Annotated in this window: 169 protein-coding genes, 5 pseudogenes and 3 other annotated features; of the genes and pseudogenes, 62 read left to right on the top strand and 112 right to left on the bottom strand. The window is 36.6% G+C overall.

What is annotated here, in order from left to right:
* Positions 1-108 precede the first annotated feature (108 nt).
* Genes DN410_RS06645 through DN410_RS06655 form a run of 3 tightly spaced genes read right to left on the bottom strand, consistent with a single transcriptional unit; the run spans position 109 to position 909 of the window.
* Positions 109-291 carry a DUF3976 domain-containing protein gene (locus DN410_RS06645; protein ID WP_149175896.1) on the bottom strand — a complete coding sequence of 61 codons (183 nt, stop codon included), beginning with the start codon at positions 289-291 and terminating at the stop codon, positions 109-111.
* Between the two features lie 28 nt (positions 292-319).
* The gene (locus DN410_RS06650; protein WP_149175897.1) at positions 320-697 is read right to left on the bottom strand and encodes a permease; all 378 of its coding nucleotides are present in this window, start codon (positions 695-697) and stop codon (positions 320-322) included.
* Between the two features lie 2 nt (positions 698-699).
* The gene (locus DN410_RS06655; RefSeq protein WP_000428506.1) at positions 700-909 is read right to left on the bottom strand and encodes a helix-turn-helix transcriptional regulator; all 210 of its coding nucleotides are present in this window, start codon (positions 907-909) and stop codon (positions 700-702) included.
* Between the two features lie 822 nt (positions 910-1731).
* Between DN410_RS06655 and odhA the strand changes: the two genes are divergently transcribed.
* The 6 genes from odhA to DN410_RS06685 all read left to right on the top strand — a co-directional run bounded on the left by odhA (position 1732) and on the right by DN410_RS06685 (position 12220).
* Positions 1732-4599, top strand: a complete 2868-nt coding sequence (gene odhA / locus DN410_RS06660; RefSeq protein WP_149175898.1) for a 2-oxoglutarate dehydrogenase E1 component — start codon at positions 1732-1734, stop codon at positions 4597-4599.
* Positions 4600-4729: 130 nt separating this feature from the next.
* Positions 4730-5989, top strand: coding sequence for a 2-oxoglutarate dehydrogenase complex dihydrolipoyllysine-residue succinyltransferase (gene odhB, locus DN410_RS06665; RefSeq protein WP_000569899.1), 1260 nt, complete (start codon positions 4730-4732; stop codon positions 5987-5989).
* A gap of 125 nt (positions 5990-6114) precedes the next feature.
* A complete protein-coding gene (locus DN410_RS06670) occupies positions 6115-8034 on the top strand; it encodes a putative thiazole-containing bacteriocin maturation protein (protein WP_149175899.1) in 1920 nt (639 codons plus the stop codon).
* Positions 8031-9980 carry a TOMM precursor leader peptide-binding protein gene (locus tag DN410_RS06675; RefSeq protein WP_149175900.1) on the top strand — a complete coding sequence of 650 codons (1950 nt, stop codon included), beginning with the start codon at positions 8031-8033 and terminating at the stop codon, positions 9978-9980. The genes DN410_RS06670 and DN410_RS06675 overlap by 4 nt, the downstream gene beginning before the upstream one ends.
* 15 nt (positions 9981-9995) lie before the next feature.
* A complete protein-coding gene (locus tag DN410_RS06680; RefSeq protein ID WP_149175901.1) occupies positions 9996-11537 on the top strand; it encodes a SagB family peptide dehydrogenase in 1542 nt (513 codons plus the stop codon).
* A 92-nt stretch (positions 11538-11629) separates the two neighbouring features.
* Positions 11630-12220, top strand: coding sequence for a class I SAM-dependent methyltransferase (locus tag DN410_RS06685; RefSeq protein ID WP_149175902.1), 591 nt, complete (start codon positions 11630-11632; stop codon positions 12218-12220).
* A gap of 29 nt (positions 12221-12249) precedes the next feature.
* Here DN410_RS06685 and DN410_RS06690 read toward each other — a convergent pair whose 3' ends face one another.
* Both DN410_RS06690 and DN410_RS06695 read right to left on the bottom strand, forming a co-directional pair.
* Positions 12250-12660 carry a DUF3908 family protein gene (locus DN410_RS06690; RefSeq protein WP_149175903.1) on the bottom strand — a complete coding sequence of 137 codons (411 nt, stop codon included), beginning with the start codon at positions 12658-12660 and terminating at the stop codon, positions 12250-12252.
* Positions 12661-12818: 158 nt separating this feature from the next.
* Positions 12819-14153, bottom strand: coding sequence for an FAD-dependent oxidoreductase (locus DN410_RS06695; protein WP_149175904.1), 1335 nt, complete (start codon positions 14151-14153; stop codon positions 12819-12821).
* Between the two features lie 198 nt (positions 14154-14351).
* Between DN410_RS06695 and DN410_RS06700 the strand changes: the two genes are divergently transcribed.
* Entirely contained in the window at positions 14352-14780 is a 429-nt protein-coding gene (locus tag DN410_RS06700; protein ID WP_149175905.1) for a hypothetical protein, read from the top strand.
* Between the two features lie 77 nt (positions 14781-14857).
* Here DN410_RS06700 and DN410_RS06705 read toward each other — a convergent pair whose 3' ends face one another.
* Positions 14858-15643: a zinc ribbon domain-containing protein gene (locus DN410_RS06705; protein ID WP_149175906.1), complete on the bottom strand. Its 786-nt coding sequence runs from the start codon at positions 15641-15643 to the stop codon at positions 14858-14860.
* Between the two features lie 200 nt (positions 15644-15843).
* On the opposite strand from DN410_RS06705, the gene DN410_RS06710 reads away from it, so the two are divergent.
* Positions 15844-16677: a hypothetical protein gene (locus tag DN410_RS06710; RefSeq protein ID WP_149175907.1), complete on the top strand. Its 834-nt coding sequence runs from the start codon at positions 15844-15846 to the stop codon at positions 16675-16677.
* A 14-nt stretch (positions 16678-16691) separates the two neighbouring features.
* On the opposite strand, the gene DN410_RS06715 is transcribed toward DN410_RS06710, so the two are convergent.
* From DN410_RS06715 to trpE, 10 genes are all read right to left on the bottom strand, one after another.
* Entirely contained in the window at positions 16692-17375 is a 684-nt protein-coding gene (locus DN410_RS06715; protein ID WP_149175908.1) for a DUF2278 family protein, read from the bottom strand.
* A gap of 91 nt (positions 17376-17466) precedes the next feature.
* A complete protein-coding gene (locus tag DN410_RS06720) occupies positions 17467-18966 on the bottom strand; it encodes an L-lactate permease (protein ID WP_149175909.1) in 1500 nt (499 codons plus the stop codon).
* Between the two features lie 115 nt (positions 18967-19081).
* Positions 19082-19441 (bottom strand): DUF4029 domain-containing protein, encoded by a 360-nt coding sequence (locus tag DN410_RS06725; RefSeq protein ID WP_149175910.1) that lies wholly within the window; start codon positions 19439-19441, stop codon positions 19082-19084.
* Positions 19442-19515: 74 nt separating this feature from the next.
* Positions 19516-20292 (bottom strand): tryptophan synthase subunit alpha, encoded by a 777-nt coding sequence (gene trpA, locus DN410_RS06730; protein ID WP_149175911.1) that lies wholly within the window; start codon positions 20290-20292, stop codon positions 19516-19518.
* 3 nt (positions 20293-20295) lie between these two features.
* Positions 20296-21489 carry a tryptophan synthase subunit beta gene (gene trpB / locus DN410_RS06735; RefSeq protein WP_149175912.1) on the bottom strand — a complete coding sequence of 398 codons (1194 nt, stop codon included), beginning with the start codon at positions 21487-21489 and terminating at the stop codon, positions 20296-20298.
* The gene (locus tag DN410_RS06740; protein ID WP_149175913.1) at positions 21486-22100 is read right to left on the bottom strand and encodes a phosphoribosylanthranilate isomerase; all 615 of its coding nucleotides are present in this window, start codon (positions 22098-22100) and stop codon (positions 21486-21488) included. Before DN410_RS06740 ends, trpB begins: the two co-directional genes overlap by 4 nt.
* Positions 22097-22858: an indole-3-glycerol phosphate synthase TrpC gene (trpC, locus tag DN410_RS06745; RefSeq protein WP_149175914.1), complete on the bottom strand. Its 762-nt coding sequence runs from the start codon at positions 22856-22858 to the stop codon at positions 22097-22099. The genes DN410_RS06740 and trpC overlap by 4 nt, the downstream gene beginning before the upstream one ends.
* 1 nt (position 22859) lies before the next feature.
* On the bottom strand, positions 22860-23885 hold the full coding sequence (trpD, locus tag DN410_RS06750) for an anthranilate phosphoribosyltransferase (protein WP_149175915.1): 1026 nt from the start codon (positions 23883-23885) through the stop codon (positions 22860-22862).
* Positions 23882-24469: an aminodeoxychorismate/anthranilate synthase component II gene (locus DN410_RS06755; RefSeq protein WP_149175916.1), complete on the bottom strand. Its 588-nt coding sequence runs from the start codon at positions 24467-24469 to the stop codon at positions 23882-23884. The genes trpD and DN410_RS06755 overlap by 4 nt, the downstream gene beginning before the upstream one ends.
* Positions 24466-25884 carry an anthranilate synthase component I gene (trpE, locus tag DN410_RS06760; RefSeq protein WP_149175917.1) on the bottom strand — a complete coding sequence of 473 codons (1419 nt, stop codon included), beginning with the start codon at positions 25882-25884 and terminating at the stop codon, positions 24466-24468. Before trpE ends, DN410_RS06755 begins: the two co-directional genes overlap by 4 nt.
* 52 nt (positions 25885-25936) lie before the next feature.
* Positions 25937-26181: a binding site (T-box leader), on the bottom strand.
* Positions 26182-26223: 42 nt separating this feature from the next.
* Positions 26224-26461, bottom strand: a binding site (T-box leader).
* Positions 26462-26767: 306 nt separating this feature from the next.
* Between trpE and putP the strand changes: the two genes are divergently transcribed.
* Both putP and DN410_RS06770 read left to right on the top strand, forming a co-directional pair.
* Positions 26768-28246, top strand: coding sequence for a sodium/proline symporter PutP (putP, locus tag DN410_RS06765; RefSeq protein ID WP_149175918.1), 1479 nt, complete (start codon positions 26768-26770; stop codon positions 28244-28246).
* A gap of 317 nt (positions 28247-28563) precedes the next feature.
* Positions 28564-28962, top strand: coding sequence for an Ig-like domain-containing protein (locus tag DN410_RS06770; protein ID WP_149175919.1), 399 nt, complete (start codon positions 28564-28566; stop codon positions 28960-28962).
* Positions 28963-28986: 24 nt separating this feature from the next.
* Here the strand turns inward: DN410_RS06770 and DN410_RS06775 are convergent, their stop codons facing one another.
* Complete coding sequence (locus tag DN410_RS06775; protein WP_149175920.1) at positions 28987-29382, bottom strand: PH domain-containing protein; 396 nt, start codon at positions 29380-29382, stop codon at positions 28987-28989.
* An 82-nt stretch (positions 29383-29464) separates the two neighbouring features.
* Positions 29465-30376, bottom strand: coding sequence for a DMT family transporter (locus tag DN410_RS06780; protein WP_149175921.1), 912 nt, complete (start codon positions 30374-30376; stop codon positions 29465-29467).
* A gap of 202 nt (positions 30377-30578) precedes the next feature.
* On the opposite strand from DN410_RS06780, the gene DN410_RS06785 reads away from it, so the two are divergent.
* The 6 genes from DN410_RS06785 (at position 30579) to exsF (ending at position 35780) form a co-directional block, all read left to right on the top strand.
* The gene (locus tag DN410_RS06785) at positions 30579-31310 is read left to right on the top strand and encodes an alpha/beta hydrolase (RefSeq protein ID WP_149175922.1); all 732 of its coding nucleotides are present in this window, start codon (positions 30579-30581) and stop codon (positions 31308-31310) included.
* Positions 31311-31402: 92 nt separating this feature from the next.
* A complete protein-coding gene (locus DN410_RS06790) occupies positions 31403-31921 on the top strand; it encodes a YjcG family protein (RefSeq protein ID WP_149175923.1) in 519 nt (172 codons plus the stop codon).
* Position 31922: 1 nt separating this feature from the next.
* Positions 31923-32345, top strand: a complete 423-nt coding sequence (locus DN410_RS06795) for a GNAT family N-acetyltransferase (RefSeq protein ID WP_149175924.1) — start codon at positions 31923-31925, stop codon at positions 32343-32345.
* Between the two features lie 99 nt (positions 32346-32444).
* The gene (locus tag DN410_RS06800) at positions 32445-34511 is read left to right on the top strand and encodes an ATP-dependent helicase (protein ID WP_149175925.1); all 2067 of its coding nucleotides are present in this window, start codon (positions 32445-32447) and stop codon (positions 34509-34511) included.
* 141 nt (positions 34512-34652) lie between these two features.
* The gene (locus DN410_RS06805; protein WP_149175926.1) at positions 34653-35120 is read left to right on the top strand and encodes a CotY/CotZ family spore coat protein; all 468 of its coding nucleotides are present in this window, start codon (positions 34653-34655) and stop codon (positions 35118-35120) included.
* Between the two features lie 153 nt (positions 35121-35273).
* A complete protein-coding gene (exsF, locus tag DN410_RS06810) occupies positions 35274-35780 on the top strand; it encodes an exosporium protein ExsF (protein WP_149175927.1) in 507 nt (168 codons plus the stop codon).
* A 75-nt stretch (positions 35781-35855) separates the two neighbouring features.
* On the opposite strand, the gene DN410_RS06815 is transcribed toward exsF, so the two are convergent.
* Together DN410_RS06815 and DN410_RS06820 are read right to left on the bottom strand one after the other, a co-directional pair.
* Positions 35856-36029, bottom strand: coding sequence for a cytochrome C oxidase subunit III (locus DN410_RS06815; protein ID WP_149175928.1), 174 nt, complete (start codon positions 36027-36029; stop codon positions 35856-35858).
* Between the two features lie 98 nt (positions 36030-36127).
* Entirely contained in the window at positions 36128-36487 is a 360-nt protein-coding gene (locus tag DN410_RS06820; RefSeq protein WP_149175929.1) for a DUF1360 domain-containing protein, read from the bottom strand.
* Between the two features lie 116 nt (positions 36488-36603).
* Between DN410_RS06820 and DN410_RS06825 the strand changes: the two genes are divergently transcribed.
* Positions 36604-37059: a CotY/CotZ family spore coat protein gene (locus DN410_RS06825; protein ID WP_149175930.1), complete on the top strand. Its 456-nt coding sequence runs from the start codon at positions 36604-36606 to the stop codon at positions 37057-37059.
* A 56-nt stretch (positions 37060-37115) separates the two neighbouring features.
* Here DN410_RS06825 and DN410_RS06830 read toward each other — a convergent pair whose 3' ends face one another.
* The 8 genes and pseudogenes from DN410_RS06830 to DN410_RS28730 form a co-directional block, all read right to left on the bottom strand.
* The gene (locus DN410_RS06830) at positions 37116-37640 is read right to left on the bottom strand and encodes a CotO family spore coat protein (RefSeq protein ID WP_149175931.1); all 525 of its coding nucleotides are present in this window, start codon (positions 37638-37640) and stop codon (positions 37116-37118) included.
* A 268-nt stretch (positions 37641-37908) separates the two neighbouring features.
* Positions 37909-38679 carry an enoyl-ACP reductase FabI gene (fabI, locus tag DN410_RS06835; RefSeq protein WP_000421885.1) on the bottom strand — a complete coding sequence of 257 codons (771 nt, stop codon included), beginning with the start codon at positions 38677-38679 and terminating at the stop codon, positions 37909-37911.
* 108 nt (positions 38680-38787) lie between these two features.
* Complete coding sequence (gene rfbD, locus DN410_RS06840; RefSeq protein WP_149175932.1) at positions 38788-39642, bottom strand: dTDP-4-dehydrorhamnose reductase; 855 nt, start codon at positions 39640-39642, stop codon at positions 38788-38790.
* 11 nt (positions 39643-39653) lie between these two features.
* Complete coding sequence (gene rfbB / locus DN410_RS06845; RefSeq protein WP_149175933.1) at positions 39654-40625, bottom strand: dTDP-glucose 4,6-dehydratase; 972 nt, start codon at positions 40623-40625, stop codon at positions 39654-39656.
* Positions 40626-40640: 15 nt separating this feature from the next.
* Positions 40641-41186, bottom strand: a complete 546-nt coding sequence (gene rfbC / locus DN410_RS06850) for a dTDP-4-dehydrorhamnose 3,5-epimerase (protein WP_149175934.1) — start codon at positions 41184-41186, stop codon at positions 40641-40643.
* Between the two features lie 8 nt (positions 41187-41194).
* Positions 41195-41932 (bottom strand): sugar phosphate nucleotidyltransferase, encoded by a 738-nt coding sequence (locus tag DN410_RS06855; RefSeq protein WP_149175935.1) that lies wholly within the window; start codon positions 41930-41932, stop codon positions 41195-41197.
* A gap of 14 nt (positions 41933-41946) precedes the next feature.
* Positions 41947-42147: pseudogene (locus DN410_RS28725) on the bottom strand (glycosyltransferase); the annotation flags it as partial.
* A gap of 174 nt (positions 42148-42321) precedes the next feature.
* Complete coding sequence (locus DN410_RS28730) at positions 42322-42567, bottom strand: glycosyltransferase (RefSeq protein ID WP_370456783.1); 246 nt, start codon at positions 42565-42567, stop codon at positions 42322-42324.
* A 164-nt stretch (positions 42568-42731) separates the two neighbouring features.
* Here DN410_RS28730 and DN410_RS06865 point away from each other — a divergent pair.
* From DN410_RS06865 to DN410_RS06890, 6 genes and pseudogenes are all read left to right on the top strand, one after another.
* Positions 42732-43540, top strand: a pseudogene (locus DN410_RS06865) (BclA C-terminal domain-containing protein).
* Between the two features lie 146 nt (positions 43541-43686).
* Positions 43687-44087, top strand: a pseudogene (locus DN410_RS06870) (TylF/MycF/NovP-related O-methyltransferase).
* Positions 44088-44177: 90 nt separating this feature from the next.
* Positions 44178-44780 (top strand): annotated as a pseudogene (locus tag DN410_RS06875) (glycosyltransferase family 2 protein); the annotation flags it as partial.
* A gap of 146 nt (positions 44781-44926) precedes the next feature.
* Positions 44927-46087: an FtsW/RodA/SpoVE family cell cycle protein gene (locus DN410_RS06880; RefSeq protein WP_149175936.1), complete on the top strand. Its 1161-nt coding sequence runs from the start codon at positions 44927-44929 to the stop codon at positions 46085-46087.
* A gap of 76 nt (positions 46088-46163) precedes the next feature.
* A complete protein-coding gene (gene prpE, locus DN410_RS06885; RefSeq protein ID WP_149175937.1) occupies positions 46164-46904 on the top strand; it encodes a bis(5'-nucleosyl)-tetraphosphatase PrpE in 741 nt (246 codons plus the stop codon).
* A gap of 139 nt (positions 46905-47043) precedes the next feature.
* Complete coding sequence (locus tag DN410_RS06890; RefSeq protein WP_149175938.1) at positions 47044-48432, top strand: peptidase G2 autoproteolytic cleavage domain-containing protein; 1389 nt, start codon at positions 47044-47046, stop codon at positions 48430-48432.
* 47 nt (positions 48433-48479) lie between these two features.
* Here DN410_RS06890 and DN410_RS06895 read toward each other — a convergent pair whose 3' ends face one another.
* The 4 genes from DN410_RS06895 to DN410_RS06910 are packed head-to-tail and all read right to left on the bottom strand — an operon-like array spanning position 48480 to position 51245.
* Positions 48480-49373, bottom strand: a complete 894-nt coding sequence (locus DN410_RS06895) for an RluA family pseudouridine synthase (RefSeq protein ID WP_149175939.1) — start codon at positions 49371-49373, stop codon at positions 48480-48482.
* 15 nt (positions 49374-49388) lie between these two features.
* On the bottom strand, positions 49389-50186 hold the full coding sequence (locus tag DN410_RS06900) for an NAD kinase (protein ID WP_000673190.1): 798 nt from the start codon (positions 50184-50186) through the stop codon (positions 49389-49391).
* Between the two features lie 18 nt (positions 50187-50204).
* Entirely contained in the window at positions 50205-50843 is a 639-nt protein-coding gene (gene yjbM / locus DN410_RS06905; RefSeq protein ID WP_001081488.1) for a GTP diphosphokinase, read from the bottom strand.
* A 30-nt stretch (positions 50844-50873) separates the two neighbouring features.
* On the bottom strand, positions 50874-51245 hold the full coding sequence (locus tag DN410_RS06910; RefSeq protein WP_149175940.1) for a UPF0738 family protein: 372 nt from the start codon (positions 51243-51245) through the stop codon (positions 50874-50876).
* A 144-nt stretch (positions 51246-51389) separates the two neighbouring features.
* Between DN410_RS06910 and DN410_RS06915 the strand changes: the two genes are divergently transcribed.
* From DN410_RS06915 to DN410_RS27870, 4 genes are all read left to right on the top strand, one after another.
* Positions 51390-51968, top strand: coding sequence for a CYTH domain-containing protein (locus tag DN410_RS06915; RefSeq protein WP_149175941.1), 579 nt, complete (start codon positions 51390-51392; stop codon positions 51966-51968).
* 181 nt (positions 51969-52149) lie between these two features.
* The gene (locus DN410_RS06920; RefSeq protein WP_000043382.1) at positions 52150-52548 is read left to right on the top strand and encodes a globin domain-containing protein; all 399 of its coding nucleotides are present in this window, start codon (positions 52150-52152) and stop codon (positions 52546-52548) included.
* On the top strand, positions 52548-53441 hold the full coding sequence (locus DN410_RS06925; protein WP_000360661.1) for a ClpXP adapter SpxH family protein: 894 nt from the start codon (positions 52548-52550) through the stop codon (positions 53439-53441). The genes DN410_RS06920 and DN410_RS06925 overlap by 1 nt, the downstream gene beginning before the upstream one ends.
* Before the next feature lie 229 nt (positions 53442-53670).
* A complete protein-coding gene (locus DN410_RS27870) occupies positions 53671-53844 on the top strand; it encodes a hypothetical protein (protein ID WP_179958588.1) in 174 nt (57 codons plus the stop codon).
* A 119-nt stretch (positions 53845-53963) separates the two neighbouring features.
* Here DN410_RS27870 and pepF read toward each other — a convergent pair whose 3' ends face one another.
* From pepF to mecA, 4 genes are all read right to left on the bottom strand, one after another.
* The gene (gene pepF, locus DN410_RS06930; RefSeq protein ID WP_149175942.1) at positions 53964-55790 is read right to left on the bottom strand and encodes an oligoendopeptidase F; all 1827 of its coding nucleotides are present in this window, start codon (positions 55788-55790) and stop codon (positions 53964-53966) included.
* A gap of 51 nt (positions 55791-55841) precedes the next feature.
* Entirely contained in the window at positions 55842-57086 is a 1245-nt protein-coding gene (locus DN410_RS06935) for a competence protein CoiA (protein ID WP_149175943.1), read from the bottom strand.
* 79 nt (positions 57087-57165) lie between these two features.
* Positions 57166-58710 (bottom strand): cardiolipin synthase, encoded by a 1545-nt coding sequence (locus tag DN410_RS06940; RefSeq protein WP_149175944.1) that lies wholly within the window; start codon positions 58708-58710, stop codon positions 57166-57168.
* Between the two features lie 72 nt (positions 58711-58782).
* A complete protein-coding gene (gene mecA / locus DN410_RS06945; RefSeq protein WP_149175945.1) occupies positions 58783-59466 on the bottom strand; it encodes an adaptor protein MecA in 684 nt (227 codons plus the stop codon).
* Between the two features lie 357 nt (positions 59467-59823).
* Here mecA and DN410_RS06950 point away from each other — a divergent pair, with 357 nt between their 5' ends.
* Complete coding sequence (locus DN410_RS06950) at positions 59824-60498, top strand: TerC family protein (RefSeq protein WP_149175946.1); 675 nt, start codon at positions 59824-59826, stop codon at positions 60496-60498.
* 49 nt (positions 60499-60547) lie between these two features.
* On the opposite strand, the gene spx is transcribed toward DN410_RS06950, so the two are convergent.
* Complete coding sequence (spx, locus tag DN410_RS06955; RefSeq protein ID WP_000258267.1) at positions 60548-60943, bottom strand: transcriptional regulator Spx; 396 nt, start codon at positions 60941-60943, stop codon at positions 60548-60550.
* Between the two features lie 592 nt (positions 60944-61535).
* On the opposite strand from spx, the gene DN410_RS06960 reads away from it, so the two are divergent.
* Positions 61536-61739, top strand: coding sequence for a hypothetical protein (locus tag DN410_RS06960; protein ID WP_071711073.1), 204 nt, complete (start codon positions 61536-61538; stop codon positions 61737-61739).
* Positions 61740-61768: 29 nt separating this feature from the next.
* On the opposite strand, the gene DN410_RS06965 is transcribed toward DN410_RS06960, so the two are convergent.
* Positions 61769-63415, bottom strand: a complete 1647-nt coding sequence (locus DN410_RS06965) for a peptide ABC transporter substrate-binding protein (RefSeq protein ID WP_149175947.1) — start codon at positions 63413-63415, stop codon at positions 61769-61771.
* A gap of 352 nt (positions 63416-63767) precedes the next feature.
* Here DN410_RS06965 and DN410_RS06970 point away from each other — a divergent pair, with 352 nt between their 5' ends.
* Positions 63768-65213, top strand: a complete 1446-nt coding sequence (locus DN410_RS06970; RefSeq protein WP_149175948.1) for an MATE family efflux transporter — start codon at positions 63768-63770, stop codon at positions 65211-65213.
* 106 nt (positions 65214-65319) lie between these two features.
* Here the strand turns inward: DN410_RS06970 and DN410_RS06975 are convergent, their stop codons facing one another.
* The 5 genes from DN410_RS06975 to DN410_RS06995 all read right to left on the bottom strand — a co-directional run bounded on the left by DN410_RS06975 (position 65320) and on the right by DN410_RS06995 (position 71037).
* Positions 65320-66255, bottom strand: a complete 936-nt coding sequence (locus tag DN410_RS06975; protein WP_149175949.1) for an ABC transporter ATP-binding protein — start codon at positions 66253-66255, stop codon at positions 65320-65322.
* Entirely contained in the window at positions 66248-67291 is a 1044-nt protein-coding gene (locus DN410_RS06980; protein ID WP_000854340.1) for an ABC transporter ATP-binding protein, read from the bottom strand. The genes DN410_RS06975 and DN410_RS06980 overlap by 8 nt, the downstream gene beginning before the upstream one ends.
* Before the next feature lie 20 nt (positions 67292-67311).
* The gene (gene opp3C, locus DN410_RS06985; protein WP_000974108.1) at positions 67312-68328 is read right to left on the bottom strand and encodes an oligopeptide ABC transporter permease; all 1017 of its coding nucleotides are present in this window, start codon (positions 68326-68328) and stop codon (positions 67312-67314) included.
* On the bottom strand, positions 68325-69254 hold the full coding sequence (gene opp3b, locus DN410_RS06990; protein ID WP_000534168.1) for an oligopeptide ABC transporter permease: 930 nt from the start codon (positions 69252-69254) through the stop codon (positions 68325-68327). Before opp3b ends, opp3C begins: the two co-directional genes overlap by 4 nt.
* Positions 69255-69387: 133 nt before the next feature.
* Complete coding sequence (locus DN410_RS06995; RefSeq protein ID WP_149175950.1) at positions 69388-71037, bottom strand: peptide ABC transporter substrate-binding protein; 1650 nt, start codon at positions 71035-71037, stop codon at positions 69388-69390.
* Positions 71038-71356: 319 nt separating this feature from the next.
* On the opposite strand from DN410_RS06995, the gene DN410_RS07005 reads away from it, so the two are divergent.
* Entirely contained in the window at positions 71357-71737 is a 381-nt protein-coding gene (locus DN410_RS07005; RefSeq protein ID WP_149175951.1) for a DUF3899 domain-containing protein, read from the top strand.
* Positions 71738-71842: 105 nt separating this feature from the next.
* Positions 71843-72059: a binding site (T-box leader), on the top strand.
* A gap of 74 nt (positions 72060-72133) precedes the next feature.
* Positions 72134-73123 (top strand): tryptophan--tRNA ligase, encoded by a 990-nt coding sequence (gene trpS, locus DN410_RS07010; protein ID WP_063546790.1) that lies wholly within the window; start codon positions 72134-72136, stop codon positions 73121-73123.
* Between the two features lie 345 nt (positions 73124-73468).
* Here the strand turns inward: trpS and DN410_RS07015 are convergent, their stop codons facing one another.
* The 7 genes from DN410_RS07015 to DN410_RS07045 all read right to left on the bottom strand — a co-directional run bounded on the left by DN410_RS07015 (position 73469) and on the right by DN410_RS07045 (position 79564).
* Positions 73469-74215 (bottom strand): YjbA family protein, encoded by a 747-nt coding sequence (locus DN410_RS07015; RefSeq protein WP_149175952.1) that lies wholly within the window; start codon positions 74213-74215, stop codon positions 73469-73471.
* Positions 74216-74358: 143 nt separating this feature from the next.
* Positions 74359-75147 carry a DUF2268 domain-containing putative Zn-dependent protease gene (locus DN410_RS07020; protein WP_149175953.1) on the bottom strand — a complete coding sequence of 263 codons (789 nt, stop codon included), beginning with the start codon at positions 75145-75147 and terminating at the stop codon, positions 74359-74361.
* A gap of 108 nt (positions 75148-75255) precedes the next feature.
* On the bottom strand, positions 75256-76494 hold the full coding sequence (gene fabF / locus DN410_RS07025; protein ID WP_149175954.1) for a beta-ketoacyl-ACP synthase II: 1239 nt from the start codon (positions 76492-76494) through the stop codon (positions 75256-75258).
* 30 nt (positions 76495-76524) lie between these two features.
* Complete coding sequence (gene fabH, locus DN410_RS07030; RefSeq protein WP_149175955.1) at positions 76525-77457, bottom strand: beta-ketoacyl-ACP synthase III; 933 nt, start codon at positions 77455-77457, stop codon at positions 76525-76527.
* A gap of 239 nt (positions 77458-77696) precedes the next feature.
* The gene (locus DN410_RS07035) at positions 77697-77873 is read right to left on the bottom strand and encodes a ComZ family protein (RefSeq protein WP_001003337.1); all 177 of its coding nucleotides are present in this window, start codon (positions 77871-77873) and stop codon (positions 77697-77699) included.
* A 54-nt stretch (positions 77874-77927) separates the two neighbouring features.
* Positions 77928-78800: an NAD-dependent epimerase/dehydratase family protein gene (locus DN410_RS07040; RefSeq protein ID WP_149175956.1), complete on the bottom strand. Its 873-nt coding sequence runs from the start codon at positions 78798-78800 to the stop codon at positions 77928-77930.
* Between the two features lie 29 nt (positions 78801-78829).
* Positions 78830-79564 carry a lipase family protein gene (locus tag DN410_RS07045; RefSeq protein WP_149175957.1) on the bottom strand — a complete coding sequence of 245 codons (735 nt, stop codon included), beginning with the start codon at positions 79562-79564 and terminating at the stop codon, positions 78830-78832.
* A gap of 156 nt (positions 79565-79720) precedes the next feature.
* On the opposite strand from DN410_RS07045, the gene DN410_RS07050 reads away from it, so the two are divergent.
* Entirely contained in the window at positions 79721-79903 is a 183-nt protein-coding gene (locus DN410_RS07050) for a YjzD family protein (RefSeq protein WP_001211116.1), read from the top strand.
* 49 nt (positions 79904-79952) lie between these two features.
* Here DN410_RS07050 and clpB read toward each other — a convergent pair whose 3' ends face one another.
* The gene (gene clpB / locus DN410_RS07055) at positions 79953-82553 is read right to left on the bottom strand and encodes an ATP-dependent chaperone ClpB (protein ID WP_149175958.1); all 2601 of its coding nucleotides are present in this window, start codon (positions 82551-82553) and stop codon (positions 79953-79955) included.
* Between the two features lie 210 nt (positions 82554-82763).
* Entirely contained in the window at positions 82764-82943 is a 180-nt protein-coding gene (locus DN410_RS07060; RefSeq protein WP_000531421.1) for a YjzC family protein, read from the bottom strand.
* A gap of 492 nt (positions 82944-83435) precedes the next feature.
* Here DN410_RS07060 and DN410_RS07065 point away from each other — a divergent pair, with 492 nt between their 5' ends.
* The 3 genes from DN410_RS07065 (at position 83436) to DN410_RS07075 (ending at position 84689) form a co-directional block, all read left to right on the top strand.
* Entirely contained in the window at positions 83436-84245 is an 810-nt protein-coding gene (locus DN410_RS07065) for a Cof-type HAD-IIB family hydrolase (protein ID WP_001041234.1), read from the top strand.
* A gap of 105 nt (positions 84246-84350) precedes the next feature.
* Complete coding sequence (locus tag DN410_RS07070; RefSeq protein WP_000516818.1) at positions 84351-84491, top strand: hypothetical protein; 141 nt, start codon at positions 84351-84353, stop codon at positions 84489-84491.
* On the top strand, positions 84492-84689 hold the full coding sequence (locus DN410_RS07075; RefSeq protein ID WP_149175959.1) for a DUF3813 domain-containing protein: 198 nt from the start codon (positions 84492-84494) through the stop codon (positions 84687-84689).
* Between the two features lie 26 nt (positions 84690-84715).
* Here the strand turns inward: DN410_RS07075 and DN410_RS07080 are convergent, their stop codons facing one another.
* Entirely contained in the window at positions 84716-85573 is an 858-nt protein-coding gene (locus DN410_RS07080) for a YitT family protein (RefSeq protein ID WP_142332047.1), read from the bottom strand.
* A 100-nt stretch (positions 85574-85673) separates the two neighbouring features.
* Between DN410_RS07080 and DN410_RS07085 the strand changes: the two genes are divergently transcribed.
* Both DN410_RS07085 and prsA read left to right on the top strand, forming a co-directional pair.
* Positions 85674-85805 (top strand): DUF3941 domain-containing protein, encoded by a 132-nt coding sequence (locus tag DN410_RS07085; protein ID WP_001120846.1) that lies wholly within the window; start codon positions 85674-85676, stop codon positions 85803-85805.
* Between the two features lie 128 nt (positions 85806-85933).
* Positions 85934-86803 carry a peptidylprolyl isomerase PrsA gene (prsA, locus tag DN410_RS07090; RefSeq protein ID WP_149175960.1) on the top strand — a complete coding sequence of 290 codons (870 nt, stop codon included), beginning with the start codon at positions 85934-85936 and terminating at the stop codon, positions 86801-86803.
* Positions 86804-86823: 20 nt separating this feature from the next.
* Here the strand turns inward: prsA and DN410_RS07095 are convergent, their stop codons facing one another.
* On the bottom strand, positions 86824-87678 hold the full coding sequence (locus DN410_RS07095; RefSeq protein ID WP_149175961.1) for a CvfB family protein: 855 nt from the start codon (positions 87676-87678) through the stop codon (positions 86824-86826).
* 378 nt (positions 87679-88056) lie between these two features.
* Here DN410_RS07095 and DN410_RS07100 point away from each other — a divergent pair, with 378 nt between their 5' ends.
* On the top strand, positions 88057-88548 hold the full coding sequence (locus DN410_RS07100; RefSeq protein ID WP_001040149.1) for a YajQ family cyclic di-GMP-binding protein: 492 nt from the start codon (positions 88057-88059) through the stop codon (positions 88546-88548).
* A 37-nt stretch (positions 88549-88585) separates the two neighbouring features.
* On the opposite strand, the gene DN410_RS07105 is transcribed toward DN410_RS07100, so the two are convergent.
* Entirely contained in the window at positions 88586-88813 is a 228-nt protein-coding gene (locus DN410_RS07105; protein ID WP_149175962.1) for a hypothetical protein, read from the bottom strand.
* A gap of 51 nt (positions 88814-88864) precedes the next feature.
* Complete coding sequence (locus DN410_RS07110; protein WP_149175963.1) at positions 88865-90166, bottom strand: alpha-amylase family glycosyl hydrolase; 1302 nt, start codon at positions 90164-90166, stop codon at positions 88865-88867.
* A gap of 213 nt (positions 90167-90379) precedes the next feature.
* On the opposite strand from DN410_RS07110, the gene DN410_RS07120 reads away from it, so the two are divergent.
* On the top strand, positions 90380-91612 hold the full coding sequence (locus DN410_RS07120; protein ID WP_071711088.1) for an ammonium transporter: 1233 nt from the start codon (positions 90380-90382) through the stop codon (positions 91610-91612).
* A 229-nt stretch (positions 91613-91841) separates the two neighbouring features.
* Here DN410_RS07120 and katB read toward each other — a convergent pair whose 3' ends face one another.
* From katB to asnB, 3 genes are all read right to left on the bottom strand, one after another.
* Entirely contained in the window at positions 91842-93308 is a 1467-nt protein-coding gene (katB, locus tag DN410_RS07125; RefSeq protein ID WP_149175965.1) for a catalase KatB, read from the bottom strand.
* Between the two features lie 59 nt (positions 93309-93367).
* On the bottom strand, positions 93368-94327 hold the full coding sequence (hemH, locus tag DN410_RS07130) for a ferrochelatase (protein WP_149175966.1): 960 nt from the start codon (positions 94325-94327) through the stop codon (positions 93368-93370).
* A 189-nt stretch (positions 94328-94516) separates the two neighbouring features.
* Entirely contained in the window at positions 94517-96364 is a 1848-nt protein-coding gene (asnB, locus tag DN410_RS07135; protein WP_149175967.1) for an asparagine synthase (glutamine-hydrolyzing), read from the bottom strand.
* A gap of 239 nt (positions 96365-96603) precedes the next feature.
* On the opposite strand from asnB, the gene DN410_RS07140 reads away from it, so the two are divergent.
* Entirely contained in the window at positions 96604-97158 is a 555-nt protein-coding gene (locus tag DN410_RS07140; RefSeq protein ID WP_149175968.1) for a DUF2777 domain-containing protein, read from the top strand.
* 127 nt (positions 97159-97285) lie between these two features.
* On the opposite strand, the gene DN410_RS07145 is transcribed toward DN410_RS07140, so the two are convergent.
* A complete protein-coding gene (locus DN410_RS07145) occupies positions 97286-97654 on the bottom strand; it encodes a YisL family protein (protein ID WP_000233505.1) in 369 nt (122 codons plus the stop codon).
* A 150-nt stretch (positions 97655-97804) separates the two neighbouring features.
* Between DN410_RS07145 and rocD the strand changes: the two genes are divergently transcribed.
* Both rocD and DN410_RS07155 read left to right on the top strand, forming a co-directional pair.
* Positions 97805-98995, top strand: coding sequence for an ornithine aminotransferase (rocD, locus tag DN410_RS07150; protein WP_149175969.1), 1191 nt, complete (start codon positions 97805-97807; stop codon positions 98993-98995).
* Positions 98996-99101: 106 nt separating this feature from the next.
* Positions 99102-99386 (top strand): hypothetical protein, encoded by a 285-nt coding sequence (locus DN410_RS07155; RefSeq protein WP_149175970.1) that lies wholly within the window; start codon positions 99102-99104, stop codon positions 99384-99386.
* A 34-nt stretch (positions 99387-99420) separates the two neighbouring features.
* Here DN410_RS07155 and DN410_RS07160 read toward each other — a convergent pair whose 3' ends face one another.
* On the bottom strand, positions 99421-100320 hold the full coding sequence (locus DN410_RS07160; protein ID WP_179958589.1) for a fumarylacetoacetate hydrolase family protein: 900 nt from the start codon (positions 100318-100320) through the stop codon (positions 99421-99423).
* Between the two features lie 246 nt (positions 100321-100566).
* Between DN410_RS07160 and DN410_RS07165 the strand changes: the two genes are divergently transcribed.
* From DN410_RS07165 to DN410_RS07200, 8 genes are all read left to right on the top strand, one after another.
* The gene (locus tag DN410_RS07165) at positions 100567-100743 is read left to right on the top strand and encodes an aspartyl-phosphate phosphatase Spo0E family protein (protein WP_000462856.1); all 177 of its coding nucleotides are present in this window, start codon (positions 100567-100569) and stop codon (positions 100741-100743) included.
* 98 nt (positions 100744-100841) lie between these two features.
* Positions 100842-101063, top strand: a complete 222-nt coding sequence (gene gerPA / locus DN410_RS07170) for a spore germination protein GerPA (protein ID WP_001111191.1) — start codon at positions 100842-100844, stop codon at positions 101061-101063.
* Between the two features lie 14 nt (positions 101064-101077).
* A complete protein-coding gene (gene gerPB / locus DN410_RS07175; protein WP_149175971.1) occupies positions 101078-101284 on the top strand; it encodes a spore germination protein GerPB in 207 nt (68 codons plus the stop codon).
* Positions 101285-101352: 68 nt separating this feature from the next.
* Positions 101353-101967 carry a spore germination protein GerPC gene (gene gerPC / locus DN410_RS07180; RefSeq protein WP_149175972.1) on the top strand — a complete coding sequence of 205 codons (615 nt, stop codon included), beginning with the start codon at positions 101353-101355 and terminating at the stop codon, positions 101965-101967.
* 6 nt (positions 101968-101973) lie between these two features.
* Positions 101974-102168, top strand: a complete 195-nt coding sequence (gene gerPD / locus DN410_RS07185) for a spore germination protein GerPD (RefSeq protein WP_149175973.1) — start codon at positions 101974-101976, stop codon at positions 102166-102168.
* A 15-nt stretch (positions 102169-102183) separates the two neighbouring features.
* Positions 102184-102570, top strand: a complete 387-nt coding sequence (locus DN410_RS07190) for a spore germination protein GerPE (RefSeq protein ID WP_149175974.1) — start codon at positions 102184-102186, stop codon at positions 102568-102570.
* A gap of 42 nt (positions 102571-102612) precedes the next feature.
* The gene (gene gerPF / locus DN410_RS07195) at positions 102613-102828 is read left to right on the top strand and encodes a spore germination protein GerPF (protein WP_001141570.1); all 216 of its coding nucleotides are present in this window, start codon (positions 102613-102615) and stop codon (positions 102826-102828) included.
* A 268-nt stretch (positions 102829-103096) separates the two neighbouring features.
* Entirely contained in the window at positions 103097-103480 is a 384-nt protein-coding gene (locus DN410_RS07200; protein ID WP_149175975.1) for a DUF1433 domain-containing protein, read from the top strand.
* 85 nt (positions 103481-103565) lie between these two features.
* Here the strand turns inward: DN410_RS07200 and DN410_RS07205 are convergent, their stop codons facing one another.
* The 11 genes and pseudogenes from DN410_RS07205 to cspA all read right to left on the bottom strand — a co-directional run bounded on the left by DN410_RS07205 (position 103566) and on the right by cspA (position 116789).
* On the bottom strand, positions 103566-103844 hold the full coding sequence (locus tag DN410_RS07205; RefSeq protein WP_149175976.1) for an RNA polymerase alpha subunit C-terminal domain-containing protein: 279 nt from the start codon (positions 103842-103844) through the stop codon (positions 103566-103568).
* 23 nt (positions 103845-103867) lie between these two features.
* Complete coding sequence (addA, locus tag DN410_RS07210) at positions 103868-107593, bottom strand: helicase-exonuclease AddAB subunit AddA (protein ID WP_149175977.1); 3726 nt, start codon at positions 107591-107593, stop codon at positions 103868-103870.
* On the bottom strand, positions 107590-111105 hold the full coding sequence (gene addB / locus DN410_RS07215; protein WP_149175978.1) for a helicase-exonuclease AddAB subunit AddB: 3516 nt from the start codon (positions 111103-111105) through the stop codon (positions 107590-107592). Before addB ends, addA begins: the two co-directional genes overlap by 4 nt.
* Positions 111106-111221: 116 nt before the next feature.
* Positions 111222-111785: a signal peptidase I gene (gene lepB, locus DN410_RS07220; protein ID WP_000751903.1), complete on the bottom strand. Its 564-nt coding sequence runs from the start codon at positions 111783-111785 to the stop codon at positions 111222-111224.
* 56 nt (positions 111786-111841) lie between these two features.
* Positions 111842-112435: a TVP38/TMEM64 family protein gene (locus DN410_RS07225; protein ID WP_149175979.1), complete on the bottom strand. Its 594-nt coding sequence runs from the start codon at positions 112433-112435 to the stop codon at positions 111842-111844.
* A 305-nt stretch (positions 112436-112740) separates the two neighbouring features.
* Positions 112741-113339: pseudogene (locus tag DN410_RS07235) on the bottom strand (DUF4306 domain-containing protein).
* 216 nt (positions 113340-113555) lie between these two features.
* Positions 113556-114137 carry a competence protein ComK gene (locus tag DN410_RS07240; RefSeq protein ID WP_149175980.1) on the bottom strand — a complete coding sequence of 194 codons (582 nt, stop codon included), beginning with the start codon at positions 114135-114137 and terminating at the stop codon, positions 113556-113558.
* Positions 114138-114349: 212 nt separating this feature from the next.
* Positions 114350-115123 (bottom strand): FkbM family methyltransferase, encoded by a 774-nt coding sequence (locus DN410_RS07245; RefSeq protein ID WP_149175981.1) that lies wholly within the window; start codon positions 115121-115123, stop codon positions 114350-114352.
* Between the two features lie 152 nt (positions 115124-115275).
* The gene (locus DN410_RS07250) at positions 115276-115845 is read right to left on the bottom strand and encodes a glycosyltransferase family A protein (protein ID WP_149175982.1); all 570 of its coding nucleotides are present in this window, start codon (positions 115843-115845) and stop codon (positions 115276-115278) included.
* Positions 115846-116205: 360 nt separating this feature from the next.
* Positions 116206-116481, bottom strand: a complete 276-nt coding sequence (locus tag DN410_RS07255; RefSeq protein WP_149175983.1) for a hypothetical protein — start codon at positions 116479-116481, stop codon at positions 116206-116208.
* Between the two features lie 104 nt (positions 116482-116585).
* Complete coding sequence (gene cspA, locus DN410_RS07260) at positions 116586-116789, bottom strand: RNA chaperone/antiterminator CspA (RefSeq protein ID WP_000301522.1); 204 nt, start codon at positions 116787-116789, stop codon at positions 116586-116588.
* 332 nt (positions 116790-117121) lie between these two features.
* On the opposite strand from cspA, the gene DN410_RS07265 reads away from it, so the two are divergent.
* A complete protein-coding gene (locus DN410_RS07265; RefSeq protein WP_149175984.1) occupies positions 117122-117913 on the top strand; it encodes a phosphotransferase in 792 nt (263 codons plus the stop codon).
* 183 nt (positions 117914-118096) lie between these two features.
* On the opposite strand, the gene aceA is transcribed toward DN410_RS07265, so the two are convergent.
* The 8 genes from aceA to DN410_RS07305 form a co-directional block, all read right to left on the bottom strand.
* Positions 118097-119374 (bottom strand): isocitrate lyase, encoded by a 1278-nt coding sequence (gene aceA / locus DN410_RS07270; protein WP_000787347.1) that lies wholly within the window; start codon positions 119372-119374, stop codon positions 118097-118099.
* A 174-nt stretch (positions 119375-119548) separates the two neighbouring features.
* A complete protein-coding gene (gene aceB, locus DN410_RS07275) occupies positions 119549-121138 on the bottom strand; it encodes a malate synthase A (RefSeq protein WP_149175985.1) in 1590 nt (529 codons plus the stop codon).
* Between the two features lie 208 nt (positions 121139-121346).
* Positions 121347-122123 (bottom strand): S-layer homology domain-containing protein, encoded by a 777-nt coding sequence (locus tag DN410_RS07280; RefSeq protein ID WP_149176025.1) that lies wholly within the window; start codon positions 122121-122123, stop codon positions 121347-121349.
* Between the two features lie 128 nt (positions 122124-122251).
* A complete protein-coding gene (locus tag DN410_RS07285) occupies positions 122252-122908 on the bottom strand; it encodes an S-layer homology domain-containing protein (RefSeq protein ID WP_149175986.1) in 657 nt (218 codons plus the stop codon).
* A 290-nt stretch (positions 122909-123198) separates the two neighbouring features.
* Positions 123199-124098: a DMT family transporter gene (locus DN410_RS07290; protein ID WP_149175987.1), complete on the bottom strand. Its 900-nt coding sequence runs from the start codon at positions 124096-124098 to the stop codon at positions 123199-123201.
* A gap of 96 nt (positions 124099-124194) precedes the next feature.
* Complete coding sequence (locus tag DN410_RS07295) at positions 124195-125460, bottom strand: M48 family metallopeptidase (protein ID WP_149175988.1); 1266 nt, start codon at positions 125458-125460, stop codon at positions 124195-124197.
* Between the two features lie 173 nt (positions 125461-125633).
* A complete protein-coding gene (locus DN410_RS07300; RefSeq protein WP_149175989.1) occupies positions 125634-125933 on the bottom strand; it encodes a DUF2101 family protein in 300 nt (99 codons plus the stop codon).
* A gap of 37 nt (positions 125934-125970) precedes the next feature.
* Complete coding sequence (locus DN410_RS07305; RefSeq protein WP_149175990.1) at positions 125971-126819, bottom strand: CPBP family intramembrane glutamic endopeptidase; 849 nt, start codon at positions 126817-126819, stop codon at positions 125971-125973.
* Positions 126820-126959: 140 nt separating this feature from the next.
* On the opposite strand from DN410_RS07305, the gene DN410_RS07310 reads away from it, so the two are divergent.
* Both DN410_RS07310 and DN410_RS07315 read left to right on the top strand, forming a co-directional pair.
* The gene (locus DN410_RS07310; protein WP_149175991.1) at positions 126960-127664 is read left to right on the top strand and encodes a response regulator transcription factor; all 705 of its coding nucleotides are present in this window, start codon (positions 126960-126962) and stop codon (positions 127662-127664) included.
* A gap of 9 nt (positions 127665-127673) precedes the next feature.
* The gene (locus DN410_RS07315; RefSeq protein ID WP_149175992.1) at positions 127674-129416 is read left to right on the top strand and encodes a sensor histidine kinase; all 1743 of its coding nucleotides are present in this window, start codon (positions 127674-127676) and stop codon (positions 129414-129416) included.
* A 225-nt stretch (positions 129417-129641) separates the two neighbouring features.
* Here DN410_RS07315 and DN410_RS07320 read toward each other — a convergent pair whose 3' ends face one another.
* Positions 129642-130007, bottom strand: a complete 366-nt coding sequence (locus DN410_RS07320) for a VOC family protein (RefSeq protein ID WP_149175993.1) — start codon at positions 130005-130007, stop codon at positions 129642-129644.
* Between the two features lie 60 nt (positions 130008-130067).
* Entirely contained in the window at positions 130068-130970 is a 903-nt protein-coding gene (locus DN410_RS07325; RefSeq protein ID WP_149175994.1) for an AraC family transcriptional regulator, read from the bottom strand.
* Positions 130971-131088: 118 nt separating this feature from the next.
* Here DN410_RS07325 and DN410_RS07330 point away from each other — a divergent pair, with 118 nt between their 5' ends.
* Positions 131089-131592 (top strand): RNA polymerase sigma factor, encoded by a 504-nt coding sequence (locus DN410_RS07330; protein ID WP_149175995.1) that lies wholly within the window; start codon positions 131089-131091, stop codon positions 131590-131592.
* A 5-nt stretch (positions 131593-131597) separates the two neighbouring features.
* Positions 131598-132716 carry an anti-sigma factor gene (locus DN410_RS07335; protein ID WP_149175996.1) on the top strand — a complete coding sequence of 373 codons (1119 nt, stop codon included), beginning with the start codon at positions 131598-131600 and terminating at the stop codon, positions 132714-132716.
* A 52-nt stretch (positions 132717-132768) separates the two neighbouring features.
* Here DN410_RS07335 and DN410_RS07340 read toward each other — a convergent pair whose 3' ends face one another.
* The 5 genes from DN410_RS07340 to DN410_RS07365 all read right to left on the bottom strand — a co-directional run bounded on the left by DN410_RS07340 (position 132769) and on the right by DN410_RS07365 (position 137385).
* A complete protein-coding gene (locus tag DN410_RS07340; RefSeq protein WP_149175997.1) occupies positions 132769-133380 on the bottom strand; it encodes a hypothetical protein in 612 nt (203 codons plus the stop codon).
* A 475-nt stretch (positions 133381-133855) separates the two neighbouring features.
* Complete coding sequence (locus tag DN410_RS07345) at positions 133856-134833, bottom strand: HD domain-containing protein (RefSeq protein ID WP_149175998.1); 978 nt, start codon at positions 134831-134833, stop codon at positions 133856-133858.
* 89 nt (positions 134834-134922) lie between these two features.
* On the bottom strand, positions 134923-136029 hold the full coding sequence (locus DN410_RS07350) for a metallophosphoesterase (protein ID WP_149175999.1): 1107 nt from the start codon (positions 136027-136029) through the stop codon (positions 134923-134925).
* A gap of 401 nt (positions 136030-136430) precedes the next feature.
* Positions 136431-136676: a hypothetical protein gene (locus tag DN410_RS07360; RefSeq protein ID WP_149176001.1), complete on the bottom strand. Its 246-nt coding sequence runs from the start codon at positions 136674-136676 to the stop codon at positions 136431-136433.
* A 133-nt stretch (positions 136677-136809) separates the two neighbouring features.
* Positions 136810-137385: a barstar family protein gene (locus DN410_RS07365; RefSeq protein WP_255446688.1), complete on the bottom strand. Its 576-nt coding sequence runs from the start codon at positions 137383-137385 to the stop codon at positions 136810-136812.
* 377 nt (positions 137386-137762) lie between these two features.
* Here DN410_RS07365 and DN410_RS07370 point away from each other — a divergent pair, with 377 nt between their 5' ends.
* A complete protein-coding gene (locus tag DN410_RS07370; protein WP_149176002.1) occupies positions 137763-138128 on the top strand; it encodes a hypothetical protein in 366 nt (121 codons plus the stop codon).
* 179 nt (positions 138129-138307) lie between these two features.
* Here the strand turns inward: DN410_RS07370 and DN410_RS07375 are convergent, their stop codons facing one another.
* From DN410_RS07375 to DN410_RS07395, 5 genes are all read right to left on the bottom strand, one after another.
* Positions 138308-138559, bottom strand: a complete 252-nt coding sequence (locus tag DN410_RS07375) for a hypothetical protein (protein WP_000435466.1) — start codon at positions 138557-138559, stop codon at positions 138308-138310.
* Between the two features lie 112 nt (positions 138560-138671).
* Complete coding sequence (locus DN410_RS07380) at positions 138672-140204, bottom strand: fatty acid--CoA ligase family protein (RefSeq protein WP_149176003.1); 1533 nt, start codon at positions 140202-140204, stop codon at positions 138672-138674.
* Between the two features lie 161 nt (positions 140205-140365).
* Positions 140366-140794 (bottom strand): hypothetical protein, encoded by a 429-nt coding sequence (locus tag DN410_RS07385; RefSeq protein ID WP_149176004.1) that lies wholly within the window; start codon positions 140792-140794, stop codon positions 140366-140368.
* 250 nt (positions 140795-141044) lie between these two features.
* Positions 141045-142034 (bottom strand): lipoate--protein ligase, encoded by a 990-nt coding sequence (locus DN410_RS07390; RefSeq protein ID WP_149176005.1) that lies wholly within the window; start codon positions 142032-142034, stop codon positions 141045-141047.
* A 9-nt stretch (positions 142035-142043) separates the two neighbouring features.
* The gene (locus DN410_RS07395) at positions 142044-142778 is read right to left on the bottom strand and encodes an MBL fold metallo-hydrolase (protein WP_149176006.1); all 735 of its coding nucleotides are present in this window, start codon (positions 142776-142778) and stop codon (positions 142044-142046) included.
* A 179-nt stretch (positions 142779-142957) separates the two neighbouring features.
* Here DN410_RS07395 and yhfH point away from each other — a divergent pair, with 179 nt between their 5' ends.
* Positions 142958-143086 (top strand): protein YhfH, encoded by a 129-nt coding sequence (yhfH, locus tag DN410_RS07400; protein ID WP_000567010.1) that lies wholly within the window; start codon positions 142958-142960, stop codon positions 143084-143086.
* 39 nt (positions 143087-143125) lie between these two features.
* On the opposite strand, the gene DN410_RS07405 is transcribed toward yhfH, so the two are convergent.
* The 4 genes from DN410_RS07405 to DN410_RS07420 form a co-directional block, all read right to left on the bottom strand.
* Positions 143126-144139, bottom strand: coding sequence for a LacI family DNA-binding transcriptional regulator (locus tag DN410_RS07405; RefSeq protein WP_149176007.1), 1014 nt, complete (start codon positions 144137-144139; stop codon positions 143126-143128).
* 238 nt (positions 144140-144377) lie between these two features.
* Positions 144378-144887 (bottom strand): GNAT family N-acetyltransferase, encoded by a 510-nt coding sequence (locus DN410_RS07410; protein ID WP_149176008.1) that lies wholly within the window; start codon positions 144885-144887, stop codon positions 144378-144380.
* Positions 144888-144951: 64 nt separating this feature from the next.
* Entirely contained in the window at positions 144952-145257 is a 306-nt protein-coding gene (locus DN410_RS07415) for a DUF2087 domain-containing protein (protein WP_071711135.1), read from the bottom strand.
* Positions 145258-145271: 14 nt separating this feature from the next.
* A complete protein-coding gene (locus DN410_RS07420; RefSeq protein ID WP_149176009.1) occupies positions 145272-145469 on the bottom strand; it encodes a hypothetical protein in 198 nt (65 codons plus the stop codon).
* 157 nt (positions 145470-145626) lie between these two features.
* Between DN410_RS07420 and DN410_RS07425 the strand changes: the two genes are divergently transcribed.
* Positions 145627-146289: a class I SAM-dependent methyltransferase gene (locus DN410_RS07425; protein WP_149176010.1), complete on the top strand. Its 663-nt coding sequence runs from the start codon at positions 145627-145629 to the stop codon at positions 146287-146289.
* A 52-nt stretch (positions 146290-146341) separates the two neighbouring features.
* Here the strand turns inward: DN410_RS07425 and DN410_RS07430 are convergent, their stop codons facing one another.
* The 4 genes from DN410_RS07430 to DN410_RS07445 all read right to left on the bottom strand — a co-directional run bounded on the left by DN410_RS07430 (position 146342) and on the right by DN410_RS07445 (position 152138).
* A complete protein-coding gene (locus DN410_RS07430; protein ID WP_149176011.1) occupies positions 146342-148819 on the bottom strand; it encodes a YhgE/Pip domain-containing protein in 2478 nt (825 codons plus the stop codon).
* A gap of 215 nt (positions 148820-149034) precedes the next feature.
* Positions 149035-149607 (bottom strand): TetR/AcrR family transcriptional regulator, encoded by a 573-nt coding sequence (locus DN410_RS07435; protein ID WP_000963373.1) that lies wholly within the window; start codon positions 149605-149607, stop codon positions 149035-149037.
* Between the two features lie 213 nt (positions 149608-149820).
* Positions 149821-151734 (bottom strand): M56 family metallopeptidase, encoded by a 1914-nt coding sequence (locus tag DN410_RS07440; protein ID WP_149176012.1) that lies wholly within the window; start codon positions 151732-151734, stop codon positions 149821-149823.
* Between the two features lie 2 nt (positions 151735-151736).
* Positions 151737-152138: a BlaI/MecI/CopY family transcriptional regulator gene (locus tag DN410_RS07445; RefSeq protein WP_000184503.1), complete on the bottom strand. Its 402-nt coding sequence runs from the start codon at positions 152136-152138 to the stop codon at positions 151737-151739.
* A 229-nt stretch (positions 152139-152367) separates the two neighbouring features.
* On the opposite strand from DN410_RS07445, the gene DN410_RS07450 reads away from it, so the two are divergent.
* Positions 152368-153222: a hypothetical protein gene (locus DN410_RS07450; RefSeq protein ID WP_149176013.1), complete on the top strand. Its 855-nt coding sequence runs from the start codon at positions 152368-152370 to the stop codon at positions 153220-153222.
* 114 nt (positions 153223-153336) lie between these two features.
* On the opposite strand, the gene DN410_RS07455 is transcribed toward DN410_RS07450, so the two are convergent.
* Both DN410_RS07455 and DN410_RS07460 read right to left on the bottom strand, forming a co-directional pair.
* Positions 153337-153636: a hypothetical protein gene (locus tag DN410_RS07455; RefSeq protein ID WP_149176014.1), complete on the bottom strand. Its 300-nt coding sequence runs from the start codon at positions 153634-153636 to the stop codon at positions 153337-153339.
* Positions 153637-153740: 104 nt separating this feature from the next.
* Complete coding sequence (locus DN410_RS07460; RefSeq protein ID WP_149176015.1) at positions 153741-156107, bottom strand: DUF6359 domain-containing protein; 2367 nt, start codon at positions 156105-156107, stop codon at positions 153741-153743.
* A gap of 239 nt (positions 156108-156346) precedes the next feature.
* On the opposite strand from DN410_RS07460, the gene DN410_RS07465 reads away from it, so the two are divergent.
* Entirely contained in the window at positions 156347-157699 is a 1353-nt protein-coding gene (locus DN410_RS07465) for a DUF4026 domain-containing protein (RefSeq protein WP_149176016.1), read from the top strand.
* A gap of 52 nt (positions 157700-157751) precedes the next feature.
* On the opposite strand, the gene hemY is transcribed toward DN410_RS07465, so the two are convergent.
* From hemY to DN410_RS07485, 4 genes are all read right to left on the bottom strand, one after another.
* Positions 157752-159173 carry a protoporphyrinogen oxidase gene (gene hemY, locus DN410_RS07470; RefSeq protein WP_149176017.1) on the bottom strand — a complete coding sequence of 474 codons (1422 nt, stop codon included), beginning with the start codon at positions 159171-159173 and terminating at the stop codon, positions 157752-157754.
* A 19-nt stretch (positions 159174-159192) separates the two neighbouring features.
* Positions 159193-160128 (bottom strand): ferrochelatase, encoded by a 936-nt coding sequence (gene hemH / locus DN410_RS07475; protein WP_149176018.1) that lies wholly within the window; start codon positions 160126-160128, stop codon positions 159193-159195.
* 14 nt (positions 160129-160142) lie between these two features.
* Complete coding sequence (hemE, locus tag DN410_RS07480) at positions 160143-161189, bottom strand: uroporphyrinogen decarboxylase (protein ID WP_000252612.1); 1047 nt, start codon at positions 161187-161189, stop codon at positions 160143-160145.
* Between the two features lie 177 nt (positions 161190-161366).
* The gene (locus DN410_RS07485) at positions 161367-163484 is read right to left on the bottom strand and encodes a transglycosylase domain-containing protein (RefSeq protein WP_149176019.1); all 2118 of its coding nucleotides are present in this window, start codon (positions 163482-163484) and stop codon (positions 161367-161369) included.
* Between the two features lie 127 nt (positions 163485-163611).
* On the opposite strand from DN410_RS07485, the gene hmoB reads away from it, so the two are divergent.
* On the top strand, positions 163612-164109 hold the full coding sequence (hmoB, locus tag DN410_RS07490; RefSeq protein ID WP_071711149.1) for a heme-degrading monooxygenase HmoB: 498 nt from the start codon (positions 163612-163614) through the stop codon (positions 164107-164109).
* Positions 164110-164218: 109 nt separating this feature from the next.
* Here the strand turns inward: hmoB and DN410_RS07495 are convergent, their stop codons facing one another.
* The 6 genes from DN410_RS07495 to DN410_RS07520 all read right to left on the bottom strand — a co-directional run.
* Positions 164219-165661 carry a PH domain-containing protein gene (locus tag DN410_RS07495; RefSeq protein WP_149176020.1) on the bottom strand — a complete coding sequence of 481 codons (1443 nt, stop codon included), beginning with the start codon at positions 165659-165661 and terminating at the stop codon, positions 164219-164221.
* On the bottom strand, positions 165654-166130 hold the full coding sequence (locus tag DN410_RS07500) for a PH domain-containing protein (RefSeq protein ID WP_149176021.1): 477 nt from the start codon (positions 166128-166130) through the stop codon (positions 165654-165656). Before DN410_RS07500 ends, DN410_RS07495 begins: the two co-directional genes overlap by 8 nt.
* A gap of 74 nt (positions 166131-166204) precedes the next feature.
* Positions 166205-166501 (bottom strand): protoporphyrinogen oxidase, encoded by a 297-nt coding sequence (locus DN410_RS07505; protein ID WP_149176022.1) that lies wholly within the window; start codon positions 166499-166501, stop codon positions 166205-166207.
* A gap of 249 nt (positions 166502-166750) precedes the next feature.
* Positions 166751-167746, bottom strand: coding sequence for a hypothetical protein (locus DN410_RS07510; RefSeq protein ID WP_149176023.1), 996 nt, complete (start codon positions 167744-167746; stop codon positions 166751-166753).
* Positions 167747-168452: 706 nt separating this feature from the next.
* Positions 168453-168824, bottom strand: a complete 372-nt coding sequence (locus tag DN410_RS07515) for a DUF1304 domain-containing protein (protein WP_098662699.1) — start codon at positions 168822-168824, stop codon at positions 168453-168455.
* A gap of 509 nt (positions 168825-169333) precedes the next feature.
* Positions 169334-169606 (bottom strand): DUF975 family protein (locus DN410_RS07520; protein ID WP_255446689.1); only part of this gene is annotated, 273 nt, incomplete at its 5' end.

The raw sequence follows: 169606 nt of genomic DNA on the forward strand, positions 1-169606 counted from the left end.
TATTGGATTATATAATATAGGAAATAGATAGTAAATGGTTTTTATGGTAATTTTTGTTTTGTTATCAAAAAGAAAAACCTTACCGAAGTAAGGTTCCATTTTTCAATTTTACAGTGATTGCTTTATTAAAACGATCATGACGATAATTGCTATAAACATAACAACTAAACAGCCAATCATTTTATAAAATCCTCTTTTCGTTAACGTCCCGCCTTGAACGTCTTTACGAATAAATAAGAATACGGCTAAAAATAGTACAAGCCCCATGCCAAAAGCATACATCATTTGCATATGTTAATCTTCCTTTCTCTTTTCCATCTTAATATCTTTTTGCCAAAACAACAAATGAGATAAAGACGGTACTCATTGTGAGTGCCATAAGTATGTTTAATAGTTCAACCGCAGATAGTGTAATTACGTTTAAGTTTAAGCCAATAGAGAAAAGCAGATAATACGCTGTTAGTGCAAAAAAGGTCACGAACATTCCTTTATAACGAATAAGTTTCATTCGCTCATCTTTTTCTTTAAATTGTGGGTGCAAGTAACTTAGGCAGAAACTCATAATCATCAGCCCTAGCAATGGATAAGTGATAGCTGGCGGTGCAGAATGCGTCATTATACCTGTTAATATCATAAATCCACTCATAAATAGAAAAATGATTCCCATAATAACAAAGTACTTTTGTGAATAATTCATCCCTATTCCCCCTCTTCTTTCCCTTCATAAATAAATACATGTTCTATCGTTGTCTGAAATGTTTTCGCTATTTCAAATGCTAACGGAAGTGATGGATCGTATTTCCCTTTTTCAATTGAGATAATGGTTTGCCTGGAAACTCCAAGTTTCTCAGCCAATTTTTCTTGAGATAGTCCAAATTTTTTTCGGTATTCGACCATTTTATTTTCCAAGGAAATTTCTCCCTCCTTCCTTATATCGAGTATAAATGTAAAGGTAACTTTACATCAAGTTTCCTTTACATTTATTTCATTTGTTTTTCACACTATTTATATAGAAGAAACTTTTCAATTTCAGCACGTCTATTTTGAAACGAAACATGGAACAATGTATATATCTGTTACTATATCTCCTCCCCATTTTTAGGGAAATTTAATATCTCCATATTTGTTTTATCCTTTTAAAATATTTCATTCTCCTCTTTATTTCATGAAATGCATTATTGGTTTTACGGTGTTTTTCGGCATATTGATAGAAACTAACGGATTATGAAGCATTTTTTATGTTTAGCCACTTTTTTTGTAGAAATCCTTCATTTTCCTTTCGTTATTTAACACTATCGAAATAAAGTTTACGATAAATTCATAATTTTTTATTTTTTATACTATATTCCGTTATATTGTTGTATAATATCAATGAAAGCGCTTATTATTTCAATATACATAATTCGAATCACATTTTATCGAAACATTCTAACTATTATACCTATATTTAAATGCAACAATTATAGTTATTAGTATAGGTATACCAAATATATCCACCCCATTTTTCTGTAAAATTACTTTATAACATGAAAGATTAACTTGGGTGATAAGTTATTGTGAATGTTTTTTTACAAAACAGATAAGTAATAGTGTTTGGTATTATGTAAATTATTGTAATAACATAAGAGTAAAGAAAACATTTACACTGATTATTGATTCATGACTTATTGAAAAAGAGCAAAATGCACCTTTGTATGGAAAAGGATTATATGCATTGGGAGGTTTAAACAAATGACGAGGAAGAATACAACGACAAACCCTTGGGCCAAGTTCCACGGTCCGAACCTTGGTTATGTTATTGAGCAGTATGATCTTTACGTAACTGGAGCAGGTTCTGTTGATCCGGAATTACAAGAGCTTTTTGAAATTTTTGGAGCTCCTTCGTTTCAAGATGATGTCGTAACAGGGGACAACACAGCAACACATTTTTCTCCTCAAAACACAGGGAACATTGAAAAGATTCTTAAAGTCGTTCAACTTGTTGAACAGATTCGTTCTTTCGGGCATACGTTGGCTCACATCAATCCGATGGAAGATGCTGCAAATGGACAATCTCTTCTTGAGAAAGCAATGAACGAACTGAGCGATGCTGATTTGAAAGCGATTCCAGCAAAAACAGTATGGCAAGATGCACCAGAAGGTATTCACACTGCACTTGATGTAATTCATAGATTAAAAGACGTTTATACAAAATCTTTAGCTTATGAATTTTCTCATATACAAGATAGTGAAGAACGCGCGTGGTTGCATCAAATGGTGGAATCAAATTCATTGCGTCAACCACTATCAAATAAAAAACGAACTGCTCTTTTAAAACGTTTAACAGCTGTTGAAGGTTTCGAGCAATTCTTGCATAAAACATTCGTTGGGCAAAAGCGTTTCTCTATCGAGGGCGTTGATATGCTTGTACCTGTTCTAGATGAAATTGTTCTAGAAGGTGCTAAGAACGGCGTAGAAGATGTCATGATTGGTATGGCTCACCGTGGTCGTCTAAGCGTACTTGCACACGTACTAGAAAAACCGTATAGTCACATGTTTGCTGAGTTCAAACATGCAAAAATAGAAGGCGCAGTAGCAAATACTGGCTGGACTGGCGATGTAAAATACCATTTAGGTAGAGAACAAGTCGTTAGTAATGAAGAAGTTAGCACTCGCGTTACATTAGCAAATAACCCAAGTCATCTTGAGTTCGTTAATCCTGTAGTAGAAGGTTTCGCACGTGCGGCTCAAGAAAACCGTAAAAAATCAGGTCTTCCAGAACAAGATACTTCAAAATCATTCGTAATTTTAGTTCATGGTGATGCTGCATTCCCTGGTCAAGGTATTGTGTCTGAGACACTCAACTTAAGCAGATTGAACGCGTATCAAACGGGCGGAACAATTCATGTTATCGCAAACAATGCAGTTGGTTTTACGACTGATAGCTATGATTCTCGTTCTACGAAATATTCAAGTGACCTTGCAAAAGGTTTTGATATTCCAATCGTTCACGTGAACGCTGATGATCCGGAAGCTTGTCTTGCTGCAGCTAACCTTGCGATTCAATATCGCATGTTGTTCAAAAAAGACTTCTTGATCGATTTAATTGGTTACCGCCGCTACGGTCATAACGAAATGGATGACCCAGCAGTTACGCAACCACAAGTGTACAAAAAGATTAAAAACCACCCTACTGTACGAGCAATTTATGCAGATCAATTACAAGCTGCTGGTGTTCTAAATGCAGATGAGGTTGAAACTATTACACAGTTTATACAAGAGCAATTAAAGTCTGACTATGCACAAGTACCACCAGCTGATACGAGCGATGCAACGATTCACGTTAAAGTGCCAGATGTTGTCGCAAAAGGTATTCAGTCAATTGATACTGGTGTTGAGATTGACTCACTTCGTGCAATTAATGAAGGTCTACTCTCTTGGCCAGAAGGCTTTAACGTATATCCGAAAGTGAAGAAAATTCTTGAGCGCCGTAAAGATGCTCTTGAAGAGAACGGTAAAATTGAATGGGCACTTGCTGAGTCATTAGCATTCGCTTCTATTTTACAAGAAGGTACGCCAATTCGTTTAACTGGTCAAGATTCACAGCGTGGTACATTCGCGCATCGTCATATCGTATTACACGATACGGATACAAATGAAACATATTCACCATTACATCGTTTACCAAACATCAACGCTTCATTCTCTGTTCATAACAGTCCGTTATCAGAAGCTGCTGTTGTTGGTTACGAGTATGGTTATAACGTATTCGCTCCAGAAACCCTTGTTATGTGGGAAGCGCAATATGGTGACTTCTCAAATACTGCGCAAGCACTATTTGATCAATATGTTTCAGCAGGAAGAGCAAAATGGGGTCAAAAATCTGGTTTAGTTCTTCTATTACCACACGGTTATGAAGGTCAAGGACCAGAGCACTCTAGTGCACGCCCAGAGCGTTTCTTACAGTTAGCTGCTGAGAACAACTGGACAGTTGCAAACTTAACGAGCGCGGCACAATACTTCCATATTTTACGTCGTCAAGCATCTATCTTAGGAACAGAAGCTGTTCGACCATTAGTATTGATGACGCCAAAGAGTTTATTACGTCACCCACTTACGCTTTCAACTGCTAGTCAGTTAAGCGAAGGACGTTTCCAACCTGCTTTAGAACAAGAAAACCTTGGCACAAAACCAAACAAAGTAAAACGTCTTGTTTTAAGCACAGGTAAAATGGCGATTGACTTAGCTGCAGAAATTGAGTCTGGTAAACATGAGTACAACTTAGACGAAGTTCATGTTGTTCGTATTGAACAGCTGTACCCATTCCCAGCTGAGAAAGTTCAATCTATTATTAAACGCTTTAAAAACTTAGAAGAAATTATTTGGGTTCAAGAAGAACCTCGTAATATGGGCGCATGGCATTACATGGCTCCAATTCTGTTCGAACTAGCTGGAGATAAAGTGAAAACAGGTTACATTGGACGCCCAGATCGTTCTAGCCCATCTGGTGGCGATCCATTCGCTCACAAAGCTGAGCAAGAACTAATTGTTGCACACGCTTTAGATGTGAAGTATAACTTCCGTCAAGATAAACAAGAAATCGAAGTTTACAGCAACTAAAAGTAAGAATGAAGGTTTCTAGCTTGCCTTGGGCAGGATATCTGCCCAAGGTCAGGCTAACAAATGGAGATTACCGAAGTTAAAAGAAGAAAAAACACACCGTTAGGCAAATAAGGGGAGGACATTTAAAATGATCGAAATTAAAGTACCTGAGCTTGCAGAATCTATTACTGAAGGAACTATCTCACAATGGCTTATCAACGTGGGCGACAAAGTTGAGAAAGGTGGCAGCGTTGTTGAGCTTGAAACTGATAAAGTCAATGTAGAAATCATTGCAGAAGATTCAGGTATTGTATCGAAGTTACTAGGCGAACCTGGGGATACAGTTGAAGTTGGCGCAACTATCGCAATTTTAGATGCAAACGGCGCACCAGTTGCAGTAAGTACACCTGCACCGGCTGCTGAGCAACCAAAACAAGAAACAGCTGAAGCACCGAAAGCAGCAGCTCCAAGTGCTGAACAAACTACGACTCTACAAGGTTTACCAAATACAAACCGCCCTATCGCATCACCAGCTGCTAGAAAAATGGCTCGTGAATTAGGAATTGACTTAAACGACGTACGTAGCACAGATCCACTTGGACGTGTGAGACCACACGATGTACAAGCTCATGCTGCAGCACCAAAAGAAGCACCAGCTGCTCCAAAGAGTCCAGCTCCTGCTCCAGCTGTAAAAACTGAATTCGAAAAACCAGTTGAGCGCGTGAAAATGTCCCGCCGCCGTCAAACAATTGCAAAACGTCTTGTAGAAGTTCAACAAACATCTGCAATGTTAACAACATTTAACGAAGTTGATATGAGTGCAATCATGGAATTACGTAAAGAACGCAAAGATGCTTTCGAGAAAAAACATGATGTACGTCTTGGTTTCATGTCATTCTTCACAAAAGCAGTTGTTGCAGCATTAAAACAATTCCCATTATTAAATGCTGAAATTCAAGGTGACGAGCTTATCATTAAAAAATTCTATGATATCGGTATTGCAGTAGCAGCTCCAGATGGATTAGTTGTTCCAGTTGTACGCGATGCTAACCAATTAAACTTCGCTGAAATCGAAAGCGAAATTCGTAATTTAGGTATGAAAGCACGCGATAACAAACTTTCATTAAAAGAACTACAAGGTGGTACATTTACAATTACAAACGGTGGTGTATTCGGTTCTCTAATGTCAACACCAATCCTAAACAGCCCACAAGTAGGTATTTTAGGAATGCATAAAATTCAAGTACGTCCAGTTGCAATCGATAACGAGCGTATGGAAAACCGTCCAATGATGTACATCGCTTTATCTTACGATCACCGTATTGTTGATGGTAAAGAAGCCGTTAGCTTCCTTGTTGCTGTTAAAGATATGCTTGAAGATCCAAAATCATTATTATTAGAAGGTTGATAGACTAATAGTCTATTCAAGGCTGTAGAATGAATCATTCTACAGCCTTTTTTTATTGCGTTCATACGGGACAAATCACATGACATACGTTAATAATGTATGCCTAAAACGTAAGGAGGATTAAAATGAATAACCTTCCAGCTCATGCAAAACTTAAAGCAAATAAGGATACTTTCTTTCTTCCCGACTCAAACGGGGGTGTCTATTTTCGAAATAATGCCAGTTCATTCCGCATGGACGGTGATGGGATTTATAACTGGATTGAAAAATTAATGCCTATGTTTAATGGTACTTATTCTTTAGCAGAAATAACAGACGGACTCCCTCTCCCTTATCAAAATCGTGTATTTGAAATCGGAGAAATTTTATATGAAAATGGTTTCGTTCGTGATGTAAGTCAAGATGCGCCTCATAAATTAAACAGCTCATTACTCGATAGATACGCTTCGCAAATTGAATTTCTAGAAGCTGATTCTCATTCAGGTGCTTTAAAATTCGAAACGTACCGCGCTGCGAATGTCCTTATAGTTGGTTCAGGATATATGCTTACTTCCTTAGTTTCTTCTTTACTTGAATCTGGTTTACCTACATTTCATTACCTCGTTACAGATCGTGCTGAAACAAATTATGCCCGAATTCAGGAGCTAATAGAACGTGCACATGAAGTTGATGACAATGTACTTATTCAAGAAATAGATACGACGATTGATCGTCCCCTGCATGAAGTATTCGAACCTTTCGACTGGATTTTGTACGTTTCTCAAGATGGAGATATTGAAGGCTTAAGAGCAGTTCACACTATTTGTAGAGAACTAGGAAAAAGCTTCATACCAGCTATTTGTTTAGCAAATTTCGGTTTAGCCGGCCCTGTCGTAACGGCAAATCATGAAGAATGCTGGGAATCCGCATGGCATCGGCTACATGAAACGACTTTGCAAAATGAAAATTCACCAGATTCCTTCTCTTCTATTACATCTGCAATGTTAGCAAATATAATTGTTTTTGAATTATTTAAACATGTCGCTAATGATTCTTACCGAGAAAAGGAACCACAATTCTTTTTATTAAACTATGAAACACTCGAAGGAACATGGCATCCTTTTATAAAACACCCTCTTGCTACTGATGAAAGCTTTACAATCGATACGATAGAAAATCTTTCCGAAAAACTTGAGCATCGGTCCAACCAACATACTTCAACTGAATTGTTCCGTTTTTTCGATTCATTAACTTCTAAAGAAGCTGGTATATTCCACGTTTGGGATGAACAAGATTTATATCAATTACCGTTATCACAATGCAATATTCAAGTAGCTACTCCACTATCAGATGGCCCGACTTCCCTCCTGCCCCTTATGACTTGCGGCGGATTGACCCATAATGAAGCACGCCGTGAAGCTGGTTTAACAGGAATTGAAACATATGTAGCAGAAATTATTCATCGCCTTATTCCTGAACATAACTATATCGGTATCGGCGCTGGGGAAACGATGACAGAAGGTGTATACCGGGCACTACAACAACATGTAAACAATAAACTGTATGAACGACAGTCACATATGCTAGAAGAAGTTACAACGATCGACGTAACAGAAATTCATGATAAACATTGTAGGTTTTATTACGATTCCCTTTCTACAACCCACGAAACACCTATAATAGCAATGGGTGAAGAGATTCTAAGTTTTCCAGTCGTTTGGGTCGGTATAAATGATAGATGGTATGGCGCATCGAATATTAATATGACGTTAGCGTTACGAAGCGCACTACAACTATCGCTTCTTCATATTCAAAATGAAGAAACTCCTTCCCGAGCTAATATTTTGCCGGACTCATCTATTGTTTTATATGACACCGATTCTTTTAGAGTGGAAATACAAGCGGAAGAAGAACTTCCAGGCGTACAATCTTTACAGCTCGCCTTACAACATTTAGAAAAACATAATTTTTATCCATTCGTATTTGATTTAGCGATTGAATCATTTTTGAAAGAAAACCTAGACGGTGTGTACGGGGTATTAATTGCAAAGGAGGACGGTCTATGACTCAAAATATATTACTTATAGGAGATGGCCTTCTTGCAGACTATGTACATGATCAATTGTGCGAACAATACTCCATCATTCGCCAACATACTATTACAGAAGAACTCCCTGAAAATGTCCAACTCGCTCTCGTATTACACGACGGCTCTCCTTCTACTATTCATCATGATGCTGAGCCAATTTTTCGGTCAAATCATATTCCATGGCTACGTGGGTTTACTTCATTTGGTGAAGGTATTATCGGTCCTTACATTCATCCTCTTGCAGCTGGATGTACCAATTGTGCTGATGGAAGACGCTTTATTGCTGGATTTGACCAGAAAGAAATGTGGGAATTACAGCGGAAATATGCGCTAAAAGCGGATAATGTGACGAGACGTGATGTACGTGCTACCCAAAATGGAATTCTGCAAATGTGCCAACTCATTCATGCTGAAGCGGAAAAAATATTAGCTAACGGACATTCTTCTTTAGAAAATGAACTCATTTTACTAAACTTACAAACATTGCAATGTACACGACATTCTTTTCTTCCTGATCCTCTCTGCCCCATGTGTAGTAATTTACCTGATGATACGGCGGATGCGGCAGAGATTTCTTTACAACCGAGCTTAAAAACAAGTAATGAAACATATCGATGCCGTTCCATACATGAGCTAAACACATTTTTAACGAGAGATTATTTAGATTACCGAGTTGGTATGTTGAACGGAAAAATGCAGCATTCTTTATTACCATTTGCTGACGTTATTATAAACATGCCTTTAATGTTTGGAAATGAAGGTGTTGCAGGTCGAACTCATTCATTTGCAATGAGTGAAGCAACTGCTATTTTAGAAGGTTTAGAAAGATATTGTGGTATGTCACCTCGAGGGAAAAAGACAAATGTACACGGTAGTTTTCATGATGTAGAGGATCACGCACTGAATCCCCTCTCACTCGGTGTACACACAAATGAACATTATAATCGTGATGGTTTTCCATTTAAACCATTTGATCCTGACTATGAACAAAACTGGGTATGGGGATATTCATTGTCACAAAACCGGTCAATTTTAATTCCAGAATCAATCGCTTATTATAGCCTTGGTCATCGAGACGCCTTCGTGTATGAAACATCAAATGGATGTGCAATTGGTGGTAGTTTAGAAGAAGCAATTTTTCACGGCATTTTAGAAATTGTAGAGCGTGACGCCTTCCTGCTCACTTGGTATGCTGAATTACCTCTTCCCCGCCTTGATCTTAGTTCAGCAAATGATACAGAATTACAATTAATGATCCAGCGGTTACACACGATTACTGGATATGAACTACATGCTTTTAATGCGACGATGGAACACGGCATCCCGAGCTTATGGGTAATTGCGAAAAATACGCGTGCAAATGGGATGAATGTTGTCTGTGCGGGAGGCTCTCATTTAGACCCAGTCCGCGCTCTAAAAAGTGCCATTCACGAAATAGCAGGTATGTTACTTATAACAGATGATGAACTTGAGCAGAAAAGAGAGTACTACGAGAACTGCTTACAAGATCCTTATCTCGTTAATAAAATGGAAGACCATAGTATGCTGTACGGATTGAAAGAAGCGGAAGAACGTCTTCACTTTCTTTTACGTGAAGATGCTCCCGTCCAAACGTTCCAAGAAATGAATACATTGCAATCATTTCACATGGATTTAACGTCCGATCTTCATCAACTTTTAAATCGTTTACATCAATCTGAGCTCGAAGTAATCGTTGTAGATCAGACCGTTCCCCTTATAGAAAAGAACGGATTACACTGTGTAAAAGTCATTATTCCAGGCATGCTACCAATGACATTCGGTCACCATCTCACCCGGGTTACAGGACTGGATCGAGTGTATACTGTACCGATGACACTTGGATATACAGATGAACCTTTAACGAATGAAAAATTAAATCCACATCCACATCCGTTTCCATAGTAAAGGAGGGATTTCATGCAGCTAAATACTTTTTTGCATCATCTCCATTTCTCTATTGATGAAATTATGCCGAATCATGAGGTGGACTGGAAAGACGCACCACTTCCGTATAAATTGTACCGAAATTTACCTGTTATCCCTCTCTCCTTAGAAATCCCGTTATCTTTGCCGAATTCTTCTACTACACCTACTTTAGATGAGATTGGTCACTACCTTTTGTATTCATTTGGTTTAACCGAATTATGTCAGCTAAATAGCGGAAGAAATTTATTACGAAGATCTATTCCTTCAGGCGGCGCTTTATATCCGAATGAATTGTATATATATTTAAAGATTGACGATTATCCAGACGGTATTTACCATTATGACGCCGCACATCACCGACTTATCTTACTTCGTGAAGGAAATTTCGATTCTTATCTTACAGACGCACTCGGCAATCGCTGTAACTTACACTCTTGTTTTGGTGCTGCATTTGTATCTACTATGTTTTGGAAAAACTTCTTTAAATACAATAATTTTTCCTATCGTCTTCAAGGATTAGATAGTGGTGTTCTCATTGGACAATTACTCGAATGTGCCAAACCGTTCGGTTATGCAAATGGAGTATACTTCCAATTTTTAGACCGTGCAATGAATCATTTACTTGGATTATCTGAAGGTGAAGAAAGTGTGTATGCAGTTATTCCTTTAAGTACAAAGCAAAATACAGCTTGGTTTTACAATGATCCTCGTGAACATAAAACCGTTACTTCCCATGACCTATTGCAGCAAATTCCGCCGCTAACACATGAACATTTCATTCGCTCAAAGCATGTTGATGAATATCCGATGATAACAAAATTAAATGAAGTCTCTATGATCGAATCGACAGAACACTTCCAAACATTCGCTCATGAAGAATACTATCAACATAGCGCTCACGCCATACAACTACCAAAAGTAGAACGGTTATCGTATGATTTCTTACACCTTTGCAAAAAACGATATTCCCCTGATGCTGACTTTACTTTAACAAAATGGGATGCAGCCGGGCTCGCTACTTTACTACAAGAAGCGAGCCTCTCCTTCCCTTATTACAACGACCTTGATGGTAAGTATGTAAATGAAAATGCACGCGTCTCATTATATGGATGTTTGTATAACGTAAAAGATATAGAAAACGGGGCTTACGCTTATAACAGTAAAACGCATTCCATACAACCTATTCGATATGGAGACCTTCGTTATCCCCTTCAATCTAGTATGACGATGGATAATGTAAACCTTTTTCAAGTACCACTTTGCTTACATGTAGTCGGAAAGAAAGATTACTATACAAATGCATTAGGATATAGAGGATACCGTATTCACCAAATGGAAGCTGGTATCCTCGTTCATAAACTCGTTTTTGCTGCGACCGCTATGGGAATGGGCGGGCATCCGTTGCTTAGCTTTGATACAAATTCATGCGATCAATTGTACGGGATAGATGCTGGAAATGAAACGTCTCTCATTCAAATTCCTGTTGGGGCGTATCGGGCGCGGGATTGGTTAAAAGGGGCTTTGCATAATTAGAAGCACGCCGGTAGACGGCGTGCTTTTTTTAAAGGACTTAATTTATAAAAAGCGAAATGAGTATATATTCTTACATAAAAGGAGAGTTTAACTTGAGCATTTTACAACGATTAATTCAGCAAGCAAAAAAACCTCGCGGGACAATTGGTTCTTCCATGCTTTGTATTATGAACGCTGCACATACGAGACTAACAAATTGTGGATTACAAAAAATACATATACGTAAAGATGCAATTACTTTAGATATTGGTTGTGGCGGCGGCAAAACAATACATACTCTTTCAAAACGAATTCCATTTGGAAAAATATATGGAATTGATTATTCAGATCAAGCTGTTGAAAACTCAAAGAAAGCCAATATACAGGACGTAAAAAAAGGAAAAGTAATCATTCATCAGGCAAGTGTCTCCTCTATTCCTTACAATACAAACTTCTTCGATCTCATAACCGCTTTTCAAACACACTACTTTTGGCCCGATGTGGAACAAGATATAAAAGAAGTATTTCGCGTCTTACAACCGAATGGATCTTTTTTATTAGTAGCTGAAACTTTCAAAATTCAATATCATATGGAGAAATGTAAAACGAATGAAGAATTAATAAACCTATTTTATAAAACAGGATTTACAAGTGTGAAATGCTATGAAGAAAGAGGTTGTCTTTGTGTAATAGGAATTAAGTAAAAAGCAGACCCTTTGAGGTCTGCTTTTTACTAGATTAATTTAAAGATACTCTTAATTTGTCTTGCAAATAGCCAGTTTTTCGTACCGTAGTTATCATTTAAGCTATCTAAATTAATAGATTGTCCGTTAGCAAACTTTAATTCTAACGTTGTATTTTTATCGTTTGTTTTTAAATTGCTATGTGTAATGGCATCATACTTTAATTTTTCAATTTCAATATATTCTTCTTTCTCTTGTCCGATCACGACATGGTCTTGGAAGAAGAACAATACTTCTACTTTCTTACCGAAACAAAATACATTTTTCGCATAGATTAACGTCGCGTTATCAAGTCCGACACATACTTCTTTCATCTCTTCCACAACGTGTCCAAAGTCTTCTTCTTGTCTTGCGTTTGATTCCGCAATCCATTCTTCGATTGTTTTCATGTTAATTGCCATACTGCGCCCCCTGGTTCGTTCATTGCTTTGTTTTAAAATAAATACTATATGAAAATATAAGCGATACGTACTATGTTTTCAAGGGTGAACGGTATATTCAAAATAAAGTGAAACTTCAATTACTCCCCCTTCACAAAAAAATAGCACTTTAAAAAGTGCTATTCTGCTCTCCTTGCCGCTTGTTGAATCGGATCCCAAACGCTGTTATATGGTGGTGCGTAACTTAAGTCGACATCTTCTAAATCGTGAATACTCATTTTATTGAAAAGTGCCATTGCAATCACATCAATCCGTTTATCTACGCCTTCTTCTCCAATTACTTGCCCACCTAATAATTGTTTCGTATCAGAGCGATATAGTAATTTCAAGTGAAGTGATTTGGCACTTGGATAATAGCCTGCCATATTTGTGGAATCTACTTTGACCGTCTTATATGGGATGTTTAGCCCTTTCGCTTCTTTTTCATTTAATCCCGTTCTCGCGAGCGTCAAATCCATAAATTTAATAATGCCTGTACCTAACGTACCTTTAAATGCTCTTCGCTTATCAACCATATTGAGTCCAGCAAGTCGCCCTTGTTTATTCGCAGTTGTTCCGAGCGGGATATGATCATGAATTTCCTTTATAACGTGGTAATGTGTTGCACAATCACCAGCTGCATATACGTCTTTTACATTCGTTTGCATATATGCATTTACCTCGATTGCCCCTTTATAATTTGTACGTATATTCGTTCCTTCAAGAAAATCACTATTCGGTTTCACTCCGACAGATACTAAAACAAGATCCGCTTTATACGTACCTTTATCCGTTTCAATTTGTTCTACTCGCTCTTTTCCGATAAACGATTTTACATTTTCATTCGTTAAAATTTCAATATGATGTTTATCCGCTTCTTTATGTATATATTCCGCCATATCTGCATCATAAATCGTACCGATATGATCATTTCTCTCAATCATTCTTACTTTCTTACCAAGTTCTACAAATGTTTCTGCCATCTCAAGTCCAATGGCACCGCCGCCAATAATCGTTACATCCTCAATTTTATTCGTTTCTAGCGTTTTTAATATACGCTCAGCATCCGGAATTGTTTTTAAAAGATGGACGCCTTGTAACTCTCGTCCTTCCCACTCTGGCATAACAGGGCGCACGCCAGTTGCAATTAATAAGCGATCGTACGGAAATTCAAACATATCTTTCGTTTTCGTATGCTCTGCGTACACAATTTTCTTTTCTGTATCTACTTTTGTAACTTCATGACGCACTTTCGCATCAATTCCATATTTATCACGAAATGTCTTCACATTGCGCGCGATTAATTTTTCAGTTGAAGCGATAGCACCGCTAATTACATAAGGTAAACCGCACTGAGCATATGAATAGATTTCACCTTTTTCTAACGTCACAACATTTGCAGTTTCATCGTTTCTAACAATTTGCATTGCTGCGCTCATACCAGCTGCATCTCCGCCAATAATGACATAGTTCACTTTACCACTCCTTCTATTTTCCATATTCTTTACGATTTCCATATTTTATAGAAATACACCTATCCCCATTGTAAAGAAAGATTATTTCATCTACAAATTTGGTGCACAAACCTATACGTGAATAGGTAACCGTCGTGTCTTATAAACAACATGTTTAATATGCTATAACAGTTACTATTGAAAGTAGGTGAAACATACATGTGCGCCGGCCTTCTCGCCCAGCTTCCAGAGGAACCGAAAGAACCGAAAGCCGCCTTGCCACTTGACCAAGAATTTTCCATTAACGCGACCCTTTATAGTGCTCGTGCTTGGTTATCTAATGATGAGACTTTCGCACAAACGATTTGGAAAGGCTCTCACTTCGCTTCAGCCTCACACGCTGGCAAGTCCATCTTACCAATTGGAACTGTTAAAATTTTGAACTTATCTGATGATACAATAACAGTTACTGCATCATCAGAATCAGACGATACACTCAAAATAGTCGTCCCACCTCATTCTGAAGGTGTTTTAACATCTAGTGCTTTATCTGATGTGCAAGCCAGTACATCAGGAGGAGCAAGTAAAGTCACATTCCTCTTTCACATCTTCTTCTCTAGGGATCCTGGTCCAGATAAAAAACCATAAAAAAGGTACAGTTATATACACTGTACCTTTTTCACGTACTCTATTCTCTTAATTTAATTCGTTCAACAACCTTTTCCTTAGAATTCCGTAAATCCTCCAGTAATCGTTTGGATTATCGTACTAATGTAAGACCAAAGTACAATACATGTTACGATTCCGATTAAAATATTTGCGATAAGAAGAGTGTAAACAAGATCTAATCCACCGCTATCTAGTTTTAATATAGCTACGATGATACTAATTAACATATACGTTATAGCCAGCACTAATAATATTGGCAAGAAAAAGATTAGTAGGAAACTAAACAGAAAAGAAAGAACTAATATAGCAATAGCTGGAGTCGCTATCGTTCCCCATATACCAAATGCTTCAAGAAAAGAAAAAGAAGATTTCATCATCTTACCACTTACAAAAATAATAAATCCGACAAATAAAGTTAAAATTAATAAAAATAAAAAGACCGTTACAGAGTCCCAAAAGAAATTAGGAGTCGTTATATCTGGTGCAAATGTCCTCGTAACAGCAGCTGCTGTGCTCATCACTCTATAAAAAATACATGCTCCTAAAAAACAAATAAGAACAAGACTTACAATTCCATTTCCTACTTCAATCTTGCCGCTTTTCATAATCGCTGTCGGTGCTTTTAAAGCATGTTTAAAAAACTGAAAATAGCCGCTCGCAAATCGTTTCGTTTGCTTTACCGTTTCATTTGGCCGAGTTTCCTTTACTTGTGCTATGCGTGCTTGTTGCTCTCCTTCTTCCCGTACACCACTTACTACTAATTCTTCCGTTAACGAATGTCCACAATTCCCGCAAAACTTTGCCTCTGCTGTATTTTCCGTATGACATGCCGGACATTTCATTCTCTTATCCCTCCTTAAGCATATAGCTGATAGGGTGTTACAAATTCAATATATGAATTTGCACATAAAACATGACTACAAGAAAAGGATTATGAAATCCTCTTTTAAAAGAAAATATATGTGCTAGCAATCTAGAAAAATAATGCTATTATGAAACAGAGCAATTAAAGTGAACCTTTAAACAGATTGGATGAAAGACAATGGAATTTGTAAACTCTATTTTTCAAATACTCCTTACAAGTGTGATCCAACTATTTTCTTTAATTGGAGTCATCATTGTAATCGGATTTCTATTAGGTTATTTAGAATCACTAACAAGAATGTATTGGGCGAGAGCTTTCGGAAGAAAAGGATTCCTTTTAACAGCGTGGATTGGTGTTCCCATTCATGAACTTGGACATGCCATTATGTGCGTACTATTCCGTCATAAAATTGTAGCAACGCAGTTCTTCCCAACAGATACAAGCCAAGGTGCTTTAGGCTATGTACAACATCAATACAATCAAAAAAGTGTATATCAACGAATCGGGAATTTCTTTATCGGCATCGGGCCTATTATTTCAGGTATTACTGCATTAATCCTTTTAATGCGCTATTTCGTACCCGAATCTTATTCTTTATTTAATACGACTCTCGAAACAACTGTTGCCTCTACTTCTATTAATTTAGAAATGGTTCAGAACATGCTCTTGTCAACGTTCGTATTATTGAAAAGCTTATTTACAATAAGTAATTTATTGAATCCTTCCTTTTGGTTATTTTTATTTATCGCCATTTGCATTTCTGCTCATATCGCTTTAAGTAAACCAGACATTAAAGGATCAATAGACGGTGTTATCGTCATGTTTATCGTATTATTTTTATTCAATATAATAGCCGGACTTTTTCAGTACGACAGTAATCAGCTAATTGGACAGGTTATGAAATATAATATGTATCTCATTGCATTTTCTAGTGTGGCACTGCTATTCTCTTGTATTTCTACACTTGTTAGTTTTGGATTTTATAAAATAAGAGGAGGGCGTTCGTTTTGAACACCCTCTTCTTATTAATTACTTCTCTTATAATCACAATACTCAACCGGAACACGAGCATGTCCCTCTTCATCGGTACACCATGACTGTGACTGGAATGCAAGGAAGATACCAATCCATTCTTCTTCTTTTTCAAAGTGAATGAGTATTCCTCCGTCTTGCCATATACCATTATCACCTTTCCATTTCTCTACATTCCCTTGGTTCATATGAATATCGTGTATCCCGTTCCCTGGTTCGAAATGAAAGTAAGAATCGGGTGTATTTTCTTCTGGTCCCCATCTTTCGCCAAACGCGTAAATAATTGCTTTTTCTTCTATCGCTCGTTTTATATAACGCTCTATTTTTTCATTTAAATCATTATCAACTCCTGCTTTTTCAGCAGGTAAAGGGATCATTTGCTTCGAATCAAATACATTACCTCTTACGTAGTCTAAAGCTACTTTCGGTTCATTGTTTTTTATTTCTGTAAAACCAAATGGTAATGTCGGTAAAATATGAATCGCCTCTGACCGAATATTGTCGCTCGCAAAATATAAAACTTCTGACGGATAACTTTGCGACTTTACGTTAATTGCAATACGATAATCTACTTCTGCTTCGCCTTGTAAATGAACTTGATAATGAGGAGTTTTCCCTTTTCCAATCTTAGATTGTATAACGGTACCTTTTAACACGCCGTAGTTTTTTAGGGGCATACATTTCATCTCCTATTCATTTAGTAGAAGCTTTTCATACTTTAGGCATTATCCATATAAAAAGAAAATCCTCCTTTCTCAGGAGGATTTCTTATTTTCTCAACATATACCACATAACAACCTCTACCACTACAAGCAACACCGCACCAGAAATCATTAACGTCGTCTTCTTTAATAGTTCATTTTCACGATATGGTATGTTACATAAATACGCACCTAGTGTAATCCGTGACGGACAAGCGATTGTCGCTACTGATGATGCGGTGTTTTGCAATGTTGTGACGTATTGCCACGGGAGTGCTACGTTTTGCGCCGTTTGCATTTGTAGTTTTATGAACATCGCATTTGATCCTGCATTACTACCTGTTAAAAAGCCACCGATTCCACCGATGAACGGAGCAACGAAAACGAAAAATGTTCCAAATGTTTCACCAGCTGTTTTTGCAAGTAATGAATGCATGCCAGATGCACCCATTAGTTCTGAAATGGCGATAAACATTGTCGTCGTAATCGCAAATGGAATCCATTGTTTTATCGTTTGCGAGAGTGATTGTTTAATAATGTTTGATGGAATACGAAAGAAAATAATTGTAAATAAACAAGTCATACCGAGCCAAAATCCTGGTGAATATAATAACTCTAGTTTGTAAGAGTATGATTTTAAATCAAGGATTGCATATGACCTGAATACATCATGCAATGCTGGTACGAGGCGAGAAAGTAAAATACAAACGGTTAAGAATATATAAGGGCTAATAATTTTTATAATAGATACTTCTCTTTCCGTTGCCGCAGCATGTTCTGTCATTAATTTTTGCCCACTTTTTCCTTTTAATTTAATGATAAGAAAGCCAAATGTAATGGTAACGATAGAACTTAATATACCCGCTAGTTCAACACTTACGTATGCATTAGACAGATAGATTCCGAGAGAAAATAATAGAAAAAAACCAAGTCCTTCCTTCCACTTTTCAATAACGGCCTGCCAGCCACCAACCACATGTAAAGAAAGAATGATAAAATAAGCAAACATCGGGATACTTAGTAGTGCCGTATTTGTGCCAAGTGTTGTAAGCGGCATATTGATAAGTTGCGATCCTATAATCGTACCAGTTGCCATTGCCCCCCATGAACTAGCTAGTAAACCAATAAATGAAAGTAGTACAGCTTGAAACGGCTTATAGCCTAATGAAAGAAAGATAGGTGCTGCAACCATAAAGCCGATTCCGAATCCACTTACTGATTCAATTAGTGGACAAATACCAAAACACATAAGAAGCATTTGTAATAAACGATCATGCGTAACTTCTTCTAGAAAACGTGCTACTTGGTCGAAGTACCCCATTTTGTTCATGAGGTGAAATAAAAAAATACCGAAAAATAAAACGTACCCGACAATAAAACAAATTAACCACCCTTTAATCGTCGCGTGCACAGTTTCACTTATTCCTAACCGAAATGTTGGCGAGAGTAAAACGATTCCAACAGACACAACGTAAGCAATTAAAGAAGACCTTAATGACGTTTGTTTAAATAAAAATAAACAAATGAAAATCATCATAATTGGGATAAGTGCCAACAATATGGCCATGTTATCATCTCATTTCGTTTAAAATACAATTTTTAACTATTATATAACAGATGTGATTTTTTTCAATTGTTTTTAAAACAGATATAAAAAAGGAGCCAAACGGCACCTTTTTCATTCACTCCCATTTTCTTTTATCCTGAAAAACCGTCTGCTGCCTAATTATTTTGTCTAGCACAACAAACACAATATAAGCACATATTACTTGCAATACAATATTCCCAAGTTTTATTAATTCAAATGAATAGATCCACCGGAATAATTCATTTAATAATACAATCGAAACGATACTAAATAGTTCTATACTAATCGAAAATATACATACTTCTAAAATAGATTGCTCTTGAATTCTGTTTAAATTGGAAAAGATGAATACATATCCTAAAAATAGAGCCATCAACTCTATTTTTGTCATGCTAATGAGCCAAGCGTATAGTGGTACAGTTAGAAGTAGATATAATAGTTTCCGTCTTAGCATGCTTTCTCACCCTCTAAATTATATGTATTTTCTGTATATTTTAACATTTATTACGTAAAACAAAAAGAAGAGACTTACGCCTCTTCTTTTTGTTTTGTTGCCTGTATTAATTCACATATTTCTTCTCGTTTTTCATTTTCTAACAGCTCAATAACTTTACTTCCAACGACAACTCCGTCACATATTGTAATCATTTCTTCTACATGTTCCTTTGTTGAAATACCGAACCCTGCCACTACCGGTAAATGCGTATGTGATTTTACTTTTTCTAAGTAACTATGAATCTCGTCTTTAAAATTTTGACGTGCTCCTGTTACGCCCGCTACTGTAACGGCGTAGACAAATCCTTCTGATTCACTCGTGATTTTTTCAATTCGCTCAATTGGGCTCGTAACGGTAACGAGTGGGATTAAAGCGATATTTTTCGTGCGGAGAAGCGGTGCAATAATGTCTTGTTCTTCATACGGTAAATCGGGAACGATAATACCGTCTACACCTGCTTCTATACAGTTCTCAATAAATTTTTCTTTTCCGAATGCAAGTACTGGATTTAAATATGTCATAAGCACAAACGGAATTTGCACTTCTTTCCTTACCTCTATTAATGCTTGAAAAATACCTTTTAATGTTATACCGCTATCTAATGCTCTTTTTCCTGCTCTTTGAATCGTTGGGCCATCTGCGACTGGATCTGAAAACGGGATGCCAATTTCAACGATACTTGCCCCTGCTTCATCTAGAAAACGAATTCTTTCTTTTAATTTTTCAAGGCCACCATCTCCGCCCATTACGTACGGAATAAATGCTTTCTTACCATTTTCAAATGCTGCTTTAATTTTTTCTACTCCCATCTTTTACACCTCTTCCATATAACGTTTTATACTCTCTACATCTTTATCACCACGGCCAGATAAACAAATGACAAGCCCTTCGTCTTTCTTCATTTGCGGCGCTAATTTTAATGCGTATGCGACAGCATGTGAGCTTTCTAATGCCGGGATAATCCCTTCTTTTTTCGTTAATAATTGAAATGCTTCTAACGCTTCATCATCAGTAATTGAATGATAAGAAACGCGGCCAATATCTTTTAGCAAGCTATGTTCTGGCCCAACGCCAGGATAATCAAGTCCTGCTGAAATAGAGTGTGCTTCTTGAATTTGGCCTTCTTCATTTTGCAGAAGGTACATCATCGATCCGTGTAAAACACCGACGCTTCCTTTCGTTAATGTCGCTGCATGTTTCTCTGTATGAACGCCTTTTCCAGCTGCTTCTACGCCGTAAAGAGCAACATCTTCATCGTGTACGAACGGATAAAACATGCCCATCGCATTACTACCACCGCCAATGCAAGCAACTACTGCTTCTGGTAACTTCCCTTCTAACGCTTCATATTGTTTTTTCGTTTCTTTCCCAATTACACTTTGGAAATCACGAACAATTTGAGGGAATGGATGCGGTCCAAGAACGGATCCCATAATGTAGTGCGTATCATGCACATGTGAAACCCAGTAGCGAAGCGCCTCATTCACCGCATCTTTTAAAGTGCCGCTACCTGCCGCTACGCTTTCTACTTTCGCTCCGAGTAATTCCATTCGGAACACGTTTAATTTTTGACGTCTCACATCTTCTTCTCCCATAAAGATGACGCATTCTAATCCGAGAAGGGCACATACAGTAGCTGTTGCAACACCGTGTTGTCCAGCCCCTGTTTCAGCGACAACTTTCTTCTTGCCCATTCGTACTGCAAGAAGCGCCTGACCGATTGTATTGTTAATTTTATGGGCTCCTGTATGGTTCAAATCTTCACGTTTTAAATAAATCTTTGCCCCGTCGCAATACTTCGTCATATTTTCAGCGAAATAAAGCGGTGTTTCTCTTCCGACATACGTTTTTAAATAATGGTTTAATTCCTTTTGAAACTCTTCATCTTCCATTGCCTCTTTATACGCTTCTTCTAGTTCTAATACAGATTGCATTAACGTTTCTGGAACGTATCGTCCTCCGTATATACCGTAGTGACCTTTTTCATCTGGATATGCGTAGTTCATTTGGAACACTCCTTCGCTTTTTTAATAAATTGTTTTATTTTCTCTACATCTTTCTTTCCTTCTGTCTCTACTCCGCTACTTACATCAACCATGTACGGCTGAATAGTTCGAATCGCTTCTTCTATATTAAGAGCGTTTAATCCACCAGCTAATATCATTTTCTCTCGCAACTCTTTTGGCATATGAGTAAGTATTTCCCATGCAAATGTCTTTCCATTTCCTCCGTGAAACTTTTCTTTTGGACTATCAAACAATATATACTCCGCTTCATATGTTTGAGCGTTTTTCATATCACTCTCTGAAGTTACTCCTAGCGCTTTTATAGACGGAATATTCAATCTTTCGATTTGATACTTATCTTCATCTCCATGTAATTGCACATGCGTTAACCCGCACTCATCTGCAACTTTATGAATTACTTCTACTGATTCATTTACGAAAACACCGACCTTTAAAATATGTTCCGGAATTGCATCAATAATTTCTTTCGCTCTCTCTGGAGTAATTTTCCGTTTACTTTCTGCAAAAACAAATCCAAGCGCATCTGCTCCGTATTCGCAAGCTATTTGGGCTGTTTCAACTTCAGTAATACCACAAATTTTCACTTTCATATGTTCACCTTACAATCTTCAAAAAAGGTACGAATAGAAGATGATGTCATAAGCGCTTCTCCAACTAATACACCTTTTGCACCAGCTCGTTTGACCCTGATGATATCCTCTTTTGAATGAATACCACTTTCACTAATCCAAAATAGTTTTTCTTCATTCAGTCGTTTTCCAAGCTTTTCTGTTTGGCTTAAATCGACTTCGAATGTTTTTAAATTACGGTTGTTAATACCGATAACGTGCGGATTTAATTGGATTGCAATTTCTAATTCCTGTTCATCATGAACTTCAACGATCGCTTCTAATCCTTTTTCTAGTACGTAGCTATACAGCTCTTTTAATTTCTCTTTCGTTAAAGCTGCTACGATTAGTAAAATAATATCTGCTCCCGCTTCATACGCCCTATCAATTTGAATCTTATCAATTATGAAATCTTTGCATAAAAGCGGAATGTTACTTTCTTCTCTTGCCGTTTGTAAATCATGAAAAGATCCTTTAAAAAATTGACCGTCTGTTAAAATAGAAACTGCTCCTGCGCCGCATTCTTCGTATGTTTTCACTTGTTTTCGTACATCAACGTGTAAATTGATATCTCCTTTTGATGGTGATGCTCGCTTTACTTCGGCAATGACAGTAAACTGCTGTAGCGCTTCTACAAGTGAATGTGTCTTTCTACCTTCTTTTATTGGTGTATATGTTTCATATAATGCCGCAACTTCCTTTTTCTTTTGGTCTACAATTTTGTCTAAAATCGTCCCCATTTTAATTCACCCTTTCTAATTTTTCGTTGCTTGCTACAATTAATACGTTTAGTTTGGCTAATGCTTTTCCAGAGTCAATGCTATGCGTTGCTAGTTTAATTCCTTCTTCAATCGTTTCTACTTTCCCATTTGCGAAAAGAGCAAGACCTGCATTTAATAAAACGGTATCGCGATAAACACTATTTTCCCCGCTCAATACTCCAAGCGTAATCTTTGCATTTTCTTTTGAATTCCCGCCCCTAATTTCTTCATTTTTCACTTTTGAGAAACCGTATTTCTCAGGCACAATACTCATTTCTACTATCTCATTATTTTTTAAAACGACGACATGATTTTCTCCCTGTAATGACGCTTCATCTAAAAAGCCACTTCCATTTACAACAAGCGCTTGTTTCCGTCCTAGTTTTTGTAACACTTGCGCAACTGGTAATAACATATCTCGTTTATAAATGCCGACAAATTGCGTTTCTAAATTCACCGGATTTGTTAAAGGACCAATTAAGTTAAAGATCGTCGGTACATTTAATTCTTTTCTTATCTTCATAATGCGCCTTAGTGCTGGATGCATCGCCGGTGCAAATAAGAAGGCAATTCCTACATTCTCTAATAAGTAATCAATCTCACCCGGCGTACAACTAATATTTACACCAAGTTCTTCTAATAAATCAGCACTGCCTGTTTTACTAGAAACAGCACGATTACCATGTTTTGCAACCTTTACGCCAGCTCCTGCCAGTACGAATGCCGATGTTGTACTTATATTAAACGTTTGAGCACCGTCACCACCCGTCCCGCAATTGTCCATCGCGCCTTGTATATGATTTGAAAACGGTAATGCCTTTTCACGAAGAGCACGAACGAGACCGTATATTTCATCTGCAGTTTCACCTTTTGCTTTCAGTAATACTAGGAAAGCTGCAATTTCACTTTCTAATAGGTTTTCACTTAATAAAAGAAGTCCCGCCTTATACATTTCCTCTTCTGTTAAATGTTGTCCCTCCATTAATTTGCGAAGATAGTTATTCATACTCTTTCCTCCTCTTTCACTTCGCCTAAAAAGGCACGTATTAACTTTCCGCCTTCTTCTGTCGCGATTGATTCCGGATGAAACTGTAATCCGAAGAGCGGATAATAATTGTGACGAACTGCCATAATTTCTTCATCGTCCATCGCTGTCGCTAGTATGTCAAAACACTCTGGCAAGCTCGTTTGTGCTGCAACAAGAGAATGGTAGCGCATCGCTGTTAGCGGCTGTGTCACATACGAAAAAATTGACGTTCCGTTATGTTTCACACGTGATGTTTTTCCGTGTTTAATGCGCTCTGCTCTTACAATATCTCCTCCAAATGCGGATATGATTGCTTGATGCCCAAGGCAAATGCCTAATATGGGAACGTTCTTATAAAAATGACGAATCACTTCGATACAAATGCCAGCATCTTCTGGTTTTCCAGGTCCTGGTGAAAGTACAATTCCTTTTGGATTCATCGCTTCTAATTGGTCTATCGTTATTTGATCATTTCTTACGACGACAATATCTTCTTCGTATTCACCTAGCAGTTGATACAAGTTGTATGTGAATGAATCGTAATTATCAATCAGTACAATCATTTCATTACCTCCAAAAGTGCTCTCGCTTTATTTAATGTTTCTTCATATTCAGCTACTGGATCTGAATCGTACACAATGCCTGCTCCTGCCTGAACGTACGCTTTTTCATCTTTTACAACCATCGTTCGAATTGCAAGTGCCATATCAAGGCTTCCTGAGAATGAAATATATCCAACTGCTCCGGCATATACATTTCTTTTTTCATGCTCTAATGTATTGATAATTTCCATCGCTCTAATTTTCGGAGCGCCTGAAACTGTCCCCGCTGGTAAGCAATACGCTAATGCATCAAATCCACTCATTTGTTTTCGCAATGTTCCGTAAACTTCAGATACAATGTGCATAACATGAGAGTATTTTTCTACTTTCATATATTTATCTATCGTAACTGAGCCGATTTCACTTACTCTGCCAATATCATTTCGCCCAAGATCCACGAGCATCATATGCTCTGCTCGCTCTTTCTCATTTCCTAACAGTTCTTTTTCGATTTCCTCATCTTCCTTCTTCGTTTTCCCCCTCGGTCTCGTACCCGCAATCGGGTTCGTCATCACTTTATCGTCTCTTACTGATAGCAAACTTTCTGGCGAAGAACCGAGTACAACATAATCTTGAAAATCGATATAAAACATATATGGTGATGGATTGGCAATTCGAAGTTTTCGATATAACGCAAATGGATCACCAATACATTCACTTTGCAAGCGCTGAGATAATACGACTTGGAATATGTCCCCGGCTCGAATGTATTCTTTCGCCGTTTCTACCATCTCACAAAATTCTTTTTCCGTTATAGAAGATGTGAATGATAACGTTGATCGTATTTCGTTTCCTTCCGCTTCTTCTCCCTTAAGCACTTCCTCTTTATACACTTGCAATCTTTCATATACTTCTTCATAATCTGCTGAATCATCTTCCCTGCATACGTATACAAACGACAACTTTTGGCGTAAGTGATCGTAAACGATAAACTCACGATATAATAAAAGATGTAATTCTGGAATATTCAATGGATCTTGTAAATCTGCTCCAATGTTTTCATACTGCCGAATAACATCATAGCCAATATAACCAACTGCTCCTCCGCAAAACGGGAATGGACTGCCTACTTGCGTTGGTGCAATTACTTCTTCTAACACTTGCAACACGTTACCTTGCAGCTTTTCTACCCGGCCGTAAATCGTTCGTTCCACTTCTGTACCCACGCTTTTCACTTCACCATACGGATTACAACCTAAGTAAGAATAGCGTCCTTTATCTTGATGAAGTTGTGAGCTTTCTAATAAAAATTTCTTCTTACCTTTCATACGTCTATATAAAGAAATTGGCGTAATGCTATCTCCTTCTTCTTCAACAATTACTAAAAATGGTTTTCTTTGTTCTTTTTGCTTCATAAATTCTTCTTTCGTCATCATGTCCTTCACCTCGCCCCGAAAAATAAAAAAGTCCTCTACATATCGAAAATATGTAGAGGACGATAAATATACCGCGGTACCACCTCATGTTGGATGCAAAAGCATCCCGCTTTATTCAGGTACAAAATTTATACCTTATCCTTGTAACGGCGGAACCCGGGTTGCCTACTGAAAATAATTGTTCAGCATACCTCTCGTAAGCCCATTCCGTATATGGCATCGCACCGGGCTCCCACCTATCCCCAGCTCTCTGAAACGTCTCCAATATACGTACTCTTCTTACTTAAACGATTTCATTTATTTAATTTTTTGTATACAAAAAGGGAGTACTCATCCTATAAAAAGGACGGGTACTCCCGTGGTGCCACCTTAATTCGTTACGAATGTAACGCACTTTACCGTATCAAAAACAATACGTGTCTCTTGTATCGATGAGATCATGTCGCCAAAGCCTACTTCTTTCGTTTCGGTTTGGAAGCTCCGAAGCCCATTCCACATCAATTCCATACTGATTCGCACCAACCATCAGCTCTCTGACATGTTCATCATGTGTACTCTTCTTCATCAACGCTTGCATTTTTTTAAGTTGCACTCATTATAGACCTGACTTTTTTCACAAGTCAATACTTTTTTAAAAAATTTATTTTTCTTTCCTTTCAATATTATATTGACAAAACAAGCTCTTTTTATGTAAATATAATAAATACTCTATTAAAAATAAGGTTTTTTGTATGAATATTATATATTAAAAAAGTAAAATGACTTCAAAAAACGCTTACATTTCTGAAAATTCATATTTCTGTATGGATTTTTCAGAATAATCATGATAGATTATAAATATGCATAACGCATCAAAAGACATGACAAAAGGAAGGGGAACTACATGAGTACGCAGATGTTAACTTTAACTTCTATCTCTATTTACATGCTCGGGATGTTAGTAATCGGCTATTTCGCCTACAAACGAACATCCAACTTAACAGATTATATGCTTGGCGGGCGTACACTAGGCCCCGCAGTAACAGCATTAAGTGCTGGAGCATCAGATATGAGTGGCTGGCTTTTAATGGGATTACCCGGTGCAATGTTTAGCGTTGGATTAAGTAGCAGTTGGATTGCAATCGGCCTAACACTAGGCGCATACGCAAACTGGCTTTATGTTGCTCCTCGCTTACGTACCTACTCTGAAATTGCTAATAACTCTATTACTATCCCAGAATTTTTGGAACACCGTTTCCACGACAAATCTCACATGCTACGCTTAGTATCTGGACTTGTTATTATGATTTTCTTTACTTTCTATGTAGCTTCAGGACTAGTTTCAGGCGCTGTATTATTTGAAAATTCATTTGGTATGAACTATCATGTTGGATTATTCATTGTTGCAGGCGTTGTTGTCGCTTACACATTATTTGGTGGTTTCTTAGCAGTAAGTTGGACAGACTTCGTGCAAGGAATCATTATGGTTGTTGCTCTTATTCTTGTTCCTATCGTAACAATTATGAATTCGAACGGACTTGGACCTGCATTTGATACAATTCGTTCTGTAGATCCAACACGTTTAGATATTTTTAAAGGTGCCTCTACTTTAGGAATGATTTCCTTATTCGCATGGGGCCTTGGTTATGTTGGACAACCTCATATTATCGTACGCTTTATGGCAATTTCATCTGTAAAAGAACTGAAAAGCGCACGAAGAATTGGTATGAGCTGGATGATTTTCTCTGTTGTCGGAGCTATGTTTACTGGTCTTATCGGTATTGCTTACTATTCACAACAAGAGTTAACTTTATCTAATCCAGAGACTATTTTCCTTGAACTTGGAAAAATTTTATTCCACCCACTTATTACTGGATTTTTATTAGCAGCTATTTTAGCAGCGATTATGAGTACAATCTCATCTCAGTTACTCGTTACTTCTAGTGCCGTAACTGAAGACTTATATCGTACTTTCTTTAAACGTTCTGCTTCTGATAAAGAGCTTGTATTTGTCGGTCGTATGGCTGTACTTGTTATTGCATTAGTTGGGTGCGCATTAGCGTTTAAACAAAATGATACGATTTTAGCTCTTGTTGGATACGCTTGGGCTGGATTTGGTTCTTCATTCGGGCCTGCTATTTTATTAAGCTTATATTGGAAACGTATGACGAAGTGGGGCGCACTTGCTGGTATGATTTCTGGTGCCGCTACTGTTATTGTATGGACCCAGTTTAAATTCTTAACAAACTTCTTATATGAAATGATTCCTGGTTTTTCTATTAGTTTAATAGCAATCATAATTGTTAGTTTACTAACACAGCCTTCAAAAGAAGTTGAAGAGCAATTTGAGAATTTCGAAAAACAACATAGTCATAATCTATAAAGGAAAAACTCTGCTGTTATCGTATCAGCAGAGTTTTCTTTTTATCCCGCATTAACGTGCAGTAAGACCCCCCACCTCAAAATTCAGGGAAAGCAAAGAAGTTAGGTGGGGGATGAACTGCACGTAAAAGCCCGATTGGTGAGGGCTAATAATCAGTGGGGGATGAACAAAACCCCCACTGATTAAAGTTTCACTTTATCAAAGTTCGACAATCTTCTGCTCGAATTTAACAATTTCTTTATGTTTCGTTAAATTAAACGTAACACTACTCCTTTATAGTAGTACTATCAGCACTTATACAGAAAGGGGACTCCAACATGTTAGCAGCTTTCCAGCAACAACAAACACGAAAATTTTCACCTATCACCAATACTTCTGCGTCTTGTTTGAACATACAACCTAATCCACCTAAAATTTCAATTGCTCCTTCTGTTATTTCAGTCATCGGTGTTCATATGGAAAAAAATAAATTAAAAGTACGAACGGGACAAAGCACTGAGTTATCCGCTTCTGTTTTGCCAGTACAAGCAACCAATAACGAACTTATTTGGACAAATATGAATGCTGATGTTATCACACTGTATCCAAAAGGTGATACGGTAACGATTACTGGAAAAAGTGCAGGAAGAGCAGTCGTAATTGTTACAACTGCTGAAGGAAAATTTCGCGACCTATGTGTCATTCATGTACAACCTTATATGACAAATCCAAAATAAAAGAGTGGCTTCGTAGCCACTCTTTTACTTGATTTCAATGTGTGGATTTTTACTTTTAACGAGATTGATGAATTGCTCTTTACCTTTAGGAGAAATAATCTCTGTTTGATGTGCGCCGTAAACAATTTCAAGTCGATCAAATGATAGAGCATAAGCTGCTATTGGATTTTTCGTATTTGAAATTTGTTTTATATCTCGTATAAATATGCTCTTTTTAACGAAACCCGATCTAATAGTAATTGTTTCTTCCCCGACAATATATTTTGTCGAGAACCAACTCCAACTAAACAGGATAGCTAATGGAATTGTAAAAAATAAAAGGAAATATTCTCTCCCTGCAAATATAGGAGCAAAACAAGCACCAATGACAACGAAAAAAATTGGATATAGCCATACATCTTTTTTAGATGAAAATTCCATTCCTCTCCCCCTCTCCCTTCTTCACCTACATTCCTATAAAACAAAAAGAGAAGCATCACAACTTCTCTTTTCTCCCCTAACTTTATAATTCCTGTGTATACACAGGTTCGTTCACCACATCTTTTGCTGTTCGTTTTTGTTGCTGTAGTAAGAAAACAGATACACCAAACAATACGAGCATGCTACCGATAATTTGCATTGCATTTAATTTCTCTCCAAGCAAGAAGAACGCTAATATAGATGCCCCAACTGGTTCTCCTAAAATACTCATTGAAATCGTTGTTGCATTCACATAATTCAACAACCAGTTATTAATTACATGTGACACTGTCGGTACGACCGCTAGTAAAAGAAAAACAGTCCAGTCCCACTTCGTATAACCTGTAAAAGGCACTTGCAGCACGATATTATAAATTCCCATGAAAATACCTGCGAATGCAAAGACTGTAAAGCTATAAATCCAATGTGATACTTTTTTTACTGTCGTTTGACCAATAAATAAATAACCAACCACCGCTATTACACTTAAAAAGGATAATATATCCCCATAAATCGCTTGTTCACTTAGCCCTAAATCTCCCCACCCAATACACATTACGCCTAGTATCGCAATTCCCATTGTCGCAATGGCTGAGTATGTCGTTCTTTCTTTAAATAAGAAAAAACCTCCAACTAAAGATACGATCGGTTGAAGTGCTAAGATAATCGTCGAACTAGCAACTGTTGTATGCTTTAAAGATTCAAACCATAAAAGAAAATGAAGCGCTAAAAAGAATCCAGATCCAATTAAAAATCCCCAATCTTTTATTTGAATCTTATGAAACTCTTCCCGTTTTTTCCAAACGATTGGCAGCATAATAAGTACGATAATCCATAAACGATACATACTTAAAATAGACGATGGTGCTGAGGACATCTTTACAAAAACTGCTGCGAATGAAATGGCTATAATGGAAATTGCCAATGGTAGTGCGATCGATCTTTCTTGTTTCAAATCCTGTCTCCCCTCTCACCTGTAAAAATCCCACTTCATTATATCCGTTTTCTTTCCTAACTTAAATACTAATTTTTTAGATTCTTCGTACCATTATGGTAAAATAGAAACGAAAGCACCTATTAGTGAATTTATCTTTCTTTTTCACTACAAGCGTCGCTCTTACAATCGTTACAGCAAATTTTTATTTAGGGGGATCTACATGAATCAAACAATAGGGAGAATCGAAGAAATTTCATTTTATAGCACATCACTTCAAGAAGATGTGACGCTTCTCGTTTACTTACCAGTAAATTACACACCACTGCACAAACATACAGTTGTAATTGCACAAGATGGCAGAGATTATTTTCAGCTTGGTAAAGCACACCGTGTAATTGAAAGTCTTCGTGAAACTGAAGACATTGACCGTACAATTATTGTCGGTATTCCATATAAAAATGTACACGATCGTAAAGAAAAATATTTCCCAAATGAAGTGAAAAATGCTGCGTATATTCGCTTCCTTGCTCATGAACTTGCACCATATATTGATGAAAATTATCCAACATATCAAATGGGAAAAGGGCGTGTTTTAATCGGGGATTCTCTTGGCGGAACAGTTTCCTTTATGACCGCACTTATGTATCCGCATACATTTGGTAAAGTCGTTATGCAATCACCATTTGTTGATGAAACAGTGATGAACTTAGCAAAAGAATTCAAAGATCCACAGGCGTTAGAACTTTATCACGTCATTGGGACAGAAGAAACAGCTGTAAAGCGCACGGATGGACAAGTATCTGATTTCGTAGAACCGAACCGTAATTTAAATGCTCTTCTTACAGATAGAAATTTCATCACGCATTACGAAGAATTTGAAGGTAATCATACTTGGAAGTATTGGCAAGCTGATTTACCGAAAGCCTTCTCTCATATTCTATCAATGAAATAATAGAGAGCAGTATTCAGAATAATTTGATATAATAGATAAAGAGATTTATTTTCTCAAAATCTAACTAGACTTACAAAGGGAGGAATTGGAACATGAAATTAGGCATTGTAATTTTTCCATCTAAAATGATTCAAGATAAAGCGAACGGATTGCGTAAGCGTTATGATCCGCACTACGCATTAGTTCCGCCACATATTACATTGAAAACACCCTTTGAAACGCAAGAGGATCAACTAGAATCGATTGTAAGCGAGTTACATACAATCGCAAGTAAAACGAACCCTTTCACCCTTCATGTTGGAAAAGTCGGTTCATTCGCACCTGTTAATAATGTGCTTTATTTTAAAGTAGAAAAAACACCTGAACTTACTTTCTTAAATGAAGAAATGCATAATGGTTTCTTTACACAAGAACGCGAATACGCTTTCGTACCACATTTAACAATTGGACAAGGCTTATCAGATGCAGAGCATGCTGATGTATTAGGTCGATTACGTATGAAAGATTTCTATTATGAGCAACCTATCGACCGTTTCCATCTTCTATATCAATTAGAAAATGGAACGTGGACTGTACATGAAACATTCCACCTTGGAAAGGGGAACAACTAATTTGCACGCACAAATCGTACAAACAGATGAACAACTAAGAGATGCATTCTCTGTACGTAAGCAAGTATTTGTGAACGAACAACGTGTTTCTGCTGAAGAGGAGTACGATGAGTTTGAAGAAACTTCCACACACGTTGTTATATATGATAATGATGTTCCAGTTGGCGCTGGCCGCTTTCGCACCGTTGATGGAATAGGAAAGATGGAGCGCATTTGCGTACTAAGTTCTCATCGCAAAAAAGGCATTGGAAAAATTGTTATGGATGCACTTGAAATACATGCGAAGGAAAACTCGCTACCAAAATTGAAACTTCATGCCCAAACACATGCGGAAGATTTCTATACAAAGCTTGGATACGTAACGACTTCTGATGTATTTTTGGAAGCAAATATACCGCACGTCGTAATGATAAAAGAATTGTAATTTGAAAACAGGAGGTATCCCCTCCTGTTTTTTACATTGCTATTTTCTTTTTCTTCCGCTAAAGTTAAATGTTGATGCTATAGTTTTGAAGGTGAATATATGACACAAGAAAAATTTTCACAAAAATCGTTAACACACGCTGACATTCCGCGAGCAACGTATCATATTCCGAAAACATCTACTCATTTAATTATGGAAGAAGATGCAGATGCGGCTTATTTCCGTGCTCTCGAACAGCAAAACGTTTATTTAAACGAAAAACAATTAGAAGCAGTACGAACAACAGAAGGTCCTGTCCTTACATTAGCTGGTGCTGGAAGCGGGAAAACATCCGTTTTAACAACTCGCGTAGGTTATTTAGTGAATGTAAAACAAGTTCATCCGCGAAATATTTTACTACTAACGTTTACACAAAAAGCAGCTGAAGAAATTCGAACTCGCGTAGCGAACTTACCTGGTATGAACCATGCTGCAAGTAGCTATGTTGTCGCTGGTACGTTCCACTCTGTCTTTTTAAAATTGCTTCGTAGCCAAGGATATAATCAGCAAATTTTAGCAAATGAAAAACATAAACAAATTATGATAAAGAAAATTTTAAAAGAACTACGCTTGAAAGACGATTACGATGCGGAAACGATGCTCGCTATGATTTCACTTGAGAAAAACAAATTGAATCGTCCGAAAGATGTAAAAGCGAAGACACCAGTCGAGCAAGAATTTAAAGAAGTATATGAACGTTTTGAAGAAGTAAAACAGCGATACAATTATATCGATTTCGATGATATCTTATTAGAAACATATTATATGCTAGAAAATAACGCTCCTTTGCTTACTCAATTACAACAACGATTCCACTATATTGAAGTAGATGAGTTCCAAGATACATCGTATGCACAATATGAAATTGTAAAATTGTTAGCCACGCCTAGAAATAATTTATTTATCGCTGGTGATGATGATCAAGCTATATATGGCTGGCGAGGAGCAAGTCACCAAATCATCTTATCTTTTCCTAAAGAATTCGATAATACAACAATCATCGCACTTAATACGAATTATCGATCCAATCCATTTATCGTCGGACTTGGAAATGAGGTTATCAAACTCAATCAAGAACGTTTTGATAAAGAGCTATACTCTGTCCGTGAAGAAGGTGTACAACCATTTTACGCACGACCTGCTACGACTCTTGATGAAGCAAATCAAATTTTGCAGCTCATTCAAGAAAAAGTGGATAGCGGCGAACGTAACTTCAAAGATTTTTGTTTACTATATCGCACACACTCTGTAAGCCGTTCATTACTAGACCAGCTTACAATTCATAAAATCCCGTTTATTAAACACGGGGCGAGTCAATCATTTTACGAACATTCTTTAATTAAGCCTGTATTAGATCATTTAAGGCTGGTGGTTGAACCGTTTCGATTAGAATCACTTTCAAATATATTACCAACGATGTATATCGGACGTGATGATTGCGTTTCATTTATTGAACGTGAACAATGGAAATATGGTGAGGGTCGTTTTCCTTCTCTTCTTCATTTCTTATTATTAAATCCGAGCTTAAAACCTTTTCAAGTGAAAAAGGTAAATGAGCGTATCGATTTTATTAAATTTATAAAAGAATTAGAACCGAAAAAAGCATTAAAAGAAATTATTCATGGTAAAGGAAAGTACTTAGAGTACTTACAAAGTAACGATCGTTCTTCCTTTACGATGCATAAAGATATACAAGAAGAAATGTTAGAAGAATTAATGGAGTCTGCAACTCGTTTCACCGATATTACATCTTACTTACAATTTATTGATGAGGCGATTCAAGGTCAAAAAGAAATGGAAGCATTAAAAACAATGCCACAAAAAGATGCCGTTTCGCTTATGTCAATTCATAACGCAAAAGGTCTTGAATTTCCATGCGTCTTTTTACTTGGAGCGAGCGACGGGATTCTGCCCCATACTTCTTCTTTAAAAGATGCAAATGATCGCGTTACGGATACTTCTGAAGCTTTAGAAGAAGAACGCCGACTGCTTTATGTTGCAATTACGCGTGCAAAAGAAGAACTTTACATTTCCTCTCCGCAATTTTTCAGAGGAAAGAAATTAGATATATCTCGTTTTTTATATACAGTGCGAAAAGATTTACCTGAAAAGACATCCACTACATAAGGATGTCTTTTTTATATCGAGTTATGTACATCCCCACTACATAAATTCCCTGTTTTTATCATACGAATTAACGTAATATCAATCATATCCCATTCATATTGTAATAGTGTATGTCAGAACTCACGATAAGGAGTGAACATAATGAGCTGCAATTGTAATGAAGATCATCATCACCATGATTGTGATTTCAACTGTGTATCTAATGTCGTTCGTTTTATACATGAACTACAAGAATGTGCAACTACAACATGCGGATCTGGTTGCGAAGTTCCATTTTTAGGAGCACATAATAGCGCATCGGTAGCGAATACACGTCCTTTTATTTTATACACAAAAGCTGGAACACTTTTTGAAGCATTTGCGCCTTCAGGAAGCCTTACTAATTGTACCTCTCCTATTTTCCGCGTTGAAAGCATAGATGATGATGACTGTGCTGTATTACGTGTACTAACCGTAACTATCGGCGGAGATCCTGTACCACCTGGCGATGATCCAATTTGCACATTTTTAAATTTGCCAAATGCGACTTTACGAACAACAACGACTTGCCTTACTGTTGATTTAAGCTGCTTCTGCGCTATTCAATGCTTACGTGATGTTTCTATTTAAAAGTAAATAATGATTTAAGCATGGACTGGGTAGCAGAAATTCTGTCACCCAATCCATACTTAAAAGGCACCAACGTATTTTTTCATAAATTTAGGAACTTTTAACTTGTCCCTTACATTAACTGATAGTAGGAGCAATAAAGGAGTGAAAAACATGTACTCTTCTGATGATTGTAAATTTAAAAAGATCGATTGCAATGCAAAAGCCGCTATTACATTACCAGCTTTCGGCTTTGCATTCAACGCTACTGCCCCTCAATTCGCATCCTTATTCACCCCACTACTATTACCTAGTACAAGCCCAAACCCAGATCTCACTGTTCCAGTAATAAATGATACAGTCAGCACCGGATATGGAATTAAAATCCAAAGAACTGGCATTTATCAAATCAGCTATACTTTATCAATATCTTTAAATGATCCTAATGTTACACCCGAAGCGGCTCGTTTCTTCTTATCATTAAATACACCCCAGAATATTATCCCTGGATCTGGTACAGCAGTACGCTCTAACGTTATTGGGGCCGGTGGAGTAGAAGTTTCTAGCGGGATTATTCTTATTAACTTAACCTCTGGTAATTTCATTCAAATCGTACCCGTTGAATTACAAGGTAGTATCGATATTCGTGCTGCGGCATTAACAGTCGTACAAATTGGTTAACTAAAAGTGGTATTTCTTATTTAAGATACCACTTTTAGCTATTAAATGAAAAACACTCACAGTAACATGAGTGTTTCATTCTTCATAGTGTTTTATTACATTTTTCTTCTTTCCGCAATTACATCCCTTTTTCTTCACAAAGCCTTGTTGCTGTAATTGTTCTTGATGTGTCTGTTGCTGTTGCTGTAGGTAGTACCACTGCTGAAGATCATATGAATTTGGCCTTGGATTATTGCTCACAGCAAACATCTCCTCTACTGTCAATTCTGTCTATTTACTATATGAACAACTACTTATTTCCGTTCCCTCATTCTTTTAAACTCCGCTTTTTTTAACATAAAAATTTATTATTCTTCCATAAAGTGGCCTGTAATTGTTTCAATAATCGCCGCTGCTCCTGCAATAGCTAATAATGCAAGTAGCGGCTCCGCGACGATAGGTATCCAATTATATAAGACTAATAAAAAAGCACTAACCCATACACCTGTACACCAATAACAACTTAATAATTCTCCAATCCACTTCCTGATTCCTTCTCCTTTCACCTTCGTATAAGTTGATACACTTCCGTCAGATTCCGTAATTTCTAATTCTTCAATAAACGGCCTTCGCAAAAAGCCTGTAATTTTGTCATAAACGATAAGGCGTGTTAATCGAAAAGCAGCTAGCGCAAAAATAAAAAATAAAAGCCAGCTCGTAAATAACATAATTCCACCTTCCTCTAGCCTATTTAAAAAAAAAGGTCTTGAGACTGTGACCAAATCTCCTCTACTTCAATATCTTATTAATGTAAATACAAACAAGAAGATAAGGAGTGACATTAATGAGTTGTAACGAAAATAAACATCACGGCTCTTCTCACTGCGTAGCTGACGTTGTAAAATTCATCAATGAATTACAAGATTGTTCTACCACAACATGTGGATCTGGTTGCGAAATTCCATTTTTAGGAGCACACAGCAGTTCATCAGTAGCAAATACACGTCCTTTTATTTTATACAAAAAAAATGGAGATGTTTTTGAAGCCTTTGCACCATCAGGAAGTCTTACTAGCTGTAGATCTCCGATTTTCCGTGTCGAGAGCGTAGATGATGATAGCTGTGCTGTATTACGTGTATTAACTGTAACTATCGGCGGAGATCCTGTTCCACCTGGTGACGATCCAATTTGTACGTTTTTAAATTTACCAAATGCAACTTTACGCGGTACAAATACTTGCATTACTGTTGATTTAAGCTGTTTCTGTGCTATTCAGTGCTTACGAGACGTTACTATCTAATAAGTAAACTAAAAAACTATTGGGGTGGTAGAATCTATCTACCACCTTTACATAATTTAAAAAACAGCCATATCAATTGATTTTATCTCTTCTATAGATACTCGAATATCTCTCATACTATTTGGTGGCATAATTGATACAACACCATTTCGATATGAAATAATAGATCCAACATATGAGACTGTCGCTGTTTTTATTCTACATCTTACTTTCGGAATGTAATGAGGGCGGTTTAATAAGAAATGAATTTTCTCTTCATTGTTCATATCTTTAAATGATTTATTATGTGGTACTGTCGTCACTTGCTTTCGTTGTTCCTCAACTTCTATTTGTTCCACTTCCTCTTGTTTCTCTGTGTTCTCAATTTCTTTTTGTTCTATCTTTTCTTCCACCGCACTACTTACACTTGCTTGCGCTCTATCCCCTCTCACCTGCCTATTATCATTTTCAAAGTTTGTAAGGAGAATTCTTTTTATTTTTGGTGTATCAAGTTCTAAATTTACTTGCGTTATATATAGCAACGGTTTTCCAACTGTTGAGCTTTTATTTCTATTCTCCACACTCGTCCCTCCCACTTCCATAAAGTGAATCTTTCATCAACGAGGAATTTTCCCTTATTTAATTATTAATTGAACAAATTTGGCTAACGTCCACCAAAATTCTTTACACTTACTAAATCTAAAGGGAAAAACCTGATTATCCTCTACTGTTGAATAAATCGTGTACTATTATAGTTATATTCATCCTAACGCAATAACTTTCGTTAAAATTCTTTCTTTCTCTAAAACATCAAAAGGGCAGTCTCACTATATAGAGACTGCCCTTAAAAATTTATAATCGATATCATATTTATCCTAAAATATGATATCCTGAATCAACATGAATATTCTCACCTGTTACTCCGCGTGCTAAATCACTGAATAAGAATACTGCTGTATCCCCAACTTCTTCTGGAGTTGTTGTGCGACGAAGTGGTGCGCGCTCCTCGATTTCTCTTAAAATTGAGTTAAAGTCGCCTACACCTTTTGCAGATAATGTACGAATTGGTCCTGCAGAAATAGCGTTAACGCGAATGCCATGTTGGCCTAAATCGTTCGCTAAATATTTCACGCTCGCTTCTAATGAAGCCTTCGCAACACCCATAACGTTATAGTTTTTCACAACGCGCTCGCCGCCAAGGTATGTTAAAGTTAAAATATTTCCGCCCTCTGTCATTACTTTCTTCGCTTCTCTTGCTACAGCTGTTAAAGAGAATGCACTAATATTTTGTGCAAGTAAAAATCCATCGCGAGAAGTATCTACAAATTCACCTTTTAAGTCGTCACGATTTGCAAAAGCAATACAATGTGCTACACCGTGAATAGTACCTACTTCTTGCTTAATCGTTTCAAAGCAAGCTGTAAGTTCTTCATCATTCGTTACATCACAAGGTAATACAAGTGATTCTTGTCCTTCTAATGTGTCTGCTAATTCACGAACATTTCTTTCTAAACGTTCTCCAGCATATGTGAATATTAATTTTGCGCCTGCATTATGCAAAGAGCGAGCAATTCCCCATGCAATACTTCTTTGGTTCGCAACGCCCATAACAACAAATGTTTTCCCTTGTAATAGTTCCATGATATATCCTCCCAGAAATACTTATACTTGTTATTAGTACCTGATACTATAATTATAGTACCATAAAACCTCTTAAAGGCAAACAAAAAAGTCATTAACATAAATTTGCTAATGACTTTTTGTTTCTATAAAAAACCGTTCTAATCCTTCTTCCCAGGAAGGCATTTGTAAAAAACCATTTAATCGTAGCATGTTATGTTGAAAAACGGAATATTTCGGTCTTGCAGCTGCCGATCCAAATTCTTCGGTTGAAACAGGTAATACTTTCACCTTACTGTTTGTATGTGAAAATATTTTTTGAGCAAATTCAAACCAAGAACACGAACCTCTATTTGATACATGATACGTACCGTATAAAGAAGTATGAATAAGTTTATTAATAATAACATTTAAATCCGCCACATACGTGGGAGAGCCAATTTGATCCGATACAACTGTTATTTCTTCTCTTTCTTTTCCTAATCGTATCATCGTTTTCACAAAATTATTACCATATTTACCATACAACCAAGATGTACGGATGATAAAATATTTATTATGTAGCTCTTTGACGAACTGCTCCCCCGCATACTTAGAAGCTCCGTATATATTTATTGGCGCTGGATTATGAAATTCATGATAGCCATCTGGTCTGTCGCCTTGAAATACATAATCGGTACTAATATACACTAACTTAGCCCCTACTAGTTGCGAGGCAATTGCTACATTTCGAGCTCCTATTGCATTTATTCTATACGCAAGATCCTGTTCTTTCTCAGCATGATCTACTTTCGTGTATGCTGCACAATGAATAATTATATGTGGATGTATTTCTTGTACCACTTGCTGAATTCGGGATATATTTGTTATATCTAGTAGCCTTTTATCAAATGGATATATGTCATATACTTCAGGATTTAACTCTTCTTGTAGTTGCTTTCCTAATTGACCATTTGCTCCTGTTATGATAACCCGCTCTTTCATTTACATGCCCCTTACTGATCTTTTAGTGGTTTCCACCATTCCTTATTCTTTTCATACCATTGCACCGTTTCTTGTAATCCTTGTTCGAACGTATACTTCGGTTCCCAATCAAATTCATTCTTCATTTTCTCTGCATCAATCGCATAACGGCGGTCGTGCCCTAAACGGTCTTTCACATATTCAATATCTTTTTTCGTTTTTCCTAAGAGAATAATAATTTGTTCCACAACTTCTACATTTGTTTTTTCATTATTTCCACCTACATTATATACTTCTCCTACACGTCCCTTATGCAAAACAATATCAATTGCACTACAATGATCTGTTACATGTAACCAATCTCTTATATTTAACCCATCACCATATAACGGTAGTTTCTTTCCTTCCAGCGCATTTGTAACCATTAATGGAATTAACTTTTCAGGATATTGATATGGTCCATAGTTGTTAGAACAGCGTGTCACTATGACTGGTACTTGATATGTTTTATAGTAAGATAAAGCTATCATGTCAGCGCTCGCTTTACTTGAAGAATATGGACTATTTGGAGCTAACGGGGTTTCCTCAGTAAACTTTCCTGTTTTCCCTAAAGAACCGTATACTTCATCCGTTGATACTTGCACCAGCTTAATATGCGGATATTTTTTCACTAATTCTAATAAAGTGACTGTCCCGATTACATTCGTATCATAAAATGGGATCGGGTTTTCAATGCTACGGTCCACATGTGATTCGGCTGCGAAATTTACAATCACTTGAACATCTCGCTCTTTTATAACATGCTCTAACAGCTCTCCATTTTGAATTTCCCCTTTTACAAAAGAGTAATTAGGGTGACCTTGAAGAGACTTCACGTTATTTAAATTCCCGCTATATGTTAATGCATCGTAATTAATGATTTTATATGTTTCATAGCTTTGTAACATGTAATGAACAAAGTTACTTCCAATAAATCCAGCCCCACCTGTTACTAATATATTCATAAACAACGCTCCTACTTAAAAACTATCTTCATATTCCTGAAGTGATGGTAATACTTGATCCTTATCAGACAAAATAGGATTTGTCACCGGCCATGGAATTGCTAATTCTTTATCTTCCCAAAGCAATCCCGAATCATGCTCTGCGCTATAATACTCATCTACTTTATACATAACGATAGTATGCGGAACAAGCGTACAAAACCCATGAGCAAATCCTTTTGGCACTAACAATTGCCTATGATTATCCGCACTTAAAATGTATCCTTTCCACTGTTTAAACGTAGGTGAATCTTTTCGTAAATCTACGATAACGTCATAAATTGCTCCTTGCATAACTTGAATAAGTTTCGTTTGTGCTTTCGGATTTTTTTGAAAGTGTAATCCCCGAATCGTTCCCGCCCTAGTGGAATACGATACATTATCCTGTACAAATGAATACGCAATACCTAATGTTTCTAGCACCTTCTTATTATAACTTTCTGTAAAAAAGCCACGCTCATCCTCAAATAATCTCGGTTCTAACAATTTCACATCGGTAAAGTTCGTTTCTACAACTCTCATATTCTCACCTATTCTCCGTTAAACTGTTTCCCAAAGTTTATATCCCGCGCTAACATATTCGCCTTTTGAAGAGAAGCATGAGTTCCTGCATCCGTCCACCAGCCGCTCATTTCATTATAAGTAAGTACTCCTCGTTTTAAATACCAATTATTTATATCTGTAATTTCAAGTTCTCCCCGTGCAGAAGGTTTTAATTCTTTTATATAAGAAAAGACTTTCGAATCATACAAATAAATCCCTGTGACTGCATAGGAACTTTTCGGCTCTTTCGGCTTTTCTTCAATTTCAACTATTTTGCGGTTTTGAATATGTGCTACGCCAAACCTTTCTGGATCGTCTACAGATTGTAATAGTACTTTCGCACCTTCTTTTTGATTTGTAAACTCTTCAACATACGGACGAATATCATCTGAGAAAATATTATCTCCTAATATAACTACCATACGGTCATCCCCTACGAAATCTTCACAAAGTCCTAAAGCTTGTGCGATTCCACCAGCTTTATCTTGCACACGATACGTAAAGGATACGCCAAATTCATGGCCACTTCCCAAAAAGCTAACAACATCCCCCATATGCTCTTTACCCGTAATAATCATAACATCTGTAATCTCGCATTGTTTCAGCTTATATACCGCATGATAAATCATCGGATACCGTCCAACAGGAAGCAAATGTTTATTCGTCACTTTCGTTATTGGATATAGTCTCGATCCAGTACCACCTGCTAAAATAATCCCTTTCACCCTACATCTCCCCCTTATGATGGAGATAATATATCTTTGTAATGTTCTACAAATACTTTTCGATACTTCTCATATGTATCCGCATCAAACTCATCTCCGTTGTAATGAATACACCATAAATTCGCTTGATTTGGTATACCGATTAAATAACCAGCCTTTTGAAACTCTAAAGACTGCGACACATCATAAAAATCGAACCCTTGAAACTGTTTTTCATGCTTTACAAGTCGATATCTTTTTGTACAATATAAAGGTTTCCCATTAGAATCTATTACAAGATAATAAGGCATCGAAACAGCATCCACATTAGAATCTAATTCTTCTTTTAACTGTTTCAGTGCTTCTTGAGCACCCTCTAATAGCACATCATCAGCATCTAACCATAATATCTATTCTTGCGTTGCTTTTGAAAAAGAAAAATTTCTAGTTGCCGCAAAATCATCAATCCATGGAAAATTGTGTATGTTTGAAGTATATCGAGCTACAATTTCTTTCGTTCGATCAATGGAACCTGTATCGACTACAATAATTTCATCAACAATTTTTTCTACAGCATCCAAACATCGACCTATTGTATTTTGTTCATCGCGAACAATCATACACAAACTAATTGTAGTCCCTTGCTTGTTCAACATAATCACCCTCTTCCAAATTAATCATATGTTATACATACAATAAACTTTCCATTTTTTAACTTGTTCAAGTAGTTTAAGATTTCTTTTCAATAATTCAAAGGTTCGTGTCATTTTCTTCTAGTTTTGCGTCTACTATATAATGAATGCTTTATGGAGGTGCATTTATGCAAAATAATAATTATTCAGATGGATTACATCCCGATGAATCTTTATCAGCTAGTGCATTTGAACCTAACCTTGTAGGACAAACATCACCACCAATACCACCGTTTCCGCTTCCGACTGGACCGACTGATGACACTGGCGACACTGGAGCTACCGGGACAACTGGACCGACTGGCGACACTGGCGCTACCGGGACAACTGGACCGACTGGCGACACTGGCGCTACTGGGACGACTGGACCGACTGGGGCGCTACTGGGCCGACTGGAGACACTGGCGCTACCGGGACGACTGGACCGACTGGCGACACTGGCGCTACCGGGACGACTGGACCGACTGGCGACACTGGCGCTACTGGGACGACTGGACCAACTGGACCGACTGGGACAACTGGACCTTCTGGATTAGGTTTACCAGCAGGATTGCATGCATTTAATTCTGCTACAGTTTCTTTAGCTATTGAAATTAATCAGCCCGTACCGTTTAACACAGTTGGATCACAGTTTGGTACAGCAATTTCTCAAATGAATCCCGATACTTTCGTAATTAGTGAAACGGGATTCTATAAACTTACTGTTATTGCATATACTGCAGCAGTAAGTTTATTAGGTAGCCTTGCAATTCAAGTGAACGGCTCTAATGTACCAGGTGCAAGCACAAGCTTAATTTCACTTGGAGCGCCTATCGTTATCCAAGCCATCACACAAATTACTACAACGCCATCACTAGTTGAAGCGGTTGTGACGGAAATTGGGTTATCATTAGCTCTTGGTACAAGTGCATCAATTATTATTGAAAAAATCGCTTGATTTTTTACTTAGCAGTAAAATTGATATCAGTTTTACTGCTTTTTCAATTATGAAACTTTCACTACCTACATAATCATATTGTTGTATGACATTTCACGGGAGGCACAAATGTAGAAAATAAATCTGCTGTTCAGCTTTATCACGAATTGCTAAAGAAGACAATTTTATTTGAAGTGTGGTTATAGTATGAGCCATATTTACCTGCCTTGTTACACATTGCTAAAGAACTTCCATATAAACCAGTTACAGTCCCCCCTTTATTTATTAAGTAATTTGCTGAATACCCTAACTTAAAAATTACAAACCAAATATTCTAAAAAGGAAGCGTCAAGATGACCTGGATTGACCACGAACTGCACATAGTATGATTGGTCGAGAACGTATGAATCAATTACACGAGGCAATCGAAACCGTTATTCGTGATATCATTGATGATTATGGCCTACCACCTTGCGCAGAGACCGTGACGGACTTTAGAAATCAACGAAACTTAACAGCTCCTATTAAAAAAAGCGCTGTATTTGATGTGGATTGGAGAAAAAAATAAGAGAAATTTTAAACTGCAGGAGATTCTATTCCTACCCATTATTCACTCTCACTCATAACAGCAGGCATTTTAGGAATCCCCTTACATACAATCGAAAAAATGATGTTTTATTTCCACCAAGACTTAGATCAAAATCTCGTACTTATCACATCATACTTGGATTAATGATAATGGGGAGATAATAGAACAACATCCCTCCATGAAAAGATCACATGATGAAGATACTCTACTAAATGGTAAAGATTTTGGAAACCATATGCTTATACTGGGACACAACACTATCGGTGAACCTACGACTGTACTCTTTCGAAAGCGCCTATTAACAAAATCCTTTGGTATTTTAAATGGTAGAAATTATAGTTGTAGCGTTGATATGGCCTCTTGGATAAGTTTACTTTCACAAGGCCACACGATAACCTTTAAGTTCATTCCGCCTTCATGCTGGACAGCAAGTACATCACAAATTCCTTGAAGGCTGTAAAGATTTTTCACATCTCGTTTTAACTTCCAAAAAAATATGGTTTCTTACAAGATAGCATTCATTATAGAACGAGTCTGTTAAAAGCTTACAAATGGTATGAAAATGCGGTCAAATTTTATACACCCTATTCAAACCTCATTCCAACTGCCGATACAAATGTACGCCTTTCCCATTGTTTAAATATAATTACAAAAGAACTGCATACAAAATAGCGCATCATGAAGGAGGATGTATTCCTTCCTCGTGATGTATGACTTCCCACAAATAGTGGAATAAATGTATGAACAGTCTGCTTGCATATTATTTTTATGATGACTTCATCCATATACTTACTAGGCCATAGAAAGGAATACATACATTGAAAGATTCAAATTCTCAATATCAAATAGACTACGTATTACTACTCATTTTATTTGCCATTGGGACTGTTAGTTGTTTTGCTATTGCAAGTGCGCAGATCTCTTTACCACCATTTTTACAAAACGTAAATTTTGTACTAAAGCAAATCCAATGGTACTTCATTGGATTTATAGCCATTGGTGTTATTATGATTATCGATTTCGATCGTTATCAAAAAATTGCTTGGTATTTGTATAGCTTTGCAATGGTACTGCTAATCGGGCTAGAACTTCAAGTCCCAGGTGCCGTTACAATTAAAGGTGCTACCGCTTGGTACAGGCTTCCAGGCATCGGAAATTTACAGCCGTCTGAGATTATGAAATTGTTTTTAATTATCGTCATTGGACGAATTATAGCGGATCATAATGAAAAATATTTTTTCCGAACAACACGCGAAGATTTTATATTGCTTGGAAAAATATTTGCAACGAGTTTGCCACCACTACTCCTTATCGCAAAGGAACCTGATTTAGGAAATACGATGGTCATTTCAGCGATGCTCGCAGCAATGATATTAGTATCTGGTATACGATGGCGTTTCATTTTCGGATTAACCTCTGTCAGTTGTGCTGCAGGTTCTGCCCTAACATATATTTATTTTGCTCATACGGAATTCTTCAAAGAACATATCCTAAAAGAATATCAATTAAACCGATTCTACGGCTGGTTAGCACCTTACAAATATGATGCGCAAGGCTATCAATTAAGACAAGCATTTTTAGCTGCTGGATCAGGAGAAATGCAAGGAAAAGGTTGGGAAAATGGACAAGTATATTTTCCAGAACCACACACAGATTTTATTTTCACGAATGTCGCTGAACAATTTGGCTTTTTAGGCGCAAGTGTCATTATTTCACTTTTTTTCTTACTCATTTTCCGAATGATTCATATCGCTATAGAAAGCAATGACCCTTTCGGTAGTTACATTTGCGCTGGTACAATCGGTATGTTTACTTTCCAAGTCTTCCAAAACATCGGAATGACAATTGGGTTACTCCCTATTACAGGGATCACATTACCTCTTATGAGCTACGGAGGAAGTTCGCTACTTACATACATGATTGCGATTGGATTTATTTTAAATGTTCGCTCAAGAACGAAAATCTTTATGTTTAAATGAAGCACACAAAAACGATATATTTTTATCTCTATCCCTTTTTAGTTATACTAATGAAAAATAGGCTGGAGGTTTAAATATGAAATATGACATTATAGGTGATATTCACGGCTGCTTTCAAGAATTTCAAAATTTAACAACGAAACTAGGATATAACTGGAATAGCGGCCTGCCGGTTCACCCTGATCAACGTCAGCTTGCATTCGTTGGTGATATTACAGACCGTGGTCCCCATTCATTACGTATGATTGAAATTGTATGGGAACTTGTCATAAATCAAAAAGAGGCTTATTACGCTCCTGGCAATCACTGCAATAAACTATATCGATTCTTCCTTGGGCGTAATGTAACAATCGCTCATGGACTCGAAACAACTGTTGCCGAATATGAAGCATTACCTTCTCATAAACAAAACATTATAAAAGAAAAATTCATCACACTTTACGAGCACTCCCCTTTATATCACGTACTCGATGAAAAAAGGTTAATTGTGTGTCACGCCGGCATTCGGCAAGATTACATAGGAAGACAAGATAAAAAAGTACAAACCTTTGTATTATATGGCGATATCACAGGAGAAAAGCACGCTGATGGCTCACCTGTCCGTCGCGATTGGGCGCAAGAATATAAAGGAACCGCTTGGATTATATATGGACATACACCAGTAAAAGAACCTCGCTTTGTAAATCATACAGTCAATATCGATACTGGCGTTGTATTTGGCGGTCAGCTCACTGGACTACGTTATCCCGAAATGGAGACTGTTTCCGTCCCTTCTACCCTGCCTTTTGTCGCTGAGAAATTCCGCCCAATTTCATAATACAATCCATGAATTACGGCGGATTACCGTATTTTGAAGTGTATCTCATCTGAAAACTAGATAAAGGAATAAAAAAAGATGCATTAAAAGTGCATCTTTTTTTTATTACACGGCATATACTGTCGCAGGAGGTGACAGTATGAAGAAAAAATCTTCTAAACAAAAAAGAAAATGCCCGCCTTTATATCTGCCCATGTATGGAATTAACAACTGGTGCAGCATTCGAGCTGCAGCTTTAGAAGAACTCGAAGGACAAAAGTCATCAAAAAAAAGCAAAGCAAGAGCAAAATATGTCTCGTTAGAAAACGCTGTAATGAGCCGCATAATCGATAATAGAAAAACGAAGATGCAGCAAAAAAACAACTCTCTCTCTACTCATGATGAACAGGTAATACATGCTGAGCAAACAGAGAAAAATACGGGGGAAAATATCCCCGTAGCAATAAATAAAAAAGCGGAACCAGAAATTCCAGCAGCTATTATAAATCAAGTGAAAAAAATAAAAGAAGCATTAGCCCCCTCAAATAATGTACAAACGGAAAAAACTATCATCATTCAAGCCCCTGCACCTGAAAATACAAAAGTAAAAAAAGGGAGTCGGTATGCACATGCAGAGGGGCTTCACTCTCATGCAGAGGGTACCGCTTCGCATGCAGAAGGGCTTCTTACACACACAACAGGTCCTTTCTCTCATGCAGAAGGATCCAAAACAAAAGCAACTGGACATAGTTCGCATAGTGAAGGAAGTGAAACGACAGCAGGAGGTTCTTATTCTCATGCAGAAGGTAAACATACGATTGCTTTAGGCGAAGCAGCACATGCAGAAGGAACCTCCACTATCGCTAACGGATTATCTTCTCATGCGGAAGGTATGCATACATCAACAGCTCAATTTGCAGGTAGCCATATTATGGGGCGCTTCGGTACGGCAGAAGAATCTTATTCTTGGTTCATTGCAAATGGTACAAACGACACTGACCAGAATATAGGCGCAAAATGGCTTGCTCATAATGGAGAAATGTACATTGAGGGCGCTTCTTACAATGCTAGCGGAACAGATTTTGCACAAATGTTTGAAACAGAGAACAGTAATCCAATTGATGTTGGTTATTTCGTTACATTTAGTAACGAAGAAAAAATTCGGATCGCTACTTCAAACGATTCATTCCTATTAGGCGTATCTAGTGCTACGCCCGCTATCATCGGAAATAGCGGGGCTTTAAACTGGAAAAGCCGCTACGAAACGGATAACTTCGGAAGACGGCAATATACAAAGACGGCAACACAAGAAATACAACCACTCTTAAATACAAACTGGAATCCAGCTTGCAAATATATAGCAAGAAAGGATCGTGCCGAGTGGATTCCTGTCGGATTAATTGGACAAATGTTAGTACGTGATGATGGGACTTGCGAAACTCATGGATATTGTCGTCCAAATGATGATGGCATCGCTACAAAAGCCGAAAGTGGTTTTTTCGTTATAAAGCGTACGGGTGATAATCAAATTTTAATATTATTCCGTTAAGAAAAAGGGAACAAAATTCTTCATTGCATAAGAATTTTGTTCCCTTTTTAAATATGTTTTAATAGCTCTTTCATATCGAGTGGAATCGTCGTAGTAAACGACATTTCCTTTTCTAAAATAGGATGATAAAACGTCAACGATGTACTGTGAAGTGCTTGTCGTTTCATTTCATCCCTCCTTCCTCCATATAAGCTATCGCCAAGTAATGGATGTCCCATATACGCCATATGTACACGAATTTGATGCGTTCTTCCTGTTTCAAGCTCAAGCGATACATGCGTCTTATGGTAGGCGCTATCAATCACTCTAAAGTGAGTAACTGCCCTCTGTCCATCCTCACAAACTGTTCGCTCAATAATGCTATCCGATTTTCGTCCAATCGGTGCATCAATCGTTCCTGCTCGTTCTATCATTTCTCCATGAACGACTGCTTCATACGTTCGTCTCACAGCTTTTTGTTGATGCTGTTTTGATAAAAGATGATGCACAAAACGATTTTTTGCAATAAGCATAAGCCCTGAAGTATCACGATCTAATCTTGTTACGATGTGCACTGTACTTGCAATATGCTGCTTATCATAATGAGATAAAAGCGCATTGGCAACACTTCCTGTCGGATGTTCTCTAGACGGAATCGTTGACATGTTCGCTTCTTTATCGATGACAAGCACTGCTTCGTCTTCATATACAATGCTTAACGGGATATTTTCTGCAATCATCCCTTCGCTTCTTTCCTCCACTGGAAAAAAGACACGTAACTCTTCACCAGCTTGTAACTGATGACGAACACTCGTATGTTGACCATTTACTTCAATTGCTCCGCCATGAAACTTTATATCCGTTAAAGCGGCTTTAGAAATCTCTTTCTTTTTTAAAAATTCCCTAACTAAAATTCCCTCTTCAGCCGGCCCTATATCCCATTTCAACGTAAATCTGTTCAAATATATAAACCCTTTCTATTTATCTGCAACAAACGAGTCACGAACTCGTTTCCAGAACGGGAACGGACGAAAACGAACAAACCGCACTTTCTCGTTTGCAACGCGATACTGGATTGATTTCACATCTTGATGAACCATCGTTAAATGGTCCACCGTAATTTGTAAGTTCATTCCTGCAGCCGGTTTCAACACACATGTATGATGCTTCGGCAATACGAGTGGCGAGCCTACAGTACGAAACACCCGGTTGTTAATAGATGCCATTTCTGCAATTTGAATCGCTTCAATAGAAGGGTGAATAATTGCCCCACCAAGCGCTTTATTATAGGCGGTACTTCCTGAAGGAGTAGAAATACAAAGACCATCACCGCGGAACGTTTCAAAATACTCTCCGCGTATTTCTACTTCTGTAACTAATGTACCTTCCGCACTTTTTACAGTCGCTTCATTCATCGCCAAATACTGTGACTCTTTACTACCATTCACATAGCGAATAATCACTTCTAAAAGTGGATATTCCACCACTTGGAATGGTGTTTTCGCAATTGCAATTACTAATTTCTCTACTTCTGTCGGTAACCAATCTGCATAGAAACCTAAATGCCCTGTATGTACGCCAACAAATGCTGTTTCATCCAATCGATTATAATAGCGATGAAACGCATATAAAAGCGTTCCATCTCCCCCAACAGAAATTACAATATCGGGTTCCTTTTCATCCATTATAAATCCAAAATCTAGCAAATACTCTTTCATCGTACTTGCTAGTGTATCTGATGATTGATCTCCCTTTGACATAATTGTAAATTTCATCGCCCAACACCCTTTAGTTTATGATTCGGAATCTTTCGCTTCTTGCTTTCTTGAAAAAATCTTCTGCGCTTCTTGAATTTCAAGACGAATAGAAGACATTTCTTCATCTAATAAAAACGCTGCTTCCGCTGCACGTTGTAAGCGTATTTTTATATCTTCAGGAAAACGCCCACTATATTTATAATTTAAAGAATGCTCAATTGTTGCCCAAAAGTTCATTGCTAGCGTGCGTATTTGGATTTCTACCAATACTTTTTGTTCCCCCTGTATCGTTTGAACAGGGTAACTAATGACAACGTGATAAGAGCGATAACCGCTATCTTTCTTTTGCGTGACATAATCACGTTCTTCCACGATTTCAAAGTCATTTCTTTTTCGAAGATATTCTACAACAGGCTTAATCTCATCCACGAATTGACACATCATTCTAAGACCAGCAATATCCTGCATATCTTCTCTCAACCGATCTAACGGTACATTTCTTTTTTCCGCTTTATCGATAATACTCGCAACTGATTTCACTCGTCCAGTTACAAACTCAATTGGGGAATGCTCCGTCAACATCGTAAACTGTGTACGCATTCCTTTTAGTTTCACTTTCAGCTCTGCCACCGCTTGATGATAAGGTGCTAAAAATTCTTCCCAATTTCGATTCATTTCAACCACCACCAAAATCAATCCATTTGCTTATAGAAATACTTTTTCTACAGCAGTTACTAATTCTTCTCCGTAATTTGCATTACCTTCAATATTTTCAACTAAATATTCTACTTCTTCTTTTAATCCTTCTAATTCCATTTCAATACCATTCACGTGAATAAACATTGCTGCATCTTTATTCATCGCTTCATGCAGCGCTTCCCAGCATGTATGCGGAATACTTACATAAATGAAAGATGATTCGTTTTCTAAGATATATAAAAATGATAAATTGTCCGAGTCTACAAGTACGTGATTACGTGCACTTAACTCCTTTACCTCTATTTCAGTATTTTCCGCACAAAAAATAAGAGCATTCTCTCTCTTTTCTACGCTCTTAACTTGGATTTTATTTTGCATGCTCTAACTCCTCCATCTCAACTTCCTGTCTTACTTAACAGTATTATTGTATCATAACATGGACGCAAACAAATAAAACATTGAACCAAATTTGCGAAAAAGCGATAATGTGTAAAGAATTATTTTTCAAAAGGAGCATATACAATGACACAAGAAATTGAAATTGAATTTAAAAATATTGTTACAGAAGAAGAATTCGATACATTATGTAAATTATTCTCTATTGAGGTGTTTACAAAACAAGTGAATCACTACTTTGAAACACCGGGCTTCTCATTAAAAGCAGCTGGCTCTGCACTTCGTATTCGTCATAAAGGGGCAACTTATACATTAACGTTGAAACAACCTGCAGAAGTCGGCTTGTTAGAAACGCATCAAGTCGTAACAGCAGATGAAGCAAGATTGATGATGGAAACAAATACAATTATTCAAGGCGCTGTAGTAGATCAACTACACAAATTACAAATTCCTGTTTCTACTCTAACTTATATGGGTAGTTTAACAACAGAAAGAGCTGAAACATTATTTGAAGGCGGAACACTTGTCTTTGATCATAGTTTCTATTACAATCACGATGATTATGAAATTGAATTTGAAGTGCAAGATGAAGAAACAGGAAAAGCTGCATTTATTCGTTTATTAACGCAACATAACATACCAATTCGTCATACAAATAACAAAGTAAAACGCTTTTTCCTTGCCAAACAAAACAAAGCACGCTAAAGTGAAAATTCCACTAGTGAATACGTTCTACTAGTGGATTCATCTCACTTAAAAAAAGAACATGATTCATTTGCAACATGGAGAATACGCAACGAATGTTTGGCAGGCTATTTATTTGCCCTCCCTAACATTCCATTGCTACAATAGATATACATTTCATGGAAAAAGGAGTTTATAAAGGATGAGCAAGCAACCGATGACACCATTTGAAGCAATTGGCGGTGAACAATGCATTGCAATATTAGTAGACACATTTTATTCCTATGTCAGTAAACACCCTGACTTATCTCCCATCTTCCCAGATGATTTAACAGAAACCGCTAGGAAGCAAAAACAATTTTTAACACAATATTTAGGTGGTCCTAATTTGTACACTGAAGAACATGGTCATCCTATGTTAAGAGCACGCCATCTTCCGTTTGAGATTACTCCAAAACGAGCAGAGGCTTGGCTATCATGTATGGAGCAAGCAATGGATGATACAGGAGTGCACGGTCATATAAGAGAGTTTGTTTTTGAACGTTTAGCATTAACTGCTCAGCATATGGTTAATACTCCAAACGAAACAGGTGAAGTGTAATGGATAAGCAGGAAGCAAAGCATATAAATATGCCATCTCCTTCCGCATGTGAGCATAAGTCTGTAGAAGCATATTTATTTATTGATCCACTTTGTAAAGATTGCTGGGAAATTGAGCCCTTTATTATTAAACTATGGCTTGAATACGGGAAATACTTCTCTATTCGTCATATCGTAACAGGAAAAGTGGATGGAACGAACGCTTCCTCACACAAATGGAATAAACCTGCTAATATTCGATTTGTGTGGGAAAAGACAACAAGTTTACAAGGTTTTTCATGTGATGGAAAGGTACATATGCAAGAAGCATCATCAACACCATATTTAGTTTCGATGGCAATTAAGGCAGCGGAGTTACAGGGTCGAAAAGCAGGTTCGAAGTTTTTGCGAAAACTCCAAGAATACATTTTCCTTAAAAATGTATCAAACCCTGACTGCGAATTATTACTTGCATGTGCGAAAGATAGCGATATTGATGTAGAAGAATTTAAAAAAGACCTACATTCTGCTAGCGCAAAAAAAGCTTTCCAGTGTGATTTAAAATTCACGAATGAAATGCATATTACAGAAATACCTTCCCTCGTCTTTTTTCATGCGAATTCAGATGAAGAAGGTATTAAAATTGCTGGGACGTATTCCTATGACGTATACGTACAATTACTGAAAGAGCTCGTAAAATGTGAAATTGAACCAGAACCGTTACCACCTTTAGAAGTATTACTAGAAGCAACACAATTTATCTCTTCGAAAGAAGTAGCATTTATATATGACTGCCCGCAGCAAGAAATCGAGCGCGAACTAAAAAAATTGCAACTGAAACGAAAAGTACAAATGATTGAGGTAAAATGTGAACGGTATTGGAAATGGATAGCAATAGAAAAAGACCTGGTGTAAACACCAGGTCTTTTTCTTTACGGCTTATAAAAATATTAAAGGGGATGGGAGAAATTTTCACGTTCAAACAAAGGGGTATATGTTTGTATGTGAATTCGTTCACGCTTATTATATTACAAGATTCGACGTCAGATGACAACCCCTTTTGTCGAATTTCACACTTTTGTCACATTCTAAACGTTTTCATTTTTGAATAAGCTATAAAAAAGCTATTTTGGAGGTGTTCTGTATGAAAAAAACGTATATTTTACTTATCTTTCTAGCTGTCTTCGTTTCTTTTTTCTTGTACATCCTCTCCCTACTACAAGCTTTTCCTAAAATTATTGCCTTGCCTCTTTTATTCGGAGTCATTGTCATCGCTCTCTCTTATTTCAACCATAAAAAACGTTTTAAAGGGTATTAATTAACTGTAAAACTGCCTTCTAATTTAGAAAAAAGAAGGAAATTCACTATATCTTTTCGACAAATATCGACAGAATAACATGTAAACAAAAAGACGAGGTAAATCCCTCGTCTTTTCTATTACTTCTCTTCAAATAATAATGCTTCTAATTCATTTAATTTCTCTTCAAATACTTGTAGTGCTTCTTTTACAGGTTCTGGAGACGCCATATCTACTCCTGCTTTTTTCAGTACTTCAATTGGGTAATCCGAGCTTCCTGCCTTTAAGAACTCGTTAATGTAACGTTCTACTGCTGGTTGCCCTTCTTCTAAAATTTGTTTCGATAGAGCCGTTGCCGCACTAAATCCTGTTGCGTATTGATATACGTAATAGTTGTAGTAGAAGTGCGGAATACGAGACCACTCTAAGCCAATTTCTTCATCGATTACTAAAGCGTCACCGAAATATTTCTTATTTAAATCATAGTAGATTTCCGTTAACATATCTGGCGTAACAGCATGACCTTCTTGTACTTTCTTATGAATAATATGCTCAAACTCTGCGAACATCGTTTGACGGAATACAGTACCACGGAATCCTTCTAAGTAATGATTTAATAAGTATAGACGCTCTTTCTTATCTTCTGTCGTTTTTAATAAATAATCATTTAGAAGCGCTTCATTACAAGTTGATGCTACCTCTGCAACGAAGATTGAATAATCCCCATATACATGCGGCTGTGTCTTTCTTGTATAGTAACTATGCACCGAATGACCAAACTCATGAGCAAGTGTAAATAAATTATTTACATTATCATGCCAGTTCATTAAAATATACGGATTTGTCCCGTATGCACCAGATGAATATGCTCCGCTTCTCTTTCCTTTATTCTCATACACATCTACCCAACGATTTTCATATGCTTCTTTCAAAATTTCAACATACTCATCACCAAGTACATTTAAAGATTTTAATAACAGGTCTTGTGCTTCTTCATATTTCACATTCATTTTCACTTCTGGTACGAGCGGTGTATATAAATCGTACATATGAAGCTCATCAAGTCCTAGTGCGCGCTTACGAATATCGATGTAACGATGTAATAAATGCAAGTTGTCATTTACTGTTTCAACGAGTTGATCGTATACTGCTTCTGGAATATTATTATTACTTAACGCAGCTTGGCGAGCAGAATCATATTTACGAACGCGTGCACTGAAATTATTACGTTTCACTGCACCGCTTAACGTACTTGAGAATGTGTTCTTAAATTTCCCGTACGTTTCATAAACAGCTTTGAATGCATCTTCGCGGACACGACGATCATCACTTTCCAAAAACTGAATGTAACGGCCATGCGTAATTTCTATTTCTTCTCCATCCTCACCTTTAATAGATGGGAATTTTAAATCCGCATTATTCAACATACCGAATGTATTACTAGATGCACTCATCACTTCAGACGCTTCCGCTAGTAAAGCTTCTTCCGCTTCAGATAATACGTGCGGGCGTTGACGCGTAATTTCTTCTAATGCATGCTCATATACACTTAAATCTCTATTTTCTTTCAAGAATGTTTGCAGTGTATCTTCTGAAATCGTTAAAATTTCAGGCACGATATAAGCTGTACTACTAGATACTTGTGAGTATAAATTTGTCGCACGATCATTTAATGCTTGATATACAGAGTTTGTCGTATCTTGATCGTAACGCATATGAGCATATGTATATAGCTTACCTAATCGCATTGAAATCTCATCTTCATATTGCAGTGCCTCAAGTAAGTTGTTCGCAGAGTCACCAAGCTTACCTTTAAATTCAGTTAACTTCGGTAATAACTCTTTAATAGCTTGGAATTCCTTTTCCCATTCTGCATCTGTTTGGAAAATATCTTCTAATCGCCACGTATTTGCCTCTTCAATCTCATTGCGATCTGGTAATGTTTTTGTTTTGTTTTGTTCAGACATTCTTAAAGCCCTCCTTTAAATATCTCTACTTAAGTACAATTCGTTTTTTTTCTATGTAATTCCTTCACAATCCCCCTTTATTATATCCCCTTTTCCATCTCTCATGTTAAACTTTACCTCAAATAAAGATAGGGCATACGCTAAACATATTTCATCATGCTTCCTAATGTCTTCCTCTGTGTGCAACATAACTACATCCCTTATTTTCTCGTACGTATAAGTTCCCACTTTATGCAAGACACCTACATAACATAAAAAGGTCATATATTCGGTAACTGCCTCTTTCCATATGTGCCGCGAGAAATAGGGAAGTAGACGTCTTTTCGAATACTTCTTCACATAACTACACACATATTGAAGAGAAATACAATCCCCTACTACAAGTTCCCCTATACACTTCATATATAGAACAGCTTGCCATATAAATGGATTCGTTTGAAAAGCAAATGCAGACGGAAGCGGGACACCAATTTCAGAAGGAAAGTTTGCTGGAGGGCATTTTAATTGATATAAGAGGCGTAATAGTGACTGATAATTATATTTCCAAATTGGCAGAGCATTTTGCCGAAAGTAGATTTTCCTTTTCTTCCACTCTTGCTCTAATTTTTCTTTTTGGAAAGGAACGGAGGAAAAAAGCAGATCAACAGTAGTCGTATCGCTTGATAAATAAATAGTATGTGAGAAAGAGACATTTGTAGAAAACGGAGTGATAAATGCACATTTCATAAATGATTTTTGTTTCGGACAGAAGAAAATAAGAAGTGGCTGAGGATAAGATTGTAAGGAAAAAGCCAAAAACGAGGAGAATTTCATCCAATATGCAGATTGCTTTTTTAATTGATTTCCACCAATAATCCAGATGACCTGGATGCCAGCTTGCCAATACGAGTATGTTCGTTTCGAAAGCTGCTCTACGGAAAGATTCGCACATTGATATTCAATCGCAACTTTTCTACCTGCTCTCTCTACGAAAATATCTGGCCTTTGCTGAATTTCTGGAAGATAATGCTCTATATTCACATGAAACTTTTGACGTTTCAACCATCTATATAACAATTCTTTACCGTGCATATGATATATAGATTCTGCTTCATAAAAGGCAAGACATGAATCAACTTTCTTATGAGCAAAATGCCAACTTTTTTGCGTCCCTAATTTCATTCGCACTTCCTTTCCGCAAGCTATGCAAAAGAAGCGTTCCTTTTTGCGCATACGTTGTAAAAGCACTTCATCACGATTATAGAGTAGATGAATTTTCTCTCCATTTTCTCTTTTAGCGATAAACATTTGAATCACACCCTTTCAGCTCCTTATATTCTACAATTTGTTACAAATTCCTTTAAAAAAGAGATGTCCGAATTTCGGACATCTCTTTCTATAACAACGGTGATAATAACCGGTACGTCGATTCCACAATCCGTCTATGAAGACGTCTTTTATGAAAACGATCGACATGAATTTCACTTGATTCTTCTATATCTTCTTTAAAGTCTTGAACGAGTTTTCGAATGCTATCTGTATCATATAAAAAGGCATTTACCTCAAAATTCAAATGAAAACTTCTCATATCCATATTTGCTGTTCCAATGGAAGCTGAATCAGAATCGACGATGACCACTTTACTATGAAGAAAACCTTTTTCATATTCATATATCTTTACTCCTGCATCTAAAAGCTCTGGGAAGTACGATCTTGATGCGTAAAAGACAGTACGCTTATCAGGTTTACTCGGCATGAGTAAACGAACGTCGATACCAGCAAGTGCCGCTACCTTTAATGCTGATAAAATATCATCATCCGGAATGAAATACGGCGTTGCAATCCAAATGGATTTCCGAGCAGAAGCAATCATTGCAAAATACAAATGTTTAATCGTTTCCCATTTATTATCTGGTCCGCCTGCAACGAGTTGCACTCCTCCCCAGTTTTCCCCTTCTACTGCTGTCGCTTGTAAATATTCAGGGGCTAACACAGCCTCACCAGTCATATAAAACCAATCTTGAAGGAAAATAAGTTGTAAGCTTTGAACAGCTTCACCACGTAAATATAGGTGCGTATCTCGCCAAAAACCGAAATATTTATCCTTCCCTAAATATTCATCACCAATATTCAGTCCACCTACAAACCCTTCATTTCCATCAATAATAACGATTTTCCGGTGGTTTCGATAATTAATTTTATCGTTTAAAATCGGAAAGCGCACAGGAAAGAAAGGAATCATTTCTACACCCGCATCGTTTAATTCTTCAATATACGATTTCGATAACTTAAAACTTCCAACCGCATCATATAAAAAACGAACGACAACGCCTTCTTTGGATTTCTGTATTAAAATATCTTTAATTTCTGTTCCTAGCTTATCATCACGTACAATGTAATATTCCATATGAATATGATGTTTCGCTCGTTTCAATCCGTCTAAAATAGCCTGAAACGTTTCATCTCCATTTGTTAATGTTCTCGTTTCAGTTTGGAATGAAATATTTAAAGCACCTAGTCGATCCGCTAAACGAAATAACAACTCTTGATGCTTATGATCACGCAAAATTCGCTCTTCATAATCTTCATGTCCCTTGTATTGTAAAAACGCCTGTTCATCAAGTAACGCCTTCTTCTGGAACATTCTTTTTCTCCGAAAGTTCTGTCCAAATAATAAATAAGCGAAGAATCCAAATACCGGAAAAATACCTAACACAATGAGCCATGTAAGTGTTTTAGACGGATGACGGTTCTCTAAGAAAATAACGCAGCCAATTAAAAATGCAGATACCGTAAATAAAATACTAATAATACCTAAAATTGAAACATCTTTTATCCCAATTACATCCGAATAAAATGCTACATCAATAAACATACGTAACGAAACAAATAATGCGAACAATAGTAAAACAAAGAAAATCAACTTTAACGTATTTTTCATCTCTTACCTCCTTACTAAGAAAGCTTTCCTATTCTTCATATAAAAAGCCGATTTCATACTACAGAAATCGGCCTACGTTTTAGCAGGAAAATTATTGCGAATTGTTTCAAGCGCATGCTCTTTCACAATTTGTTTCCCATACTCACCTACACGATGAATTGTTAAAGTAGATTCTTCTCCATATTCTAAAATAATACTTAAAATACGATCAATTTCCTCTTCATCATGTAGCACTTCATCGAATTCCACATATACATAATAGCGGTCCTCAAACGAATACAGCTCATCTTTTATATCCTCAAAGATAAGACGATGACTTAATGAAATAACATCTTCAAAATCATTAAACTTAATTAAAAAGCCAAACGTACCATCTTCATTAAAGTTTGTTCCTGCTTGTTCCTCTACCTCTTCCACTAATTCTTGCTGGAATAATGATTCGATTCCTTCATCTAGAGGAATGTCTATAATTTTATCTACACCTATTGGCAGTTCCAGCTTTTGTCCATCCTTTGACAGCTCTGCTTTCGTTACAAGTACTTCAATCCCTTTATCGACTGCTTGCACTTGGATCCATAGCGGTCCATCAATAAAGAAATCGTCATGATCACGAGCTTCGTCCATCATCTCCCAAAAGAGCTCTTCACTTCGTTCGCGGTCATACCAAATTTCTTCACGATTAAATCCTCTGTCCTCTATATCAACGTACGTAATAAAAAATTTCATTGTATGGTCATTAATTCTTTCAATTTCCAAAATACAACTCTCCCTTCCTGCTTAGAATTGTTATGAAGGGATTCCCCACTCATATGACAAATCAATAGATTCTTGTACTCTCATTTTATGATAAGATTCTCCAGAATGGAAATAAAATCGATTTATTTTACAAAAATAGTTATATGCCTATCTTCATTTGATCATCTACACAAATATATCATTATAGCGATTTCTTACTCACAAAAAATTTGGACATACATTTCCACATTCCCCCGTACACTGTAATAAAGTGAAACTTCTATTACAGAAGATTTTTTAGTCCCCAAGATACAGGAAACTTTCTTCATCACATACATATAGTTCGCTTATTAAAACATCATAAATGGAGGCAGACGAATGGACTTAGAGTTTTTAACATCTGTACTAATGATTGTCGGTATCGATGTTGTATTAGGTGGTGATAACGCAATTGTCATCGCATTAGCTAGCCGAAATTTACCTGAACCTAAACGAAATAAAGCCATTTTAATCGGTACTATTTTAGCAATTGTACTACGAATTCTCCTTACCATACTAGCTGTCTACTTACTCGACATTCCATTTCTACAGCTTACTGGCGGTATCTTACTTACATTAATTGCAGTCAATTTATTAACTGATAATAGCAACGACCTTTCTTCTATTCAAGGAAAAACAACTTTATTCCAAGCTGTGCGTACAATTGTATTCGCGGATCTCGTTATGGGGTTTGATAATGTTATCGCCATTGCAGGTGCAGCTCACGGGAGGTTTTTACTCGTCATAATCGGCTTGTTAATTTCTATACCGATCATTATTTGGGGCAGCAAACTTATTTTAATACTTATGGAACGCTTTCCACTCCTCATTTATTGCGGCGCAGCAATTCTTTCCTATACAGCAGGAAAAATGGTTACACACGAAGATAGACTTGCAACTTTCTTTCATAACAATCCAAGTTTCACTACGGGCATTCCTTACTTATTCATTTTCACTGTTCTATGCATCGGTATTATCGTTCAACAAGTTCGATTACGGAATGTGAAACATTAAAAAAAACCTTCTACTATATAATAGGTAGAAGGTTTTCATATTATTATAATTAATTTACAAGACGCTGTGCTTCACGTAATTGGAACGTTCTTACTGTACGTGGTAAGAAACGGCGGATTTCGTCTTCGTTGTAACCTACTTGAAGACGTTTTTCGTCGATCATAATTGGACGACGTAAAATTCCTGGATAGTCACGAATCATCTTATATAAATCTTGAAGTGGTAAAGACTCTAAGTTTACATTTAATTCTTGGAAAACTTTCGAACGAGTAGAAATAATCTCATCCGTTCCGCTTTCTGTCATACGTAAAATCTCTTTAATTTCCTCAATCGTTAATGGATCTGAGAAAATATTACGTTCTGTATAAGGAATATGATTTTCCTCTAGCCATAATTTCGCCTTTCTACAAGACGTACAGCTTGGAGAACTATATAATGTTACCATACAAAGCTCACTCTCCTTAAAGAGTACAAATTCTGTACTAATCACAGTTTAAATTTCTAACTTCAGCAATTTTTCGCGATAACTTGTCTTATTGAAAAGTGCAAAAATCGCATTTCATGTAAGCAACAACTTTTAATAAACAACAATTACTTTTAATAAGTAACTTCTATAATCATTATACAATAGATTTTACAAGAAATATACAGTAAATTTCCTGTTAGTTGAGAAAACTCTTCCGTGTATTTCACTGCTATGTAACATGATTACACTCACTTAAACTGTCCTTTAACAACGACATTCAACCCTTTTTAACACTCACTTTTCATAGATTTTTCATATGATATATAGTTATATTCCCATACTCTTTCCTATGAACAAGAGAACGTTTTCTTACTTTTTCCTGATAATTCAATTAAAAAATGTAAGACATACAGGTAAAAACAAAAGGAACATTTGTTCTCATTCTAACAAATATCCTTCCCCCTGTCTAGATGATTTCTAAAGCGATTTAAATATTTTTCTGACATTTCTTTCTTTTTCTCTCTTTATCTCATACAATAAAAATACAGACAGGCAAAGGGGGATTTTGAAAATGATTGCTTTTTTTATTGATTTTGCCACTGTCGCTGCCCTCATCATCGGAATAACAGCATTGATTGGAGTCATTACAAATAGCATCGGAGAAAAACTCTTTGGCGGAAAAGAAAAAATGAAGTTTGTTAACAAAAGTTTGGATGTACAATCTGGCTGGAACCAAGTTGGTGGAAAAGGTATTTATAAAAAACGCACGTATTAAAAAAAAGCAGGTAATCACCTGCTTTTTTGTTATTTTCCTACTGATGCCCATTTGAAACTTACATCGCCACCATATTTATGGTTGTACATATCTTTAATTGTTTCTCTTTGTAAATACGCTCTACCACGTTGATATACTGGAACAATCGCAGCGTCATCAAGTAACATTTTTTCTGCTTCAAGTAAGTTTTTCCAACGAGCATTTACATCGCTACCATCTTTTTTCGCTTTCATAATAATTTCATCATATTTCGGATTAGAGTACTTCATTTTATTTTGTGATCCATCAGTTACAAACATATCAAGATATGTAACTGGATCTGGGAAGTCTGCACTCCATCCAGAGAATGACATTACATAATCGCCCGCATCTTCTAATTTTAGTTTTTGTGCGAATGGTTGTTGTTTAATTTTCACTGTTAAACCTGGTAAATTCTTTTCTAGCTCACCTTTTAAATATTCACCAGTTTTCTTCGATAATTCAACATCTTCATTTAATAATTCTAATTCGATTTCATTTTTGCCAAGCTCTTTCTTACCAGCTTCCCAATATTTTTTCGCTTCTTTCACATTTGGTTTTACAATATCCCCATTTTCAGCACGGAAATCCTTTTTATCCGGTCCTTTAATGAAGTTATCAGGAATTAATCCCGTTGCTGGCTTAGAACCGTTATTTAATAGTGTATCAACGAATGGTTTACGGTCAAAAGCAAGTGAAATCGCTTTACGAATATTTTTATTTGCTAAAGCTGGATCTTTCTGATTTAAACGAAGGAAGAATACAGATGTATCTTCTACTGTTTTGAAATCAGGTTTGCCTTTATATTTATCGATGAATTCCGCTAATAACGTCGCTCGGTCGATTGCGTTTGTTTCATATAAATTAATTGGCGTAGCTGTATCTTTTACAATATTAAAGTTTACTTCTTCAAGTTTCACTTCTTTATTGTCCCAATAAGATGAACTCTTTGTCATTTTAAAGCTACGTTCATGTTGCCAATCACTTAATGTAAATGGTCCATTATAAAGCGTTGTATTTGCTTCCAAACCAAACTTCGTACCTTGCTCTTTCACAAACTTTTCATTCACAGGATAGAAGATTGGATAGACCATTAAATCTACAAGATACGGAATCGAGTTGTCTAATTCCACTTCTAATGTATGATCATCAATTGCTTTTACGCCTAATTGATCTGGACTCATCTCTTTTTTGTTAATTTTCTCTGCATTTTTTATGTCATACATAATGTATGCTGATTTCGCTGCTGTATCTGGATTAATTGCTCTTTGCCATGCATATACGAAATCTTTCGCAGTTACAGGTTCACCATTTGACCATTTTGCATCTTCACGTAATTTAAATGTATATTTTTTACCATCTTCGGATTTTTGGAATTCTTTCGCTACACCTGGAACTAGCTTATCATCTTTTCCAAGACGATATAAACCTTCCATTGTATTGTTCATTACTTTTGAAGAAACCGCATCAGCTGATAAAGCTGGATCCATCGTTGGAATTTCTTGTGTTTCAACTAAGTTTATAACTTGCTTTGTACCGCTCTTCCCGCTATCCCCTTTTGCGTTCGCTTGCGGCTCTTCCTTGTCATAACTACATGCCCCTAAAATCATGCTCATTGCTACCGTTGATAATACAAAAACCGGCATCTTTTTTTTCATATTTCCACCCTCCAAAAAAATGTTAGCCCTTTCATTTTCAAACAAAAAGAAATATATATATGTTCTAACAATTCATATTATACACACAAATATATTTTTTGTATATTTATATTTCTATTTTATTAAAATTTTCTGTCAAAAAATAACTCTTTGTAAACGTTTCATATTACCGTTTATCCGTGCTAAAGTGCAAAAAATACTAATTTTTATATTTTTCTAAATTATCAGAGAAAAACAAATTTTATATCTCATTATATTTTCCGTATAATTATCCTTCACTTTTTAACATAAAATAGCGCTCCCTTCATATTAAAAATATGTAGGTTAAAATGAGTGCAAAGGATAAGAAAGTATGTTACGATACACCTTGCTAAAAATAGATATCGGTAAAGAGGGGACGGACATGACAGCAACTCACTCAAAAAACAGGCCGACTGAGAAATTAAGTTTATTCTTATTAACATGGCCTATTTTTCTAGAAGTTTTTCTTTTTATGTTGATGGGGATCGCTGATACTTTCATGTTAAGTGCATTATCAGACGATGCTGTATCTGGGGTTGGTGCAGCAAATCAATATCTCCATATCGCTATTTTGGTACTAGAAGTCATCGGGAACGGCGCAGCTATCGTTGTATCTCAATACCTCGGTTCCAAACGTTTTATGGAGGCATCTAAAATATCAGCATTAGCCGTTACATTAAATTTAGTAGTCGGGCTCGTTATAAGTGCTGGTTTTCTTTTATTTTCAAAACATATGATGATGGCAATGAACTTACAAGGCGACGTATTAACGTATGCGCAAAACTATTTATCTATCGTAGGGGGAGCTATCTTCCTTCAAGCTATTATTAACTCATTAGCTGCAATTATCCGCGTACACGGTTTCACAAAGCAAGCGATGTTTATTTCACTTGGGATGAATATTATTCATATTGCAGGAAACTACGTACTCATTTTCGGGAAATTCGGTTTCCCAGAGCTAGGTGTGCAAGGGGCAGCCATTTCTTCTGCTGTCAGTCGACTTATCGCACTTATTGTTTTCTTCTGGTTACTATACCGCGTTATGGAATACCGTGTGAAATTACAATATTACTTCACCTTATCAAAAGAATACGTCGGAAAAATTTTAAAAATCGGCATTCCATCGGCATTCGAACAAGTTATGTATCAAGCTTGCCAAATTGTCTTCCTATATTATGCAACATACTTAGGAACGGAATCATTAGCAGCTAGACAATATGCTACTAACATCTCGATGTTCACTTATTTATTCGCAATTGCGATCGGTATGGGAACTGCAATTATTATCGGCCGCCTTGTTGGTGGCGGCGAAAAAGATGAAGCATATGACCGCGTATGGAAAAGCGTAAGGTGGGCAATTGGCGTAACTTTATGTATGGTCATCCTCGTTATTTCATTCCGCACACAGTTAATGGGACTGTTTACAGATAATCCGCACATTATTTCATTAGGTGCGTCAGTTCTTTTACTAAGTATACTACTGGAAACAGGACGTACGATGAACATCGTCATCATTAACTCACTTCGTGCAGCTGGTGATGCAAAATATCCTGTTTTAATCGGTGCATTCTCTATGGTATTAATGAGTTTACCGCTCGGATATTTCTTCGTCTTCCATTTAGACATGGGGCTAGTTGGTATTTGGCTAGCGATCGCTATCGATGAATGGACCCGTGCCATTATTATGTTCTTCCGCTGGAGAAGTAGAGCGTGGGAAAGTTATGCCCTTGTGAAACCAGAAGAGCAAGATGAGAGTGTTTCTGTTCAGGCGCAATAGCACTCCTTTGATCGAGAGGCATTCACTTGTAAATGAAATTTATATTGGAGATTCTTTAAATAATAGAAAGAGCCATTCTTCCCTGACAGAAGAATGGCTCTTTCTATTATTGATAGATTTCTTTATATTTCTTATACTCTGCTTCAGAACATAATACGAAATGTCCTGGGCGAATTTCGCGCATTGTTGGTGCTTCACTACCATAATCATGTTGAGATGGATCGTATACGATACGTTTACGATTGCGCTCATAATCTGGATCTGGAAGCGGAATTGCTGATAGTAGTGATTTTGTATATGGATGAATTGGATTCGCATATAACTCATCACTTGTTGTTAACTCAACGATTTGACCACGGTACATTACACCGATGCGGTCACTAATGTATTTTACCATTGATAAATCATGGGCAATGAATAAGTATGTTAAACCTTTTTCTTTTTGTAGCTTTTTCAGTAAGTTTACAACTTGCGCCTGGATTGATACGTCAAGTGCTGAGATTGGCTCATCGGCAATGATAAATTCAGGTTCTACAGCAAGTGCACGAGCGATACCGATACGTTGGCGTTGTCCACCTGAGAATTCGTGCGGGAAACGGTTTGCGTGTTCTTTATTTAAACCAACTGTGTTTAATAGTTCGTGAACACGGTCCATACGCTCTTTTTTATTTTTTGCTAGTCCATGAATATCAATACCTTCTGCAATAATATCCCCTACTGTCATACGAGGATTTAATGATGCATATGGATCTTGGAAAATCATTTGCATTTTACGGTTGAACTTCTTCAGTTCTGCACGTGATTTTTTACCATGTACATTTTCACCATCGAACAACACTTCACCAGCAGTTGCATCATATAAACGAATGATCGTTCTTCCAGTTGTTGATTTACCACAACCAGATTCTCCTACAAGTCCAAATGTTTCACCGCGATAAATGTCAAATGAAATATCATTAACCGCTTTGACAACACCACCACTTACGTTAAAGTGTTGTTGTACATTTTTCACTTCAATTAATTTCTCACGTTGTTTAGTCATGTTGTTCACCTGCTTTCATTTGAAGAATGCGTTTTTCAACGACTGCCGGCGGTTTCACTTCTGGAGCTTGCTCATGAAGTAACCAAGTTGCCGCATAGTGTGTATCACTTACTTTAAATAAAGGTGGTTCCATTTCAAAATCAATTTTCAGCGCCTGTGGGTTACGTGGTGCAAAAGCATCTCCCTTTGGCGGTTTTAATAAATCTGGAGGCGTTCCAGGGATTGCGTATAATTCTTCCTCTGATCCATCTAAGCTTGGCATAGATGCGATTAAACCCCAAGTGTATGGATGTTTCGGATTGTAGAAAATTTCATCTACAGTTCCAATTTCAACAACTTTACCAGCGTACATAACCGCAACTCGGTCAGCAACGTTTGCTACTACACCTAAGTCATGCGTAATGAAAATGATTGCTGCTTCTGTCTTTTGCTGAATGTCTTTCATAAGCTCTAAAATTTGCGCCTGAATTGTAACGTCTAGCGCTGTTGTCGGCTCATCGGCAATTAATAATTTCGGGTTACAAGCTAACGCCATCGCAATAACTACACGCTGTCTCATACCACCTGAGAATTGGTGAGGATATTGTTTTAAACGCGCTTCTGGATTTGGAATACCTACAAGGTCAATTAATTCTAACGCAACTTTCCGTGCATCAGCTCTACTCATCCCTTGGTGTTTAATAAGACCTTCCATAATTTGATTCCCAATTGTCATTGTTGGATTTAATGATGTCATAGGATCTTGGAAAATCATCGCGATATCTTTACCACGTACTTGCTGCATTTCTTTTTCCGTTAATTTCGTTAAATCACGACCATCAAATACAATCTCTCCATTTTTAATACGTCCTGGAGGATTCGGGATTAATCCCATTAGCGCTTTAGAAGTAACTGATTTCCCAGAACCAGACTCTCCTACAATCGCTAATGTTTCCCCTTTTTTCAAATCAAAAGTAACTCCGCGCACTGCTTGTACTTCACCTGCATGTGTATCAAAGGAGACTTGTAAATCTTTTACCTCTAACAATGTTTTCATTTTTACTTCTCCCTCCTCGTTTACTTACGCATTTTTGGATCTAACGCATCGCGTAATCCATCTGCCATTAAGTTAAATGCTAAAATTAACATACTGATGACAACCGCAGGGATGAACATCATGTGTGGATACGTTTGAATTGACTTATATCCATCGTTTACAAGAGAACCAAGTGATGCGAATGGTGGTTGAATTCCTAAACCGATGAAACTTAAGAATGCTTCACCAAACACCGCTGATGGAATTGTAAACATTGTCATTACGATAATAGGTCCCATTACGTTTGGAATTAAGTGTTTTACAATTAATTGCGTGTTCGTAGCACCTAATGTACGAGATGCTAATACATACTCTTGGTTTTTTAACTTTAAGATTTGTCCACGAACAATCCGCGACATCCCTATCCAACCTGTAATTGCCATTGCGAGTGTAATCGACCAAATACCAGATCCCATAATGATTACCATTAAAATAACGATGATTAAGTATGGAATACCGTTAATAATCTCCATAATACGTTGCATAATATTATCTACTCTACCGCCATAGAATGCTGAAACTCCTCCGTATGCAACCCCAATTACTAAGTCAATTGCTGCTGCTAAAAGAGCGATATATAATGATACGCGTGTACCTTCCCATGTTCTTGTCCATAAGTCGCGGCCAAGATCATCTGTACCAAACCAGAAGTACTCTTTAATATCACGTTTTGCATATTGGTCAACACCATATTGATCTGTACCGTCAAATGGTAACCAATGAACATTTTCAATAACTGGAATTTTCGGTGGTAATTTCGCACGACCTAAATCTTGCTCTTTATACGAGTGTTTACTTACCACAGGTCCAAAAATCGCTAATAGTGTGATGATAACTAGTAATACAAGACCAAGCATCGCACCTTTATGTTGGAACAAACGTCTTCTTACATCTTGCCAAAACGTTAAGCTTGGACGGGCAATGACTTCATTATCAACATTATTTTGATTTGCTTGTTGAAATAGATCTGGAGATAATTTTTGTACATCTTTCATCATTTTTTCCCTCCCGCTAAACGAATACGAGGATCAATAATTCCGTATAAAATATCGACAATGAAAATAACTAAAATGAAGATTGCGCTATAGAAAATCGTAGTTCCCATAATAACTGTATAGTCATTTAAAGTAATCGATTTAACGAATTGTTCCCCAAGTCCTGGTACAGCATAAATTTGCTCGATAACAAGTGTTCCTGTAATTAATGCAGCAACCATTGGTCCTAAGATTGTTACAACTGGAATTAACGCGTTACGAAGTGCGTGTTTTACAATGATAACGCCTTGGCTAATCCCTTTTGCTTTCGCTGTTAAAATATAGTCAGACTGCATAACTTCAATTAATTCTGCGCGAGAGAAACGTGCGATTGTTGCGATAACTCCCATCGATAATGCAATTGTAGGCATTACAGTAAACTCTGGTCCTTTCCAGAAGGCTACTGGGAACCAGCCAAGTTTTACCCCTACGAAATATTGCAGTAATGCGGCGAATACGAATGATGGTACCGACATTCCGAGTACCGAAATAACTGTTGCACTATAATCCACCCACGTATTATTACGAAGTGCGGCAACAATACCTAAAATTAATCCGATAAATGTTCCTAATATGATCGCTTGTAAACCAAGTTGTGCGGATGGTCCAATGCGATCCACAATCATGTCTGTTACTGGGCGGTTATCATATTGGAATGATACCCCTAAATCACCTTTTGCTAAGTTACCTAAGTAACGTGCATATTGAACTGGTACTGGATCATTCAATCCGTATTTTTCAAGAATGATTTCTTTTTGTGCCGGTGATAGCTTCTCCTGGTTTTTAAGCGGAGAACCCGGAAGTAATTTCATCAAAAAGAAAGTCAGTGTAGTAATTAAAAATAATGTCAAAGCCATGTACACGAAACGTTTTAATACATAACGTCCCATAGTCAAGCACCTCCCCGTTTTTCTCAAAAGCAATAAGATAGTTTAAAATATTCTTACTTTTATTTTTTTAAAATAAGAGCATATGCCCATCATAGGCATATACCCTTGTAAACGATGGAAAAAAAGATTATTTTTATTCAACAGATGCCCATTTGTAAGTTAATTTACCACCATAGTTGATTGGGATAATATCTTTTACAGCACCTTTTACTACATACGCTGAACCTTTTTGGAAGATTGGAGCGATAACCGCATCCTCTTTAATTAGCATTTTCTCTACTTCTAAAAGGTTGTTCCAGCGAGCTTGTAAATCTTTTGTATCTGTTTTAGCTTTTAGAATTAACTCATCATATTTCGGATTAGCATATCCTGTTTTATTTTGAGAACCATTCGTAACAAACATATCTAAATATGAGATTGGATCTGGGAAATCTGGTCCCCAAATACCAAACGCAATATCATATTGCTGAGAATCTTCTAATTTATTTTTTTGTGCGAATGGCTGCTGTTTCATTTTAATCGTTAAACCAGGTAAGTTCTTTTCCATCTCACCTTTTAAGAATTCGCCAACTTTTTTAGCATCTTCATTATCAAAGTTTAAGAATTCTAGTTCAATTTTATCAGTGCCAAGCTCTTTCTTCGCTGTTTCCCAAAGCTTCTTCGCTTCTTTTGGATTTGTTTCAACTAACTTTCCGTTTTCAGCTCGGAAATCTTTTTTATTCGGACCTTCAGCGAAATCTTTTCCAACAAATCCGTAAGCTCCAATTGCACCGTTATTTAAAATAACTTTTGCAATGTTATCACGGTCAAATGACATTGAAATTGCTTTTCTTAAGTTTTTATTACTTAAGTACTGATTACTTTGATTAAATCTTAAGTAAGCAACCCCTGCTTCTTTTCTTGTTTGGAACTCTGGACTCTGTCTAAATTTATCAACAAATTCCGACGTTAAAGCCGCACGATCAATCGCGTTTGTCTCATATAAATTTACATCAGTTGCTGTATTTTTTACAATATTAAAATTGATCTCTTCGATTTTAACCGTTTTATTATCCCAATACGAAGGGTTCTTCTTGAATTGGAAACTTTGTTCATGTTTCCAATCACTCATTACGAATGGCCCGTTATATAGTGTTGTATTTGCCTCTAAACCGAACTTATCACCTTGTGCTTTTACAAAGTTTTCATTTAGTGGGTAAAACACTGGATAAACTGTTAAATCAATAAAGTAAGGAACAGGGTTGTCTAATTCCACTTCTAATGTATAATCATCAATCGCTTTTACACCTAATTGGTCAGCAGGTAATTCTTTTTTATGAATCTTCTCTGCATTTTTAATATCAAACATAATGTACGAATACGTCGCTTTTGTATCTGGATTTACTGCTCTTTTCCATGAATACACAAAGTCTTTAGCTGTTACAGGTTCCCCATTCGACCATTTCGCATCTTTTCTTAATTTAAATATGTATTTCTTCCCATCGTCTAGCTTTTCAACATCTTCAGCAACTCCAGGCATTCTCTTTTGATCTTTGCCCGTACGATACAAGCCTTCCATCGTATTATTTAAAGCTGTAGAAGATGAAGAATCAGATGCTAATGATGCATCCATTGACGGAATTTCAGATAACTCTGTTAAATTAAGAATCTGTTTTCCGTTACTACTACTAGTAGCGTTCTCTTTCCCTTTTGCTTTTGCGTCATCTTTTTGGTAGCTACACGCGCCAAGCAACATACTTGCAGTTAAAGTTGATGCAAGTAATAACGGTATCTTTTTCTTCATGTTGTGTTGCCTCCCCTAATTGCACTTCCTGTACCCTCACTTGTTAAAAAGTAGAATTGAAAGAATAATCTCCAAGTTTCTACAATTTTCATTATACATATAATACGACGATTGTGAATATAGTTTTTTGTTTTTTTGTTAAAATTTTTAATAAAATGTTTATATTTTTATTTTTCTGTAAAGGTATACGTTAACATTGCTACCATCATCTTGAAATCAGACCTTTAATTGCGTATAATTTTCAAAAAATTATTTCTAGTACTTATTATAGCTTTTATAGTATAATAATTCTAGTAATATTTTGACGGAGGGGAATATTTTGAATAAAGTTTTTTTTCATACTTGTATACTAATTTTCATAGCGATAATTGCTTCTAGTATTGGCGCATTCCTCATTTCATCTCAATTTTTGTTGAACTTTGTCAATATCTCGTTTTATATCGCGCTATTTTTTATTCTGGTTGGTGGTTTTTTATACATATTTCAAAATGGATTTTTTAATGTAACTCTTTACGCCTTCCAAAAAGTATTTGGTACGAACAAAAAAATAGACTCTTTAATTGAAGAAGCAGAGGAACCTATTAATAAGAAAGAACGTATTTATAAAACATATTCATTCAAATGGACATATCCTATATGTATTACAGGTATCGTACTTGGGGTGTTCTCGACTCTCATTAGCTTTACTATTTTGATGTAGTTTGCAAACACTATCCCATATGATATAATTATCAGCAAAACATTTTGTTATAAAACTTTAGTTCTTTCATATTAAAAGAGCTCAAGTCACAATAAATAAATTTATATGTATGCGATGATGAAGAGGAGTACATATTGAGGCAATTTCAGAGAGCTTGTGGTTGGTGTGAACAAGTAATTGTACAATGTGGAATGGGCTTTTGAGCACCAAACCGAACCGAAAGTAGTAGGCTTTGGCGTTATATCCAAACGTTATTATGGATTAGAGAGATTTCACAGTAGTGAAATAATTAGGGTGGTACCGCGGTCCATTCGTCCCTATCATTTTTGGGATGAATGGGCTTTTTTGTTTGCCTTCTCTTCCCTATCACGCATTCAATTTTAGGAGGAATTACTTATGTCAGTTATCTTTTCTGGTATTCAGCCGAGTGGAACGATTACACTTGGAAACTATTTAGGAGCTATGAAGCAATTTACAGAGCTTCAAAACGAACACGACTGTTATTTCTGTATTGTAAACCAACATGCTATTACAGTACCTCAAGATCCCGTACAACTTCGTAAAAACATCCGCAGTCTTGCTGCACTTTATGTAGCATGCGGCATCGATCCTGAAAAAGCTACTTTATTTGTACAGTCAGAAGTACCAGCACACGCTCAGCTAGGCTGGATCATGCAATCTGTTGCTTACGTTGGAGAATTAGAGCGTATGACGCAATATAAAGATAAAGCATCAGGTAGAGATTCAGTTCCAGCTGGATTACTTACGTATCCACCATTAATGGCTGCTGATATTTTACTTTATAACACAGAAATCGTACCAGTTGGTGACGACCAAAAGCAACATATCGAATTAACACGCGACTTAGCAGAGCGTTTCAACAAACGTTACCGTGAAATCTTCACAATGCCTGAAATTCGCATTCCAAAAGTAGGAGCTCGCGTTATGTCATTAACAGAGCCAACGAAAAAAATGAGTAAATCTGATCCAAATCCAAAATCAATGATCAGCATGCTTGATGAACCAAAAACAATCGAAAAGAAAATTAAAAGTGCCGTAACTGATTCTGAAGGTATCGTGAAATTTGATAAAGAAAACAAACCTGGTATCTCTAACTTATTAACAATTTACTCTTCATTCTCAGGAAAAACAGTTGAAGAAATAGAAGCAATGTACGAAGGAAAAGGATACGGCGACTTCAAAGGCGACCTAGCTCAAGTAGTCGTAGAAGCAATTCGCCCAATCCAAGACAAATATAACGAACTAATCAACTCACCAGAACTAGACGAAATTCTAGACAAAGGTGCCGAAAAAGCAAACCGCGTCGCATTCAAACAACTACGCAAAGTAGAAAACGCAATGGGATTAAGTAGAAAACGTAGGTAACATATAAAGCGGAGGCGGCTCGCTTAGAATGCGAGGGGGATGGAGCTCCTGACGTAGAGGCGCTTTTTGCCTCGCAGAAAGGCGCGAAGCCACCGAATATTCTTGCTGCTGGAGCTGGATTTCGATATAAAGCGAAGGCGACTGTTTTGCCCTGACGGCTAAGGTTCTTTCCCACAGAAGGTGCTTTTTACCTTCTCGTGGGGAAGGTTCTTAGACGTGAAGGGCTAGGAGCCGGAGCTGGATTTCATATAAAGCGGAGGCGGCTCGTTCAGCTCTGACTGGCTAAGGTGCTTAGACACGAAGAGCTTGCCGCTTCCATAAAAAAACCGCCAATTGGCGGTTTTTTTAATTTACCTTCTGCTCATTTTCCATTTCCCATAACTTTTCAAAAAATGGCTGTCCTTTTACAAGGCGCTCGCATAATTGCTCATGCTTCTCAGACCAGCCTGATTTCGCTTCATCATATAATCTAGCCCAAATATCCTCAAATTCCATATGTTGGACCGTTCCATATGCTGATGGATCCCACTCTGTGTACCAATAACGAATTTCAGCTGTATTTTTCGTTGTATGTAATTGATCTAACGCCATAAATAATAATTGTTTTAACTGTCTTTCTTTACGAGTCAAACCATTCATAATGAAAGGAGATGGCGATAAAATATGATGCTCTTTTTCTGTTTCTTCTACTTGGAACTCATACTTTTCTGCTTGTACGTTTTCTACCATCTCATATACCATCTGCTCTTGGCGAGGTATAAGTCTGCTTTTTCGAATTGGCACATTGTAACCAATTGAATCAATCGCAATAATTCCTTTTCCATCTGTAACTACAAAACAATATTCTTGTTGCAAACGTTCGTGATTTTTACGAATATAGGCCTTATGATGTACGTCCTCCAATAACTTTTGCGGAAGCTCTAACAATTCGTTCTCGATGTAATGATATAATGTGGAATCTACTTTTAATAATGGCACTTGATCTAATAGTTCAATCGTATCATCTTTCCGCCATTCGTAAAAATGACAAACGTTATACCCATTTTCTTCACCTTCAAACCAATTTACCCATACATCATGTAGATATAACATTCTCTACCCCTCACTTCACTACTGTTTGTACCAATCATTATGTTCATTTTTGCTTAACTTTATTCCACTTAAGGAAATATATTCTAATTATTATTTTTTCTTCTATAGTATCTAAAAAAACAGGAGCTATAGCCCCTGTTTTTTCATGGAACATGAAACGTATTTGCTTTACTCAATATTTCTCTCGCATCTATAGATAATAAAGATAGTGTATCTTCTTCCAATGCTACACAATCTTTTACAATATGAAAGCCAATCGCATAACCAAGCATTTTCGGATAAGAATGGAGACCATTTAATAAGATGTCGTGCTCCCTTGTTCCTCGCTTTATCGTTATTCTTTCGTGTACAACGTTCCTCCAATAATAAAGTGCTTCTTCTTTTGAAAGGTACGTCGTCCACGGTGCATTATTTTTTTCTGTATACCTTTCCGTTACTGCCTGCTCAGCTAACCCTTCCATGATCATCGTATCAAGCAAGGTATACTCTGTTTCTTTCGTTTTAATTCGATGTAACCTGCATATATGGTGATATTCATGTGCCAATAATGCTTTTAACTCCTCTAAAGAATTCCGCCCACATACGAACAAGAAAATAACGTGGCGCATAGAAAGCCCCGCTTTCCCGTTATATTCTTCTTGTACAGTTCGGTTATAGGAATCTGATAATAAAATAAAGATAGGGATATCTGGACCTTTTAACCATTTCTTTAATTTATCATACTCCATACTTAACTCTTTCCAGATTTCCTTTTTCTCTAACTCTTTAATTTCTTGTTCTCCTCGCATGACCGGGCGATACATTCCTTTGGAAATTAAAAAGCGATACAATCTTTCTTTCGGCAACGGGATATATTTCGTGAATTTTTCACACAGTTTTTCTGGCCGTCCGTAATATAGATGTAGCCACTCAGCTGTTTCAACAACCCCCATCTTTATCCCTCCTTTTTCTTATGTATATGCAAAAAGAGAAAAAGACGTAAAAAATAAATAAGGTGTTTTTTCGTAGTTTGTTACGAAAAAAACACCTTATTTCATCTATTATTTATACGATTTAAATACTAATACTGCATTGTGACCGCCGAATCCTAGTGAGTTACTTAATACTGCGTTTACTTCTTGTTGTCTCGCATTATTCGGTACGTAATCTAAGTCACATTCTGGATCTGGTGTTTCATAGTTAATTGTCGGAGGAATTACTCCGTCTGTAATTGATTTAATAGAGAAGATCGCTTCAACAGCACCAGCGGCTCCTAATAAGTGACCTGTCATTGATTTCGTTGAGCTAATTGCTACTTTATACGCGTGCTCACCGAACGTTTCTTTAATTGCCATCGTTTCATACTTTTCATTCGCATCTGTACTTGTACCGTGCGCATTAATGTAATCAATATCTTCTGGCTGTAGACCTGCATCTGCCAAAGCTTGACGCATTGCACGTACTCCGCCTTCACCGCCAGGGGCAGGCATTGTAATATGGAATGCATCACCAGTTGCGCCATAACCAGCGATTTCCGCGTAAATGCGAGCGCCACGAGCTAAAGCATGCTCTAATTCTTCAAGAATTAAAATACCTGAACCTTCACCCATTACGAAACCACTACGGTTTTTATCGAACGGGCGGCAAGCTGTTGCTGGATCTTCATTAAATGTTAAAGCTTTCGCTGAACTGAATCCTGCGAATGCCATACTTGTTAACGGCGCCTCTGCTCCGCCTGTAATCATTGCGTCAGCATCACCGCGCTGAATCGCTTTAAATGCATCACCAATTGAGTTTGCACCAGATGCACAAGCTGTTACAGAACAAGTATTGATTCCCTTCGCCCCTGTTGCGATCGATACTTGACCTGCTGCCATATCTGGAATCATCATTGGTACGAAGAATGGGCTCACGCGGCGTGGACCTTTCTCAGTAAAAATCTTAAATTGTTCTTCGTATGTTTCCATACCACCAATACCAGAACCAATCCATACACCAATTCGAGGTGCGTTTTCTTCTGTAATTTCAAGCTTCGCATCCGCAACTGCCATTTTCGCTGCTGCTACTGCATATTGTGTAAAGCGATCCATACGGCGCGCTTCTTTTTTATCAATATATTTCTCGACTTCAAAGTCGTTAATTTCTGCTGCTACTTTTGCTGGAAATAGTTCCGGATCAATTCTTGTAAGTCGTCCGATTCCAGATACACCCTTTTTAATGTTTTCCCACGCTGTTTCAACATCTGTACCGACCGGTGTAACAGCTCCTAGTCCTGTAATTACGACCCTCTTTTTTTCCATACAAAATACACTCCTTTTTTCTCTCAGTCCTTATTTACCCCAACGAAGAGCGACTGCTCCCCATGTTAATCCGCCGCCGAAACCAACAAGTATAATTAAATCACCGTCTTGAATACGTCCATTTTGCAATTCCTCTACCATTGCAATTGGAATTGAAGAAGCTGATGTATTACCAAACTTTTCAATTGTCATACTCATTTTTTCTTGTGGTAAATTCAATCTCTCTCTTGCAGATTCCATAATACGAATGTTCGCTTGATGCGGTACTAAGAAATCCACATCCTCTTTCGTAAGACCAGCCTTATCTAAAACACGAAGACAAGAATCACCAAGCTGACGAACGGCAAATTTAAAGACTTCTCTGCCATTCATCATAACATACTCGTCTTGATAAAGATGCTTACCGCCACTTCCATCTGCTCCTAATTCGAAAGATAGAACGCCTCTTCCTTCTGAAACAGCTCCCATTACGATAGCCCCAGCTCCGTCTCCAAATAGTACTGCTGTATTTCGATCATTCCAGTCTACAATTTTAGATAGCTTATCACTACCAACTACTAGTATATTTTTATAAGTTCCCGTTTGAATAAATTGCTGCGCTGTAATCATTCCGTACATAAAACCAGCACATGCTGCACTTAAATCCATTGCAGCTGCATGTTTCGCTCCAATTGCTTCTTGAATCACACAAGCCACTGCTGGAAAAGCACGATCTGGCGTTACTGTCGCTACTAAAATAAGATCGATATCCTCTCCACTAATCCCAGCGTCTTCAAGTGCTTTCTTAGAAGCCTCTACCGCCATATATGAAGTATCTATTGTATCATCGGCAATGCGTCTTTCTGCAATTCCCGTTCTCGTACGAATCCATTCATCGGATGTATCCATTATTTTCTCTAAATCGTGATTTGTGACTACTTTTTCTGGCACATATCTTCCGATCCCTAAAATGCCCACGTTCACATCGCAGCCCTCCGTTTTATATCAATTATTATGACTTGGTACTAATTTTAAAACATAAATGTATTTTTGTCTAGAATATATTTCAGCTAAAACATAAAGGTAGCGTATTATTCTCTTTATTCTTCAGTAAAAGAAACAGAAACACACCTCCCCCTATTTCGCTTAAAATATAAAAAGGCCCGAACCGCTTCTACTCACGGTCCGAGCCTCTCTCCCATCAAAAAGAAGGATTTTATTCTTTATTCTTTATCCGCTTTCCCAAGCTCATATGCTTCGTTCATTACTTTCATCAATAACTCTAACACTGGTTGTGCTTTCTCCATATCAAGCGCAATTCCATTAGAATCTAAAATTGCCTTTGCTTCTGGTAAATGCTTCATTGCGATTTGTAAAAATTGCATGCTTTTTTCGTTCATATTCTATTCTTCCTCTCCAATAAAACTTTCACATACAATAGTGTAACATGCGCGCTACCCTTCGTATAACTCTTTATATTTTTTCATGTGGGCCAATTGCTTATTTAAACCGTATTCTAACGGGGTATTTCTTTTAATTGAAATATCCTCGGCTGCTTCATCTCTTTCTTCTTTACTATGTTTACTCACTTTATCATCTGCACGTAAAAGGTTCATACCTTTTTCCCATAACGACGGTTTACCACTGAGTAAATTGTATATACCAACATGGTCCCCGTTCGTTCCATTTTCCCATAAGTATTCACATACATCTTCAACGTAAAGTAAATCGCTCCCTTTTTCCTCACTCGTGCAATGGCACTCTTTCTCATCCAGTTCCGATAAAATGAGCTGATGATACATCATAAAAGATGGTTGCCACGGTCCATATAATGTAGGAACTCGAAATACACTATATTGTAATTTTCCTTTTTTTAATCCTTCTTCCACTTTCAAAAATAGACGTTTATTTTCGGATTCCTCCCGGCTCCCTACTTCAATAGAAGAAATTAAATTCAACTTTATTTTCTGGTCTTCACACATTTTTATAACCCGCTTTAAATATTGTAATATGACTCTTTCATTCCGAAATCCGCTTTGCTGATTCGGTTCGTACAAGCAAAAGTAAATGGTGTCGAAATCCTCTCCCTCTACTGATCTCCATCCATCCTCATCTCTTATAGAATAGTACGTAAATAACGCATTTCGCCCAATTAACAATAACTTCTCTTCATTAATTTTTGTCATACTATCGAACTCATCAAAATCAAGACCATACACTTCAACTTCTTCTGCGATCATTTTATTCACAAGGTGATAACCTACAAACGTAAGTGCACCTACAATCAGCACGCGTTCCATACCACCAACCCTTTCCCCTTGAAACAAATAGCTCCTCATTTATGTATATGGGAGCTTCACAATTCTTCTTCATATTTTTTAAAGAAATCAGTCGTTTGCCTAACCATTTTATATTTCACATCTTGCAGATGGAATAAGACAGAAGTATCGCATTGATTAAATTGTCTCATTTTCTCATATTTACGTAACAATTGTTTTCTTCCTCTTTTCTCTTGTGTTGATACGAAAATTTTAACAGGTACACAAGACGGAAGAAGCGTAAATGATTTCTTATTTATTTTTGATTCTAATTCTTCTTCTTTGGAATCATACGCCAAACTTAATTCTTTCACTAATCTTTTGTAAAAAAACTTATGCTCTTTCTCAAACTCAACATATTCTGGTAAATCTAGACACGGATTCAACATAACGACAGAACGTATACACTCGGGATATTTGTTCATCATCTCAAGGGCTACAAGCGCACCCATCCCATCGGCCATAATGTGCATTTTCGCATTTAATGTCTCTTTTCTCAAAACAACATCATACAAACGTTTTGCGAGACGAACAGATTGATCGTTTCCCCAATGCCTTCCATATAAATTAGAGGAAAAGACCGTGTAGCCTTCTTCAATAAGACCATGCAAAAAGTAAGATCTTCCCCCATGCTGTGTCCATAAACTTGTACCATTCTCAATAAAGTAGTTGTAATCACCAAGAAGCATAACAGAAAACCCATTTGGCTTCTCCGGCAAATAAATGACACATGGTTCTTTTTCTAAGTAAAAAAAACGTTCCGTAATACTCATTTTTCCCCCGCCTTATTTTCTAAACGTATAAAACCACTCTTTTATACTGTATGAACAGAATGCAAATTTGCGTTGAAAAATCTACAAATATTTTTCTATATTCTTTTTTCAATTGTGTTACAATAAGGACAGATTGAACGAATAGAGGTGTAAAATATGCGTTTCATTTGGGCATTAATTTGGTCGTTCTTGCTTGTACATATGATGAGCTATGTAATCGGCTCTATGACTGGCGGTACATACGATTTTAACCAAGCGTCTATTTTCTCAGTTGTTCTTGCGGTATTAGTACTTGCGATTTCAGCTGCAATTCCAAACGAGCCAGTAGAACAACACTAAAAAAGAGTCCGGATTTTATCCGAACTCTTTTTTATTTTTATTTTTATTTTTATTTCACATGAACGACTAACTCGTTATTTTCAACATCAACAACTACGTGACTATTGTCAGTAATCGTTCCTGCAATTAATTCTCGTGCTAATTTCGTTTCCACTTGACGTTGTACATATCGTTTTAATGGACGAGCTCCGTACATCGGATCAAATCCAGCTTCTACAACGAATTCTTTCGCGGAGTCTGTTAATTCTACTGTAATGTGACGGTCAGCTAAACGACCTTGTAATTCTTTTACAATTTTATCGACAATACCTTTAATTTCATTCGCTGTAAGAGGTTTGAATAAAATAATTTCATCGACACGGTTTAAAAATTCTGGTCGGAAATGCCCTCTTAATTGTCCCATTACAAGCTCTCTTGATTCTTCTTTAATCGAACCATCTTCTTCTAAACCTTCTAATAAGTGAGCAGATCCAATATTTGAAGTCATAATAATAACTGTGTTTTTAAAGTCTACTGTACGGCCCTGTGAATCTGTAATGCGGCCATCGTCTAACATTTGTAATAAAATGTTGAATACTTCTGGATGCGCTTTTTCAATTTCGTCTAACAAAATAACGGAATATGGTTTACGTCTTACTGCTTCTGTTAATTGACCACCTTCTTCATATCCTACATATCCAGGAGGTGCACCAATTAAGCGGGACACGGCATGTTTCTCCATGTACTCAGACATATCGATACGAATCATTTGCTCTTCACTATCAAATAAAGACTGCGCTAACGTTTTTGCAAGTTCTGTTTTACCAACACCTGTTGGTCCTAAGAAGATGAAAGAACCAATCGGGCGGTTCGGATCTTTAATACCAGCGCGAGCACGAAGAACTGCGTCTGATACTAGGCTTACCGCTTCTTCTTGTCCGATGACACGCTCTGATAAAATTTGCTCTAGACGTAATAATTTCTCGCGTTCACCTTCAACAAGTTTTGCGACAGGAATACCCGTCCAGCGTGAAACAATATCTGCAATCTCTTCTTCACTTACTTCTTCACGTAATAAACGATTTTCTTGTTTATTATGTGCGCCCATTTCTTCTGCTTCTTTTAACTCTTTTTCAATCGCAGGAATCTTCCCGTGACGAAGTTCAGCTGCTTTATTTAAATCGTAATTCCCTTCTGCTTCTTCTAACTCTCGGCGCAGGCGCTCTAAATGTTCTCTTAAATCACGAACTTTGTGAATATCTTCTTTTTCTTTTTCCCATTTCGCTCTCATGCCACTTGCAACTTCCTTTAAATCCGATAATTCACGTTGCAACGTTTTTAAACGTTCTTGGCTACCACGGTCTGTTTCTTTTCCAAGAGCTGCTTCCTCAATTTCTAACTGCATAATGCGGCGCGTTACTTCATCTAATTCTGTTGGCATAGAATCAATTTCAGTACGAATTGTTGCACATGCTTCATCAACAAGGTCAATCGCTTTATCTGGTAAGAATCGATCTGAAATATATCGATCTGATAAAACAGATGCTGCTACAATCGCGCGGTCATGAATATTTACACCGTGATAAATTTCAAAACGCTCTTTTAATCCACGTAAAATTGAAATGGTATCTTCAACAGTCGGTTCTTCTGCTAATACTTGTTGGAAACGTCTTTCTAGCGCTGGATCTTTCTCAATATATTTACGGTATTCATCGAGCGTCGTCGCCCCGATACAATGCAGTTCACCACGCGCAAGCATCGGTTTCAACATATTTCCTGCGTCCATCGCACCTTCTGTTTTACCAGCGCCAACAATTGTATGAAGTTCATCAATGAATAATAAAATGCGGCCTTCACTCTTTTTAATTTCATTTAATACAGCTTGCAGACGCTCTTCAAACTCACCGCGGAATTTCGCACCGGCTACAAGTGCACTCATATCTAACGCAAAGATTGTTCTATCTTTCAATCCTTCAGGTACATCCTTTTTCACAATACGCTGCGCTAATCCTTCAACGATTGCTGTTTTACCAACACCCGGCTCACCAATTAAAACAGGGTTATTTTTCGTTTTACGTGAAAGAATGCGGATAACACGGCGAATTTCACTATCCCGGCCGATTACAGGATCAATTTTCCCCGCTCTCACTTCTGCCACTAAATCACGGCCATATTTTTCTAATGCTTCATAAGTTGCTTCTGGATTTTGACTAGTCACTCTTTGATTCCCCCGAACTGTCATTAAAGACTGTAATAAATTATCTTTCGTAATATGAAATCTTGTAAATAATTGATTGATATCGCCTTTTTCTTCAGCAAAAGCAAGCAATACATGTTCGACTGAAATGTAATCATCTTGCAATTTTTCTGCTTCCTTCTCCGCTCTTACAAGCAGTTGTTGCAGATTGCTTGTTATATACAATTTCCCAGCTTCTGCTCCGCTTCCCGTTACAGAAGGTTTCTTTTTAATTAAACTTTCTATCCCTTGCTTTAATGCTTCTATATCAACATTCATTTTTTGAAATATACGTACTGCTAATCCATCTTGCTCCTCTAATAATGCAAGTAATAGATGAACAGTATCCACCTCTTGGTGATGATGAGATACCGCTAAAGATTGGGCACTCATAATCGCCTCTTGTGTTTTTGTTGTCATTTGATTTAAGTCCATCTTTACAGCCCTCCAAAAGTTTGACTTTCTTTGACCTTTAATTTGATTATACGCCAACTGACTTTTTTATACAATAAATTTGCTTATGTATTTTCAAACTTATTATTGGAAAAAGAAAACAGGAACATTCATTATACTGTTCAAAACGTTGCGGTAAATGAAATTATAATGCACAACGAAAAAAAGCCGCAATAATGATTGCGGCTTCTGTTACGGTTTTCTTTTATATGTCCACTGACGATTATGATTCGTGTTATCTGGGAATTTCTCACCGGCAGTTAGTTTCACCATTTGTGGGTCTTTCACCATACTTCCCGTTTCACCAATTTCTACATAAATGCCATCATTTGGCGCTTTTTGTCCAGAACGAAACCTGCGATTTTGTCCCATTTTCATTCTCCTTCCATGACGTCTTTGCCTCATTAGTATATCCATTTTAAAAGAAAGCTTTTCTGTCATGTTTAGGAAACAAGTACTACATTTCATTCTTGTACATATATATGAATGACACAAATGGAAGCAGGGATTTCTTTCCCACTTGTAGAAAAAAAAGAAACCAACCTACTCTAGGCTAGTTTCAAAGGAGAGTCAAACATATACGAGAAGATTACATGTTCATTATAAGCCTCATCATACGAGCAATGTAACCCTTTTCACAATTTGTACATAATGAAAGAAACATTGTTTGAACTTTCCAAAAAGATGTTGACTTTTCTTAATTTTCAACGAGAAATAGTAGACACCGCAGCACTTTGAGACGTAAGATGGATATATAGTGAAATTTCCATCTATGGTGGTCTCACCCAGTCTAACCTCTTATTTCTGCATATTAAAAACGGAAATACAGATAAAAACAAAAAAATTATTATAAGAGGTGAAATTATGAACAAACAACATTTAATCGCTTTAGACTTAGACGGTACTTTATTAACAGACAACAAAATAATTTCCACTCGAACGAAACATACAATTGCAAAAGCAAAGGAACAAGGACATATTGTCGTTATTTCAACAGGGCGTCCATTCCGTGCTAGTTATGATTACTATAAAGAACTTGGCCTGAACACACCTATCGTAAACTTTAACGGCGCTTACGTACATCATCCCCTTGATGCAAACTGGGGAACACATCACTCTCCTCTTGAATTAGCAACAGCGCAAGAAATTGTCCGAGCTTGCTTTGATTTTGGCGTGAAAAATATATACGCTGAAGTAATGGATGATGTGTATGTTCGTGAAATTGATGAAGATAAAAAACATATTTTCGAATTCGGTTCTCCAAAGATTTTCACAGGAGACTTATTAAATACTTTAAATGATCATCCAACTTGCTTGTTAATTGACGCACATGACGAGCATTCCACTGCAATTCGTCAACATTTAACTGATATGCATGCTGAAGTAATCGACCATAGAAAATGGGGCGCACCTTGGCCAATTATCGAGATTGTGAAAAGCGGATTAAATAAAGCGGTCGGATTACAAAAGATTTCCACTCATTACAACATCCCAAAAGAGCGAATTATCGCTTTCGGTGACGAAGATAACGACTTTGAAATGATTGAATTTGCTGGTCACGGCATTGCAATGGGAAATGCCATCCCTGAATTAAAAACACTCGCTAATCATACGACGTTAACGAACGAAGAAGACGGAATCGCTCTATATTTAGAAGAGGTTCTTGGGCTGTAATCTAAAAATTCCCTGCTTATAGTTTCTAGCCAAATGTTCATACTATTATTAGACGCACAAATCAGCGCGTCGATTGTTTTCAGCTAAATAAAGGGGGTTTTTCGAATGGGTAAAAAGAACAAATCAAAACGTTTTATCCAACAAGGAGCCGATTCTATTATGAAGCATGATGCCAGATTCCCGTACAGAGGTACATTAGCTGAGGCAGAAAAAGCGAGAAGTAACTCTTCTTTTGGAGGGGTTTAAATGGGGAACTTACTATTCCAACAAGCTAGAGACGCTGTTGCAAGCGCCGTTTCTTGTTCAAGCGGCACTGAACAACAAGATCTCGTATATAGAGCAAAAAACGCTTTGCAATCCGCTTATGCAAACTCTTCAACTGCTGAAAAGGTTCAGCTACGCGAAATGCAAGAGCAATTGCAAAACATTACGAACTTGCATTAAAAAAAGAGGACCAGCTTTGGTCCTCTTTAATCTTTTCGAAACAATCCAAACACCCCGACCGTTTGCAGTACATTTGTAAATGCACCTGGGTCCACTTGTTTAATAACTCTCTCTAATTCATATAACTCATAACGAGTAATAACAATCATTAACATTTCTTTATTTTCATTTGTATAAGCACCTGTTGCAGGTATCGTTGTAATCCCCCTAACTAAGCGTGAATGAATCGCCTTTCGCACATCCGCCCCATTCTTTGTAACGATTAACGCCGTAATCTTCACATGACGCGTATGAATCGCATCGATGATTCGCGTTGACACATACAAAGTCACCAAAGTATATAATGCTTTTTCCCATCCATACACATAGCCAGCAGCAATGATAATAATTGCATTAAAGAAGAAAAAATATGTACCGACAGGCTTGTCTTTAATCTTTGATAAAATCATGGCGATAATATCTAAACCACCTGTAGAAGCCCCCCACTTCAACGCAATTCCTACCCCGATTGCCGAAATAATCCCGCCAAAAATCGCATTTAATATGATGTCGTTCGAAACTGCTCTAACTGGGATAATTTCTAAAAACAAAGTCATAAATATAACGCAAAGAAAACTAAAAAACGTAAAAGCCTTCCCAACCTTTTTCCACGCTAAAATAACGACCGGAATATTAAATAAACTAAACAACACTCCTGTAGATATATGAATGGATAAAAAATCACCTAATATTTGCGATAATAATTGAGACAATCCAGCAAAACCACTCGCGTACACTTTCGCTGGTGTTAAAAATAAATTCATCCCAATTGCATTTAATAAACCTGCGACGATTACAACGATTAACTTCTTTATAAGTTCGGTATAATTTAACTTCAAATCCATTTTCAATCCACCTTTATTATTCATGAATGCACCGCTATACATAGTCTTTACGAAAAAGGAAATGATAAACGTACAACGTTTAGAAATGGAGTTGATACATATGCCACATACGAGTGATAACGACAAAAAAGCACGCGATAATAATGCAAAGCGCGCACAAAAAAATGAGCAAGAACAAAAAAATATAGAGCAAGGTAAGCGTACTTATTCTAAAAAGACCGATCACCTTTGATCCCATCGTACATCAACATAATTGTTGATGTACTTTTTTACATTTTACAGGGAAAAACATTAAAAATTCACTTCATGTTCACTTCTATATTCTACAATAGCGATAACATATTCGGATGAGGTGTTAGCATGAGAGGGAAACATATTTTCATTATTACTGCACTAATAAGTATATTAATGCTATCTGCTTGTGGACAAAAAAACGGCTCAACTACAGTCGCTACAGCAACAGACTCAACCATCACGAAGAGCGACTTCGAAAAGCAATTAAAAGATCGTTATGGAAAAGACATGTTATACGAAATGATGGCACAAGACGTTATCACCAAAAAATATAAAGTATCTGACGATGATGTAGATAAAGAATTAAACAAAGTGAAAAATCAATATGGAGACCAGTTCAAAACAGTACTAGAAAACAACCGTTTAAAAGATGAAGCTGATTTCAAAAATCAAATTAAGTTCAAACTTGCTATGAATGAAGCAGTTAAGAAAAGCGTTACAGAAAAAGATGTGAAAGACCACTATAAGCCAGATATTAAAGCGAGCCACATTTTAGTAAGTGACGAAAATGAAGCGAAAGAAATAAAGAAAAAACTAGACGCTGGTGCCTCATTTGAAGAATTAGCAAAACAAGAATCGCAAGATCTACTATCAAAAGAGAAAGGCGGAGACCTCGGATACTTCGCATCAGGTACAATGACGCCTGAATTCGAAACAGCTGCCTACAAACTAAAGGTCGGACAAATTAGCAATCCCGTTAAATCTTCGAACGGTTATCACATTATAAAATTAACTGATAAAAAAGATTTAAAGCCTTACAATGAAGTAAAAGACTCTATTCGCAAAAATCTAGAAGAAGAGCGCATCGCTGATCCTACATTCAGTCAAAAATTGTTACAAGATGAATTAAAAAAGGCAAATATTAAAATAAATGATAGCGACTTAAAAGATACATTTACACTTGTAAAAGCACCACCTTATTTTTATAAAAAATAAGGTGGTGCTTTTTATTCAATTTACTTCTTAAAGTATGTCCAGCCTTCTTCTTGGTAAACCTTTTCTTCTTTCATCAACTTACCAAGTGCACGCTTAAATGCAGCTTTACTCATATTGAAACGTTCTTTAATGTCTTCTGGGTAACTCTTATCCCAAAACGGCATTGCTCCGCCTCGTTCTTCCATATATTCATAAATTACTGCTGCATCGTCTTCCATTCCTTCTTCTTTACGAGGAAGAAGTGAAATATTAATTGTACCGTCTTCTTTCACGTCAATAATACGGCCTGTTACACGTTCACCGATACGAACTTGTTCTTTTCTTTCTGTATGATGTAAAAATGCACGGAAATGTTCATCTGTTAAGACGAATGAACCGACTTGAAGTGAACGGTATACACGTCCATTTACGTTTTTATTACGCATAGATGGCGTTGCCTCTACAACGATTTCTTGCATATCACTGTCTCTCGCTGGAAGAGCGATAAGACGATCACGATTCGTTAATTTTAACGTACAATATAATTCGTCTCCAACTTCTGGCCATACTGGCATATAAATTGGAAACTCATCAGCTGGGATTAGTATATCTTTTGATACGCCAATATCAACAAACACACCTAAACTAGGAATAACTTCTACAACCTTTACCCAATTCCAATCATATGTTGTAATAATCGGTTCCTTCATCGTTGCTGAAATACGATTTTGGTGATCAAGGTATAAGAATACATCAATCGTATCGCCTTCTTCAATTTCTCCAGCTACTTCGTTTTTATGTAGGAAGATTTCTTCCTCTTCGTTTCCAACCATATATCCGATTTCTGTTTCGCGTAAAACAGTTACCTGTTCAATCGATCCTATTTGTAAATACATATTTTTTAATTCCCTTCTCTATATAAAGTGAAACTTTAATCAGCGGGGTTCTGTTCCTTCCCACTGATTATTAGTTGAACCAATCGGGCTTTTACGGGCAGCGGATCTCCCATCTAACTTCTTTGCTCTAGTTAAATTTTAAAGCGGGAGTCTTACCGCCCGTTAATGCGGGGTAAAATTATCTTTTTTATCATTCCAAACAAAAGTTAATTATAACACGATTTTTCCTTTATTTGTCCAACTGCCCAAAATTCACTATAATAAAATGAGGTTACATGATTATAAGTATGAAAACACTTAAGTCTCAGCTCGTTTTCAGCTATACTTTAGTATGTACAGTACATAAAAAGATTAGAAATTTATTTGGAGGTGCTAACTATGGCAAAAGATAGTTCTTTTGACATCGTTTCGAAAGTAGAATTACCTGAAGTAACAAACGCAATTAACATCGCATTAAAGGAAATCCAAAACCGATATGACTTTAAAGGAAGTAAAAGTGATATTAAACTTGAAAAAGAAGTACTTGTTTTAACTTCTGACGACGAGTTCAAATTAGAGCAAGTAAAAGATGTTTTAATTTCTAAACTTGTAAAACGTAACGTTCCAATTAAGAACTTAGATTATGGAAAAGTTGAAGCTGCGACTGGTAACACTGTTCGCCAACGTGCAACACTTCAACAAGGTATCGATAAAGATAACGCGAAAAAAATTAACAACATCATTAAAGAAATGAAATTAAAAGTAAAAACACAAGTACAAGACGATCAAGTACGTGTTACAGCGAAAAGCCGCGATGACTTACAAGCAGTAATCGCAGCCGTTCGTAGTGCTGACTTACCAATCGACGTACAATTTATTAACTACCGCTAAAAAGAAAACTCCTCTTAATTAGAGGAGTTTTCTTTTTTTAAGAGCAGCAATATATTGCTTTATCAAATGATTTTTCTGGAATATACACTTTATCGTTTTCGATTTTGTATTTAATATTATTCCTCTTAAGAACTGCCGTATCAACAGAATGAATACTATCACCCCACCGAACAAATTTCCCATCTTCACCGTTGTCCCAAAAATACAAACCTACAAATACGATAAGAAGACAAAAAGATAGAGCGAACCACTTCTTTTTCCGCAAATATCTCACCTCACCTTAAACTGCAGACGAACTACTAAAGAAAGGAGTTACTCATTTCCGTTTCCTTTTAACCGCAATTAAAAATGCAATGAATAATATGTTCACACCGACGATTAAGGAAATAAATAACCAATTCACACCTGTTTCTCCACTAACTTTATACACATTTGATTCTTCTCGCTTTAAAACGAGATAAAATTGGCCGTTGTCTTCTCTTATAATCTCATCTTCCAATAGGCCACGTAATTCCTTTTTTTCTCCAATCAAATTTGCATGAAGAGGAACTTTTTGCGTCTCTTTCGTATTGTTAATTGCTACTAGTGTTACCTCATCTTTATACTCTCGTTTTAATATACTCATTCCATCTTTATCGTATAGAAGTTCAAACGTGCCACGTCGTAAAGATGGTCTCATTTGCCTAAGTTCACCCAGCTTCGTTATGTGCTGCATAAACTTTTCATCTGATTTAAAATCCATTAACCTTCTATTATCTGGAACATCCCCTCCATCTAATGCAATTTCAGTCCCGTAATAAAAATTCGGTATCCCCGGTGATGTGAATAAGTAAGTGAGCGCTAGCTTTAAACGAGACGGCGGGTAATACATATTTTCTTTTGCAATACGTGCAAATCTTTTTGTTTCCTGATTATCTAAAAATGTAACAAATTCCCCTTCTTTTTTACTCACTTCATATAACGATTTCACCGATACATCCGCTTTGGAAAACGATTCTACTATTTTTTTATTATATTCACTATCTTCCTTTGTCATAATACGAAAATCTTTCTTTATCGCTTGCATATCTTTCTGCACGTCAATCCAAAAGGAATGTGGCTTTTTCTCACTATGCATCACATAACTTCCATCTAAATCAACTTCTTTTATCCACCATTTCATCGAATCAATTACTTGTTGTTCATTTTCTCCAAACGGAAATTGAAATACAACTTTCATTTCTTTTTCATGAGCTTTTGTTACAAGCTCTTTCACATCATTTTCCGTTCCGTAATGTTCATTTACTTTTTGAAAATTTTGTACGTCTAATCCATCGTACTTTCCACTTTCAAATAGCGGAGAAAGCATAACAGTGGTAAATCCCATTTCTTTTATGTAATCTAGCCTTTTTATAATTCCCCTTATATCTCCGCCCTGATATCCTTCTAAATTACCAACGTCTAACCGTTTGTCATTTTTCGGCTCTCCATTATTGAAGCGATCAATCATAATGGAATATACGACTTCATCTCGCCATTCTCTTTTTTCTTCCGCGAAAGTATGTATTGGTACAAATAAAACGACAGCTAAACAAAAACAAATGAATAGTTTCCTAGTCCATATTTTTCCCACACGCATCCCCCAAGTTTTTTAATTGTAAGAATATTATACCAATTATCCAAACGAAGCGCATACGTTGATTTCACTCCTCACAAAATATTCCATGTTAGATTTTCTAACATGGAATATAAAATTTTCTGAATTTTTAGTTGATTTTTCTTTCTATTTCGAATATGATATGAAACATAACAAATCGATGTTATTTTTTCTAACATTACAGGAGGAGAGAAAATGAATACAGGAGATACGGTTTTTATGTTTGTGACGACCGTAATGGTCATGTTAATGACACCAGGATTAGCACTTTTTTACGGAGGCATGGTTCGTAGTAAAAATGTACTAAGCACAACAATGCATAGTTATAGCGCCATGGCTATCGTTTCGATTCAATGGGTTGTGATTGGTTATTCTTTATCATTCGGACCAGATTGGCATGGCCTTATCGGCAATCTCGATTGGTTCGGTTTAAACGGAGTTACCTACGCACCAAACCCAGACTACTCATCTACTATTCCTCACAATTTATTTATGATGTTCCAACTTATGTTCGCTATTTTAACTCCCGCTCTAATTTCAGGTGCATTCGCCGAAAGAATGCGATTTTCTGCCTTTCTTATTTTCATCCTTCTATGGACAACACTCGTTTACAATCCTGTCGCTCATTGGGTATGGGGCGTTGGCGGATGGTTAAGAGAACTTGGCGCACTAGACTTCGCTGGTGGAAATGTTGTTCATATCACTTCTGGTGTTGCCGGTCTTGTATTAGCTATATTCCTTGGAAAACGAAAAAACATAAACGGTACTTCTCCTCACCATTTACCATTTACGATGCTAGGCGCAGGGCTACTGTGGTTCGGCTGGTTCGGCTTTAACGTCGGGAGTGCATTATCCTTAAACGACGTAGCTTTAACCGCATTTATTAATACAAATATAGCCGCTGCTGCCTCCGCTCTAACTTGGATGCTATCTGAATGGTTCTTCCAATCAAAGCCGACTGCTATGGGAGCTGCTTGCGGGGTTGTTTCTGGTCTAGTCGCTATTACGCCAGCTTGTGGATTTGTTACACCCTTTTCCGCTCTTCTTATCGGGGCAATTGGCGGCGTATTATGTTTCGGCGCTGTTTTCTTCTTAAAAACAAAATTCGGATATGACGATACACTCGATGCTTTCGGATGCCACGGCATCGGTGGAACTTGGGGCGGGATTGCAACAGGACTATTCGCAACTACTACTGTAAACGGCGATGGTGCGAACGGATTGTTTTACGGAAATACCGCTTTACTGTTTAAACAACTTGTAGCAATTGGAGCAACATATGCATTTACTATCATCATGACGTACGCCATTATTAAAGCCATTAATTTCTTCCTCCCTGTCCGGGTAGATGAGCACGAAGAACATATGGGACTTGATATTTCAATGCACGGCGAGAAAGCTTACGAGTATACTGAGCGAGTGAACTAAAAAAGAGATGCAATCTATTGATAGTGGATTGCATCTCTTTTTATCATACTTGTTGGCCCTATACCCCATCTAGTATCGCCATAAATATATCAGCGATTTTTGTAATAGATCGACGTTTCGACACAACATATCGATTTACCAACAAATTCCGACATGATGAAAATGAAAAATACCCCGGCATAATTTTACAAACAAAAAAGACGACCAGGTTTCGGTCGTCTTTTCCTATTTATTTCGGAGCATTTCCTACATATTGCGTAATATCAACATTTAATGCCTGCGCTAAACGCATACCGTACTCTTGATCTGCACGGAAGAAGTTACAAACAGCTAATAATTTCGTGCGCTCATTTACGTCTTTTAAGTCGTTTGTTAAGTTTGCAATTAAGTTATCTTGCTCTTCTTTAGAGAATGAACGGTAACGCTCACCCGCTTGTTTGAAATCATTTGGTTTCTCAATTTTTTCACGAGATACGTAGCCTTCTACTTTCATAGTTGAATCGCGGTAAGCTTTGTCTTCAACTGGATTTTCTGTATGACGGCTCGGTTCGTAGTTTATTGTAGATGGATTTTGATTAACTTGCATTGCACCATCACGTTGTTGATTACGAACAGCTGCATACGGGCAGTTTACAGGAATTTGTAAGTAGTTTGCACCAAGGCGGTAACGCTGTGTATCTGGATAAGAGAATAAACGACCTTGTAATAATTTATCTTCAGATGGTTCAATACCATTTACAGTTGCACTTGGAGAGAACGCCACTTGTTCTACTTCCGCAAAGAAGTTTTTCGGGTTACGATTTAACGTCATCGTCCCTACTTCCATTAATGGGAAACGATCTTCTGGCCAAACTTTCGTTGGATCTAACGGATCGAAATCTAAAGAATCCGTTTCTTCTAGTTGCATCACTTGTACGTGTAAATCCCACTTCGGATAATTCCCTTTTTCGATTGCATCGAACAAGTCACGAGTTGCATGGTTGAAGTCTTTTCCTTGTACTTCTTGCACTTCTTTTGCACTTAAGTTACGTACACCTTGCTGTGGTTTCCAGTGATATTTAATGTAGACGATTTTACCTTCTGCATTAATCCATTTAAATGAATGTACACCGAAACCTTCCATTTCACGATAGCTTGCTGGTGTACCGTAATCAGAAAATACCCATGTCATCATATGTGTAGATTCTGGACTTAATGTCATGAAATCCCAGTAACGATCTGGTGTTTGAATATTTGTATCAGGTGCTGGTTTCAAAGAATGTACCATATCAGGGAATTTAATCGCATCACGAATGAAGAAGACTGGTAAATGATTACCTACGATATCATAGTTTCCTTCTTCTGTATAAAATTTAACAGCGAATCCACGTGGATCACGAGCTGTTTCCGGAGAACCTTGACCATGAATAACCGTTGAAAAACGAACAAATACAGGCGTTTCAGTTCCTTCATTTTGTAAAAATGCTGCTTTCGTATATTGCTTCATGCTGTTTTTCGTTACGAATACACCGTGAGCACCTGCACCACGTGCATGCACAACACGCTCTGGAATACGTTCACGATCAAAGTGTGCAAGTTTTTCTACTAAATGATAGTCTTCTAACAATACCGGTCCACGGCGACCAGCTGTACGAGAATTTTGATTGTCTCCAACTGGAGCACCTTGGTTTGTTGTTAAGCGATTATTTGGATTCATCTAGGGGGATCCTCCTCTTTCTTTCGTAGTAATTATTATTTGTTTAAAATTATTATAAATTAATTATTATTCAAAACTAAACCTTTGTCAACTATTTCCTTCATTTTTTTGGAAACAATTGCAGCTAAGCAATCAATAAATGGAGATTGTGAATTCGGCATATTCGGTCTAAAATACGCGGCATTTATTTCATCCGTTACAACCCTGCATTCATAATCGTTGTCATATAAAACTTCTAAATGCTCTGCAACAAAACCAACTGGACAATATATGAAAGATTCATAGCCATGCTCTTCATATAAATCTTTCGTTAAATCTTGCACATCAGGTCCAATCCACGGATCTGGAGTGTTTCCAGCACTTTGCCAACCGATTGTATAGTTTTGAATATTTGCAGCCTCTGCAATTAAGTCCGCTGTATGCTGTAATTGCTCAACATAAGGATCACCTGCTGCAATAATTTTTTCTGGTAAACTATGCGCTGAAAAAATTACGACCGCTTTTTCTTTATCTTCAATGTTTGTAAATGTTTCTTTTATTTGATCTGCCCAATATGAAATAAACTTCGGTTCGTCGTACCATTGTTCAATTGGCTCAATAACAGGACCACCTATTTCCTCCGAAAGACGAATTGCACGGTCATTATACGCTTTAATACTAAAAGTTGAATAATGCGGCGCCAACACAATACTAATTGCCTGCTCAATCCCATCTCTCTTCATTTCTTCTACTGCATCTTCTATAAATGGAGCAATATGTTTTAAACCTAAATAACATGTAAATTCATACCCTTTAAATATGTTATTCATTGAATCTGTTAATTTATGCGCTTGCTCTTTCGTAATTTTTGCAAGCGGCGAAATTCCACCAATCGATTTATAGCGCCCGATTAAATCTTGGAGCGCCTCTTCGGATGGTTTACGGCCATGACGAATATGCGTATAATACGCCTCTACATCATCTAACGACTCTGGTGTTCCATATGCCATTACGAGTAAACCTATTTTTTTCTTTGCCATCTATATAACACCTCAATTTCGCAAATGAGAATCTTTTTCAAGAATGTTTGTTTCCAATTATAACAAGCAATAATAAGTACGTCAAAATAATAATTCTAATTAAGTATTATTTATAAGGTAATTTCGAATTTTATTTGACAATTTATTTAATAAAAAAAGCGACTCACATAAATGTAAGCCGCTTTTCTGCTATTCTTTAATATTTACCCCATACTCTTTAAACCACACATGAATTTGCGCTAAATGAGCTAAAAGCTGAGGACCAGTCATTAATTGACCGAACCAAGGTTTTTGAAATGCACTGCCGCCCGACTCAATCAATCCACTCAGCTGTTCCTTATCAAATAGTTCGTGTAAAATTGAGCCTTTATCCGTTAATAAACCTTGTAACCATACTGTTACTGCTTTTGTATAGTGCGGATTATGCGTTTTCGGATACGGACTTTTCTTTCTATACAATATATCATTTGGAAGTAATCCTTCTAGCGCTTTACGCAATAGACCTTTTTCGCGGTTTTTATACATTTTCATTTCCCAAGGAATATTCCACGCATATTCGACAAGTCGGTGGTCTGCAAACGGAACACGTACTTCTAAGCTTGCTCCCATACTCATACGATCTTTTCTGTCTAATAATGTTGTCATAAACCATACCATGTTTAAATAAAATAATTGTCGTCTTTTTGCTTCTAGTGGGCTTTCCCCCTCTAAAATAGGAACTTCTTGAATGGATTCTTCATAACGCTGCTGTACATATTGTTGTAAATTTAGTTTACTTCTCCATTCTTTTTTTAGCAGTTGCTCCCGTGCCTCTGTAGAACGCATCCACGGAAATGCACTCGATTGTAAATCATCTTCTCTATAAAACCACGGATACCCGCCAAATATTTCATCTGCACATTCTCCAGATAAACCGACAACAAAATCTTGTTTAATTTCACGGCAAAACCATAATAGTGACGAATCAATGTCTGCCATACCAGGCAAATCACGAACGAGTACTGCTTCTGTTAAATACTCTGCCAGCTGTTCATTCGAAATGACGCATCGATGATGAATTGTTTCAAATGTCTCCGTCATTAAATTAATAAATGGTGCATCTGAATTCGGCTGAAATGCATTTGCTTTAAAGTATTTGTCATTATCTTCATAATCAACAGAGTATGTGTGTAATTGCCCTTTGCCTGATCTTTCGTATTCTTTTGCAGCAATTGCTGTAATCGCACTCGAATCTACGCCGCCCGATAAAAAAGTGCATAACGGTACATCCGAAACTAATTGCCTTGTAATGGCATCTTGTAATAAAAATCGCGTTTTCTCTACCGTTTCCTCAAAGGAATCTTCGTGCTTTTTACTTTCAACATTCCAATATCTCCATATACATAAACCATTCTTTGAAAATGTCATCGCATGACCTGGACGTAATTCTTTTATACCAGCATAAATACCGTGACCAGGCGTTCTAGATGGTCCGAGACCAAATATTTCTGATAATCCTTCTAGCGTTACTTCCGCTTTTACATCTGGATGCGCCAATATCGCTTTTAGCTCGGATCCAAATAATAATCGTCCGCTATCATATTTATAAAATAGCGGTTTTACACCTAAACGATCTCTTGCAATAAACACTTGCTCTTTCTGTTCATCCCATACTGCAAAGGCATATATACCGTTTAAATGATCGACACATTCTTCTTTCCATTCAATATAAGAAGCTAATAGTACTTCCGTATCAGAGTGACCTTTGAACGTATACCCTCGTCTTAACAACTCCTTTCGAATGTCTTCTGTATTATATAATTCACCGTTGTAGCAAATGGCATAATTCGTTTCATCTTTTAAACAAGTCATCGGCTGTTTACCGCCCTCAGGGTCCACAACGATTAACCGCTTATGCCCAAATGCAACATTTCCTTTAATCCAAACTTTATTATCATCCGGACCCCGCTTCGCTAACGTCTCAGCCATCTTTGTAACGGCGTCTCTTTCTCCTTCTAATGAGCGTTTATAATCCACCCATCCTGTAATCCCGCACATATGAATCATCCTTCCATCTTGTTTCTTTTCCTAAACGAGCAGTAATCCCCACCCTGTGAGTGCGGATCAAAAAAATGACAAACTTGACGATAACCTACTATCCACATATGGAATAGCATTTTCACTCTGTAAAACGTGTTTTATTGTATGCCCACCTATGTCTAGATGTGTCTAGTTATAAAGAATGCACGAACTGTCTATAACAAGAATAACTACTTTCAATAAAGGAGAAATCATGTATGATACAACGTAAACATATTTTATATAACCAGCCCCGCGCTCATACAGTCGGCAATGTAGAATGTATAAATAATGAATGGGTGTTCTTTGATGACGAAAATGAAGAAGCTTTTTTATTAGAAGATATTGCTGAAGATGGGTTTGAAATTTTGTATAACAACAATTGGCTACCTGCCCGTTTCTACGAACAAGATGTATTACAAATCGCAAACGAGCAGCACCATTTGCAAAACGGTGAAATGATACGCATTCGAAAAAAATTACTTCTTAGCTATAATGAATGGCTTGAGGAATTACCTGATTCTGTCTTTACATTATTAACTGAATCATTGCAATCCCTTCACTACTCTTTATATGATTGCATGTATTGTCATAATTATTTATCCTTCTTACCGAAAGAGGAAGCATGCGAAGGAGTAAACATTCTTTTATTCGATAACGAAGAGATGATTTGTGCACTGCACCACCATTTCGTCCGTCACGCTACCTCAAATAAAAACACGTTCCGTTTTACGAAAGTAAATGGAGAAGAGTTGCATATCGATGCGACATAAAGTGAAACTTTAATCAGTGGAGGCATCCCCTACTGATTATTAGCCCTCACCAATCGGATGTTTACGGGATAAAAATAAAAACCACCTTTTGATCTCAAATATTTGAGATCAAAAGGTGGTTTTACTTTTATTTGAATACGTACCAGCCAATCGGTAATTTTAGTCCTAAGTAAATTACCGCTACTAACGCGACAATAAATAAGCCCCAAACCGCCCCCGTTGGTTTGTTTTTGCTCATTTTTACAAGAACCATTTCCATGCCGCCAATTACTAAAATACCAGCTAACATTTTCATGCCGTACCACATGTGCATGCTACCTGTTGCTGTCTTCACAATACTCATGTACAACATGAAGCCTGTCACAATAATGAGGATGTACATTAGGCGAAGCCCCATATGTACACCTTTACCTTTTCTTCCTGCCGAATAAAGTGAATACGCCACAAAGAATAAAATTAAACCTAACGCCCATGCTGTAATATGCATATGCACCATCGTATTCCTTACCTCCTCTTTTCACACTTTTTCACTCTATATGATAACATGTTCATTTATTTTCAGGAAATGTTTCGCTTTTTTACATTTAAATGCTATAATATTTAGAGTATTTACAAACTTCTTGTAATAACAAAAGGGGGAACAATCATGATTCAAACTAAGGATATTATCGAACTTACAGACACATACGGAGCAAATAACTACCACCCACTTCCAATCGTTATTTCTAAAGCAGAAGGTGTTTGGGTAGAAGACCCTGAAGGAAACCGCTATATGGACTTATTAAGTGCATATTCTGCAGTAAACCAAGGTCATCGCCATCCAAAAATTATTAACGCTCTAATCGAACAAGCTAATCGTGTTACGTTAACTTCTCGTGCTTTCCATAGTGATCAATTAGGTCCTTGGTACGAAAAAGTTGCGAAACTAACTAATAAAGAAATGGTACTTCCTATGAACACAGGTGCTGAGGCTGTTGAAACTGCAATTAAAACAGTTCGCCGCTGGGCTTATGACGTAAAGAAAGTAGAAGCAAACCGCGCTGAAATCATCGTTTGTGAAGATAACTTCCACGGACGTACAATGGGTTCTGTTTCTATGTCCTCAAACGAAGAGTACAAGCGTGGATTCGGCCCAATGCTTCCTGGCATCGTTGTAATTCCTTACGGTGATTTAGAAGCATTAAAAGCTGCAATTACACCAAACACAGCAGCATTCATTTTAGAGCCAATTCAAGGTGAAGCAGGAATTAATATCCCACCAGCTGGTTACTTAAAAGAAGCTTTTGAAGTATGTAAAAAAGAAAACGTTTTATTCGTAGCAGATGAAATCCAAACAGGCTTAGGCCGTACTGGTAAAGTATTCGCTTGCGACTGGGACAATGTAACTCCTGACATGTATATACTTGGTAAAGCACTTGGCGGCGGTGTGTTCCCAATTTCTTGCGTAGCAGCAAACCGCGACATTTTAGGCGTGTTCGAGCCAGGTTCTCACGGTTCTACATTCGGTGGTAATCCACTTGCATGTGCTGTGTCTATCGCAGCTCTTGAAGTATTAGAAGAAGAAAGGTTAACAGAGCGTTCTCTTCAATTAGGAGAAAAGTTAGTTGGGCAATTAAAAGAAATTGATAACCCAATGATCACTGAAGTTCGCGGTAAAGGTTTATTCATCGGTATCGAATTAAACGAGCCAGCTCGTCCTTACTGTGAACAACTAAAAGCTGCTGGTCTATTATGTAAAGAAACACATGAAAATGTAATTCGTATCGCACCACCTCTAGTAATCTCTGAAGAAGATTTAGAGTGGGCATTCCAAAAAATTAAAGCTGTATTATCGTAATGATAGAGAGGTTGTCCTACACGTTGGGACAACCTCTTCCTTTCTCTAATCATTTACCTTAAAATAAGATTGAATATTCAGTTTTTACAAAAGGAGGAGAAACTGCGTGCTTTTAAAATACGGGAAACATATTAACTACGTAGCTACCATTCTTATTTTCATTACATTCATCGGATTCCTATTATCCACAACGTTACTCAGTCACTATTCAACCCCCCATACGTTTACATTACTTAAAGCCTCATTTTGGGCTTCCGTCTTCCTTACAGTTATCGGATTTGGTCGTGAAAGAAGTTCTCTTGCCGTTATGCTAATCGGGGTATGTACGTTAGCACTTATCGGATTGTATATTTTCGCTATTTTAGATTTTTTCAACAACCCAAGGCCATAAAAAAGAGCTATCTTTTAATAAGATAGCCCTTTCTTTATTTCACTATATTTCGCAAAGTACCAATTCCTTCTACTGTAATGACCACTTCATCACCTGCATGCAAAAATTTCGGTGGTGTAAAACCTTTTCCTACACCAGCCGGCGTTCCTGTTGCGATAATATCGCCTGGTTCTAATGTCATCCCTTTGCTTATCGTTGAAATAATTTCTTCTACTGAAAAAATCATTTTATTTGTGTTTGACTGTTGCCTTACTTCTCCATTTACTACTGTTTCAATGTGTAATGCGTTTGGCGTTCTAACCATTGATTTATGAATTAAATACGGTCCCATTGGACAAAACGTATCGAAGCTTTTCCCAAGGAAAAACTGCTTATGCTTCCTTTGAATGTCTCGAGCAGTTACATCATTTATAACCGTATAACCAAAAACATGCTCAAGCGCTTTTTCTTTTTTTATTTGTTTCCCTCGCTTGCCAATAATGATAGCTAGTTCGCCTTCATAGTCTAGTTCATCCGTTGCGTGAGGGTGACCATTAATTTGTTCATTCATGCCAATAACTGTTGTTGGTGCTTTCGTAAAGATCATTATATTTTCTGGAATAGACTCTACTCCGCCCATTTCCATCGCATGCTCACGATAGTTTTTTCCAACGCACAGAATATTCTTTCTCGGCCTTGGAATCGGCGCTAATATTTTCACCTCTGTTAACGGATAATACGCCGCTTCTCCGTTCTCTTTTGCCCAATTTACAATTTCACATACCTTCTCAATGCATTCATTCCCTCTTTCAATACATTCTAACATTGTAATCGGGATTGTAACCTTTTCCCCTTTTTGCCTTTGCGCTTCCCTTAAATGCAATACCTTTTCTTCTTCTTCATCCACAATACCTACGAATACCTTTTCTTCTTTCTTCGCCGTTACAAAACGCAATATTTCCACTCTCCATCCTAAAACTCATACCCTTTAATTGTATTCGCATCCGTAAGAAAAAAACCTTCTCATGCACGCTAATTTTTACAATATTCTTCTCGCATCCTATTCGTTACTCAGCAACTATTTGACATAAAATGTAGAAATTATACTTTTTTTAGCGAAAGTATTTCTTTTTTATGGAATTTTTGTATAATATGTACTACATATATACATAAAATTTATTGAGAGATGGAGCCGATTTCAATGTTTGAGCAAGCTATCGAAAAAAAACGTGAAAAAATGATCTATTTTGCTGAACGCTACGGAATGACTTCTCAAAAAACAGTAAATTGTAGCCAAGAATTGGACAGGCTCTTAAATGTCATTTGGCACATGCACACAGATTACACGCAAACTCAAATGTTCGAAACACATTCGTAATATCGGATGTGTTTCTTTTATTTCAAAAAAGTACACATTTTATTAAAAACGCCCATACAATAATAGAAAAGAAAATTTTAAAACGAAGGGTGTTTTGTATGCCGGCTATGGTTGGACATATTCGTATCGTTAATATCGGATCGAGTGGAATTTTTCATATTGGAGATGTATTTGCGATTAGGCCCATTAGTTATTCACGCGCTTTCGCTGGGGCCGGCTCCTTTAATGTTGGAGATAATGTTTCTGTCTACAATTACCAAAGTTCAACGACTGTCAACGATTCAGATGTAATCGATCAGGCAATCATTGGTTCAACTTAAAGGAGGCGATTGCATTGAATTTTTATGTAAACCAAAGTATCATCATCAACAGTATTAGGATTGATAGCATTACAACTTCTTCAGTATTCCAAATTGGCACTGCCGGAAGTATTAAGGCTCTATCTAAATTTTCAAATTCTGGCGGATTTACAGCGCCTCTTCGCCCATTACAGGCGAAAGGACAAATTATTTCCATCAAACCATCAACTAGTTCTTCTTAAGGCATCCTTGTCATAAATATATAGCAGGAATATATTTCCCCTCCCTATTGAAAAGGAGGTTTCACAAAATGAATCAAGATATATATACTTACTTACACCAACTTCAACAAGCTCTCCAAATACAGCAGGCAACTATCCTTACCCTAGAAGAACAAGTCCGCCTATTACAAGAAGAGCTTACTGAATTAAAAAGTCGGCCCTCCTCTTCTATAGGAAAAGTAGAATACAAATTCGATCAATTAAAAGTAGAAAACTTAAATGGTACTTTAAATATTGGTTTAAATCCATTTTCAACAAAAGGACAACAAATTGAGGACTTTCAAGTGGATACAGAAACATTGAAGGTAAATCCTGAAACCGAAACAAACCCAGACTTTTATCAAGGTATCCTCCAGGAAATGCATCGATACTTAGATGAAGAAGCATATAATCGTATTCTCCATTTTGAACAAGAAGAGAGAACACCACTTGATGAAATGTATCGACAAATGATGGTGGATGACATAAAAAAACAGATGGAACATAGACTTCCTTATTATTTATCACAAGCTCAATCGTATGAAGATGCTTCAACAAATCCAGATTATTTACGAGATATCATCCTTCAAGCTATGAAACATGACATCGACAAAGCCTTCCTATCTTTTATTCAACACATACCGGGAAATTTCCGAAAGGAGTAAGTATGTATGAATGTTAACGTTGTAAATCGCGAGTTAAAAGTCGGACAGATTAAAATGAATGGTGTATCTTCGTCCGCACTCTTTTTAATTGGAGATGCCAACCTCCTCATTCTATCTTCTATCCTTGATACACCATTTGAAACTGTTACCGAGGGGCCATTTGTACCATTAGTAACAGATGTTCCCCCTACTCGAGGTTAAGGAGACTGAAAACTTATGTTACATCATGTATCAGTTGTCCAAAATGTTTCGATTATTTCTTTAGGAATTACTGCCGTATTTCAAGTTGGGGATGCCAATCAAATGGAATTAAAAAGTAGAGCTATTGCCGTCCACCGGGAAATCCCTTGTTATATAAAAGGTGAAGGGCGCTTCGATGCATTTGAAATTTTTACAGATGAACACATCACAATCCCAACGCGAACGACAGATGTAAAATTAAATATTGTAAATGAATGCCCTTTTCTTGAAGTAAATAACGTTGAATTACGAACACTTTTAAACTCTGGTTGCTTTCAAATTGGAAATGTTGATTACGGTTTTAATAACTCTCGTATTATACAAATCCGTCAATATATTACGGATGAACCTTCCGCTCCATAAATCATATAGTAATTAAAAAGCTTAGAAAAGTAGGTGGATGGTATGCCCTCTGTTGTCGGAAATCTCGTCGTTCAAAACAGTAATGGTTCTTTCAATTTAGGGGATTTCTATAACGTATCTCCGAAAGAAAATACGAAAGCTTATAATGGATCTGGCGCTTCCAATGTTGGATTTGTCGTGAATACGTTTAGCGGCGTTAGTGCAACAAATACGTTTGATTCTGATGTGGCGGATCAAGACCAGATTGGAACAGCATAAAAAAGAATGCTTCGCACTATCTCTATGGATAGACAGTAAAAAAACGTCTCCGATGCCAAAGGTATCGGAGACGTTTTTTTACAACCTTTGAATAAACCGCTGTATTTTTGGCATACTCAAATAGAAATTCCCTTGGTTCATATTTTATGAAACCATTAGAAGTTGCTCAGTTGATTTCTATTTCGGCATTGGTTTTCGGTACAGCAAATCATGTTCCAACTCATTCCATGGTATATTTTAACTATATTCAAATTCAAGGGGATATCCTATGAAAAATAAATTGGTAATTTTTACATTTATTATTTGTATTATAGCAGGAGGATATTTTACTATGGAATACTTAAAACAAAAAGAAAAAGAAGAAACATTTTGGAAAGTACAAGAAGCCAGAGTAAAGAAGTATATACATTATAATATTAAGGATGTAAGAACAATTACATTTAAGGAACATAGTGTAAGTCCAATGGGTGTTCCTAGATTAAAAGGTTATATAAACAATGATGAAAAATTAGATTTCATAGCTCGTATAAGTACGACTGAAAACTTTGAAGACAAATTTACATGTTCTGGAGAATTAGATGAAATGATAAAAAAACCAGCAAAATCTGTAACCGAAATTGAAAAAGAAGAGAAAGAGAAAAGAGAAGAGTAGTCTTTGCACTACTCTTCTCTTTTGCGTCCCGTTTTAAGAAGAATGCAACGGTACGTTCTTTATAAGGACTAAGGAAGTTATCTTTTTATTTAAATGATAATCCGTTCTCCTCCAAAGCCTCCCTAAGCTTCGGCAAAGACGCAGGTCCCATACCATGCAGTTTTAAAATTTCTTTCTCACTATACTTTGAGAGTTCTTCTACAGTGTGAATTCCATGATGTTCTAGTGCCCTTCTTGCTGGCGCTGAAAGAAGAGAGAGAAAACCTTCTTTTGGTTTTCTCTCTTTCTCACAGGTTGGGCAAGTTGGACAATCGCTACTTTTATAGTACTCGTGTCCCTGTTCACAAGTTCTTAACGTTGCCATTTTTTATAGCCCCTTCCTGCTCTCTATCCCTCAATATTCACAACATGATTCCCATCAAAGAAGTATAAACATTTCTCTTTCACAGGATGTTGTAAACTTTTTTCGAGTGCTTTTGCATATAACGAAAGCTGCACTTTATATCGATCCTCTAAAATTGGTTTCGCTTGATCGAATCCGCCTGGGAACTTCCCTTCAATCGTATCTGTTTTGAAGTCGATTAACGTAATGCCATCTTCCTCTTCAATCATGCAGTCGATAACCCCTTGGACAAGAATCGATTCACCGTTCTTCCCTTGCCAATCTTGATACGCTTCTTCTGCTGCAAGCATCATCGTAAATGGTACTTCGCGCTCTACACTTTTTGCCGCTAATACCCTTTTACCTAAGTCACTGTCAAAGAATGAAATTACTTTTTCAATTGCTATTTCTTCCGCCTGCTCGAATGTTAATAATTCCTTATTTACCATTCCTGCGATTTGTTCTTGTAGCGTTTCGGCCGTAATCGGTTTCTTCAAATCTACATGCTGCATAACGGCATGGACTGCTGTTCCGCGCTCTGCGTACGTTAATCCTTTTTTCTCCATGAAACGAGGACGCGTTTTAATTGGTGCACGTAGTTTTTTAATAAAGGCGTTATCACTACCATCTTCTGATTGATAGTTTCTCTTTATTTCTGTAACAGATTGCTTCGCACGGTGAGATGTTGCTTCCTCATATCCGTACTTCCACAGTAATCTGTCGTACACTTCTTCTTTTCGTTCACTTTCTAACGGAACAGCCTTTTTCTCACGAAGTGCTTCTAATAATTCTTGTTTCTCTTCTTGAACTGGTTCTGGCGCAAGTAACGTGTTACCGTCAACAACTTCCACTTTCCAGCTAGTGTCATACTCATAAATTTCACCTGGAATATTTCCTTGCCCTAATTCAAGAAGCATTTCACTATCACGATGTCTATATAATGAAGGTGCAATCCAGTCTAAATAACAAGACGCTCCGGCACGAATGTGATCTGGTAATAACCATTCACTATGCTCTCTCGCATCCAGCCATTTTTCCATTTCCTTAGTTGCATCCTTAACTGTTCCGATTAAAATTAACTTCTCTTTTGCACGTGTTAACGCTACGTATAATACGCGCATTTCTTCTGCAATTAATTCCATTTTCATTTTACGCTTAATCGCTAATTGCGATAATGTTGTATATTTAATTCGTTTACGCGGATCGATAAATTGTGAACCGAAACCGAAATCTTTATGGAGTAAGAAGCGTTTCATTAAGTCTTGTGTATTAAAGCGGCGACCTAGTCCAGCTACAAATACGACCGGGAACTCTAGCCCTTTACTTTTATGAATCGTCATAATTCGAACGACGTCTTCTTGTTCACCTAGAGCTCTTGCCGTACCCATATCATCACCGCGTTCTAAAATACGTTCAATAAAACGTAAGAAGCGGAATAATCCTCTAAATGATGTTGCTTCATATTGTCTTGCGCGGTCATATAGTACGCGTAAGTTTGCTTGTCTTTGCTTTCCTGCTGGTAAACCACCAACGAAGTCGTAATACCCTGTCTCACCGTACACTTTCCAAATTAAATCAGAAAGTGATTGTTGACGCGCAAATTCACGCCATCCTTGCAGTAAATTATAAAACCACTCTAATTTATCATGAAGTTCTTGTTCTTCTTCAAGCGGTGCTCCTTTTAAGAACGAGCTCATCACTTCATAAAACGAGCCTTTTTTCCCATGAGCACGAAGCGTCGCAAGTTCTTCATCATTTAGTCCCACAATCGGTGAACGAAGTACGGCTGCAAGCGGAATATCTTGCATCGGATTATCAATAACGCGAAATACATTCATCATAATATTTACTTCTGTCGCTTCAAAATAACCAGTCGCAAGATCAGCGTATACTGGAATTCCTTGCAATTTCAACTCTTCCATAATTTGCGGCGCCCACGGCATGGAACGAAGCAAAATAACGAAGTCGCGATATTGTACAGGGCGCATACTATCCGTTTTACGATCATACACTTCATAACCTGAATCAACCATTGCTTTAATACGCTGCGCCATAAGACGGGCTTCAAGCTGTGCCTTTTCGACTTCTGCACCTTCTTCTCCGTCTATCACTTCTTCTTCCGTTTGCTGAATGCATAATAGTTCAGCCGCTACATCTTCACCTATTGGATAGCTAGCACCTAGCTTTAATTCAGCGTCAGCATCGTAATCGATTTCCCCAACTTCTTCGCCCATAATTTGTTTGAAGATGAAGTTCGTACCCGCTAACACTTCATGACGACTACGGAAGTTTTTCGCTAAATCGATCTTCATTCCGCCGCCCAATCCTTCTTGTGTGAAACGTTTATACTTTCCTAGGAATAAGCCTGGTTCTGCTAGTCGGAAACGATAAATCGACTGCTTCACGTCGCCAACCATGAACAAGTTTCCTTCACTCTCAGAATCTTTCGTTACAAATTTAATAATCGATTCCTGTACGAAGTTCGTATCTTGATATTCATCGACTAATACTTCAGCAAATTTATTACGATATTGAAGCGCTACAGCTGATGGCTTCATTTCACCGTCTTCACTTTGTTCGCTTAAAATTTGTAAACAGAAATGCTCTAAATCTGTGAAATCGACCATTCCTTTATCTCGCTTCATCGCTTGGAAACGTTCTGTAAATACTTTTACGAGCTGAACGAGTTTTTCTAATACAGGATGCATATCTTGAAAATCTCGTAAGAAACTTTCTGGTCTGCGGCTAAATAGCTCTTCTTGTAATTTCTTCACTTCATCTTTCGCTTTATTACGAAGGGAGTCTACTTGTTTTACAACATCTTCATTGTAATCACTTTTCTTAATACGTTTTAACGTTTGCCACGATACGTTTTGCATCGCTTCATATACGCTTGTCCACGACTCACGAGCAGCGGATGATAACGTTCCAAGTAAAGCTACGTCTGCTTGCAGGGTTTCAACGCGAGGCGCTGGACCTTCCGGAAGCATTGCGAGCTCCGTCGCTTTACGAATATGCTGTTCCGCTGTTTCAAGCTGGAATTTCACATCTTCTAATAAGTAAGAAGCGTACACTAAATCTTCAATTGTCTTTCCTTCGACGTCGTATGCTTCTACTAATTTATCAAGCCATTTCTCCGGATTTGGATGCGCTCTTGATTCTGTATGAAGTGCTAAAATCATACGTTGTAAGTCATCATCACTACGGTCACTCGTATAACGATCAACAAGTTCAAAGAATATCTTATTATCTTCGATGCCATACTCTTCTTCTAATATGTCATCTAGCACTTCTTCTTTTAACAATTCATTTTCTGTTTGATTTGCAATGCGGAAACGAGGGTCAACATCCAGCATGTAGTAATATCCTCTAATTACTTGTAAACAAAATGAGTGAATCGTTGAAATGGAAGCTTTATTTAATAGGCTTAGCTGCTTTCTTACGTGCTGGGATCCTGGTTCATCAATTAATACTTTTTCTAATGCTTCTCCGATTCTGTTTTTCATCTCTTGCGCCGCTGCATTCGTAAATGTTACAACGAGCAGGCGGTCGACATCGACTGGATTTTCTTCGTTTATAATCTTTTTAATAATACGTTCAACTAATACTGCTGTTTTCCCTGATCCAGCTGCTGCCGCGACTAAAATATCACGCCCATTCGCTACAACGGCTTTCCACTGATCATCTGTCCATTGACTACCTTCTGGTTTTTTAGGCCAATTTTCTATCATTCTCCGCCAACCTCCTCTCTTATTTTCTCCATCGCTTCACTATCTTTCATATCTTTTAACGAACGGAACTGATTATCTTCAAGTGACTCATCAAACTGACAAACAGATTTGAAGTTACAGAACGTGCATGCCGCTTTATTCCCCATTTTATAAGGAGCAATATCGATAACACCTTCTGTAATGTCTTTCCCGATGTTTTCAAACGTATGGTGTACGTATTTTTGAAGTACGTTAAACTCTTGCTCACTTGCAATACTTGAACGCGCACTAAAGCTACCGTCTTTTTTCAGACCAGCAGAAATAATATCTGAGCTTCCGGTTGAAAGTTTGTTATCCATTAAACGAACAACGTCAGCATCTCCTAGTACGAGTCCTTTCATTTTAAATTTCTTCAAAATTTCTTTTTCAATTTCTGCTTCCGTTGCGTCACCTTTCATCTCAACGATTGGATTATGAATATGGAAATACAGTACACCAGCAGGTGATGCTGTACCACCTTTTTTCATCCACGTCTGCGCATTTGAAGTAACAACATCTAAATACGTTAACATTTGAAGTGCTAATCCGTAATACACTTCCGTTAAATCTAATGCTTTTGCACTTGATTTATAATCAATAATACGAAGGAATGTCCCGCTCTCATCTTCCGCCTTATCCACACGGTCAATACGGCCGACCACTTCCATCTTCACACCATTTGGCAATGCGAATTCCATTGGCGGAAGCGATCCTGTACCACCCATACCGAACGGCACTTCTAAATCAACTGGTACGAAGCCGCTCGATTTCGCATGTTCTCGTAGAATGATTGACGTACGGAAAATGATTTGTTGTAGTTTTTGTTTTAAATAGAAATGACGGTTTGAACTTAATAAAATTTGCCTTTGTAATAACGGCGCAATTTCTTCTATTACTAAAACAGAAAGATGCTCACACTCTTTTATTGACAAATCTGCCCAAGTGCGGTTTTCACGTAATAACTTGTCCGCAATTTTCTTTAGTGCAGCGTGGAATAACTCACCGATATCTGGTGCATCAAGCTTGAAAATATCACGCTCTCTAAGCGACAAACCGTGCTGCGCAAAATGAGCGTACGCACAACGGTTGAATAGTTCCATACGAGAAACGCTTCCCTTAATTGTATCTCCATATAAATCTCTACTTACAGCTGTACTTAGTTTTTGCGCACGATTTCGGTAAAATAAACTTGATAGCACACGACTACTTTTTTGTTTCCATTCATCTGAAGTTACGTAGAAGTTATATACATCCCACCAAAAGTCTAAATTCCCTTCAAATCCGTATCGCTTCCACGTTTGTAATTGCTGCATAACGTAAGATAACGTTACTTCTGGTGTTGCTACGTATGAAATTTGTTCTGAACGCGATAAGTCGTTTACGTCATTCGTAATGAACGATTCTTTTACATCAGGGAACATTCTTTTTATTTTCTTAATAAAGCTAGACGCTAATAACGTCTTTCCTTCTTCATCTGCAAGCGGGCATGAAATGTATAATTTCTCAGTCGCTCTCGTTACCATTTGGTACATAACGAACTGTTCTTCTAATAAAGTTTGTCTCGTCGTTGGCGCTAATTCAATTCCTGTGGCGCCAAGGACTTCTCTTTCTTCGTCAGAAAGCATTCCTTCATCCATCGGTGCTGTTGGAATGACACCTTCATTTACGCCGATGATGAAGGTTGCTTTCACGTTTGATAAGCGAGAGTGATCAATATTAGCAATTAACACTTGGTCTAATGACGGCGGAATATTAGCGAATTGAAGTGCTTCAAGACCTGTCGACATAACGTCCGTAAACATAGAAAGTGACATTTTCTCTTCACCAAGCATCTCTACAAACGTATCAAGAAGGCTTATTACTTCTTCCCAAACTTGCTCATGGTCTGTCGTAAATAAGAAATCTCCGCTCTCTTCTGCACGTATACGTAATTCCTCTAACTTCTTCGGAACATCAAGTTCTTCTAAAAATAAGTAAACGGCTTCGCACATTTGCATAACCGTTCCCGCACGCTTCAGTCTTTTTTGCATGCGAATAACAGGCGTTCTTACAACGTCACGTAGCCTGTTTATTTTCTCTTCCATTTCACGTTCACTGTCTGTTATCATTCCGTTCGTATCGTCAAGTGAACGATAGCGGCGATACATCCACGGATCTTCAGCAGTCCATCTCTTCCCTTGTACACCGTACGCTAAACAGTAATTCTCAAATTCATCCATCTCTTCGCGCATCGCTTCTTTTCTTACATCTAGCGGATATAAAAGCTCCGTTTTAATGCAGCGAAACACTGCGTCATAGCGCCAATTCCCACTAATAATTTCTAAAGCAGAACGAATGCATTCTACTAATGGATGATGTGACATCGGGCGTTTTTCATCGATGAAATGCGGAATATTATAATCCGTAAATAACGTTCGCATTACATCGTAATAACTTTCTCCATTACGAAGAAGGACTGCAATATCTCGGTAACGATACTGTTCATCCCCGACAAGTTTACGAATTTCACGAGCAACTCCTTCTACTTCAGCTCGTAAATTCGCTGCTGTACTAATTGTTACGCTTGCTTCACCATGAAACTTTTCATTTGGACGAGCTTCATAATGCGTTTCTAAATGAGCTAATGCCGGAGAATGAAAACGAGGCTGTTCCATAAGTGGAATTGTTTTTTCAATTTCTATTTTCTCTTCACGTGCTACTTGCTTTATTTTTTCATATGTTAACGTCGTCTCATAAAATAGATCCAGTTCATTTACTGGCTGCGCTAACGTTTTTTCATCTATCGTTAACGTAATTGTGACTCTCGCTCCGCACATCATGAGCTTTCTTAAAATTTCTAGCTCTTGCGGGGAGAATGAATGAAATCCATCTATATAAATTTCAGCTCCATTTACATATTCAGACTGCGGAAGTTTTTCCACTAGTAATTGCAGGTAGTCTTCTGAATCTAAATACTTTCCAATTAAAGCACGTTCAAAATCATCATATAGTAGTTGTAAATCATATACTTTATTCGCTAATAGCTTTTGTTCTGCACTGCTACTATGCGCATCTAGTTGTTGCCACATTTCATATACGTTAGATGGCGTCACATTATACCGTTTAAACTCTGCAATCATACTGCCAAGATGTTCAAAGAAACCGTTTTGCTCCGCTGCTTTTTGGAACACTGATAGTCCGTCTTTACGCGACTCTACAATTTTACGAAGTAACATATGTACGCCCGCTTCATCAATATGAAGACGGCTCGCTCCACCAACTTCTTGCAACACCTTCCACGCTAATCGTGAAAAACTAAAAACTTGTGCCCGAATAGAACCTCTTACATCCTCACTTTCAATTAACGCCTGCTGCGTTTGGAATGTCATCTGTTCTGGCACAAGATATAATATTGTCTTCCCTCTCGGGCGCTGTTTTAACTCTTCCTGTACTTCGTGTAAACAAAGTGTACTTTTTCCACTTCCCGCTCTACCAATCACAAATCGAAGTGACATGTAACCCCACCTTTCACTTACATAACGAACGTTAGTTTGCTACTATAATTGTATTATAGTACACGAAAAAAGACAAACGGAGTTGTTTGTCTTTTCTATACTTCTACTTCATTATATCAACCTTTTGAAAAATTCGTTTGTACCTCTTTAATTGGCCAATATCGTAAATCAACTTTACCGACAACTGTATCAGCTTTCACAAATCCGAAGTGCCTACTATCCCAACTACCGAGTCGATTATCACCAATTACAAAAATATAACCGGGTGGTACAGATTTTTCTTTCGTTAACTCTTCTAGTTTAAAATCACCTGTTAGTTGCCGTCCATTTATCTCTTTCTTAAATGTTTCTAAATAAGGCTCATCAACGAATTGCCCATTTATATAAAGTTTATCATGCTTATATTCGATATGATCCCCAGGTAAACCGATAATTCGTTTTACATAGTCCTCTTTTTTATTCGCATGAAACACAACAACATCGAACCTGTTCAAATCCCCTACTTGATAGCTCACCTTATTGACAACGAGCATATTGCCATCTTGCAATGTCGGCATCATTGACTTCCCCTCTACGACGTACGTTGAAAAGAAAAACGTTCGAAAAAATACAGCTAATAATACACCAATTAAAATTGTTCGTATCCACTCTATGCCTTCTTTTTTCAAAGTTTTCTTCATCCGCTTCTCCCCTTACCCTTTAATAATGAAGCTTGCCTTTACAAAGAAGACTATTCTTAATGTAGTTCTAACCTTACTTCAATTTTTTTACCGACATACCATAAAATAAAAATACTAATTGCTACAATTACGGATTTCACCGGATTATGAATAAATGACATTAAATCATGACCGATATACGTTAAAATAAAAATCATCACAAGCTTTCCGAATGCTAATGCAAGTCCAAACTGTTTTACGCTAATGCGAGATAAACCAGCGACGACGTTTATAAGCGCAGACGGTGTAAACGGAAAACAAAATATGACGAAAATCGGTGCGAATCCTTTTCTTTCAATCCATCCCATTGCCTTTCGCACTCTCTCATGCTTATTTACAAAAGAAAAGAAACGACTGCGTCCAAAATGACGGATAATGAAAAAGACAAGCATGGCACCTATTACCGAGCCAAGCCATGAATATAGAAAACCGAGCCAAAATCCAAACGCAACAGCATTCGCTAGTACAAACACAATAAGTGGTAATGCTGGAATTAGCGCTTCTATCATCGGTAAACCAATACCAAGAAGTGGTCCGAACGCTTTATAACTTTCCACAATATGATCCATATTTTCTGGTGAAAAATACTCTTTGATCGACTGAAGATCCATTCTACACTTTACCCCTTTACTCTATTACTACCTCTACTGTATCACTGCTGAAATGAAAGAGGAAATGGTAGATACGACATATGGAGATGTATTTATTAAACTTTCCATACCTTTCATTAGAATTCCTTCATTATTATGCTATGATAATCTATCAATATTCGACAGGATGTGAAGTTAATTTAAATAACGTGCCTCGATTATAGCTTAATGGTTACATTTTATGAGAAAGAAGAAATGCAGAAAGTAATAATTAGTCTTTTCCATATAGGTAGCGACAGATAATTATTTTACCTTCAAACAATTATCTAATTGCTAGTTCGTACAAGTAATTTTTTTAGCAAACGTACACTGTCAATCACGATTAGTATTAACATATATAAGAAAGATAGTATTAATACTGTACTCGGAATAGGTAACATGCGAAATTTGTATAGAAACTTATCTATCATATATATATATCTTCTTCATTCGTTATAGTTGCAGGAGTGAAGATAAGGTAATCTTTCCAATTATCTATCCACGTTAAATTAACTGCGGAAAATTCCATCGTTCCTAACCACAAGTAAAGAAAAATTGGTATAAGAATCATATATTGCAGGCTATGTAATATCTTTCTTTGCTTCTTACATTCAATAATTTGAAAGACAATAAGTGTCAGCACATACACGATTGACAGAAAACATACTATAGTGATAAACGGTTGAATTGAAAAAGCAAATAGCAATTTATCCATTTCACTAATTTAACTATAATCTGTTGCATTTTGGGGTGTAAAAACAAAATGTTGTTTATCAGCATCTATCATTAGCTGGCCACCAGTGAAACTAGTAAACATAAATGTAATAAAAAATATAGGCAAAGCAAGAATATATTGTGCCCAAAATAACATGGTCCTTTTCAACATACCATCTCCTTTTTATACAGTAGGGAAAAAATATGATGTATGTTCACACTATATTAAGTATATAGGGTAATTACCATTATATTGTAATTCTATATTATCTTGAGCCCTTCGAGAACAAAAAGTTTGTACATTTCTCTCGTTTTATTTATGAATTTTACAGCGTAAACGGTATATATAATGAAATCAAAAAGGATGAGTCTCCCCATCCTTTTCCTCTCAGATATCCTCTTCTCTAACAACATACACTTTCTCATAAGCTGGTCTTAGTGTTAATCCATCTCTGTGATCAACCTCTTTAAAACAAGGACTCCCTTGTTTTTTTCTACGATCTTCATACTCTGTACGCAATTTTGCTGTACGATTTTGTTGATTTTCAAAACTAGTTTTTGATATTTCTAACTTCACAGCAAAGCCATTTATAAATCTAATAATGAGATTTCCATCTTTTAATTCTTTATTACTTTCAATATAAAAATGAGATAACCACGCGCACTCTTTTCTAGAATAAGAATAGGTAGGGAAAAAATAAAGTTGATCCGTCGGACTAATCGCAATCGGCGCTTTATGTGTAATATGAGTTAACTCTTTCGTTCCTTCTTTTCTGCCTAAGAAACTAGAACCATGCTTGCGGCAACTTCTTTCTATAATATCTAGAGGCTTTTGAAATACGAAAAAAGAATCTTCTATTTCGACAACTCGCGTCACAATTTTCTTTTCACTTAGAATAACAGGAAGTAAGGCCATCGTATTTTTATTTACAACATAGTTTTCAACATAGCGTTCTACTTTACTTTCCATACTCTATTATCTCCCTTTTTATTTATATTAGCAGCTGCATGTATAATTTTAGCACTTAAAAAAGGGAAACACCTTACAATATACGATTATTTACAAAGGTTTATCATTTATCAAACACATTACAAATTAATTAATGATAATATAGTAATAACAAATAATTAATTCATATAAAAAGAGGATTCTACATAGGGAAATGAATGTATCATTTATACTTACCAATTCTCATCCGTAAATACAAATTCTCCGGTATTAGTAATGGTGTGGATATGATCACGATTGACACGATTACCAGAAATATCATATATATTTTTGTAACTCTGTAGACTATCAAGCAATTTTTCAGTTTGAACCGCAGGAGAGGTATTATCTTCACTTGATACAAAATGAAGATGTTCATGTAAGAATTTTGGGTGTAGTGATAAATATAGAGTTGGTTTATGCGATGTTAAAAATTCCTGCAATTGCGGAATAAGAGTATACTCCCCGCCCTCAATATCCATTTTAATAAAGTTTATATCTTGTATGTTATTATCATTTATTAAATCATATATTGTAAGAGCTCGCACTTTGCAAGAGTGACTTGAAATAGTTGGAACCAAACTAGAAGTAGAGTCTCCAAATGTATGTCTCATGTATAAATTAATATCACCAGATTCTTCAGCTATAGCCGCATTAATAGGAGCAATCTTTGAAATAATAGAATGATTTAATGCACAATTTGCTAGTAGCTCCTGAAAAGCGATAGGATCTGGCTCAATTCCATACACCCGTTTAGCTCTATGTGCTCCGTATAATACAGTTGGACCGATCCAAGCTCCTATATCTAAATATGAGTGTGCGGGACTTAAAAATCTATCGAAAATCTTAAATGTTTCTTCTTCCCATTTCCCTCGGTTCATGTCATTCCAGATCCATATTGTCTGTGGATTAGAAATCACATTGAAGTGTACATCATTCTTTGTAACTTGGATTGGCTTTACAAACATCATATCACTCCTTTAATCGTTCTCATCTATATAAACCCTACTTATATTTTTCATATCATTACTTTATAAATATTTAATACATTACTATGCCTTGTATTCAAATAAATTTACACATAATACATTTTTTAAGAGGGCTTATATATAGATTGAATTCACGTATACCAATTTGGTGGCTTTGGCACATAATCATAATGATATAATGTAGTGGGAATTCTCACTTGATTCACAATATCTTGTGATACTCTAGCACCCCATTCATCATCTTCTCCATAACTTATATTTAAAAATTTGTGTTGTACGGCAATTCGTTTTGCATAGCACATTATATGATTCGGTTTTCTGTAATAAAAATTTTCATCTTCTGTATGTTCGAATTCTTTCCCCAATTTAGTAACTTTACTGAAAAGATTATTGAAATTTACTAAAACATCAAACACGATACAATCAGCTGTAGCATTTGAAGCAATAGTAGTACATAGCGTATCAATATAATTCGGCTCTACTCGATCATCATCATCTACAAAAGCAACGTATTCACCTTGCGCTTGTTCAATAAGAATATTCCGCTTTTCCCCAGTAGTTCTCTTTTTATTTTCGAGCATTACAAGTATTTCTACTGGTTTATCTTTAGCTTGTTCATATAATGTATCAAGCATTTTCTTTAAATACGTCATCCGTTCTGGAACAGAAGGAATTAGAATAGAAAGTACAATATTCGTCAACTCCTCACCCCTTTTTCAAAATTATATACGCTTACTTAGTTACATATTCGGATACAAAATGATGTAGTATGCATTTTCAACCTATCTTTACAATATGTAAGATTCTCTGTTTTGTTCATGATTTTGATGAACGGCTCGCATATTACATAGACAGATGAAACAGTCATGTGGGTAGTATAAAACTCATAAATATTCGAAAGTAAACAGATACTTGGACAAGTCAACTAGTATGATATTCACTTTATTTTTACCTAATCGTTCTTTACAAAGCGTTTCGTAAATCTACATGTATAGCAAGTGAAAATATAGTAAAAGACCTTCCTTCATGGAACGTCTTTTACATCTCTACTATCTTTTTATTTACTCTTCTTCATCTTTAAAAAAACCTGCTATTTTTTCTTCTTCATATTCATATTTTCTTCCAAGATGCTCTGTATTCCTTTTCGTTTTTAACAACATTATATATAGATATTCAGATTTAATATGTGAATGAGATTTCTTCAAATCAATTAACGTCACTTTATCACGTTCATATGTTTTCGCGTACGCCTTTATCTCTTCAATCGTATGTTTCAAGTCCTCTTCGTTACCTCTGCGAACATCGAGTATTACTTCACTTGTATACTTTTCTATCATATATATCCCTCGCCTTCTCCCCCAATATCATCAATACACTCATATATTTCAACAACAAAAAAAGGATGGCATGAGCCATCCTTTTTTCCATCATCAACTATAAATTATAGTTTGATTACGTTTTTAGCTTGAGGTCCACGGTTACCTTCTTCGATTTCGAAGCTAACTTTTTGACCTTCTTCTAGAGATTTGAAACCTTCAGTTTCGATTGCAGAGAAGTGTACGAATACGTCGTTTTCGCCTGGAACTTCGATGAAACCGAAGCCTTTTTCGTTGTTAAACCATTTTACTTGTCCTGTTACTGCCATGATTATTTCCTCCTAAGAAAATACAAATTTTTAATTTTTTAGTCTTCCTGTCTAAAAAAAGAATCCACACATTATCAAATACGAAACATAAACTAGTTCTCACATACTTTTTCTCGTTCGTTTTCAGCACTTGATAACATATGGATTGCTTAATTTAACTATTCAACTGACATCATCATAGCATACTTAAAATGAAATGTACAATCTTTTTTGAAAATAACTGACAAATTAAGTCGCGTATATAATTATAGATATCTTATTTGGATGCGATTATATTTATTATTGTGGGGTGTTAAAATGTAATTGCACAATGGTTAAATGGAGGGGATTATATGTCAAACTACGAGAAAGAAGAACAGCTAACAGGTGGAAACGTCTCTAACGTATATCGTTCTGAAAATACTGTTCGGCGCGAATTAAAGCAAGGTAGCGCAAAAATCCATACGTTATTACATCATTTAGAAAACAAAGGTTTTCATTATGCACCGAAGTTTTTAGGGATAGATGAAAAAGATAGAGAAATTTTATCCTTTATTGAAGGAGAAGCTGGGAATTATCCTTTAAAAGAATATATGCGATCTAATGATACTTTAAAAGAAATAGCGAAGATGCTTCGTCTTTACCATGATGCGGTAAGTGACTTTCCGTTATCAGATGAGTGGAAACCGATGGATCATACTCCAAATAACATTGAAGTTTTATGCCACAATGATTTTGCCATATACAATATTATTTTTAATAATGAGAAACCAGTAGGCATTATTGATTTTGATGTTGCTGCTCCCGGACCAAGACTTTGGGACATTGCTTATACACTTTATACTTGCGTGCCTTTAAGTAGAGTATATTATACAGAGTCCGGAGAAGCCGTTCATTATGACTCGTCGCAACATGCCGGCCGTATAAAAGAAAGAATGAAATTGTTTGCTCAATCCTACGGTAAAAGCATGGATGAAGATTATGTAGGAATGGTGTTACTACGGTTAGAAGGATTATGTACATATATGAAACGAAAAGCACAAGAAGGCGACGTGAATTTCCAAAGAATGATAGATGAAGGACATTTGGAACATTATGAAAAAGATATGAAGTTTATTCGTGAGCATGGGAGAGAGTGGATTTAATAATATTGTCTTTTTTTGTCGGTAAGTCGATATCCTTTGTCGAATCGTCGATATATTTAAAAAATCGTTGATATATTTTAAGTTATGGTAGATATATCGAAAAAATCGTTGATATATTTTTATTTACTCTCAAATCGTTCTGAAAATAACAAGGGGCACCCTCTAAAAAGGTGCCCCTTCCTTTTACTTCGTAAACTGCGCTTCTTCTGTAGATCCTTTTAATGCTGTCGTTGATGACGTACCGCCTGTAATGACTTGTGCTACTTCATCAAAGTAACCTGTTCCTACTTCGCGTTGATGACGCGTTGCAGAGTAACCGTGTTTTTCAGCCGCAAATTCCGCTTGTTGTAACTCAGAGTACGCTGCCATGCCGCGCTCTTTATAGCCACGTGCTAATTCAAACATGCCATAGTTTAATGAGTGGAATCCAGCAAGTGTTACGAATTGAAACTTATAACCGTAAGATGCGATTTCTTTTTGGAAGCTCGCAATTGTTTTTTCATCTAGTTTTTGTTTCCAGTTAAATGAAGGTGAACAGTTGTAAGCAAGTAGCTTTCCTGGATGCTCCTTATGAATTGCGTCTGCAAATCGTTTCGCATCTTCTAAATTTGGTTCAGACGTTTCGCACCAAACGAGATCTGCATAAGGAGCATACGCTAAACCACGTGCAATTGCTTGATCAAGACCTGCTTTCGTACGGTAAAATCCTTCTGGTGTTCTTTCTCCTGTAATAAACGCTTTATCAACTGGATCGATATCGCTCGTAATTAAATCTGCTGCATCCGCATCTGTTCTTGCAACGATAATTGTTGGCACGCCCATTACGTCTGCCGCAAGGCGTGCAGAAATTAAATTGCGCACCGCTGTTTGCGTCGGTAGTAATACTTTTCCGCCTAAATGACCACATTTTTTCTCTGAAGATAATTGATCTTCAAAGTGTACGCCTGATGCACCAGCTTCAATCATACCTTTCATCAGTTCAAATACGTTTAATTGTCCGCCAAATCCAGCTTCTGCATCTGCTACAATCGGTACGAAATAATCTGTATCCCCGCTTCCTTCCATATGCTGAATTTGATCCGCACGTTGAAGCGTTTGATTAATTCGTTTTACTACAGCAGGTACGCTGTTCGCTGGATATAAACTTTGGTCTGGATACATATGTCCAGAAAGGTTTGCATCAGCTGCTACTTGCCAGCCACTTAAATAAATCGCTTTTAACCCTGCTTTTACTTGTTGCATCGCTTGGTTTCCTGTTAATGCGCCAAGTGCGTTAATATAATCTTCCTTATGAAGTGACTCCCAAAGCTTTTCTGCACCGCGGCGCGCTAATGTATGCTCAATATCAATCGATCCGCGCAGACGAATTACATCCTCTGCCGAATATGGACGTGTGATCCCTTTCCAACGCTTATCTAATTCCCAGCTTTCTTGTAATTTCTCGATTCTTTCGTTTTTCATATGTTCCATCCCCTTTTCATTTTTTATCCCACATTAACGGGCTGTAAGACTCCCACCTCAAAATTCAGCGAATGCAAGGAAGTTAGTTGGGAGCCAACTGCCCGTAAAAGTCCGATTGGTTCAACTAATAATCAATGGGGGATACCCCTCCCCCCCACTGATTAAAGTTTCACTTTATAAAATTTCATAACCCGGTAATGTTAAAAATGGTACGAATTCATCATTTCGAACGAGATTTGTAAATAACGTTGTGGCCTCTTTGAATCTCCCTTTCTTAAAGGCTTCTTTACCAATCTCTCTTTCTATTTTTGCTAACTCTTCTTCTTTTAGCTCTTCCATTAATGCAAGCGTAATATTACGGCCATCATTTAATTTTCCACCTTCATGGCGAATCCATTGCCATACTTGCGCCCTAGAAATTTCCGCTGTTGCCGCATCTTCCATTAAGTTATAAATTGGTGCTGCTCCCCGTCCGCTTAACCAAGATGCAATATATTGAATACCTACGCTAATATTCGTACGAAGACCCTCTTCTGTAATCGTTCCCACTGGCACTTCTAATAAATCTTTTTCTGTAACATGTATTTCTTCACGTTTTCTAAAAATTTGATTCGGTGTTTTCATAATGTGATTAAATACTTCCATCGCAACCGGTACAAGTCCCGGGTGGGCAACCCAAGTCCCATCGTGACCGTCTAAAGCTTCGCGCTCCTTATCAGCACGTACTTTTTCAAAAGCAGCTTCATTTGCTTCCGGATTGTTTTTAATCGGAATTTGTGCTGCCATTCCTCCAATAGCTGGTGCATTACGACGGTGACACGTTTGAATTACCTTCAAAGAATACGTGCGCATAAACGGCGCCGTCATCGTGACTTGCGCTCTATCTGGTAGTAAAAATTCATTATGATTCCGGAAAGCTTTTAAAAAGCTGAAAATATAATCCCAACGTCCGCAGTTTAATCCCGCAGAATGGTCTTTTAATTCATACAAAATTTCATCCATTTCAAACGAAGCGTGAATCGTTTCCAGTAACACCGTCGCTTTAATTGTTCCGTTTGGAAGACCGATGTATGTTTGAGCAAATACGAATACATCATTCCACAACCTCGCTTCTAAATAACTTTCCATTTTCGGTAAGTAGAAATATGGACCGCTCCCTTTTGCTAAAAGAGCTTTCGCATTATGGAAAAAATACAGTCCGAAATCTACTAAGCTACCAGACATATTTTGTCCGTCAACTTTCATATGTTTTTCTTCTAAATGCCATCCTCTTGGACGTACGATAAGTACTGCTGTTTTATCATTTAATCTATATTCTTTTCCTTTATCATTCTCATATGAGATCGTTCCCTTTACTGCATCTCGTAAGTTCAGTTGGCCTTCCACCGCATTTTCCCAAGTTGGTGAATTCGAATCTTCAAAATCCGCCATAAAAAGATGCGCTCCTGAATTCAAGGCGTTAATGACCATCTTTCTATCTACCGGTCCAGTAATCTCTACGCGGCGATCCTCTAAATCTTTTGGCAGCTTGGCAATTGTCCAATCCGCTTCACGAATGTGCTTTGTTTCTTCTAAAAACTTCGGAAACTTTCCTGCATCAATTCGTTTTTGTTTCTCTACACGCTTTTGTAAAAGTTCTATGCGGCGCTCATTAAAATTTTCATGCAGTTCCTTTAAAAAACTAAGCGCCTCAGGTGTCAATATTTCGTTGTACGCTGGTAACATTTCTCCGGTCAATGTAACCCGTGAAGTTTGCGTCGACATATTAGCATCCCCTTCTTAAACTGTTTTATAACAGATTTGATTTCATGTTTTATATTATATAACAAATCTTCAGAAAAGGAAGTTTTTTTCGAAAATTCATTTCATTTTTTTCCAAAATGCGATGATTCCGCGCTTTATTCCATACAAAAAAGGCCACTGTTATACAACAACGACCTTTTTGTATTATTCTACTTTCATTCCTTACACTTTATTGTTGCTCTGCTTCTTCCACATTCTGCAACATTGTTTTATATAAAAACTGTGCGTATTGTTCTCTTGTTACTTTCATAGACGGGCCAAATTTATTTTCTCCGATTCCCGCTGTAATATCATTTGTTTGGATTGCACTAATTGCGTTTTTTGCCCATGAATCTGCTGCAACATCATTAAACGTATGAGGTCCCTTTGCCTGTAAGTCAAAAGCATTCGTAAGAACTTGCGCCATTTCTGCACGCGTTAACGTCGCCTTCGGTCTAAAGTTTCCATGCTCGTCTCCCATGAAAATTTCCATTTCTGTTAAAGCTAATATTTCCTCGATAAAGTCTGTCGAGTTTTCATCGATATCTCCATATGGATTTTCATATTCATCTTGTTCTTCTATATCAAACACACGATAAATTAGAGCTGCAACTTGCTCACGTGTTACGTTATCCCCAAAACCAAATATGCTATTTCCATATCCAAAGATAATTTCACTTGCCGCTAAACTATGAATTGCCTCATATGACCAATGTCCTTCAGGTACATCTTTAAATACAATTGTATTTTGTAGCGGTGCACTTTCCGCTTTTACATAGTTACTCTCTGCTGAGAATAACACCCCACCCATAATTGTTAATGCTGTAGCTGTTTTTAATAATTTTTTGCTCATGAAATTGTCTCCCCAATATGTATATGTTTTTTTAAAAATATACAGAACAAACGGTATAGTAACAATATATTTTTCGACAAATCCTGTGACATTTTTGTGAATCATATTACACATCATTTCTTTTTTATGAGGTTGATTATCAATCTTATGTACAACAATAAACATACATATTAACGGATAATTACTCTTTTTAAACAAACAAAAAAAGCACAAATATTTCTATTTGTGCTTTTGATTTCACTCTATTTCCAATCCTCTTTCAAATGATAATTAATAATCGCATTGTTTATAAACTGTGCATATTGTGCTCTCGGTACAAAGGAATTTAATTCATACATACCTTTTCCAGTTCCTGTAACAACCTGATTAGATTGCAGTGCACTAATTGCCTCTTCTGCCCAATGTCCTTTCGGTACATCTTTAAATGTATGCTTTTGTTTCGCTTCGAAAGTATATGCCTTTTGAAGTACTACTGCCATTTCAGCTCGAGAAATGGGTGCTTTCGGTCTAAAGTTTCCGTTTGTATCACCTTTAAAAACACCACGTTTTGTTAACGCTAAAATTTCCTTCTTGAAATTAGTAGAACTTTCAGAAACATCTTTGTATGGATTCGCTACTGCTCCTTCGTCTTTCATTTCAAGAGTTTTGTAAATAACGCCTGCCACTTGTTCACGTGTTGTAAGATCGTTAACACCATACTTTCCATTTCCATACCCAACTATAATTTTATTATAAGCTAAATCTAAAATAGCATCATATGCCCAAAATCCGTATGGAACATCATCAAATACAATCATTTCCGGATACTCTTCCGCTTTTACAGGCGCCACATTCGTTCCTGCAAATATACCTCCTACCATTGTTGCAATCATCATTACACCCAATATTTTTTTCTTCATTGTCCTCTCTCCCTATTTCTATTTTATATTAAATAGAAAAATAATTGATAATACGAAGCATTGAACTTCATTGTTTCAGGAGTACTAAATTGATGGTGAATGTAAGATAAAATGCCAATCTTCTAGAAGAAACATTTTGACTACCTTTCTGCTTTATACCTCCTTCTTTCTTTTTCAAAAGGAAGTTGTCACATCTTAGGTGTTATATAATAAAATATTCTACAATCTCTTTGTGAACTCCTTTGCATTTTTAAATTTCACTTTATCGACACAAAAAGCGAAAAAGTGAATTATGTTGCGCTCGTATTCACCGATAGATCCTTCTCTGTTCCCTTGCGAAACGTTAGTGCCATCCCTACGAATATAAGAACAATCCCTACTACTTGCATGCTAGTCGGTCTAAATCCGGTAAAGACTGTGTCTAATAGTATTGCAACCGCAGGATCTAAAAATACGAGTACAGAAATGAGTCTCGTCGATAAACCTCTTAAGCTGTCAAAAAATAAATAATATACAAACCCAGTATGTATAAGCCCTGTCGCTGTGATCATCATCCAGTTCATCTCTGTTAATCCTTGAAATTTCCCGAAATCTACGAATGGTAGCAATAAAAAAATACCTAAAAATGTTTGTAAAAATGTCATTGCATATGCGCTCGTATGCTTAATTCCTTTCCCTAGTAAAGTAGTAAAAGCATAGAATAACGCCGCAAGTAGTGCCCATACCATTCCAGATGACATAAGTTTCTCGGGCGACACACTTCCATCTACTCCAGCTACTAAAACTGTACCGAAGAAACAGATGACAATCGACATAACCGCAAATGTTGTTAACTTCTCTTTAAATACGATACTCCCAATCATTAATACGATAATTGGCGCAAGATGGTAAACTGAAATCGCAATGGTAATTGACATAACTTCAAACGCTTTAAATAGAAATACCCAGTTAAAAACGAGAAATACGCCGCACGCTAATATTTGCACGATCTCTTTTTTATTCCATTTCTCATTTTTATATTGTCCTGTTACGAACCAACATAACGTTAAAAATAAAGTAGCACAAATACAACGAACGAATACTAATTCAAACGATGGTAAACCCGTTTGGACAGAAAAAAATCCAATCGATCCGAAAATAGACATCGAAAGAATCATTTTGATAGCCGGCATTGATTTTGAATGAAACAAAATATTAACCTCCTAAACATTTTACTGAATATTCTTTTTATTATACACTATAATTTTCCAAAACTCGAATATGCCATAATAAAAAGAAGCAGTATACTACTGCTTCTTCGTTTTTTCATATTGTTCAAACGTATGAATTCTTTCAAAAATTGGTGGGTGTGTATATAAGAAAAATTTCACTAACGCAGGTGGATTCACTTGGCTTAAGCTTGTTTTTGATAAATATTGAAATGTTTTCACACCAGATTTCCCGTCCTTCGTCATACTTAAAGCATATTGATCTGCCGCCCGTTCTTCTATACGTGAAACATAGTTTGTTGCTGGTTGTGACGCAAAAGATAGTACAGAAGAAATTAAGAAAAATAAAGGTAAAATTGAGAAACATGCCACTTTTGAAATTTGCAGCGTATCTCCCCATTTTCGAATACACATATTTATAATACGACTAATTAAATACATACCTATAAAGGATAAGGCAATATAACTCGCCACACCCCAATATATATGTTTCATAACGTAATGTCCCATTTCATGGGCCATTATAAATAAAATTTCTTTATCTTTTAATTGTTTAAGTGTTGTATCCCACATTACAATACGAAGATTTTTTCCAAGTCCTGTTACGTAGGCATTTAAAGCCTTCGTTTTTTCCGACATATTTACTTCATATACGTGTTCAGATGGAATATCAGCTTTATCTGCAAGTGCCAAAATTTTCGTTTCTAATTCTTTATTTTTTAACGTTGAGAAGTCGTTATAAAGTGGATCAATAACGACCGGCTGTACAAATGTTAAAAAGATTGTAAATGGAACGGAGAGTGCCCATCCCGCTAGCCACCATCTTTTTGGAAATTTACGGATAAGCCATAAAAGAACAGTAACAATAAGCAACATAGTCGCATAATTCACCCAAAAATCGATCACATGATCTTTTATCCAGCTTTGTGTACTTTGCGTTGAAATACCGTAATCAACGGATACTTTACGCCCGATCCACTGCATCGGCAAGGCAAGAACTGTAGTAAGTAATGATAAATAAAAGAAATAAATCGCAACTTGTAAGACACTTATTTTCGTCGTTTCCTTCGACCATTTCTCAAACTTTCTTGAAACGCCGAGCACAAGAACAAATAATAAAATAATCCATTCAAGAGGCGTCGCTAAAAAGTACAGTAAATTTTTCACGCGCGAATAATCTTGGCTTAGCGCAAGCTCTCTTGCATTCATAAAAGTTTCTGGATCTGAACTCGTTCCTTTATACATCTCTGGAATGAGTTCATGATTCCATCCAAATAAATACCAATATATAAGTAACGCAAATCCAACGTACAAAAAAAGCGACCACCTAATAACTTTTCTCACGCTATTCCCTCCTCTATGCTGCCTGTCTATTATTATTGTAAGTTCGTACATGCTAAATTAGAACAAGCTAATGACATAAAAAAACTCTTCTACATAAGAAGAGTTTCGCCTATCTGTATACACTCTATTCGGTTAGAAACACACCCGCATACTTATTAAAACAAGTGCTCTTCTTAAGGTAGAACATCTATTAACAAACTAAAATCGTGTAAAGAAAAAGAACTATATTTCATAATGCCTTGTACAGCTAAAAGTAAAATAAGACCGATCACACACATATAGTTAATGCTTTCTTCACTCTTTTTTTCAGTAACTATTCCGCCACTTATACATAAAACCCCTAATAAATGGAGCGCTAAATACATGAAAAAGTAAGCTTCCTCCCAGCGAAGAATAACATTTCCTGTCGTTATTAGCACTATACTAAGTAAAATCAAATAGAAAAACTTATTTGATGATATCGTTTCATTCATATAATTTTATACATTCCTTTCAAACGTCTTCTTCATTTCATTTATCTCCCACTACATCTGAAAAACTCTTTGCCTGCTCGCCATATATAACTGGAACTTCTTTACTCCAATATTTGCGGTTAACAAATAAAAAGATGAGTACTAAATTTAATCCTGTTATAAAAATTATAAGTCCCGGGAAAAACGTCGTGTAGTTTGAGAAATCTGCAAAACTCATTATCTTTTCCCTACTTACTAGAAACGAAGCACCGATTACAAATGCATTGTTTAACATATGAATCGCAATTGGCATGAGTAAACTTTTCGTACGAATATATACAATGGATAATACGATGCTAAATAAGGCCGCACCGAGGAAATCAACGTGTAACATTGCAAATAAAAGTGCGACTGCAATCATCGCTATACTCGTTCCCCATTTTGCAGCAAAGCGCTGCAGTAAAAATCCGCGAAACACCAACTCCCCAATAATTGGTGCGATAAATACAACCATAATAAATTGATATACATATCCCCCGGCACTATCTACAATTGGTTCATGCAAAGCGTTCATAATAAAATCTGGTGTAATCCATGCAAAGCTGTACATGTACAAAATAAGATAACCGTAACTGAACATGCATAATATAATCGTAATGTAAAAAACTTGCACCAGGTTAAATGTTTCATTTCTATTAATAAAAAATAAAAATGAAACACGGTGCTTTCTATACTCATAAAAAATCCATGTAATCGGCAGGATGTAGAATATAAGAATATTTATGAAAGAAGAATTTTGTATATGAAATGTACTTTCTAGCAATTCCCCACTACTTCTAGCTACTAAAGTTAATAGTGCAAATACAATTAAAAAATATCTAGCTCGCATCATTTGAAACGGATTCACACTCATCTCCTCCCCTATGTTACTTTTATCATATCATTTGATTCTTAATTTTTTGTGAAAGAAAACCTTAAAATTTCCTTAAAAATTCCATAAGTTACAAAATGATGGTATGATATTCGAGGAAATTAGGAGGGATTCTTATGTATCAAGCAAATATTTTACTCGTTGATGACGAAACAGCAATATTACAGCTACTAACTACCATTCTTGAAAAAGAAGGTTTTTCTCATATTACAACTGCTACTTCAGCAGAAATAGCTTTATCTCTCACTGGGCAACACAACTACGATTTAATCATTTTAGATGTCATGCTTCCTGGACAATCTGGTTTTGATATTTGTCCAATCATTCGCCAACAAACAGATTGTCCGATTTTCTTCTTATCAGCGAAAGCATCTGATTTAGATAAAATATCTGGTTTTTCATACGGTGCAGATGATTATATTACGAAGCCATTTAATCCATTAGAAGTAGTAGCACGTATAAAAGCACAACTTCGAAGACATATGAAGCAAACCGTATCACATGAATCTAACGTACACTCCATTTCATTTGGGAGATTTGAAATTGATCAACATTCTGCAGAGCTTACAGTAGATGGACACGTTGTCGAATGTTCCGCTCAGCTCTTTCAACTACTACTCTTCTTTTGCGAGAATCCGAATTACGTATTTTCGAAAGAAGAAATATACGAAAAAGTTTGGGGAGCACCGGCTTATAACGGGGATGACAATACGGTTATGGTCCACATTCGAAAACTACGCGAAAAAATTGAACAAGATCCAAGTAAACCAGAATATATAAAAACTGTGCGCGGACTTGGCTATAAGTTCGTTACAAAGTAGGTTCATACTATGAATTTTAATAAACGACTTATTATCCAGTTTATCCTGCAACACGTATTCGTTTTAGTTACATTACTTATCGCTGTAGTTGCCTCTATTTCATATTTAATTTTTCTCCTTACTAGCACTTTATATGAACCTAACATTGCCGATTCTGATAGCTTCACCATTTCAAGATATCTCTCTTCAGAAGATGGTCATATTTCGTTGCAATCTGAAGTACAAGATTTAATAAAGGAAAAAAATGACTGGCTCCAAGTTGTAGATGACAACGGAAAGATACTCTACGACTTTAATACGCCAAGTGATGTCCCAAATTCTTATACGAAAACATCTCTACTCGCATATATACAACATCATATAGAAAGTAATTATAAATTTACATATTGGGAAATTGAATTAGAAGAAAAGAAAGTACTTGTCATTTACGGTGGTCTGTTAAAAAGCAATGCGCTACTAAAAAACATTCAAAAGGAGCACCCTTCTTTAACAATGGATTCGTTCGCATTAACAGATCAAGAAAAACAGTTACTTTCTAAAGAAAAAGCAACACTTCAAATATTTAATCATGATGGTGAAGAAGTATTTTCCTATCCAACTGGACAGAAAAAAGCATTCTCGGCAATACAAACTGCTTTTAACGAAAAAGAACCGTGGAACCATAAAGAAAACACGTCTAGCTTTTACGATACAAATAGCGGTCTTCTTCTTGTTGTAACTGCAAAAAATAAGCACTACTACCCAGATGACGAATTAGAAGATGTATTTACTAAAAAGCTTCTCATCGGATGGGGATTAATCCTGCTTATCGTCTTTGTTTATTTAGTTATTCTGTCTATTTGGTACGGAAATAAGTTTGGAAAACCGTTACTCCACGCAATGCGCTGGCTTAAAAATATCGCTGGTGGAACATATGAAGAGCCTGTTAATAAAAAAGGGAAACCTGTCAGGTTCAGGCGGTCCGGTAAAGAAAAGTGGTCATTCCGTTTGTTTAGAGATGTGACAAGTTCACTAGAGCACCTTTCTATTACACTCAAAAAAAACGATGCGATGAGGCAAGTCCTTCAGCAAACCCGTGAAGAATGGATTACCGGTCTAACGCACGATTTAAAAACACCACTAAGTTCTATTTACGGTTACGCATTATTACTAGAATCGAAGCATTACAACTGGACTGATCAAGACATCCAGCAGTTCGGTAGCGTTATGAAAGAGAAATCTCAATATATGACTACATTAATTGATGACTTAAGCTTAACGTATCAATTAAAGAACAACGCCCTTCCTGCGCAGCACATAAATGTTGAAATTAATCAGTTCGTCCAAAAAGTATTATTGCAATTCATTAATAATCCGACACTTCAAAATCAAAATATTGAATTCGTACCAAGCTCAAGCAAAATTCAATATTTTATTGAAGAAAAATGGTTCCAGCGTATTATCGAAAACTTACTCGCAAACGCTATAAAACATAATAATGAAACGACAAATGTAATCGTAAAACTTTCACAAAACGAAAATTCCTTCACACTATCTATTTCGGATAACGGAAAAGGAATGAATGAAAAAACGAAAGGGCTGTTATTTGAACGCTATTACCGAGGAACAAATACAGAAGAAAGCAACATTGGAACTGGACTTGGCCTCGCCATTACGAAGCAGCTCGTTCATGCTCATAAAGGGACAATCTCCGTTGAAAGTGAAGTTGGAAAAGGAACGACGATTATTCTTGTGTTTCCGTTTCGGTCGTAGAAAAGGCGCTGTGTGGTGCCTTTTCTTTTTTGGGGGAGTTCGTCGGTACATGAAATTATGTAGACCATCTTTCTGAGTTGTTTTAGCGGTATATGAAATTATATCGGCGATTTTCTAAATATATCGACTTACCGACAAAAACCGACAACACTACCTACTTTCCCTGCTATACAAAGTAAAAATAACCTTTCATAACTCACTATGAAAGGTCACTCCATATTTCAGCTATTTCCCTACTAACACAAACACATTTTCATCAGGCGCTTCCATTACCGCAACGTGTCCTGATTCTGTTGAAAATGGTTCACGAATCCATTTTACATCTTTATTATCTTTTAAACTTTCATACGTTTGTTGCACATCTTCTACTAATACTTCGACTTCCATAAAATTAATATCCGGATGATTACTTATTACTAATTCCGAACTTTTTTCATCCGGAAACTTCAATCCTATTAACGTCCAAATAGCCCCTTCTTCTAATTCTCTTTCTATAACCCAGTTTTGCTCCATTCCCATTTCTTTATAAAAAGAAATTGATCTTTCTATATCCTTCGTATGTATAGATACACATTCTAGTTTTTTGAACATTGCCCCATTTCCCCCTTTATAAAAAAGCGAACCATTTCTCAATGACTCGCTCTCAATCTATTATTTTTTCTTCACCGGTATCCAAAGCTCTACTTGCGCGAACTCACTCTTATCTTCGTGGCAGCGCTCATCATATAGTTCGAACTCTGTAACGCCGCAATGTTCATAGCCTGAATGCGGGAACCATTCTGAGAATACTGCATTCCACGTTTGGTGGATAGATGGTACCATTTCTTCATGAGGAACTTTCGGTGTTGTAAATACAGCATATGTTGCTGCTGGGAAAGTACGCTTTGCAACTTCATTTGGTACGTTTTCAAAGTCTGTAACTTCCATTCCGATAATATAAGTGAAGTCTCCTGTTTCTAAATTAAAATCTGTACATAATCCAAGCTCTACCCATTGGCTCGTATCTTTACGATTCGGAATCGTTGTTCCAAGATCTTTTTGTAAATATTCTTGCCAAAATACTGGAATGTCTTGATGGTTCTTCCCTTCTTTACTTGTCGTCTTCAGTTCATAACCCGCCACTAAAAATTCTGGTTTATTTACAATACGATATTCCATTTGTATGCCCCCTAAATACGGATTTAATTTTCTTTGCTTTACATTTACGCTGTAATACATCGGTGTTTCGATTTCTTGTTTTCGATATTCACTCGGTGTCATTTGAAATAATTTTTTAAAGGCTCTCGTGAACGTTTCATGAGATTGAAAGCCATGCTCAAATGCGATATCAATAACTTTTTCATCCGTATGAGAAAGTTGATAAGCTGCCCGGGCTAACCTCCTCTTTCGAACATACTCCATTACTGTATCACCTACTAACGCCTGAAATACACGATGAAAATGCGACTCAGAAAAACCTGCAATGCGAGCTAAATTACGCAGCGTTTGTTTTTCCATTACATCTTCCTCAATATAATCAATTGACCTTTGAATTTGTGTTTCATAGCTTTCCATCTCTGTTCACCCGCCTTATATGTATTATGATAAAAGAGAACGTAATCCAATTCTTGACGTTTTTTACTATATTTTTAAAAACAAATGTAACTTTTATATATATATTTCGTTGTTATGTATGAAGGGAGGGAAATTAGTGAACCGCAAACAATCATTAGAAGACATTTATTCAGATCATATGCATGATTTATTTCGCTATCTTCTCTCCCTAACCGGAGATTCCCATTTTGCTGAAGATCTCATGCAGGAAACCTTTTATCGCATGCTCGTCCATATTGATTATTACAAGGGCGAAGAAATTAGACCGTGGTTATTTACAATTGCCTACAACGCCTTTATCGATTGGTATCGAAAAGAGAAAAAATATAAAACAACTACAGTGGAAGAATTCCATTTACCAAACGTGCCAAGTACAGAACATGAATATTTCGTAAAACATGAGATTGCTAGTTGGTTAGACAGTTTATCTTCTCTTCCGCTCGAAAGACGAAATGTTCTACTACTACGAGATTACTACGGATTCTCGTATAAGGAAATAGCAGAAATGACCGGTCTCTCATTAGCGAAAGTGAAAATTGAATTACACCGGGGACGAAAAGAAGCGAGAAACATAGAGGAGTGATACAGATGGGTTGTACAGCATTTAAAAAACTATGGGAGAAGTACGAAAACGGAACGCTCACGCATGATGAACAAGAACTGTTAGAAAGTCATATCGAGACATGCGAAGAGTGTGAAGCTTACTTAGATGAGTTGCTTTTGAAGAATGAACCAATCAAGAAAAGACTACCACCACAAAATCTTAAAGTCCCGTTTTGGAAAATAAAATGGAAACAGCGTTGGCAAACCGTTAGTTTTGTCCTTGCGGTTTGTATAGCAATCTATTTTGTCGGTCATTTTTCATCTTCTCTTTACTTCTATAATATGAAAAAGTTAGCCGAAGTAATTGAGATTCCATCACTCGCACTAGAAGCAACAATGCCAAATAGTCGTTCCGCTGGAGGCAGCACAAAGATTAAACCCTTTTTCCGTACAGAAAATGAAATCGATTTATATAAAACGGTCGGCAAAAAAGAAATTCCAATCGGTACAGTAACAACGCGTAGTTTCTTATCATCTGTAACTGTCTCAAATCCATCCTGGGAAAACAGATCTTATTCAAACAAACTTTCCTTTGTTCACCCAAAAATCAAGCAAGGTGATCATTTGAAAGAACCATCTAAAAAAGTGTGGGATACACTTGCAAAAGTACATGAGGGAACTGTTGCAGAAGTAGCGATATCTTTCGATAAAGCTTACACTTTACAAGAATTAGAATCTCTTTTATATAGCGTATTTGAAGCACAAGAAATGCCGCCAACTCCTGTATGGTACGCTTTAGACACAGGACAAGAAAGAATAAATGAAGAAGATTTCATCCTACATGGCAGAGAGGTTGTCGGATTTCGAGAGCATATAAATCTCCCTGATAATGAGGCGAAACGACCAAAGACAAAAGAAGATGAAGTAATCGAAATGATGCGCATTCTTTCTACACATAAAGAAACTGTAAGTAAAACTACTCAGACTCATGAAAAAGAGCTGAACTTAGATAAGCGCTATCAGTATGTAAAAAATAACGGTGTAAAAGTATACGGCATTGTCATTACTGGGCCGTCAAAAGAATTATTAAAACTACAAAACTCCCCGCACGTACGTTATGCGACTCTTGGAGATATTGAGGTTTGGAATTGGTTTGATTATTAATAAAAAAGGTTGTGTAGCAAATAGCTACACAACCTTTTTAATAATCTAAACCCTATATCTCACTAACAGAATCCGTGAATAAAGCATGAAATACGTTAACTTCCCCCATACGTAAACATTCCGTCTCTATATCAGGAATTGTCGTTCTAGCAACCTCTCGTTCTACTCTTATAAACCCTTTTGTATTCATTAGTTTTTCGAATTTACAAATGTTATCCATTTCTATATCGATTGTCTCAAAAATCCATTCCCTTAGCTCTTCATCATACGTTGTTTTTAATACGTAGTAATAATAATATTTACCAAGCAAGCTCACAAAGATCCCTAAATCAAGACGCTCACCTCTTGATTTCCGTATCCAATCAATATCATCATTTAACATCAGTTCTTTTCCATTTAACAACACGTTATACTCTAAACAATTATATAAGCTTAAATCTGTACAGTCTGACACGTGATACTCGCCAAATGTTGACTCGATTACAGACAAAATTTCCTTTTGTGAGCTTTCGTTTTTTATAAAGCGCTCTTTTAAGTCTACAAACTTTTTATACTCTTTAGATTCCTCGTACAACTCTTCTTCTTTCATAACATTTTTCGGAAAGAATTTGTAAACTGTTTCTCTTAATTCATGTAGCATTTCATGTTTCGCCGTTCTAACCATTCTGTAAATCCCCCTATGTAAAAAGAATTCTCGCCGCAATAAAGAATCATAACCCAAATATGTTATTTATTAACAAATAAATTATATTAAAATAAGCGATATGATTCAATTCTGGTTTTTTAAAATTTTTCTGTTATAATGGCTAATTCCGAACGTTTTATTTATCGTAATATGAAATTACAACAAAAAACGACAAAAATCTTTTAATTACCTTATAAAATAGAATAATCCATATATAAAGAACGAAAGATTATAAACCGATTATTGAAAAAATTATTATTTTTGTTACATTAAACATTCGTGCTTTTTTCATAAATTATTTTTAATGGAAAACTTTACATTTTTATTTCTTTACCATAAAAGGGCATTTTCTGGTAAAGTAAAGGAGTCTCGTGAAAATGTAACACATTTCCACACGAACAACCCTTTAAAGCGAAAAGGTGTCATCATAATTGATGACACCTTTTCCTTTTCATTAATCCGAAATCACTTTCACATACATCCCTCTCACCGCTTTTTCATAAGCTGTATCACTCATCTGTCTTATGTTCTCTGACACAACAGACGATGGAACCACTTTCCCGGCGCGAAATACCGGCGGATCAATAAGGCGTACTTTATTTTTCTGATACAAATCATAATCGTTTCTATCTTCTTTTACTGCTACATTTGGATGAACTTTTCGTAATAAAGCTTCCACTTCCGGATCGTTACATTGCTGTAATTTCACTATAAGCTCGTCATCTCCAAGAAGAAAATCATCTGCATGAATGACCTTTTTATGAAGAGCCAACTTTAACGTTTTCGCTAACATATCATTTCCGTATATATTCATTGGCTCCATAAAGAAATCAATTACCTCTTTGTAATACGTTTCTGTAAACCATTCTGCAATTTCGATATTTTGAAGCACCATTTTCCCGTCCACTTCGATGACATCCTCTAAAAATCTATGAACCTCTTCTAAAGAAATATATCCGTATGTATACATATCTCGTAACGTATAATCCACTCGATCTGCGCATAATTCGGGCGCTGACCTTTCCAGTAATGTCCACTTCGAATCATCTAACAAAATATTTTCATAGTTATAACCGTACTTCGCAAGGATCGCTGGAATTTCTGAGTTTTTCACAACAGAACTAAATATCTCTTCATGATAACTTTCATTTTCGTTACCAAAAACGTAATCAATTACGTGAGAAAAAGCAGTATGTGATACGTCATGCAGTAAACCTGCAATTTGTTCTTCCACTGAACCACCAAGTTTTTTAACTAACAACATAACACCAACTGAATGATCAAAGCGCGTTACATTCCAGTTCTCATTCACTAAGTAACTTGCGCCGTTTTGATGAATGCCTTTCAATCTTTGCACAGGCTTACTTACAATCAAATCTTCTACTACTGGATCCACTTCAAATTCTCCGTATAGTACATCTGTTATGATCACTTGTAATCCCCCTTTATTTCAAGTAGAGTCTTCTCATCATACCTTTTTTATATCGTTAACACCAACAAAAATAGAGAGCCCTCAGCTCTCTATTCAAACGTAACCTCCACCTGCACAATCTCTGACCTACTTCCAAGTCTAAGCGGTGGTCCCCAAAATCCGAATCCAGAAGAAACAATAGCGTGGAATTCACCTTTTTGTGCATATCCCCAGTCTAATTCGTACATTCTTCTCGTTACAATATGATTTGGTGCCATCTGTCCGCGGTGCGTGTGACCGGATAATAATAAATCTACACCCGCATCCGCTGCTTGTTTCAATTCAAACGGCTGGTGATCCATCGCGATAACAGGCATCGATTTATCTACCGTACTCATAAGCTTCTCAAAACTTTGACGATCTCGCTCTGTTTTATCTCTTCTTCCAACAAGATAAAATTCATCTTCAATTGTGATCACTTCATCTAAAAGAATACGAATATCAATCTTATCCATCTCCTGCAAAAATTCAGGAACCGCTCTTCCGTAATATTCGTGATTTCCTAATACGCCGTATACGCCTAATGGAGCTTTCATTTGTTTCATAATGTGCCCCATGTTTTTTTGAATAAATACACCTGGATGGTCATCGATAATATCACCAGGCAGTAAAATAATATCGGGCTCCATTTCATTTACGTGACGGACAAGTCTCTTTAAATGCGTAACACCAGACAGTTTACCAAAATGCATATCAGAAGCCATCGCAATGCGTAAACTTTTACGTCCTTCAACTTTTTTCGGTATATGTACTTCATATTTTCTTACTACTGGGCTATATGCATTGAATACTCCATACGCAAAGATAAAGATAAATGCAGCTAACACAGCCGCCCCTGTCCAAATAATTGCCGCCTCTTTCTCCACCCCAAACTGTAAAAGAAAAACTGTAATATCAGCAAGTGGCAACAACATAAGCGCGTATTGGATGACCGCAAACCAAATCGAACCAATCGTTCGTAGGAATGGAAGGAACTTAAACACTTGCACGAGAATGTACGCATACGAAATAAATCCGACTACGAAAGCGTAATACCCCCAAGACTCCCAGCCGAACACCGCTTGAAGCCAAACCCAGCCGTTCCAGCCAATGTAAAACATGAGTAGTGTGTATATAATTAATATCGTAAATATATTGAGATAACGAAGATTTTTCACTGCCAGCCTCCTTATTGATTTCTTCTATTATAACTTGTTATGCACGTTTAACGTAAATATTAAGCACTTCGATTGTCGTAGTAATACCTCTAAAGATTGTAAAAAAATGCCCCCGTAATTTGGGTGCATTTTCATTTGTATTGCACCAAGGGAAAAACCAATAATCAGGGAATGTAAGCCGTACGCTATTACTTATTGTTAAAATAATTGAGGACAATCCCTCACTTACACAAGTTTGATAGATAAGCTCTGTTTCATCTGAAATTATCATAAACCCGCCGTTGTAATATTGCATTTACATCCCGAATTATTCATAAGCTGCGTATTCAATTTATATCTTGTGTTTGGTCCCTTTAGATTTGGCCCCAACAGCTTAGAATTTTGCAATAGAGCGCAAAATATTATTCAAGCAAATCACCAAATATATCAATCCATCCCTCTAAAACTCTACCAAAATCATTAATATTATCCTGTTCATCAAAGCCTTTTTCAATTAACTCATCTGCCAAAATGTCTCTCAACTCATGTATTATTTCAATTTCTAACATACGAAAGTCTTTACAATCTACAATCCATAAGAGTTCAGGTGCCTTTCTCCTTACTATCTGCTGCAATAATTCTTTTGTATCTTTCTTACCATTATACAAGTTGATTTTTCCTTTCTATAAACAAAGACGAGCTCCTGACAGAGACTCCGTTTTTCATCTTATAATTATTCGCTATGTTTAACGTATAAAAAGCATTGTAGTTACTACTACAATGCTTTTTATAACTGTAAATTTATTTTATAATATCAAATTCAACTATTCCTGTGGACTTAAATCTCTCAATAATAGGTTTCTCTTTATTATCTGTACAACAAAAAATCACATGAAAAGGGGTTGGGAAAGTTACTAACTCACCATATTCCCTGCCTTCTGCCCACTCCATACACGTATCAGATAATATTTCTATTAACACTTCAAAACCCTCATTGTCGTTCGCCAACAATTTATCTGTATCACTAATCCAAATTACATATTGCTCAGCTTTTAGCCAACTTAAATCGTTCATACACTCATCAAAAGCATTCCAATTACCACCGAAATAATCTGGGAAATTCATTTTCTTTGAGAATTCGCTAAATACCCCATTCATATCCATACAGTTACTACCATCAATCGATATTAATTTAATATTCTCTTCTTTTCTTATGTATTTGAAACAACTGAGCTCATTTATAAATAATAAATGTATAAAAGGAGGCATTAACGATTTTATTTTGTTATCAATTTGCATTACCTTATCATCCTCTTTACGTGGGAATTGAACGAAAGTTTCATAGTGATTTTTCCAGTTTGAACAATTAAAAACCATCACTTTCCTCCAATGATCCCTTCAATCTTATAATTCACACCATACTCAGGTGTTGCTACAACTTCCTTATATTAATCTGTCACCACGAGGGTTATAAATATATTATAATATATGTTCTATCAATTTCATTGCTAGAAGCGCGTCACTTAACCATTTACACTTTTTAATACGACAGTTATTTTCAGCATAGATGAAATTGGGTATATTACGACGCAAGTTCGTTACCTTATTTCCAACAATTGATCTACCTCTTTAAGACTCCACTTCAAAGAAAGTAATCTATTTATGTTAAAATATTGCAAGCAACATGCTATTCTTAACAATTTAATCAAGTAGTAAACAACATCATTTAAAATCGAAGAAAGGACAGTACTAACATGGAAAACGTATCAGATGTACATAAAGAGGAGTCCATAAAATCCTTACAGTCAACAATTCGTAAACTCGAGAGTGCCTTGTCACAAATGACTCAGAAAGGTGCCAATACTACGTTAGTAAAGAAACGCCTCAAGGCAGTTTGCATCGGCTTAGCAATGCTAGAGAGTGTTTGGAATCAAAAGCCTCATCCTTACAAGCAGGAAGATTTAGCAGAAGCTCGAACTGTTCTTGCTGGTTTGCTTCCATCAATTGAAAAGGCTTATGTTAAGTCAAAGGTTGGTAGTCCTCAAAGAACTCTTTTAGAAAGAAGGATTACATCGTTGGAGCTTGCTATTCAAGCAATTGATACTACTTCTAATGAATAATTTTCCCGAATAAGACAACTGTAAAGAGCCTTACTACAAATATGTAGTAAGGCTTTTATTTCGGGCTTTATTATTAGCAAATCCATTAATCGCCTGAAACACGTTCCACTCACTTCCTCACTGATAATCATTATCAGTTAATGTTAAAAATAATAAACATCCCATTACACGATGAATGTTTATTTGTTACACAAATATGCTTTGCGATCATTTTTAAATAATAAGTAATGCGCTGTATGGACTTTTCTTTCTAAATAATCGATAGAGTACGTGCCGGATGGATCTACTAAATCTCCAATTGCACCTGAGAGCTGGTCGATTACTTTCTGCAATGTTTCTAAGTTCTTCTTTTCATTTTCAGCATTCATTTCATCCATAATGTCACAAATAAGATATTGCACTCGCCGCAAACGTAATTCCTTTTGCTCCACGTGTATCTCCTCCTTACTGGTCATATTACGGTTTAAATATATGGCATCATAGCTTAACCAATGCTAAAAAATATGAAGGCAACCACCTTCATAACGGTGGTTGCCTCTATTTTTACACTTGTATCGCTTTTTCTCGTAATGCTCTTCGGAGTAATTTACCCGTTGTATTCTTCGGCAATTCTGCTAAAAATTCAATACTCATCGGTACTTTATATTTCGCTAAATGTAGCGTGCAGTAATGCATGAGTTCTTCTTCTGTTACGTTCGTTTGTTTTAGAACGACGTAAGCTCGTACTGCTTCTCCTAAGTTTTCGTCCGGTACGCCGATTACGACAACTTCCGCTACGGATTCGTGCGTGTACAATACTTCTTCTACTTCACGAGGATATACGTTATAGCCGCCAACTAGGACGATATCTTTTTTGCGGTCAACGATATAGAAGTAACCTTCTTCATCCATTTTCGCTAAGTCACCTGTATATAGCCAGCCGTCTTTTAATGTCGCAGCTGTATCTTCTGGTGCATTATAGTAACCTTTCATCACGTTAGGCCCGCGAACGATTAATTCACCGACTGCACCGACCGGTACTTCTTCCCCAAGTTCATTTACAATTTTATTTTCTACATGCCAAATATTTGTGCCAATTGATCCTGGTTTACGAGGACGATCTAACGGATTGAAACAAGTAACTGGCGATGCTTCTGATAAACCGTATCCTTCTGAAACAATTACGTCAAAACGTTTTTCAAAGTTTTGCAGAAGTGCAACAGGCATTGACGCACCACCTGAAATACAAAGGCGAAGTGTTTTCACATCTTCTGCACTTGCTTCTTCAAATAAATATAAGTAATTGTACATCGTCGGTACGCCGGCAAAAATTGTTGGCTCATACGTACGACAAATACGGAATACTTCTTTCGGACTAAACTTTGGTAACATTAAAATCGTTGCTCCGTTCACAATCGGTGCGTTTACCGCAACGGTTAAACAGAACACGTGGAACATCGGCAGTGCCGCAACGACGCGATCATCAGCCGTATATTGTAAATACGACGCCACATCGCTCGCATTACTATATAAATTTTTATGTGTTAACATAGCGCCTTTCGGTTTTCCAGTTGTGCCTGACGTGTATAGGATAACCGCTACATCTTCTTCATCTAGTTCAGGACCTTCGTAAGTTGTATCTCCAGTGCCTACAAAACTAGTAAACGTTTTCATTTTTTCGGTTTCTGTATGGTTAAAATCTGATGAGGTTTCGCATATGATGATATTTTCTAATGAAGGAAGTCTTGTTGTAAGAGATTGTATAACAGGTAGAAGGACGTCGAGTACGATGATTGTTTTTACATCTCCATTTTGTAAAATGTAATGTATTTCGTCTGCTGTATAAATTGGATTAACTGGAATGACAGTTGCTCCCGCTTTCATTGTTCCATATAAACCGACCAAAAAATGTGGTGAATTCCCAACAACTAATGCGACATTGTCCCCTTTTCCAATGCCCATTTTTGCTAAATTGCTAGAAAACCTCGTGACCATTTTGTTTAATTGGTCATACGAGACCGACTGATCCATAAAAACATAAGCCGGTTTATCCCCCTTCTTTTTTGCCGTTTCAGCCAAAGATTGAACGAGATTCACACAAACCCCACCTTTATAAAATTTAGAATATTTAAAAATTCTAAATTAATTATATTAAAAGAAAATTAAAGTGGCAAGTGATATTCTATTAACTGCATATACACGAGTCACCTCCTCTTAGTTTACTTTGGAAAGATAAGGGAATTTTGTTCACAAGTAATTTATGAAACTAGACCAGAAATCATTTTAGGATAATATGCATTCATCTTTTCTCTAAGTTTATTAAGTTCCTCTTTATTTAACGTCGTATGCTCTCCATACAAGTTGATCGCGTCCGCTCCATCTGCATGAAAATACACCGTAACATATAGTGTCGGTAACCCTGTATTATCTTCATCTATTGAAAAGACGACATCTGGTGTTTTATTAACAGTGCTGAATGTTTCATTTCTTTTCCACTTCTTATTTTGAAACATGTCTTGTATTTCCTGTATCTTTCGTTTGTTATCTGTATGCGTAAAATATATAACATTATCTTTCGCTGGCTTTCCAATAGATAAAAGTGTGCGACTTGAGGACGTTTCATCGTTACAAGCTGTCATTCCGATGACAAAGCTAAGCAATAATACAACGTACATCACCCTTTTCATATCGATCCGCCTCCTTTTATTATGTATATTCATTTATTAGAGGCAGATGTCCTGTGATTTTATGGTATATGAAATTATATCGGCGATTTTTCGGATATATCAGCGCAACTCAATTTTTATCGGCGATTTTCCATTTATATCAGCGCAACTCGATTTTTATCAGCGATTTTCCATTTATATCGACTTACCGAAAAAACATGACAATCTACGCAAAAAGAAAGAGGCTGCCAGTTATGACAGCCCCCCATTTTTAGAAGAATAAATGTAAGAAATCTTCTGTTGTAATGTTACCGAAGTAACGTGCGATATCTACGCCTTCTAAAGCTGCGGTAAATGCGTCTTTATCAAACTGCACGCCTGTTAAACGTTCTTCAATGTCATGAACATCTAGTGAACCGAAGAAGTCACCGTAAATTTTGCATTCTGTTACTGTTCCTTTTTTCACTTCAAGGCGAACGTCAACTTGTCCAACTGGGAAGCGGTGTGAATGTTGTAAGTTGAACTTCGGTGATTTTCCGTAGTTCCAGTCCCAATTTTGGTAACGCTCTTCAGAAAGTTTGTGGATTTCTTTCCAATCTTCTTCTGTTAATTCGTACGTTGGAATTTCTGTTTCCCCTTCGAAAATTGTTTCTAGAAGAAGTTGTCTAAACTCTTCTGTCGTCATTTTTTCGTTTAGGAATTCTGTAATGTTCGCAACGCGGCTACGGATTGATTTAATCCCTTTTGATTGAATCTTATCCATTTTTACTTTTAATGCTGATACAACGTGATCGATTTCAGAGTCAAATAGTAACGTACCGTGACTGAACATACGACCTTTCGTTGAGAACTGCGCGTTACCTGAAATTTTTCTACCTTCAGCTAAAATGTCGTTACGACCACTTAGTTCTGCATTTACGCCTAATTTGCCAAGCGCTTTCGTTACAGGTTCTGTGAATTTTTTGAAGTTGCTGAAACTGTCTCCATCATCTTTCGTAATAAAGCTGAAGTTTAAGTTTCCTAAATCGTGATATACTGCGCCTCCGCCTGATAGACGACGAACGACATGAATACCTTTTTCTTTTACGTAATCTGCATTAATTTCTTCTACTGTGTTTTGGTTTTTACCAATGATAATGGAAGGTTCGTTAATGTAGAACAGTAAATATGTTTCGTTAATATCTAAATTCTTCACACAGTATTCTTCAATTGCTAAGTTTATTCTAGGATCTGTAATTCCTTTATTATCAATAAATAACATCGTATCACCTCATGAGTTCCATACGTAGCCACTATGCGCTAGCGTAATATGGCCACTGAAAATTTGTTTTGCTTCTGTTACTAAATCAGATGGGTTGCCTGTATGCGGTAAGTGCGTTAATAAAAGTTCTTTTACATTTGCATCTTTCGCAATACTTGCTACTTCTGTACTATTCATATGCCCTGCTTTTGCAGCCTCTTGATGTGCATACATATTACACTCACAAATGAAAAGATCAGCATCTTTCGTGAATGGAATGAATTCCGGAATATAACTGGAATCAGCGCTGTATACTACGATATCATCACCAGCTGTAATACGCATCGCAAAGCATGTAACAGGATGAACAGTTTTTAAGAATGAAATCGAGAACGGTCCAACTTGCAGTGTTTTTTCTGGGTTGTACGCGATCCCTTTCGTGTGTGGTTCATGCGTTAAAGATTGGAATCCATTCTCATCAAACGTATGACCGTATATTGGTAACTCCGGTAGTTGTCCCTTTGTCGCACTCATAATTAATCTCGCATATTGCAATACCCCAATGTCTGCAACATGATCGTGATGATAGTGCGACAGTACAACTGCATCTATATCAGATGGCGTTATATATTTTTGAATCTGTGCTAGTACACCACTACCACAGTCGACAAGTAAACGAAAACCATCGTGTTCAAACAAATACCCCGACGTTGCTTCTCCCGCTTCTGGAAAGCCGCCCCAAAAGCCGACAACAGTCATTTTCATATGTATCCTTCCTTTCTAAAACCGAGTAGAAATGCAGTTTTTACTTACATCCTACATTGTTAACTATAATCCATTTCCTAAACTTTTTCATTAATTTTCAATTTGTTATAAAACAGTTGTTGACTTTTGTTTCTTGTACTAATACAATGATAGTAAGAAATGGAAATGGAGGGATTGACATGATCGATCAACCAATGGAGTTTTTCAGAAATTTACCGACGAAAACTTGTGCGCACTGCGGGAAAGAAATTGATGAGCAGCACGAAGCATACCATAACAAATGTGACGATTGCGTTCACGAAGAATAGTAGTTTGTGAACAGAAAAAAACCTAGCAGACATAGTCTACTAGGCTAATAACATCGTATCCTTCATCGTTGAACCTTTCACCAAGAGCTCCAGTTCAAACTCATACAATTCTTTTTTCCTATAATTTTTTGTATGGATTTTATCCATCATCAGGTCGACAACTTTTCGGGCCATCTCATCAATCGGCTGTTCAATTGTCGTAATACCTGGCTCTGTAATCTGTGATAAAATTTGATTATCAAAACCGATAACAGCGAGATCATCTGGGATACTCCATTCGTGGCGTTTCGCCTCTGAAATAATTCCAGCTGCTACCTCATCGCCTCCTGCCAAAATCGCGGTAGGATTTTTTTTGTCCTTTAATACTTCATGGAATATTCGTTTCCCATCCTCCCAAGAGAAAGCGTTTTCAAGAAAATCAATCGCTTCCACTTCTCTACTCTTTTCAGTAATCGCACGCAAAAAGCCCATTTTTCGCTGCTGGCTAACAACTTTGGTTTCGTTACCACGGCAAAAAATAAGATTACGATATCCTTGTTCTAACACATGTTTGGCAGCTATGTATGCCCCTTGTGCATGATCAAACTTCACTGTTGGAACATTTGCTTCCTCAATATATTCATTACATAACACGATTGGACCGTGTTGTAAGTATGGCTCTACATCTTCCCACGGATTTTCTAGTGAACATAGAATAATCCCATCTACTTGTTTCGTAGATAATAATTGTAAATACTCCATCTCTTTTTCTGGTAAATATCTTGTTTGACAAATAATCAGTTTATATTTATGTTCAGAAGCAGCAATCTCGATTGCTTCAATAAATCGACTGAAGAAAGGATTTGTAATCCTTGGAACTAGCACCGCAATTGTTTCCGTTTTTTGTTTACGAAGTCTTCTCGCCGCAGAATTAGGAACGAATCCTAAATGCTTCATTGCTAATTGAACCCTTTTTTTCTTCTCATCTGAAACATATGGATGATTATTAATCACCCTAGAAACCGTTGTCCTTGATAACCCCGCTAATTTCGCCACGTCCTCGATAGTCGACACGAAATTCTCCCCCTTTGCATGAAAACGTTTTCTTAATCTGATTATATAGTATATTATTGGAAACTGCAATATAGGTTGTTATGATTTTACTATATTAATATTATACATAGGGGAAAGTATGTTAAGGGGAAGGGAAAACATGCTGCTTTTAGAAGTTTACATTAGGCATATTAAAAAGATGTACATACCATAACGTATATACACCGTCTTATGAATATACCCTTTATGTAATCAAATGCTATTCAATATAAAACCCCATCAATACGTCATCTCCATATAATCCATCTTCATATTTAATTTGCTTTCTTTGTCTTCCTTCTTCTACAAATCCCATACGTTTATACACCTTAATCGCCCGGTCATTAATAGAAACTACGCCTAAGCAAATTTTCTCTAAACCTTTCTGTCCTTTAGCCCAGCTAATCAGAAATTCAATTAGCTTCGTACCAATACCTTGATTACAGTACGCCTCTCTAATCCCCATTCCCATTGTGCCCGCATGTCGTAAACGTTCTAGTTCATATCGATTGAAAAGTAAAAAGCCAACTAGCTTACTATCTACTTCATAAACGATGTAAAGATTACCTTTTTCATTGCTTTTCCGTATCTTTTCTCTTTCTGTATCAATATCATTTGGTAATTGATTTGGAGACACTATAAAAAACTTTGTAGTACTTTCCGATAATATAATTTCTTTTCTAATCTCCATAATGGATTCCGCATCAACCTCTTTTGCTAATCGTATCACTGAATCACCTCATACCTTTTACTACAAAGATGAATAGATAACATAAGGATCCCCCGCTGATTCATTATTTTAACTCCTCCCACTTCGTCCAAACTTCTCTCCCGTTTATTTGGTACATATTATCTTCTCGATCCATAAATCCGTGCACGATAAATTCGCGTCTAATTGTACAAAAGTCCTCATGATATTGTTTGATGAATGTATTCATTTCTTTTTCCGTATACTGATTCTCTGCATTTAATTTGCTAACTAAATGCTCTAACAATACTAGTTTTTTCTTCTTTTGACCTGGAATCGATTTTAAGCGGTCTTCTTTATCGAAAAAGTTACGAATGGTCGTATCTCTGAATTTCATTTCGCTTTCGGTCATTTTTCTCCTCCTTATTATTTATCCTTTTCTTTTTCACCGAAAAGATCCAGCGCATAACCTATGCTTATGAGAAAATAGTAGAATGCAAGAAATGCTAACGTATCGTTTACACTCGTATATTCTTCTTTACGAAACAGAATCGGTGATAGTGTGAAAACTAAGAAATAGATGCATGGATACAGTATGAAATAATAGTTAAAATGTCTTCTCATAGCCCCTCCTCTTTATGTATGATTCTATTCAAATATTTGTAATCCTTTCTCTTCTAATGTAAATCAAAAGGCATTTCCACATAAAAGCGATATGTTCTATCCGATTATCTTTTACATATATTGAAAGGAATGAATTAAAATTCAAGGAGGAATATGAATGCGATGGATTTATTATGACCCTATATTTGAGGTAGACCAAGTCGCTCCATCTGTTAGAACTTCTTCGCCATGGACTGGTCACAACAAATTTGCATATGATCTCGTTACATTTTTCAAACCTCAAAAAATAGTAGAACTCGGGACATATTACGGTTCTTCTTTCTATAGTTTTTGTCAGGCCGTAAAAGATGAACAGCTTTCAACGCAATGTACCGCAATTGATACTTGGCAAGGAGATCCACACGGTGGTTACTACGGAGAAAATGTATTCGAAACCGTAACACATGTGCTGAATACGTGTTATCCAGGGATCGGAAAAACGATTCGTTCTACATTTGATAATGCTTTAGATCAATTTGAAGATGAAAGCATCGACTTATTACATATCGATGGGTTTCATACATTTGAGGCCGTCTCACACGATTATGCTACATGGTTACCAAAGCTTAAAAAGAACGGTATTGTTTTATTTCATGATACAGCCGTTTTAGAAAATGGATTTGGTGTATATATATTATGGGATACTTTAAAAGCACAGCACCCTCATCTAGAATTTACACATTCGTACGGTTTAGGCGTTCTCTTTCCAAAGGGATATGAGGAAAAGTTCGAAAATGTACTAAAGAACAATAAAGAACTACAGCTCAAGTACGGTGGGTAAACTCCTACTATAATTAGATAAGTAAAAAAGCACCATTTAGGTGCTTTTTTATTTATACTTCAACTGATTGATTTTCAGCAATATTTTTAAATTGTCGTTTGTGCATCCAAGTTAATGAAGCTATTGTTCCAATTGATAATACAACGATAAAGATCATGAGTATTCCAATGTTTTGCCACATGAAGTTAAAGTCTCCGCTTGATACGACTGCTTTCAATCCTGATACAGAGTATGTCATTGGTAACCAAGCATGAAATGGTTGTAAAAATTTCGGAATTAATTCTAGCGGGAATGTTCCCGCACTCGTTGTAAGCTGTATAATTAATGTAATGATGGCGATGAAACGTCCTGCATCACCGAATGCTGTTACTAAACATTGAATTAATGCGATAAACGATAAACTTGTAATGATGCTAAAGAGTATGAAGTATGGAATGCTTTGTACTTCTACACCTAATCCGAACAATAAAATGACATCTGCTACTATTGCTTGAATAATGCCGACTGATAGTAACACACCAAACTTGCTAATAAACCAGCTAAATCCGGATTTTGGAACACCGACTGTATCACGTAACGGGTATACGATAGATAATAGTAATGCCCCAACGAATAAACCAAGTGATAAGAAATACGGCGTAAATCCAGTTCCGTAGTTTGGCACTTCCGCCATTTTCTCCGTCTTCACTTTTACAGGGCTTGCAAACATATCATACGTTTTAGCTGTTCCTTTTACTTCACCTGTTTTTTCTGCCCCTTCACCAAGCTTCTCAGCGAGTTCACCTGAACCATCGTTTACTTTCACGAGTCCATCTGTCACTTTTCCTGATCCGTCGGCTAGTTTACTTACTCCGTCGATTAGCTGGGTTGAACCAGTTGATATTTTATTTAGACCACCGTTTAAAGTGCCTATGCCTGTCGTTACTTGGCTTGAACCGTCTGTTAATTGCTTTATTCCTCCTGACATTTGATTTGCTCCTGCGGATAATGTACCTAACCCACCTGTTACTTGCCCCGATCCATCCGCTAATTGGGTTACGCCATCAATTAATTGACCTGACCCGTTATTTAATTTATCTACACCTACTTTGGCATTATTTAATCCTTCACCAAATACATGAAACTTACTTACAAATTCGTTTTGCGCATTCGTTAATTTTTCAATGCCATTTGTTAAAGTGTTAACCACTCCTGAATTCGGTAATTTGTTTTGCATTTCACTTGTCTTTTGATTTATTTCACCTTTTAGTTGTTTTACTTCTTCGTTTAGTTGCTTTGTTCCACCCGATACTACAGCAACTTTTTGTTGAACTGTCGCTGTACTTTTTGCCGCATTTGTAATATACGGTTGTAACTGCTCTTGATATTCTTTTGGTAAACTCTCAATTTGCTTTTGTAAGTTAGCTACATCTTGCGTTGCATTTTTTGCATCTCCTGCTGTTGATTGAGTAAATTCATTTAACTGACTTACGTTTTTTTCAGCCCCATCTATTTTCTCATTTACTTTATTTAATATGGTAGGAACTTTCGCCTGCAGTTCCTCTAAACCTGCAGCAGAACTTTTCACTTTACTATCTAACTCTTGCAAACCATTTTTGATTTTTTGAGAACCTTCCTCTAATTGACTTTGTCCTCCAACAAGCTGTTCCATACCAGCTGCTAATTCATTCGTTCCTGTTTTTAATTCACCTGATTTATTTACTAATGTATTCAAACCCGCTGTTACTTTCTGAGACCCATCTTGTAATTTCCCTATACCTGCCTGCATTTCACCTGTTTTACTATTTAACGTATTTAAACCTGCTGTTACTTTTCCTGACCCATCTTGTAATTTATTAGATCCATCTGCTAATTTCTGAACCCCATCTTTCATCTCCCCAGACTTCCCTTGAAGTGTATGGAGCCCTTCCGTCACTTTCCCCGATCCATCATGCAATTCACTAGATCCGTCGTGTAACTTATTTGCCCCGTCCGCCCCATCTGCTAATCCTTTTGAGACGTCTTTCATGGAATCAAACATTTTCTCTGCATATGTTTTCGTTAACGTACTTGCTACTTCACCTTTCATTTTTTCAATGGCTGTTCCGCCAATTTGTGAAGATAAGAAGTTTAAGCTTTCGTTTGGGATGTATTCTAAGTTTAATGGTTTCGGATCATCTTTTAGTAACGTTGTAGCGTTACTTGAGAAGTCATCTGGAATGCGTACTAACATATAATACTTTCTATCTTCCATTCCTTCTTTCGCTTCTTTTTCACTTACAAACTCCCATTTAAAACTTTTATTCTCTTTTAAGTTATCAACGAGCCCTTTCCCGACCTCAATCGGTTTCCCGTCAAATACTGCTCCTTTATCTAAGTTAACTACCGCAACTGGCAAATCATCTAGCTGTTTATACGGATCCCAAAAGGCCCATAAAAACATCCCTGCATATAAAATCGGAACAAACAAAACCGCGATAATTGGAATTAATATTTTTTTACTTTTTATAATTTCAGCAAATTCTTTACGAAATAACTTATACCCTCTCATAATGTTTCCCCCTTTTTAAAATGACCAAAATTAAATTCTGGTCATCTTTACCCAAATAAAAAGGCTGTACTCGTTCATACATATGCCTTATCCCCGAATTTATACTATGCAACTTTTCCTCAATTTGAAAGTAATATTTCTATTATCCCCCCTTAAATTAAATATATGACCATTTTGTTCATATGGTCATTTTTTATAATAATAAAAGGATTATCTTAATTTGACAATCCTTTTAATAAATAAAGTTCAAATAATTCTGCAATTTTCTCTTTTTCTAGCGGTTCATGATTTTTTTCCCAATCAAAAATAAGCGATACGTATAAGCGAAGCATAATAAATGCTGTAATTTCTGGATCACATTTGCTAATTTCACCTTTTTCAATCGCAATTTCTAAATACGATTGAATAACAGAAACGATTTCCACATCAACTTGTTGCATCACTTCTTGTACTTCTTTCGTTCCCATATCGCGCTCTTCTTGAATTAATTTAATCATGAGCTGATGTTCTTTTCTAAATTCTAAGATGCTATATAATGCTCTATGTACATTTTCAAAAAATGAAACATCTGAACGAATTGCATTTTCTGCAACTTGCTTCATTTCTGTAATTAAATTAGAAATAATTTCACCAAATAGCTCTTCTTTATTTTTGAAAAAAGTATAAATCGTTCCTTTTCCTACATTCGCTAATTTCGCTACTTGATCCATCGTTGTTGCTTTATAACCGAACGCTGAAAAAGACTTTGTTGCAGCTTCAATAATAGAACGTTTTCGATCTATCGCCACATCATCACCTCCAAAAATGACCAATTGGATAATATAGTCAATCAGTACATCTTTGATATTACCACACGCTTACATTCTATACAAGTTCTCTTTTTTATTATTTCCAGTATAAACAATTCCAGTCAAGATATAAGATACTGTCCATAGTGTATCAGAAGAAAAGAGAAAAGGAAAAGGTGTTCTAGAGATATACATCTTAAGAACACCTTTTTGCTATTTCAACATAGAAAGCATAATTTTCTCTAACTCTTCTTTATTTACATTCTTATCGAATACTGCTTCTCCTTGGTTCTCTAAACTATGATTAATAATAACGATTTGGTATGCACTATTTTTCCCTTTTGCTGGAACAATCATCTTCATACCTTGTAAATTACTATCCGAGCTATGAGTCGCATAGAATATTTGATTGCCTTCTAATTCGTACTGTTCTATATTTTCAGGCACTACAAACTGGTGGCTAAATGGGTCTTTGCTTTCCCCAAAAACTTGCGATTGAGAAATTGTATAATTTCCTTTTCCGTTCGTATATTCTAATTCAATAGTGAATTCGGGCTTTATCTTAAGATAATAATTCACCCTTTCGTCTTTTTGGGTATATCCTTTAATTGTATAAGTTGGCCTCTTAATTTGGAAATCAACATGTTGCTGCACTTCTTCAACTGTATATGTTAAATATTTCCCTACCTTATCCTCATAAGGAGTTGTTTTATTATCAATTTCTTTTAATTTTTCACGATCTTCTGTACTTAAGCGCTCTTCTTTCACCTCTTTTATATCCCCTTGGAAATTTTCAGGTAAGTTTAATCTAACTAATCCTTTTTTCTCGATCTGTAATACCTCTTTATATAACTGCACATACTTCTCAAACTCTTCCTTTGTTAAAGCTTTTTCAGCATGATATAAAAAGGCTGTTCGGCTTTCATATTGCCAGTTTGACATCCCCCACTCTTTTCTCGCCTGTTCTTCTGTACCAAATAATGTATCTACAGCATTTTGGAAAGCATCCTTTGACTGCTCTACTTTATCCTCTTGCTTTTCTTTCCCTTCCGTTGCACGTGCATTGAATAAAGAAAGGGATGCAATAGCAACTATAGCAATAATCCCAAGTAAAGAAAGGCGATACGATTTCTTTTGGAACTTTTTAATCATAACGATTCTCCTTTTTAGCGTTCGTTTATTTCTACTTAAACTTGCTAGGCTTGGTGCTTGATAGGAATAGTGTTCTAAAAGGGTAATAATTGTATGACCGTATGCAATCTGCTCCTCTTTATCTATAAAAGTAAGTGCATATGCATCACAGGCTAATTCTTGATCTTCTCGCATACAAAAATAGGCGTACCAAAGAATCGGATTGAACCAATTTAGTAGGATTAAGCTATACATAATCCAATTTACAGCTACATCGTTTCTTTTAATATGAGCTAACTCATGATAAAAAACATATTGTAATTGTTGCTCATCTAATACTTTCAAATGTTTTTTTGATAGTAATACTTTTGGGCGGAAGAAACTAAACACAGTTGGACTCGCAATCTTTCCTGCTAGACGTAATGAAACTGTCTTCTTCATTTTCATAGACTGCTTACAGCGATTAAACACTGTAACGACCTGTTCATCCATAATATCCGGTTGTTTCTTTATGTACGAATATAAACGTCTATTTGTAATAAACGTGATGGCTACTAATACAATTACCCCAGCTAGCCAAACATATAGAGCAAGTTTGTATAAAGAAAATGTAGTCTGTTGTTCCGCACTTGCGCTTACTTCGGATTCACTATTTTTTGTCACAGTTTCAGAATTTGATTCCAATTCCACTGTACGATCGCTTTCTATGTTCACTCTACTCTCAATAGACGGCATATTTTTTGGAATAACTTCCGATACGCTAGAACTATAGGAAAGTAATGAATAAATGCTATACGAGCTATCTGGTGACCATGGTAAAAGGAGTCTAATCATTAATACAATCCACAGCATATATTGCCACCTGGGCGTTAATTTATTTCTAAATAAAATTTTTATACATAAAATAAATCCAACTAATATGCTAGCCATAAGTGACGTTTCTATAAGCCAATCAAAAAAATGAGGAAGGTATACATTTATAAGCATGTCTATCATTTTTATCGATCCTTCCTCTTATTCTCCTCTGTCTTCTCATCTAAAATGCGTTTTAGTTCATTAATATCTTCTGAAGACAATTTTTCCTCTTTTAAGAAATTAACAAGTAACGGCTTAAACGCCGCACCGCAAAAACGCTTTAGTAAAGATTTCGTTTCAACTTGTAAATAATTATCTTGTGATACTAACGGGTAATAGGCGTACATACGCCCTTTATCTTGATGATAAGAAACGGCTTCCTTTTGTACTAACCGATTAATTAATGTCCGAATTGTTTTCGGCTTCCAGTCCATTGCATCTTCCAATTCTTCTATAATTTCATTCGCTGTTTGTGGAGAGTTCGACCAAAGTACTTTCATAATTTCTAATTCTGCTTCAGATATTTTAGGTAATTGATTTGTCATAGTATATTTCACTCCCTCGTATTACATTTGTAATCTATAACTAAGATTACAAATGTAATACTTAATTGTCAACCATATTTTAGAAAAAATTAATTCCAGCTAAACCTTACTTCACAACAACAAATTTCCCTTTTTTCAAATAATCAAATAAAAAACAAGAAAATCTTTACATTTAATAGTAATATAGAAAATAGACAAGTTTATCAAAATAGTGGAGGCTTTTTCAGTCATGATGCGTGCGCTTCGTTTAAATATAAAGCAAGCTTTTTGTAGTCGTATTTCTTTAATTATGATGCTTAGTGGATTCGTTCTTATTTGCATTTATCACTATTATTATGTAATTCGTTATTTAGGTGACGCAGCGAATGGCCCTATATCAACGGATATTAAATGGATTGGATTTCGCGACAATGAAATAGATGTTTATTTATTATTAATGCCAGTTATTGCGAGTTTCCCCTTTAGTACAAGTTACAATTCGGATAAGTCAGATGGTTTTAAACCGTTTGTGAGTAGGGGGATTTCTATATTTCCTTATTCAGTAGCGAAATATATCGTTACGTTTTTTTGTGGAGGATTTCTTTATACGCTTCCATTTATCTTATCGTTATTATTTTGCAAATTAACCATTCCAGACGGAACACCTATGGTTGGTTCAGGCATCATAAATGCAGATGGAATGTTCGCAAACCTATATTTCAATGCGCCTCTCACTTACATTACTGTATATATCGGAATTATTTTTTTATTTGCAGGTTTAATGGCCCTTTTAGGACTTGCTGCATCTGTATGGTCACAAAAAGACTATATGGCAATTCTCTTTCCATTCGCAGCCGCCTCCATTCCGTACGTCCTGCTAAATACAATACTTCCTACAATAGGCGGAGCACCTTTTCATTTATATGATCCGAAACAACCATTGCAAGGCATGTCACCATATATTTTAATGATGCAATGTGCTTTCTTCCTTTTCGTTAGCTTACTTATGTATATACAAGGAGTAAAGCGGGATAGAAAGAAATATAAAAGAAGCCTGCAAAAAAGAAATCGGTGTAGAAAAGCGTTTCAAGTAATTTCAGACTAAATCATTGAACGAATAGGAGCGTAATTCCCTAAGTTAGATTAGAGAATTACGCTCTTATTGTCATTTATATTTATCACTCGTATATTTTCGATACTCATATCATCATCCTCCCCTTTACGGCGTACCTGCCAATCCCCATACAATAACGACCGCCGTAAAGTAAATCGCTTTAATACCTACAACTAAACATAATGAAATAATAGCATATTTACTTAATTCTCTTCTTGCGCCTATTAAAGTGAAAATAACCGCCAAACTAAACGTTACATAGGACACCGCTGTATTGATTAAGTTATACGTAATATCTAAGTTACTTGTAAGCCCTGTTATATCAGCTACAAATTGAAGCATGACGATGGTACTAAAAAAAATTGCAAGCTGATTCATTAACTTTCCGTTTAACCATGCTTGCATCTTTAACCTCCTCATTACAAAAAACTGAATTTTAAATTAATTTTAACATGAATTTTACAGAAAAAGAACGCTCAGTATATCTCTAAGCGTTCTTTCTCGACTATTTAAGAAGCCTTCTTCAAATCAATTTGAGCAAGTACTGGATCGTGGTCACTTACACGTCCGTGCTCTTTCATAATGTTTGAGTTTAAGTGTACTGGGTCTACGATTGTGTGTGATGCGATGTTGTTTGTTACTAAAATATGATCTAACACTTGTGCATTTCCTTCATGGATGTACGTGTAGCGATTTTCTTTCGGCACTGTGTTTAACATATTTTTCAAGATTGTTCCTTCTAATGTTTTTAATGGTTTAGCGAACTCAAAATCGTTCATATCCCCTAATACAACAACTGGGGCATTTGCATTCTTTTTCTGAATACCTTGTACAAAATGATTTACTTCTTGTGCTAACTGAACTCGTTTTTCTTCACTTTTTAATACGAGCGGTTGTACTTTTCCAAATGGCGTTGCATCCCCTATTTTTGAGTTTAGGTGATTTGCAACGACAACAACGTTTTGTCCTTGGAACGTAAATTCTGCCGCTAACGGTTTACGTGTACTTTCAAATAATGGATTGTCGTCTCCAATACGAACAACATTTTTATCTAGTAACTTCGGTACTGCTGCTAATTTCACGCGTGATGGGTTATAGAAGAAACCGACGCGAATGTTAGCTCCTGGTGCTCCTCCGTCTAGATTGTTGTTTGGAGCAATTTCTACATACTCATACTTTGGTCCGCGAATTTCTAGCACTGCATCAATGATACGTTTTGCACTTAATGAAGCATCTGTTGTACCGTCATTAATCGATCCGTTATTATCTTGCATTTCCTCTACACCGATAATATCTGGCATTTTTAAATTGTATTTAATAGAATACGCTAACGCTTTTACTTTTTCATCTGTTGTTTCTTTTTTATTCGCCGAGAAGTTTTCAATGTTATATGTAGCAACTGTTAACTTGTCAAGACGCGGCTGAATATTCGCCCCTACTTGCTTAAATCCACCGTCTACTACAGCTGGTAATTCCGTTATTGGCGCAATACGGAACGCACCGTAATCATATCCTACTACCCCTGTTATATCTCCTGTGAACGTATCTCCTACTTTCGCTACATAATCACGAGGTACTTTTACAGAAAGACGCTCTGGGTTTAATTGATTTTCATCTAAAAGAGGTGTGCCATATTTCGTTACGACTTTATCACCGCCATTTTGCACTGTTACATATAAATTCCCGTTTTTCTGAGGAGCAATAATTTTTGGCGTTGACATCGTAACGCGCATACCCTCTACACTTTCATAAAAGTCAATTGCATCTTCATTTGGATCAAATAAACCGAATGCATCATTATCGATAATTTGATCAGGTATTTTCACACCGTTTTCTCCAAGTACAACCGGTGCTGGTAAAGATTGATCTTTTGCGATTACAGCAACGCGGCTCGCCTTAATTTCCGTCGTTGTTAGGTCTGTTTCAAACCTTTCTGCATATCCAGGTCCAACATATTCTTCTACTTCTCCATCAACTTGAATAAGATCTCCTACCGCTACATTCGCATCTTTTTTGTATACGTAAATACCTTCTGACGTAGCTGGATCATTATCTGGCTGATTATCTTCTATATAAAAACCATTTTTATCGAGTGCTGTTACAACGCCTTCTACATTTTTTACTTTCTTCCCGTTGTAAGGAGAAATATGTGATTTCCCTTGAATATCATGAATACGAACCGGTTCATTGTTTACGATAACAAATGAAAAAGTTGAAATTCCTGAAGAAGTAAGCCCTTCTTTCTCTGCAATTGCTTTAATCACACTATTTTCATTCACTATAATTTGTCCGTTATAACGAACACTTTTGTTTGTAGGGTTAGAGCCATCTAACGTGTAGTAGATTGTTGCTCCTTCTGTGTTCGTTGTTAATGTTACTGCTGTTCCTTTCGCAACTTCTCCCCCATTCGGTGAAGCCACTACATCGCTAACACGGTTTTGTCCTTCTCCTTGAAACTTATGAGCTGTTACTGATTTTAAACCTGGGCTACTAAAATATAATTCAAGCGTCCCTGTTAAACTAACTTTCTTCCCGATATTTTCAGGATGATCTTTCACGTTTACTGCCGCTCTCACATCACCTTTTGGCAACTGAACAGGCATGATTTTGTCTGGATTCGTTTCATTTGGCGAATCAGCAATTGCTACGTTTGTATCATCAAACTTAGCCGGATCCTTCGTGTATTTAGAAGGACTTTGTGTATATCCAACGATATATCCTTCCACTGTCCCCTTCGTTTTCCCTTGCTGCTTAAATACTTGAATTGCTTTTTCTACTGACATAGAAGTAGTTTCTTCTGCTTGTGCTAAAGTTCCAGTAAATGAAAGCAATAGCAAGAGTGATAAAAAGATACTTAACAATTTCTTCACAGCCATTTTCCTCTCTCTATTTCATATTTTCTCAGCATGTCTATCATATCAAATGATTCGTTATATAGAACTATATTTCGACAAGTTTTACAAAAAATTTATTTAATTTACAAGCTTTCAAACTATAATACAAAATAATAATTTTACAGCCTCTATGAATGCACTCTATAATGTTAGAGAGAAAACAGAAAATATCGAAATTTCATTGGCATGTAAAATGGATTCATTTGAATAGGAGTGATTGGATGGAAGTGCAAACAGAAACATACCGCGCAGCTATGAATGGAACATTAGAACGTCATTTTTCAGATATGATTGCTGTTATACCAACTAGAATTACAATTGAGCAGTTAAAACAGCGGCTAGAAAATATCGCTACTAAAGTTGATGAGTTAAAAATTGTTTATAGTGATGAGACAAGCCTTATTGTTGAGTTACATATGGACGAAAAAGTCATACCGTATGAACTGCATATTGATGAGGCGAATGACCCAGAAGAATATAAAATGTACAATAGACAAGATTCTACAATCATAGATCGTAATTTTGAAGATGCGGCTTTCGGTACTGAAATTTTCACTCGCACGCTATTTGTAGGCGATGTGCTGGACTGCTTTTTCCAGCAGCTACAATTTTTATGGAACCTCGCCCCAGATTTGTTATTTGTAATTGATTCAAGTGCAGCAATGAAGGTAATATCTAGAAACTATATTGAATATCACGTTGAAAATGAATTATTACCTGACATTCCTGACTTATACGTTATTCATTCCGTTTATGAAGACGATAAAGAAGGCGAGCCTACGCAATATTGGTTTCATACACACGGCCTTTTAAGAGCGGGCGTAACAGAAATAGAATTAATTATTCCAAATCGCATTTCTTCCTACTATGGCATTGGTGACCTCTTTCAAACATTTGCTAATAATGCCGTTGAGAATGGACAAGTCCCTATGAATGAGTCTATCGTTATCGCACATAGTCAGCAAGGTTCTATACATACAGTAGCTGTTCCATGGGAGAAAGGATTATCTTATATTGGGCATAAAACGAGTATGGATCAATTATCTTCAATTGAGAATGAAGAAGTGAAGCTACAACCAATAGATGCACAAAACACATTCTTAGGCGGGATGGATGACCGAGATGAATACCATCAATCGCCATCTGTTCTCTTATTTAAATTTAATACTTCAGAAGAATGTATCGAAAGCTTTTTTAAAGAACACGAGGAAGCTACAGGGCTCATGTTTTATAAAACAAATAGTGAAACGGCTCGTATGGCTTACAATGCCAAAAATACTTTCGGGTATTTCAGCAACATTTTTCAAATTGAACAATCAAATGAAGATTTTCGTTTCCTCGCTAAGTTTGGTGTTTCCTATGAAGAGGGTAAAAGCGAACATATGTGGTTTGAAATGCAACATATTACAGAAGACCTTATTCAAGGAATACTCATTAATGAACCATATTTTATAGAAGATATGAGTGAAGGAAATTCTTATCATTTAGATTTTGATGACTTAACAGAATGGGTTATTTATGCTGGTGATGCCGTTATAAAGCCAAATAACTTATATATGTTTATTGGCGAATAAGTGTTTTATATTATAAAAGAAACGCCTTCAATACGATTGAAGGCGTTTCTCTTTATTGTGCGATTAATTCCGTATCCATTACTTTCTCCAAATGAGATAGTACACGCTTTGCAGCTTTCTCACCTTGATCAATACAGTCCGGCAGACCAGAACCAGCGTAAGAACTACCTGCCAAGTATATACCTGGCAACTCTTTCTCCATAAATGTTGTGAGTTTCTTCATTCGCTCGTTATGACCTACTGTATATTGGGGCATCGCTTCTTTCCAGCGACTCACAATTGTGAAATCCGGATCCATTGTAATGTCCATTGTCTTTTGTAAGTCCTCTAAGACGAGCTGTACAATTTCCTCATCAGTTTGTTCTACAATCGCTTCATCACCAGGACGTCCAACGTAGCAACGGAGAAGCACCTTCTCTTCTGGCGTTGTATGCGGCCATTTTTTATGTGACCACGTACATGCCGTAATGGAGAAGTCACTATTTCGCGATACGACAAATCCCGTTCCATCAATATCACGCTGAATGGCTGATTTCGGGAAAGCAAGTGCCACATTTGCAACTGATGTAGAAGGAATGTTACGAAAGAAACGGAATTGCTTGTACTGCGCAAACATAGATGGCAATACTTTATGCGAAGTTGCCACTACGACCGCGTCCGCTTCTATTTCTTTTCCGTTACTCAGTGTAATCGTATAACCGTCACCAAGCTGCGCAATTTTTTCAATGCGCGTTCCCTTCATTACCGTACCTTCGTGAATCTTTGCTTCAAGAGATTCTACTATAGATTCTAAACCGGTTTTCACTGTTTGAAAGATTCCCTTTTTTGGCTCCGTTTTCTCTTCTTTTGGAGCGAGCGTACGCATGCCAAGTGAAATACTACGATGTTTTTGCTCTATTTGATATATTTGCGGGAATATAGACATTAAGCTCATTTCATCAATATCCCCTGCATAAACACCCGATAGTAATGGTTCTATTAAATTTTCAACCACTTCGTTTCCGAGGCGGTGCCTGAAAAAATGCCCGAGTGATTGGTCAGATACTGGCTTTGATCTCGGCATTAATAGATCAAAACCAGCTCTTAGTTTACCAATTGGGGAGAACAGCCCGGAAAATAGAAACGGCGTAATTTGCGTTGGAATTCCCATCATTGATCCGCTCGGCATTTTATGTAACCGATTATTTACGAGAACGAATGATTGACCGGCCTTATTATTTACAAGTTCATCGCCAAGCCCTAATTCTTTCACTAATTTAGCTGCACTCTCTTTTCGTGCTAAGAAAGAATCTGGTCCGCGTTCAATTGTAAATCCATCTTTTCGAACGGTTTGAATTTTCCCGCCAAGTTTACCCGATGCTTCTATCAGTAATGTATCAATCGGCAAGTTCTTATCACGAATATCTTTTTGTAAGTTATACATTGTTGTTAATCCTGTGATGCCACCGCCGATGATTACAACTTTTTTCCTCAAGCACGCTCCCCCTTTCTTCTTACAATACAGATTCTTTTTTCTTTAATACAACATCTGTTAAAGAGTCAATAAATGCGTCCGATGCGTTTGGCATTTCTGGACGATAATATTTCGCGCCAATTTCATCCGTTACAACTTTACACTCAAAGTCGTTGTCATATAAAACTTCTAAATGTTCCGCAACAAAGCCAACTGGTGCATATACGAATGAAGTATAACCGTGCTTTTCATTTAGTTCTCTCGTTAAATCTTGTACATCTGGACCAATCCAAGGATCTGGTGTGTTTCCTGCACTTTGCCAACCTACTGCATAGTTTGCTACTTCAGCACCTCTTGCAATATAGTCAGCTGTTTCATTTAATTGATCTGGATATGGATCGCCCATTGCAATAATTTTTTCTGGTAAGCTATGAGCTGATACGATTAATACTGCTTTCTCACGTTCTGCGTCTGACATACCGTTATATATACTTTTCACTGCATCAACCCAGTACTGGATGAATTTCGGTTCTTTATACCAGCTGTCGATGCCATGAATTGTTAAGTTTCCAAGTTTCTCAGCTTCTTCTTGTGCTCGTCCAACGTATGATTTCACGCTAAACGTAGAATAGTGCGGCGCAAGAACAAGTGCGATTGCATCTTGTATACCGTCGTTATGCATATCTTTCACCGCATCTTCAATAAACGGTTCAATATGTTTCAAGCCAAGATACATATGGTACTCTACTTCATCTTGTACTTCATTTAAACGTTTCTCTAACTTCTTAGCTTGCTCTAATGTAATAGTAGCTAAAGGAGAAATGCCACCAATTGCACGGTAACGCTCTGTTAAATCTTCTAGCATTTCAGGACTTGGCTTTCTTCCTCTGCGAATATGTGTATAATAACGTTCAATATCTTCTTCTTTATATGGCGTTCCGTATGCCATTACAAGCAAACCAATTTTCTTTTTCATACAGCCAATCTCCTTTACTTCGCTAACTGCCCTTTAGAGTATTCATGAATAAATGTAGTTAAACGTTTTAATGTATCTGGATTTACTTCTGGGAATACACCGTGACCTAAGTTAAAGATATAACCCGGCTCTTTCATCCCTTGATCTAAAATACCTTTTACATGTTCTTCAATAACAGACCATGGCGCAAGTAAGAATGAAGGATCCATATTTCCTTGTACCGCCTTATGAACACCGCGTGCGCGTGCTTCTTCGATCGGTAAGCGCCAGTCTAAACCGACTACATCAAGCGGTAAGTCGTGCCATTCATTTACTAAGTGTGCAGCTCCTACGCCGTGCATAATCATCGGTACACCCATCGTGCGAACTTCTGCAAAAATACGCTCCATTGCTGGTTTAATAAATACGCGGTAATCTGCTACGTTTACAGTTCCAACCCAAGAATCGAAAATTTGAACTGCTTTTGCTCCTGCATTAATTTGCGCTTTTAAATATGTAATAACCATATCTGCTAGCTTATCCATTAATGCGAACCAAGCTTTCGGCTCTGCATACATAAACGCTTTCGTATTATGGTAGTTACGAGATGGACCGCCCTCAATCATATAGCTCGCTAATGTAAATGGAGCTCCTGAAAAACCGATTAACGGTACGTCTAACATTTCTGTCGTTAATAAACGAATTGTATCTAATATGTACGGTACGTCATCTTCTGGATTGATTTCCCCTAGTTTTTCTACGTCTTGTAAAGAACGGATTGGATTATCGATAACTGGGCCAATACCTGATTTAATTTCTACATCCACACCAATTGCAGGTAGTGGTGACATAATATCTTTATACAGAATTGCTGCGTCTACGTTATATTGATCAACTGGTAGTTTTGTAACGTACGCACATAACTCTGGATTGTGTGTAATTTCAAATAAAGAATATTTTTCTTTTATCTTTCTATATTCCGGCTGCGAACGACCTGCTTGACGCATATACCATGCTGGTACATAATCAGTACGTTCCCCCCTACATGCTTTTAAAAATGTCTCATTTATAGTTCTTACCAAGACCCTTGCTCCCTTCCTTACCAATGCTTCGAATACGTTCGATATTTATCTTTTTTTACTATACAGCTTGTAAAAACAAAATGCATAATATTATGTACGTTGTTCATTAAATTGACACAAACATTCTTAAAAACGCTTACCATTTTCACAACATTCTTATTATAACACAGAGAAAAACTATGGTTTAGCTACTTTTGACTTTTCTCCTTCACGATTCGTTTGTCTATTATATGGCACAACGTAAAAACTCGGTTTTGAAAAGATGTTAACGAACTTTTCCTCATATTCCCCGGCACCGTTTACAGTACCTACATGCGTATGAACTCCATTTTCCACTCTATAAATACGGTACATAATTCTTTCATCTGGAAGTGGTGTCCAGCTCAATTTCGCTTTAAATAAACCGAAAGGGCTAAATGCTAATTTCATTTTCACATCTTCAATCTTGCGCAGCCGAATCGGAGCACCGATTGTTTCTACACCTTCTGGTTTCATAAATTTCTCTTTCTGTTCTACATTTGCCTTCGTTAAAATTTTCTTAAACAATTTCGTCGCCGATGCACTTTCCCCTTGCAGTTGATGATCTTTATCTGTGCGGTCATACCCAATCCAAACAGCGCCTACTAAATTTGGCGTATAGCCAACGAACCACATATCTCTCGCTCCATTGTCGTCATCCGGCAAAGAAGTAGTACCCGTTTTCCCAGCTAACGCACCGTTATATACACCGGCTTTTGCTGTCCCTTCCTTCACGACTCCTTCTAACATTTTTGTCATATACCATGCCGTTTGTTTTGAGAATATATTTGTTTCTACTTTTGGTGATTCCCCAATGACTGCGCCGTGTCTATTTAACACTTTATCAATAACGTGCGGCTCAATAATATCGCCATTTGCTAAAAATGCACGATACATTTTCACAAGATCAAATGGTGAAACACCGTTTTTCAATCCGCCAAGCGCTGTACTTAAACCAGCGTCTGCAATGTGAACATTTCCTTTCTCTAAATATTGCTTTCCTTCTTCTACCCCTAACTCGTTTAATAAAGAAACTGCCGGTACGTTTGCTGATTCTAAAATCGCATCGTACATCGTCATTTCTTTCGTATACTCATGATTATAGTTTCGAGGTTCATATCCTTCGAAAGAACTCCTCTCATTCGTTAATAACGAATACGGATTATACTTTTTCGTTTCAAGTGCTGGTGCATAGACGATTAGTGGTTTTAAAACAGAACCGGGCTGCCTTTTTGCGAAAACACGATTAAACCCTCTTGGCACATACTTTCTTCCGCCAATCGCCGCTTTAATTCCGCCCGTACGATTATCCATTAATAAAAATGCACCTTGCGCTCCTTCTTCTTTACCAGGGAAATTTCTCGCATCTTGAAACTGGTTATACGCTACCTTTTGAATCTTTTTATCCATCGGTACGACAAACGTATATCCACCGCGAAGTACTTCTTGATGAGACAACCCGTATAAACGAGCTGCTTCATCTATGACCATATCAATATACGGCATATATGCGAGCTCATTCTCATCTAAGTTTTTATAAAGGGCGATTGTCTTTCCTTGATAACGAACGCTTTCTTCTGCCGTTAAATAGCCTTGTTTATGCATAAGTGACAATACGAGATCACGGCGCTCCTTACTCTTCTCTGGAGATAAGTACGGTGAATATCCGTTCGGTGCTTTCGGAAGACCTGCAAGCATTGCCCCTTCTTCTACCGTTAAATCTTCTACATTTTTATTAAAATACAACTTCGCTGCCGCTTGAATACCGTAAGCTCCATGACCAAAATAAATATGATTCATATACATTTCAAGAATTTGTTGCTTCGTATATTTTTGCTCTAGTTGAAGAGAAATTGCGACTTCCTTCAACTTACGCGTAAATGTTTTTTCACGAGTTAAAAAGACGTTTTTAGCAAGTTGCTGCGTAATGGTACTACCGCCTTCGACCTTCCCTCCAGCTAACGTGTCTTTATAAAGAGCACGAAATATAGACGGATAATCAATTCCTTGATGCTCATAAAAACGAGAATCTTCCACCGCAACGAACGCCTGCTGCACATATTTCGGAATTTGCTCGACTGGTACGAGTTCTCTATTTTCTACGTATAATTTCGTAATTTCTTTTCCTTTCTGGTCAACGATACGTGATGAAGAGTGGAAAACGAGCTGCTTTTCATCCATCATATAGCCACCAGCTAACACGATAAGTTTATAGAGTACAATCGCTACTACCACCGTTGCGACGCCTCCTAATAAAGTCCACTTTACTTTCTTCATACATCGTCCTTCTTTCCAAATGATGGTACATTTATTATTTGAAAAAGAAGTATCTTTATGTATATAATCTTCGAAGTTTTTTAAGAGAATTGATATAATAGAAACAAACTATTAAGGGGGCATTACAATGAAGGCTATTATTTCATACGAAACACCTCTAGAACAATCACATTTCACTGCAAAAAACGATGAAAAAAATATGTTTTATAAAGAAAATACTGAAGAATCTGTAGAAGGATCACTTCAGTATGACGTACTAGACGCTGTTGGCGAATTCAACGGACAACCTGGCTATATCGTTTGTAACAACATTTCTGTAACAGACGAAGGTCGCCCAGTATTTGAAAACCGTTTTAAAAACCGTGCAGGCCTTATCGAAAACGAACCAGGATTCCAAGCGATCCGCGTTCTACGCCCATTAAGTAACGATACATATGTCATCTTAACGATGTGGGAAACAGAGCAAAACTTTAAAGACTGGACAGAATCACGCTCGTTCGAAAATGCTCATAAAAAACGTCCTGCACAAGCAGAAGGACAAGCTCCGGCGCATCCACATGCGGAACAGCAAAAGAGTATTTTCTCTCGTCCATCTTTTGTGACTACTTTTGATGTGTTAGTTTAATTTTTTGGAGTTCGGAGACCGCGGTGCGTGAAATTATATCGGCGTTTCTTCGAATATATCGGCGATTTCCTGGATATATCAGCGCAACTCAAATTATATCAGCGATTTTTCAAATATATCGACTTATCGACAAATCACGACAGGTGAAACCTTTTACTTTGTACCAATTATATATACGCAGCGCGTCTTCTTTACGCATATGCTTCCCTTCATAACCGTGCCCCGCTACTGATGCGGCAGCTGTACATAACTCGTCTTTCTTTTGAAAATACGATTGATTATATCCGACTACTTGCACATGCCTTCTTCGCATGATTCCTGTATATTTCGCAAGACGACGGTACACCATCGTTAATTGATTTTCTCTTATCATATAACCGCCGCTTGTGTAGCGAGCATATGCAAGTATTGTAAATACGATACATAGTGGGATCAGAGTGAACAATGCGATATGCTGTTTAAAATATATACTCGCACCGGTAATCGGCACAGCGAGCACAGCACTTGTAATCCAGCTCATTATTACGTAACGGCGTAATGCCGCTTTCGGTAAATGAACGATTTCCTCTTCCATTTCATATGGCAACTGCAAATACGTAAGTAACTGCTGTACATCTTTTTTCTTCATAAAAGGATGTAACATCACTTCATTTCCAGCGGATTCTATACTTTGAATGACTTCTACTTCGACAGAGCAATATCCGAAAGGCTGGCGGAGAATGCCTTCTTTCACCGTAATCGCTTGAATGCGGTGTAATTTTAACACAAACTCTTTTTTATCAAATAATCCTTGCACGATGCGAACTTCATTTCCGTTTCGCTCAATTTTAAAGTTCGCGTATTTTAATGCATAACCAGCTGTTGAAATGACCCATGAAACCGCCATTAAAATCGCCGCTATAACGATTAATTCATATACACCGTTATCCATCACATACGCTTCCACTTTATTGATAAGCCATTTTGGTAGAAATTGATTAAACTCTGTGTAAATAAGAAGTAATCCAGAAAATACCAATCCGAATCTACCAGATGTAACGGATGCAACTAAAATTTCTTTCGTTGTTAACTGATACACCGTCTGACTTTCTTCTGCCACTGGCGTCTCTTCAGTCACAACGCTTCTGTCTTTATGTAATAAATCAATGAGTTCCTTCGCTTCATCTTCTCTAATACCGGCTAACATCACTTCTGGCTCAGTACCGCCGCCCGCTACTTCGATATTTAACTTTGTCAGTCCAAGCACCTGATAGATGATGTTAGAAGATGTACTAATATTTTGCACCCGCTCTTTATTTAAGTAACTTTCCTTCTTCACAAACACACCCTGCTTTATATGTACAGTACTATTTTCAACCCAGTACACTTTGAAATACCACTTTATAGCTGAGAAAATTGCCATAATACATAATACGGCCAAAAGGACAAGATGTAAGAAATACCAAGGTTTCACCTCACCATCTGATCGAAATAGTACAAGAAAAATAAAAGGCAACAAGCCCGCAATTCGAATACCTAACAATATTGTGATCGGATGTTGCCTCTTATACATCCTCATCACTCACTTTCGCAAGTTCTCCAATTTGTCTTTTCAGCTGCTCTGCTTCTTCCTTCGTTAAACCTGGAATACTATGAGAAGTTGCTGCTGTTGAAATATGTAATTCTGCTAAATTATACTTTCTCATAATCGGTCCTTGTTCGATTGTAACGTGCTGCACGCGAATCATCGGAATAAGTACACGTTTTACAACGAACATTCCTTTTTGAATCTCAATCTCTTCTTCATTTAATCTGTAACTATAATAGCGCTGACGTAAATTTGGAAATACGAAATAATCAAGTGGGATAAATGTAATAGCGCCTGTTACTAACAAGCCAAACAACCAGCCCCACCAGTTAAAATTGATCATAAAAAAGAAATACGCAATTACGACTGCTAGTATGACCACTGCCCCAATTAAAGCGTGAATTCGCCACACTTTCAGCATATTAGCATGAATCTCCCTTTCTAACGGCTGCATCTCATCACTCCAATTATATGAATTTACTAATTATATATTAGGCGTTATATACACTTTTGTAAATTTATAGTTTTTCACATCGTATCGAGCATTTCTTTAAAATTCCCTTCATTAATCGCATACACTTGAAACTGAATATAATCTATTTCACTCGTATCCGGATGAGCAAATGGCAAAATGTTAAATTTAGAAGCAGACCTTCCTAACATATCTACTATCATTAGAGAAATATCAATATATTCGAAGTCTACACGGAATACTACCGCTTCTCCCGTAAACTCATAATCTTTAATCGCATCATAAGACTTATTCGCACTTATGAGCATTATTTTTAATAAGTGATTTAAATTTTCTGGTTTGAAATTAATCATATACGTGGCTCCTTTTTCAATAAAACACTACAAAAATAGTGGAATCTTATACTTTCCTAGCTTCACACATCCAGCATATAAAAAATAAAGCTAGTTTTTTATATATTTTTTGATATAATTACATACGGGAAACGGGAAGAATTTTGTCTTCCCTTGTGTTTTTATTTGCATCTAGTACTTTTGCTAGATGCTTTTTTTTATGCAAAAAAAAGGTATCCTCACATACTTTGAGGATACCTTTTCATCAATTTAGTGCATTTCAATAATTGTACCGTCTTCAAATACTTTGAATACGCCTGTAAATCCTGATCCAGCTGCGCCTTCTATTTTATATGTCGTACGCACTCTAATTTGATAATATTTCTTTCCATTCTCTACTTTCGTATCTTCTAACGTGTAATTATATTCTTCTTTATATTCATTTTTGATATATGCTTTAGCTTTCTCAAAAGTAAAGTCATCTTGAGTTTTTCCTGTCTCTACCTTTTTATTATTTTCTGTCGTTACGTTTTGAGTTTTATTTGCCTCTACTTTTTTATTATTTTCTGTCGTTACGTTTTGAGTCTTATCTGCTTCTACTTTTTTATTATTTTCTGTCGCTACTTTTTGAGTCTTGTCTGCTTCTACCTTTTTATTATTCTCTGTTGTTACCTTTTGAGCCGTTGCTGTATTCATTTTTTCTGTTTTCGTTGCTACTGTTTCATTCTTTGCATTTTTTTCTTCTTCACCAATTTTCGTGATTAATCCTGCGGCTTTTTTATTATATTCTTCAAGGCTCTTGTTATCTTTTGTTTCTGAAACTAACTTCGTTAATAACTCTTTCGCTTCTGCATAATTTTTCTTGCCGATTAACTCTTCGCTTTTCACCAGTTGTTCACTATATTTCTTTTTGTTTTCTAAAATAGCTAGTAACGCTGTTCGTTCTTCCTTTGCTTGTTTTACAAGCGTAGTGCTTCCATTCTTCACGCTTTCTACTTTTTCAAATGATTTAACAGATTCTTCTACCTTTGTTTCTTCTTTTAACTTCACTGCTTCAATCATTGCTTTCGTTTGTTCTACAAGCACTTTTACATCTGAATCATCTTTTTTCTCATCTAATGCTTTTTCAAATGATGACAAGGCTGCTTTATATTCTTTATTCGTTAGTGCGGTATTCCCCTCATCCATTGCTTTTTCATAATTCCCATTACTACATCCAGCTAACATTAAAAATGTAAGTCCCATTACTGTTAATAATTTTTTCATTTTTTTCTCCTCCTATATATCCCTAAAAAAATAGCTTTATATGTATAAAAGTCTGTGTAGCAATTAGACTGAAAGGAAATATGTACTTTGTGTGCGGGAAAGGAAGTACACTTCATTTGCTATCATTATGTAAAACTCCTAAATAGTTGGTAGTTGGTTTTCTTCTTCTTTTCAGACAGAAAGGAATTTTAATAATGCGCGTAAAGCTCTCACCAGGCTCTTTACTACACACACTTTTATACACATAAAAAATCATTTTTAGTTAGAATACGAACCGAAATTCGTAACATACCGAAAAGCAACAGAAAACAAACCGTAACATAAGTCACAGTCCGTAACTTTTCTGTAACACAAATGTAACATAAGGTTTTTAAACATACAATAGTTTTTTTCATTATTTTTCCTCTATCTACATTTTTAGGTGTTAATATGGTTCCAGTCTTTAGTGTAATACGCGTTTTTTATAAAAATTGTGCATGCCATCCCGCCACAAAAAAGAGAGAATTTACATTTCTAAGTGAAAATGTACAAAGTTATTATTTTCAGATGTTATAAACTTCTTAAGTTGAAGGATATGGGATTACACCACATCGCTATCAAACTAACTCCCCCTTAAAATGAAAAAATACGCTATTCTTTCCTGTGAGCCTACGGAAAGAATAGCGTATTTTTCAAAAATGAGTTCTTTTATTAAAACGTTTTGGTTCTATATCACAATTAAAAGGGCTATTAACGCTAATATAGCTGGAAGTCCTTGTTTCAAAATAATTGATTTATTAGAGGTGAAGCCGCCGAAAAGAGCTGCTACTACCACACACATTACAAAAAATAATTGAACCATATAGCCAATTGAATTGAGACCAAGTATAAGTCCCCAAATGAGACCAACGGCTAAAAATCCATTATATAAACCTTGGTTTGCAAACATAATGGCTACGTTTCGATCTCCTTCTAAATGCTCCGGTAATTTAAAAGCACGTTTTGCCACTTTTGAATTAATAAAAAACATTTCGAGAATCATAATAAATAAATGTTCTAATGCTACGATCCCGACTAAAATAGCTGCGATTATTTCCACACCATTCTCCTCCTCTATTCCCTAATATCAAATTTATACTATCTTTGCTTTAACTTTGTAGCTTATATAAAACTCCCTCTTCTTCCTTATTAAACATTAATTGATATATCAACATTTGATACGTCAACTAATATACAACTCCCCTTTTAGTTTTGCAAGTTTTTTTTGCTCAATTAGTTTTATTTTGTTCCATCAACCTTAAATCAATTCAAAACCTCTGTTCACATCTCTAGAGACTATAATGTTTTTAAATGACTATATAAAAGGAGTCAGCTGTATCATCAAATTAATAATTAGTTGTCTCTAAAAACGAAAATTTTATTATTTTAGAGACAGTCCATTTGGTTAGCTCTATGGGCATGGGATCACACCAACGAAATAAGAATTTCATACTTAACAAAAAAGCCTACTAATTAGAGTAGAAGTGAACCCCGAAAACAGAACACATATCAAAAAACCTAAACCATCCGCTCCCTATATTCTTTAGGCGAGATGGTTTAGGTTTTTTATTAGAAAGTAGTACCTTCTTTTTTATAATATTCTTTTGAAATCTCTTCATAAAATGCTGCTGATGTCGCGTAGAAATAAGGTGCTAACCATAAGAAACCGATTCCTATCGTAAGAATACTTAAAATGAACCAGCCAATGAAGCTTAGGCATAGTAAAAAGTAATCCATTTTATGCCCATCCATCATACGGCGACTTTCAGTAATTGCTTGATTCGCTGTATATTCTGGATGATCATTCAAAATAAAGTACGTCATGAACACTCCCCCACTTAG

It is taken from the genome of Bacillus sp. SH5-2 (assembly GCF_008368905.1).
Lineage (GTDB): Bacteria > Bacillota > Bacilli > Bacillales > Bacillaceae_G > Bacillus_A > Bacillus_A luti.

Bases quoted from the DNA above. Each gene is read 5' to 3' on its own strand.
- DN410_RS07340 (WP_149175997.1), bottom strand. From the start codon at position 133,380: ATGGTTAGAACGGCGAAACATGAAATGCTACATGAATTAAGAGAAACA.
- DN410_RS07085 (WP_001120846.1), top strand. From the start codon at position 85,674: ATGCCACATACGAGTGATAACGACAAAAAAGCACGCGATAATAATGCA.
- DN410_RS06925 (WP_000360661.1), top strand. From the start codon at position 52,548: ATGGATAAGCAGGAAGCAAAGCATATAAATATGCCATCTCCTTCCGCA.
- fabF (WP_149175954.1), bottom strand. From the start codon at position 76,494: ATGGAAAAAAAGAGGGTCGTAATTACAGGACTAGGAGCTGTTACACCG.
- DN410_RS06790 (WP_149175923.1), top strand. From the start codon at position 31,403: ATGAAATTAGGCATTGTAATTTTTCCATCTAAAATGATTCAAGATAAA.
- DN410_RS07510 (WP_149176023.1), bottom strand. From the start codon at position 167,746: ATGAAAAAATTATTAACAGTAATGGGACTTACATTTTTAATGTTAGCT.
- rfbB (WP_149175933.1), bottom strand. From the start codon at position 40,625: ATGAATATATTAGTAACAGGTGGGGCTGGATTTATTGGAAGTAACTTT.
- DN410_RS07280 (WP_149176025.1), bottom strand. From the start codon at position 122,123: ATGTGTAATATGATTCACAAAAATGTCACAGGATTTGTCGAAAAATAT.
- DN410_RS06940 (WP_149175944.1), bottom strand. From the start codon at position 58,710: ATGAAAAATACGTTAAAGTTGATTTTCTTTGTTTTACTATTGTTCGCA.
- DN410_RS06975 (WP_149175949.1), bottom strand. From the start codon at position 66,255: ATGACTAAACAACGTGAGAAATTAATTGAAGTGAAAAATGTACAACAA.
- gerPF (WP_001141570.1), top strand. From the start codon at position 102,613: ATGCCCTCTGTTGTCGGAAATCTCGTCGTTCAAAACAGTAATGGTTCT.
- addB (WP_149175978.1), bottom strand. From the start codon at position 111,105: ATGTCACTTCGATTTGTGATTGGTAGAGCGGGAAGTGGAAAAAGTACA.
- aceA (WP_000787347.1), bottom strand. From the start codon at position 119,374: ATGAAAAACGAAAGAATCGAGAAATTACAAGAAAGCTGGGAATTAGAT.
- DN410_RS07445 (WP_000184503.1), bottom strand. From the start codon at position 152,138: ATGACAAATCAATTACCTAAAATATCTGAAGCAGAATTAGAAATTATG.
- DN410_RS07385 (WP_149176004.1), bottom strand. From the start codon at position 140,794: ATGAAAAGGGTGATGTACGTTGTATTATTGCTTAGCTTTGTCATCGGA.
- DN410_RS07045 (WP_149175957.1), bottom strand. From the start codon at position 79,564: ATGAGTATTACGGAACGTTTTTTTTACTTAGAAAAAGAACCATGTGTC.
- DN410_RS06690 (WP_149175903.1), bottom strand. From the start codon at position 12,660: ATGGCAATTAACATGAAAACAATCGAAGAATGGATTGCGGAATCAAAC.
- DN410_RS06775 (WP_149175920.1), bottom strand. From the start codon at position 29,382: ATGGAATTTTCATCTAAAAAAGATGTATGGCTATATCCAATTTTTTTC.
- DN410_RS07075 (WP_149175959.1), top strand. From the start codon at position 84,492: ATGGGGAACTTACTATTCCAACAAGCTAGAGACGCTGTTGCAAGCGCC.
- exsF (WP_149175927.1), top strand. From the start codon at position 35,274: ATGTACTCTTCTGATGATTGTAAATTTAAAAAGATCGATTGCAATGCA.
- DN410_RS06980 (WP_000854340.1), bottom strand. From the start codon at position 67,291: ATGAAAACATTGTTAGAGGTAAAAGATTTACAAGTCTCCTTTGATACA.
- DN410_RS06700 (WP_149175905.1), top strand. From the start codon at position 14,352: ATGTGCGCCGGCCTTCTCGCCCAGCTTCCAGAGGAACCGAAAGAACCG.
- DN410_RS07065 (WP_001041234.1), top strand. From the start codon at position 83,436: ATGAACAAACAACATTTAATCGCTTTAGACTTAGACGGTACTTTATTA.
- DN410_RS06960 (WP_071711073.1), top strand. From the start codon at position 61,536: ATGATTGCTTTTTTTATTGATTTTGCCACTGTCGCTGCCCTCATCATC.
- prsA (WP_149175960.1), top strand. From the start codon at position 85,934: ATGAGAGGGAAACATATTTTCATTATTACTGCACTAATAAGTATATTA.
- DN410_RS07370 (WP_149176002.1), top strand. From the start codon at position 137,763: ATGGAAAACGTATCAGATGTACATAAAGAGGAGTCCATAAAATCCTTA.
- DN410_RS06900 (WP_000673190.1), bottom strand. From the start codon at position 50,186: ATGAAATTTACAATTATGTCAAAGGGAGATCAATCATCAGATACACTA.
- DN410_RS07285 (WP_149175986.1), bottom strand. From the start codon at position 122,908: ATGAAGAAAAAAATATTGGGTGTAATGATGATTGCAACAATGGTAGGA.
- DN410_RS06995 (WP_149175950.1), bottom strand. From the start codon at position 71,037: ATGAAGAAAAAGATACCGTTATTACTTGCATCAACTTTAACTGCAAGT.
- asnB (WP_149175967.1), bottom strand. From the start codon at position 96,364: ATGTGCGGGATTACAGGATGGGTGGATTATAAACGCTCATTAGAAGGA.
- DN410_RS06920 (WP_000043382.1), top strand. From the start codon at position 52,150: ATGAGCAAGCAACCGATGACACCATTTGAAGCAATTGGCGGTGAACAA.
- gerPD (WP_149175973.1), top strand. From the start codon at position 101,974: ATGAATGTTAACGTTGTAAATCGCGAGTTAAAAGTCGGACAGATTAAA.
- DN410_RS07165 (WP_000462856.1), top strand. From the start codon at position 100,567: ATGTTTGAGCAAGCTATCGAAAAAAAACGTGAAAAAATGATCTATTTT.
- DN410_RS06705 (WP_149175906.1), bottom strand. From the start codon at position 15,643: ATGAAATGTCCGGCATGTCATACGGAAAATACAGCAGAGGCAAAGTTT.
- DN410_RS07500 (WP_149176021.1), bottom strand. From the start codon at position 166,130: ATGCAGCCGTTAGAAAGGGAGATTCATGCTAATATGCTGAAAGTGTGG.
- DN410_RS06740 (WP_149175913.1), bottom strand. From the start codon at position 22,100: ATGAAAGTGAAAATTTGTGGTATTACTGAAGTTGAAACAGCCCAAATA.
- DN410_RS06825 (WP_149175930.1), top strand. From the start codon at position 36,604: ATGAGTTGTAACGAAAATAAACATCACGGCTCTTCTCACTGCGTAGCT.
- spx (WP_000258267.1), bottom strand. From the start codon at position 60,943: ATGGTAACATTATATAGTTCTCCAAGCTGTACGTCTTGTAGAAAGGCG.
- DN410_RS07485 (WP_149176019.1), bottom strand. From the start codon at position 163,484: ATGAAGAAAGTAAAGTGGACTTTATTAGGAGGCGTCGCAACGGTGGTA.
- DN410_RS07145 (WP_000233505.1), bottom strand. From the start codon at position 97,654: ATGGTGCATATGCATATTACAGCATGGGCGTTAGGTTTAATTTTATTC.
- rfbD (WP_149175932.1), bottom strand. From the start codon at position 39,642: ATGAAAGAGCGGGTTATCATAACAGGAGCAAATGGTCAATTAGGAAAG.
- yjbM (WP_001081488.1), bottom strand. From the start codon at position 50,843: ATGAATCGAAATTGGGAAGAATTTTTAGCACCTTATCATCAAGCGGTG.
- addA (WP_149175977.1), bottom strand. From the start codon at position 107,593: ATGATAGAAAATTGGCCTAAAAAACCAGAAGGTAGTCAATGGACAGAT.
- DN410_RS06645 (WP_149175896.1), bottom strand. From the start codon at position 291: ATGCAAATGATGTATGCTTTTGGCATGGGGCTTGTACTATTTTTAGCC.
- hmoB (WP_071711149.1), top strand. From the start codon at position 163,612: ATGAAGGCTATTATTTCATACGAAACACCTCTAGAACAATCACATTTC.
- DN410_RS07325 (WP_149175994.1), bottom strand. From the start codon at position 130,970: ATGGAAAGCTATGAAACACAAATTCAAAGGTCAATTGATTATATTGAG.
- DN410_RS07425 (WP_149176010.1), top strand. From the start codon at position 145,627: ATGCGATGGATTTATTATGACCCTATATTTGAGGTAGACCAAGTCGCT.
- hemH (WP_149175966.1), bottom strand. From the start codon at position 94,327: ATGGCAAAGAAAAAAATAGGTTTACTCGTAATGGCATATGGAACACCA.
- DN410_RS06670 (WP_149175899.1), top strand. From the start codon at position 6,115: ATGAATAACCTTCCAGCTCATGCAAAACTTAAAGCAAATAAGGATACT.
- katB (WP_149175965.1), bottom strand. From the start codon at position 93,308: ATGAATCCAAATAATCGCTTAACAACAAACCAAGGTGCTCCAGTTGGA.
- DN410_RS07315 (WP_149175992.1), top strand. From the start codon at position 127,674: ATGAATTTTAATAAACGACTTATTATCCAGTTTATCCTGCAACACGTA.
- DN410_RS07310 (WP_149175991.1), top strand. From the start codon at position 126,960: ATGTATCAAGCAAATATTTTACTCGTTGATGACGAAACAGCAATATTA.
- aceB (WP_149175985.1), bottom strand. From the start codon at position 121,138: ATGTCGACGCAAACTTCACGGGTTACATTGACCGGAGAAATGTTACCA.
- DN410_RS07415 (WP_071711135.1), bottom strand. From the start codon at position 145,257: ATGACCGAAAGCGAAATGAAATTCAGAGATACGACCATTCGTAACTTT.
- DN410_RS07190 (WP_149175974.1), top strand. From the start codon at position 102,184: ATGTTACATCATGTATCAGTTGTCCAAAATGTTTCGATTATTTCTTTA.
- DN410_RS06800 (WP_149175925.1), top strand. From the start codon at position 32,445: ATGACACAAGAAAAATTTTCACAAAAATCGTTAACACACGCTGACATT.
- DN410_RS07455 (WP_149176014.1), bottom strand. From the start codon at position 153,636: ATGCAAGCATGGTTAAACGGAAAGTTAATGAATCAGCTTGCAATTTTT.
- DN410_RS07320 (WP_149175993.1), bottom strand. From the start codon at position 130,007: ATGTTCAAAAAACTAGAATGTGTATCTATACATACGAAGGATATAGAA.
- DN410_RS07110 (WP_149175963.1), bottom strand. From the start codon at position 90,166: ATGCGTGTGGGAAAAATATGGACTAGGAAACTATTCATTTGTTTTTGT.
- DN410_RS07465 (WP_149176016.1), top strand. From the start codon at position 156,347: ATGGAAGTGCAAACAGAAACATACCGCGCAGCTATGAATGGAACATTA.
- DN410_RS07120 (WP_071711088.1), top strand. From the start codon at position 90,380: ATGAATACAGGAGATACGGTTTTTATGTTTGTGACGACCGTAATGGTC.
- trpE (WP_149175917.1), bottom strand. From the start codon at position 25,884: ATGATGACGAAAGAAGAATTTATGAAGCAAAAAGAACAAAGAAAACCA.
- DN410_RS06710 (WP_149175907.1), top strand. From the start codon at position 15,844: ATGGAATTTGTAAACTCTATTTTTCAAATACTCCTTACAAGTGTGATC.
- DN410_RS07245 (WP_149175981.1), bottom strand. From the start codon at position 115,123: ATGTTTGTAAAGCCAATCCAAGTTACAAAGAATGATGTACACTTCAAT.
- DN410_RS27870 (WP_179958588.1), top strand. From the start codon at position 53,671: ATGAAAAAAACGTATATTTTACTTATCTTTCTAGCTGTCTTCGTTTCT.
- DN410_RS07495 (WP_149176020.1), bottom strand. From the start codon at position 165,661: ATGTATAAGAGGCAACATCCGATCACAATATTGTTAGGTATTCGAATT.
- DN410_RS07390 (WP_149176005.1), bottom strand. From the start codon at position 142,034: ATGTTATTTATTGATAATAAAGGAATTACAGATCCTAGAATAAACTTA.
- DN410_RS07140 (WP_149175968.1), top strand. From the start codon at position 96,604: ATGATACAACGTAAACATATTTTATATAACCAGCCCCGCGCTCATACA.
- DN410_RS06805 (WP_149175926.1), top strand. From the start codon at position 34,653: ATGAGCTGCAATTGTAATGAAGATCATCATCACCATGATTGTGATTTC.
- yhfH (WP_000567010.1), top strand. From the start codon at position 142,958: ATGATCGATCAACCAATGGAGTTTTTCAGAAATTTACCGACGAAAACT.
- hemH (WP_149176018.1), bottom strand. From the start codon at position 160,128: ATGAAAAAGAAAATTGGTTTGCTTGTAATGGCATACGGAACGCCATAT.
- DN410_RS06715 (WP_149175908.1), bottom strand. From the start codon at position 17,375: ATGCCCCTAAAAAACTACGGCGTGTTAAAAGGTACCGTTATACAATCT.
- trpA (WP_149175911.1), bottom strand. From the start codon at position 20,292: ATGGGAGTAGAAAAAATTAAAGCAGCATTTGAAAATGGTAAGAAAGCA.
- DN410_RS06755 (WP_149175916.1), bottom strand. From the start codon at position 24,469: ATGATTGTACTGATTGATAATTACGATTCATTCACATACAACTTGTAT.
- prpE (WP_149175937.1), top strand. From the start codon at position 46,164: ATGAAATATGACATTATAGGTGATATTCACGGCTGCTTTCAAGAATTT.
- DN410_RS07225 (WP_149175979.1), bottom strand. From the start codon at position 112,435: ATGGATCTTCAGTCGATCAAAGAGTATTTTTCACCAGAAAATATGGAT.
- DN410_RS06770 (WP_149175919.1), top strand. From the start codon at position 28,564: ATGTTAGCAGCTTTCCAGCAACAACAAACACGAAAATTTTCACCTATC.
- DN410_RS07505 (WP_149176022.1), bottom strand. From the start codon at position 166,501: ATGATTAATTTCAAACCAGAAAATTTAAATCACTTATTAAAAATAATG.
- putP (WP_149175918.1), top strand. From the start codon at position 26,768: ATGAGTACGCAGATGTTAACTTTAACTTCTATCTCTATTTACATGCTC.
- DN410_RS06720 (WP_149175909.1), bottom strand. From the start codon at position 18,966: ATGGCCATATTGTTGGCACTTATCCCAATTATGATGATTTTCATTTGT.
- lepB (WP_000751903.1), bottom strand. From the start codon at position 111,785: ATGAAGAAAACTTTGAAAAAAGAAGGCATAGAGTGGATACGAACAATT.
- trpD (WP_149175915.1), bottom strand. From the start codon at position 23,885: ATGAATAACTATCTTCGCAAATTAATGGAGGGACAACATTTAACAGAA.
- DN410_RS06725 (WP_149175910.1), bottom strand. From the start codon at position 19,441: ATGCTAAGACGGAAACTATTATATCTACTTCTAACTGTACCACTATAC.
- DN410_RS07080 (WP_142332047.1), bottom strand. From the start codon at position 85,573: ATGGATTTGAAGTTAAATTATACCGAACTTATAAAGAAGTTAATCGTT.
- DN410_RS07430 (WP_149176011.1), bottom strand. From the start codon at position 148,819: ATGAGAGGGTATAAGTTATTTCGTAAAGAATTTGCTGAAATTATAAAA.
- DN410_RS07255 (WP_149175983.1), bottom strand. From the start codon at position 116,481: ATGATAGAAAAGTATACAAGTGAAGTAATACTCGATGTTCGCAGAGGT.
- DN410_RS07035 (WP_001003337.1), bottom strand. From the start codon at position 77,873: ATGAACGAAAAAAGCATGCAATTTTTACAAATCGCAATGAAGCATTTA.
- DN410_RS07240 (WP_149175980.1), bottom strand. From the start codon at position 114,137: ATGGAAAGTAAAGTAGAACGCTATGTTGAAAACTATGTTGTAAATAAA.
- DN410_RS07060 (WP_000531421.1), bottom strand. From the start codon at position 82,943: ATGGGACAAAATCGCAGGTTTCGTTCTGGACAAAAAGCGCCAAATGAT.
- pepF (WP_149175942.1), bottom strand. From the start codon at position 55,790: ATGTCTGAACAAAACAAAACAAAAACATTACCAGATCGCAATGAGATT.
- opp3b (WP_000534168.1), bottom strand. From the start codon at position 69,254: ATGGGACGTTATGTATTAAAACGTTTCGTGTACATGGCTTTGACATTA.
- DN410_RS07300 (WP_149175989.1), bottom strand. From the start codon at position 125,933: ATGAATGAAACGATATCATCAAATAAGTTTTTCTATTTGATTTTACTT.
- DN410_RS07330 (WP_149175995.1), top strand. From the start codon at position 131,089: ATGAAGGGAGGGAAATTAGTGAACCGCAAACAATCATTAGAAGACATT.
- DN410_RS07070 (WP_000516818.1), top strand. From the start codon at position 84,351: ATGGGTAAAAAGAACAAATCAAAACGTTTTATCCAACAAGGAGCCGAT.
- DN410_RS06820 (WP_149175929.1), bottom strand. From the start codon at position 36,487: ATGTTATTTACGAGCTGGCTTTTATTTTTTATTTTTGCGCTAGCTGCT.
- DN410_RS07265 (WP_149175984.1), top strand. From the start codon at position 117,122: ATGTCAAACTACGAGAAAGAAGAACAGCTAACAGGTGGAAACGTCTCT.
- clpB (WP_149175958.1), bottom strand. From the start codon at position 82,553: ATGGACTTAAATCAAATGACAACAAAAACACAAGAGGCGATTATGAGT.
- DN410_RS07015 (WP_149175952.1), bottom strand. From the start codon at position 74,215: ATGTTATATCTACATGATGTATGGGTAAATTGGTTTGAAGGTGAAGAA.
- DN410_RS07020 (WP_149175953.1), bottom strand. From the start codon at position 75,147: ATGGGGGTTGTTGAAACAGCTGAGTGGCTACATCTATATTACGGACGG.
- fabI (WP_000421885.1), bottom strand. From the start codon at position 38,679: ATGGAACTATTACAAGGGAAAACATTTGTTGTTATGGGCGTTGCGAAC.
- gerPA (WP_001111191.1), top strand. From the start codon at position 100,842: ATGCCGGCTATGGTTGGACATATTCGTATCGTTAATATCGGATCGAGT.
- DN410_RS06650 (WP_149175897.1), bottom strand. From the start codon at position 697: ATGAATTATTCACAAAAGTACTTTGTTATTATGGGAATCATTTTTCTA.
- DN410_RS06970 (WP_149175948.1), top strand. From the start codon at position 63,768: ATGTTACGATACACCTTGCTAAAAATAGATATCGGTAAAGAGGGGACG.
- cspA (WP_000301522.1), bottom strand. From the start codon at position 116,789: ATGGCAGTAACAGGACAAGTAAAATGGTTTAACAACGAAAAAGGCTTC.
- DN410_RS06915 (WP_149175941.1), top strand. From the start codon at position 51,390: ATGACACAAGAAATTGAAATTGAATTTAAAAATATTGTTACAGAAGAA.
- DN410_RS06675 (WP_149175900.1), top strand. From the start codon at position 8,031: ATGACTCAAAATATATTACTTATAGGAGATGGCCTTCTTGCAGACTAT.
- DN410_RS06965 (WP_149175947.1), bottom strand. From the start codon at position 63,415: ATGAAAAAAAAGATGCCGGTTTTTGTATTATCAACGGTAGCAATGAGC.
- trpC (WP_149175914.1), bottom strand. From the start codon at position 22,858: ATGGGGACGATTTTAGACAAAATTGTAGACCAAAAGAAAAAGGAAGTT.
- DN410_RS07420 (WP_149176009.1), bottom strand. From the start codon at position 145,469: ATGAGAAGACATTTTAACTATTATTTCATACTGTATCCATGCATCTAT.
- rocD (WP_149175969.1), top strand. From the start codon at position 97,805: ATGATTCAAACTAAGGATATTATCGAACTTACAGACACATACGGAGCA.
- gerPC (WP_149175972.1), top strand. From the start codon at position 101,353: ATGAATCAAGATATATATACTTACTTACACCAACTTCAACAAGCTCTC.
- DN410_RS06950 (WP_149175946.1), top strand. From the start codon at position 59,824: ATGGACTTAGAGTTTTTAACATCTGTACTAATGATTGTCGGTATCGAT.
- DN410_RS06890 (WP_149175938.1), top strand. From the start codon at position 47,044: ATGAAGAAAAAATCTTCTAAACAAAAAAGAAAATGCCCGCCTTTATAT.
- DN410_RS06910 (WP_149175940.1), bottom strand. From the start codon at position 51,245: ATGCAAAATAAAATCCAAGTTAAGAGCGTAGAAAAGAGAGAGAATGCT.
- DN410_RS06815 (WP_149175928.1), bottom strand. From the start codon at position 36,029: ATGTTTGCTGTGAGCAATAATCCAAGGCCAAATTCATATGATCTTCAG.
- DN410_RS07050 (WP_001211116.1), top strand. From the start codon at position 79,721: ATGCGTTTCATTTGGGCATTAATTTGGTCGTTCTTGCTTGTACATATG.
- DN410_RS07460 (WP_149176015.1), bottom strand. From the start codon at position 156,107: ATGGCTGTGAAGAAATTGTTAAGTATCTTTTTATCACTCTTGCTATTG.
- DN410_RS06830 (WP_149175931.1), bottom strand. From the start codon at position 37,640: ATGGAAGTGGGAGGGACGAGTGTGGAGAATAGAAATAAAAGCTCAACA.
- opp3C (WP_000974108.1), bottom strand. From the start codon at position 68,328: ATGATGAAAGATGTACAAAAATTATCTCCAGATCTATTTCAACAAGCA.
- DN410_RS07100 (WP_001040149.1), top strand. From the start codon at position 88,057: ATGGCAAAAGATAGTTCTTTTGACATCGTTTCGAAAGTAGAATTACCT.
- DN410_RS07205 (WP_149175976.1), bottom strand. From the start codon at position 103,844: ATGGCAACGTTAAGAACTTGTGAACAGGGACACGAGTACTATAAAAGT.
- odhA (WP_149175898.1), top strand. From the start codon at position 1,732: ATGACGAGGAAGAATACAACGACAAACCCTTGGGCCAAGTTCCACGGT.
- DN410_RS28730 (WP_370456783.1), bottom strand. From the start codon at position 42,567: ATGTTGAACAAGCAAGGGACTACAATTAGTTTGTGTATGATTGTTCGC.
- trpB (WP_149175912.1), bottom strand. From the start codon at position 21,489: ATGAACTACGCATATCCAGATGAAAAAGGTCACTACGGTATATACGGA.
- odhB (WP_000569899.1), top strand. From the start codon at position 4,730: ATGATCGAAATTAAAGTACCTGAGCTTGCAGAATCTATTACTGAAGGA.
- DN410_RS06680 (WP_149175901.1), top strand. From the start codon at position 9,996: ATGCAGCTAAATACTTTTTTGCATCATCTCCATTTCTCTATTGATGAA.
- DN410_RS07440 (WP_149176012.1), bottom strand. From the start codon at position 151,734: ATGATAGACATGCTTATAAATGTATACCTTCCTCATTTTTTTGATTGG.
- DN410_RS07335 (WP_149175996.1), top strand. From the start codon at position 131,598: ATGGGTTGTACAGCATTTAAAAAACTATGGGAGAAGTACGAAAACGGA.
- DN410_RS07365 (WP_255446688.1), bottom strand. From the start codon at position 137,385: ATGGTTTTTAATTGTTCAAACTGGAAAAATCACTATGAAACTTTCGTT.
- DN410_RS07095 (WP_149175961.1), bottom strand. From the start codon at position 87,678: ATGTATTTACAAATAGGATCGATTGAACAGGTAACTGTTTTACGCGAA.
- trpS (WP_063546790.1), top strand. From the start codon at position 72,134: ATGTCAGTTATCTTTTCTGGTATTCAGCCGAGTGGAACGATTACACTT.
- DN410_RS06785 (WP_149175922.1), top strand. From the start codon at position 30,579: ATGAATCAAACAATAGGGAGAATCGAAGAAATTTCATTTTATAGCACA.
- DN410_RS07450 (WP_149176013.1), top strand. From the start codon at position 152,368: ATGATGCGTGCGCTTCGTTTAAATATAAAGCAAGCTTTTTGTAGTCGT.
- DN410_RS07200 (WP_149175975.1), top strand. From the start codon at position 103,097: ATGAAAAATAAATTGGTAATTTTTACATTTATTATTTGTATTATAGCA.
- rfbC (WP_149175934.1), bottom strand. From the start codon at position 41,186: ATGAGAGTTGTAGAAACGAACTTTACCGATGTGAAATTGTTAGAACCG.
- DN410_RS07395 (WP_149176006.1), bottom strand. From the start codon at position 142,778: ATGAAAATGACTGTTGTCGGCTTTTGGGGCGGCTTTCCAGAAGCGGGA.